This window comes from Peiella sedimenti, assembly GCF_030504955.1.
GTDB classification, from domain to species: domain Bacteria; phylum Pseudomonadota; class Alphaproteobacteria; order Caulobacterales; family Caulobacteraceae; genus Brevundimonas; species Brevundimonas sedimenti.
Genome location: NZ_JAUKTR010000002.1, coordinates 1 through 222,694, shown reverse-complemented (window position 1 = coordinate 222,694; position 222,694 = coordinate 1). Strand labels below are relative to the sequence as shown.

218 protein-coding genes, 1 tRNA gene and 1 pseudogene (1 of these 220 cut by a window edge) are annotated in these 222,694 nt (G+C 69.7%); 119 read left to right on the top strand and 101 right to left on the bottom strand.

Features of this window, described 5'->3' with window-relative positions; translation table 11 throughout:
- Positions 1-598, bottom strand: the 5' portion of a protein-coding gene (locus Q0812_RS06115) for a mannose-1-phosphate guanylyltransferase (RefSeq protein ID WP_302109430.1). 455 nt of this gene lie to the left of the window's left edge; only the first 598 of its 1,053 coding nucleotides appear in the window; the start codon lies at positions 596-598; the stop codon falls past the left edge of the window.
- Between the two features lie 121 nt (positions 599-719).
- On the opposite strand from Q0812_RS06115, the gene galU reads away from it, so the two are divergent.
- Genes galU through rfbD form a run of 4 tightly spaced genes read left to right on the top strand, consistent with a single transcriptional unit; the run spans position 720 to position 4,022 of the window.
- Positions 720-1,592 (top strand): UTP--glucose-1-phosphate uridylyltransferase GalU, encoded by an 873-nt coding sequence (galU, locus tag Q0812_RS06110; protein ID WP_302109429.1) that lies wholly within the window; start codon positions 720-722, stop codon positions 1,590-1,592.
- Between the two features lie 6 nt (positions 1,593-1,598).
- Complete coding sequence (gene rfbC / locus Q0812_RS06105; protein ID WP_302109428.1) at positions 1,599-2,150, top strand: dTDP-4-dehydrorhamnose 3,5-epimerase; 552 nt, start codon at positions 1,599-1,601, stop codon at positions 2,148-2,150.
- A complete protein-coding gene (gene rfbB, locus Q0812_RS06100) occupies positions 2,147-3,148 on the top strand; it encodes a dTDP-glucose 4,6-dehydratase (RefSeq protein ID WP_302109427.1) in 1,002 nt (333 codons plus the stop codon). Before rfbC ends, rfbB begins: the two co-directional genes overlap by 4 nt.
- Positions 3,141-4,022, top strand: coding sequence for a dTDP-4-dehydrorhamnose reductase (gene rfbD, locus Q0812_RS06095; protein ID WP_302109426.1), 882 nt, complete (start codon positions 3,141-3,143; stop codon positions 4,020-4,022). Before rfbB ends, rfbD begins: the two co-directional genes overlap by 8 nt.
- An 80-nt stretch (positions 4,023-4,102) precedes the next feature.
- Here rfbD and Q0812_RS06090 read toward each other — a convergent pair whose 3' ends face one another.
- The gene (locus Q0812_RS06090) at positions 4,103-5,380 is read right to left on the bottom strand and encodes a cystathionine gamma-synthase family protein (protein WP_302109425.1); all 1,278 of its coding nucleotides are present in this window, start codon (positions 5,378-5,380) and stop codon (positions 4,103-4,105) included.
- Between the two features lie 125 nt (positions 5,381-5,505).
- Between Q0812_RS06090 and Q0812_RS06085 the strand changes: the two genes are divergently transcribed.
- The 5 genes from Q0812_RS06085 to Q0812_RS06065 all read left to right on the top strand — a co-directional run bounded on the left by Q0812_RS06085 (position 5,506) and on the right by Q0812_RS06065 (position 11,958).
- Positions 5,506-6,477 carry an NAD-dependent epimerase/dehydratase family protein gene (locus Q0812_RS06085; RefSeq protein WP_302109424.1) on the top strand — a complete coding sequence of 324 codons (972 nt, stop codon included), beginning with the start codon at positions 5,506-5,508 and terminating at the stop codon, positions 6,475-6,477.
- Positions 6,478-7,782 (top strand): UDP-glucose dehydrogenase family protein, encoded by a 1,305-nt coding sequence (locus Q0812_RS06080; protein ID WP_302109423.1) that lies wholly within the window; start codon positions 6,478-6,480, stop codon positions 7,780-7,782. It begins immediately after the preceding gene.
- Between the two features lie 88 nt (positions 7,783-7,870).
- Complete coding sequence (locus Q0812_RS06075) at positions 7,871-9,628, top strand: type I secretion system permease/ATPase (RefSeq protein ID WP_302109422.1); 1,758 nt, start codon at positions 7,871-7,873, stop codon at positions 9,626-9,628.
- Entirely contained in the window at positions 9,625-11,019 is a 1,395-nt protein-coding gene (locus tag Q0812_RS06070) for an HlyD family type I secretion periplasmic adaptor subunit (RefSeq protein WP_302109421.1), read from the top strand. The genes Q0812_RS06075 and Q0812_RS06070 overlap by 4 nt, the downstream gene beginning before the upstream one ends.
- A 66-nt stretch (positions 11,020-11,085) precedes the next feature.
- Positions 11,086-11,958, top strand: coding sequence for an alpha/beta fold hydrolase (locus Q0812_RS06065; RefSeq protein WP_302109420.1), 873 nt, complete (start codon positions 11,086-11,088; stop codon positions 11,956-11,958).
- 34 nt (positions 11,959-11,992) lie between these two features.
- Here the strand turns inward: Q0812_RS06065 and Q0812_RS06060 are convergent, their stop codons facing one another.
- On the bottom strand, positions 11,993-14,029 hold the full coding sequence (locus tag Q0812_RS06060) for an NAD(+) synthase (RefSeq protein ID WP_302109419.1): 2,037 nt from the start codon (positions 14,027-14,029) through the stop codon (positions 11,993-11,995).
- A 148-nt stretch (positions 14,030-14,177) separates the two neighbouring features.
- On the opposite strand from Q0812_RS06060, the gene Q0812_RS06055 reads away from it, so the two are divergent.
- The 6 genes from Q0812_RS06055 to Q0812_RS06030 all read left to right on the top strand — a co-directional run bounded on the left by Q0812_RS06055 (position 14,178) and on the right by Q0812_RS06030 (position 20,317).
- Positions 14,178-16,016: an ABC transporter ATP-binding protein gene (locus Q0812_RS06055; RefSeq protein WP_302109418.1), complete on the top strand. Its 1,839-nt coding sequence runs from the start codon at positions 14,178-14,180 to the stop codon at positions 16,014-16,016.
- A gap of 111 nt (positions 16,017-16,127) precedes the next feature.
- Positions 16,128-17,042 (top strand): thioredoxin, encoded by a 915-nt coding sequence (gene trxA, locus Q0812_RS06050; RefSeq protein ID WP_302109417.1) that lies wholly within the window; start codon positions 16,128-16,130, stop codon positions 17,040-17,042.
- Positions 17,043-17,055: 13 nt separating this feature from the next.
- The gene (locus Q0812_RS06045) at positions 17,056-17,709 is read left to right on the top strand and encodes an LON peptidase substrate-binding domain-containing protein (protein WP_302109416.1); all 654 of its coding nucleotides are present in this window, start codon (positions 17,056-17,058) and stop codon (positions 17,707-17,709) included.
- A 7-nt stretch (positions 17,710-17,716) separates the two neighbouring features.
- The gene (locus Q0812_RS06040; protein ID WP_302109415.1) at positions 17,717-17,908 is read left to right on the top strand and encodes a Trm112 family protein; all 192 of its coding nucleotides are present in this window, start codon (positions 17,717-17,719) and stop codon (positions 17,906-17,908) included.
- A gap of 57 nt (positions 17,909-17,965) precedes the next feature.
- The gene (locus Q0812_RS06035; protein WP_302109414.1) at positions 17,966-18,826 is read left to right on the top strand and encodes a hypothetical protein; all 861 of its coding nucleotides are present in this window, start codon (positions 17,966-17,968) and stop codon (positions 18,824-18,826) included.
- Positions 18,827-18,868: 42 nt separating this feature from the next.
- The gene (locus Q0812_RS06030) at positions 18,869-20,317 is read left to right on the top strand and encodes an AMP nucleosidase (RefSeq protein ID WP_302109413.1); all 1,449 of its coding nucleotides are present in this window, start codon (positions 18,869-18,871) and stop codon (positions 20,315-20,317) included.
- Between the two features lie 129 nt (positions 20,318-20,446).
- On the opposite strand, the gene Q0812_RS06025 is transcribed toward Q0812_RS06030, so the two are convergent.
- Positions 20,447-21,178, bottom strand: coding sequence for a class I SAM-dependent methyltransferase (locus Q0812_RS06025; protein ID WP_302109412.1), 732 nt, complete (start codon positions 21,176-21,178; stop codon positions 20,447-20,449).
- Between the two features lie 78 nt (positions 21,179-21,256).
- Here Q0812_RS06025 and Q0812_RS06020 point away from each other — a divergent pair, with 78 nt between their 5' ends.
- Genes Q0812_RS06020 through Q0812_RS06010 form a run of 3 tightly spaced genes read left to right on the top strand, consistent with a single transcriptional unit; the run spans position 21,257 to position 23,537 of the window.
- On the top strand, positions 21,257-21,883 hold the full coding sequence (locus Q0812_RS06020; RefSeq protein WP_302109411.1) for a hypothetical protein: 627 nt from the start codon (positions 21,257-21,259) through the stop codon (positions 21,881-21,883).
- A gap of 2 nt (positions 21,884-21,885) precedes the next feature.
- The gene (locus tag Q0812_RS06015; RefSeq protein WP_302109410.1) at positions 21,886-22,206 is read left to right on the top strand and encodes a winged helix-turn-helix domain-containing protein; all 321 of its coding nucleotides are present in this window, start codon (positions 21,886-21,888) and stop codon (positions 22,204-22,206) included.
- On the top strand, positions 22,203-23,537 hold the full coding sequence (locus tag Q0812_RS06010) for an anthranilate synthase component I family protein (protein ID WP_302109409.1): 1,335 nt from the start codon (positions 22,203-22,205) through the stop codon (positions 23,535-23,537). The genes Q0812_RS06015 and Q0812_RS06010 overlap by 4 nt, the downstream gene beginning before the upstream one ends.
- Here the strand turns inward: Q0812_RS06010 and Q0812_RS06005 are convergent.
- Genes Q0812_RS06005 through Q0812_RS05995 form a run of 3 tightly spaced genes read right to left on the bottom strand, consistent with a single transcriptional unit; the run spans position 23,489 to position 24,996 of the window.
- Positions 23,489-24,061, bottom strand: a complete 573-nt coding sequence (locus tag Q0812_RS06005) for a TadE/TadG family type IV pilus assembly protein (RefSeq protein WP_302109408.1) — start codon at positions 24,059-24,061, stop codon at positions 23,489-23,491. The two genes, Q0812_RS06010 and Q0812_RS06005, sit on opposite strands and share 49 nt — an antisense overlap.
- On the bottom strand, positions 24,055-24,588 hold the full coding sequence (locus Q0812_RS06000) for a TadE/TadG family type IV pilus assembly protein (RefSeq protein ID WP_302109407.1): 534 nt from the start codon (positions 24,586-24,588) through the stop codon (positions 24,055-24,057). Before Q0812_RS06000 ends, Q0812_RS06005 begins: the two co-directional genes overlap by 7 nt.
- Before the next feature lie 9 nt (positions 24,589-24,597).
- Positions 24,598-24,996 carry a pilus assembly protein N-terminal domain-containing protein gene (locus Q0812_RS05995; protein ID WP_302109406.1) on the bottom strand — a complete coding sequence of 133 codons (399 nt, stop codon included), beginning with the start codon at positions 24,994-24,996 and terminating at the stop codon, positions 24,598-24,600.
- A gap of 300 nt (positions 24,997-25,296) precedes the next feature.
- Here Q0812_RS05995 and Q0812_RS05990 point away from each other — a divergent pair, with 300 nt between their 5' ends.
- The 9 genes from Q0812_RS05990 to Q0812_RS05950 all read left to right on the top strand — a co-directional run bounded on the left by Q0812_RS05990 (position 25,297) and on the right by Q0812_RS05950 (position 34,477).
- Positions 25,297-25,476 (top strand): Flp family type IVb pilin, encoded by a 180-nt coding sequence (locus tag Q0812_RS05990; protein ID WP_302109405.1) that lies wholly within the window; start codon positions 25,297-25,299, stop codon positions 25,474-25,476.
- A 133-nt stretch (positions 25,477-25,609) separates the two neighbouring features.
- On the top strand, positions 25,610-26,125 hold the full coding sequence (locus Q0812_RS05985) for an A24 family peptidase (protein ID WP_302109404.1): 516 nt from the start codon (positions 25,610-25,612) through the stop codon (positions 26,123-26,125).
- Positions 26,126-26,260: 135 nt separating this feature from the next.
- Positions 26,261-27,151, top strand: coding sequence for a Flp pilus assembly protein CpaB (gene cpaB, locus Q0812_RS05980; RefSeq protein ID WP_302109403.1), 891 nt, complete (start codon positions 26,261-26,263; stop codon positions 27,149-27,151).
- The gene (locus Q0812_RS05975) at positions 27,148-28,707 is read left to right on the top strand and encodes a type II and III secretion system protein family protein (RefSeq protein ID WP_302109402.1); all 1,560 of its coding nucleotides are present in this window, start codon (positions 27,148-27,150) and stop codon (positions 28,705-28,707) included. The genes cpaB and Q0812_RS05975 overlap by 4 nt, the downstream gene beginning before the upstream one ends.
- Positions 28,708-28,715: 8 nt before the next feature.
- Positions 28,716-29,387 (top strand): CpaD family pilus assembly lipoprotein, encoded by a 672-nt coding sequence (locus Q0812_RS05970; protein WP_302109401.1) that lies wholly within the window; start codon positions 28,716-28,718, stop codon positions 29,385-29,387.
- 13 nt (positions 29,388-29,400) lie between these two features.
- On the top strand, positions 29,401-30,909 hold the full coding sequence (locus Q0812_RS05965) for a CpaE/TadZ family protein (RefSeq protein ID WP_302109400.1): 1,509 nt from the start codon (positions 29,401-29,403) through the stop codon (positions 30,907-30,909).
- Between the two features lie 20 nt (positions 30,910-30,929).
- Positions 30,930-32,513, top strand: coding sequence for a TadA family conjugal transfer-associated ATPase (locus Q0812_RS05960; protein WP_302109399.1), 1,584 nt, complete (start codon positions 30,930-30,932; stop codon positions 32,511-32,513).
- Positions 32,514-32,518: 5 nt separating this feature from the next.
- On the top strand, positions 32,519-33,496 hold the full coding sequence (locus tag Q0812_RS05955; RefSeq protein WP_302109398.1) for a type II secretion system F family protein: 978 nt from the start codon (positions 32,519-32,521) through the stop codon (positions 33,494-33,496).
- Between the two features lie 9 nt (positions 33,497-33,505).
- Positions 33,506-34,477: a type II secretion system F family protein gene (locus tag Q0812_RS05950; protein WP_425281553.1), complete on the top strand. Its 972-nt coding sequence runs from the start codon at positions 33,506-33,508 to the stop codon at positions 34,475-34,477.
- Here the strand turns inward: Q0812_RS05950 and Q0812_RS05945 are convergent.
- Positions 34,449-34,889, bottom strand: coding sequence for an NUDIX domain-containing protein (locus Q0812_RS05945; RefSeq protein ID WP_302109397.1), 441 nt, complete (start codon positions 34,887-34,889; stop codon positions 34,449-34,451). The genes Q0812_RS05950 and Q0812_RS05945 overlap by 29 nt on opposite strands.
- A complete protein-coding gene (locus tag Q0812_RS05940) occupies positions 34,870-35,679 on the bottom strand; it encodes a TerC family protein (RefSeq protein ID WP_302109396.1) in 810 nt (269 codons plus the stop codon). Before Q0812_RS05940 ends, Q0812_RS05945 begins: the two co-directional genes overlap by 20 nt.
- Positions 35,680-35,804: 125 nt before the next feature.
- Here Q0812_RS05940 and Q0812_RS05935 point away from each other — a divergent pair, with 125 nt between their 5' ends.
- The 8 genes from Q0812_RS05935 to Q0812_RS05900 all read left to right on the top strand — a co-directional run bounded on the left by Q0812_RS05935 (position 35,805) and on the right by Q0812_RS05900 (position 42,797).
- Positions 35,805-36,497: a hypothetical protein gene (locus tag Q0812_RS05935; RefSeq protein WP_302109395.1), complete on the top strand. Its 693-nt coding sequence runs from the start codon at positions 35,805-35,807 to the stop codon at positions 36,495-36,497.
- Positions 36,498-36,677: 180 nt separating this feature from the next.
- Complete coding sequence (locus Q0812_RS05930) at positions 36,678-37,232, top strand: F0F1 ATP synthase subunit delta (RefSeq protein WP_302109394.1); 555 nt, start codon at positions 36,678-36,680, stop codon at positions 37,230-37,232.
- Positions 37,233-37,303: 71 nt separating this feature from the next.
- Positions 37,304-38,836 (top strand): F0F1 ATP synthase subunit alpha, encoded by a 1,533-nt coding sequence (gene atpA, locus Q0812_RS05925; protein WP_302109393.1) that lies wholly within the window; start codon positions 37,304-37,306, stop codon positions 38,834-38,836.
- A 35-nt stretch (positions 38,837-38,871) separates the two neighbouring features.
- Positions 38,872-39,750 carry a F0F1 ATP synthase subunit gamma gene (locus Q0812_RS05920; protein ID WP_302109392.1) on the top strand — a complete coding sequence of 293 codons (879 nt, stop codon included), beginning with the start codon at positions 38,872-38,874 and terminating at the stop codon, positions 39,748-39,750.
- A gap of 49 nt (positions 39,751-39,799) precedes the next feature.
- A complete protein-coding gene (atpD, locus tag Q0812_RS05915) occupies positions 39,800-41,344 on the top strand; it encodes a F0F1 ATP synthase subunit beta (protein ID WP_302109391.1) in 1,545 nt (514 codons plus the stop codon).
- A gap of 133 nt (positions 41,345-41,477) precedes the next feature.
- Positions 41,478-41,747, top strand: coding sequence for an ATP synthase F1 subunit epsilon (locus Q0812_RS05910; protein WP_302109390.1), 270 nt, complete (start codon positions 41,478-41,480; stop codon positions 41,745-41,747).
- An 89-nt stretch (positions 41,748-41,836) separates the two neighbouring features.
- Positions 41,837-42,160 (top strand): DMT family transporter, encoded by a 324-nt coding sequence (locus Q0812_RS05905; RefSeq protein ID WP_302109389.1) that lies wholly within the window; start codon positions 41,837-41,839, stop codon positions 42,158-42,160.
- Between the two features lie 88 nt (positions 42,161-42,248).
- Complete coding sequence (locus Q0812_RS05900) at positions 42,249-42,797, top strand: hypothetical protein (RefSeq protein ID WP_302109388.1); 549 nt, start codon at positions 42,249-42,251, stop codon at positions 42,795-42,797.
- A gap of 3 nt (positions 42,798-42,800) precedes the next feature.
- Here Q0812_RS05900 and Q0812_RS05895 read toward each other — a convergent pair whose 3' ends face one another.
- Complete coding sequence (locus Q0812_RS05895) at positions 42,801-43,592, bottom strand: potassium channel family protein (protein ID WP_302109387.1); 792 nt, start codon at positions 43,590-43,592, stop codon at positions 42,801-42,803.
- A 57-nt stretch (positions 43,593-43,649) separates the two neighbouring features.
- On the opposite strand from Q0812_RS05895, the gene dapF reads away from it, so the two are divergent.
- From dapF to Q0812_RS05870, 5 genes are all read left to right on the top strand, one after another.
- Complete coding sequence (gene dapF / locus Q0812_RS05890; protein ID WP_302109386.1) at positions 43,650-44,495, top strand: diaminopimelate epimerase; 846 nt, start codon at positions 43,650-43,652, stop codon at positions 44,493-44,495.
- Positions 44,492-45,763, top strand: coding sequence for a tRNA (N(6)-L-threonylcarbamoyladenosine(37)-C(2))-methylthiotransferase MtaB (gene mtaB, locus Q0812_RS05885; RefSeq protein ID WP_302109385.1), 1,272 nt, complete (start codon positions 44,492-44,494; stop codon positions 45,761-45,763). Before dapF ends, mtaB begins: the two co-directional genes overlap by 4 nt.
- A 44-nt stretch (positions 45,764-45,807) precedes the next feature.
- Positions 45,808-46,758 carry a signal recognition particle-docking protein FtsY gene (gene ftsY, locus Q0812_RS05880; protein WP_302109384.1) on the top strand — a complete coding sequence of 317 codons (951 nt, stop codon included), beginning with the start codon at positions 45,808-45,810 and terminating at the stop codon, positions 46,756-46,758.
- Positions 46,755-47,378 (top strand): inner membrane-spanning protein YciB, encoded by a 624-nt coding sequence (locus Q0812_RS05875; RefSeq protein WP_302109383.1) that lies wholly within the window; start codon positions 46,755-46,757, stop codon positions 47,376-47,378. The genes ftsY and Q0812_RS05875 overlap by 4 nt, the downstream gene beginning before the upstream one ends.
- Before the next feature lie 89 nt (positions 47,379-47,467).
- Positions 47,468-47,995, top strand: coding sequence for a MarR family winged helix-turn-helix transcriptional regulator (locus Q0812_RS05870; RefSeq protein ID WP_302109382.1), 528 nt, complete (start codon positions 47,468-47,470; stop codon positions 47,993-47,995).
- Between the two features lie 55 nt (positions 47,996-48,050).
- On the opposite strand, the gene Q0812_RS05865 is transcribed toward Q0812_RS05870, so the two are convergent.
- From Q0812_RS05865 to ccmA, 6 genes are read right to left on the bottom strand one after another with little or no spacing between them, the layout of a single operon-like run.
- A complete protein-coding gene (locus Q0812_RS05865; RefSeq protein ID WP_302109381.1) occupies positions 48,051-48,311 on the bottom strand; it encodes a hypothetical protein in 261 nt (86 codons plus the stop codon).
- Between the two features lie 34 nt (positions 48,312-48,345).
- Positions 48,346-48,900, bottom strand: a complete 555-nt coding sequence (locus Q0812_RS05860) for a DsbE family thiol:disulfide interchange protein (protein WP_302109380.1) — start codon at positions 48,898-48,900, stop codon at positions 48,346-48,348.
- A complete protein-coding gene (gene ccmD / locus Q0812_RS05855; RefSeq protein WP_302109379.1) occupies positions 48,897-49,052 on the bottom strand; it encodes a heme exporter protein CcmD in 156 nt (51 codons plus the stop codon). The genes Q0812_RS05860 and ccmD overlap by 4 nt, the downstream gene beginning before the upstream one ends.
- Before the next feature lie 2 nt (positions 49,053-49,054).
- Positions 49,055-49,774: a heme ABC transporter permease CcmC gene (ccmC, locus tag Q0812_RS05850; protein ID WP_302109378.1), complete on the bottom strand. Its 720-nt coding sequence runs from the start codon at positions 49,772-49,774 to the stop codon at positions 49,055-49,057.
- Positions 49,775-49,824: 50 nt separating this feature from the next.
- Positions 49,825-50,490, bottom strand: coding sequence for a heme exporter protein CcmB (locus Q0812_RS05845; RefSeq protein WP_302109377.1), 666 nt, complete (start codon positions 50,488-50,490; stop codon positions 49,825-49,827).
- Positions 50,487-51,095, bottom strand: a complete 609-nt coding sequence (gene ccmA, locus Q0812_RS05840; protein WP_302109376.1) for a heme ABC exporter ATP-binding protein CcmA — start codon at positions 51,093-51,095, stop codon at positions 50,487-50,489. The genes Q0812_RS05845 and ccmA overlap by 4 nt, the downstream gene beginning before the upstream one ends.
- Before the next feature lie 161 nt (positions 51,096-51,256).
- Here ccmA and acnA point away from each other — a divergent pair, with 161 nt between their 5' ends.
- A complete protein-coding gene (acnA, locus tag Q0812_RS05835; protein WP_302109656.1) occupies positions 51,257-53,956 on the top strand; it encodes an aconitate hydratase AcnA in 2,700 nt (899 codons plus the stop codon).
- A gap of 71 nt (positions 53,957-54,027) precedes the next feature.
- Positions 54,028-54,519: a DUF1993 domain-containing protein gene (locus tag Q0812_RS05830; RefSeq protein WP_302109375.1), complete on the top strand. Its 492-nt coding sequence runs from the start codon at positions 54,028-54,030 to the stop codon at positions 54,517-54,519.
- Here Q0812_RS05830 and Q0812_RS05825 read toward each other — a convergent pair whose 3' ends face one another.
- Both Q0812_RS05825 and Q0812_RS05820 read right to left on the bottom strand, forming a co-directional pair.
- Positions 54,520-55,041: a hypothetical protein gene (locus Q0812_RS05825; RefSeq protein ID WP_302109374.1), complete on the bottom strand. Its 522-nt coding sequence runs from the start codon at positions 55,039-55,041 to the stop codon at positions 54,520-54,522.
- Positions 55,042-55,108: 67 nt separating this feature from the next.
- Complete coding sequence (locus tag Q0812_RS05820; RefSeq protein WP_302109373.1) at positions 55,109-56,014, bottom strand: hydrogen peroxide-inducible genes activator; 906 nt, start codon at positions 56,012-56,014, stop codon at positions 55,109-55,111.
- A 144-nt stretch (positions 56,015-56,158) separates the two neighbouring features.
- On the opposite strand from Q0812_RS05820, the gene Q0812_RS05815 reads away from it, so the two are divergent.
- Both Q0812_RS05815 and ahpD read left to right on the top strand, forming a co-directional pair.
- Entirely contained in the window at positions 56,159-56,713 is a 555-nt protein-coding gene (locus Q0812_RS05815) for a peroxiredoxin (RefSeq protein WP_302109372.1), read from the top strand.
- 82 nt (positions 56,714-56,795) lie between these two features.
- Positions 56,796-57,323: an alkylhydroperoxidase, AhpD family gene (gene ahpD / locus Q0812_RS05810; RefSeq protein WP_302109371.1), complete on the top strand. Its 528-nt coding sequence runs from the start codon at positions 56,796-56,798 to the stop codon at positions 57,321-57,323.
- Here ahpD and Q0812_RS05805 read toward each other — a convergent pair.
- The 3 genes from Q0812_RS05805 to Q0812_RS05795 all read right to left on the bottom strand — a co-directional run bounded on the left by Q0812_RS05805 (position 57,320) and on the right by Q0812_RS05795 (position 59,697).
- Positions 57,320-58,054: a hypothetical protein gene (locus tag Q0812_RS05805; protein WP_302109370.1), complete on the bottom strand. Its 735-nt coding sequence runs from the start codon at positions 58,052-58,054 to the stop codon at positions 57,320-57,322. The two genes, ahpD and Q0812_RS05805, sit on opposite strands and share 4 nt — an antisense overlap.
- Complete coding sequence (locus Q0812_RS05800) at positions 58,044-58,787, bottom strand: prephenate dehydratase domain-containing protein (RefSeq protein ID WP_302109369.1); 744 nt, start codon at positions 58,785-58,787, stop codon at positions 58,044-58,046. Before Q0812_RS05800 ends, Q0812_RS05805 begins: the two co-directional genes overlap by 11 nt.
- A gap of 61 nt (positions 58,788-58,848) precedes the next feature.
- Complete coding sequence (locus tag Q0812_RS05795; RefSeq protein WP_302109368.1) at positions 58,849-59,697, bottom strand: glutamate racemase; 849 nt, start codon at positions 59,695-59,697, stop codon at positions 58,849-58,851.
- Between the two features lie 169 nt (positions 59,698-59,866).
- Here Q0812_RS05795 and Q0812_RS05790 point away from each other — a divergent pair, with 169 nt between their 5' ends.
- Complete coding sequence (locus tag Q0812_RS05790) at positions 59,867-62,002, top strand: M3 family metallopeptidase (protein WP_302109367.1); 2,136 nt, start codon at positions 59,867-59,869, stop codon at positions 62,000-62,002.
- A 64-nt stretch (positions 62,003-62,066) separates the two neighbouring features.
- A complete protein-coding gene (locus Q0812_RS05785) occupies positions 62,067-64,232 on the top strand; it encodes a M3 family metallopeptidase (protein WP_302109366.1) in 2,166 nt (721 codons plus the stop codon).
- 90 nt (positions 64,233-64,322) lie between these two features.
- Here the strand turns inward: Q0812_RS05785 and Q0812_RS05780 are convergent, their stop codons facing one another.
- From Q0812_RS05780 to Q0812_RS05765, 4 genes are all read right to left on the bottom strand, one after another.
- On the bottom strand, positions 64,323-64,886 hold the full coding sequence (locus Q0812_RS05780; protein ID WP_302109365.1) for a fasciclin domain-containing protein: 564 nt from the start codon (positions 64,884-64,886) through the stop codon (positions 64,323-64,325).
- 14 nt (positions 64,887-64,900) lie between these two features.
- Positions 64,901-65,896: a hypothetical protein gene (locus Q0812_RS05775; protein WP_302109364.1), complete on the bottom strand. Its 996-nt coding sequence runs from the start codon at positions 65,894-65,896 to the stop codon at positions 64,901-64,903.
- Between the two features lie 58 nt (positions 65,897-65,954).
- Positions 65,955-67,115: an aspartyl protease family protein gene (locus Q0812_RS05770; RefSeq protein WP_302109363.1), complete on the bottom strand. Its 1,161-nt coding sequence runs from the start codon at positions 67,113-67,115 to the stop codon at positions 65,955-65,957.
- 84 nt (positions 67,116-67,199) lie between these two features.
- Complete coding sequence (locus tag Q0812_RS05765; protein WP_302109362.1) at positions 67,200-68,273, bottom strand: glycosyltransferase family 4 protein; 1,074 nt, start codon at positions 68,271-68,273, stop codon at positions 67,200-67,202.
- Positions 68,274-68,400: 127 nt separating this feature from the next.
- On the opposite strand from Q0812_RS05765, the gene putA reads away from it, so the two are divergent.
- Complete coding sequence (gene putA, locus Q0812_RS05760) at positions 68,401-71,550, top strand: bifunctional proline dehydrogenase/L-glutamate gamma-semialdehyde dehydrogenase PutA (protein ID WP_302109361.1); 3,150 nt, start codon at positions 68,401-68,403, stop codon at positions 71,548-71,550.
- A 3-nt stretch (positions 71,551-71,553) separates the two neighbouring features.
- On the opposite strand, the gene Q0812_RS05755 is transcribed toward putA, so the two are convergent.
- Both Q0812_RS05755 and Q0812_RS05750 read right to left on the bottom strand, forming a co-directional pair.
- On the bottom strand, positions 71,554-72,411 hold the full coding sequence (locus Q0812_RS05755; RefSeq protein ID WP_302109360.1) for a lipid A-modifier LpxR family protein: 858 nt from the start codon (positions 72,409-72,411) through the stop codon (positions 71,554-71,556).
- Between the two features lie 135 nt (positions 72,412-72,546).
- Positions 72,547-74,415 (bottom strand): ribonucleoside-diphosphate reductase subunit alpha, encoded by a 1,869-nt coding sequence (locus tag Q0812_RS05750; protein ID WP_302109359.1) that lies wholly within the window; start codon positions 74,413-74,415, stop codon positions 72,547-72,549.
- Between the two features lie 358 nt (positions 74,416-74,773).
- Between Q0812_RS05750 and Q0812_RS05745 the strand changes: the two genes are divergently transcribed.
- Both Q0812_RS05745 and Q0812_RS05740 read left to right on the top strand, forming a co-directional pair.
- Positions 74,774-75,841, top strand: a complete 1,068-nt coding sequence (locus tag Q0812_RS05745) for an AraC family transcriptional regulator (RefSeq protein WP_302109358.1) — start codon at positions 74,774-74,776, stop codon at positions 75,839-75,841.
- 32 nt (positions 75,842-75,873) lie between these two features.
- Positions 75,874-77,169, top strand: coding sequence for a serine hydrolase domain-containing protein (locus Q0812_RS05740; protein ID WP_302109357.1), 1,296 nt, complete (start codon positions 75,874-75,876; stop codon positions 77,167-77,169).
- A gap of 18 nt (positions 77,170-77,187) precedes the next feature.
- On the opposite strand, the gene Q0812_RS05735 is transcribed toward Q0812_RS05740, so the two are convergent.
- Positions 77,188-78,414, bottom strand: a complete 1,227-nt coding sequence (locus tag Q0812_RS05735) for an SDR family oxidoreductase (RefSeq protein ID WP_302109356.1) — start codon at positions 78,412-78,414, stop codon at positions 77,188-77,190.
- A 109-nt stretch (positions 78,415-78,523) separates the two neighbouring features.
- Here Q0812_RS05735 and Q0812_RS05730 point away from each other — a divergent pair, with 109 nt between their 5' ends.
- Positions 78,524-79,456 (top strand): Hsp33 family molecular chaperone, encoded by a 933-nt coding sequence (locus Q0812_RS05730; protein WP_302109355.1) that lies wholly within the window; start codon positions 78,524-78,526, stop codon positions 79,454-79,456.
- Here the strand turns inward: Q0812_RS05730 and phoB are convergent.
- The 6 genes from phoB to Q0812_RS05700 all read right to left on the bottom strand — a co-directional run bounded on the left by phoB (position 79,432) and on the right by Q0812_RS05700 (position 85,923).
- Positions 79,432-80,121: a phosphate regulon transcriptional regulator PhoB gene (phoB, locus tag Q0812_RS05725; RefSeq protein WP_302109354.1), complete on the bottom strand. Its 690-nt coding sequence runs from the start codon at positions 80,119-80,121 to the stop codon at positions 79,432-79,434. The two genes, Q0812_RS05730 and phoB, sit on opposite strands and share 25 nt — an antisense overlap.
- Positions 80,121-80,837, bottom strand: a complete 717-nt coding sequence (gene phoU, locus Q0812_RS05720; RefSeq protein ID WP_302109353.1) for a phosphate signaling complex protein PhoU — start codon at positions 80,835-80,837, stop codon at positions 80,121-80,123. Before phoU ends, phoB begins: the two co-directional genes overlap by 1 nt.
- Before the next feature lie 10 nt (positions 80,838-80,847).
- Complete coding sequence (pstB, locus tag Q0812_RS05715; RefSeq protein ID WP_302109352.1) at positions 80,848-81,669, bottom strand: phosphate ABC transporter ATP-binding protein PstB; 822 nt, start codon at positions 81,667-81,669, stop codon at positions 80,848-80,850.
- 5 nt (positions 81,670-81,674) lie between these two features.
- Positions 81,675-82,955, bottom strand: a complete 1,281-nt coding sequence (gene pstA / locus Q0812_RS05710) for a phosphate ABC transporter permease PstA (RefSeq protein ID WP_302109351.1) — start codon at positions 82,953-82,955, stop codon at positions 81,675-81,677.
- The gene (gene pstC, locus Q0812_RS05705) at positions 82,948-84,390 is read right to left on the bottom strand and encodes a phosphate ABC transporter permease subunit PstC (RefSeq protein WP_425281552.1); all 1,443 of its coding nucleotides are present in this window, start codon (positions 84,388-84,390) and stop codon (positions 82,948-82,950) included. Before pstC ends, pstA begins: the two co-directional genes overlap by 8 nt.
- 141 nt (positions 84,391-84,531) lie before the next feature.
- Complete coding sequence (locus tag Q0812_RS05700) at positions 84,532-85,923, bottom strand: ATP-binding protein (RefSeq protein WP_302109350.1); 1,392 nt, start codon at positions 85,921-85,923, stop codon at positions 84,532-84,534.
- Between the two features lie 139 nt (positions 85,924-86,062).
- Here Q0812_RS05700 and Q0812_RS05695 point away from each other — a divergent pair, with 139 nt between their 5' ends.
- Both Q0812_RS05695 and Q0812_RS05690 read left to right on the top strand, forming a co-directional pair.
- A complete protein-coding gene (locus tag Q0812_RS05695; protein WP_302109349.1) occupies positions 86,063-87,964 on the top strand; it encodes an ATP-binding protein in 1,902 nt (633 codons plus the stop codon).
- A 62-nt stretch (positions 87,965-88,026) separates the two neighbouring features.
- Complete coding sequence (locus Q0812_RS05690; RefSeq protein WP_302109348.1) at positions 88,027-88,575, top strand: DNA-3-methyladenine glycosylase; 549 nt, start codon at positions 88,027-88,029, stop codon at positions 88,573-88,575.
- 39 nt (positions 88,576-88,614) lie between these two features.
- On the opposite strand, the gene cobS is transcribed toward Q0812_RS05690, so the two are convergent.
- Positions 88,615-89,622, bottom strand: a complete 1,008-nt coding sequence (gene cobS / locus Q0812_RS05685) for a cobaltochelatase subunit CobS (RefSeq protein ID WP_302109347.1) — start codon at positions 89,620-89,622, stop codon at positions 88,615-88,617.
- A 127-nt stretch (positions 89,623-89,749) separates the two neighbouring features.
- Between cobS and Q0812_RS05680 the strand changes: the two genes are divergently transcribed.
- Genes Q0812_RS05680 through Q0812_RS05665 form a run of 4 tightly spaced genes read left to right on the top strand, consistent with a single transcriptional unit; the run spans position 89,750 to position 93,409 of the window.
- Entirely contained in the window at positions 89,750-90,382 is a 633-nt protein-coding gene (locus Q0812_RS05680; RefSeq protein ID WP_302109346.1) for a TetR/AcrR family transcriptional regulator, read from the top strand.
- Complete coding sequence (locus Q0812_RS05675; RefSeq protein WP_302109345.1) at positions 90,379-91,356, top strand: HlyD family secretion protein; 978 nt, start codon at positions 90,379-90,381, stop codon at positions 91,354-91,356. Before Q0812_RS05680 ends, Q0812_RS05675 begins: the two co-directional genes overlap by 4 nt.
- Positions 91,353-92,282 (top strand): ABC transporter ATP-binding protein, encoded by a 930-nt coding sequence (locus tag Q0812_RS05670; RefSeq protein ID WP_302109344.1) that lies wholly within the window; start codon positions 91,353-91,355, stop codon positions 92,280-92,282. The genes Q0812_RS05675 and Q0812_RS05670 overlap by 4 nt, the downstream gene beginning before the upstream one ends.
- Complete coding sequence (locus Q0812_RS05665) at positions 92,282-93,409, top strand: ABC transporter permease (protein ID WP_302109343.1); 1,128 nt, start codon at positions 92,282-92,284, stop codon at positions 93,407-93,409. Before Q0812_RS05670 ends, Q0812_RS05665 begins: the two co-directional genes overlap by 1 nt.
- Here Q0812_RS05665 and Q0812_RS05660 read toward each other — a convergent pair.
- The gene (locus tag Q0812_RS05660) at positions 93,406-94,062 is read right to left on the bottom strand and encodes a J domain-containing protein (RefSeq protein ID WP_302109342.1); all 657 of its coding nucleotides are present in this window, start codon (positions 94,060-94,062) and stop codon (positions 93,406-93,408) included. The genes Q0812_RS05665 and Q0812_RS05660 overlap by 4 nt on opposite strands.
- Before the next feature lie 51 nt (positions 94,063-94,113).
- Here Q0812_RS05660 and Q0812_RS05655 point away from each other — a divergent pair, with 51 nt between their 5' ends.
- From Q0812_RS05655 to Q0812_RS05645, 3 genes are all read left to right on the top strand, one after another.
- Positions 94,114-94,389 carry a BolA family protein gene (locus tag Q0812_RS05655; protein ID WP_302109341.1) on the top strand — a complete coding sequence of 92 codons (276 nt, stop codon included), beginning with the start codon at positions 94,114-94,116 and terminating at the stop codon, positions 94,387-94,389.
- A gap of 91 nt (positions 94,390-94,480) precedes the next feature.
- The gene (locus Q0812_RS05650) at positions 94,481-96,214 is read left to right on the top strand and encodes a hybrid sensor histidine kinase/response regulator (protein ID WP_302109340.1); all 1,734 of its coding nucleotides are present in this window, start codon (positions 94,481-94,483) and stop codon (positions 96,212-96,214) included.
- A gap of 34 nt (positions 96,215-96,248) precedes the next feature.
- Positions 96,249-98,048 carry an ATP-binding protein gene (locus tag Q0812_RS05645; protein ID WP_302109339.1) on the top strand — a complete coding sequence of 600 codons (1,800 nt, stop codon included), beginning with the start codon at positions 96,249-96,251 and terminating at the stop codon, positions 98,046-98,048.
- Here the strand turns inward: Q0812_RS05645 and Q0812_RS05640 are convergent.
- The 4 genes from Q0812_RS05640 to Q0812_RS05625 are packed head-to-tail and all read right to left on the bottom strand — an operon-like array spanning position 98,045 to position 100,888.
- Positions 98,045-98,632 carry a GNAT family N-acetyltransferase gene (locus tag Q0812_RS05640; RefSeq protein WP_302109338.1) on the bottom strand — a complete coding sequence of 196 codons (588 nt, stop codon included), beginning with the start codon at positions 98,630-98,632 and terminating at the stop codon, positions 98,045-98,047. The genes Q0812_RS05645 and Q0812_RS05640 overlap by 4 nt on opposite strands.
- Positions 98,633-98,679: 47 nt before the next feature.
- On the bottom strand, positions 98,680-99,207 hold the full coding sequence (locus Q0812_RS05635; RefSeq protein ID WP_302109337.1) for a GNAT family N-acetyltransferase: 528 nt from the start codon (positions 99,205-99,207) through the stop codon (positions 98,680-98,682).
- Positions 99,204-100,310, bottom strand: coding sequence for a 3-dehydroquinate synthase (aroB, locus tag Q0812_RS05630; RefSeq protein WP_302109336.1), 1,107 nt, complete (start codon positions 100,308-100,310; stop codon positions 99,204-99,206). The genes Q0812_RS05635 and aroB overlap by 4 nt, the downstream gene beginning before the upstream one ends.
- Entirely contained in the window at positions 100,307-100,888 is a 582-nt protein-coding gene (locus tag Q0812_RS05625; RefSeq protein WP_302109335.1) for a shikimate kinase, read from the bottom strand. The genes aroB and Q0812_RS05625 overlap by 4 nt, the downstream gene beginning before the upstream one ends.
- A 51-nt stretch (positions 100,889-100,939) precedes the next feature.
- Here Q0812_RS05625 and Q0812_RS05620 point away from each other — a divergent pair, with 51 nt between their 5' ends.
- A complete protein-coding gene (locus Q0812_RS05620; protein ID WP_302109334.1) occupies positions 100,940-101,842 on the top strand; it encodes a site-specific tyrosine recombinase XerD in 903 nt (300 codons plus the stop codon).
- A 69-nt stretch (positions 101,843-101,911) separates the two neighbouring features.
- Positions 101,912-102,859, top strand: a complete 948-nt coding sequence (locus tag Q0812_RS05615) for an acetyl-CoA carboxylase carboxyltransferase subunit alpha (RefSeq protein WP_302109333.1) — start codon at positions 101,912-101,914, stop codon at positions 102,857-102,859.
- Between the two features lie 28 nt (positions 102,860-102,887).
- Here the strand turns inward: Q0812_RS05615 and Q0812_RS05610 are convergent, their stop codons facing one another.
- The 7 genes from Q0812_RS05610 to Q0812_RS05580 all read right to left on the bottom strand — a co-directional run bounded on the left by Q0812_RS05610 (position 102,888) and on the right by Q0812_RS05580 (position 111,448).
- Positions 102,888-103,958, bottom strand: a complete 1,071-nt coding sequence (locus tag Q0812_RS05610) for a tetratricopeptide repeat protein (RefSeq protein WP_302109332.1) — start codon at positions 103,956-103,958, stop codon at positions 102,888-102,890.
- Between the two features lie 71 nt (positions 103,959-104,029).
- On the bottom strand, positions 104,030-104,527 hold the full coding sequence (locus Q0812_RS05605) for a hypothetical protein (RefSeq protein ID WP_302109331.1): 498 nt from the start codon (positions 104,525-104,527) through the stop codon (positions 104,030-104,032).
- Positions 104,528-104,557: 30 nt separating this feature from the next.
- Complete coding sequence (locus Q0812_RS05600) at positions 104,558-104,911, bottom strand: hypothetical protein (RefSeq protein WP_302109330.1); 354 nt, start codon at positions 104,909-104,911, stop codon at positions 104,558-104,560.
- A gap of 104 nt (positions 104,912-105,015) precedes the next feature.
- Entirely contained in the window at positions 105,016-106,116 is a 1,101-nt protein-coding gene (locus tag Q0812_RS05595; RefSeq protein ID WP_302109329.1) for a hypothetical protein, read from the bottom strand.
- A gap of 76 nt (positions 106,117-106,192) precedes the next feature.
- Positions 106,193-108,031 carry an ABCB family ABC transporter ATP-binding protein/permease gene (locus Q0812_RS05590; protein ID WP_302109328.1) on the bottom strand — a complete coding sequence of 613 codons (1,839 nt, stop codon included), beginning with the start codon at positions 108,029-108,031 and terminating at the stop codon, positions 106,193-106,195.
- 140 nt (positions 108,032-108,171) lie between these two features.
- A complete protein-coding gene (locus Q0812_RS05585) occupies positions 108,172-110,679 on the bottom strand; it encodes a GAF domain-containing hybrid sensor histidine kinase/response regulator (protein WP_302109327.1) in 2,508 nt (835 codons plus the stop codon).
- Between the two features lie 133 nt (positions 110,680-110,812).
- A complete protein-coding gene (locus Q0812_RS05580; protein ID WP_302109326.1) occupies positions 110,813-111,448 on the bottom strand; it encodes a LysE family translocator in 636 nt (211 codons plus the stop codon).
- A gap of 222 nt (positions 111,449-111,670) precedes the next feature.
- Here Q0812_RS05580 and clpB point away from each other — a divergent pair, with 222 nt between their 5' ends.
- Together clpB and Q0812_RS05570 are read left to right on the top strand one after the other, a co-directional pair.
- The gene (clpB, locus tag Q0812_RS05575) at positions 111,671-114,268 is read left to right on the top strand and encodes an ATP-dependent chaperone ClpB (protein WP_302109325.1); all 2,598 of its coding nucleotides are present in this window, start codon (positions 111,671-111,673) and stop codon (positions 114,266-114,268) included.
- Positions 114,269-114,598: 330 nt separating this feature from the next.
- A pseudogene (locus Q0812_RS05570) lies at positions 114,599-114,715 on the top strand (ClpX C4-type zinc finger protein); the annotation flags it as partial.
- A gap of 1,180 nt (positions 114,716-115,895) precedes the next feature.
- Here the strand turns inward: Q0812_RS05570 and Q0812_RS05560 are convergent.
- Positions 115,896-116,360, bottom strand: coding sequence for a DUF1493 family protein (locus tag Q0812_RS05560; RefSeq protein ID WP_302109324.1), 465 nt, complete (start codon positions 116,358-116,360; stop codon positions 115,896-115,898).
- Positions 116,361-116,601: 241 nt separating this feature from the next.
- Positions 116,602-117,066, bottom strand: coding sequence for a DUF1493 family protein (locus tag Q0812_RS05555; protein WP_302109323.1), 465 nt, complete (start codon positions 117,064-117,066; stop codon positions 116,602-116,604).
- Positions 117,067-117,205: 139 nt separating this feature from the next.
- Here Q0812_RS05555 and Q0812_RS05550 point away from each other — a divergent pair, with 139 nt between their 5' ends.
- Positions 117,206-117,721 (top strand): hypothetical protein, encoded by a 516-nt coding sequence (locus Q0812_RS05550; RefSeq protein WP_302109322.1) that lies wholly within the window; start codon positions 117,206-117,208, stop codon positions 117,719-117,721.
- Positions 117,722-117,740: 19 nt separating this feature from the next.
- Here the strand turns inward: Q0812_RS05550 and Q0812_RS05545 are convergent, their stop codons facing one another.
- A complete protein-coding gene (locus Q0812_RS05545) occupies positions 117,741-118,835 on the bottom strand; it encodes a Kelch repeat-containing protein (protein ID WP_302109321.1) in 1,095 nt (364 codons plus the stop codon).
- A 77-nt stretch (positions 118,836-118,912) separates the two neighbouring features.
- A complete protein-coding gene (locus Q0812_RS05540; RefSeq protein ID WP_302109320.1) occupies positions 118,913-119,998 on the bottom strand; it encodes a helix-turn-helix transcriptional regulator in 1,086 nt (361 codons plus the stop codon).
- A gap of 138 nt (positions 119,999-120,136) precedes the next feature.
- Between Q0812_RS05540 and Q0812_RS05535 the strand changes: the two genes are divergently transcribed.
- Complete coding sequence (locus Q0812_RS05535) at positions 120,137-120,601, top strand: YaiI/YqxD family protein (RefSeq protein WP_302109319.1); 465 nt, start codon at positions 120,137-120,139, stop codon at positions 120,599-120,601.
- Between the two features lie 4 nt (positions 120,602-120,605).
- Here the strand turns inward: Q0812_RS05535 and Q0812_RS05530 are convergent, their stop codons facing one another.
- Entirely contained in the window at positions 120,606-120,800 is a 195-nt protein-coding gene (locus Q0812_RS05530) for a hypothetical protein (protein WP_302109318.1), read from the bottom strand.
- 194 nt (positions 120,801-120,994) lie between these two features.
- On the opposite strand from Q0812_RS05530, the gene Q0812_RS05525 reads away from it, so the two are divergent.
- The 5 genes from Q0812_RS05525 (at position 120,995) to Q0812_RS05505 (ending at position 126,601) form a co-directional block, all read left to right on the top strand.
- Complete coding sequence (locus Q0812_RS05525; protein ID WP_302109317.1) at positions 120,995-122,656, top strand: MFS transporter; 1,662 nt, start codon at positions 120,995-120,997, stop codon at positions 122,654-122,656.
- A gap of 95 nt (positions 122,657-122,751) precedes the next feature.
- Positions 122,752-123,870, top strand: a complete 1,119-nt coding sequence (gene ald, locus Q0812_RS05520; RefSeq protein ID WP_302109316.1) for an alanine dehydrogenase — start codon at positions 122,752-122,754, stop codon at positions 123,868-123,870.
- A gap of 42 nt (positions 123,871-123,912) precedes the next feature.
- A complete protein-coding gene (gene ubiE, locus Q0812_RS05515; RefSeq protein ID WP_302109315.1) occupies positions 123,913-124,671 on the top strand; it encodes a bifunctional demethylmenaquinone methyltransferase/2-methoxy-6-polyprenyl-1,4-benzoquinol methylase UbiE in 759 nt (252 codons plus the stop codon).
- A gap of 4 nt (positions 124,672-124,675) precedes the next feature.
- Positions 124,676-126,181, top strand: a complete 1,506-nt coding sequence (gene ubiB / locus Q0812_RS05510) for a 2-polyprenylphenol 6-hydroxylase (RefSeq protein WP_302109314.1) — start codon at positions 124,676-124,678, stop codon at positions 126,179-126,181.
- Positions 126,182-126,196: 15 nt separating this feature from the next.
- Entirely contained in the window at positions 126,197-126,601 is a 405-nt protein-coding gene (locus tag Q0812_RS05505; protein ID WP_302109313.1) for a hypothetical protein, read from the top strand.
- 2 nt (positions 126,602-126,603) lie between these two features.
- Here Q0812_RS05505 and arfB read toward each other — a convergent pair whose 3' ends face one another.
- The 4 genes from arfB to Q0812_RS05485 form a co-directional block, all read right to left on the bottom strand.
- Positions 126,604-127,002: an alternative ribosome rescue aminoacyl-tRNA hydrolase ArfB gene (gene arfB, locus Q0812_RS05500; protein WP_302109312.1), complete on the bottom strand. Its 399-nt coding sequence runs from the start codon at positions 127,000-127,002 to the stop codon at positions 126,604-126,606.
- Positions 127,003-127,049: 47 nt separating this feature from the next.
- Positions 127,050-128,399 (bottom strand): amidohydrolase family protein, encoded by a 1,350-nt coding sequence (locus Q0812_RS05495; protein WP_302109311.1) that lies wholly within the window; start codon positions 128,397-128,399, stop codon positions 127,050-127,052.
- A complete protein-coding gene (locus Q0812_RS05490; RefSeq protein WP_302109310.1) occupies positions 128,399-129,856 on the bottom strand; it encodes an amidohydrolase in 1,458 nt (485 codons plus the stop codon). The genes Q0812_RS05495 and Q0812_RS05490 overlap by 1 nt, the downstream gene beginning before the upstream one ends.
- A gap of 100 nt (positions 129,857-129,956) precedes the next feature.
- Positions 129,957-130,265, bottom strand: coding sequence for a YggT family protein (locus Q0812_RS05485; RefSeq protein ID WP_302109309.1), 309 nt, complete (start codon positions 130,263-130,265; stop codon positions 129,957-129,959).
- Positions 130,266-130,432: 167 nt separating this feature from the next.
- On the opposite strand from Q0812_RS05485, the gene Q0812_RS05480 reads away from it, so the two are divergent.
- Positions 130,433-130,508 (top strand) — tRNA-Ala (locus Q0812_RS05480).
- A 17-nt stretch (positions 130,509-130,525) separates the two neighbouring features.
- Here the strand turns inward: Q0812_RS05480 and Q0812_RS05475 are convergent.
- Both Q0812_RS05475 and Q0812_RS05470 read right to left on the bottom strand, forming a co-directional pair.
- Complete coding sequence (locus tag Q0812_RS05475; RefSeq protein ID WP_302109653.1) at positions 130,526-131,098, bottom strand: ActR/PrrA/RegA family redox response regulator transcription factor; 573 nt, start codon at positions 131,096-131,098, stop codon at positions 130,526-130,528.
- A 6-nt stretch (positions 131,099-131,104) separates the two neighbouring features.
- A complete protein-coding gene (locus Q0812_RS05470) occupies positions 131,105-132,565 on the bottom strand; it encodes an ActS/PrrB/RegB family redox-sensitive histidine kinase (RefSeq protein WP_302109308.1) in 1,461 nt (486 codons plus the stop codon).
- A gap of 54 nt (positions 132,566-132,619) precedes the next feature.
- On the opposite strand from Q0812_RS05470, the gene Q0812_RS05465 reads away from it, so the two are divergent.
- From Q0812_RS05465 to Q0812_RS05455, 3 genes are all read left to right on the top strand, one after another.
- Positions 132,620-133,234 carry an SCO family protein gene (locus Q0812_RS05465; RefSeq protein ID WP_302109307.1) on the top strand — a complete coding sequence of 205 codons (615 nt, stop codon included), beginning with the start codon at positions 132,620-132,622 and terminating at the stop codon, positions 133,232-133,234.
- A gap of 101 nt (positions 133,235-133,335) precedes the next feature.
- Positions 133,336-134,580: a polyhydroxyalkanoate depolymerase gene (locus Q0812_RS05460; protein WP_302109306.1), complete on the top strand. Its 1,245-nt coding sequence runs from the start codon at positions 133,336-133,338 to the stop codon at positions 134,578-134,580.
- Positions 134,570-135,301, top strand: a complete 732-nt coding sequence (locus tag Q0812_RS05455) for a M48 family metallopeptidase (RefSeq protein WP_302109305.1) — start codon at positions 134,570-134,572, stop codon at positions 135,299-135,301. The genes Q0812_RS05460 and Q0812_RS05455 overlap by 11 nt, the downstream gene beginning before the upstream one ends.
- A gap of 3 nt (positions 135,302-135,304) precedes the next feature.
- On the opposite strand, the gene Q0812_RS05450 is transcribed toward Q0812_RS05455, so the two are convergent.
- The 3 genes from Q0812_RS05450 to Q0812_RS05440 all read right to left on the bottom strand — a co-directional run bounded on the left by Q0812_RS05450 (position 135,305) and on the right by Q0812_RS05440 (position 139,190).
- The gene (locus tag Q0812_RS05450) at positions 135,305-137,353 is read right to left on the bottom strand and encodes a transglycosylase domain-containing protein (RefSeq protein ID WP_302109304.1); all 2,049 of its coding nucleotides are present in this window, start codon (positions 137,351-137,353) and stop codon (positions 135,305-135,307) included.
- 88 nt (positions 137,354-137,441) lie between these two features.
- Positions 137,442-138,359, bottom strand: a complete 918-nt coding sequence (locus Q0812_RS05445; RefSeq protein WP_302109303.1) for an alpha/beta fold hydrolase — start codon at positions 138,357-138,359, stop codon at positions 137,442-137,444.
- A 60-nt stretch (positions 138,360-138,419) separates the two neighbouring features.
- Positions 138,420-139,190 carry an alpha/beta hydrolase gene (locus Q0812_RS05440; protein ID WP_302109302.1) on the bottom strand — a complete coding sequence of 257 codons (771 nt, stop codon included), beginning with the start codon at positions 139,188-139,190 and terminating at the stop codon, positions 138,420-138,422.
- A gap of 35 nt (positions 139,191-139,225) precedes the next feature.
- Here Q0812_RS05440 and Q0812_RS05435 point away from each other — a divergent pair, with 35 nt between their 5' ends.
- From Q0812_RS05435 to infC, 4 genes are all read left to right on the top strand, one after another.
- Positions 139,226-140,398, top strand: coding sequence for a glycosyltransferase (locus tag Q0812_RS05435; RefSeq protein ID WP_302109301.1), 1,173 nt, complete (start codon positions 139,226-139,228; stop codon positions 140,396-140,398).
- 2 nt (positions 140,399-140,400) lie between these two features.
- A complete protein-coding gene (locus tag Q0812_RS05430; protein WP_302109300.1) occupies positions 140,401-140,778 on the top strand; it encodes a DUF6165 family protein in 378 nt (125 codons plus the stop codon).
- Positions 140,771-141,757, top strand: a complete 987-nt coding sequence (locus tag Q0812_RS05425) for a glycosyltransferase family 9 protein (protein WP_302109299.1) — start codon at positions 140,771-140,773, stop codon at positions 141,755-141,757. The genes Q0812_RS05430 and Q0812_RS05425 overlap by 8 nt, the downstream gene beginning before the upstream one ends.
- Positions 141,758-141,870: 113 nt before the next feature.
- On the top strand, positions 141,871-142,392 hold the full coding sequence (infC, locus tag Q0812_RS05420) for a translation initiation factor IF-3 (protein ID WP_302109298.1): 522 nt from the start codon (positions 141,871-141,873) through the stop codon (positions 142,390-142,392).
- 15 nt (positions 142,393-142,407) lie between these two features.
- Here infC and Q0812_RS05415 read toward each other — a convergent pair whose 3' ends face one another.
- Positions 142,408-143,214 carry a sulfotransferase family protein gene (locus tag Q0812_RS05415; RefSeq protein ID WP_302109297.1) on the bottom strand — a complete coding sequence of 269 codons (807 nt, stop codon included), beginning with the start codon at positions 143,212-143,214 and terminating at the stop codon, positions 142,408-142,410.
- A gap of 19 nt (positions 143,215-143,233) precedes the next feature.
- The gene (locus Q0812_RS05410) at positions 143,234-144,019 is read right to left on the bottom strand and encodes a sulfotransferase family protein (protein WP_302109296.1); all 786 of its coding nucleotides are present in this window, start codon (positions 144,017-144,019) and stop codon (positions 143,234-143,236) included.
- A 158-nt stretch (positions 144,020-144,177) separates the two neighbouring features.
- Here Q0812_RS05410 and Q0812_RS05405 point away from each other — a divergent pair, with 158 nt between their 5' ends.
- Positions 144,178-144,666, top strand: a complete 489-nt coding sequence (locus Q0812_RS05405) for an Lrp/AsnC family transcriptional regulator (protein WP_302109295.1) — start codon at positions 144,178-144,180, stop codon at positions 144,664-144,666.
- A 3-nt stretch (positions 144,667-144,669) separates the two neighbouring features.
- Here Q0812_RS05405 and ligD read toward each other — a convergent pair whose 3' ends face one another.
- Entirely contained in the window at positions 144,670-147,219 is a 2,550-nt protein-coding gene (gene ligD / locus Q0812_RS05400) for a DNA ligase D (RefSeq protein WP_302109294.1), read from the bottom strand.
- Positions 147,220-147,267: 48 nt separating this feature from the next.
- Positions 147,268-147,603: a hypothetical protein gene (locus tag Q0812_RS05395; protein ID WP_302109293.1), complete on the bottom strand. Its 336-nt coding sequence runs from the start codon at positions 147,601-147,603 to the stop codon at positions 147,268-147,270.
- 131 nt (positions 147,604-147,734) lie between these two features.
- Here Q0812_RS05395 and Q0812_RS05390 point away from each other — a divergent pair, with 131 nt between their 5' ends.
- The 5 genes from Q0812_RS05390 (at position 147,735) to Q0812_RS05370 (ending at position 153,007) form a co-directional block, all read left to right on the top strand.
- Complete coding sequence (locus tag Q0812_RS05390) at positions 147,735-147,959, top strand: hypothetical protein (protein WP_302109292.1); 225 nt, start codon at positions 147,735-147,737, stop codon at positions 147,957-147,959.
- Entirely contained in the window at positions 147,959-148,342 is a 384-nt protein-coding gene (locus Q0812_RS05385; RefSeq protein WP_302109291.1) for a MarR family winged helix-turn-helix transcriptional regulator, read from the top strand. The genes Q0812_RS05390 and Q0812_RS05385 overlap by 1 nt, the downstream gene beginning before the upstream one ends.
- A gap of 258 nt (positions 148,343-148,600) precedes the next feature.
- Positions 148,601-151,621 carry a TonB-dependent receptor plug domain-containing protein gene (locus Q0812_RS05380; RefSeq protein ID WP_302109290.1) on the top strand — a complete coding sequence of 1,007 codons (3,021 nt, stop codon included), beginning with the start codon at positions 148,601-148,603 and terminating at the stop codon, positions 151,619-151,621.
- Positions 151,622-151,734: 113 nt separating this feature from the next.
- A complete protein-coding gene (locus Q0812_RS05375) occupies positions 151,735-152,364 on the top strand; it encodes a LysE family translocator (RefSeq protein WP_302109289.1) in 630 nt (209 codons plus the stop codon).
- An 82-nt stretch (positions 152,365-152,446) separates the two neighbouring features.
- A complete protein-coding gene (locus Q0812_RS05370; protein WP_302109288.1) occupies positions 152,447-153,007 on the top strand; it encodes a CC0125/CC1285 family lipoprotein in 561 nt (186 codons plus the stop codon).
- Here Q0812_RS05370 and Q0812_RS05365 read toward each other — a convergent pair.
- Positions 153,004-153,747 carry a DUF6065 family protein gene (locus Q0812_RS05365; protein WP_302109287.1) on the bottom strand — a complete coding sequence of 248 codons (744 nt, stop codon included), beginning with the start codon at positions 153,745-153,747 and terminating at the stop codon, positions 153,004-153,006. The genes Q0812_RS05370 and Q0812_RS05365 overlap by 4 nt on opposite strands.
- Before the next feature lie 73 nt (positions 153,748-153,820).
- Here Q0812_RS05365 and Q0812_RS05360 point away from each other — a divergent pair, with 73 nt between their 5' ends.
- The 9 genes from Q0812_RS05360 (at position 153,821) to Q0812_RS05320 (ending at position 164,587) form a co-directional block, all read left to right on the top strand.
- Complete coding sequence (locus Q0812_RS05360; protein ID WP_302109286.1) at positions 153,821-154,336, top strand: prolyl-tRNA synthetase associated domain-containing protein; 516 nt, start codon at positions 153,821-153,823, stop codon at positions 154,334-154,336.
- Positions 154,337-154,425: 89 nt separating this feature from the next.
- Positions 154,426-155,544: a DNA polymerase III subunit beta gene (gene dnaN, locus Q0812_RS05355; protein ID WP_302109285.1), complete on the top strand. Its 1,119-nt coding sequence runs from the start codon at positions 154,426-154,428 to the stop codon at positions 155,542-155,544.
- Positions 155,545-155,578: 34 nt separating this feature from the next.
- Positions 155,579-156,748 (top strand): DNA replication/repair protein RecF, encoded by a 1,170-nt coding sequence (gene recF, locus Q0812_RS05350; protein ID WP_425281551.1) that lies wholly within the window; start codon positions 155,579-155,581, stop codon positions 156,746-156,748.
- Positions 156,749-156,806: 58 nt separating this feature from the next.
- Positions 156,807-157,016, top strand: coding sequence for a ribbon-helix-helix domain-containing protein (locus Q0812_RS05345; protein WP_302109284.1), 210 nt, complete (start codon positions 156,807-156,809; stop codon positions 157,014-157,016).
- Positions 157,017-157,149: 133 nt separating this feature from the next.
- Complete coding sequence (gyrB, locus tag Q0812_RS05340; protein WP_302109283.1) at positions 157,150-159,570, top strand: DNA topoisomerase (ATP-hydrolyzing) subunit B; 2,421 nt, start codon at positions 157,150-157,152, stop codon at positions 159,568-159,570.
- Between the two features lie 105 nt (positions 159,571-159,675).
- Positions 159,676-162,459, top strand: a complete 2,784-nt coding sequence (locus Q0812_RS05335) for a TSCPD domain-containing protein (RefSeq protein ID WP_302109282.1) — start codon at positions 159,676-159,678, stop codon at positions 162,457-162,459.
- 139 nt (positions 162,460-162,598) lie between these two features.
- Entirely contained in the window at positions 162,599-163,174 is a 576-nt protein-coding gene (locus tag Q0812_RS05330) for a hypothetical protein (protein WP_302109281.1), read from the top strand.
- Between the two features lie 52 nt (positions 163,175-163,226).
- Positions 163,227-163,715 (top strand): pentapeptide repeat-containing protein, encoded by a 489-nt coding sequence (locus tag Q0812_RS05325; RefSeq protein WP_302109280.1) that lies wholly within the window; start codon positions 163,227-163,229, stop codon positions 163,713-163,715.
- 98 nt (positions 163,716-163,813) lie between these two features.
- The gene (locus Q0812_RS05320) at positions 163,814-164,587 is read left to right on the top strand and encodes a pentapeptide repeat-containing protein (protein ID WP_302109279.1); all 774 of its coding nucleotides are present in this window, start codon (positions 163,814-163,816) and stop codon (positions 164,585-164,587) included.
- Between the two features lie 7 nt (positions 164,588-164,594).
- Here Q0812_RS05320 and aspS read toward each other — a convergent pair whose 3' ends face one another.
- Positions 164,595-166,373, bottom strand: a complete 1,779-nt coding sequence (aspS, locus tag Q0812_RS05315; RefSeq protein ID WP_302109278.1) for an aspartate--tRNA ligase — start codon at positions 166,371-166,373, stop codon at positions 164,595-164,597.
- A gap of 165 nt (positions 166,374-166,538) precedes the next feature.
- On the opposite strand from aspS, the gene Q0812_RS05310 reads away from it, so the two are divergent.
- The 5 genes from Q0812_RS05310 (at position 166,539) to Q0812_RS05290 (ending at position 172,021) form a co-directional block, all read left to right on the top strand.
- Positions 166,539-167,216 carry a P-loop NTPase family protein gene (locus Q0812_RS05310; RefSeq protein ID WP_302109277.1) on the top strand — a complete coding sequence of 226 codons (678 nt, stop codon included), beginning with the start codon at positions 166,539-166,541 and terminating at the stop codon, positions 167,214-167,216.
- A gap of 32 nt (positions 167,217-167,248) precedes the next feature.
- Positions 167,249-169,429 carry an RNA degradosome polyphosphate kinase gene (locus Q0812_RS05305; protein ID WP_302109276.1) on the top strand — a complete coding sequence of 727 codons (2,181 nt, stop codon included), beginning with the start codon at positions 167,249-167,251 and terminating at the stop codon, positions 169,427-169,429.
- Positions 169,413-170,897: a Ppx/GppA phosphatase family protein gene (locus tag Q0812_RS05300; protein ID WP_302109275.1), complete on the top strand. Its 1,485-nt coding sequence runs from the start codon at positions 169,413-169,415 to the stop codon at positions 170,895-170,897. The genes Q0812_RS05305 and Q0812_RS05300 overlap by 17 nt, the downstream gene beginning before the upstream one ends.
- A 69-nt stretch (positions 170,898-170,966) precedes the next feature.
- Positions 170,967-171,356 (top strand): NADH:ubiquinone oxidoreductase subunit NDUFA12, encoded by a 390-nt coding sequence (locus Q0812_RS05295; protein ID WP_302109274.1) that lies wholly within the window; start codon positions 170,967-170,969, stop codon positions 171,354-171,356.
- Entirely contained in the window at positions 171,353-172,021 is a 669-nt protein-coding gene (locus tag Q0812_RS05290) for a DUF2155 domain-containing protein (protein WP_302109273.1), read from the top strand. The genes Q0812_RS05295 and Q0812_RS05290 overlap by 4 nt, the downstream gene beginning before the upstream one ends.
- Here the strand turns inward: Q0812_RS05290 and aat are convergent.
- Genes aat through Q0812_RS05275 form a run of 3 tightly spaced genes read right to left on the bottom strand, consistent with a single transcriptional unit; the run spans position 171,964 to position 174,915 of the window.
- Entirely contained in the window at positions 171,964-172,626 is a 663-nt protein-coding gene (aat, locus tag Q0812_RS05285; protein ID WP_302109272.1) for a leucyl/phenylalanyl-tRNA--protein transferase, read from the bottom strand. The two genes, Q0812_RS05290 and aat, sit on opposite strands and share 58 nt — an antisense overlap.
- A gap of 14 nt (positions 172,627-172,640) precedes the next feature.
- Positions 172,641-173,438: a C40 family peptidase gene (locus Q0812_RS05280; protein ID WP_302109271.1), complete on the bottom strand. Its 798-nt coding sequence runs from the start codon at positions 173,436-173,438 to the stop codon at positions 172,641-172,643.
- Positions 173,439-173,496: 58 nt separating this feature from the next.
- Positions 173,497-174,915 (bottom strand): leucyl aminopeptidase family protein, encoded by a 1,419-nt coding sequence (locus tag Q0812_RS05275; protein ID WP_302109270.1) that lies wholly within the window; start codon positions 174,913-174,915, stop codon positions 173,497-173,499.
- 79 nt (positions 174,916-174,994) lie between these two features.
- Between Q0812_RS05275 and Q0812_RS05270 the strand changes: the two genes are divergently transcribed.
- The 7 genes from Q0812_RS05270 to Q0812_RS05240 all read left to right on the top strand — a co-directional run bounded on the left by Q0812_RS05270 (position 174,995) and on the right by Q0812_RS05240 (position 180,809).
- The gene (locus tag Q0812_RS05270) at positions 174,995-175,867 is read left to right on the top strand and encodes a tetratricopeptide repeat protein (protein WP_302109269.1); all 873 of its coding nucleotides are present in this window, start codon (positions 174,995-174,997) and stop codon (positions 175,865-175,867) included.
- A 166-nt stretch (positions 175,868-176,033) separates the two neighbouring features.
- Positions 176,034-177,119, top strand: a complete 1,086-nt coding sequence (gene fba / locus Q0812_RS05265; protein WP_302109268.1) for a class II fructose-bisphosphate aldolase — start codon at positions 176,034-176,036, stop codon at positions 177,117-177,119.
- 116 nt (positions 177,120-177,235) lie between these two features.
- A complete protein-coding gene (locus Q0812_RS05260) occupies positions 177,236-177,865 on the top strand; it encodes a hypothetical protein (RefSeq protein ID WP_302109267.1) in 630 nt (209 codons plus the stop codon).
- 36 nt (positions 177,866-177,901) lie between these two features.
- Positions 177,902-179,107, top strand: coding sequence for a cupin domain-containing protein (locus Q0812_RS05255; RefSeq protein ID WP_302109266.1), 1,206 nt, complete (start codon positions 177,902-177,904; stop codon positions 179,105-179,107).
- Positions 179,108-179,177: 70 nt separating this feature from the next.
- On the top strand, positions 179,178-179,384 hold the full coding sequence (locus Q0812_RS05250) for a DUF2093 domain-containing protein (RefSeq protein ID WP_302109265.1): 207 nt from the start codon (positions 179,178-179,180) through the stop codon (positions 179,382-179,384).
- The gene (locus Q0812_RS05245; protein ID WP_302109264.1) at positions 179,381-180,211 is read left to right on the top strand and encodes a M23 family metallopeptidase; all 831 of its coding nucleotides are present in this window, start codon (positions 179,381-179,383) and stop codon (positions 180,209-180,211) included. Before Q0812_RS05250 ends, Q0812_RS05245 begins: the two co-directional genes overlap by 4 nt.
- 85 nt (positions 180,212-180,296) lie before the next feature.
- The gene (locus Q0812_RS05240) at positions 180,297-180,809 is read left to right on the top strand and encodes a response regulator (protein ID WP_302109263.1); all 513 of its coding nucleotides are present in this window, start codon (positions 180,297-180,299) and stop codon (positions 180,807-180,809) included.
- Here the strand turns inward: Q0812_RS05240 and Q0812_RS05235 are convergent.
- Positions 180,788-181,696 (bottom strand): lysophospholipid acyltransferase family protein, encoded by a 909-nt coding sequence (locus Q0812_RS05235; RefSeq protein ID WP_302109262.1) that lies wholly within the window; start codon positions 181,694-181,696, stop codon positions 180,788-180,790. The two genes, Q0812_RS05240 and Q0812_RS05235, sit on opposite strands and share 22 nt — an antisense overlap.
- Positions 181,690-182,472 (bottom strand): SDR family NAD(P)-dependent oxidoreductase, encoded by a 783-nt coding sequence (locus Q0812_RS05230; RefSeq protein ID WP_302109261.1) that lies wholly within the window; start codon positions 182,470-182,472, stop codon positions 181,690-181,692. The genes Q0812_RS05235 and Q0812_RS05230 overlap by 7 nt, the downstream gene beginning before the upstream one ends.
- 100 nt (positions 182,473-182,572) lie before the next feature.
- On the opposite strand from Q0812_RS05230, the gene tipF reads away from it, so the two are divergent.
- Positions 182,573-183,856, top strand: coding sequence for a flagella assembly cyclic-di-GMP phosphodiesterase TipF (gene tipF / locus Q0812_RS05225; protein ID WP_302109260.1), 1,284 nt, complete (start codon positions 182,573-182,575; stop codon positions 183,854-183,856).
- Positions 183,857-183,860: 4 nt separating this feature from the next.
- Here the strand turns inward: tipF and Q0812_RS05220 are convergent, their stop codons facing one another.
- The 3 genes from Q0812_RS05220 to Q0812_RS05210 all read right to left on the bottom strand — a co-directional run bounded on the left by Q0812_RS05220 (position 183,861) and on the right by Q0812_RS05210 (position 186,235).
- Positions 183,861-185,180: an MFS transporter gene (locus Q0812_RS05220; protein ID WP_302109259.1), complete on the bottom strand. Its 1,320-nt coding sequence runs from the start codon at positions 185,178-185,180 to the stop codon at positions 183,861-183,863.
- A gap of 233 nt (positions 185,181-185,413) precedes the next feature.
- Entirely contained in the window at positions 185,414-185,944 is a 531-nt protein-coding gene (rcdA, locus tag Q0812_RS05215) for a protease adaptor protein RcdA (protein WP_425281550.1), read from the bottom strand.
- A 78-nt stretch (positions 185,945-186,022) separates the two neighbouring features.
- On the bottom strand, positions 186,023-186,235 hold the full coding sequence (locus Q0812_RS05210; protein ID WP_302109258.1) for a DUF1192 domain-containing protein: 213 nt from the start codon (positions 186,233-186,235) through the stop codon (positions 186,023-186,025).
- Positions 186,236-186,321: 86 nt separating this feature from the next.
- On the opposite strand from Q0812_RS05210, the gene Q0812_RS05205 reads away from it, so the two are divergent.
- Positions 186,322-187,290, top strand: coding sequence for an NAD(P)H-quinone oxidoreductase (locus Q0812_RS05205; RefSeq protein ID WP_302109257.1), 969 nt, complete (start codon positions 186,322-186,324; stop codon positions 187,288-187,290).
- A 3-nt stretch (positions 187,291-187,293) separates the two neighbouring features.
- Here the strand turns inward: Q0812_RS05205 and Q0812_RS05200 are convergent, their stop codons facing one another.
- Positions 187,294-187,926 (bottom strand): beta/gamma crystallin-related protein, encoded by a 633-nt coding sequence (locus tag Q0812_RS05200; protein ID WP_302109256.1) that lies wholly within the window; start codon positions 187,924-187,926, stop codon positions 187,294-187,296.
- A 254-nt stretch (positions 187,927-188,180) separates the two neighbouring features.
- On the opposite strand from Q0812_RS05200, the gene Q0812_RS05195 reads away from it, so the two are divergent.
- A complete protein-coding gene (locus Q0812_RS05195; protein ID WP_302109255.1) occupies positions 188,181-188,864 on the top strand; it encodes a DUF1013 domain-containing protein in 684 nt (227 codons plus the stop codon).
- 46 nt (positions 188,865-188,910) lie between these two features.
- On the opposite strand, the gene Q0812_RS05190 is transcribed toward Q0812_RS05195, so the two are convergent.
- Complete coding sequence (locus Q0812_RS05190; protein WP_302109254.1) at positions 188,911-189,081, bottom strand: YdcH family protein; 171 nt, start codon at positions 189,079-189,081, stop codon at positions 188,911-188,913.
- Between the two features lie 104 nt (positions 189,082-189,185).
- Between Q0812_RS05190 and Q0812_RS05185 the strand changes: the two genes are divergently transcribed.
- Genes Q0812_RS05185 through Q0812_RS05175 form a run of 3 tightly spaced genes read left to right on the top strand, consistent with a single transcriptional unit; the run spans position 189,186 to position 190,521 of the window.
- Positions 189,186-189,773 (top strand): UbiX family flavin prenyltransferase, encoded by a 588-nt coding sequence (locus Q0812_RS05185; protein WP_302109253.1) that lies wholly within the window; start codon positions 189,186-189,188, stop codon positions 189,771-189,773.
- Entirely contained in the window at positions 189,770-190,240 is a 471-nt protein-coding gene (locus Q0812_RS05180; protein ID WP_302109252.1) for a TIGR02444 family protein, read from the top strand. The genes Q0812_RS05185 and Q0812_RS05180 overlap by 4 nt, the downstream gene beginning before the upstream one ends.
- Before the next feature lie 53 nt (positions 190,241-190,293).
- Positions 190,294-190,521, top strand: coding sequence for a YdcH family protein (locus Q0812_RS05175; RefSeq protein WP_302109251.1), 228 nt, complete (start codon positions 190,294-190,296; stop codon positions 190,519-190,521).
- Between the two features lie 7 nt (positions 190,522-190,528).
- On the opposite strand, the gene Q0812_RS05170 is transcribed toward Q0812_RS05175, so the two are convergent.
- The 6 genes from Q0812_RS05170 to Q0812_RS05145 are packed head-to-tail and all read right to left on the bottom strand — an operon-like array spanning position 190,529 to position 195,268.
- Positions 190,529-191,755 carry an acyl-CoA dehydrogenase family protein gene (locus Q0812_RS05170; RefSeq protein WP_302109250.1) on the bottom strand — a complete coding sequence of 409 codons (1,227 nt, stop codon included), beginning with the start codon at positions 191,753-191,755 and terminating at the stop codon, positions 190,529-190,531.
- A gap of 60 nt (positions 191,756-191,815) precedes the next feature.
- Positions 191,816-192,217 (bottom strand): DUF2177 family protein, encoded by a 402-nt coding sequence (locus tag Q0812_RS05165; RefSeq protein WP_302109249.1) that lies wholly within the window; start codon positions 192,215-192,217, stop codon positions 191,816-191,818.
- 13 nt (positions 192,218-192,230) lie between these two features.
- A complete protein-coding gene (locus Q0812_RS05160) occupies positions 192,231-193,259 on the bottom strand; it encodes an SAM-dependent methyltransferase (protein ID WP_302109248.1) in 1,029 nt (342 codons plus the stop codon).
- Complete coding sequence (locus tag Q0812_RS05155) at positions 193,256-194,062, bottom strand: DUF1295 domain-containing protein (RefSeq protein ID WP_302109247.1); 807 nt, start codon at positions 194,060-194,062, stop codon at positions 193,256-193,258. Before Q0812_RS05155 ends, Q0812_RS05160 begins: the two co-directional genes overlap by 4 nt.
- A gap of 1 nt (position 194,063) precedes the next feature.
- Positions 194,064-194,690, bottom strand: a complete 627-nt coding sequence (locus Q0812_RS05150; protein ID WP_302109246.1) for a ChrR family anti-sigma-E factor — start codon at positions 194,688-194,690, stop codon at positions 194,064-194,066.
- Positions 194,690-195,268, bottom strand: coding sequence for a sigma-70 family RNA polymerase sigma factor (locus Q0812_RS05145; RefSeq protein ID WP_302109245.1), 579 nt, complete (start codon positions 195,266-195,268; stop codon positions 194,690-194,692). Before Q0812_RS05145 ends, Q0812_RS05150 begins: the two co-directional genes overlap by 1 nt.
- 180 nt (positions 195,269-195,448) lie before the next feature.
- On the opposite strand from Q0812_RS05145, the gene Q0812_RS05140 reads away from it, so the two are divergent.
- Positions 195,449-196,807 (top strand): NAD(P)/FAD-dependent oxidoreductase, encoded by a 1,359-nt coding sequence (locus tag Q0812_RS05140; protein WP_302109244.1) that lies wholly within the window; start codon positions 195,449-195,451, stop codon positions 196,805-196,807.
- On the top strand, positions 196,804-197,586 hold the full coding sequence (locus Q0812_RS05135; RefSeq protein ID WP_302109243.1) for a DUF1365 domain-containing protein: 783 nt from the start codon (positions 196,804-196,806) through the stop codon (positions 197,584-197,586). Before Q0812_RS05140 ends, Q0812_RS05135 begins: the two co-directional genes overlap by 4 nt.
- Here Q0812_RS05135 and Q0812_RS05130 read toward each other — a convergent pair.
- Positions 197,511-199,241, bottom strand: coding sequence for an SLC13 family permease (locus Q0812_RS05130; RefSeq protein ID WP_302109242.1), 1,731 nt, complete (start codon positions 199,239-199,241; stop codon positions 197,511-197,513). The genes Q0812_RS05135 and Q0812_RS05130 overlap by 76 nt on opposite strands.
- The gene (tadA, locus tag Q0812_RS05125; RefSeq protein WP_302109241.1) at positions 199,238-199,699 is read right to left on the bottom strand and encodes a tRNA adenosine(34) deaminase TadA; all 462 of its coding nucleotides are present in this window, start codon (positions 199,697-199,699) and stop codon (positions 199,238-199,240) included. The genes Q0812_RS05130 and tadA overlap by 4 nt, the downstream gene beginning before the upstream one ends.
- A gap of 12 nt (positions 199,700-199,711) precedes the next feature.
- On the opposite strand from tadA, the gene Q0812_RS05120 reads away from it, so the two are divergent.
- Entirely contained in the window at positions 199,712-201,184 is a 1,473-nt protein-coding gene (locus tag Q0812_RS05120) for a pseudouridine synthase (protein ID WP_302109240.1), read from the top strand.
- A gap of 13 nt (positions 201,185-201,197) precedes the next feature.
- Here Q0812_RS05120 and xseA read toward each other — a convergent pair whose 3' ends face one another.
- On the bottom strand, positions 201,198-202,655 hold the full coding sequence (gene xseA, locus Q0812_RS05115) for an exodeoxyribonuclease VII large subunit (RefSeq protein WP_302109239.1): 1,458 nt from the start codon (positions 202,653-202,655) through the stop codon (positions 201,198-201,200).
- 84 nt (positions 202,656-202,739) lie between these two features.
- Between xseA and purD the strand changes: the two genes are divergently transcribed.
- Entirely contained in the window at positions 202,740-204,020 is a 1,281-nt protein-coding gene (gene purD, locus Q0812_RS05110) for a phosphoribosylamine--glycine ligase (RefSeq protein ID WP_302109238.1), read from the top strand.
- Here purD and Q0812_RS05105 read toward each other — a convergent pair.
- A complete protein-coding gene (locus Q0812_RS05105; RefSeq protein WP_302109237.1) occupies positions 204,017-204,730 on the bottom strand; it encodes a murein L,D-transpeptidase catalytic domain-containing protein in 714 nt (237 codons plus the stop codon). The two genes, purD and Q0812_RS05105, sit on opposite strands and share 4 nt — an antisense overlap.
- Positions 204,731-204,885: 155 nt before the next feature.
- On the opposite strand from Q0812_RS05105, the gene Q0812_RS05100 reads away from it, so the two are divergent.
- Positions 204,886-206,193 carry a metal-dependent hydrolase family protein gene (locus tag Q0812_RS05100; RefSeq protein WP_302109236.1) on the top strand — a complete coding sequence of 436 codons (1,308 nt, stop codon included), beginning with the start codon at positions 204,886-204,888 and terminating at the stop codon, positions 206,191-206,193.
- On the opposite strand, the gene lpxK is transcribed toward Q0812_RS05100, so the two are convergent.
- From lpxK to Q0812_RS05080, 4 genes are read right to left on the bottom strand one after another with little or no spacing between them, the layout of a single operon-like run.
- Positions 206,178-207,173, bottom strand: a complete 996-nt coding sequence (gene lpxK / locus Q0812_RS05095; protein ID WP_302109235.1) for a tetraacyldisaccharide 4'-kinase — start codon at positions 207,171-207,173, stop codon at positions 206,178-206,180. The genes Q0812_RS05100 and lpxK overlap by 16 nt on opposite strands.
- Positions 207,170-208,444, bottom strand: a complete 1,275-nt coding sequence (locus tag Q0812_RS05090) for a 3-deoxy-D-manno-octulosonic acid transferase (RefSeq protein ID WP_302109234.1) — start codon at positions 208,442-208,444, stop codon at positions 207,170-207,172. The genes lpxK and Q0812_RS05090 overlap by 4 nt, the downstream gene beginning before the upstream one ends.
- Positions 208,441-209,151, bottom strand: coding sequence for a lysophospholipid acyltransferase family protein (locus tag Q0812_RS05085; protein ID WP_302109233.1), 711 nt, complete (start codon positions 209,149-209,151; stop codon positions 208,441-208,443). The genes Q0812_RS05090 and Q0812_RS05085 overlap by 4 nt, the downstream gene beginning before the upstream one ends.
- A complete protein-coding gene (locus Q0812_RS05080; protein WP_302109232.1) occupies positions 209,151-210,923 on the bottom strand; it encodes an ABC transporter ATP-binding protein in 1,773 nt (590 codons plus the stop codon). Before Q0812_RS05080 ends, Q0812_RS05085 begins: the two co-directional genes overlap by 1 nt.
- A 76-nt stretch (positions 210,924-210,999) precedes the next feature.
- Here Q0812_RS05080 and Q0812_RS05075 point away from each other — a divergent pair, with 76 nt between their 5' ends.
- Positions 211,000-211,665: a fused DSP-PTPase phosphatase/NAD kinase-like protein gene (locus Q0812_RS05075; RefSeq protein ID WP_302109231.1), complete on the top strand. Its 666-nt coding sequence runs from the start codon at positions 211,000-211,002 to the stop codon at positions 211,663-211,665.
- Between the two features lies 1 nt (position 211,666).
- Here the strand turns inward: Q0812_RS05075 and Q0812_RS05070 are convergent, their stop codons facing one another.
- From Q0812_RS05070 to Q0812_RS05045, 6 genes are all read right to left on the bottom strand, one after another.
- On the bottom strand, positions 211,667-211,855 hold the full coding sequence (locus Q0812_RS05070; RefSeq protein ID WP_302109230.1) for a hypothetical protein: 189 nt from the start codon (positions 211,853-211,855) through the stop codon (positions 211,667-211,669).
- 51 nt (positions 211,856-211,906) lie between these two features.
- On the bottom strand, positions 211,907-212,137 hold the full coding sequence (locus Q0812_RS05065; RefSeq protein WP_302109229.1) for a DUF4170 domain-containing protein: 231 nt from the start codon (positions 212,135-212,137) through the stop codon (positions 211,907-211,909).
- A gap of 23 nt (positions 212,138-212,160) precedes the next feature.
- The gene (locus Q0812_RS05060; protein WP_302109228.1) at positions 212,161-213,513 is read right to left on the bottom strand and encodes a TldD/PmbA family protein; all 1,353 of its coding nucleotides are present in this window, start codon (positions 213,511-213,513) and stop codon (positions 212,161-212,163) included.
- A gap of 41 nt (positions 213,514-213,554) precedes the next feature.
- Positions 213,555-213,953 carry an MAPEG family protein gene (locus Q0812_RS05055; RefSeq protein ID WP_302109227.1) on the bottom strand — a complete coding sequence of 133 codons (399 nt, stop codon included), beginning with the start codon at positions 213,951-213,953 and terminating at the stop codon, positions 213,555-213,557.
- Between the two features lie 13 nt (positions 213,954-213,966).
- A complete protein-coding gene (locus tag Q0812_RS05050) occupies positions 213,967-215,739 on the bottom strand; it encodes a M14 family metallopeptidase (protein WP_302109226.1) in 1,773 nt (590 codons plus the stop codon).
- Between the two features lie 80 nt (positions 215,740-215,819).
- Complete coding sequence (locus tag Q0812_RS05045) at positions 215,820-216,473, bottom strand: hypothetical protein (protein ID WP_302109225.1); 654 nt, start codon at positions 216,471-216,473, stop codon at positions 215,820-215,822.
- A 139-nt stretch (positions 216,474-216,612) separates the two neighbouring features.
- Here Q0812_RS05045 and Q0812_RS05040 point away from each other — a divergent pair, with 139 nt between their 5' ends.
- A complete protein-coding gene (locus Q0812_RS05040; protein ID WP_302109224.1) occupies positions 216,613-217,197 on the top strand; it encodes a hypothetical protein in 585 nt (194 codons plus the stop codon).
- Positions 217,198-217,200: 3 nt separating this feature from the next.
- Here the strand turns inward: Q0812_RS05040 and Q0812_RS05035 are convergent, their stop codons facing one another.
- Genes Q0812_RS05035 through Q0812_RS05020 form a run of 4 tightly spaced genes read right to left on the bottom strand, consistent with a single transcriptional unit; the run spans position 217,201 to position 221,759 of the window.
- Positions 217,201-218,730, bottom strand: a complete 1,530-nt coding sequence (locus tag Q0812_RS05035) for a UbiD family decarboxylase (RefSeq protein ID WP_302109223.1) — start codon at positions 218,728-218,730, stop codon at positions 217,201-217,203.
- Positions 218,731-218,755: 25 nt separating this feature from the next.
- Positions 218,756-219,103 (bottom strand): MmcQ/YjbR family DNA-binding protein, encoded by a 348-nt coding sequence (locus tag Q0812_RS05030; RefSeq protein WP_302109222.1) that lies wholly within the window; start codon positions 219,101-219,103, stop codon positions 218,756-218,758.
- The gene (locus tag Q0812_RS05025; RefSeq protein WP_302109221.1) at positions 219,100-219,939 is read right to left on the bottom strand and encodes an alpha/beta hydrolase; all 840 of its coding nucleotides are present in this window, start codon (positions 219,937-219,939) and stop codon (positions 219,100-219,102) included. Before Q0812_RS05025 ends, Q0812_RS05030 begins: the two co-directional genes overlap by 4 nt.
- 50 nt (positions 219,940-219,989) lie before the next feature.
- The gene (locus Q0812_RS05020; protein WP_302109220.1) at positions 219,990-221,759 is read right to left on the bottom strand and encodes a gamma-glutamyltransferase family protein; all 1,770 of its coding nucleotides are present in this window, start codon (positions 221,757-221,759) and stop codon (positions 219,990-219,992) included.
- Positions 221,760-221,885: 126 nt separating this feature from the next.
- On the opposite strand from Q0812_RS05020, the gene Q0812_RS05015 reads away from it, so the two are divergent.
- Positions 221,886-222,524 (top strand): DUF2799 domain-containing protein, encoded by a 639-nt coding sequence (locus Q0812_RS05015; protein ID WP_302109219.1) that lies wholly within the window; start codon positions 221,886-221,888, stop codon positions 222,522-222,524.
- The last annotated feature ends 170 nt before the right edge of the window (positions 222,525-222,694 follow it).

Sequence of the window (222,694 nt, the reverse complement as noted above, 5' to 3'; positions counted from 1 at the left end):
TTTCGGGCGCGAACAGGAAGACGCCCGCGTTCCACAGAGCCTGTCCTTCCTGCAGCAGGACTTCGGCGCGATGGAGGGTGGGCTTCTCCTCAAAACGGGCGATGGCGTGCAGTCCCCCGCCAAGCGGCTTTCCGGGAAGGATGTAGCCATAGCCGGTCTCGGGCCGCGTCGGACGGATGCCGAAGGTCACAATGCGATCCCGCGCGCCCGCCGAGGCGGCCAGCGCCGCTTCGCGCCAGGCCGCGCCGTCGTGGACGAGATGGTCGGCGGGCGACAGGAGGGCCAATGCCCCGGGATGAGTCTCGGCCACGCGCCGGACCGCGACCGCGGCCACCAGGGCCGTGTTCCGCGCCACGGGCTCCAGAATAAGGTCGGCCTCCACCGCGATCTCGGCCAGGTCCGCCTTCACAAGGTCCGCGTGCGCCTCGCCCGCAATGACAACCGGAGCCGCGAAGCCCTCGCCGGTCAGACGCAGAACTGTTTCCTGAAACAGCGAACGCCCCCCGATGACGCGCAGGAAGGGCTTGGGCCGGTCCGGCGTCGACAGGGGCCAAAGCCGGCTGCCCGACCCGCCGCACATGATCACCGGAACAATCATATCGCCCGCCTCGACTTGATCCCCTCGTATGCCCAGCGAAAATCGCCAAGACAACGCCGCGCGCCTTTTCTCTGGACCGCCCAGCCGGTAACGAGAGCCGATCTGAGCTAGGAGACGCGCCATGACATCCCGACCCATCCGCAAGGCGGTTCTGCCGGTGGCGGGCCTGGGCACCCGCGTCCTGCCCGGCAGCAAGACGACGCCCAAGGAGCTGCTGAACGTCGTGGACCGGCCGATCCTGTCCTACATCGTGGCCGAGGCGCGCGAGGCCGGGATCGAGCACATCGTCTTCGTCACCGGGCGCGGCAAGGCGGCCATCGAGGACTATTTCGACCACCACGTGGAGCTTGAGGCCCAACTGGAGGCCAAGTGCAAGACCGAGGTGCTGGAAGGCCTCCGCGCCGAACTGCCCAAGCCCGGCGAGATGAGCTTCGTGCGCCAGATGGCGCCGCACGGCCTGGGCCACGCCGTCTGGTGCGCCCGGCACGTGATCGGCGATGAGCCCTTCGCCGTGCTGCTGCCCGACGTGATCGTGGACGCCGAGCCCGGCGCCCTGGCCCAGCTGGTGCGCACCTACGAGCTGACCGGCGGCAACGTCATCGGCGTCGAGGCCGTGCCCGAGAGCGAGACCCACAAGTACGGCGTGGTCGATTCCGAACGGCGCGAAGGCCGCATGATCGCCATGCGCGGCATGGTCGAAAAGCCGCCACAGGGAACCGCGCCGTCCAACCTGTCCATCTCGGGCCGCTACATCCTGCAGCCGGAAATCTTCGAGATCCTCGAGACCCAGCCGCGCGGCGCCGGCGGCGAAATCCAGCTGACCGACGCCATGGCGACCCTGATGAAGTCGCAACGCTTCACCGCCTATGAGTATGAGGGCGACACTCACGACTGCGGCGACAAGGTGGGCCTGCTGCGCGCGAATGTGGCCCTGGCGCTGAAGCGGCCCGACGTGGGCCCGGCCGCCCGGGCGGCGATCAAGCCCCTGCTCTGACGCGCCATGGAGATCGAGCCCCTCGCGCTTGACGGCGTCCTGCTGCTGCGGCCCCGGCGGCATCGCGACGCGCGCGGCTGGTTCGCCGAAAGCTGGGCCGAGGGTCGAGGCGCGCCCGCGGCCTTCGTTCAGGACAATCTGGTCTTCTCCGAGCGCGCCGGCACGGTGCGCGGCCTGCACTACCAGGCGCCGCCCCACGCCCAGGCCAAGCTGGTCACCGTTCTGGTGGGGCGTATCCGCGACGCTTGCGTCGACGTCCGCAAGGGCTCGCCCACCTATGGACGGTCGGTGGCGGTGACGCTTGACGCCGAGCGGGGCGAGCAACTCTACGTGCCGCGCGGCTTCCTCCATGGCTACGTCACCCTGACCGACGGCTGTCTGGTGGCCTACAAGGTCGACGGCGCCTACGCCCCGGCCAGCGAGGGCGCGGTGCGCTGGGACGATCCCGACCTGGCCATCGACTGGGGCTGGACCGGCGAGGCCGTGGTCTCGGACAAGGACGCGGTGGCCACGGCGTTCAAGGACTTCGTCACCCCCTTTGAGGTGGAGCCGTCATGACCACCCTTGTGACCGGCGGCTGTGGCTTCATCGGCTCGGCCCTTGTGCGGCGCCTGGTGGGCGAGGGCCGCCGCGTTGTGACGCTGGACGCCCTGACCTATGCGGGCTCGCTGGAGCGCATCGCCGAGGTGGAGGCGACCGGCCTGCATGTCTTCGAGCACGTGGACCTGGCCGACGGTCCGGCCGTGCGCGACGTGCTGGAGCGACATCGGCCCAAACTGGTCTTCCACCTGGCGGCGGAATCCCACGTGGACCGGTCCATCGACGGGCCCATGGCCTTTGTGCGCGCCAACCTTCTGGGCACGGCCAATCTGCTGGAGGCTTGGCGGTCCATCGGCGCGAACGGACGTTTCGTCCACGTCTCCACCGACGAGGTCTTCGGCGCCCTGGGCGAGACCGGCGCCTTTGACGAAACCACCCCCTACGATCCGCGCTCGCCCTATTCGGCCACCAAGGCGGGGTCTGACCACCTGGCCCGGGCCTGGGCCCACACCTATGGCCTCGATGTCGTGGTGACGAACTGCTCGAACAATTACGGACCCTGGCAGCACGCGGAAAAGCTGATCCCGACCCTGGCGCTGAATGCGCGCCACAGCCGGCCCCTGCCCATTTATGGCGCCGGCGGCAACGTGCGCGACTGGCTGCACGTGGAGGATCACGTGGACGGCCTGATCGCCGCGGCCGAAAAGGGCCGGACCGGCGCCGCCTATCTGTTCGGCGGCCGTAACGAGAAGACGACCCTTGAGGTGGCCAATGGCGTCTGCGCCGTGATGGACCGGCTGCGGCCGGAGGGCGCGCCCCATGACCGCCTGATCACCCTGGTCGCGGACCGGCCAGGGCACGATTTCCGCTACGCTATCGATCCGTCCCTGGCCGAGCGTGAACTGGGCTGGACCGCCCGGCGGCCCTGGTCCGAGGGATTGGCCGAAACGGTGGCCTGGTATCTGGAGCGCGACGGCCTCGCGCCGGGCGAACGTCTGGGATTGGGGGATGGCTGACCTGCTGGTCTTCGGAAGCGGTGGCCAGGTGGGCTCGCACCTGATGCGTCTGGCGGCCGAAGGCGCATTGCACGTTGAAGGGCCCGCCCGGCCGGACGCGGACCTGGATCGTCCCGAGACGATCGCGGCGGCCATCGCCGCCTCAAAGGCTCCCGTGGTCGTCAACGCCGCCGCCTGGACCGACGTGCCCGGCGCCGAACGGGATGAAGCCGCCGCGATCCGCGCCAATGCCGAGGCCCCCGCCGTCATGGCCCAGGCCTGCGCCAGGGCGAGCAAGGTCCTGATCCACATCTCCACCGACTTCGTTTTCGACGGCGAGAAGACCACGCCCTACGTCGAGAGTGATCCGGTTGCGCCGCTCAACGCCTATGGTCGCGGCAAGGCGGCGGGCGAGCGGGCCGTACTGGAGACCTATGGGCGGGCGCTGGTGGTGCGGACCTCTTGGGTCTTTTCGGCGCAGGGCCGCAACTTCGTCACCGCCATCCGCGCGGCGGGGGACCGGCCCCGGCTGGACGTGGTCGAGGATGAGATCGGCCTGCCGACGCCCGCTGACGATCTGGCGGGCTTCCTGCTTGAGGCGGCCCTGGCGCTTAGGGACGTGCCCGCCGGCGATCCGCGCTTCGGATTGCTGCATGCGCCCGGCGGCGGGGCGCCGGTCAGCCGGGCGGAGTTCGCGCGGATGATCCTGACCTCGGTCGGCTCGAGCGCCGAGGTCGTTCCGGTGACCGCGGCCTCCCGCAACGATCCGGTTCGGCGGCCGGCCAACGCCGTCTTGCATGACGGCAGGCTGCAGCGCCTCTGGGGCCGGAGCCTGCCTGACTGGCGTCTTGGGCTGGCCCGGACGCTAGCCGAGCTGGAAGAGTGGGGACAATGACCGTCGAGCCGCTTCCTCAACTGGAGCGGTGGGCACGTGAGGGCTACGGTCTTCGTCGATGAGACGAGCAGGCCGTCAGCCTAGACAGCCGCCAGCGCCTGCTCCAGGTCGGCGATCAGGTCGTCGGGGTTCTCCACGCCCACCGACAGACGCACGAGGTCGGGCCCGATGCCGCAGCGGGCCTTGGCCGCCTCGCTGTAGTCTGAGTGGGTGGTGCTGGATGGGTGAGACGCCAGACTCTCGGTACCGCCCAGGCTGACCGCCAATTTGAACAGTCTCAGCGCATTCAGGAACCTGAAGGCTTCGGTCTCGCCGCCCTTGAGGCGCAGGGAGAAGGTGGAGCCCCGGCCCTGACACTGCCGCGCGAACAGCTCCTGTTGGGCGGCGTCGCCGTCGCCCGGCGCCAGGGTCGCGGCCACCTTGGGATGCTCAGCCAGCCAGGCCGTTACCGTCTCCGCCCCGGCCTGCGCCGCCTGCATGCGCAGGTGCAGGGTCTCCAGGCTCCGCGTCAGCAACCAGGCCGTGTGCGGGTCAGCCATGGAGCCGCAGATGGTGCGCATCTCGCCCACTTTGGCCACCAGTTCGCCCGAGCCCAGGCAGGCGCCGGCGATCAGGTCGGAGTGGCCGCCCACATACTTGGTCAGCGAATAGAGGGCGAGGTCCGCTCCCAGGGCCAAAGGCTTTTGCCACAGTGGCCCCAGGAAGGTGTTGTCCACCAAGACAACCGGGCGCTCCTTGCCGCCCACGGCCTCGGCCGAGGCCCGGGCTGCGGCGATATCCACCATCTGGTTCGTGGGGTTCGCCGGCGTCTCGATATAGATCACCGCCAGACGGCCGCCCTTTTCCGCCGCAACGCCATGCGCCTCCCGCACGGCGGCGTCCATTTGGTCGTTCGAACAGCCAGCGCCGATGCTGCGAGTCTGGACGCCCATGCGAGGCAGGATGCGATCGAACAGGTATTCCGTCCCGCCATAGGCCGGCGCTGTGTAGAGCACCGTGTCTCCCGGCCGCGACATGGCCAGCACCGAGGTGGAGATGGCCGCCATGCCGCTTGAGAAGACGAGGGCTCGTTCAGCGTCCTCCCACACCGCAAGGCGGTCCTCCAAGATCTCTAGATTGGGATTGTTGATCCGCGAATAGATCAGGCCCAGCGCCTCGTCCGGCTCCTGCTTACGCAGGCCATAGGCTATCTCGAAGAAGCGTTTGCCGTCTTCCGCCGAGCGGAAAACAAAGGTGGAGCTCTGGAACAGGGGCGGCTTGATCGCCCCCTCCGACAGGGCGGGGTCGTAGCCGAAGCCCATCATCAGGGTTTCCGGCGCCAGGCGGCGTCCGCCCAGCTCGCGTCTGTCGTGGCTCACGTGATCGTCTCCGTTCTCAGGCGCCCTCATACTCGCAGGTGAACGGCGCGGCAAAAGCGCCGCTCAGTTGCGACGCGGGAGTCTTGTCTCTACAGAAGCCGCGTCCACTGACCGAGCCCGTCCGCATGGCCATTCTCGTCACCGGCGCCGCCGGATTTATCGGCATGCACGTCGCCGAACGGTTGCTCGCCCGTGGCGAGGCCGTGGTCGGGCTGGACAACTTCAACACCTATTACGATCCGGAGCTGAAGGCGTGCCGGGCGGCGCGGCTGGCGCCGCATGCCGCCTTCGAGATGGTGCGCGGCGATCTGGCCGATCATGAGCTGGTGGCGCGGCTGGTCCGTGAGCGCGGGGTGGACCGCGTGGCGCACCTGGGGGCCCAGGCCGGGGTAAGGTATTCGATCGAGAATCCCTTCGCCTATGAGCGGTCCAACCTGGCCGGGCACCTGGCGGTGCTGGAGGCCTGCCGCCACGCGGGGGTGAAGCATCTGGTCTATGCCTCGTCGAGCTCGGTCTACGGCGACCGGCCCCTGACGGGCCAGGGCTTCCGCGAGGATGATCCGACGGTCAGCCCCGTCTCGCTGTACGCCGCCACCAAGCGCTCGTGCGAACTGATGAGCCAGGCCTACGCCAAGCTGTACGGCTTTCCCCAGTCGGGACTGCGCTTCTTCACCGTCTATGGCCCCTGGGGTCGGCCGGACATGGCCTATTTCAGCTTCACCCAGAAGATCATGGCCGGCGAGCCCATCGAGGTCTTCGGCGAAGGCCGTATGGCGCGGGACTTCACCTATATCGATGACATCGTCGACGGCGTGGTCGGCGTGCTGGACAACCCGCCGCCCCGGGGCGGGCACGAGGTCTACAATATCGGCGACTCCAGCCCCGTCGGCCTGATGGACATGATCACCACGCTGGAGGGCGCCCTGGGCCGCGAGGCGGTCAAGATCATGCGGCCCATGCAGCCGGGCGACGTGACCGCCACCTATGCCGACGTGACCAAGCTGAACCGCCTGACGGGCTACGCCCCCAAGGTATCCATCCAAGAGGGTCTGCCCCGCTTCGTCGCCTGGTGGCGCGAACGCTACGGAGAGAACTGAATGCGCGTGACCATGATCGGGGCGGGCTACGTGGGCCTGGTCTCCGGCGCCTGTTTCGCCGATTTCGGCCACCACGTCACCTGCGTGGACAAGGACCCGTCCAAGATCGAGCGGCTGAACCGCGGCGAGATTCCGATCTTCGAGCCTGGGCTGGACGATCTGGTGGCCGCCAACGTCAAGGCCGGCCGGCTGAGCTTCAGCCTGGACGCCGCCGAGGCCATCCGCGGCTCGGACGTGGTCTTCATCGCCGTCGGCACCCCGACGCGCCGGGGGGACGGACACGCCGACCTGTCCTATGTCTACGCCGCCGCGGAAGAGATCGCCGGGCTGATGGACGGCTTCACCGTGGTGGTGACCAAGTCCACCGTGCCGGTCGGCACCGGCGACGAGGTTGAGGCCATCATCCGGCGCACGCGGCCCGACGCCCAGTTCGCCGTGGTGTCGAACCCGGAATTCCTGCGCGAGGGCGCGGCCATCGAGGACTTCAAGCGACCGGACCGCGTCGTCATCGGCGTGGAGAACGAGCACGCCCGCGAGGTCATGGCCGAGCTCTACCGGCCGCTGAGCCTGAACGAGTTTCCGGTGGTCTACACCCAGCGCCGCACCAGCGAGCTGATAAAGTATGCGGCCAACGCCTTCCTGGCCATGAAGATCACCTTCATCAACGAGATCGCGGACCTGTGCGAGAAGGTGGGCGCCGATGTGCAGCAGGTGGCCAAGGGCATCGGGCTGGACAACCGAATTGGGGCCAAGTTCCTGCACGCGGGGCCGGGCTATGGCGGCTCGTGCTTTCCCAAGGACACGATCGCTCTCGTGCGCACCGCCCAGCAGGTCGGATCGCCGGTGCGGCTGATCGAGACCACGGTCGAGATCAACGACGCGCGCAAGAAGGCCATGGCCGCCCGGGTCCAGGCGGCGGTGGGCGGCGATCTGAAGGGCAAGACGGTCGGCGTCCTGGGCCTGACCTTCAAGCCCAACACCGACGACATGCGCGACGCGCCGTCGCTGGACATCGTGCCGGCGCTGCAAGCCATGGGCGCGCGCGTCCAGGCCTTTGACCCGGAAGGCCACGAGGCGCGCAACCTGCTCAGCGACGTGGAATTCAAGGAGGGTCCGTACGACGCCGCGGCGGACGCCGACGTCCTGGTCATCATCACCGAGTGGGACCAGTTTCGCGCCCTGGACCTGGACCGCATCAAGCTGCTGATGCGCAGCCCGATCGTGGTGGACCTGCGCAACGTCTACCGGCCCGACGACATGGCGGCGCGCGGCTTCCGCTACAGCGGCGTCGGCCGCGGCGTCTGATCACTTTGAGTTCAGGCGGTTTCAAGCGATCATGGGGGCGTTAGACAGGGGCGGGCCGTCCGCCCCTTGAGGAGATCGGCCCCCTCCCTTGGCCCCGAAGACCGAGACCTCCCTGTTCGCGCTCCTCAAGGCTCCCGGGCCGCTGGGCGAGGCCCTGCGCGCCTGCCGCCGCCATCTGCTGTTCGCGGCGGGCTTCAGCGCGCTGGTGAACATCCTCTACCTGGCGCCGACCCTTTACATGCTTCAGGTCTACGACCGGGCGCTGCCGACCTCGGGCCGGCTGACCCTGCTGTTCGTGACCATCGTGCTGCTGTTCGCACTCATCACCATGGGGGCGCTGGACCAGGTGCGCTCGCGGCTCTTGCTGCGCGCCGGGCTCAGGCTGGAACGACGTCTGGCGGGACCGGTGCTGGACCGTGTGCTGTCAGGGGCCGGCGGGCCGGCCCGGGCGCGCCAGGCCATGCGCGAGTTCGACGTCCTGCGTCAGATGCTGAGCGGCCCCGGCGCCCTTGCCCTGTTCGATGCGCCCTGGACGCCCGTCTACTTGATCGTCTGCTTCATCCTGCACCCCTGGGTCGGCGCGCTGGCGGTGGCAGGCGCGGTTCTTCTGGGCGGCCTGGCCATCCTCAACGAGCGCGCCACGCGGCCCGGCCTGCTCAAGGCTGCCGAGGGCCAGGCCGCCGCCTACGCAACCCAGGACGCGGCGGCCCAGCAGAGCGAAGCCGTGCGGGCCCTGGGCATGCGCCGGGCTCTGACCGCGCGGCAGATCAAGGAGCGATCAGGGGCGGCCGCCCTGCAGGCCGACGTCCAGTTCGTCGGTCAGGGCTACAACGGGGCCATCAAGTTCCTGCGCATGGCGCTGCAGTCCCTGGCCCTGGGGCTTGGCGCGCTGCTCGCCATCGACGGCCAGATCTCGGCGGGCGCGGTGATCGCCGCCTCCGTCCTGCTCAGTCGCGCCCTGCAGCCCGTCGAGCAGGCGGTCGGCGCCTGGGGCGGGATCATCCAGGGGCGCGCGGCCCTGCACACGATCGGCGAGCTGCTGGGCGCGGCCGCCGAGGCGCCCGAGCGCACCCGCCTGCCCGATCCAAAGGGCGACCTGACTATGGAGAAGGTCGTGCTGATGGCGCCGGGCCGGGAGCAACCGGTGCTGAAGGGCGTCACCTTCGCCCTGCATCCGGGCCAGATTCTGGGCGTGGTGGGTCCCAGCGGCGCCGGCAAATCTTCACTGGCGCGCGCGGCCGCCGGCGCGGTCAGGCCAGACTCGGGGACCGTCCGCATCGACGGCGCGGCCTTCACCGACTGGGATCCCGAACGACTGGCCCGCCACATCGGCTACGCGCCCCAGGACCCCGGCCTGTTCGCGGGGTCCATCAAGGACAACATCTCGCGGTTTGAGGCCCATTCGGGAGAAGCCCCGGACGACCTCGACGCCCGCGTGGTCAAGGCGGCCCAGGCCGCCGGCGCTCACGACCTCATCCTTCACCTGCCGCAGGGATATGACACAGTGCTGGGCCCGCATGGACGCGGCCTGTCGGCCGGCCAGGCGCAGCGGATTTCCCTGGCCCGGGCCCTCTACGGCGACCCGGTTCTGGTGATCCTGGATGAGCCGAACGCCCACCTGGATGCGGAGGGGGAACAGGCCTTGACCCGCACCCTGGCCGAGCTGAAGGCCCGCGGCTGTGCGGTGCTGATCATCGCTCATCGGACCGGCGTGCTGGCCCATGCCGACCGGCTGATGGTGCTGCGCGACGGGCAGGTGGAGCTGTTGGGTCCGCGCGACGAGGTGGCCGCGCGCCTCACCGGCGGCGACCGGGCGCGCCCCCGTGTGGTGAGCTCCCAACATTGACCGACCACACCGTCACTTCGTCCGCAGGGCCCCAGCCTGAGCCGCCGGAGGTCCAGTCCGAGGGGCCCGCCGACGCCCTGGCCGGCGCCGACTCGCCGCGGCGGGACATTGTCATCGGGTTGATCATCGCGGCCATTTTCTTCGTCGGTTTCCTGGGATGGGCGGCCATCGCGCCGCTGGACGCCGGCGCCTACGCCCAGGGCCGCATCGCCGTTCTCGGCAACCGCCAGGCGGTGCAGCATCGCGACGGCGGCGTCGTCTCCGCGCTGCACGTGCGCGAAGGCCAGACCGTCCAGCGCGGCCAGGTGCTGGTGGAGATCTCGGCGGACGAACTGCGCGGCAACGAGCGCAGCCTGACGTCGCAGCAGCTGGCGCTGCTGGCTCTGAGGGCGCGGCTGATCGCCGAACGGGACGGTCTGGCCAGCGTGCCCTATCCGGCCGAGTTCACCGGGCTGACGGGCGAAGACCGCAGGCTGGCTGACGAAGCCTATCGGCTTCAGGCGCAGCAGTTCCGCACCCGCGGCGCCGGCATCTCGACCCAACGGGCGGTTCTGGCCCAGCGCGTCCGCCAGTTGGAGGAACAGATTGCCGGCCTGGAGCAGCAGATCATCTCCAACGACCGTCAGCAGAGCCTGATCCAAGACGAGCTGGAGGGCATGCGCCGGCTGTACGAGCAGCAGTACGCGCCGCTGACCCGGGTGAGGGCGCTGGAGCGGGCCGAGGCTCAGCTGGAGGGCGAGGCGGGGTCGCTGCGCGCCCAGGTGGGCCGCACGCGCGAGGCCATCAATGAGACCCGCCTGCAGATGACGGCGCTGGGTACGGAGCGTAACGAGAACGTCGCCGAGCAGATTCGCCAGACCGAGATCCAGATCAACGAGCTGACGCCGCGGCTCGTGGCCGCGCGCGAGCAGCTGGCGCGGGCCCTGGTGCGGGCGCCCGCCACGGGTCAGGTGGTGGGGCTGACCGTCTTCACCGTCGGCGGCGTGGTGCAGGCCGGTCAGACGCTGATGGAGATCGTGCCGGACCGGGCGCACCTGATCATCGAGGCGCGGGTCTCGCCGGCCGACGCCGACGACCTGCGCATCGGCCAGGAGACCGAGGTTCGGTTCACGGCCTTCCGGGACCGCGATCTGCCCAAGCTGACCGGGCGGCTGACGGGCGTCTCGGCCGACAGCTTCACCGACGAGACCACCGGCGAAAGCTTCTTCCGGGCCACGGTCGAGGTGCCCGAGGAGCAGATCGAAATCCTGCAGCGGGTGCGTGGTCCGGACCCTGGGCTGCGGCCCGGACTACCGGTTGAGGTGGTGGTGCCCCTGCGCAAGCGCACAGCGCTGCAGTACATGCTGGAGCCCCTGACTCACAGCCTGTGGCGCTCGTTCCGCGAGCACTGAATCAGCCCCAGTTTTATTTCCTTGTCTGAACACGTAGGCTGTCGCCCTCGGACCGGGGGGGACGATATGGCTGATTACGTCGACCGATACTGGACGTCGTCCGATGGACTGCGCCTCTACGCCCGCAGCTACGCCGCCGCGCCGGGCCCGTTCCGCCTGCCGGTGGTCTGCATCCACGGCCTGACCCGCAACAGCGCCGACTTCGAAGCCTTGGCGCCGAGGCTGGCGCAGGGCGGCCGGCGCGTCATCGCCATCGACGTCCGCGGCCGCGGACGTTCCGAGCGGGCCCGGGATCCCATGACCTATCAGCCGGCCATGTACGCGGCCGACGTGGCCGCCCTGTTCGACCAGGCGGGCCTGGAGCGGGCGATCTTCATCGGCACGTCCATGGGCGGGCTGATCACCATGACCCTGGCGGCCACCCATGCCGACCTGATCGCCGGGACGGTGCTGAACGATGTGGGGCCGGAACTCGACCCCAGGGGTCTGGCGCGCGTCGCCGCCTATGCGGGCGAGCCCTCCGACGCCGCCGACTGGGACGCCGCGGCCGCCTTCGCCAGGAAGATCAACGGCGTCGCCTTCCCGCACTACACCGACGCGGACTGGCTGTCCTTCGCCCGCCGCATCTATCGCGACAAGCCGGGCGGCGGGCTGGAGCTGGCCTACGACCCCGACATCGCCGTTCCAATCCGTGTGGCGGGGCAGGCGGCCCTGGTCCCGGACCTCTGGCCCTTCTTCGAGGGGCTGGCCGAGGCGGCGCCGATGCTGCTGGTCCGGGGCGCGACCTCTGACCTGCTCAGCGCCGAGATCGCGGACCGGATGCAGGCGCGGGCCCCCTCCATGCGGCGGGTCGATGTTCCGGGCGTCGGTCACGCCCCGATGCTGGATGAACCTGAGGCGGTGGGCGCGATCGAGCGGTTCCTGGGCGAGCTGCCCTGATGACCGGCCGTCGAGCGGCGCCTAGCCGGGCGCCTCAGCGGTGGGGCGTATTGGCCCGCAACTCCTCAAGCCAGACGTCGGCGGAGACGTCCGACGGGGCCCGCCAGTCGCCGCGCGGCGACAGCGAGCCGCCGCCCACCACCTTGGGCCCGTTGGGCATGGCGGAGCGCTTGAACTGCGAGAAGCCGTAGAAGCGGCTGACGAACACCTCCAGCCATTTCAGCAGGGTCGGCAGGTCATAGGCGCGGCGCTGGTCCTCCGGGTGCGAGGGCGGCCAGGCGCCGCGGCCGACATCGCTCCAGGCGTGGTGCAGCAGGAAGGCGATCTTGGATGGCTTAAGGCCGTAGCGGCTGGCGTAGTAGAGGGTGAAGTCCTGCAGCTCATAGGGGCCGACCACGGCCTGGGTGTCCTGGACCTGTTCCCCGAGCGTCGCGGGCTTGAGTTCGGGCGAAATGGGCGTGGCGAGAATGCCGGCCAGCACGTCCTTGACGTCAGGGTCGGCTTCGCGGTCGGCGACCCAGCGGATCAGGTGCTGAATCAGCGTCTTGGGGACGCCGCCGTTGACGTTGTAGTGGCTCATCTGATCGCCGACGCCGTAGGTGGACCAGCCCAGCGCGATCTCCGACAGATCACCCGTGCCCAGCACAAGCCCGCCGCGCTGGTTCGCCAGGCGGAACAGGTGGTCGGTGCGCAGGCCCGCCTGCACGTTCTCGAAGGTGACGTCGTGGACCGGCTCGCCCCTGGCGTAGGGGTGGCCGATGGCCTCCAGCATGGCCAGGGCGGCGGGCCTGATGTCGATCTCGTCGGCGGTGATCCCTAGGCCCTTCATTAGCCGCCAGGCGTTGGACTTGGTGGCGTCGCTGGTGCCGAAGCCCGGCATGGTGAAGCCCAGGACGTCCGTGCGGGGCTTGCCGAGCGCGTCCATGGCGCGGCAGGCCACCAGAAGCGCGTGGGTGGAATCCAGCCCGCCCGAGACGCCGATCACCACCTTGCCCGAGGTGGACTGCAGCCGGCGGGCCAGGCCCTGGACCTGGATATTGAAGGCCTCGAAGCAGTCCTGGTCGAGTCGCTCAGGATCGTCGGGCACGAACGGAAAGCGGTCGATCTCGCGCTCGAGGCCCAGATCGACGGCCTCGGTCTCGGCCTCGAACCCGACGCGGCGATAAGGCTGGGGCGCCAGGCCGGCGAAGGTGCCGTTGCGCAGGCGTTCCTGGCCGATGCGGCCCACATCCACCTCAGCGAGGGTGAGGCTGGGCTGCATCGAGAACCGCGGCCCCGCGGCCAGAAGATCGCCCATCTCGTGGATGGTGGACTGGCCGTCCCAGGCCAGGTCAGTGGTGCTTTCGCCGAAGCCAGAGGCGGAGAAGATATAGGCGGCCACGGCCCTTACGGACTGAGAGCCGGACAGCAGGGCGCGTTCGCGCGACTTGCCGATCAGCACGTTGGACGCCGACAGGTTGCAGAGGATGCGGGCCCCGGCCATGGCGGCGAAGGTCGAGGGCGGCGCCGGCGCCCAGTAGTCCTCGCAGATCTCGACGTTGAACGTGAAGCCGGGGCGGTTCGAGGCTTCGAAGATCAGGTCGACGCCGAAGGGAGCCGCCTGGCCCGCATAGCCGATGGCTTCGTTCTTGACCCCGGCGCCCGAGCGGAACCAGCGCTTCTCGTAGTACTCCCGATAGTTCGGCAGCCAGGTCTTGGGGACCACGCCCAGCAGGCGCCCCCGATGGATGACCAGCCCGCAGTTGAAAAGCCCGTCGCGGAACAGCACCGGCGCCCCGACGACCAGCACCGGGCTCAGGTCCGCGGACGCCTCGATCAGCCGGCGCGTCGCCGCTTCGCATCCCTCGATGACGGCGTCCTGCATGAGCAGGTCGTCGATGGCGTAGCCGGACAGCGATAGCTCCGGAAATACGAGGAGCTCACAGCCGCGGTCGTGGGCCTGCCTGGCCAGTTCGATGTGGCGGCGGGCGTTCTCGGCCGGATTGGCGGCGCAGACCATGGGCGTGGCCGCGCCCGCGCGAACGAAGCCGTGGGTGCGGAAGCTGAAGAAGGGATGGTCGGCCGTCGCCAAGGGCGGGTCTCCTGCTCGAGGGTCTGAACCTTAGCGGTTCAGGCGCGCGGACGCCACGAAGGCCCCACCGCAAGGGCTGGCGATTTGATCGCGCGCGGAAAGCCTTTAGGGTTCATCTTCCGAACATCCGCAGCCGAGGCCAGTTCCCGTGTCACAACGCCCCGAGCCGGTTCTGTCGATCCGCGACCTACACGTCACCTTCCAAACGGAGGACGGCCCCGTCGAGGCCGTGCGCGGCGTGTCCCTGGACATCGCGCCGGGCGAATGCCTGGGCGTGGTGGGTGAAAGCGGCTCAGGCAAGAGCCAGACCTTCATGGCGGTGATGGGCCTGCTGGCGTCCAATGGCCGGGCGACCGGATCGGCGACCTTTTCCGGCACGGAACTGCTGGGGCTGAAGACGGCCGAGCTGAACCGCATCCGCGGCTGCGACATGACCATGATCTTCCAGGACCCGCTGACGGCCCTGACGCCCCACATGAAGATCGGGGCTCAGATCGCCGAGCCCCTGATCAAGCACAAGGGTCTTTCGGGCCACGAGGCGCGCAAGGTCGCCCTGGAATGGTTGGGGCGGGTCCGCATCCCGGAGGCCGCCCGGCGCCTGAACCAGTATCCGCACGAGCTGTCCGGCGGCATGCGCCAGCGGGCGATGATCGCCATGGCCATGGCGTGCGAGCCCAAGCTGCTCATCGCCGACGAACCGACCACGGCGCTGGACGTGACCGTGCAGGCCGAGATCCTGGACCTGATCGACGAGCTGAAGCGCGAGACCGGAACCGCCGTCGCCCTGATCACGCACGACATGGGCGTGATCGCTCGCCTGGCTGACCGCGTCTGCGTCATGAAGGACGGCGCCTATGTCGAGGCGGGCGAGGTGCGCGACATCTTCGCCAGTCCCAAGACCGACTACACACGGACGCTGCTGGCCTCGATCCCCCGCCTGGACCGCGACGGCCGCGACGGCCGCCCGGAGATCAGAGCCATCGCCGCCGACGCGCCCGTGGTGCTGGATGCGCGCGACATCCGGGTCCATTTCCCCATCAAGAAGGGCCTGTTTGGACGGCCGCAAATGCTGCGGGCCGTGGACGGCGTCGATCTGACCCTGCGCCAGGGCGAGACCCTCGGCATCGTCGGCGAAAGCGGCTCGGGCAAGTCGACCCTGGCTCGCGCCGTGATGAACCTGATCCCGCCCACCGCCGGGGCGGTGACCCTGCTGGGCAAGGACCTGCCCGTCGGCGACGAGAAGCGCATGCGCGCCGCCCGCCGCGACCTGCAGATCGTCTTCCAGGACCCTCTGGCCAGCCTCGACCCGCGCATGACCGTGGGCGGCTCCATCGGCGAGCCGCTGGACGTGTACGAACCCGGCCTTTCACGAAAAGACCGCGAGGCGCGTGTGCGCGCCGCCATGGAGCGCGCAGGCCTGTCTCCCGCCCTGATCAACCGCTATCCGCACGAGCTGTCCGGTGGTCAGAACCAGCGCGTGGGCATCGCCCGGGCCACCATCCTGGAGCCCAAGGTGGTCATCTGCGACGAGGCGGTATCGGCCCTGGACGTGTCCATCCAGGCCGAAATTCTGGACCTGCTCATCAAGCTTCAGGCCGAGATGGGCCTGTCCATGTTGTTCATCAGCCATGACCTGGCGGTGGTGCGCGAACTCAGCCACCGCATCCTGGTGCTCTATATGGGCCGGGTCATGGAGACCGCCGACGCTGCCCGCATCTACAGCGACGCGCGCCATCCCTACACCCAGGCCCTGCTGTCCGCCGCGCCGATCCCGGACCCGGACAAGGAGCGTAACCGCAAGCGCATCCGCCTGACCGGAGAGCCGCCCAGCCCGCTCGACCCCAGAAGCGCCCTGCGCTTCCTGCCCTCGCGCCTGACCGTGGACGAGACGGCGGGCCAGTCGCTGTACATTCCGCGCCTGGAAGAGGTGGCCCCCGGCCATCTGGTGTCGGAGTTCGACGCGCCTGAAAGTCCTCGACCGGGCTGAGCCACGCCTTGGCCCTGGCCGGATCGGCCCTGCGACGCCATTGCGCAGACGAGGCCGTGCGACCATTTTCCGGTCTCGTTCGTTAGACCTGCGCAAGGAACCGGGAACTCCATGCCCACCGACAGCTTCGCCCCGCCCACGACCGGCGGTCAGGACCTCATCAAGGACGGCTCGGACGCCAGCTTCGCCGCTGACGTCATCGCCGAGTCGAGCAAGCAGCCGGTGCTGGTGGATTTCTGGGCCAGCTGGTGCGGGCCCTGCCGCCAGCTGACCCCGGCGCTGGAGAAGGCGGTCCGCGCGGCGGGCGGCAAGGTCAAGCTGGTCAAGATCGACGTGGACAAGAACCCCGCCTATGCGGGCCAGCTGCGCGTGCAGTCGATCCCCACCGTCTACGCCTTCGTCGACGGCCAGCCCGTGGACGGCTTCATGGGCGCGGTGCCCGACAGCCAGCTTCAGGCCTTCATCGGCAAGCTGACGGGCGGCGCGGGCGGCCCTCCGCCCGAGATCGAACAACTGCTGGAGCTGGGCGCCGAGTCTCTAAAGCTGAACGATCTGGGCGGCGCGGCCCAGGCCTATGCGCATATTCTGCAGATCGAGCCGGGCCACCCCAAGGCCGTGGCGGGGCTGGCGCGCGTCTATCTGGCCGACGGCGACGCCGATCAGGCGCTTCAGACCCTGGCCATGGCCGACCCCACGTCCAACGACCCGGACATCGCGGCGGTCAGGGCGCAGCTGGCCCTGCAGGGCGATGCGGGCGGCGGCGATGACGACGCAGCCGACCTCGAGGCGAGGATCGCCAGGGATGCTGACGACCATCAGGCGCGCTTTGACCTGGCCGGCAAGCTGGCGGCCAAGGGGCGGCTTGAGCAGGCGGCCGACCATCTGCTCGAGATCGTCGCCCGCGACCGCGAATGGAACGATCAGGCGGCGCGCAAACAGCTGCTGACCGTTTTCGAGGCGGCGGGTCTCAACTCCGACGTGGCCAGGAATGGACGGCGCAGGCTGTCGTCCATCCTGTTCGCCTAGAGGGAGGCGCCGTTTGCCCCAGGGGTTCGCCACCGTCTCGGACCTGCCGCAGGTTCTGCCGGTCTTTCCCCTGGCGGGCGCGATCCTGCTGCCGCGGGCCCAGCTGCCGCTCAACATCTTCGAGCCCCGCTATCTGGCCATGATCGACGACGCCATGGCCCAGGAGCGGGTCATCGGCATGATCCAGCCCTCGGGCGGGCCGGCCACCCTGCCGGCGCTGCATCCCATCGGCTGTGCGGGCAAGATCGTCGCCTTCGCCGAGACTTCGGACGGGCGCTATCTGATCACCCTGTCGGGCCTGTCGCGCTTTCGCATCGTCAGCGAACTGCCCTCCAACGAGCCGTACCGCCAGGTGCGGGCGGACTTCACCGTCTTTCCCGACGATCTGGCCAAACCCGACGGGCTGAGGCCCATCGACCCGGCCCTGTTCGGGGCCCTTCGGGCGTATCTGGAGAAGCGCTCGCTGGAGATCGATTGGGACGCCGCGGAGGGCGCGCCGCTGGAGGCGCTGTGCAACAGCCTGTCCATGGCCCTGCCCTTCGAGCCGCAGGAGAAGCAGGCCCTTCTGGAGGCCCTGACCGTGGACGACCGCTGCCGGGTGCTGACGGCCCTGATGCGCATGGACGCCGCCGAGACCGGCGACGACGAGCCCGGTCTCATGCAATAAGGCCCGCATGAGCGAAGCCTTTCCCACCCCCGCTGAGGTCGATCCCCGCCTGCTGGAGATCCTGGTCTGCCCCGAAACGGGCGGAACGCTGGAGTACGACCGCAAGGCGCAGGAGCTGATCAGCAAGAAGGCCAGGCTGGCCTATCCGATCCGCAACGGCGTGCCGATCATGCTGGTGGACGAGGCGCGGCCGCTCTAGGCGGGGGCGCCGCCGCGCGTTACGCTGTTCGGCGAAGACCATACCGCCGAGGCGACCATGCCGCGCTCCCTTCTCCCCGCCGTGGCTCTGGCGCTGCTGGCCGGCGCCTCGGTGGAAGCCCAACCGCAGGGCGGCGGCATGGACGTGGCCCAGGCCCTGGCCGCCGCGCACGCCGCCAGCCCCCGCGACGGCTGGCTGGCCGATCAGGCCGACGACTGGGCCGAGGCCGACCGCGACTACCCACAGGAACTGGACGACAGCGCCCGCGAGGCGCGTGTCCGCCTTCTGCAGAACGAGATCGAAACGGCGCGCGCCTTTGACCGCGCCTTCAGCTGGGAGCAGATCGCCACGACCTGCCTCGGACAGGCGCTGGAGGGCTGCGGCGTCACCGCCGCGGGCCTGCTCTATGTGGATCGGGACGAGGCCGTGGCCTGGCAGACCGTCGGCGGGCACACGGACATGGACGGTATCCGCGCCGGCTTCGTCATTCTGGCGCGCGACGGCGACGGCTGGCGGCCCTTTGGCTGGGGCTATGACGGCGTCATCTACGAGGCGCCCAGCCTGGGCGGCGAGATGGACCAGACGCTGATCCACGTGCCCGGCCGCATGATGGGCACGGGCAACGGAAACGCTGACCAGATCTATGTGCGGCAGGGCGACGGCGGCTGGCGCGACCTGCGCCTCATGCCCTGGAAGCGCGAGATGCGCGCGCGCCTTCCCGGGGGGCTGGAGGTCTGGAAGGGCGTCGATTACCGCATCGGCGCCATGATGGCCCTGACCCAGCTGTGGCGCCCGACCGACGGCAACTGCTGCCCCACCGGCGGCGACGCCATTATCAACCTGGCCGTCGAGGGCGACCGCCTGGCGGTGACGGACATGAGCGTACGACGCGTCGAGGATCTGATTCCCCGCAACTAGCCGTCTCGCCACCGTCATGCCCGGCGGATAGGATGGCCGCCTATGAAGCCATTCGACGATCCCCACGCCGCGCTGGACGAACTGACGCGGCTCTACGACGCCTCCATCGCCCGCCTTCGCGCCGACCTCGCCGCCTTTGTCAGGGACGGCCGGCGCCCTGACGCCGTGGCCCGCGCCGACGGCGCCTATGTCTATCCCGAGCTGCGCGTCATCTGGAGCGGCGCCAAGGCCGAGCCGGGCGGCGCCCGGTCCTATGCGCGGCTGTCCCAGACGGGCGCCTTCGCCACCACGATCACGCGCCCGGACCTCTACCGGCCCTACCTGCTGGAACAGCTGGGCCTTTTAGCCGAGGACTACGGCGCCACCTTCGAGGTGGGTCCCTCGCGCCAGGAGATCCCCTACCCCTACGTGCTGGACGCCCTGGAGGCGGCGCCCAACAGCGAAATGGCGGCCGAACTGCCCCGGCTGTTTCCCGTCACCGAGCTGGCCCATATCGGCGACGAGATCGCCGACGGCGCCTTTGAGCACTCCGGTTCGGCCCGGCCCCTGTCGCTTTTCGACGGCCTGAGGACCGACTATTCGCTGGCGCGCCTTCGTCATTACACGGGCGCGCCGGTGGAGGACGTGCAGTCCTTCATCCTGTTCACCAACTACCACCGCTACGTGGACGAGTTCGTGCGCTGGGCCTGCGCCGAACTGGTCCGCGAGGGCAGCCCCTACACCCACCTGTCCTGCGCCGGCGGGGTCAAGATCACGCGCGACACGGCCGATCCGGTGCGCGCGGTGTCGGACGCGGCCTGGCGCAAGCACCAGATGCCCGCCTATCACCTGGTCGCCCCGGGCTGGCAGGGCGTCAGCCTGGTCAACATCGGCGTCGGCCCCTCGAACGCCAAGACCATCTGCGACCACCTGGCGGTGACGCGTCCGCACGCCTGGCTGATGATCGGCCACTGCGGCGGCCTGCGCGGGACGCAGAAGATCGGCGACTACGTCCTGGCCCACGCCTATGTGCGCGACGACCACGTCATGGACGACGTGCTGCCGGTCGAGGTGCCCATCCCGCCCATCGCCGAGGTCCAGCAGGCCTTGCAGCGCGCCGCCGAGACCGTCACCGGCGAGGACCGCGACCAGATCAAGAACCGCCTGCGCACCGGTACGGTGGTGACCACGGACGACCGGAACTGGGAGCTTCGCTACTCACGCTCGGCCCTGCGGTTCTCGCAGTCGCGGGCGGTGGCCGTGGATATGGAGTCGGCCACGGTCTCGGCCCAGGGCTATCGCTTCCGCGTGCCCTACGGAACGCTGCTGTGCGTGTCCGACAAGCCGCTGCACGGCGAGATCAAGCTGCCCGGCCAGGCCAACCGCTTTTACGAGGGCTCGATCTCGGAGCACCTGCAGATCGGGCTGGAGGCCATCGACCTGCTAAGGCAGGAGGGCCCGCGCCTGCATTCCAGAAAACTTCGCGCCTTCGACGAGCCGCCGTTCAGGTGATCGTGCCGCACTCGAAATATACCGTCTGATCCGTCTGATCCGTCTGGATGGGTCTGACCTTCCTCGCGTCTCAGAATAGGCCGGGGACGGCTGACGTGGACAAGCCGCCTGAAAAGCGGGAGCCGCGGCTTACGCCTTGCCGAACAGATAGAGCCCGAAGCCCAGGGTGCGGCCCGCCTCGCCCTGCTGCATGGCGCGCAGAAGGGCCACGCGATTGCGCAGGGCGCTGGCCTCGGGCCGATCCGGATTGGCCGCGATCCAGGCCTCGACCGCGCCGGTCATGGCGCCGGCATAGGCGTCCCACTCGGCTTCGGTGCTCACGCGGTCCCAGAGCGGTTGAAGGCCAGAGGCGCGCCCGGCCTCGATCCAGCCCGCGTGGCTCTCATAGACGGCGGTCTGATGGAGAAGATCGCGGAAGGCGGGGTCGGGCTCGGCCTTCCACATCAGATCTCCGAACAGCAGGCGTCCGCCCGGCGCCAGCCGCGCGGCCAGGCCTGCGAAGCGGGCGGGGCCGGGGTCCGTCAGGGCGGTGGTGCCGATGGCCACGATGAGGGACCAGGCCTCTTGGGCGTCCAGCGCCTGAAGCCCCTCGCCGACCTTCAGTTCGACCGCGGCGCCGCGGGCCGCGATGCGCTCGGCGGCCAGTTCGGCCATGTCGGGGTCGCGCTCGACGGCGGTCGCCTGAAGTCCGGCTCCCGCCATCAGGATCGAGGTGTGGGCGTTGCCGCAGCCGAGGTCGCAGGCGCGTGCGCCGGGCGGGAGGTCAGCGCGGCCCAGCGCCTCCAGGAAGGCGCCGTCCGCCAGGGGATTGCAGATGCCCATCTCGGCATAGGCGATGCGGTTGAAGGCGGCTGGGCGCATCAGGTCTGATGCTCCACACAAAGCACTTTACAATGCAAAGTAAGATTGGTATCCAGGATCATTCCCATGGAGGAGCGCATGACTCGGGACCAGATCAAATCCATCGGCGATGACATCGCCTATATGAAGGCCATGGCCGAGGAAGGCTCGCGAGGACCCTTGCTCGGCGGCTCTATCCTGGTGGCGGCGGGCCTTATCTTCGGTCCGGCCTCGCTGGTGCACTGGGCCGTTCAGGCGGACATCCTGGCCATCGGCATGGCCAATGTGACCTGGATCTGGATGGCGGCGCTCGTCGCCTTCGTCGTCGCCCTGGCCGTGCTCAGCCGCCGCGTCGGACGCATGCCGGGGGCCATGTCGCCGGCCAACCGCGCCTCGGGCACCGCCTGGATGGCGGTGGGCCTGAGCATCTTCTTCCTGGCCCTGTCGCTGGCGGCCATGAGCTATCGCATCGAAAGCGCTCTGCCGGCGCTGATCTTCCCAAGCCTGATCGTCGGACTGTACGGCGCCGGCTGGGCCGTTTCGGCCGCCATGTCGGGGCAGAAGTGGCTGTGGGCGCCCGCCTATGGCGGCTGGCTGGCGGCGCCTGTCCTGGCGTGGTTCACGGGCGAGCCGGCCCAGTATCTGGTCTATGCCGGGGTGCTGATGCTGCTGACCATCGCGCCGGGGCTGGTGCTCATGCGCCAGGAACCCTCGGACGTGGTGTGAGCATGGCTGGTCAGTCCGATTCCGGCTTTGACATCGAGGCGCTGGACGAGGTGATCCACGGGCGCGTGCGGCTGGGGATCATGGCCTTCCTGGCCAGCGCGGGCGATGCGGAGTTCACCACCCTGAAGAGCCGCCTTCAGCTGACCGATGGAAACCTGTCGGTCCATCTGAGGAAACTTGAGGAGGCAGGCTATGTGGAGGTCGAGAAGCGGTTCGTCGGCAAGAAGCCCCAGACCCGCGTGGCCATCAGCCGATCCGGCCGGGCCGCCTTCCTGAACTATCTGAAGGCCATGCAGACCCTGGTCGAGGGCGGCGCCGCTTGAGCATCGAGGTTCTGCCCTGGATAGAGCCGGTCGCGGCGGCCGCTCCCCTGCGGGAGCGGCCGTGGGCGTTCCTGGCCCTGTCCGACGGCTCGCCCCAGGCGCGCTGGTCCTACCTGGCCTGGGAGCCCGAGGCGACGGTCCGCCTCGATCCCGGCGGTGGCGACCCCTTCGCGGCGCTGCGGGGCCTGACCGGCGCCGATCCCCTAATGTCGGACGTGGACGAGCCGCCGCCGTTCACAGGGGGGGGCGTCGGGCTCCTGGCCTATGAGGCGGCCGGGGCCTTCGACCGGCTGGACCTGCCGCGCGCAACGGGTTGGCCCGATCTGTTCGCGGCGCGGTACGCGCGGCTGCTGGCCTTCGACCATCATCGCAGACGGGTGCTGGCGATCGGGGGGGCGGTCCCTCCAGATCCCGAGGCGCCTGAACCCGGCCCGCCCTCGGAAGCCTTCACGCCCGAGGCCCCGCCCGACGCCTACGAGGCGGCCGTGGCCGAGGTCGTGGCCAGGATCGGACGCGGCGACCTGTTCCAGGCCAATATCGCCCAGGCCTGGTCCGGGCGGCTGAGGCGGGGCGCCGACCCCTTCGACCTGTTCACGCGCCTGACCGAGGCCTCGCCGGCGCCCTACGCCGCCTGGTGGCGGCTGCCGGGGGCGGCCCTGGTGTCGCAGTCGCCCGAAAGCTTCCTGTCCCTCGAGGCGGAGGCGGGCGTGCGGCGGGTCCGCGCCCGGCCCATCAAGGGTACGCGCCCGCGCCATCCGGATCCGGCGCGGGACGCCGCCCTGGCGGAAGATCTGACGAAAAGCGACAAGGACCGGGCCGAGAACCTGATGATCGTCGATCTCATGCGTAACGATCTGGCCCGGGTGTGCAGGCCTGGCACGGTTCACGTCGAGGCGCTGAACGCCCTACGCACCTGGCCCCACGTGCATCATCTGGAGTCGGTGGTGGCCGGCGATCTGGTCGATGGGGTGGACGCCCCCGCCGTGCTGGCCGCAGCCTTCCCACCCGGCTCGATCACGGGCGCGCCCAAGGTCGAAGCCATGAAGGTCATCGCCGAGCTGGAGCGTCCGCGCGGTCCCTGGTGCGGCTCGCTGGCCCTGCTGGCCGACGGCGGCGCGATGGAGGCCTCGGTGCTCATCCGCACGGTAGGCCTGCTCGAGGATCAGGAGGGCTGGCGCTGGAGAACCCTGGCGGGGGCGGGGATCACCGCGGACAGCGACCCGGCCTCCGAGCGCCTTGAGACCGAGGCCAAGATCGCCGCCATCCGGCGGGCCCTATGCGGTCAGCAGTTGGAGCAGGTGATCGAGTCGGACCGGCGCGGCCGCAGATAATAGGTCTGAGTGAACCGCGTCAGGGCCGGCATGACGTAATCGACGGGCGAGTCGTAGTCGTACTCGACCTCGGTCATCAGGATGCTGTCGCCGATGTTCAGCACCTTGGGGCTGTTGTTGTTGGTGGTGATCATGTCGTCCGGGAGGGTCACGGTGGAGCCTGCCGCCCGCGCCGAGAGGCCCGAGCCCCGGCTCCAGTCCACCTTGGCGCGGCGCTGGTTGTCGATGGTGACGCTGGAGACGCGCTGACGCAGCCCGGTGGTGGAAAAAGGCCTCATTAGAAGCGCGCCGATGGTCATGGCGTCGTCGATGTTGTCGCGCGTCACCACCTGATCCTGGGACAGCAGATCGGTCACGGCGGCGGCTGAGTGGCCCATGCGGCGCACCGCCATGTAGCCCTGGCACATCTCGGACAGGCCCAGATAGAAGGCGCAGACCGCCGGGGCGATCAGGGCGAACTCCACGGCCGAGACGCCGCGACGGTCGCCGCGGAACGTCGCGATGCGGCGAAGACGGCTCACCATGGCTCGTTCCTGAAGGCGTCGGTGGAGCTGAGGATGGCCTGGCCGTCGCCCAGCTTGGACAGGCCCTGGGACATCAGGGGCGTGAACAGGGGCTGGCGCCACCAGCTGCGAACCACGACGATGTCGCGCGCCTGGCTATTCTGATAGCCCATGGCCGAAGGATCGAAGGTGGTCGTCCCGCCCGTGGTCCGGAAGGGGTCGGGCAGGTTCGGATTGTCGAAGCGCGGCACCACCCGCACGTCGATGGTCAGGCGTGCGTTGCAGTCGCCGCTGAAGATGCTCATGCGATTGCAGACGGCGGTCTTGTAAGTGGCGGCGTCGCCGGCCTGCATCTGACCGGTGCGCACCAGGCGCCCCGCCTGGAGGGTGGCGTTGTCCAGCACGCTCGACAGGACGAACACCAGCCCCAGCTCGATGATGGCGAACATGCCGAAGAAGAAGGGCGCGGCCACCAGGGCGAACTCCACCGCCGTCGCGCCGCGACGGTTGCGGAAGAAGCGCTGCATCGGAAGGCGGCCGCGGCGCATGGGCGGCCCTTAGGGCGTGGCCGCGGCGGCCTGACCGCCGCTGACGGCAGGGGCGCAGCCGGCGCCGCAGGCCATTTCGGTGGCCTGGGTTCCACGCCAGACCCGCACCTGGCCGTCGCGCGGGGCGATGACCGAAATCTGGCCGTTGTAGATGGTGCGGCCCAGCGCATCGACGACGATCACGTCCGTGACGCCGTGCCCACGGCCCGAGACGAACAGGGTGCGGTCGTTGACCACCGTCACGTCGGCGATGCGCGGATTGCCGACGATCACGGACGAGGCGCTGCCGGCCAGCTGGATGCGGGCGCTGTGGTCCAGCTCGACCGTGAGGCCGCGCGACTGGGCCATGACGGCGCCGGTCATCAGCAGAACCGCCACGCCGGCGGAGATGAAGGGGATGCGGGCCATGGTTCGCTCTCTCGCATTGAAACGGCGCGCACGCCCGTACGCGCGAGGCTGAAGATGCGCTTCGCTGGTGAAGAAAGGTTGAATCGCCACAGACGCCTTATTCGACAAGGCATCCCGGCGCATGATTAACGGATGCTAACAGTAAATATCCGTTCACTATAGAAAAATCCAAGTCAACCCTCCGCGTTTTACTTGACGTTAAGCGAGCCGGGTCAAAGTGCTCGTGTGTTTGGGGGTGAGCGGGCAACCGGCTGACCCCAGAGTAAAGAAGCCAAAGTTGCTCGCTAACAGGAGAGACAGATGACCAAGTTCGTTTCCAAGTTCGTCAAGGACGAGTCCGGCGCCACCGCCATCGAGTATGGCCTGATCGCCGCCCTGATCGCCGTCGTGATCATCACGGCCGTGACCGCCCTGGGTTCGACCATCAAGACGAAGTTCAACGCCGTCGTGACCGGCATGGGCGGCACCGCCGGCGCCTAAGCCGACGGACGTTCCAACCGAACGAAACAGCGGGGGCCGCGGCGAAAGCCGCGGCCCTTAGCTTTTGCGCGGCAACCTGGCCTTAATCCCCGCCCGCCAGGATCGCCGCCACGAAGCAGTCTTCAGGCGCTCCATGGACACCGTCACCCTGCTCTTCCTCAGCGTGCTGCCCGCCATCGCCATCGCGGCGGCGCTGAAGGACGTGACCACCATGACCATCCCGAACTGGATGTCGGCGGCGCTGATCGTGCTGTTCTTCCCCACGGCCTGGCTGGTGGGGCTGCCGTTTCAGCAGGTGCTGATTCACCTGGGCGTGGCCTTCGTGGCCCTTCTATTGGGCATGGGCATGTTCGCCCTGCGCTGGCTGGGTGGCGGGGACGCCAAGCTGATGGCTTCGACCGTGCTGTGGCTGGGCCTGTCCGGCGGCGGCATGTTCCTGCTGTGGACCGGCGTCTGTGGAGGCCTGTTCTGCCTCAGCCTGATCTATGCCCGCTTCCACGCCCGGCCCTATGTGGCGGGCGCGCCGCAATGGTTGGGCCGGCTGCTCGAGCCCAAGGGCGACATTCCCTACGGCGTGGCCATCGCGGCGGGCGCCCTGATCGCCTATCCGGCCAGTCCGTTGATCGAGACCTTCATCCGCGGCGTCTGACCGCAGGGCCTGACCGCGGGGTTGGGCCGCGCAGACCTTTGCGGCTTAGGGGGCCGTTAACCCGCGGACCGGCAGAGTGTTAACCGCCGGCCTCGTGCGTTCCGCGCGCGGCCAGGGGGAGGTCGCAAGGTCCGGATGAAGCCCGCCCGCATCGCCGTCATCGCCATCGCCGCCGTCTCGGCCATCGGGCTGGCGCTTGTGGTGCGCGCCATGGGCCAGGGGCCCTCCACCAGCGAAGCCGCCACCGCCCAGGTTCAGGCCGCGCCCACCGTGCGCGTGCTGGTCGCCTCGCGCGACCTGCCCGTGGGCAAGCGCGTCGAATCCGCCGACATGGAGTGGAAGGACTGGCCCGTGGCCAACCTGAACCCCGCCTATGTCACCGACGGCGCCCCGCCGCGCGCCGCGCCGGCCGACGGCGAGCGCGCCGAGGCTGCGGCCGCCCAGGCCAATCACGTCGCCGCAGACCTGACCGGCAACACGCCGCGCGCAGCCTTCATCGACGCGGTGGTGCGCGAGCAGATCCTGGCCGGCGAGCCCATCCTGGGACACAAGCTCGTGCGCGCCGGACAGAGCGGCTACATGGCCGCCTTCCTCGAGCCGGGCATGCGCGCCATGGCCATCCGCGTGACCGTCGAGACGGCCGCGGGCGGCTTCATCCTGCCGGGCGACCGGGTGGATGTGCTGCTGACGCGCGAATCGCGCCTGTCCGATGTGGCCGGGGATCAGTCCGGCCGCTCGCGCTTCACCAGCTCGACCGTCATGCGCAACGTCAAGGTGCTGGCCATCGACCAGGCCACCACGGCGGGCGAGGAGCAGGCCGTCATCGGAGCCACCGCCACCCTGGAGCTGAGCGCCCGCGACGCCGAGGCCCTGGCCCTGGCCAAGTCCGAGGGCGAGCTGTCCCTGGTGCTGCGCTCCTATGCCGACACGGCCGGGCCGTCGGGCGCGGTCGTCTCGCCGCGCACCGAGAACGCGGCGATCCGCGTCTTCCGCAACGGCCAGGCCGAAACGGTGGTGACCCAATGATGCGGCCCCTCAAGACTCTCGCCGCCCTGATCCCTGCCGTGGCCCTGGGCCTCACGCCCGCCGCCGCGCCCGTGGCCGCCCAGGCCCAGTCCGCCGTGCGCGTGAACCTGTCGGGCACGGGCGAGGCCAGCCAGAGCATCTCAATTCCGCGCGGCCGCTCGGCCACGGTCGACCTGCCGGTGGACGCCCGCGACGTGCTGGTCTCGAACCCCGCGGTGGCCGACGCCGTGCTGCAGTCGCCGCGCCGCATCGTCATCATGGGGGTGGCGTCGGGCCAGACCGACGCCAGCTTCTTCGACGCCGCGGGCCGCCGCATCCTGACGCTGAACATCCGCGTGGACGCCGGCACCGATGCGGCGGAGGCCACCATCCGTCGCCTTCTGCCGGCCTCGGACATCCGGGTCGAGGCGGTCAACGAAAGCCTGATCCTGACCGGCCGCGCCGCCAATCCGGGCGACGCCGAGACGGCCCAGCGCCTGGCCGCCCAGTTCGTGGCCCCCGAGCGCGTCGTCAACATGATGTCCATCAGCGGCTCGGACCAGGTGACGCTGCGCGTGCGCGTGGTCGAGGTGAACCGCACCGTCGTCAAGCAGCTGGGCTTCGACACCAACGCCGTGCTGGGCCGCCTGGGCGAGCCGCAGTACTTCCTGGGCAATTCGCCGACCTTCGGCGTCAACGGGGGCCTGCTGGGCGGACTGAACGGCGGCTACCGGGTCGACACGACGCAGCGACCGATGCTGGGCGTGCCCTGTGCGCCGGGCGTCACCGGCACCTGCATGGACATCGTCTCGGGCAATCCGAACGATCCGAACTACGTGCCCAACTGGCGCTCGGCCACGAACCAGACCGTGGCGGGCAACAGCGGCGTCAACAGCGCCCGCGCCGCCATCCAGGCCTTCGAGCGTGTGGGCCTGCTGCGCACCCTGGCCGAGCCGAACGTGACCTCGACCAACGGCCAGCCGGCCAACTTCCTGGCGGGCGGCGAGTTCCCCGTGCCCACGGGCCGGGACAGCCAGGGCAACGCCATCATCGAGTACAAGCCCTTCGGCGTGCTGCTGAACTTCACCCCGGTGGTGCTGTCGAACGGCAACATCTCGCTGCAGATCGCCACCGAGGTCTCAGAGATCTCCAACGCCGCCTCCTTCACCCTGGGCCAGGGGGAGGGCGCGCTGGTGCTGCCGGCCTTCTCCGTGCGCCGCGTGGAGAACACGGTCGAGCTGCCGTCGGGCGGCGCCATGATGATCGCCGGCCTGCTTCAGGAAAGCACGCGCCAGAACATCGACGGCCTGCCGGGCGCCACCAACCTGCCGATCCTGGGCGCCCTGTTCCGCTCGCGCGACTACCTGTCCGGCGAGACCGAGCTGGTCATCATCATCGAAGCCTATCTGACCCGGCCCGGCGCCCCCGGCGACTTCCAGACCCCCGCCGACGGCCTGCAGATCGCCAGCGACATGCAGACCATCCTGTTCGGACGCCTGAACCAGGCCTATCGCCCCGGCGCCCCGGCCGCGCCCGCCGCCGGCTGGCAGGGCCCGGTCGGTTATGTGATCGAATGAGCCGCCAGATGACCTTGCGCCCCCTTCTCCTCGCTTCAGCCCTGGCCCTGCCGCTGGGGCTGGCCGCCTGCACCACGCCCGCGGGCGGCGCCGGTCCGGCGCCGCTGACGCCGCTGTCGCGCTGGGTCATGCAGGTGGAGCCCGGCCTCGACCGCATCGCCCTGGCGGTGCATCCGCAAGGCGCCGTAAGCCCGGCGCAGCAGGCGGCCCTCAGGGACCTGGCCGTGCGCGCCCAGGGCGGCGCCACCGGCCCCATCGTCGTCCAGGCGCCGGCTGGAGCCGATCCGGACGCCCAGGCCCACGCCTGGAACGTCCAGGCCTATCTGGCCGGGCTGGGCGTGAACGGCGTTCAGGTGACGGCCTATACGGCGCCTGATCCGCGCGCGCCGGTGCTGGCCGGATTCGAGACGGTCAGGGCCGTTCGCCCCGACTGCTCGGCCAACTACACCAATCTGACCGCCACCCGCGACAACCGTTCGGCCCTGAACCTGGGCTGCTCGGTCAACGCCAACCTGGCCGCCCAGATCGCCGATCCCCGCGACATCCAGCGCCCCGCCGCCATGGCGCCGGGCGATGCGGGCCGCCGCGCCGCCGTCATCACCGCCTATCGCGCGGGCGAGGCGACCGAGGCGGCGCGCAACACGCTCGGCGCCGGGCGCGTCTCGGAAGCCGTGCAGTGAGGCGCCCAGCGATATGACCCACGCCTTCGGCGCCCATCCCGCGGATTTCGACCCCGAGCTCGACGACCTCGACCTCGACTTCCCCGCGCCCGGCCAGCGGGCCGCCTTCGATCCGCCCGCGCCCGAACCCGAAGCGGAGCTGACGCCTCAGGCGCTGACGACCGTGCCCGCCGCGGCCCAGCCCAGCGAGCCCCTGCGGTTCGCCGCGCCCGCGCCCGCCTTCAACCCGGTGGCCGACCTGACCCAGCATGTCAGCCAGGCCTTCCAGGAAGTCTCGGTGCCGCGCATCGGCATCCACATCTTCGGCGAGCGCCCTGACACCCTGGCCGCCGCTGAGCGCGCGGGCCAGGACCGCCGCCTGTCGCGCGCCACGACCCAGATTCGCGTCGGCGGCCTGTCCGCCGCGCTGGAGGCCTACGCCCACGAACCGACGCCGCCCCTGGTGATCGTCGAGAGCGCGGCCCCCGCCGGGCAGTTGCTGGCCGACCTCGATCGCCTGGCCGAGAACTGCGACATGGGCACCAAGGTGGTGGTCATCGGCGCGGCCAACGACATCATGCTGTACCGCGAGCTGATGCGGCGCGGCGTCAGCGAGTATCTGGTCGCGCCGATCCAGCCGCTGCAGCTGATCGGCGCCATCGGCTCGCTGTTCAACGATCCGGCCCAGCCCTTCGTGGGGCGCACCATGGCCTTCATCGGCGCGCGCGGCGGCTCGGGCAGCTCGACCGTGGCGCACAACACCGCCTGGGCCATCGCCGAGCGCCTGTCGGCCAACACCCTGATCGTCGATTACGACCTGCCCTTCGGCACGGCGGGCCTGGACTTCAACCAGGACCCCCTGAACGGCGTGGCCGACGCCCTGTCCCAGCCGGACCGGCTGGACGCCACCCTGATCGACCGCATGATGGTGCGCTGCACGGACCGGCTGAGCCTGTTCGCCGCGCCCGCGACCCTGGACGCCGACTGGGACATCTCGGCCGACGCGTACGAGGAGGTGACGGGCCGCATCCGGGGCGCCGCGCCCTTTGTGGTGTTGGATCTGCCGCACGCCTGGTCGGCCTGGGTGCGCCGCGCCCTGGTGACGGCGGATGACGTGGTCATCACCGCCGCGCCTGACCTGGCGTCCCTGCGCAACGCCAAGAACATCATCGACCTGATCCGCCAGGCCCGCCCGAACGACGCGGCGCCCAAGGTGGTGCTGAACCAGGTGGGCATGCCGGGACGGCCCGAGATTCCGGCCAAGGACTTCGGCGCGGCCCTGGGCGTGCATCCGGCGCTGCTGGTGCCCTTTGACGCCAAGATCTTCGGCGCGGCGGCCAATAACGGCCAGATGGTCATGGAGGCGGCGTCCAAGTCCAAGGCGGCCGAGGCCTTCACGACGCTGGCCCAGATCGTCTCGCAGCGCGAGTTGGCCATGCTGCCGGCCCCCGGCAAGGCCAAGGCCGCGAAACCCGGCAAGGCCGAGAAGGCCGACAAGCCCGCCAAGTCGTCCCTGCTGGGCGGCCTGTTCAAGAAACGCTGAGCCCGGAGGACTGACCACAGGTGTTCGGCAAGCGGCCAACCGGCGCGACAGGCGCCCCGCAAGGCGCGGCCCAGCCCGCGTCCTTCGCGCAGGCCGCCGCCGCGTCCGCCCAGGCGCGCGCGCCGCAGCCCGAGCCGGAGGCTCAGCCCGCCCCGCCGGCCGAGCCCCACGTCCTGCCCCAAGCCTTCGCCGAACAGCTGGGCGGCGCGGTGCCTAATCCCGCCGCCGCTCCCGCGCCGCGGCCCCAGATTAAGGCCCAGGGCCCTCGCAAGACGGCCGGGTTCGAACAGCTGCAGAAGGCCCAGGCGGTCACCGAGATCGTCCGTGAGCAGAGCGACTATTACCACGCGACGAAGACGACCATCTTCAACGCCCTGCTCAACACCATCGACCTGGCCCAGCTGGCCCAGCTGGATCCCAAACAGGCGGCCGAGGAGATTCGCGACATCGTCGCCGAACTGGTGGCGATCAAGAACGTCTCCATGTCGGTGGCCGAGCAGGAGCACCTGGTCCAGGACATCGTCAACGACGTGCTGGGCTATGGGCCGCTGGAGCCGCTGCTGGCCCGCGACGACATCGCCGACATCATGGTCAACGGCGCCGGTCGGGTGTTCATCGAAGTGGGCGGCAAGGTCCAGCTGACCAATGTCCGCTTTCGCGACAACACCCAGCTGATGAACATCTGCCAGCGGATCGTGTCCCAGGTGGGCCGCCGCGTGGACGAGAGCAGCCCCATCTGCGACGCCCGCCTGCCGGACGGCTCGCGCGTCAACGTCATCGCCCCGCCCCTGGCCATCGACGGGCCGACGCTGACGATCCGTAAGTTCAAGAAAGACAAGCTGACCATGCGCAACCTGGTGGAGTTCCACTCCATCAGCCCGGAAGGGGCGCGGGTGCTGGGCGTCATCGGGGCCAGCCGATGCAATGTGGTCATCTCGGGCGGCACGGGCTCGGGCAAGACGACGCTGCTGAACACGCTGACGGCCTTCATCGACCCGACCGAGCGCGTCATCACCTGCGAGGACGCCGCCGAGCTTCAGCTGCAGCAGCCGCACGTGGTGCGCCTGGAGACCCGTCCGCCGAACCTGGAGGGTCAGGGCCAGATCACCATGCGCGATCTGGTCAAGAACTGCCTGCGCATGCGTCCCGAGCGGATCATCGTCGGCGAGGTGCGCGGGCCCGAGGCCTTCGACCTGCTTCAGGCCATGAACACCGGTCACGACGGCTCCATGGGAACGCTGCACGCCAACAGCCCCCGCGAGGCCATCAGCCGTCTCGAGTCCATGATCACCATGGGGGGCTATGGCCTGCCCTCCAAGACCATCCGCGAGATGATCGTCGGCTCGGTGGACGTCATCGTTCAGGCCGCCCGCCTGCGCGACGGCTCGCGCCGCATCACCCACATCACCGAGGTGGTGGGGATGGAAGGCGACGTCATCATTACCCAGGACCTGGTCCTCTACGACATCACCGGCGAGGACGAGAACGGCCGCATCATCGGCCGGCACCGCTCGACCGGCATCGCCCGCCCGCGCTTCTGGGATCGCGCCCGTTACTACGGACTGGAGCGGGAACTGGCCGAAGCTCTGGACGCGGCGGAGTAGGGGCGATGCTGCCGATCCTCGCCGCCGTTCTGGCCTTCGTCACCATCGCCGCCGTCGGCTTCGCCCTGGTGCCCGAGGGCGGCAGCGCCGAACGGGCCGTCAAGCGCGTGCAGACCATGAACGCCCGGCGCGGCGAGCAGAAGGCCAAGGCCAAGCCCTCGGCCAAGGAAAAGCACGAGGACCGCAGAAAGCAGATCGTCGATCAGCTGAAGGACGCGGACCGCAAGGAGCGCAAGGTGCGCCTCAGCCTAGCCTCGCGGCTGAAGCAGGCCGGCATCGGCATGTCGCCGCGCACCTTCCGCATCATCTGGGCCGTGGTGGGCGTGACGGCGGGTCTGCTGGCGCTGCTGTTCAGCCTGCCTCCCCTTCTGGCGCTGGGCATCGCCTTCGTCCTGTCGCTGGGCCTGCCGCGCTTCGTCATCGGCTTCCTGGCCAAGCGGCGCATGAAGAAGTTCTCGGGCGAGTTCGCCAACGCGGTGGACATCATCGTGCGCGGCATCCGCTCGGGCCTGCCGGTCAACGACTGCCTGAAGATCATCGCCCGCGAGAGCCCCGCGCCCCTGGGGCCTGAGTTCCAGCGGCTGATCGAGAACGTGGCCGTGGGGGTGCCGCTCGATCAGGCCCTGGAGAAGATGTACGTGCGCATGCCCACGCCGGAGCTGCGCTTCTTCACCATCGTCATCGCCATCCAGCAGAAGACGGGCGGCAACCTGGCCGAGGCGCTGGCGAACCTGTCGACCGTGCTGCGCTCGCGCAAGCTGATGGCCGAGAAGATCAAGGCCCTGTCGTCCGAGGCGACGGCGTCGGCCGGCATCATCGGCTCGCTGCCTCCGGCGGTGATGGCCATGGTCATGGTCACGACCCCGGCCTACATGATGCTGATGTTCACCGACGTGCGGGGGCAGGTCATGCTGCTGGGCGCGGTGTTCTGGATGTCCATAGGCGTCTTCACGATGAAGCGCATGATCTCGTTCAAGTTCTAGGGGCGGGTCATGGGCTGGATGTCGTATCTCACCGATCCGCTTAACCTCCTGACCATCGGGGTGGCCGTGGCCGCCTTCGCCACCCTGTTCGGCCTTCTGGCGCCGCTGGCCCAGGGCGCGGGCCTGGAAAAGCGCATGAAGGCGGTCTCGGCGCGCAAGGACGAGCTGCGCCGCCGCTCGCGTCAGGCCATGCAGCAGGGCCAGGGCGGGCTTCGCCACACGGACGACGGCTTCAAGAAGCGCGTGGTCGAGCAGCTGAACCTGTCCAAGCTGCTGGAGGATCCCAAGGTCATCGACAAGCTGGCCCAGGCCGGCTTTCGGGGGCCGCGACCGGTCACGACCTTCTACTTCTTCCGCTTCGCCACGCCCTTCATCTTCGCGGCGGTGACGGCCTTCTACCTGTTCGTCATCAACGATTTCGGCCTGCCGGGCATGTCGCGGATCACGGCCACCGTGGCGGGCTTCGTCATCGGCTTTTACGCGCCTAACCTCTACGTCTCGAACGTGGCCCAGAAGCGCCGCGCCTCGATCATGCAGGCCTTCCCTGACGCGCTGGATCTGCTGCTGATCTGCGTGGAGAGCGGCATGTCCGTCGAGGCGGCCATCCAGAAGGTCAGCCAGGAGATCGGCGGCCGGTCCATCGAACTGGCCGAGGAGCTGTCTCTGCTGGGCGCCGAGCTGTCCTATCTGCCGGACCGCCGCCAGGCCTATGAGGGCCTGGCCAAGCGCACGAACCATCCCGGCGTGAAGTCGGTGGCCACCGCCATGATCCAGGCCGAGAAGTACGGCACGCCGCTGGGCACGGCCCTGCGCGTCATGGCCAAGGAGAACCGCGAGCTGCGCCTGTCGGCCGCCGAGAAGAAGGCCGCGGCCCTGCCGGCCAAGCTGACCGTGCCGATGATCCTGTTCTTCCTGCCGGTGCTGTTCGTGGTCATCCTGGGCCCGGCGATCATCAAGATTCAGGACGTGCAGGGCGGCTAGCCGCCAGGGCGGCGAGGGCCGCGCGCGCCGCGGCGGTGAGCGGCTGGGGCGGGTCGGCCGGATCGAACCAGCTCAGGCCGGCATGCTTGTCCGGCTCCATCAGCCTGGCCTCGCCCTCGAAGCCCGACACCCGATAGATGGGCGAGACCCAATGGCCTCCGTCAAACTGTTCGCAGACCGTGAGCAGGCGCATGCCGCGGGCGATCAAGCCCGTCTCTTCGTGAAGCTCGCGGGCGGCCGCGGCCTTGAGCGGCTCTGCGAAATCAAGCTTGCCGCCGGGTATGCCCCAGCAGCCGGCCTCGGGCGGGCGCCGCCGCCGGATCAGCAGCACGCGGCCCCGGGCGTCCAGGACCACGCAGCCGACGCCGGCGCGGGGCGACTCGGCGGGCGGCTCAGTGGCCGCCCGCGTCACCGTTCGCGGCCTTCCTTGCGGCGGACTTGCGCGACCAGATGTTCAGCGCCTCCACCCCGGCCGAGAAGGCCATGGCCGTATAGATATAGCCCTTGGGCACATGCACGCCGAAACCGTCGGCGATCAGCACCATGCCGATCATCAGGAGGAAGCCCAGGGCCAGCATGACCACGGTGGGGTTCTTGGCGATGAAGTTGGCCAGCGGATCGGCCGCCAGCAGCATCACGGTCACGGCGGCCAAGACCGCCACCACCATGATGGGCAGGTGATCGGTCATGCCGATGGCCGTCAGGATGGAGTCGATGGAGAAGACCAGGTCCAGAAGAATGATCTGGAAGATGGCGGACCCGGCGTTGGCGATCAGCACATCCTTCTTGTCGAGCAGGTCGTGGTTCTTGCTGGGCACGGGATCGACCGTGTGGTGGATCTCCTTGGTCGCCTTCCAGACCAGGAACAGGCCGCCGGCGATCAGGATCAGGTCCTTCCACGAGAAGGCCGTCTCGAAGGTGGGCTCTCCGTGGGGGCCCGTTCCGCCGCTGATCCCCAGGTCGAAGACCGTCTGGGTCAGGCCCACCAGCCAGGCGATGATCGACAGCAGCGCCAGGCGCATGATCAGGGCCAGGCCGATGCCGATGCGGCGCACGCGCTGGCGCTGATGCTCGGGCAGCTTGTTCGACAGGATCGAGATGAAGATCAGATTGTCGATGCCGAGCACCACCTCCATGATCACGAGGGTCACGAGGGCGGCCCAGGCGGCGGGATCGGACAGCAACGGCAGGATGGCGTCCACGAGCGGGTCTCCGAAATGAGGGGGCCTCGCCTCTATCGGGACGAAGCCCGGGCTTGGCAAGCCCGGTCCTTTGGACCCCGGCCGTTCCGTGTTTGATGCGGAACGAAGGATTTCAGGACGCCGCCATGCCGAACCGCCGCGAGATGATGCTGGGCGCCGGGGCCGTCCTGGCGACGGCTGGAACCGTCCACGCAAGCGATAGCGAGGGCTGGGCCGCCGCCATGCGCCTTGTCGACGCCACGGGAGGCGCGGAGGCGTGGCGGCGCATCTCGGGCCTGCGCATCGCCGCGCGTCATTATGAGACCGAGGTCGAGGAGCCCTACGACAATCTCATCCTGATGGACCTGGCCCGCCCGCGCATGCGCCTGATGGGCCGTAGCGCCGCCATGGACAGGGCCCGCGTCATTGACGGCGAGCGCGGCGTGCGGCGCAGCGAGATCCGGCCGGCCGGCCCTATGACGCCCGAGCAGGTGCGCGGCGACCTCGACTGGTGGGAGGCCCATGTCTATCGAAACATCTGGCGCCTGGCGCACCGCGACCCCCAGTTGACGCCGCGCCTGGGCGCCGACGGGCGCCTGGAGCTGTACCGCCCCGACGGGCGCCGGCTCATGTGGTATCGCCTGAACCACCAGGGCGAGCCCGTCCACTTCGCCGCATTTGACGCGGAGCACGGCACGGTGCTGGGCCCCTTGAGCGAGCGGGACGGCGGCCTCAGGTCGCCCGTCTGGACCACCCGCTTCGACGGCACGTTTCGCGTATCGATTACGGAATGGACCGGCCTTGCATCGCTGGACGGCGTCGACTTCCAGAACGTGTGACTCCGCCGTCGCTCCGGTTGCCCCCCGGAAACTTCAGTGCTATCAGGCGCGCGGCTTCGGGCGGGGTGGTTCGCAAGGATCGCCTCCGAACGTGCTTTTCTCTGGCAGCTCAAGCCTTTAGCCGTCGCGGTTCCTGCCGCGACGGGTCTCGTGAACCACACCCTGATGGGCGGACCAAGCGTGGCTGACGACTTCAAGACGAGCGAAGTGGGCGAACGTTACGCCCAGGCGCTGTTCGACCTCGCCCTGGAAGAGGGCGCGCTGGACGCCGTGCGCGCCGATCTGAAGGGGCTGAAGGCCGCCCTGGACGGCAGCGCGGACCTGCGCCGTCTGATCGGCTCGCCGACCTTTTCTTCCGAGGACAAGGGCAGGGGCCTGGTGGCCGTGGCCGCCGCCCGCGGCTCAACCATGACCACGGCCAAGTTCCTGGGTCTGCTGGCCCAGAACGGCCGCGCCGGCGCCCTGCCGGGCGTCATCGCCAGCTTCGAGAAGAAGTGGGCCGCCCACACCGGCGTCGTTTCCGCCGAGGTGACCAGCGCCGCCGCCCTGTCTCACGCCCAGCTGGCCCAGGTGACCAGCGCCCTTCGCCAGGCGCTCGGCAAGGATCCGGAGCTGTCGCTTCGGGTCGATCCCGCCCTGCTCGGCGGCCTCAAGATCAAGATCGGCTCGCGCCTCTATGACGCCAGCCTGAAGACCCGCCTCGACCAGATGAAGTTCGCCCTCAAGCGAGCCTGATCCACCCCTTCAACGACCAGACCTTCGCCGTACGGCCCCAACCGGCCAGGACCAGACGAAAAGAGCCAGCCATGGACATCCGCGCCGCCGAAATCTCGGCCATCCTGAAGTCCCAGATCGCCAACTTCGGCGAAGAAGCCGACGTGTCGGACGTGGGCACCGTGCTGTCGGTGGGCGACGGCATCGCCCGCATCCACGGCCTGGACCAGGTTCAGGCCGGTGAAATGGTCGAGTTCCCCAAGGCCGGCGTGAAGGGCATGGCCCTGAACCTGGAGCGCGACAACGTCGGCGTCGTTATCTTCGGCTCCGACGCTGAAATCTCCGAGGGCGACGAAGCCCGCCGCCTGGGCGAGATCGTGGACGTGCCGGTCGGCAAGGGCCTGCTGGGCCGCGTCGTCAACCCGCTGGGCGAGCCCATCGACGGCAAGGGTCCGATCCAGGCCACCGAGCGCCGCCGCGTCGACGTGAAGGCCCCCGGCATCATTCCCCGCAAGTCGGTGCACGAGCCGGTGCAGACGGGCCTGAAGGCCATCGACACCCTGATCCCGATCGGCCGCGGCCAGCGCGAACTGATCATCGGCGACCGCCAGACCGGAAAGACCGCCGTGGCCGTCGACGCCATCCTGAACCAGAAGAAGGTCAACCAGGGCGACGACGAGAGCGCCAAGCTCTACTGCATCTATGTGGCCATCGGTCAGAAGCGTTCGACCGTGGCCCAGATCGTCAAGACCCTCGAGGACAACGGCGCGCTGGACTACACCATCGTGGTCTCGGCCACGGCGTCCGAACCCGCCCCGCTGCAGTTCCTGGCGCCCTTCGCCGGCTGCGCCATGGGCGAGTGGTTCCGCGACAACGGCATGCACGCCCTGATCATCTATGACGACCTGTCCAAGCAGGCCGTCGCCTATCGTCAGATGTCGCTGCTGCTGCGCCGTCCGCCGGGCCGCGAAGCCTATCCGGGCGACGTCTTCTATCTGCACAGCCGCCTGCTGGAGCGCGCCGCCAAGCTGAACGAGGACAACGGCGCCGGTTCGCTGACGGCCCTTCCGGTCATCGAGACCCAGGCCAACGACGTGTCGGCCTACATTCCGACCAACGTGATCTCGATCACCGACGGCCAGATCTTCCTTGAGACGGACCTCTTCTATCAGGGCATCCGTCCGGCCGTGAACGTGGGCATCTCGGTGTCGCGCGTGGGCTCCTCGGCCCAGATCAAGGCCATGAAGCAGGTCGCCGGACCGATTAAGGGCGAGCTGGCCCAGTACCGGGAGATGGCCGCCTTCGCCAAGTTCGGCTCGGACCTGGACGCCTCGACCCAGAAGCTACTGGCCCGCGGCGAGCGTCTGACCGAGCTGCTGAAGCAGCCCCAGTACGCGCCGCTGGCGGTGGAGGAGCAGGTGGCGGTGATCTACGCCGGCACCCGCGGCTATCTGGACGGCATCGCCACCAAGGACGTGGGCCGCTTCGAACAGGCCCTGCTGTCGCGCCTGCGCACCAGCCACACCGACTGGCTGGACGCGGTCCGCACCGGCAAGACGCTGACGCCTGATCTGGAAACCCAGCTGAAGTCGATCCTGGACGACCTCCAGAAGACCTTCGCCTGAGCCGTTAGACCCCGGGACACGAACACGGAGCCGACATGGCCAGCCTGAAGGACATGCGCAATCGGATCGGAAGCGTGAAAGCCACGCAGAAGATCACGAAGGCCATGCAGATGGTCGCCGCCGCCAAGCTGCGCCGCAGCCAGGACGCGGCCCAGAACGCGCGCCCCTACGCCGAACGGATGGCCTCGGTCATCTCGAATCTGGCCGCCGGGATCACGGGCGAGGGCGGGCCGGTCCTGCTGAAGGGCACGGGCCGCGACCAGAAGCATCTAGTGGTCGTTTCGGCCGCCGACCGCGGCCTGGCGGGCGGCTTCTCGTCATCCATCGTGCGCGCCGCCAAGGAGCACATCGAGACCCTGCAGGCCCAGGGCAAGCAGGTGGCGATCCTGACCGTCGGCAAGAAGGCCGTGGCGCCTCTGCAGCGCATGTTCCCGGGCCAGATCGTGCAGAGCTTCGATCTGTCGGGCTCGCGCACCGTCAACCTGGAGACGGCCCAGCCGATCGCCGAGGAGATCGCCCGCCGCTTCGAGGCCGGCGAGGCCGACGTGGTCACGCTCTTCTACAGCCGCTTCAAGTCGGTCATCAGCCAGCAGCCCAGCCGCCGCCCGCTGATCCCCGCCGCGGTCGAGGGCGAAGCCGCCCCCATCGACCTGGGCGGCGCCGCCTATGAGTACGAACCCTCGGAAGAGGAAATCCTCGAGACCCTGCTGCCGCGCAACCTGACGACCCAGGTTCTGTCGGCCCTGCTCGAGAATCAGGCCGGCTTCTACGCCTCGCAGATGACGGCCATGGACAACGCCACCCGCAACGCCGGCGACATGATCGCGGCGCTGACCCTTTCCTACAACCGCCAGCGTCAGGCGCAGATCACCAAGGAGCTGATCGAGATCATCTCCGGCGCCGAAGCGCTCTGACGAACACCCTTACCGCCCGCACGACGACCTGAAGAAACGGACCGAAGCCATGGCCACCGCCACCGCCGCCAAGAAGCCTTCCACCCGCAAGCCCGCCGCCCCCAAGAAGGCTGCGGCCAACACCGCCGCCGTCGCCTCCGGCGAGGCCACGGGCCGCATCGTCCAGGTCATCGGCGCCGTCGTCGATGTCGAGTTCGAGGTCGGCCATCTGCCCGCCATCCTGACGGCGCTGGAGACGACCAACACCGACCAGCGCACGGGCGAGCCCTTCCGCCTGGTGCTGGAAGTGGCCCAGCACCTGGGCGAGAACACCGTGCGCACCATCGCCATGGACACCACTGAAGGCCTCGTGCGCGGCCAGCCGGTCGTGAACACGAACGAGCCCATCATGGCGCCCGTGGGCCCGGGCACGCTCGGCCGCATCATGAACGTGGTGGGCGACCCCATCGACGAGGCCGGTCCGATCAAGACCGACATGTATCGCCCGATCCACAAGGAGGCGCCCTCCTTCGAGGAGCAGTCCACCTCGGCCGAGATTCTGGTCACGGGCATCAAGGTCATCGACCTGCTCTGCCCCTACACCAAGGGCGGCAAGATCGGCCTGTTCGGCGGCGCGGGCGTCGGCAAGACCGTGACCATGCAGGAGCTGATCAACAACATCGCCAAGGCCTACGGCGGCTACTCCGTGCTGGCCGGCGTCGGCGAGCGCACGCGTGAGGGCAACGACCTCTATCACGAGATGATCGAGTCCAACGTGAACGTGGACCCGGCCAAGAACAACGGCTCCACCGAGGGCTCCAAGTGCGCCCTGGTCTACGGCCAGATGAACGAGCCCCCCGGCGCCCGCGCCCGCGTGGCGCTGACCGGCCTGTCCATCGCCGAGTACTTCCGCGACGAGGAAGGCAAGGACGTGCTGCTGTTCGTCGACAACATCTTCCGCTTCACCCAGGCCGGCTCGGAAGTGTCGGCTCTGCTGGGCCGCATTCCCTCGGCCGTGGGCTATCAGCCCACCCTGGCCACCGAGATGGGCAACCTGCAGGAGCGGATCACCTCCACCAACAAGGGCTCGATCACCTCGGTCCAGGCCATCTACGTGCCCGCCGACGACCTGACCGACCCGGCCCCGGCCACCTCCTTCGCCCACCTGGACGCCACGACCGTGCTCAGCCGCGACATCGCCGCCCAGGCCATCTTCCCGGCCGTGGACCCGCTGGACTCCACCAGCCGGATCATGGACCCGCTGGTGATCGGCGACGAGCACTACGCCGTGGCCCGCCGCGTGCAGGAAATCCTGCAGCAGTATCGCGCGCTCAAGGACATCATCGCCATCCTGGGCATGGATGAGCTGTCCGAAGAGGACAAGCTGACCGTGGCCCGCGCCCGCAAGATCCAGCGCTTCCTGTCGCAGCCCTTCTTCGTGGCCGAGCAGTTCACCAACTCGCCGGGCAAGTTCGTCTCGCTGGAAGAGACCATCTCGTCGTTCAAGCGCATCTGCGACGGCGAGGGCGACGCCCTGCCGGAACAGGCCTTCTACATGGTCGGCGGCTTCGACGAGGCGGTCGAGAAGGCCCAGAAGCTGGCGGCCGAGGCGTAAGGGCGGACGGATTTCATCCGCTCATTCCCGCGAAAGCGGGAACCCAGTTCTGTCCAGCCGGACGCTGTGGTCTCTGGAAAGGTCTGGATCCCCGCTTCCGCGGGGACGAGCGGGTAGAGAAGGATAAGAGTTGATGGCCGGAAAACTGCACTTCTCCCTGGTCGCGCCCGAGCGCGAGGTCTTCTCCGGCGAGGTCGATCAGGTCGACGCGGCGGGCGTTGAGGGCGACTTCGGCGTCCTGCCCGGCCATGCGCCCTTCATGACCGCCCTGCGCGAAGGGCCCGTCACCGTGCGCGACGGGAACCGCACCCGCGTCTTCGAGGTCAAGGGCGGCTTCGCCGACGTGACCCCCCAGGGCCTGACCATCCTGGCCGAACAGGCCTCGGAAGCGGCGGCGTCCTAGACGGCGGAACAAGGGGCCACGTCCCCGCCTTCGTAAGCCGAAGGTCTGAAGTCCGGGACGGCCCGGCGTCTGGTTGGAAGGAGGCTGTCATGGCCTGGCTCCTGCTCGTCGTCGCCGGTCTGTTCGAGGTCGTCTGGGCCTATTTCATGAAGCAGTCGGCGGGCTTCACCCGCCTGTGGCCCAGCGTGGCGACGCTGGGCTTCATGGGGATCAGCTTCGCCCTGCTCGGCGTCTCGATGAAGACCCTGCCCATGGGCGTGGCCTACAGCGTCTGGACGGGCATCGGCGCCGTCGGCGCGCTCATCGTCGGGGTGCTGGTGCTGCACGAGCGGCTGAACGCGCTGCAGGTGCTGGCGGCGGCGCTGATCGTGGGCGGGCTGGTGCTGATGCGGGTCTCCACGCCCCAAGCCTGAGACAGCCGCTTTCATCCGGTGCGGTGAAAACGAAATCCTCCATCGCGCGCGGGAGCCATCATGGCGGCCCACGTGGATGGAGGAACCCATGTTCGCAGCCCTGATCGCCGCCGCCGCCCTGTCCGCCTCAGGCTGCGATTTCGGAAGCCGCACCGCCGACGCGCCGGCCGAACTGGATCAGTACGCCTTCCTGATTGGCGACCATGAGATTCAGATGCGCTTCTGGCGCCCCGAGGATCAACGTTGGGGCGATCGCGTTCTCAGGGCCCGCTGGGTCGGCCGCTGGGTCCTGGACGGTCATGCTATCGCTGACGAATGGTTTGGCGCGATCCCGGAGGGAGCCTCGGGACCCAGCGTGCTGGGCTACAACGTGCGCATGTGGGACGCCGCCAACGGACGCTGGTCGAACATGTGGATGACCACGGCCCAGCCCCAGGTCCAGGACCTTCCGTCCGAGATGCGCGATGGCCGCATGGTCATGTGGCAGGCCCATCCTGCTCCAAGCCCTGAATGGAAAGCCGAGTTCGAGGTCCACGCTGATGGAAGCTGGACGCGGACCCAGTATGTGTCTGACGGCCAGGGCGGATGGACGCCGCAGTTCAAGCTGGACGCCCGCCGTCGGACGACCTGCGGCTGATCCCTAGTCGTCGTTCGGAATATCCAGGATCTGGCCGCAGGCCTTGCAGTGCACGGCGTCCGGGTCGTGGCGCTGAAGTCCGCAGGTCTGGCAAGGGTGCAGCACCTTGTGGGGCCGCAGCATGGTCTGGATCAGGCGGATGAACAGGCTGACCCCCGCCAGCATGATCACAATGGACAGCAGGCGCCCCCAGACCCCGGGCAGGAGGATGTCGCCATAGCCCGTGGTCGTCAGGCTGGTGACGGTGAAATAGAGGGCGTCCACATAGCCCGAGATGCCCTCGTAGCGGCCGATGAAGCTGGTGTAGACGAAGCCCGTCACCACGAAGACAAAGGTGACCAGCGTTCCGGCCGTCTTGACGATCTCCTCGATGCGCGTGTCGTCGTAGCGCCGGCCCACGGTGCGCCAGAAGAACTCGCTGTGGATCAGGGTCCACAGACGCAGCACGCGCAGGAAGCCCAGATTGAACAGGGCGTCCGGGAACAGCAGGGTCAAAAGCACGAACAGGTCGACCCAGACGATCGGCCGCTTGAGGAAGTCTCTCAGCCCGCCCCAGGCGATGGCCCGGGCGGCCAGGTCGGCGCTGAGCAGCAGCAGCACCAGAATGTCCAGCGTGTAGAAGGCCCAGCCGTAGTCGCGCAGGATCGGCGCGGCGATGAAGAAGGCGATGATCGCCAGGTCGACGATGATGACGCCGAACCGGAAACGCACGGCCGCGGGCGACGAGCCGTGATACAGCGCCCGCAAGCGCGCGCGCAGTCGCAGACCCTTCCCGTCCTGTTCGGCGGCCTTCATGACCCCGCATAACGCGCCGGTCTGACGAAGGCCACGATTTCCCTTATATGTCGGCCGATGGCGCGGACCTCCTATGTGAAGATGAACGGGGCCGGCAACGACTTTGTCGTGGTCGACGCCCGCGCGCGCGCCTTCAGCCCCACGCCCGATCAGGTGCGGGCCATCTGCGATCGGGCCACGGGCGTCGGCTGCGACCAGCTGATCGCGCTGGAGCCGTCCCAGACAGCGGACGTCTTCATGCGCGTGTGGAACGCCGACGGCGGACAGGTCGAGACCTGCGGCAACGCCCTGCGCTGCGTGGGCTGGCTGGCGGTCCAGGCGACCGGCCAGGCCGAGGTCCGCATCGACACCCTGGGCGGGCCGACCCTGGCCCGGGCGGCGGGCGAGGGGCGGGTCACGGTCGATATGGGCGCGCCCCGGCTGGCCTGGAACGAGATTCCGCTGGCCGAAGAGATGGACACGCGCGGGATTGAGCTGCAGTTCGGCCCTATCGACGCGCCCGTGGCCCACACGCCCGGCGCCGTCTCCATGGGCAATCCGCACGTGGTCTTCTTTCTGGATCACACGCCGGACGACGGCTTCGTGAAAGGGGCGGGCTCGCTTCTGGAGCGCCACCCTCTGTTCCCGGAAGGGGTCAATGTCGGCTTTGCCCACGTCCTGGGGCCGGACCGGATCCGTCTGCGGGTGTGGGAGCGCGGGGCGGGCCTGACCAAGGCCTGCGGGACCGGCGCCTGCGCCGCCCTGGTGGCCGCGCACCGGCGTGGCCTGACCGGCCGCGCCGCGACCGTTCAGGTGGACGGCGGCGAGCTGTTCATCGACTGGCGCGAGGTCGACGGCCATGTGCTGATGACCGGCCCCGTTGAGGTTGAGGGCGCCGGCGTCCTGCCCGGCGTGGCGGCATGAGCCTGGAGGTTCTCACCTTCGGCTGCCGGCTCAACGCCCACGAAAGCGACCTGATGCGCGCCCGGGCCGAGGCCGACGGCCTGTCTGATGCGGTGCTGGTCAACACCTGCGCGGTCACCGCCGAGGCCGTGCGCCAGGCGCGTCAAGCCATCCGCAAGGCGCGGCGGGACCGCCCCGACGCTCCGATCATCGTCACCGGCTGCGCGGCCCAGGTGGACCCGGACGGCTTCATGGCCATGCCGGAGGTCAGCCGCGTGGTGGGCAACGGCGACAAGACCCGGCCCGGCGCCTATCGGCTGACGCTTGAGGCGCCGCGCGTGCGCGTGGACGATGTGATGAGCGTGCGCGAGACCGCCTCGCACATCGCCGGCGACCTGACGCCCCCGCCCGGCGAACGCGTGCGCGCCTATGTGGAGATCCAGAACGGCTGTGATCACCGCTGCACCTTCTGCGTCATTCCCTATGGCCGGGGGAACAGCCGCTCGGCCCCCGCCGGCGAGGTGGTGGAGCGGGTGCGGGCCCAGGCCGACCAGGGCGTGAAGGAGGTGGTGCTGACCGGGGTCGACCTGACCAGCTGGGGCGCGGACCTGCCGGGAACGCCGACCCTGGGCAATCTGGTTTCTCGGGTGCTGAAGCTGGTCCCGCACCTGCCGCGCCTGCGCCTGTCATCCATCGACGCGGCCGAGATCGACGAAGACCTGCTGGGCTGCCTGGCTGAAGAAGAGCGGCTCATGCCGCATCTGCATCTGTCGCTGCAGCATGGCGACGACCTGATCCTGAAGCGGATGAAGCGACGGCATCTGCGCGCCGACGCGCTCAGGCTGGTGGAGCAGGTGCGGGCGGTGCGGCCCGACGTGGCCTTCGGCGCCGACCTGATCGCCGGCTTCCCGACCGAGAGCGAGGAGGCCTTCGCCAACCTGCTTTCCCTGCCCGAGGCGGCGGGCCTCAGCTGGCTGCACGTCTTCCCCTACAGCCCCCGGCCCATGACGCCGGCGGCGCGCATGCCCCAACTGCCGCGCGAGGTGGTCAAGGCGCGGGCCGCCGCCCTGCGCGAGGTCGCCGCCCGGGTCCAGGCGGCGCACCTGGAGCGCCAGACCGGCCGCGTGCTCGAGGCTCTGGTCGAGCGGCCCGGGGTCGCCCGCGCCCCCGACTTCACCGAGATCGCCGCCCCTGAAACACGGTCGGCGGGTGAGCTGATGGCCCTGGAGATCACCGGCCACGACGGGCAGCGGGCGCTGGGCCGCGCGCTCGTGGGCCTGGCGGCGTGAGCGGGCCGCGTGACCTGCGCCCCGGCGGGCGCTAAGGACGCTGCATGACCGATCAACCGAAGAAGGGCTGGTTCGCCCGCCTCACCGAAGGCCTGTCGAAGAGCTCGCGGCAGATCACCGAGGAGGTGGTCGGCGCTTTTGTGAAACAGCCGCTGGACACCGCCGCGCTGGAGGCGCTGGAGGAGCAGCTGATCGAGGCGGACCTGGGCCCGGCGGCGGCGGCGCGCATCGCCGCGCGCATCGGCGAGCTGCGCTTCGGCAAGGCGTCGGACGACCGCGAGATCAAGGAGGCCCTGGCCCAGGCCGTGGCCGAGGAGCTGAAGCCCAACGAGGCCAGCTTCGATCCCCTGTCCGGGCCCAAGCCCTTCGTGGTGCTGTTCGTGGGCGTGAACGGCTCGGGCAAGACCACGACCCTCGGTAAGATCGCCGCCGACCTGACCCGCAAGGGGGCCAAGGTCATGGTGGTGGCCGGGGACACGTTCCGCGCCGCGGCCGTGGGCCAGCTGCGCATCTGGGCCGAGCGCGCGGGGGCGGACTTCGAAAGCCGTTCTGACGGGGCTGACGCGGCCGGTCTGGCCTATGACGCCTATGAAAAGGCGCGGGCCGAGAACTACGACGTGGTGCTGATCGACACCGCCGGGCGTTTGCAGAACAAGCAGGCCCTGATGGACGAGTTGCTCAAGATCATTCGCGTCCTCAAGAAGATCGATCCGGAGGCGCCGCACGAGGTGCTGCTGGTGCTGGACGCCACGGTCGGCCGCAATGCGCTGGCCCAGGAACAGATCTTCGGACGCACGGCTTACGTATCGGGTCTGGTGATGACCAAGCTGGACGGCACCTCGCGCGGCGGAGTGCTGGTGCCGGTGGCCAACGCCTCGGACGCGCCGATCAAGCTGATCGGGGTGGGCGAGGGGATCGAGGATCTGCAACCGTTCGACGCGCGGGCCTTCGCCCGCTCGCTGGCCGGGCTCGAAGACGAAGGAACCGGCCGATGAGCCAGCCTGTCGACAATCCCAAGGCGCGGGGCATCCGCTCGGCGGTCGATTTCGGGGCGCTCCTGGCCTTCATGGGATCGTTCATCTTCCTGCGCGTCCGGGGGGTGGAGCAGGCCGAGGCCATGATTCAGGCCACCTGGGTGCTGGTCGGCGCCTCCATCCTCGCCCTGTTGGTGGGGTGGCGGGTCGAGCGCCGGCTGGCCCTGATGCCGCTGATCACCGGGGTCTTCGCCCTGGTTTTCGGGGCCCTGACCCTGATCTTCCACAACGCCGAGTTCGTGAAGATCAAGCTGACCGTGCTGAACGGCATGCTGGCGGCGGCCCTGTTCGGCGGCGTGCTCCTGGGCAAGAACCCGCTCAAGGCCCTGCTGGACGGCGCCCTGACCCTGCCAGACGCGGCCTGGCGCACCCTGACGATCCGCTATGGGTTCTATTTCCTGGTCGTGGCCATCGCCAACGAGGTGGTGCGCAACCTGGGCTCGGAAGACCAGTGGATGCAGTTCCGCATGGTGCTGTGGTTCGCCGCCGCCGTCTTCGGACTGGCCCAGGTGCCCTTCATCATGAAGCAGATGAAGGCCGCTGTGGCCGAGCCCCCGCCCTCGCCCGACACAGGTCTTTGATCCGGACGCTTTCATCCGCCTGCTGAACGCCTGTCGTCATTCCGCAATGCGCGGCTGCTAAGGCGGCTAGAGCGTACGGGGGATCGATCATGGCCAAGGACAAGAAGCGCAAGGGCCCAGAGGGGCTGGACCGCTCGCACAGCCACCTGCTGCACCGGGCGCTGCAGCGGGCCCTCGATCTCTATGCGGAGGAGGCGGGCGCCGACGCCCCCAGCCAAAGGCAGTTCGCCGTGCTGTCGGCCTGCGCGGAGCGACCCGGCCTGACCCAGACCGATCTGGTGGCGGCCACGGGCATCGACCGCTCGACCCTGGCCGAGCTGGTGTCGCGCATGAAGGCGCGGGGTCTTGTGCTGCAGGAACGCTCGGCGAGTGACGCCCGGGCCAAGACGGTGACGCTGACGGCCGAGGGCCTGGCCGCGCTGGAGAGCCTGAAGCCGCGCGCGGCGGCGGCGGACCGACGCATTCTGGAGGCGCTACCGCGCGGCAAGCGCGAGGGCTTCCTGCGTCTCTTGGCCCTGGTCTGTGAACCGGCCGAGGCCAAGCCGGAAAAGGCCGCCAAGCCCAAGAAAAAGAAGGCCAAGGCGGCCAAGGTCGCGCTGAAGGCGGACGCCGCCTAGATCCCGGGCCGAGTCTGAGACCAGACGAAGCGCGGTCCGCTGGACCGATTTCGACCTAAACCCTGATGTCGAGCAGCGAGCCTGGGCGCATGTCCCGCGCGGGCTGGCCCGAAGCCGCCGGGGCCGTAGCGGCCGGCTGAACCGTGCCTTGGGCCGGGGGCGCGGCGGCCGGAGCCGCCTGGCCGAGGGCCTGGGCGAAGAAGGCGCGCTGGGCCTCGCGCGCACGATCCAGGGCCGGGCTCAAGGCGGCTGGGTTCGGCGGGGCCGCGCCGGCTGCCTGCGGCGGCGTGAACATCTGCGGGCGGATCGGCGTCATGACCGATGCTTGCCTCGGGCCGGCAAAAATAGGGTTAACGCGACCTTTCGGACTGGCGCCGCGCCTGCTCCGCCCTCGCCTGTTCCAGCAGGTTGGAGACGTCCGCTTCGGAGACGAGGGGCCCCGACGCCTTGGCCAGCACCGTGCCGTCCGGCCCGGCGACGAAGGTCTCGGGCACGCCGGTGATCCCCAGCTCCAGCCCCGCGCGCCCCTCCGGATCGGTCAGCACCACGGCGAAGGGATCGCCCAGCTCGGCCAGAAAGGCCCGGGTCGCCTCGGGCCGGTCCTTGTAGGCGACGCCCACCACGCGCACGCCGCGCGTCTGGAGCGCGGTCAGCTGGGGGTGCTCGACCCGGCAAGGCACGCACCAGGAGGCGAACAGATTGACCACGGTCAGCTGACCCTCGACCGTATCGATCAGGCGTTGCGGCGGGCCTTCGCCCAAGGGTTCAAGGGCGATGGCGGGCAGGGGTCTGCCGACCAGTTCGTCCGGGCGATAGGTGGGATCGCGCTTGAGCGAGAAGAAGACGAACAGGGCCGCCAGGGCCGCGAGCGCCGCCAGCGGCAGAAACAGCACCAGCCGCTTCAACGCGGACGCTCCTGGTCCAGCTTCTCGGCCTCTCGGCGCCAGCGGCGCGCGGCGATGAGAGCGCGGGCGGCCAGGGCGCCCAGCACGATCAGGCTGATCCCCCAGGCGGGCCAGACGAAGGCGGCGTAACGGCCCATGTCGAAATCAGGCATGGTCAGGCTCCGGCGGCGGCGCGGGCGCGGGCGGCGACCACCCTGCGGCGGTCCACCTCGGTGCGGATGCCCGTGATCCAGAGCGCCAGGAACAGCGCCCCGTAGGCGGCCATCATGGTCAGAAGGGCGGGCAGGAAGGCGCCGTCGATGCTGGGTCCGTCGGCGCGGATAAGCGAGGCGCGCTGGTGAAGCGTGTTCCACCAGTCCACCGAGAAGCGAACGATGGGCAGGTTGATCAGGCCGACCAGGCCCAGCACGGCGGCGCTTCGCGCGGCGCGGGCCTCGTCGTCGATGGCGGCGCGCAGGGCCATGTAGCCGAGATAGAACAGGAACAGGATGAAGACCGAGGTCAGGCGCGCGTCCCACACCCACCAGGTCCCCCACATGGGCTTGCCCCACAGCGACCCCGTGATCAGGGCCAGCAGGGTGAAGGCCGCGCCGGGCAGCGCCGCCGCCCGGGCCGCCGCATCGGCCAGGGCGTGGCGGAACACCAGGGCGAAGAAGCTGGAGACGCCCAGCGCCGCATAGGCCCCAAGACCCAGCGTCGCGGCCGGCACGTGGACGAACATGATCCTGACCGTGTCGCCCTGCTGATAGTCCTCGGGCGCGGTGAAGCTGAACCAGGCGCCCAGCGCCAGCAGCACGCCCGCCGCCGCCCACAGAAGGGGGACCAGGGGCCGGGTGAAGGCCATGAAGCGCTGCGGATTGGCGAGGCCGAACATCAGGCGCTGTTTAGCCGGGCGCGACAGTCTTCGCCATGGGGTGCACGAGCCTACCCCTGGGCCGCGCGGACGGCCGCCGCGCCCGCCAGCGGCGTCAGGGCCAGCGCGAAGAGGGTGTAGGCGATAAGCAGGATCAGGGCCGGGCCGAAGTCCCCGCCGCCCGCCGCCTGGGCCGTGGCCGCCGCCCCAAAGATCAGCGGCGGGATCAGCAGCGGCAGCACCGTCACGGCGATGAGCAGGCCGCCCCGGCGGGCGCCCAGCGCCAGCGCGGCGCCCAGGGTTCCGGTCAGGGTGAAGCCCAGCCCCGCGATCAGGGCGGCCAGCAGGATCATCGGTGCGGCCCCAGCCGGCGCGCCCAGCGAGACCGCGCAGACCGGCGCCGCCAGGGCCAGGGGGGCGCCGTTCGCCAGGAAATGGGCCAGGGCCTTGATCAGCACCACGGCCTCCAGCGGCGCGGGCCCCAGGCTGAGCAGGTCCAACGACCCGTCGTCCAGGTCGCGCTCGAACAGCCGTTCCAGAGAGAGCAGCGAGGCCAGGGCCAGGGCCAGCCAGGTGATGGGCAGGGCCGCCTCCACCAGGGCGCCCGGACCGGCGTCAGACGCCAGGGGCGGCAGCACGGCGGCGCAGGCCAGGAAGCCGCAGGCCATCAGCGGCCCCCCGCCGCCCTGCCAGGCGCCAGTGATTTCGCGCCGGATCAGCTGGGTCAGGGCGCTCATACCGACAGCTCCAGCGTCCGCGCCAGACCATGCGCGGGCTCGTGGGTGGCGATCAGGGCCAACCCTCCTGCGGCGGTGTGCTCCGCGATCAGCTCGGCCAGCACGCCGCGCCAGCGCGCGTCGAGCGGGGCGCCCGGCTCGTCCAGCAGCCACAGGGGCCGGGGCGCCGCGACCAGCCGGGCCAGGGCCACGCGCCGCCTCTGACCGGCGGACAGCTTGCGCACCTCAAGCTCGAGCAAAGGCTCCAGGGACAGCCGCTCGACGGCCGCCTCGGCCGCCCCGCCGCCCAGCCAGGCGGCGTGAAAGGCCAGCTCGTCGCGCACGCGGGCGCCGGGCCTCAGGCCGTCCAAATGGCCCAGCAGGTGGATTCGCCGCCGCGCCGTCTCGGCCTCGATCTCGGCGCCCGCCGCGTCCGTGAAGCGCACCGTCCCCTCGGCCGGGCGGATGAAGCCGGCCAGGGCCCGCAGCAGCGAAGTCTTGCCCGCGCCGTTGGCTCCGGTCAGGGCCACGGCCTGGCCGGCCTCCAGCCGCGCGTCCAGGTCTTGGAACAGGCTGCGATCGCCCCGCGCGATCCCCAGACGGCTCATCTCGACGGCCGCGATCACGTGCACGCCCCGCGCGGCGTCTCGACGCAGGCGCCCTGCGCGCGTATGAAGCGGCCAGCCGCAGCGGGCGACCGCCGCGTGCGCGGGCGCCCTGTGAGCCCCGCGTGACGCGCGATCCCGCAACCGGATTGTCGGGCGGCTACGACCAGAAGGAACACTCCATGCCGTCCATCGACAGCCTTTCCACCCGCCGGGACCTTTCCGTCGGGCGCAAGAAGTACGTCTATTACAGCCTCGCCGCCGCCGAGGAAGCCGGTCTTTCCGGCGTCTCGCGCCTGCCGCGCTCCATGAAGGTGCTGCTGGAGAACCTGCTGCGCCACGAGGACGGCGTCTCCGTCAAGCGCGAGGACGTCGACGCCGTCGCCGCCTGGCTTGAGAACAAGGGCAAGGTCGAGCACGAGATCAGCTTCCGCCCGGCCCGGGTGCTGATGCAGGACTTCACCGGCGTGCCGGCGGTGGTGGACCTGGCGGCCATGCGAGACGCCATGGCGGCCCTGGGCGCCGACCCCGAGAAGATCAATCCGCTGAACCCGGTGGATCTGGTCATCGACCACTCGGTGATGGTGGACCACTTCGGCACCGACTCGGCCTTCAAGCGCAACGTGGACCGCGAGTACGAGCGCAACATCGAGCGCTACCGCTTCCTGCGCTGGGGCTCGTCGGCCTTCAATAACTTCCGCGTGGTGCCGCCCGGCACGGGCATCTGCCACCAGGTCAATCTGGAGCATTTGGCCCAGACCGTCTGGACCGCCGCCGAGGGCAAGGCCACCGTCGCCTATCCTGACACCGTGGTCGGCACCGACAGCCACACCACCATGATCAACGGCCTGTCGGTCCTGGGCTGGGGCGTGGGCGGCATCGAGGCCGAGGCGGCCATGCTGGGTCAGCCGATCCCCATGCTGATCCCCGAGGTGGTGGGCTTCAAGCTGACCGGCCGCCTGCCCGAGGGCGCGACCGCCACCGACCTGGTGCTGACCGTCACCCAGATGCTGCGCAAGAAGGGCGTGGTGGGCAAGTTCGTGGAGTTCTTCGGCCCGGCCCTGGCCCATCTGACCATCGAGGACCAGGCCACCATCGCCAACATGGCCCCGGAGTACGGCGCCACCTGCGGCTTCTTCCCCATCAGCCGAGCCACCATCGACTATCTGACGGCCACCGGTCGGGACAAGGCGCGCGTAGCCCTGGTCGAAGCCTACGCCAAGGCGCAGGGCCTGTGGGACGACGGCGAGGGCGAGGCCCCTGAGTTTAGCGACCTGCTTGAGCTGGACCTGTCCGAGGTGCAGCCCTCCCTGGCCGGCCCCAAGCGGCCCCAGGACCGCGTGCTGCTGACGGAAGCCGCCGCCGAGTTCAACGCCGCCCTCTCGGATGTCTTCGGTCGCCCGGCGGAGGCCGCCCGCGTGCCGGTCGAGGGCGAAAAGTACGACCTGGGCGACGGCGACGTGGTCATCGCCGCCATCACCAGCTGCACCAACACCTCCAACCCTTCGGTGATGATCGCCGCGGGCCTGGTGGCCAAGAAGGCGCGCGAGCTGGGCCTGACGGTGAAGCCGTGGGTCAAGACCTCGCTGGCCCCCGGCTCCCAGGTGGTGACGGACTATCTGGAGGCCTCGGGCCTGCAGGACGATCTGGACGCCATGGGCTTCAACCTGGTGGGCTATGGCTGCACCACCTGCATCGGCAACTCGGGACCCCTGCCCGAGGCGGTGTCGGCGGCGGTGAACGCGGGCGACCTGGTGGCCTGCAGCGTGCTGTCCGGCAACCGCAACTTCGAAGGTCGGGTGAACCCGGACGTGCGCGCCAACTACCTGGCCAGCCCGCCGCTGGTGGTGGCCTACGCCATCGCCGGGTCCATGCGCCTGAACCTGTCGACCCAGCCCATCGGCCAGGACAAGAAGGGCAAGGACGTCTTCCTGAAGGACATCTGGCCGACCTCGGCCGAGGTGGCCGAAGTGCAGCGCAAGGCGGTCACCGCCGAGATGTTCGCCAAGCGCTACAAGGACGTCTTCAAGGGCGACAAGCACTGGCAGCAGATCAAGGTCGAAGGCGGCCAGACCTACGCCTGGGACGATACCTCCACCTATGTGCGCAACCCGCCCTACTTCGAGGGTCTGTCGATGGAGCCCAGGCCCGTCGAGGACATCATCGAGGCGCGGGTGCTGGGCGTGTTCGGCGACAGCATCACCACCGACCACATCAGCCCGGCCGGCTCGATCAAGACCACCAGCCCGGCGGGCAAGTATCTGTCCGAGCGCCAGGTGCCGGTCACCGAGTTCAACTCCTACGGCGCGCGCCGCGGCAACCACGAAGTGATGATGCGGGGCACCTTCGCCAACATCCGCATCCGCAACAAGATCACGCCCGAGATCGAAGGCGGCGTGACCAAGCACTTCCCGTCCGGCGAGGTCATGTCGATCTACGACGCGGCCATGCGCTACCAATCCGAAGGGCGTCCGCTGGTTGTGTTCGCGGGCAAGGAGTACGGCACCGGATCGTCGCGCGACTGGGCGGCCAAGGGCACGCGCCTTCTGGGCGTGCGCGCGGTGATCGCCGAGAGCTACGAGCGCATCCACCGTTCCAACCTGGTCGGGATGGGGGTCGTGCCGCTGCAGTTCAAGGTGGAGGGCTGGACCAAGCTGGGCCTGACCGGCGAGGAGATCGTCACCATTCGCGGCCTGTCCGACGCCAACATCGGCAAGCTCAAGCCGCGCCAGGAGCTGTGGGTCGAGCTGTTCCGCCCGTCGGACGGCAAGATGGCCCGCTTCCCGGTGCGCTGCCGCATCGATACCGAGACCGAGATGGAATACTTCCGCTCGGGCGGGGTGCTGCCCTTCGTGCTGCGCAACCTGGCGCGGGGCGACTGACAGACCAGGAGGGCGGGCTTCGGTCCGCCCTTCTTCGTTTCCAGCCAGATTCAATCGCGGAGGAGGCGGCCATGCCGACCATGTACGAAGCGTCCGTGCCGCTTTTCCTGCGCGGGCTGAACAGCCTGTCGGGCCTGCTCGACAAGGCCGAGCCGCTGGGCGAGCGCCTGCTCGACCTGACGCTCATCGAGGACATGCGGCCCTTCAAGGCCCAGGTGCAGATGGCCTGTTTCTCGGCCCGGGCCTGCGTGGCGCGGCTGGCCGGCGTGGAATGGCCGCGCACGGCCGACGACGAGGCAAGCCTGGACGACCTACGCGCCACGCTGAAGCTGACCATCGATTTCCTTGAGAGTATCCGGCCCGAACAGCTGGAAGGCGCCGAAACCCGGGCCGTCTCGATGACCCTGCCCAGCCTGACGCTGAACTTCGAGGGCTGGGGCTATCTGTCCAGTTTCGCCCTGCCCAACTTCTACTTCCACCTGAGCATGGCCTATGCCCTCCTGCGCCGCGAGGGCGTGGAGATCGGCAAGCGCGACTTCCTGGGCCAGATCGCCCTGGTCTGATCACCCCCGCGTGGCGTTCCACGGGCCGGACCGGCGCGGATTGCGGCCGAAGGCCTCTTCGCACAGGGCGCGGCCGTACTCCTCGGAAACCATCATCTGCCGGTCGCCCAACAGGGCCGGGACGGCGCCGCCCGCCTGGGTGGCGACCCGGATCGGGTAGCGGCCGACGACCTGCCGCGTCTGGGGATCGACGAACTCGGCGGTGGCGGCCAGGGTGTGCATGCCATCGCCCCGCACCACGGTCTCCAGGCGCCCGGCGCGGTCCAGATCATCCACATGCAGGCGCAGGTTCAGGGTGCGGTCGCCGGTCATGCAGCGGCGCAGCTCCTCGCCCACCTCGTCGGTGAAGGTGTCGGAGAAGTCGTCCTCGGCCATCAGCCAGTCGCTGGACATGGTGATGGTCCCCAGGCGCGCCTGATCCCGCAGGGCCGGGTCTAGCGCCATCGGCGGGCCGCCCGCGACCACGGGCGCGCAGGCGCAGAGCGTGAGGGCCGCGAACGTGGCGGCGGCGATGCGAGACATGTGGCGATCCCCATAAATACAGCGATGCCCGATAAAGCGCGGCCGTTCTGAACGACGGCTGAACATCCTAGGCCACGAGCGGGGTGGTCGTCTCGCGCATCAGCTCGGCCAGCATGCGGCCCTCGGCCGCGCGGGATGAGCCGGCGCGCCAGGCCACGACGATCTCGCGCACGGGCGCCTTGGCCGACAGGGGGCGGACGGCCACGCGCTCGTCGTCGGCGAGACCCGCCTCAACCGCCATCCTCGGCACGAAGCTGACGCCCAGGCCTGAACCCACCATCTGCATCAGGGTATGCAGGCTAGTGGCGGCGAAGACGTCCTCGCCCTTGGGCGCCTCGAGATTGCAGGCCGCCAGGGCGTGATCGCGCAGGCAATGGCCGTCCTCCAGCAGGATCAGGTCGTCGCGCGCCAGCTCCCTGGGGTCGATCGCCGCTCCGCCCGCCAGTCGGTGACCCGCCGGAGCGGCGGCCAGGATTTCGTCCTGGCCCATGGGGGCGACCGCCAGCCCTGTCAGATCGTAGGGCAGGGCGATGACGGCGGCGTCCAGCGCTCCCGCCTTGAGGGCCGAGACCAGGCGCGGGGTCAGGTCCTCCTTCAGATAGAGCCGCAGGTCCGGGTGCCGCCGCCGCAGCACCGGCAGCACGCGCGGCAAGAGGAACGGCGCGATGGTCGGGATCACGCCCAGGCGAAACCGTCCCGACAGCGGCTTGCCCGCCGAGCGCGCCGCCTCGACCAGATCCTCGGCGCCCGCCAGCACCTCGGTGGCGCGGCGCACGGCCTCCTCCCCCACGGGCGTCAGGATGACCTGGGTGCGGCTGCGCTCCACCACCGGAGCGCCGAGGGTCCGCTCCAGCTCCTGGATCCCGGCCGACAGGGCGGGCTGGCTGACATGGGCGGCTTCGGCCGCGCGGCTGAACGAGCCGTGCTCGGCGAGCAGTTTCAGATACTGGAGCTGGCGCAAGGTCGGGAGCATGGCCGTAAAATAATCTGTAGTTATGCTGAAACCAACAACAATCGATTGGATTTCTGAGGGGCGGCCGCCTATCTGATGTCTCGACGGTGATCGGGGCTGCCCCGGCCGCGCGTCCAACTCGTTTCTCGAACAGGAGATCAGGCCATGCTCGGCGTCGGTGAAAAGCTACCCAACTTCAAGATCGTGGGCGTGAAGCCCGGCTTCAACAGCCATGAAGAGAACGGCCAGAGCGCCTTCGAAACCATCACCAACGACAGCTTCGAGGGCAAGTGGAAGGTCATCTTCTTCTACCCGAAGGACTTCACCTTCGTGTGCCCGACCGAGATCGCCGAGTTCGGCCGCCTGGCCAAGGACTTCGAGGACCGCGACACGGTGGTCCTGGGCGGCTCGACCGACAACGAGTTCTCCAAGCTGGCCTGGCGGCGTGACCACGCCGACCTGAACAAGCTGCCGATCTGGTCCTTCGCCGACAACGGCGGCCGTTTCGCCCGCGCGCTCGGCGTGCTGGACGAGGAAGAGGGCGTCGCCCTGCGCGCCACCTTCGTGGTCGACCCGCACAACGTGGTGCAGCACGTCTACGTCACCAACCTGAACGTGGGCCGTGCGCCGGCCGACACCCTGCGTGTCGTCGACGCGCTGCAGACGGACGAGCTGTGCCCTTGCAACCGCCCGGTGGGCGGCGAGACGCTGGCGGCCTGATCACGCCACCGTCGACCGGCCGGGGGCGGCCCCTCTCCGCTCCCGGCCGCTTTTCTGAACTCGAAATTTCCAGGAGAGTCCCATGTCCCTCGACGCCCTGCGCGAGGCTCTGCCCGCCTATGCCAAGGATCTGTCGCTGAACCTGTCCTCGCTGGCCGCCGAGGCGGTGCTGAGCGACCAGCAGAAGTGGGGCTGCTTCCTGGCCTCGGCCCACGCGGTGGGCACGCCTGAGGTGGTGCGCCAGATCGAGGCCGCCGCCGCCGCCCAGATGACCGAGGACGCCGCCAACGCGGCCCGCGCCGCCGCCGCCATCATGGGCATGAACAACGTCTACTACCGGGCGCTGCACCTGATGCACAACGCCGAGTACCGCACCCTGCCGGCCAAGCTGCGCATGAACATCCTGGGGTCCCCCGGGGCGCCCAAGGCCGACTTCGAGCTGTGGTCGCTGGCGGTGTCGGCCATCAACGGCTGCGGCGCCTGTCTGGACTCGCACGAGGCCGAGGTGCGCAAGCACGGCCTGACCAACGTCCAGGTCCAGGCGGCCCTGCGCATCGGCGCGGTGGTCAACGCCGTCAGCCGGGTCATCGCCGCCGAAAGCGCGCGCTAGTCGGCCCAGGCCGCGGCCGCGGCGCTTTTCGCCTGAGCCAGCGTCGCCGCGAAGTCGCGCCGCCGGGCGGCGATCATGACGCCGGAAGACAGGACGCTCTTGTTCACATCGCTGACCCAGCGGCCTGTCAGCTTCCCGCCGCCATCGACCGCGAGTTCCAGCTTGCCCTGGCGGTCGGCGGCGTCGCGCGACACGAAGGTGGCGAAATAGATGAGGCGCAGCGCGTCTTGGGTCTCGAGATAGCGGGCGGCCTCGCTGCATGCGGATCCAAGGGCGGCCTCTCCCGCGCCGGACCCGTCCGCCGCCGCCAAGAGGTCCTCGGAGGTGCGGTAGAGGTCGACGCGGTAATCGACCTCGCCCGCCGAACCGAAACCGATCGTCATCAGACCGAAGCCGAAGCCGTCCGGGGGGACCGCGCCGGGCCGAGGGGGTCGGTCCGGATAGGTCACGTAAAGCCACCGTCCCAGGATGCGGCGATGGCGAACCAGATTGAGCAGCCACTCCGCAGCGAGGAACAGGCCCCCCAGGCCGACGGCGCCGACGATGAGCGCCAGCAGCTGGGGCGCCACGCCGTCGGCCGTATCCTCCAGGGGTTGCAGATAGGTCGCCGCCGCCGAGCCGGCGAAGGCGACCACGGCGACGGCGCCGCCGATCACGCCTGGGCGGCTGATGTTCAGCCCCTCGGGCAGCCGGTCGAGCAGGCTCCGGAACGGTATGCGGTCAGAATCCATAGGCGCCGATCACCTCCCCCGTGTCAGCAAGAGCCGCCCGCACCGCGGCGAGGCTTGGCCCCCCCACCAGTTCGAACAGCCGGTATTCACCCCTTCGGCCGGCCAGATGGACCTCTCCCACCTCCGCCAGCCGCGCCCGGATGTCGGCAGCGTCCCGGACGCGCACCAGATAGCGCGCGGCCTCCTCAAGCGGAGCCTCGCGCGCGCCTCCGATGAAACGGGTCTGGTTCCGGCTCTCTCCCTCCAGCCGGACCTCCACCTCGTCGAGACCGTATTCGGGCCCCAGCCCGGCGGGGCCCACGGCCCCCGTGGCGGAGTCGCCTTCCAGCGCGATCAGCGCGAGCGCCGCCACGGTGGAATCCGTCTCGACCGCCCTGGCGCCGCTCCGGCGAAGCCAGTCGCCGACCTGGGCCAGGGCGGCCGGGTGGCTGTAGACGACCTTGAGGGCCCCGGCCTGTGGCGGGCGATATAGCGAGAAGCTGACCAAGGAGACCGTCCCTCGGTCGATGCGCAGCCCCCGGGCCTCGTCGGAAAGCAGAGCCTGGACGGTCGGCCCTATGTAGTCCGCCACGCTGTTGGAGAGCGCCGCGACGAAGGCGTCGGTCTCGAGCCGGGCGCACGACAACACGGCATCCGCGTGCGTCTGAACGAAAACCGTCGACGCCCCTGGGTACAGGCGCTCGGCGGCCATATGGGTGAAGGTGCCCCTCGGGCCAAGGCACGCGACACGCATCTCGTCTCCTCCAGGACCCGACAGCGTGCAGTCAACTGGTCAGAGGCCCACGGGTCAACGCTCAGGCCGCCTCGAACTGGAGCGGTTCGCCCCAGAACTGGGCCGCCAGGTCCGACTGCACGCCCGCCTGTCCCGTGGTCAGGAAGCGCCGCGCCCCGCCGCCGGTCAGGTACTCGGGATGGCGCTCGAAGTACCGCTCCAGGGCGTCGGCCACCGAGGTGGGCTGGTGGATCAGCGGAGTTCCCTCGGGGAGTGCCGCGGTGAACAGGTCCGCGACGATCTCATAATGGGTGCAGCCCAGGATCGCCTTGTCCGGATGGCGGCCGACGCGGCGGCGCAACGCCTCCACGTGGTCGCGGACCACCACCTCCAGCTCAGCCCGCGGGGCCCCCATCTCGATGAGGCCGGCCAGCCCCGGGCAGGCTTCTGAGAAGACGGCTAGATCCGGGCGCCGCTTGGCGATCTCGATCTCATAGACGCGGCTGAGCGCCGTTGCGGCCGTGCAGAAGACGCCCAGCACCTCCACGGACTTCAACCGGGCGGGCGCCAGCTCCGGCTCGGCCTGCCAGGGCATGCCGGTGGCCGCCTCGATCGTCGGCACGATGATGCCCAGCACATTCAGGGGCCGACCCTGGCTCTTGCGGTACTCCGGCAGCCAGGTCTGCTGCAGGCGGCGCAGCGCTATGGCCGAGGCCGTGTTGCAGGCCAGGACGACCAGGCCGGCGCCTTCCTGGAACAGCCGCTCGCATCCGGCCCGCGTCAGATCGACGATCTCCTCCCCGCCGCGTCCGCCATAGGGGGCGTGGGCCTGGTCGGCCAGGTAGATCAGGTCTTCGCCGGGGAAGCGCGCCACCAGCTCGCGATGCACGCTGAGGCCGCCCACGCCGGAATCGAATACGCCGATGGTCATGGGCAGGCGCTTTAGCCCCGCGCGAGGACGCCGTCCATGCGCGGGCGGGATGGGCCGATCTTGCGCGATCCGCCGCGCGGCGAAAGGCGTCTTTTGCAAAGCTCCGGGGTAAGGCTAGGGTCCGGCCCCGACATCATCCGCCCCCAGCCCTATTTGCGGAGCGCCGACCATGAAGACCTTCCTCTACGCCAGCGCCGCAGCCGCCGTCTTGCTGACCGGCTGCGCCACGGCGACGGCCCCGCCCGAGGCGCCGCGCGCCGTCGCCGAGGACGTCAATCCGGTGCTGGCGGAATGGACCGGACCCTATGGCGGCGTGCCCGCCTTCGACCGCATCCGGCCCGAGCATTTCGTGCCCGCCTTCAACGAAGCCCTGGCCATGCGCGACCGCGAAATCGCGGCGATCGTCAACAACCGCGCCGCGCCGACCTTCGAAAACACCATCGAGGCGCTGGAGCGGTCGGGCGCCGCCTATGACCGGGTCACCCGCCTGCTGCTGATCTACACCAGCAACATGAACGACGCCCCGATGCAGGCCGTCGACGCCGAGCTGGCGCCGCGCCAGGCGGCCGCCGCCGACGCCCTGGTGCTGAACGGGCCGCTGTTCCAGCGCATCGAAGCGGTGTGGAACAACCGTGAGCAGGCCAATCTGACCCCGGAACAGCATCGCCTGCTGTGGCGCACCTATGACAACTTCGTGCGCCAGGGCGCGCGCCTGACGCCGGCGCAGAAGACGCGCATGGCCGAGATCAACCAGCAGCTGGCCAGCCTGTACACGACCTTCAGTCAGCGGGTCCTGTCCGACGAGGCGTCCTATATCACCGTCACCGACGAGGCGCAGCTGGCCGGCATCCCGGACTCGGTGAAGGCCGCCATGCGCGCCGCCGCCCAGGAGAACGGCGTGCCCGGCTGGGCCATCGTCAACACCCGCTCGGCCGTCGATCCGGTCCTGACCTACGCCCAGAACCGGCAGCTGCGCGAGTACGTCTGGCGCGGCTTCATCAATCGCGGCGACAACGGCGACGACAACGACACCAACGCCGTCATCGCACAGATCATGCCCCTGCGCGCCGAGAAGGCGCAGCTGCTGGGCTATGAGACCTACGCCGACTGGAAGCTGTCCAACACCATGGCGCAGGATCCGGATCGGGCCATGGACCTGATGATGCGGGTCTGGCGCCCGGCCGTGGCGCGTGTGCGTGAGGAGGTGGCCGAGATGCAGGCCATCGCCGACCGCGAGGGCGCGAACATCACCATCGAGCCCTGGGACTACCGCTTCTACATGGAGAAGGTCCGCCGCGAGCGGTACGACCTGGATCAGAACGACCTGAAGCCCTACTTCGCCCTGGAGAACATGATCCAGGGGGCCATGTGGTCGGCGGGCCGCCTCTATGGCCTGCAGTTCAACGAGATCACCGGCCAGGTCCCCACCTTCCATCCGGACGTGCGGGTCTGGGAAGTGAAGGACGCGAACGGCGGCTTTGTCGGCCTGTTCTACGGGGACAACTTCGCCCGCTCGATCAAGCGCTCAGGCGCCTGGGAGTTCGCCTACCGCAGCCAGAACCGCCAGGGCGGAAACATCCGGCCGCTGGTCTCGAACAACAACAACTTCGTCAAGGGCGCGCCGGGCGAGCCGGTGCTGATCAGCCTGGACGACGCCGAGACCCTGTTCCACGAGTTCGGCCACGCCCTGCACGACCTGCTGTCGGACGTGAACTACGCCAGCCTGTCGGGCACCAACACCTCGACCGACTTCGTGGAGTTCCCCAGCCAGGTGAACGAGCACTGGCTGCTGACCCGCGAGGTGCTGGACCGCTTCGCCCGCCACTACCAGACGGGCGAGCCCATGCCGCAGGCGCTGCTGGACAAGGTGCAGGCCATGCAGACCTTCAACCAGGGCTTCGCCACGGTGGAGTTCCTGGCTAGCGGCATCGTCGACATGCGCATGCACCAGGTTCCGGGCGGCCGGGTCGACCCTGACGCCTTCGAACGTCAGGCCCTGGCCGAGCTGGGCATGCCGCGCGAAATCGTCATGCGGCACCGCCTGCCCCAGTTCAATCACCTGTTCGCGGACGAGGGCTATGCCGCCGGGTACTACTCGTACCTGTGGAGCGAGACCATGGACGCCGACGCCTGGGAGGCCTTCGAGGAGACCGGCGACGTCTGGAATCCCGAGGTGGCGGCGCGGATGCGGGCCATGTTCGCGGCCGGCGACTCGCGCGATCAGGGCGAGCTTTACCGCCAGTTCCGCGGCCGCGACCCGGATGTGACGGCCTTGCTGCGCCAGCGCGGCTTCCCGGTCGACTGAGAACCCCCTATCTCGTTAAAGACAATTGAGCGGCGCCCCAGGCGCGGCCAGGCGAGGAACGATAATGAACAGACGCACGCTTCTGATGATGGGCGCCGGCGCCGCCGCTATGAGCGGCTGCGCCTCGATGGGCATGGACATGGGGGGAGGCGCGGGCGCGCCCGTCGCTCCCGCAGTGCGGATGCCGCCCCTGATCCAGCCGCGCGCGGAGCTGCTTCAGCCGTGGACCGGCCCCTATGGCGGCGTGCCGCCCTGGGACCAGGTGACGGCCGCCAAGCTGCGCGAAGCCATCCTTGAAGGCATCGAGATCCAGCGCGCCGAGTACGCCGCCATCGCGAACAATCCCGAGCCGCCGACCTTCGAGAACACCCGCGTGGCCATGGAGCGGGCGGGCGACGCGCTGGGCCGCGCCACGACGCTGATGGGGGTCATGACCCAGAACATCGGCGGCGCCGAATACGACGCCCTGCGCGCCGAGCTGGCCCCGATCCTGTCCCAGGCGGGCGACGAGATCACCTTCAACACCCGGCTGTTCGACCGCATCCGCGCGGTGCACGAGACGGCCGAGGCGCGCGGCCTGAACGCCGAGGACCGTCGCCTGGTGCAGCGCACCTACGAGGCCTTCGTGCGCAACGGCGCCGCCCTGGACGCCGCCGGCAAGGCCGAGCTGGGCCAGATCAACACCGAGCTGGCGCGCGCCTTCGCCGAGTTCTCGCAGAAGGTGACGGCCGACGAGAACGCCTGGACCTTGGTCACCGACGAGGCGCGGCTGGCCGGCCTGCCGGACTCGAACAAGGCGGCCGCCCGGGCCGCGGCCCAGCGCAACAATCTGGACGGCTGGGCCATCATGAACACGCGCTCCAGCGTGGATCCGTTCCTGACCTTCGCCAGCGACCGGGCCTTGCGCGAACAGGTGTGGCGCAAGTTCGTGAACCGGGGCGACAACGGCGACGCCAACGACACCAACGCCGTCATCGCCCGCATCGTGGCCCTGCGCGCCCGGCGCGCGCGGCTGCTGGGCTTCCCCACCCATGCGCACTGGCGGATGCAGGACACCATGGCCCGGACCCCCGAGGCGGCCATGGCGCTGATGAACCGCGTCTGGACCCCGGCCGTCGCGCGCGTGCGTGAAGAGGTGGCCGACATGCTGCAGATCGCGCGGCCCGACGGCGTGACCGAGATCGAGCCCTGGGACTACCTGTTCTACGCCGAGAAGGTGCGCAAGGCGCGCTACGACCTGGATCAGAACGAGATCAAGCCCTACTTCGAGCTGAACGCCATGAAGCAGGCGGCCCACTGGATGGCCGAGCGGCTTTACGGCCTGACCTTCACCGAGGTCACGGGCATCCCGGTCTTCCACCCCGAGGTGCGCACCTTCGAGGTCAAGGACAAGGCGACGGGCGCCCATGTGGGCCTGTGGTACGTGGACGACTTCGCCCGCCCCGGGAAGCGCTCCGGCGCATGGCATTCGGCCTATCGCGTGCACGAGACCTACGACGGCAAGAAGACGGTCCTGAACTCGAACAACAACAACTTCGTCAAGGCGCCGGAGGGTCAGCCCACCCTGATCAGCCTGGACGACGCCCGCACCCTGTTCCACGAGTTCGGCCACGCCCTGCACTTCCTGCTGTCGAACGTGAAGTACCCGTCCTTCGCGGGGACCCAGCGCGACTTCGTGGAGTATCCCAGCCAGGTGCACGAGCACTGGGTGCTGACCCGGCCCGTGCTGGACCGCTTCGCTCGGCACTATCAGACGGGCGAACCCATGCCGCAGTCGCTGGTGGACAAGATCGACGCTTCATCCCAGTTCAACCAGGGCTACCAGACGGTGCAGTATCTCTCGAGCGCCCTGGTGGACATGGACCTGCACACCCGGGCCGATCCGCCGACCGACATCGACGCCTTCGAGCGGGAGTCGCTGGCGCGCATCGGCATGCCGGACGAGACGGTGATGCGTCACCGCCTGCCCCAGTTCAATCACCTGTTCACCTCGGACGCCTACTCGGCCGGGTACTATTCGTACCTCTGGTCGGAGGTCATGGACGCGGACACCTGGGCCATGTTCGAGGAGGCGGGCGATCCCTTCGACCCGGCCATCGCGCAACGTTTCAAGGAGATCATCCTGGCGCCGGGCAACACCACGGACCGGGCCGAGGCCTATCGCCAGTTCCGCGGCCGCGATCCGGACGTGGCGGCCCTGCTGCGCAACCGCGGCTTCCCAGTCGACTAGACTTCTCGGTCGCCTAGACCTGATCAGCCCCGTCGGAGCGCGTCTCCGGCGGGGCGTTTTCTTATGGCGGCGCCCTAGGGCCTATCTGGTTCAGGACGGCTCTGGCGCGATCAGCAGCCCGTCGATGGGCTGGATGACGCCGTTGCCGGTGGGCTCCTCCTCGTCGGTAAGGCGGGCGCTGACGCCATCCGGCCCGGCGGCGACGATGGCGTCCCCATCGCGTGTGAAGGTGACGACTCCGCCGCCCATGTTGCGCATGGAGGCCTGGCCGCCGCCGCTGTCGATGGCGGCCAGGATGTCTTCGCGCGTTACGGCGCCCGGCAACATGTGGGCGCGAAGCAGGGCCGCGGCCTGGGCGCGCATGCCCGCCTCGGTCAGGTCGGCCCCGCCCTGGCCAAAGGCCGCGTCCGTGGGCGCCAGCACCGTGTAGGGCCCGACGCCGTCCAGCACCGTGGCCAGGCCCGAGCTTTCAACCACGCGGCCCAGGGTGGCCCGGCCCTCGCCCAGCTCGTCGGCCAGGGTGCGGCTGGCCTCAGGGGGCGTGGCGGGACCGGCGGCGGCGTCGCCGTCACGGTCGCCGCAGGCCGACAGAGCCAGGGTCAGGACAGACAGGGTCAAGGCGGGCAGGGCCGCAGGGCGCAAGGAGGTCTTCATCGGCGTCTTCCTGCTCAGGTGAGGAGTTCGATCACGGCCTGCACCAGGCGCGTCGTGGGATCGACCTGGTAGACGTAGCCGTCGCTGTAGCGGTAGAGCGCCTGCGGGCTGTCGACGTAGCGCGCCCGGTAGTCGTAGGGCACGTTGTAGACGTCGTATCCAACGGGCATCGGCTGGCCGACCGTCCACGGCTGTCCGGTCAGAAGCGCCGCCACCTGGGCGATGCGCTGGGTGTCGGGATCGACGCCGTAGAGCACCCCGTCGGCGTAGCGGTAGGCGTAGTCGTCGGGCAGTCCGTAATACCGGCTGTAATAGGCGGGCGCCGGGTCCCAGTCGTAGCGATCCGGCCAGATCTGCTGGGGCGCCAGGGCGCCGCCCAGCACCGGCAGATAGCCCAGAAGGCCGCCCTGCTGGGACATTCTGTAGAGGTAGCCGTCGTCGTATCGGTACCGGTAGCGGTCGCCGCCATAGGCGGGCCAGCGCCAGAGATTCTCCCAGCGCTCGCGCTCCATCCGGCGCTCAGCCTCGATGCGGCGCGCCTGACCGGGCGGCAGGCAGCCGTTGTCGCGCTTGGCCAGACCCGGAGGGCAGCCGTCGATCAGACCGGGCGCGCTCCTGAACACCAGCCGCTCAGGGCTGCGCGCGGCCTCGCTGAGGCGGCGATCCTCGCGACGATCATCAGGGCGGGCCTGGGGCCGCACCGGGCGGTCCTCGCGGCGGTCGTCGTTGCGGCGCGCCTGACCGGGCGCCTCGTCGCGGCCCCGACCCCGGTCGTCGTCCGGCTGGAACCGGGCCACCGGCTGCGGGCGCGCCTGGTCGCGATCCCGATCACGGCCGCGGCCGCGCTCGTCGGAACGGTCTGGCCCGCCGCCACGGTCGCCGCGCGCCTCCGCGCGATCGCCGTCGCGTCCCTTTCCGTTTCCGTTGCCGCCGGGATCCAGGGCCAGGGCGGGCGCCGAGGCGGCCAGCACCGCCGTAAGGACGCTCGTCAGAACCGTCTTGCAGGTCATGGTTCGCTCTCCATCGGGCGGAGAAACGTGGCCGGGCGACGGTCGGTTCCGGCTGAACTCAGTCCAGGGTCAGGCGCGCCTCATGAGCTTGGCCGTCGCGTACGTAGGCGACCACCAAAGGCGATGTCCTCATCATGGCGGGCAAACGGTCGCCGACCTCGCTGAGGGGAGTCCCGTTCAGGGCGGTGATGCGATCCCCCGCGCGCAGGCCCGCCGCCTCGGCGGGACTGCCAGGCGCGGCGCCCAGGAGCTCAATCTCGGTTTGGCCGGCCTGCGGCGGCCGCATCATCAAGCCATAGCGGCGCGGCGGCGCCGGGGGCTGAGCGGATGGGGTCAACCGCACGCGCTGATTAGCCATGTCGAGCGTTAGCGCAAATCGCGACAGGAACTGTCCGCCCAGGTTCGCTGTGCGGAAATGGGGCACGATGCGAACGGTGGGATTGTCGATGCGCACCGGGCCCAGCTCCAGCGCGCCGGAGATGCGACCCTCCAGCACGTCAAAGGCGCCCGAGACGGTCCGCGCCTGGCCTGCCACGACGGGCGGGCTCTGGAAGGTCAGGCGGTCAGCTGTCGCCTGCCCAATTGTGACATCGCCCATCGAGCCGGTATCGATGTGGGCTTCAGTTTCAATCCCGCCGACGCGCATGGTCACGGTCGGCGCGGCCGGGTTGGGGTGCAGGTCCAGAACGTCGCGGCCGTTCGATTCCGGGAGGGCGCCGCGCTCCAGACGCATCTTTTGGGCGGCGTAGTCGATGGTGATCAGCCAGCCTGCGAAAATGTCCGGACCCAGAACCCCGTCGATATGCCCGCGCAAGGCGAGCGCGCCCCCCTCGTTATAATCGCGGCTGATGAAATTGAGCCCTTCCAGCCGGACCGGACCCACGTCCAGTATTTCGATGCCGTAAAGCGGCAGGGTTCGCGTCGGACCCCCGCCGCCGTCGCCGACCTGAACCTCGCCCGCCTGGGGCAAGGATAAGGCCTGGACCAGGCTGGCGTCGGCGCGTCCGCCGGCCTGGGCTCCGGTATCAAACAGGAAACGGTACGGGCCCTGGCCGTTCACGCGCACGCCGTCGATCAGGATCTGCGTGCCGGTGATGGTCACGGGCAGTTCGACCGCCTGCCTGGCTTGTGCGGCTGGCGGCTCCTGCGCCAAGGCCGCGGTGGGTAAGGCGAAGGCCAGCGCCAACGCGACGGCGCAGGCGGAATGACGGCGAGGCATGCGGGACTCCTCCTGGGCTTTTAGCAAGCCCAGACGAACAGCCGTGTGTTTCAGGCGTATTTCAATCCCGGCCCAGGTCCAGCCTCAGGCCGCGACGCCCCGGCGAATGCGGGCCAGGCGGCGCAGGCGGCGCCAGAAGCGGGTCTTTTCCGGCTCCGGGTGGGGCTGCAGGTTCCTGACGAACTCCTCGGCCGACGAGCGCCAGGAGAACTTCTCGGCGTAGGCGCGCACCTGCTTGCGGTCCAGCTTGAGGCACTCAAGGCAGGCGGTCTTCAGGTCGTCGTCGATGGCGCCCGCGCCCGATCCGGGGATGATGTCGATGGGGCCGTGGGCCGGATAGGCGGCCACCGGCGTGCCCGCCGCCATGGACTCCAGGATCACCAGACCGAAGGTGTCCGTCCATGAGGGGAAGACGAACACGTCGGCGTCGGCGAAGCACTGGGCCAGCTCCTCGCCGAACCTGGCGCCCAGGAACTTCACGTGAGGGTACTTGGCCTCGAGCTCGGCGCGGGCGGGGCCGTCGCCCACCACCACCTGGGTGCCGGGCAGGTCCAACTCGACGAAGGCCTCGATGTTCTTCTCGACCGCCACCCGGCCCACGTTCAGCCAGATGGGACGCGGCCAGTCGGCCGGATAGATGGGTTCGCGGTCCGGCCGGAACAGCTCGGTGTCCACGCCGCGCGTCCAGGGCGAAACGTTGCGGAAGCCGTGCTTGACCAGCTCGTCGCGCAGCGTGGGCGTGGCCACCATCAGCCGGCCCGACGGCTTGTGGAACCAGCGCATGTAGGCGTAGCCCACCTGGACCGGCACGGGGAACCGCGCCGAGACGTATTCAGGGAACTTGGTGTGGTAGCTGGTCGTGAAGGGCAGCTTCCATTCCAGGCAGATGCGCCGGGCCGCCAGGCCGATGGGGCCTTCGGTGGCGATGTGCACCGCCTCGGGCTCGAAGGCGCGGAAGCGTTCGCGGATCTCCTCGTCGGCGCCCAGCGCCAGACGGATTTCAGGATAGGTGGGGCAGGGGACGGTCCTGAACTGATCAGGCGTGACCGTCTCCACCTCGTGACCCATGGCGCGGCACTCGGCCACGGTGCGGGTCAGGGTGCGGACCACGCCGTTGACCTGGGGCTCCCAGGCGTCGGTCGCCAGAAGGATGCGCATTCGCCGATAAGGCTCCGCCGTCTTCACCGGCGCCTGCTCTAGCCAATATCGGCGGCGATGGCGAGGGCAAGCGACGGGCGCTCATCGCCCCCTCCCGTCCGCGCGCGGAACGGAGTAAGAGGCCGCCATGACGCTCCCGCCCCCTTCTTCCTACACCGGCGACCTGAACCCCGGCCGCTGGGACGCGCTCGACGCGCGCAAGTTCGCCGACGAGCGCGCCGTCATTGAGCAGCTGCTGGCCGACCTGCCGCTTGACCCCGCCGAGCGCATGCAGGTGGGCAAGGCCGCCGAGCAGCTTGTGGAAGGCGCGCGCGCCCATGCCAGGCGCCAGGGCGTGGTCGAGGGCTTCCTGCAGGAGTTTTCCCTGGGCACCCGCGAGGGGCTGGCCCTGATGTGCCTGGCCGAGGCCCTGCTGCGCACGCCCGACGACGACACGCGCGACCGGCTGATCGCTGAGAAGATCGGCTCGGCCGACTGGGCCAGCCACCTGGGCAAGTCCGACAACCTGTTCGTCAACGCCTCCACCTGGGGCCTGATGCTGACCGGCAAGCTGGTCGACGTGGACGATCAGGCGCGCACCGACCTGCCCGGCTTCCTCAAGCGCGTCGCGGGCCGCATCGGCGAGCCGGTCATCCGCCAGGCGGTGGGCCAGGCGGTGCGCATCATGGGCGAGCAGTTCGTCCTGGGCCGTGACATCGATGCGGCCCTGCGCCGGGCCGAGCGCGAGGGCTATCTGTGCTCGTTCGACATGCTGGGCGAGGGGGCCCGCACCGTCGCCGACGCCGAGCGCTACGAGCGGCTGTACGCCCAGGCCATCTCGGCGGTGGGCGCCTGGCGCGCGCGGAGTGGAGCAAGGCAGGGCCCGGAGGAGGGGCACGGCGTCTCCATCAAGCTGTCGGCCCTGTCGCCCCGCTACGAAGCCACCCAGGAAAGCCGCGTCTGGGACGAGCTCTATCCCCGCGTGCTGCGTCTGGCCGAGCTGGCCGCGCCCTGCGGTTTGAACTACACGCTGGACGCCGAAGAGGCGGACCGGCTGGCCATTTCGATCAAGATCCTCGACCGGCTGGCGCGCGAACCGTCGCTGGGCGACTGGACCGGCCTTGGCCTTGCGGTGCAGGCCTACCAGAAGCGCTGTCCCGATGTGATCGCCGCGGTCGCCGACATCGCGCGCGAGAGCGGACGGCGCCTGATGGTCCGGCTGGTCAAGGGCGCCTACTGGGACACCGAGATCAAGCGCGCACAGATCGCCGGACGCCCCGACTATCCGGTCTTCACCACCAAGCCGGCCACGGACCTGAATTACCTCCACTGCGCGCGGCTTATGATCGAGGCGGCGCCGCACATCTATGGCCAGTTCGCCACGCACAACGCCCACTCGCTGGCGTCGGTCCGGCGCCTGGCGGACAAGGCGGGCGTGAAGGTCGAGTTCCAGCGCCTGCACGGCATGGGCGAGGCCCTCTACGACGCCGCCGCGCGCGACTGGAACGGCATCAATGTGCGCGCCTACGCCCCCGTGGGCGGGCACGAGGACCTGTTGCCCTATCTGGTGCGCCGCCTGCTTGAGAACGGCGCCAACTCGTCATTCGTGCACGCCCTGCTGGACGAGCGCGTCCCGGCCGCCCTGGTGGCGTCCGACCCCATCACCGCCGTGCAACACCAGCCCGGCCCCCATCCCAAGATCCCGAGACCCCAGGACATGTACGGCGACCGCCTGAACTCCCTTGGCCGCGACTATACGCAGGCCGCCGACCGCGAAGCCCACCAGCGCGCGCTGGAGGCCGTGGATGTCGAACGCCTCGTAGCCGGCCCCATCGTGGGCGGGGCGCTCGGCGCGGGCGTCGAACCCTATGAGGCGACCAGTCCATCCGACCGCAGCCGGGTGCTGGGCCAGGTGTCCGAGGCGTCCAAGGCCGACATCGACCGCGCCGTGGCGCTGGGTCACGAGGCGCAAGGCGAGTGGGATCGGCTGGGCGGCCCCATGCGTGCGGCGGTGCTGCGCCGTCTGGCCGATGCGCTGGAGGCCCAGCTGGACCGCTTCGTGGCGCTGCTGTCGCGCGAAGCCGGCAAGACGTTGAACGACGGCGTGGCCGAGGTGCGTGAGGCCTGCGACTTCCTGCGCTACTACGCCCTGCTGGCCGAGCAGCAGTTCGCGGGGCCGATCACCCTGAAGGGCCCGGTCGGGGAAACCAACCAGCTGGAGCTGCGCGGGCGAGGCGTCTTCGTCTGCATCAGCCCCTGGAACTTCCCCCTGGCCATCTTCACCGGCCAGATCGCCGCGGCCCTGGCGGCGGGCAATGCGGTCCTGGCCAAGCCGGCCGAGCAGACCCCTCTGGTGGCCGCCGAGGCCGTGCGCCTGTTTCATTCGGCCGGCCTGGACCCACGCCTCCTGGCCCTGCTGCCCGGACGCGGCGAGACCGTCGGCGCGGCCCTGACCGAGCACCCCGGCATCGACGGTGTGGCCTTCACGGGCGGCACCGAGACGGCCTGGCGCATCAACCGGGCCCTGGCCGCCAAGCCGGGGCCGATCGTGCCCTTCATCGCCGAGACGGGCGGGCTGAACGGCATGTTCGTGGACACCACGGCCCTGCGCGAACAGGTCATCGACGACGTGCTGTTGTCCGCGGTCGGCTCGGCAGGGCAGCGCTGCTCGGCCCTGCGGGTGCTCTACGCCCCCAAGGATTCGGCCGACATGCTGATCGAGGGCCTGAAGGGCGCGCTGGAGGCCATGGTCATCGGCGATCCGGCTGATCCCTCCACCGACATCGGCCCGGTCATCGACGCCGAGGCGCGCGAGGCGCTGGAGGCGCACGTCACGCGCCTGGAGGGCGACGCCCGGATCATCTACCGCAAGCCGCTGGGCGATCTGGCCGGACGCGGCGACTTCTTCGCCCCCACCATCGCCGAGGTGCCGAGCCCGGACTATCTGGAGCGCGAGACCTTCGGGCCCATCCTGCACGTCTATCGCTATGACCCGGCCGATCTGGAGGCTGTGGCGAAGAAGCTGGCCGCGCGCGGCTATGGCCTGACGCTGGGCGTGCACAGTCGCATCGACGCCTTCGCCCGCGAAGTGATGGAGCTGGTGCCGGCCGGCAACGTCTATGTGAACCGCTCGATCATCGGCGCGGTGGTGGGCGTCCAGCCCTTCGGCGGCGAGGGCCTGTCGGGCACCGGGCCCAAGGCGGGCGGGCCGCACGCGCTCCTGCGCTATGCTTCCGAGCGCGCCGTCAGCGTCAACATCGCCGCCCAGGGGGGCGACCCGGCCCTGCTGAATCTGTAGGGATTACTGGGGCTTGATCGAGATCTGGAAGGCCAGCAGGCCCTCCGTCCGGTCGCGGTCAAAGCCCTCTCCGGCCAGACCCTCGGCTTCGATCTCGCGGTGCACGTAGCCGAAGGAGGCCTGTACGTCGCCGCGCCGCCAGGCCACGCCCACCTGGGCGTCGCCGATATAGGCTCCCGCGTCGTGGCTCATGCCGTCGCGGGACCAGCCGCCGTTCAGGTTACGGCGCCAGTTCATGCCCACCGCCCGGCCCGAGCCGGCGGCGAACAGATACCAGCGGCCCTCATCGCCGTAGCGGCGTCCGTCCACCACCTGAGTTTCGCCGATGCGGATGGTGGCCCCGGCCTCCACCGAGCCGCCGTCGCTGGTGGCGCCGACTCCGGCGTGGGGAATGAGCTCCACGTCCATGGTCTCGCCCTGATAGCGGACCGGCCAGCCGCGCGTGTAGCTGATGTCGTAGGCCTGGGCGTCCAGTTCCGCCTGGTTGGGATCGCCGACGACCCAGGGGGCGCCGCCCTGCCCGCGCAGAGGGCCGGCCACGGTGACGCGCAGCCGGTCGATGCGGCCCTCGTCCTCGCGCCAGACCTCGCGGGTGCGCATGCCGGTCAGGCCGTCGCCGTCAAACCCGATGCTTGAGGTGAGGGAGCCTTGGCTCCCGTTGACCGGGGCGGGCGTGGGAATGTCGCGCAGGCGGTCGACCACGGGCCCAGTGTGCATGGGTGCACCGTCGTCTTCAGTGAACGGGTGGCCGGGGACATAGCCGGCGGGCTGGGCGGCCAGGGCGCACAGCGGGGCGGACAGGACAGCGAGGGCGCTGAACGCGCCCGCCGTCTTCGCATATCGCCCTACATCGCCCAGCATACGGCCTCACCCTCCGTCGTGGTCGCCTTGAGGATGCCCGCTATGGGCCGGAAAGCAACCGCGAACTCGTGACAGCCAACGTGCCTGCCGCCGCGCCGGTTCCCAAAGCGGTCTCCTGCGCGGCACGGGCAAAGCCTACTGACAGGCGAGACATTCCTCGTAATCGGTCTTGGCCGCGCCGCTCATGTCGACGGCCTCGCGCGCCTCGGAACCGGCGAAGGCGGCGCGCTGCACCGACTTGGAGCGCAGGTAGTAGAGGGACTTCATGCCCCGCTCCCACGCCTGCCAGTGCAGCATGTGCAGGTCCCACTTATCCACGTCGCCGGGCAGGAAGACGTTGACCGACTGGGACTGGCAGATTTCCGGCGTGCGGTCCGCGGCCAGCTCGATGACCCAGCGCTGGTCGATCTCGAAGGCGGTCTTGTAGACGGCCTTTTCGTCGTCGGTCAGGCAGTCGAGGTGCTGGACCGAACCCTCGTGCTCCAGGATCGAGGCCCAGGTCTCCTCGGTGTTCTGGCCCCGCGCCTCAAGCAGCCCCTCCAGATAGGGGTTCTTCACCGCGAACGAGCCGGACAGGGTCTTGTGCGTATAGACGTTGGCGGGGATCGGCTCGATGCCGGCGCTGGTGCCGCCGCAGATGATCGAGATCGACGCGGTCGGGGCGATGGCCAGCTTGTGCGAGAAGCGCTCCATGACGCCGCGCTCGGCCGCGTCGGGGCAGGCGCCCTTTTCCTCGGCCAGCAGGCGGCTGGCCTTGTCGGCCTCGCGGCGCAGGTGCTTGAAGATGCGCATGTTCCACGACTTGGCCATGGCGCTTTCAAAGGCCACGCCCTGCTTCTGCAGGAAGGAGTGGAAGCCCATCAGGCCGAGGCCCACCGAGCGCTCGCGCTTGGCCGAATAGATGGCCGCCTTCATCTCGGGCGGGGCGCGGGTGATGAAGTCCTCCAGCACGTTGTCGAGGAAGCGCATGACGTCCTCGATGAAGCGGGGCTCGTCGCGCCACTCCATGAAGGTCTCGGCATTGACGCTGGACAGGCAGCAGACCGCCGTGCGGTCGACGCCCAGGTGATCGGGGCCGGTGTGCAGCATGATCTCGCTGCACAGGTTCGACTGGCGCACCGACAGGCCCAGCTCCTTCTGGTGGCGGGGCATCTGGGCGTTCACGTGATCCGAGAAGATCAGATAGGGCTCGCCCGTGGCCAGGCGGGTCTCGAGAATCTTCTGCCACAGGGCGCGGGCGTCGACGCTCTTCACCACCGACTGGTCCTTGGGCGAGAGCAGGTCGAAGGACCGGCCGTCGCGCACCGCCTCCATGAAGGCGTCGGTGATGTTGATGCCGTGGTGCAGGTTCAGGGACTTGCGGTTGAAGTCGCCCGAGGGCTTCCGGATTTCGAGGAACTCCTCGATCTCCGGGTGGTGAATGTCGAGATAAACCGCCGCCGAGCCGCGGCGCAGGGAGCCCTGCGAAATGGCTAGGGTCAGGCTGTCCATGACGCGGATGAAGGGGATGATGCCGCTGGTCTGGCCGGCGCCCTTCACCTTCTCGCCGATGGAGCGGACCTTGCCCCAGTAGGTGCCGATGCCGCCGCCGTTGGAGGCCAGGGCCACGTTCTCGTTCCACACCGCTTGAATGCCTTCCAGGCTGTCGGAGACGGCGTTGAGGAAGCAGCTGATCGGCAGGCCGCGATTGGCGCCGCCATTCGACAGCACGGGCGTGGCGGGCATGAACCACAGCCGGCTCATATAGTCATAGATGCGCTGGGCGTGGTCGACGTCGTCGGCATAGGCCTCGGACACGCGGGCGAACATGTCCTGATAGGACTCGCCGGCCAGCAGGTAGCGGTCCTCCAGCGTCGTCTTGCCGAAGTCGGTCAGAAGAGCGTCGCGCGAGGGGTCGGTGACCACCTTGCGCACCAGGCGCAGGGACGGCCGCTCCGGCGCCCTGGCCTCGGCCTGCTCCAGCCCCGCAAGACCTTCGATCTTCAACGCTTCCTGGCCGCCCATGCCCGTTTCGCCCCAATCTGACTAAAGCCAATCCACGCGACTGACACGCCGCATCTAGTGGTTCGTTCACCCCAGAGAACCACATCTAGGGGGTCATAACCCTAACGAGGCGTCAACGGCTTGACCTCGCCTTTCAGGTGATTCGAGAGTCGGGCCTGGGGGCGAGCGGGGGAAAACCCTACGCGACGGCGGTGTGGCAAGGGTTGCGGCCGCGCCATCACAAGCCCGTGAATCCGCCGTCCGCCTGGAGCAGGCGACGAGCGATCCGGGGCCCGGCCGACGACGGCGCGGCTGCAACGAAATGTGATCCTGATGGAGGCGCTTCGCAGACCTCGGGCAATACAGCTAGGCTGTGGTCATGGACCTGACCGCAGCCATCGTCCTGGCCGGAGCGCTCGATGCAGCCCTGCTGGCGCTGTTGATCCTGGCGGCCCGGCGTCGCGAGCCGCGCGACACGGCCTTCGCCGGCCTGCTCGTGGTCCTGGCCGTCGTGATCACCTGCATTCTGATCACCCACCGCTACGACGGCGCGGTCGAGAGCCTGGCGGTCGCTGTCGAGCAGATAGGAACCCTTGTCGCGGGGCCCATGCTCCTCGCCTATGTCGCCCTTGCCGTGGGCCGGCCCCTTTCCCGGCGCGCGAGCCTCTGGATCGCAGGCCCGCTCCTGGCGCTGGGGCTGATCTGCTTCGTTCCCACGGCGACCGGCCGATGGCCGGCCCTCCCCGCCCATCTGCAGGTGGCCGTGATCGCGGCCTTTTCGCTGATCTCCGCGGCGGTTTTCGTCAGGGCGGCGCCGTGGCTGCGATCGGACGTGCCAGGCTTCTGGCGGCCCCTGGCGGTCCTGTCCACGATGGGAGCGATCCACATCGGCCAGGCGGTGCGCTTTCTCACGCCCGCCCATCAGGACGCCGTGGCCGTGGCCGGAAGCCTGGGCGGGCTCGCCCTGTTCGCCCTGGCCCTTGTCGCCGCCACGGCGCACACGCGGGTGACCCAGGGGCGCTACGCCCGCTCCGGCCTGCAGGGGGAGGCGCTTATGGCCCTGCGGGACAGGGTGCGCGCCGTACTCGACGCGGAGGACGCCCCCTGGCGGCGGCCCGACTTCAGCCTGGAGGAGCTTGCCCGTCGAACAGGCGTGCCGCCGCACCACGTCTCCCAGGCGCTATCGGCGGCGGACTCCAGCTTCGCCATCGAGGTGACCGCGCGCCGGGTCGAGGACGCCAGGCGCCGCCTGACAGATCCAGCGAACGCCAGGGTGGCGGTGGAGCCGCTGGGCATGGAGGCGGGCTTCCGGTCGCGCTCGACCTTCTATGCCGCCTTCACGGAGGCTACCGGCCTGACCCCGGCTGAGTACCGGCGGCGAACTATCGTGTCCGGGCCGACCGGCGCGGACACGGATGCGCGTGCAGAGGATCGGCGCGCGGAATAGCCAGGCTTCAGTTTCGAACCTGGAGCCGCAACATGCGTCGTCCCATCGCGGCCTTCACAGCCGCCCTGATCCTCTCGACCGGCTGCGCCGAGGCCAGCCCGTCTCCCTCGCCGTCGCCATCCCCCAGTCCGTCGCCGAGCGGCAGTGGGTCCGGATCGGGCAGCCCTTCACCCAGTCCCTCGCCGAGTGGTTCGGGATCTGGCAGCGCGTCGCCCAGCCCCAGCCCTTCGGCTCACGCCCCGACGCGCGTGCGGACGGTGCGGGCCTCCACGGCGCCGTCCGGTCCGCCGGCCCAGGGGCGCTACGGCGCCTGCTCCCCTGAGGATGCGGGGGCCGCCTATCCCGGCGCCGCGTGGGAGACGCTGACGCCCGCGCGCTCGGGCTGGTCGGCCGAGGGTCTGGCCGCCTTCGAGGCCGCGGCGCGCCGAGGTCACTGGGTCGCCGGCATGGTCGTGCATCGGGGCCGGGTCGTGTCCAGCTTCGGCGACCTGGACCGCGCCTATGACACGCGCTCGATCCGCAAGAGCCTTCTGGGCGCGGTCATCGGCCAGCACATCGCCGATGGGCGCCTGCGCCTGGACGCCACCATGGCCGAGCTGGGCATCGACGAGCATGATCCCCTGACGGCGACCGAACGCACCGCCACGGTTCATGATCTGCTGCGCTCGCGCTCGGGGATCTACCGCGAGGCCGCCTTCATGTCGCCCGGCGATCGGGAGGGCATGCCCGCCAAGGGCAGCCACGCGCCGGGCACGCACTACTGGTACAACAACTGGGACTTCAACGCGCTGGGAACCATCGTCCGCAATACGGGCGGGGCGTCCCTGGGCCGGCAGATGGAGGCGGGGTTCAGCCGCGCCCTGCAGATGCAGGACTTCACCGCCTCGGACGTGCGCGAAGATCTGGAAGAGGTGTCGGTCCATCCCAGCTACCGCACCTGGATGTCGACCCGGGACCGGGCCCGGTTCGGCTATCTCTACCTCCGCAACGGGTGCTGGAACGCCCATCAGGTCGTGCCGGCCCAGTGGGTCGCCGACACCCTCTATCCACACACGCAGCGGGAAGAGGCCGACGATTACGGCTATCTGTGGCGCAGCCAGGAGGGCATCGAGCGGCTGGGCATGACCCAGCGTTTCTACTCCGCGCGCGGCAACCATCTTCAGTACATCATGCTGATCCCGGAGTGGGACGTGGTGCTGGTGCTGACCACGGACATGGATCACCCGGCGTGGATCAATTGGCTGCGTACCCGCCTTGGCCGGATGCCTGAGATCACCGACGTCAGGGATGTTCTGGCCGCGCTCGCTGAGGCGCGTCCGACCGACTGAACCGGGGAGGGCTGGCGCCTAGCCGCGCCGGTTGCGGCGGTCGATGGCCCCGGCCATGGCCGCGATCAGGGCCGTCAGGCCGGCGGCCCAGCCGGCGGCGGTCTCGCGGCCCTCGTCGCGCACCTCGCGCAGCACGCGGCGGCCCTTTCGTCCCGCGCCCGCCAGAAGCTCGCCCAGAGCCTGGGCCTGGCGGCGGCTGACCTCGGTCATGCGGTCGGCGCGCGAGCGCCGGGGCCGGTTCAGCAGCACCAGCAGAACCGCGGCCGCCACGCCCAGCCCGACCGCGCCGATCACAAGGCGCGGGTGCATGCGCGCCTGGGCCAACAGGCTGTAGGTGCGCACGTGGGGATAGTCGTCGACCTCCTCGTAAAGGCCGTCTTCGGTCGGGTCCCACAAACCGTCGTGCTCGGGCATCTCGCCCCGGGGGTTGCGCATCATGGCCGGGCCGAACCTGGCGAACAGGGGCTCGGCCAGCCCCGGGATCAGGTGGTGGAAGCCGGCGATGACCCGCCCGCCGCCGCCGACCGTGATCTCGCGGATGGGGTTCTCGGCGCAGTGCACGATGACGTCTGCCACCACGCTGGCGGCATAGACGGGCGGGGGGTTGCGGAAGGGCTCGCCCGTCAGGTTGCGCGCGTGTTCATTGTAGGGCGTGTCGATGGCCGAGGGCTTGACCAGGGTGACCGAGATCCCCGCCTTCTCGCGCATCAGCTCCATGCGCAGGGCGTTGGTGAAGCCCTTCACCGCGTGCTTCGAGGCCGAGTACAGCCCCTGCACCGGGATGGGCGCGTCCGACAGGACCGAGCCCACATTGATCAGCGCGCCGCCGCCCTGGGCGCGCAGCTGCTCGACCGCCACGAGCGAGCCGTTCACCACGCCCCAGTAGTTGGTGTCGAAGAGGCGCTTGTGATCCTCGAGCGTGGTCTCTCGGATGGGGCCGTAGATGGAGGCGCCCGCGTTGTTGACCCAGGTGTCGATGCCGCCGAACAGGCGGCGGCAGCGGTCGGCGGCCTCGTTCAGCGCCGCCTCATCGGCCACATCACACACCGCATAGGCGGCGCGGCCGCCGGCGGCCTGAATCTCTTCGCTGAGGGCGCGCAGATCATCGCCGCCGCGCGCGATCAGGAACACCCGCGCGCCGCGCCGGGCGGCGGCCCGGGCCGTGGCCAGGCCGATGCCGGAGGTCGCTCCGGTGATGACCATGGTCTGCTTGTGCAGCGGTTTCAGGCGCGGTCGTCCCGCCATGCAATCCTCCCTCCGGGCCGAAACCAACGGCTCCGGCTGCGGTTCCGACCCTTACCACAGACGCCTGCCGACGCTATCTGCGGACGCGAGCAAAGATGAGACGAGAGCCTTGAACGATTCCCTGACCCAATCCGGACTGATCGACGACCTGGCCGCCGGCTACCAGCTTCAGGACCAGCCTCTGATCGGGCGCATCGTGCGCCTGGGTCCGGCCATCGACGAGGTGCTGACCCGGCACGACTATCCCGAGGCCGTGGCCGGCCTGCTGGGCGAGATCTGCGTGCTGGCGTCGCTGGTGGGCTCGAGCCTGAAGTTCCAGGGGCGCCTGATCGTGCAGGCGCAAGGCCAGGGCGGACCTGTGCGGTTCGTCACCGCCGACTATGACGCCTCAGGGGACCTGCGGGGCTATGCGGGTTTCGACCAGGAGGCCGTCCAGGCCCTGGAAGCCGAGACGCCTCGCCCGAACGCCGACCAGCTGCTGGGCGGCGGCGTGCTGATCCTGACGCTGGACCAGGGTGCCGACTTCGAACGCCAGCAGGGCGTGGTCAGCCTGGAGGGCGAGAGCCTGTCGGACGCGGCCGAGCGCTACTTCGCCCAGTCCGAGCAGATTCCGACGCGGGTGCGCCTGGGGGTGGGCCGCGTCTTCGACGGCCAGGGCGAGCGCTGGCGTGCGGGCGGCCTGTCCCTGCAGACCCTGGCGGGCGATGCGGCGCGCGGCGAGACGGCCCACGCCTTCGAACACGGCGAGGCGCTGTTCAACACCCTGGGGGTGGACGAGCTGGTCGATCCGACCGTGCCCGCCGACCGGCTGCTCTACCGGCTGTTCCACGAGGACGGCGTGCGCATGAACACGCCCACGGTGATCCGCGCCCGCTGCCGCTGCTCACACGAGCGCGTCATGGGCATGCTGAAATCCTTCCCCCAGGACGAGGTCGAGGCCATGCGCCGCGACGACGGCATGGTCGAGGTGCGCTGCGAATACTGCTCGCGCGACTACCGCATCGCGCCGGACGCGGTTCAGTCCTCGAGGTCGAGTGAGTAGCCGGCCGAACGCACGGTGCGGATCGGGTCCACCTCTCCGGGCAGGGTCAGCGCCTTGCGCAGGCGGCCCACATGCACGTCGACCGTGCGCGCCTCCACATAGACGTCCGAGCCCCAGACGGCGTCCAGCAGCTGTTCGCGGCTGAACACCCGTCGCGGGTGCTGCATCAGGTGATCCAGCAGGCGGAACTCGGTCGGGCCCAGCTTCACCTCGCGGCCGTTGCGGCGCACGCGATGCGAGACGCGGTCCACCACGATGTCCCCATGGGTCAGGCGGTCGTCCACCAGGCCGGGTCGGATGCGGCGCAGCACCGCCCGGATGCGCGCGATCAACTCGGCCATGGAGAAGGGCTTGGTCAGATAGTCGTCGGCGCCGGTGTCCAGGCCCCGGATGCGGTCGCTCTCCTCGCCCCGGGCCGTCAGCATGACGATGGGCAGGTTGCGGGTGTCGGCCTGGCCGCGCAGGCGGCGGCACACCTCGACGCCCGACACCGCCGGCAGCATCCAGTCCAGCACCACCAGGTCAGGCTTCTGTTCGGAAACCTGGGTCAGGGCCTCCTCGCCGTCCCGGGCCAGGTCGACCGTGTAGCCGGCCTTTTCCAGATTGTACTGGAGCAGGGTGGCCAGGGCCTCCTCGTCCTCGACCACCAGAATCTTGGGCTGCATCAGTCCCTCCCGGGCTCATCGATGGGGGCGGCGGGGGCCGGCGTGCGCGGCCGGGCGCCCTCGGGCTCACGGCCCGTCACCTCGTAGTGAACCTGCTCGGCGATGTTGGTGGCGTGGTCGCCGATGCGCTCGAGGTTCTTGGCCATGAACAGCAGATGGGTGCAGGCCGCGATCGTGCGCGGGTCCTCCATCATGTAGGTCAGCAGCTCGCGGAACAGGGCGTTGTAGTGCTCGTCGATCTCCTCGTCCGAGCGCCACACCTGGAGGGCGCGTTCGGCGTGGCCGGCGCTGTAGGCGTCCAGCACGTCCTTCAGCCGGTCGGCCACCAGCTTGCCCATGCGTTCGATTGACCGGGTCAGCGGCGTCAGCGGCTCGCCGTCGATCAGGCCCAGGCCCCGCTTGGCCACGCTGCGGGCCAGGTCGCCGACCCGCTCCAGATCCTGTGCGATCTTGATGGCGGCCACCGTGCGGCGCAGGTCGTCGGCCATGGGCTGACGCAGGGCGATTAGGCGGATGGCCTTGTGCTCGATGTCCAGGTGCAGGGCGTCGATCTTCAGGTCGCGGTCGATCACCTGCTGGGCCAGGGTCGCGTCGCGCCGGGCCATGGAGGCGATGGCCTCCGACACCTGGGCCTCGGCCAGGCCGCCCATCCGCGCCACCTCGGCCGTCAGATGGTTCAGTTCCTCGTCGTAGGCCTTGACGATATGAGAGTTCATCGGGGGGTCCTCAGCCGAAGCGGCCGGTGATGTAGTCGCTGGTGCGCGTATCGCGCGGATTGGTGAAGATGGTCTCGGTGTCGCCCACCTCGACCACCCGGCCCATGTGGAAGAAGGCGGTCTTCTGCGAGACGCGCGCCGCCTGGGCCATGGAGTGGGTGACGATGACGATGCAGTAGTCGCGCCGCAGCTCGTCGATCAGCTCTTCGATGCGGGCGGTGGCGATGGGGTCCAGGGCCGAGCAGGGCTCGTCCATCAGGATCACCTCGGGCCGCACGGCGATGGCGCGGGCGATGACCAGGCGCTGCTGCTGGCCGCCCGACAGGCCGGTGCCCGGATGCGACAGCCGGTCGGCTACCTCATCCCACAGGCCCGCCTTCTTCAGCGCCGTCTCGACCACGTGGTCCATCTCGGCCTTGGTGCGCGCCAGGCCGTGGATGCGTGGGCCGTAGGCGACGTTCTCGTAGATGGATTTGGGGAAGGGGTTCGGCTTCTGGAAGACCATGCCCACGCGGGCGCGCAGCAGCACCGGGTCCAGACCCTTGGCGTAGAGGTCCTCGCCGTCCATCGTGATGGCGCCTTCGACCCGCGCGCCGACGATGGTGTCGTTCATTCGGTTCATGCAGCGCAGGAAGGTGGACTTGCCGCAGCCGGAGGGGCCGATGAACGCCGTCACCGTGCGGTCGGGAATGTCCATGTCCACGTCGAACAGGGCCTGCTTGGCGCCGTAGAAGACGTTCACGCCGCGGGCGCGGATCTTCACGTTCTGGGCGCGGCCGCTCGAGGCGGCGGTGACGGCGGGCGCGGGGGCGTGTGAGAGGTTGTCGGTCATGGGGCTCACCACCGCCGCTCGAAGCGGCGGCGCAGGAAGATGGCGGCGGCGTTCATCAGGATCATGAAGGCCAGAAGGACGATGATGGCGGCGGCCGTGCGCTCGTGGAAGGCGCGCTCGGCGGCGTTCTCCCAGATGAAGATCTGGGTCGGCAGGGTCGAGGCCGCCGAGGTGAAGCCCTCCGCCACGCCCGGCACGAAGCTGATCATGCCGATCATCAGAAGGGGCGCGGTCTCACCCAGCGCGTGGGCCAGGGCGATGATGGCGCCGGTCATGACGCCGGGCATGGCCAGGGGCACCACGTGGCCGAAGACGGCCTGGGTCTTGGAGGCGCCCAGCGCCAGGGCCGCCTCGCGGATCGAGGGCGGCACGGCCCTCAGCGACGAACGCGTGGCGATGATGACCGTCGGCAGGGCCATCAGGGCCAGCACCAGTCCGCCCACCAGGGGCGAGGCGCGCGGCAGGCCCAGCGTGTTGATGAACACCGCCAGGCCCAGCAGGCCGTAGACGATGGACGGCACGGCGGCCAGGTTGTTGATGTTGACCTCGATGAAGTCGGTCAGGCGGCCCTTGGGCGCGAACTCCTCCAGCCACACCGCCGCGAGCAGACCGATCGGCAGGGCCACCGCCGCCGTCACCAGCAGCATCAGGGCCGAACCGACGATGGCGCCCAAGAGGCCCGCCAGCTCGGCCTGGGTGGAGTCGCCCCGCGTGAACAGTCCCGTATTCAAGGCCGAAGAGATGACGCCGCGCGCCTCCAGCCGGTCGATCCAGTCCAGCTGGCGGTCGGTCAGCACGCGCTGCGCCTCCAGCGTCTCGCGATTGATCTCGCCCTTCAGATACTGGTCGGCGTCGTCGCCCAGCGGGGCGTGGATGGTGATGGTCTGCCCGATCAGGGCGGGATCGTCGCGCACCTGTTCGCCCAGTTGCAGACCCACGTCCGGCGACAGGATCTCGCGCACCTCGGTCAGCGCCGCCTCGTCCGTGGGGCTGATTCCCAGCAGGGCGCCCACCTGTTCGGCGGCCATCAGGTCGTAGTTGGCGCCGGCCGGATAGCTGCGGTCGATGCGGCTGGGATCCAGCGGCACCGAGACGCTCATCTCGTGGGCGACGAAGGCGCTGTGGCCCTGCTGAATGATGCGTCCCAGCAGCAGCGCCAGGAAGCCCAGCGCCACGCAGATGGCCAGCACGCCGTACAGGCGGAAACGGCGCTCGGCGGCGTTGCGCCGCTTGAGGCTGCGCTCAATGAGGGCGCGCGACGAGGGGGCCTGGCGAGCGTCAGTCATACTGTTCACGATAGGCTTTGACGATGCGCTGGGCGATCAGGTTCAGGGCCAGGGTCACGGCGAAGAGAGTCAGGCCCAGACCGAAGGCGGCCAGGGTCTTGGGGCTGTTGAACTCCTGGTCCCCGGTGAGCAGGGTGACGATCTGCACGGTGACGGTGGTGACCGTGTCCAGCGGGTTCGCGGTCAGGTTGGCCTGCAGCCCCGCCGCCATGGTCACGATCATGGTCTCGCCGATGGCGCGCGACACGGCCAGCAGCAGGGCCGCGGCGATGCCGGGCAGGGCGGCGGGCAGCAGCACCTTGCGCACGGTCTCGGACCGCGTGGCGCCAAGGGCCAGGGAGCCGTCGCGCAGCGACTGGGGCGTGGCGTTCAGAATGTCGTCCGACAGGGACGAGACGAAAGGGATCAGCATGATGCCCATGACGGCGCCGGCCACCAGCGCCATCTGGTTCTGAACTTGCATCAGGTGCTGGCCCAGGGCGTCGAGCGGCCCGCCCGCCAGCATGGCGCCGATGCCGTTGAAGAAGCCGCGCAACGCCGGCCCCACCGTCAGAGCCGCGAAGAAGCCGTAGACCACGGTCGGCACCCCGGCCAGGATCTCCAGCATGGGCTTGATCCAGGCGCGCTGAAGGCGGCTGGCGTACTCCGCCAGATAGATGGCGGCGTAAAGCCCGATGGGCGCGGCCACGACCATGGCGATGACCGTGATCAGCAGCGTGCCGGCGAACAGGGGCACCGCCCCGAAGGCGCCGGACTGGCCCGCCTGGTCAGCGCGAATGGCGATCTGCGGGCTCCACTGCAGGCCCGTCAGGAACTCCACCGGCGAAACGCTGCGGAAGAAGCGCAGGCTCTCATAGAGTAGCGAGCCGATGATCCCCACGGTGGTCAGAACCGCCACCGTCGAGCACAGCGCAAGGGCCAGCCAGATCCAGGCCTCCACATGCTGGCGCGCCTTCAGTTCGGGCCGGATCGAGACGATGGCCCGCCAGCCCGCCAGGAAGCCGGCGATGAGGGCAAGGGCCAGTCCGCCCCAGCGGAAGCCCTGGTCGATCCGGCGCACCGTCTGGGCGGCCTCGGTCATGGCCGACTGTTCAGCGGGGGTGCGGATGCGCGCCGAGGCGAAGCCGCCATGGGCCTGGGCGATCACGTCGCTGACGTAGACGGACTGCTCCAGCGGCGCCTGGGCGGCGATCTCGGCGGGCAAGGAGGCGCGCGCCGCCTGAACCTGCACGGGGCCTGAAACCAGGGCGGCGGCGAGGGCCACGGCCGCGGCCGGGACCGCGCTCCACAGCGCCACGCGCAGGCCGTGATGAATGGGCCGCGAAACAGGGCGCGGGCCGCCGCCGCCGATCACGCGCGCCAGGCGGGCGCGGCCCAGCACGAACCCCGCGGCCGCGAGCGCCAGTATAAGCAGCAGGCCCAGGGACAGGATCATGGGGCGGGGAACACTCGGCGCAACGGGAAGCGGAAACGACACGCCGAAGGGCGCTCGCAGGCGGGCGGACCCTGCCTACGGACGATGGGGGGATTACGAAGATACGGTGACAGTTTTATTTCAACCCACGGCCTGGGCCGTTCAGGCTGAGGTGGCTTGGGGATAATAGACGGCGAAGACGGCGCCCTGGCCCGGCACGCTCTCCACCGCCAGGCCGCCGCGATGACGGTTGACGATGTGCTTGACGATGGCCAGGCCGAGGCCCGATCCCGCCCGGCCGCCCGGATCGGCCGCCTTGCCGGGCTTGGCCCCCTCCACCCGATAGAAGCGCTCGGTCAGGCGCGGCAGGTTCTCGCGCGCGATCCCCGGCCCGTGGTCGCGCACGGTCAGGCGCACATAGCGGACCCGCTCGTCCGGATCGGGAGTCAGCAGCGGCATGCGCGAAGCCTGCGGCCAGGCCGAGGCGCAGGCCTCCGCCAGGGTCAGGCCCGACCGGGCCTCGATCACCACCTCGCCGCCGGCGGGGGTGAACTTGATGGCGTTGTGGATCAGGTTCTGCGCCACCTGGATGATTTCGTCGCGGTCGCCGATCACGGCGGCGTCGCCCCGCTCCAGCGGCGTGAAGGACAGCCGCACCTCGGCCTCGCGCGCGATCGGCGTCATGGCGTCCAGGGTGTCGGTCACGGCCAGCGACAGGTCGACCCGGCCGGACGGAGGGATGTGCTCGTTCAGCTCGACGCGGGACAGGGACATCAGGTCGCCGACCAGGCGGCTCATGCGGCTGACCTGATCGGCCATGATGTCGAGGAAGCGGTCCTGCGCCTTGGGATCGTCGCGCGCCGGCCCCTTCAACGTCTCGATGAAGCCGCCCAGCGAGGCCAGAGGCGTCCGCAGCTCGTGGCTGGCGTTGGCCAGGAAGTCGGCCCGCATCCGCTCGACCCGCCGGCTGTCGGTTTCGTCGCGGAAATGCAGCAGGCAGCGGTGGGCGTCCCCGGCGGGCGGCAGGGGACGGGCCGAGATGCGCCAGGCGCGGTCCTGAACCCCTCCGGGCAGGTGAAGCACCGTGCGCGCCGTCCCGCCGAACAGGGCCTCGTCCACCGCCTCCAGCACCTCGGGGTCGCGGATCGAGGTCAGGAGCAGCGAGGGCGGCTCGCCCAGGCGATAGAGGGCCCGGGCCGGCGGGTTGGCGAAGATGATGCGCCGGTCGCCCGCGCCGTCGGGTTCGACCCCTTCGACGATCATTACCGGGTCCGGCAGGGCCAGGGGCAGGGCCGCAACCCCCGCCGCGCCCAGGCCGGGGGCGGGCTCCACGGCGGCGGGCGCGGTGGGCAGGGCCGCCCTGGCGCTGGACAGGATCGCCCAGGCCGCCGCCCCGCCCGCGAACAGCGCCGCCGCGACGACCTCTGTCCGCAGCCCCGCCATGGCCACCAGGGCGACAAGGCCCAGCGCGACCGCGGCCAGCGCCAGCATGTGCGGCCCGGCCAGGCGGTGGGGCCGTCGGTCCCCGAGCAGAGGCGTGTCGAAAAGGGCCATTGCGATCCCAGAGTCGTCCGGTGATGGCGCCGCGCCGGCCGCCCGTCCACCACGGAAACGCGACAATAATCGTCGCAAACGGCGTTACGTCACCCTTTTCTTAAGGGCTTTGCCGCCAAGCTGGGCGGGATCACGAGGGATGGTCCGTTTGAACCTGACGCTGAGTTGTCTTTTCGGCGCGCAGAGCCCAGGCGTCCTGCTGGGCCTGAGTCTGTTCTGCGTCCTGGCCGGCGTGGGCGCCCTGATGCTGTTCCGCCTCCGCGACGAGGCGGGCCGGGTCCGCGGCTGGGCCCGGATCGGCCTGGCGGGGGCCGCAGCCGGCGCAGCGGCCTGGGCCGCGCACCTCAGCGTCGGCCTGGTGCTCAGCTCCAATGTCGGTTCCTCCTGTCCCGCGCCCCTGGCTATCGGCCCCATTCTGGTGGTGGCGCTGGGGGCATTTCTCGGCGCCGCCATCGCCGCCGCCCAGGGCGTTCTGCGGCCGGAGCGCGTGAACGCCGCGCACTTCCTGCAGTCGGCCATGGACGCCATGCCCGACGGCCTGGGCTTCTACGACGCCGAGGACCGCCTGCTCGTCTGGAACGCGCGCTATACGGACATTCATCCCGAACTGAAGCACCTCCTGGTGCGGGGCCGTCGCTTCGCCGACCTGCTTCGCTACGGGCTTGAGCGGGGCGACTACGCCGAGGCCGTGGGCCGCGAGAACGCCTGGCTGGCCGAGCGGCTGGCGGCGCGCCGGGCCGGCTCGTCCATCATCGAGCAGCGCCTGTCGGACGGCCGCTGGCTGCGCATCCAGGATCGCCGCACCGCCGACGGCTGCCTGGCCACGGTCATCACCGACATCACCGATCTGAAGCTGGCCGCCGAATCCCTGGCCGCCGCCCGCGACGCCGCCGAGACCGCCAACCGCGCCAAGAGCGAGTTCCTGGCCAATATGAGCCACGAAATCCGCACGCCGCTGAACGGAGTCATCGGGGTGGCTCAGGTGCTGGCGCACAGTGATCTGACGGCGGAACAGCACGAGATGGTGGGCCTGATCCGCTCATCGGGCGACACCCTGCAGACCCTGCTATCGGACATTCTCGATCTGGCGCGCATCGAATCGGGCCGGCTCTCGATCCGCGAGGACGCCTTCCATCTGAAGGGGGCCATCCTGGAGGCGGCGCGCCTCTATGAAGCGCCGGCCCAGGCCAAGGGCCTGCAGTTCTTCGTCGACGTGGCGCCCGAGGCGGACGGATGGTTCGCCAACGACGTGGTGCGCCTGAAGCAGATCCTGACCAATCTGGTCTCCAACGCGGTCAAGTTCACCGAGACCGGCTTCGTGCGCATGACGGCGCAGCCCGCGGGCGAAGGCGCCTTCCGCTTCACGGTCGAGGACACCGGCGTGGGCTTCGACGCCACGGACAAGGGCCGCCTGTTTGGACGCTTCGAGCAGGCCGACGGCTCCATCACGCGCCGCTTCGGCGGGTCAGGCCTGGGCCTGGCCATCTGCCGTCAGCTGGCGGACATGATGGGCGGCCAGCTGGATTGCGAAAGCGAGCCGGGCGGCGGCTCGTGCTTTATCCTGACCCTGCCGCTGCAGGCCTGCGAGGCGCCGGCGGCCGAGGTCGAACTGGCCCCGGTCGAGGTGGAGGAGCGGCCGCTGCGCGTGCTGCTGGCCGACGACCATCCGGCGAACCGCAAGGTCATCGAGCTGATCACCGCCCAGGCCAATGTCGATCTGGTCTCCGTCGAAAACGGGGCCGAGGCGGTCGAGGCCTTCGAGGCGGACGCCTTCGATGTGGTCCTGATGGATATGCAGATGCCGGTCATGGACGGCCTGTCGGCCACCCGCGCCATCCGCGACCTGGAGATGGCGTCGGGCGCGGCGCCGACCCCGGTGATCATGCTCACGGCAAACGCCCTGCCCGAACACATGGCCCTGGCCAAGGCCGCCGGCGCGGACCGCCACCTGGCCAAGCCGGTCAGCGCGCCGCTGCTGCTGACGGCCCTGGCCGAAGCCGCCGAGGCCAAGGCGCGGGGACTGGCGGCCCTCGCCGCCTGACGCCCCGGATCTGATGACTAGGGCCTGATGACTTGATGCGGCCGGGCTGGCAGACAGCCGCCATGCCGCCCTTCCTGCTCGAAGATCCCGAGACCGTCGCCCGGCGCCTGATCGGCTGGACCCTGCTGGTGGACGGCTGCGGCGGGGTGATCGTCGAGACCGAGGCCTACGATCAGGACGACCCGGCGGCGCACAGCTTCTCCGGCCCCACGCCGCGCAACCGCGTCATGTTCGGTCCGGCGGGCGTTCTCTACGTCTATCGCTCCTACGGTCTGCACTGGTGCATGAACGTGGTCACGGGGCCCGAGGGCCGGGGCGAGGCGGTGCTGATCCGCGCCATCCGGCCCACCCATGGCCTTGAGCGCATGCGCGAGCGGCGCGGCGGTCTGCCGGACCGCCAGCTATGCGCCGGCCCTGGCCGCCTGTGTCAGGCCCTGGCGATCGACCGCTCGCACGATGGGGCGCCGCTTGATCGCTCGCCCTTCGCCTGGACAGCGCCCGAGGGACCCTCGGACATCGCCGTCGGCCCGCGCATCGGCATCACCAAGGCGGCTGACCTGCCGCGCCGGTTCGGCGTCAGGGGATCGCCCTTTCTCAGCCGCCGGTTCTGAAACGCGGCCCACCGCCTGATCGATCAGCGGAAGGGGAGGTTAGGCCACCCGCACCCGCGTCGCCGCCTCGGGCAGGTCCTCGCCGAAGGCGCGCTGGTAGAACTCGGCGATGGTGGGCCGCTCCAGCTCGTCGCACTTGTTCAGGAAGGTCAGGCGGAAGGCCAGGGCCACGTCGCCGCCGAAGATGGTGGCGTTCTGGGCCCAGGTGATGACCGTGCGCGGGCTCATCACCGTCGAGATGTCGCCGTTCATGAAGGCGTTGCGCGTCATGTCCGCCACCCGGACCATGGCCGCCAGGGCGCGGCGGCCCTCGGCGGTGTTCCACTCGGGCGCCTTGGCCGCGACGATTTCGGTCTCCACGTCGTGGTCCAGATAGTTCAGCGTCGTGACGATGTTCCAGCGGTCCAGCTGGGCCTGATTGATCTGCTGGGCGCCGTGATAGAGGCCGGTGGTGTCGCCCAGGCCGATGGTGTTCGCCGTCGCGAACAGACGGAACCAGGGGTTGGACCGGATGACCCGGTTCTGGTCCAGCAGGGTCAGCTTGCCCCCCGCCTCCAGCACCCGCTGGATGACGAACATCACGTCGGGACGGCCCGCGTCGTACTCGTCGAAGACCAGCGCGACAGGTCTCTGGATGGCCCAGGGCAGCATGCCCTCGCGGAACTCGGTGACCTGCTTGCCCTCCTTCAGGACGATGGCGTCCTTGCCGACCAGGTCGATGCGCGACACGTGGGCGTCCAGGTTCACCCGCACCATGGGCCAGTTCAGCCGCGCCGCCACCTGCTCGATGTGGGTCGACTTGCCGGTGCCGTGATAGCCCTGGACCATCACGCGCCGGTCGAAGGTGAAGCCCGCCAGAATGGCCAGGGTCGTCTGAGGGTCGAAGCGATAGGCCTCGTCGAGCTCCGGCACGTGGGCGTCGCGCGTGGAGAAGGCCGGAACCTGCATGTCGCTGTCGACGCCGAAGACCTCGCGCGCGCTGACCCTCAGATCGGGCGCCAGCGTCAGCAGGGGGTCGGCGGAAGCGTCGGAAGGGGTGTCGGACATGGCGCCGTCTTAGGCCCGGCCCGTTTCGGCTTCAAGGCGAGGGAGGCCCCTCCGAGCTGAAAGATCGACGCTTTACGAAGCGTGGCGGTTCAGTTACTGACTGACCGGTCAGTTATTGAGCCTCCCCATGGCGCCCAGCAACCCGTCAGAGCCGCGCTTTCGCCGCCGCCCGGAGGCGCGGCCCGCCGAGATCGTGGCCGCGGCGCTGGAGGTTTTCGCCGAAAAGGGTTTCGAGGCCGCGCGCATGGAGGCCGTGGCCCGGCGGGCCGGCGTTTCGAAGGGGGCGATCTATCTCTACTTCCCCACCAAGGCCGAGCTGTTCCGGGCGGTCGTGCGCGACGCCGTTTCACCCAATCTGGAAATGGTCCGGACCCTGGCGGCGTCCGCGCCTGACCTGAGGACGGCGCTGTCGGCGGCCTATCCGGCCCTGGCGGCGCGCATCGCGGCGGACCGGCGCATCTCGGGCGTGGCCAAGCTGGTCATCGCCGAGAGCCGCAACCACCCCGAACTGGCGGCCATCTGGCATGAGAACGTGGTCGAGCCTGGCCTCCAGCTGATCAGCGGACTGATCGCCCGGGCCCAGGCGGCGGGAGAGGTGCGGCCGGGCGACCCCCGCCTTTACGCCATGGGGCTGATGGGACCGATGGTGCTCAGCCTGATCTGGCGCGAGACCTTCGAGCCCGTCGGCGGCGCGCCCGTCGATCCGCCCGCTCTCGCAGCCCAGCACCTGGCCGTCGTTCTGAAGGGGATGCAGCCATGAACAGGCGCATGATGGCGGCCGGGGCCGTGCTGGTCCTCGTGCTGGCGGCGGTAGCCTTCCTGCTGCTGCGGCCTGGGCCGGGTCGGGTGCTCAGCGGCTATGTCGAGGGCGACCCGCTCTACCTATCGTCGCCCGTGTCCGGAACGGTGGCCCAGCTCTATGTTCGCGAGGGCGCGCGCGTCGCCGAGGGCGCGCCAGTGTTCCTGATCGACCCCACGATTCAGGCGGCCCAGGCGGGCGGCGCCGCCGCGGCGGTCGGCGCGGCCGAAGCGCGGGCCGACGACCTGCGCCAGGGTCAGCGACCCCAGGAGCTGGACGTGTTCGACGCCGAACTTCAGGCGGCCCTGGCGAGCCAGCGTCAGGCCGAGGCCGAGTACGCCCGCATCGCCCCTCTGGTGGAGCGCGGCATCTACGCCCCCGCGCGGCTGGATCAGGTGCGCGCCGCCCGAGACGCGGCCCGCGCCCAGACGGCGGCCGTCAGACGCAGGCGCGAGGTGGCCACCCTCGGCGCACGCGAAGACGCCATCCGCCAGGCTGATCAGCAGGCGCAGCAGGCGCGGGGCGCCCTCAGCGAGGCCCAGGCCCGCCTGCGGCAGCTGTCGCCCCATGCGCCCGTGGCGGCGCGGGTGGAGGATGTGTTCTTTCAGCCGGGCGAGTGGGCGCCCGCCAACCAGCCCATCGCCGCCCTGCTGCCCGACGACCGCGTGCGCCTGATCTTCTTCGTGCCGGAGCCAGAGATGGCGCGCTATCGCCCCGGCGCGCGCGTCCGCTTCGGCTGTGACGGCTGCGGCGCCCCGCGCCAGGCGATCATCCGCTGGGTAAGCCCCCGGCCCGAGTTCACCCCGCCGGTCCTCTACAGTCGCGGCTCGCGCGACCGGCTGGTCTATCGCGTCGAGGCGATCCCCGAGTCCGCCGCCGAGGGGGCGACGCGCCTGAACCCAGGCCTGCCTGTCGATGTGGAGCCCCTGCGGTGACCGGCGCCCCGCCCGCCATCGACGTGCGCGGGCTGAACAAGTCCTTCGGCCAGCTTCATGCGGTGCGCGACTTCGGCATCACGGTCCAGCGCGGGCGCATCTGCGGCTTCCTCGGCCCCAACGGCGCGGGCAAGACCACCACCCTGCGGATGCTGTGCGGACTTCTGACCCCCGACAGCGGCGAGGGCCAGGTGCTGAGCTTCGACGTGCTGAGGGAGGCCAGGAAGATCAAGCGCCGGGTCGGCTACATGACCCAGAAGTTCTCGCTCTACGAAGACCTCTCCATCGCCGAAAACCTGATGTTCATGGCCCGCGTCCACGAGCTGCCGGACCGCCGGGCCCGAGTGGACGCCGCCCTCGCCAGGCTGGGTCTGGAGGCGCGGCGCCGCCAGCTGGCGGGCACGCTGTCGGGCGGCTGGAAGCAGCGGCTGGCCCTGGCGGCGGCGACCCTGCACAGCCCTGACCTGCTGCTGCTGGACGAACCGACGGCCGGGGTCGATCCCGAGGCGCGCCGCACCTTCTGGGACGAGATCCACGCCCTGGCGGCCGAGGGCGTCACGGTGCTGGTCTCGACCCACTACATGGACGAGGCCGAGCGCTGTCACGAGATCGCCTACATCGCCCACGGTCAGACCCTCGCCCGGGGCACGGCCGAGGAGGTGATCGCCGCCTCGGGCCTGATCACCTTGAACGCCGAAGGGCCGGGGGCTGACCGGCTGGCGCCCGAGCTGCGCGCCCGGCCCGGCGTCGACATGGCCGCCGCTTTCGGGGCGACCCTGCACGTCTCTGGGCGTGATCGGCGGGCGCTTGATGCGGCCATCGCCCCTTATCGCAAGGCGCCCCTCGTCTGGCGCGAGGCGGCGCCGACCCTGGAAGACGTGTTCATCCAGCTGATCGCCGATCTCAACCGGCGAGAGGCGGCCTGATGCTGTCGCCGACGCGCACCTGGGCCGTGCTGGTCAAGGAGTTCGTGCAGCTGACGCGGGACCGGCTGACCTACGCCATGATCCTGGTGCTGCCGATCGTGCAGCTTCTGCTGTTCGGCTACGCCATCAATGACGATCCGCGTCGCCTGCCCACCGCTGTCCTGGCCCAGGACCACGGCGCCTTCTCTCGATCCATCCTCAGCGCCCTGTCCACCTCGGGCTATTTCGACATCCGGCTTGAGGCGCGCAGCCAGGCGGAGCTCGACCGGGCCCTTGAACGCGGGGACGTCCAGTTCGCGGTGGTCATCCCCGGCGATTTCACGCGACGGGTGGTGCGCGGCGAGCGGGCGCAGATCCTCGTGGAGGCGGACGCCTCCGATCCCTCCGCCACCTCGGGCGCGGTGGCGGCCCTGTCGAACCTGCCGGCCCAGGCCCTGGCCCGCGACCTGACCGGTCCTCTTTCGGCGCGCCAGCCGGGACAGGCGCCCTTCGAGGTGGTGGTCCACCGCCGCTACAATCCCGAGGCTGTCACCGCCTACAACATCGTGCCGGGGCTGCTGGGCGTGATCCTGTCCATGACCCTTGTGATGATGACGTCGCTCGGCATGGCGCGGGAGCGCGAGCGCGGCACCATGGAGGGCCTCCTGGCTACGCCCGCCCGACCGCTGGAGGTCATGGCCGGCAAGCTGGCCCCCTATGTCCTGGTCGGCCTGATCCAGGCGGGCGTTATCCTGGTGCTGGCGCGGGTGCTGTTCGGCGTGCCCATGCAGGGCGGCTGGGCCGCCTTCGGGCTGGGCCTTACCCTGTTCATCGTCGGTTCGCTGGCCCTGGGCTTTCTCATCTCCACCGTGGCCCGCACCCAGCTGCAGGCCATGCAGATGAGCTTTTTCTACGTCCTGCCCTCGATCCTGCTGTCCGGCTTCATGTTCCCGTTCCGGGGCATGCCCGAGTGGGCACAGGCCCTCGGCACGGCCATCCCCGTGACCCACTTCCTGCGCGTGGTGCGCGGCTCGCTGCTCAAGGGCGCGGGGCTGGAGGCGGCGGCGCCCAGCCTTCTGGAGCTGTCGATCTTCGTGGTCGTGGTCTCGACCTTGGCGATGCTGCGCTACCGCACGACGCTGGACTAGGTCATCCCCGCCTTCTGCAGGGTCTTCCAGGCGCGGATGACCTTCTGCAGCTTGATCTCGGCGCCGCGGTCCCCGCCGTTCAGATCCGGATGGCAGCGCTTGAGCAGCTCGGTATAGCGGGCGCGGATGGCCGGGCCGGCCACGCCGGGCTCAAGGTCGAGGTCCGCCAGGGCCTGACGCTCCAGCTTGCCGATGCGGCGTTCGGCCTCTGACGGCGGCGCCTCGGCCTTCTGGCCCTGACCGAACATCCCGAAGGGATCGGCGAAGCCGCCCGCGCCGCGGGTGAAGCGGCTGGCGAAGGCGGCGGCCTCACGGCTGAAGCGCCCCGCCTTCATCTGCCAGGTGGGCCGCCCGCCCGTGGTCACCTCGTCCTCGCGCAGGCGACGGACCTCGTCCTCGCTCATGCCGGCGAACCAGTCCCAGCCCTTGTTGTACTCGGCCGCGTGCGGCTGGCAGAAGCGGTAGAACTGTCCCGGGGCCTCGCGGCTCTTGGGCGCCTTGGCGGTTGACGGACGCAGGCACCCCGGCCAATCGCAGGGCGTTTCGCCGGGCTTCAGACGCAGAACGTCGGCCTCCGCCTCGGCCTCGCCCGGCTTGGGCGGCTTGATGCGGATGTCCACGAAGCGCGGCGTGTATTGAAAGCCCTCGTCCATGCGCCGAATTACGAGGTCCGATGGGGCCGTTTCAAGGAAGGCGTGACGAATATGTCTGACGGAGTTGTCGCAGCCGAGATGCGCAGGCGGCTGGAGGCGGCCTTCGCCCCCTCGGTGCTGGAGATCGTGGACGACAGCGCCCGCCACGCGGGCCATGCCGGAGCGCGGCCCGGCGGTGAGAGCCACTTCAACCTGCGTATCGTCTCCAGCGCCTTCGAGGGCTTGTCGCGCGTGGAGCGTCAGCGCCGCATCAACGCGGCCCTCGCCGAGCTGTTGGCGGGGCCGGTCCACGCCCTGTCCATCAAGGCCGAGACCCCGTCGAACTGACCGGATTGTGGCGCCTTTTCGGCGCTCTCAATAATTCATCAGCAAATGATCGCACTAATGTGCGCAGTTCTTGCGCATTAGGGCATCGCGGTTGGCCGCTCCCGAGACCACATTCGCGACCATCGCCCGGGCCCAAGGCATGCGCTACCTCATGCTGGCGGCGTGGACCCTGGGATTGGCGGCCCTGGTGGGGGCCGGAGCGCTGATCTGGCTGGCCGGCGCCGTCCTGATCGGTCTGGTCCGAGGCGAGTTCGACCGCCGCCAGGCGCGGACGGGCGCCGTGCTCTCCCCCTTCACCTACAGCGCCCTGGTTCTGATCAACGCCAGCGCCTGGGCCGTCGCGCCGCTGTGGGCCGTACTGGAGGGCGGGCTGGGCGGCTGGATCTACGCCCTCGCCGCCGTCCTGACCGGCATGCACATCGCCACGCGCCAGTTCGACCGTCGGCCCCGCATGGCTTTGCTGGCCTGCTCGCCTTACCTGCCGGTGCTGGCGTTGCTGATCGCCTCTCACTGGGGGCGCCCTGAAGCCTGGATCACCCTGGCCTGCGTGCCGATGATGGCCATGGGTCTGATCAGCCACGTCGTCTACGGCCGCCTGGAGGCCGCCGTCGTGGCGGCCTATGAGGCGCGTCAGGCGCAGATGATCGCCGACCTCGAAGCCGCTCAGCGCCGCGCCGAGGCCGCGGACAGGGCCAAGTCCGCCTTCCTGGCCGGGGTCAGCCATGAGCTGCGCACGCCCCTCAACGCCATCCTGGGCGCGTCCCAGCTCATTGAATCGGGCCGCGCGCCCGGCCGCCACCCGGAACTGGCCCAGGGCGCCCGTCGCGCCGCAGAAATCCTGCTGGGCCTGGTCAATGACCTTATCGAAGCCACCGCCTCGGACGGGGACCGCATCGTCCTTCAGCCGGTGGAGACCGATCTGGCCGCCCTGATCGACGACTGGGTCGGCGCCTGGTCGGAAGCCGCCCACGCCAAGGGGCTGTCACTGGCCGCTCACGCGGCGCCCGGCCTGCCTGAACGCATCCAGGTCGACGCCGCGCGCCTCAACCAGGTCGTGCACAAGCTGCTGTCCAACGCCGTCCGCTATACGGCCAGCGGCGAGATCCGCATCGAGGTGTCCCTGAAACCGGGGCCGAGGCCCCTTCTCGACGTCACCGTGCGCGACACGGGGCTCGGTCTGACCGCGGCCCAGATCGGCGTCATCTTCACGCCCTTCGAGCGCTTCGATTCCGCCCTGCGGCCGGGCTGCGAGGGCACGGGCCTCGGCCTGCCGATCGCGCGCCGTGTCGCCAAGGCGCTTGAGGGCGATATCCACATCGCCTCGACGCCGGGCGCGGGATCGGCCTTCTCGGTCGTCGTTCCGGTGGAGCCGCTGGTGGCTCAAGGCCAGACCGCCGCCCCGGGCGTCTCGAACGTGCTCGTGGTCGAAGACAATCCCGCCAACCGCCGCCTCCTCGGCGCCCTTCTGGGCGCGTTGGGGTGCCAGATCGACGAGGCCTGCGACGGGGCCGAAGGCGTGGCCGCCGCCGAGGCGCGCCCCTTCGACGCCATCCTCATGGACGTCAACATGCCGGTGATGGACGGGCTTCAGGCCATTCGCGCCATCCGGGGCGGCGCGGGTCCCAACCGGAACACGCCCATCGTCATCGTCAGCGCCGCCGCGCGCCCCGAGGATGAGCAGGAGGGACTGTCCGCCGGCGCCAACGCCTATCTGACCAAGCCCATCCATGTGGAAGGCCTGGCCGCCACCCTGGCGGCCTGCGCGCCGGGCTCGCCGCAAGCCACGGTTCAAGCCGTTCACTCTCCTTTAGAAAGTCGCGCCTAGTCTGCCCCGGTTTGTGGGTGAGGTGGGGTAGTTCATGGCGATCATCGACGCGGCCCAGGAGCCGGCGCCTGTCAGACCTGCGGCCCAGGCGCCCAGCGAGGCGTCCCAGTCGCTCTCGACCATCCTGCAGACCCAGTATCTGCGCTACTGGCTGATCGCCAGCTGGGCCATCGCCGTGGGCGTGACCGTCGGCTGGACGCTGGGCGCCGTCTGGTTCGCCGTCACCATTTCGGCCGGCTTCATCCGCGGCTGGGTGGAAAAGCGCATCGCCGCCCGCATGGGCCCCGACTACGGCGTCATCTTCCCGGTCGTGGCCACGGCCACGACCTGCGCCTGGGCCCTGGCGCCCGCTCTGGCCTGGTTCTCCGAGGCGCCGTTCGGGCGGCCGCTGGCCCTGGCCCTGCTGGTCTCCGGCTATCTGCTGGTCTTCACCCAGCTGCGCAGTTCGCCCAAGCAGGCGGTGCTGATCTCCTCGCCCTATTCGCTCGTGACCGTTCTGATCGCGGCCAGCCTGTGGGGCGATCCGGCCTTCTGGCCGTTCGTGTCGGTGATCCCCTTCGTCGCCTCGGGCCTGTTCGTCCACGTGGTCATGACCATGGTCAAGGAGGCCCGCATCAAGGCCTTCCAGGAGCACCAGGCCCATCTGATCGAAGAGCTCGGCGCCGCGCGCGACAAGGCCGACCTGGCCAACAAGGCCAAGTCCTCGTTCCTGGCCGTCATCTCGCACGAGCTGCGCACGCCCATGAACGGCGTCCTGGGCGCCGCCCAACTGCTCAACGCCACGAACCTGGACAAGCAGCAGCAGGAGTTCGTCCGCATCATCCGCAACTCGGGCGACGGCCTGCTCAGCCTGCTGAACGACATCCTCGACATGACCAAGATCGAGGCCGGCCGCCTGGCCATCGATCCCGTCGAGGTCGAGGTCGAGTCCCTTAAGGAGAAGGTCGTCGGTCCCTGCCGCGCCCAGGCCCAGGCCAAGGATCTCGAGTTCATCACCGAAGTGAAGGGCGAGGTTCCGGCCGTGGTCCTGCTGGACCCGCTGCGCGTGTCGCAGGTCCTGCACAACCTGCTTTCGAACGCGGTCAAGTTCACCGAACAGGGCCATGTGCGCCTGTGCCTGACCAGCGAGCGGATCGCTGACGACCGCGCGCGCTTCACCTTCGCCGTCTCTGACACCGGCCCCGGCATCAGCCCCGAGGACCAGCAGCGCCTGTTCGAGCCCTTCACCCAGCTGGACGCCTCGTCCACGCGCCGCTTCGGCGGCACCGGCCTGGGCCTGACCATCTCGCGGCGCCTGGCCGAGATGATGGGCGGCGACATCACGGTTCAGTCGGTCAAGGGCGACGGCTCCACCTTCACCCTGACCCTCGAGGCCGAGGTGAAGGCCTGGGAAAGCGAGGCCTGCGAGACCTGCGCCGAGACCGAGGCCGCCGGCCAGCGGCCCCTGCGCGTGCTGGTGGTCGAAGATCACCCGGTCAACCGCATGATCATCGAGGCCTGGATGAGCTCGGTCGGCCACACGACGGTCTGCGCCGAAAACGGCCAGCTGGGTCTGGATCGGGCTTCGGAACAGCCCTTCGACCTGATCCTCATGGACGTGAACATGCCGGTCATGGACGGGCTGGAAGCCACGCGCCAGCTGCGCGCCAGCCCGGGCCCGAACCGCGAGTCGCCGGTGGTGGTCCTGTCCGCCTCGGCGCGCGCCGAGGATCACGAGGCGGGCCTGGCCGCGGGCGCCGACGCCTATCTGAACAAGCCCATCGACTTCACCCTGCTGGCCGCGGTGCTCGAGCGCACCTCCGGCGGCCGCGAGGCCCTGCGCGAAGCCGCTTAACTGAGCGCGGCAAGCCGCGCATTCAGCCGGTCCCGCACGCCCGGCCAGTCCTCGTCGGTGATGGAGAACACCACCGTGTCGCGGTGGTGGCCGGTCCAGGTGACCTTGTGCTTGCGCAGGACGCCCTCACGCACGGCGCCCAGCTTGGCCACCGCCGCCTGACTGCGCTGGTTGCGGGCGTCCACCTGGAAGAAGACGCGCAGGGCGCCGGCCGCAAAGGCGCGCTCCAGCATCAGCCGCTTGCTCTCGGGATTGACCGGGCCGCCCCGCGCCTGGAGCGCCAGAAAGGTGTAGCCGATCTCGACGCTGCGATGCGCGGGGTCGATCTGATGAAAGCTGCTGGTCCCCAAGCCCTCACCCGTGCGCGCGTCGAGAATGGCGTAGGGATGGCGTACGCCCTTGGCCAGGTCGATCAGCGCCGCGTCCCACCAGGCGGAGAAGGCCTCGCCATAGCCGTTGGTCCCATAGATGTTCCAGGTCTCGGGATCGCAGTTGATGGCCTGTCGCACGGCCTCGCGATTGTCGGCGCTGAAGGGCTCCAGCCGCACGTGGCGGCCCTCGACGGCGGTATAGGGCAGGTCCATGGCCGCGCCCTTGCCACAGCCACGCTTTGGGCGCCCGACACGCTTGGCTACGCGGTGTTTCCGAGCCCTTTTTCCAGCACCACCAGGTCGAAATCGGTGCGCAGGGCCCCGCTGTGCTCGTCAAAGGGAAAGGGCCGCCGCTCGCCCGTGGGCCGATAGCCGCGCCGCCCGTACCAGGCGATCAGCTCCTGGCGCAGACTGATGACGGTCATCTCCAGCCGCGCCGCCCCCCATTCATTGAGCGCCGCCCGCTCGCAGGCCGCCAGCACGGCCCTGCCCACGCCCTGTCCCTGGGCGTCGGGATCGACCGAGAACATGCCGAAATAGGCGACCTCCCCCCGGCTCTGGATCAGGGCCGAGGCCGCCAGCCGTCCGTCGTCCTCCGCTAGCACGAAACGCGACGCGGGATCGGCGATCAGGGCGTCGATCTCGGACCGGCTGGTGCGCGGTCCGGCCAGCAGGTCGGCCTCGTGGGTCCACCCCCGCGCCGCCGTCTCGCCGCGATAGGTGCGCTCGGTCAGGGCGTGGACCGCCGCCGCATCCCCCGGCCGCGCGAAGCGGAAGGTCAGCGTCACGCCGCGCCGCCTTCGATCAGGACCTCGCGCACGGCCTCGGGGGCGACATCGCGCACCACTTCAGCCCGGCCGATGCCGCGGGCCAGGATCAGCGTCAGCCGCCCGCCCTCGGCCTTCTTGTCCCCGGCCATCCGCGCCAGCAGCGCGTCCGCCGACACGCCGCGGAGCGCCGCCGGCGCCCGCACCGGCAGCCCTGTCTCGCGCACCGCCGCCTCGACGCGGTGGGCCTCCTCGGCGTTGCACAGGCCCAGCCGCGCCGACAGCTGAAACGCCTGCACGCAGCCCAGCGCCACCGCCTCGCCGTGGGTCAGAACCTCGCCGAACCCGCCTTCCGCCTCCCAGGCGTGGCCGAAGGTGTGGCCAAGGTTCAGGAGCGCCCGCCGCCCGGCCTCGCGGGGGTCTTCAGCCACGATGGCGGCCTTGGCCCTGACCGAGGTCTCCACCGCATGGGCCAGGTGCTCGGGCTCGCGGTCCAGCACGGCGGCGCCGTTCGCTTCCAGCCACTCGAAAAACGCGCGGTCGCCCAGAAGGCCGTACTTCAGCACCTCGGCATAGCCGGACCGCATCTGCCGGTCGTCCAGCGTATCCAGCGCCTCCAGGTCACAGAGGACCAGCCGCGGATGCCAGAAGGCGCCGATCAGGTTCTTGCCCTGGGGCGCGTCGATGGCGGTCTTTCCGCCCACGGCGGAATCCGCCTGGGCCAGCAGGGTCGTGGGCGCCTGGATCACGTCGATCCCGCGCATGTAGAGGGCCGCCGCCAGCCCGGCCAGATCGCCCGTGGACCCGCCGCCCAGGGCCAGGACCGCGTCCCCCCGGTCCAGCCCGGAGTCCAGCAGCACGCCCAGCAGCGACTGCAGGCCCTCAAAGCTCTTGGCCGCCTCGCCCTCGGCCACGGTGATGGGGATGGGGGTCAGCCCCGCCGCCCGCAGACTGTCGTCGACCCGCTGGCCATAGAGCGCGCCGACCTGCGCATCGCTGACCACGGCCACGCGTCTGGCGCCCGCGGCCGACATGACCAGTCCGCCCGCCTCATCCAGCAGGCCCCGGCCCACATGGACGTCATAGGGCCTCACCCCCTCGGCGCTGATGGAGATCAGGCTCATTTGCGGCCCGCCCATTGGGACAGCGCCGCCAGCACGGCGTCCACGGCCCGGCTGTGCGGCCCGGCGCCGGTCTCGACGATCAGATCGGCCGCCTCGCGGTAGAAGGGCTCGCGCGCCTGTTGCAGCCGCGTCAACACCGCCAGCGGGTCGGCGTCCTTCAGCAGGGGCCGCGTGTCCCGCCGCGTGGCCCGCTCGGCCAGCACCTCGGGCTCGGCCCGCAGCCAGATCGTGACGGCCCGCGCCTTCAGGGCCTTGCGCGTCTCGGCGTTCAGCACCGCCCCGCCCCCGGTGGCCAGCACCTGCGACGGGCCCTCCAGCAGGCGGCGGATGACGCGGTGCTCCCCGGCGCGGAACTCGGCCTCGCCCAGCTCGGCGAAGATGTCGGCGATGGACAGGCGCGCCGCCGCCTCGATCTCGGCGTCCGCGTCCCGGAAGGGCAGACCTAAGCGTCGCGCCAGCCTGCGGCCCACGGTGGTCTTGCCGACGCCCATCAAACCGATCAGGGCTATGCTGCGACCCTGCAGCAGGGCCGGATCGAAGGCGGGAGGCGCGGAAATCTTGGCGGCGGCGTCGGTCATCGGAAGACGAAGCTCTAGCGCGCTTTTCACGCGCCCTGAAAGGGGCCGCGCATGAGCACGCCTCAGGTGGAGGCCTTTCTCGAGATGATGGCGGTCGAGCGCAACGCCTCGCCCAACACCCTGGCGGCCTACGCCCGCGACCTGGCTGACGCCGAGGGGCTGGTGCCCGGGGGACTCATCGCCGCTTCGCCCGAGGCCGTGGAGACCTATTTCGAAGGGCTGTCCCGGCGCGGCCTGTCGGCTTCCACGGCGGCCCGGCGGCGCTCGGCCCTGCGCCAGTTCTACCGTTTCGCCCTGGGCGAGGGCTGGGTCGTCCAGGATCCCTCGCGCCGCCTCGAAGCGCCGAAGCAGGGCCGTCCCCTGCCCAAGGTGCTGGGACAGGCCCAGGTCGAGGCCCTGGTCGCCGCCGCCCGCGCGCCGGGCGATGCGCGCGCCCTGCGGGCCGCCTGCCTGATTGAGCTGCTTTATGCGTCGGGCCTGCGCGCCTCCGAGGTGCTGGCCCTGCCGCTGACGGCCGTGGCGCGCGACCCGGCCTTTCTGATGGTGCGGGGCAAGGGCGGCAAGGAGCGGCTGGCGCCCCTCAATCCCCGCGCCCGCGAGGCGCTGAAGACCTATCTTGAAGCGCGGCCCCAGCTGCTGCCCAGAGGCGACGCGGCCAATCCCTGGCTGTTCTGCTCCTCGGGCGCGGGCGGACGGCTGACGCGGCGCCGGCTGGGCCAGATCCTAGACGCCGCAGCCCTGGCGGCGGGCCTCGATCCCGCCCAGGTCAGCCCGCATGTCCTGCGCCACGCCTTCGCCACCCACCTGTTGGAGGGCGGCGCCGACCTGCGCGTCGTGCAGACCCTCTTGGGCCACGCCGACATTTCAACCACCCAGATCTACACCCACGTGGCCACCGACCGCCTGGCGGAGGTGGTGCGCTCAAAGCATCCCCTCGGGCGCAAGGGGGGCTAGTCGACGCTTGCCCGCGAAGGGCTGCGGCCCTAGGTTCCGGCGCTTCCGAAACGGTCCGGACCTTCAGCGTTGCGCCACTATCTCGACTTCGAACAGCCCATCGCCGACCTCGAAGCCAAGATCGAGGAGCTGGAGGCGCTGTCGAAAACGACCGGCTCGTTCGACAACGAGATCAAGTCGCTGAGGAAGCGCGCGCGCGAGCTGCGCCTCGACGCCTACAAGAACCTCGATCCGTGGCGGAAGACCCAGGTGGCCCGCCACCCCGAGCGTCCACACCTGACCGACTATCTCGAGACCCTGTTCACCGATTTCGAGGAGCTCAAGGGCGACCGCAAGTTCGGCGACGACCAGGCCATCGTCGGCGGCCTGGCCCGCTTTCGCGGCCGCGCCGTGGTCGTCATGGGGCACGAAAAGGGCTCGGACACGGCCACGCGCCTGCGCCACAACTTCGGCATGGCCCGCCCCGAAGGCTATCGCAAGGCGGTGCGTCTGATGGACCTGGCCGACCGGTTCGACCTGCCGGTCCTGACCTTCGTCGACACCGCCGGCGCCTATCCGGGCCTCGGCGCCGAGGAGCGCGGCCAGGCCGAGGCCATCGCCCGCTCCACCGAACGCTGCCTGACGCTGGGCGTGCCTTCCATAGCGACGATCACGGGCGAGGGCGGCTCGGGCGGCGCCATCGCCATAGCGGCGGCCAACCGCGTCCTGATCCTCGAGCACTCCATCTATTCGGTCATCAGCCCCGAGGGCGCGGCCTCGATCCTGTGGCGCGACGGCGCCCGGGCCAAGGACGCCGCCTCGGCCATGAAGATCACGGCCGAGGACCTCAAGGGCCTGAAGATCATCGACCGCATCGTGCCCGAGCCGGTGGGCGGGGCCCATTCGGACCGCGAGGCCGCCATGGCCGCGGTCGGCGACGCCATCGCCGAAGAGCTGGCCGAGCTGTCAAAGCTCACGCCGGATCAGCTGCGCGCCCAGCGAGCCGATCGCTTCTACGCCATCGGCCGGGCGAGCTGAGCCCGCCCCGACCGTGACGCCTGGCGGCTCAATAGCCGCTCGCGAACCTCTGGCACATGGCGTTGAGGCGCCCCAGCCGCTCCAGCGCGTCGAGCCTGGCGATCGCGTCGCCGCCGGCGTCGCGCTCGAAAATCACCAGCCGGTTGCGCACCTCCTGGCCGACCTGGACGGCGCCTTCGAACACCAGGGTGTTCTGGGCCGTGCGGCGAACCCGCGTCCGCGTCCAGTCGATGTCGAAGGAAGGGAAGTTCCCGTTCCTGGCCACGCCGATGGTGGTGACGCAGGGCATGTCCGGAAAGGCGCTGTCGGTGCGCGCGCCGACCACGCCCTGACCCCAGGTGGAGACGAACAGGCCCTCGGCCGTGTCGCCCTCGAGAATGCGGGTCTGATGCTCCAGCGCGGCCGAAGCCTCGCAGCCCTTGTCGTCCCCCCGCTCGCAGGCGGTGCGCAGCCAGCGGCGGGCGGCGTCAAAGTCGATCAGCGCATTGGACCCCGGCAGGTTGAGCATGCCGTAGACATAGGCGTAGCCGGGGACGCCGGCCTCCGCCGCCGGGCGGGCGTAGCGCGCCGCCATGGTGGGATTGGGCGTGACGCCTTCGCCGCGGATGTAGAAGTCGGCCAGCACCGACGAGGCCAGGGCTCGGCCCCCGTCGCTGGCCAGGATCAGATGCCGCCGCGTCAGAGCCAGGTCTCTCGGGACCCCGGTGGCGTGATAGTAGTTCAGCGCCAGCACATGGTGGCCGAAGGCGTCACCCTGCTGCGCCGCGGCCTGGGCCCAGCGCATGGATTCGGCCGGATTGCGCGGCACGCCGTCTCCGGTCGCATAGGCGCCTGAGATCACCGCCATGGCCTTGGCGTCGCCCTGTCGCGCCGCCGCCAGGACGCGAGGCGCCGCGCCGGGGAAGCCGATGCGCTGGCGCACATCGCGCGAGTTCATCACCTGCCAGTCGCGGGCCGACAGGCCCCAACGGTCCACGGACTGGGCCTGGGCGCTGAGCGCCAGGCCGAGCCCCATCATCAGGGCCAGCGCCATCAGCGCGATCGCTCGGCCAAGGCCGTTCGCTACGCCCTTGCGGCGCGATACGGTCACGGTGTGCATAACTAAACTCCTATGGCCGCCATCCCTTGCGCGGCCGGAACGAAGAGGGCCGGGACTTGCCCGGCCCCCGCCTAGAACTGCTGGTCGGGCGCCCGGCGGCAGGTTCCGCTGTAGGTGTGCTGACCCCAGCCCTGCAGAAGGTCGTTGTCCGAGTCCACGACCACCCGGAAGGCGCCGCTGCGGCGGTCGATCCGCGCCTGACTGACGCTGTAGCGGCCGTTGCGCATGCCGACCTGGGTGTCGCAGGACAGGTTGGCCTGGATGCAGAAGGTGTAGGCATCCTCGCTCGTCCGCATACTGACGGGTTCCCCGTTCAGGCGGAAAGGCACGTCCGAGGATCCCACGCGATAGACGAACGGCGCGGTGACGATGGTCGCACGCGAGCTGTCCGGCTCCAGGCGAATCCGCCAGGTCCCCGACTCGCGCGTGTTGGATCGCTCCGTCCCGTTGTAGTTCGAGTTCGAGACGATGCTGACGTCGCAGTCCAGCAGCACCGTCTCGGCCGCCGCGGGCAGGGCGGTCATCGCAACGGCCAGCGCCAGCACGCCCATCGTCGGATTACGGGTCATGGCTTTCATCCCTTCGCCGTCCGACCGGCCTTAGCGGAAGCCCGGGTCGTTCCAGTCGATCTGGATCACCCGTCCCGACTCGCGGCGATGATAGCGGGCGATCTCTTCGCGCAGACGGGCCTCGGCGTCGCCGCGGCTGGTGGGCGCGATGCAGCTGGCGGTCGAGAAGCGATCCGAGCTCCAGCGGTTCTCCAGATGGGTCCGGAACCGCGCCGACATGGCCTGCCAGTATGAGCCTTCGGGAATCACGCGCGTGTGCACGAAGTTGGTCTCGTTCGACGGCGTAAAGGCGTGGGAGGTGCAGGCCGTATAGCGCTGCTCCTGAGCCTGGGCGGCGCCCGCCAGAAGGACAGCCGCGGCCGCCCCCATCATGATGATCTTCATCGGATTATCCTCGTCCAATTGGCCCCTGTCCGCCCATTAGGGCGGGCCGGGCCGCAGGGCGCATCTGCAAAATTGCATACAGGGGCCCGGGTGCGACCTTCGCGCTACAGGCGGGCCAGCAGGGCCGCCAGCTCCAGCTGGCTGCCGGCGCCCGTCTTCTCCAGGATGCGGCGCACCTGAAAGCGCACCGTTCCCAGCGCCACCCCCCGGTCATAGGCGATCGCCGCCGCCGCCCGCCCCAGCGCCAGCTGCGCCGCCACGGCGGCTTCCGCGTCTGTCAGGCCATAGAGCGCCCGCGCCGCCTGAGCGATACGCGCCGCGTTCGGCGAAAAGTCCCTGACGATCACCAGCACGGCGACGTTGAAGCCCAGCGGCTGGCGACGCGGCGCGGGCGCGACCTCGACCAGCAGGGCGTCGTCGCCCGGCGGGCGCGCCAGGGCCAGGGGCGGTCCCGGGTCGATCAGCCCCGCCGCGGCGCGCCGGATCGCCTCGTCCAGCGCCGACCGGTCGGCCGGAGCGGCGGGCGCCAGCCGCCCCTCGCGCACGGTCAGGCCATCGCCCGCGGAAGCCAGGGCCTCGGCCGACGGCGTCATGGCGCGCACACGCCCGTCGCCGCCGCACAGGAAGACGGTGGCGCGGATCGCCTCAAAGGCCTCGGTCAGCAGGGCCAGGCTGTGATCCTGCAACGCCATCTGTGTGCGCACGGCCGCGCGCGCGTGTGCCGCCAGTTCGGCGAAGGCGCGCTTCTCCTCGGCGCTGACATTGCCCTGCTTTTCGGTCCGCAGCACGCACAGACCCACCAGCAGGTCCGGCCCCTTCACCAGCGGCGTCAGGCAGGCGTTGTGCATGTCGTGCCTGCGAATCCACTCGGCGTACTCAGGATTGCGCGCCATGTCCTCGGCCGTCGTGAAGTCGGCCTCGTCCAGCACGACCAGTTCACCGATGACTGAACCCCGGCGCACCCGCGAGTTGACCCGCGTGTCCCCGCCGCCGGCGGCGAAGAATTCCGCCGCCGTCTCGGGCGCGCACCCGGTCATCAGGTTGAAGGGAACGGCGGCGTCGCGCCCCAGGCCGATCAGCTCTCCGCCCATCGAGCCGGTCACGGCCGCCAGCTGCTCCATGGCCGACCACCAGTCCGACTGCCCCGCGGCCACGTCGCGGAAGGTCTCGATCGTGTCCCTGACCGAGTCGTCGGATACGCCCATCACGCCACGCCCACTCTACTGAACCCTGGGGCGACCTTAACGCTTTCAGATGACAAAGGAAGTCGAACGGCGTCCTTCAGGCCTTCCGCGTCTGCCGTTTCCACAGACTGGCGTATTCGCCGCCGAGAGCGATCAGCTCGGCATGGCGGCCGGCCTCGACGATGCGGCCCGCCTTCAGGACCAGTATCTGGTCGGCGTCGGCCACGGTGGACAGCCGGTGCGCCACCACCAGGGTCGTGCGGCCCCGGCGCGCCCTTTTCAGCGTTTCCTGGATGGCCGCCTCCGTGCGGCTGTCCAGCGCGCTTGTGGCCTCGTCCAGGATCAGCACGCGCGGATCGGCCAACAGGGCGCGGGCGATGCCGACCCGCTGACGCTCGCCGCCCGACAGCTTCAGCCCACGCTCGCCGACGCGGGTCTCCAGCCCCTCGGGCAGGCCGCGGATGAACTCGCCCAGCTCGGCCGCCTCGGCCGCCGCCCATATCTCGGCCTCGCTGGCCTCGGGGCGGGCGAAGGCGATGTTGGCCCGCAGGCTGTCGTTGAACAGGGCCACGTCCTGCGGCACCAGGCCGATCGCCCGGCGCACCGAGGCCTGGGTCACATCCCTCAGGTCGCAGCCGTCCAGCGTCACCCGGCCCTCCTGCGGGTCGAGCAGGCGCAGGGCCAGCTTGACCAGGGTCGACTTGCCCGCGCCCGACGCGCCCACCAGGGCTACAGTCTGGCCGGGCCTCGCCGTAAAGCTGATCCCCGACAGGCCCGCCGACCGGGCCGAATGGCGGAAGCCCACCTCATCAAAGGCCACCTCGCCGCCCCTCTGGTCGGTCGGCGGCGGCAGGTCCGGCGCGCCGGGCGCATCGCCCACCTCGGGCCGCTGCTTCAGAAGCTCGCCCATGGCCTCCATGTCGATGAAGGCCTGGCGTAGTTCGCGATAGGCGAAGCCCAGAATGTTCAGGGGCTGGAACACCGAGATCAGGATCAGCACGGCCGCCGTCACGTCGCCGGGGCCCATGCGGCCGTTCAGCGCCTCGATGCCCGCCAGCACCGCCAACAGGCCGAGGCCCAGGTTCATGACCAGCGCCTGACCTGCGTTCAGGAACGCCAGCGAGGTGTTCGAGCGCACCGCCGCCCGGCCATAGGCGCTGAGCGCCGCCTCATAGCCGGCCACCGCCCGCGTCTCGGCGCCGAAGGACTTGACGGTTTCATAGTTGAGCAGGGCGTCGACCGCCTTGCCCACCGCCTCGCTGTCGGCCGTGTTCATCTCGCGCCGATGCGCCAGGCGCCAGTCCGACACGGCGAAGGTCAAGGCCGCATAGGCCGCCACCGTGCCCACGGCGATCAGGCCGAAGCGCCAGTCATACTTGCCCGCCAGCACCGCCGCCGCCAGCACCAGCTCAAGCACGGTCGGGATCAGGTTGAAGGCTAGGATGCGCAGCAGGAAGTCCACCGACCGCGCGCCGCGCTCGACCGTCCGCGACAGGGCGCCGGACCGCTTGGTCTGGTGAAAATCGAGGGAAAGCGACAGGGCGTGACCGAACGCTTCGGTGGCCGCCCGGCGTTGGGCGGCCTGGCTGACCGGGGCGAACAGGGCGCCTCTGATTTCCGGCAGGGCGGCCGACAGGAAGCGGATGCCCGCCCAGCCGATGGCGAAGGCCGAAAAGCCCAGGGCCACGCCGACGCCCGCGGGCTGATCCTCGGCCAGCCGGTTCACCGCGGCGCCCAGGGCCAGGGGCGCCATCACGCCCAGCACCTTGGCCACGAGGGTCAGCACGAAGGCCGCCGCGATGCGCAACCTGAGTTGAGGCGCGCCCGACCGGCCGATCAGGCCGAACAGACTCCTCAGCGCGGCGACGGTCTGGGGGTTGGCGGGCGCCGCTTCGGGCGGGGCGGGCGAGCGGCGGCGGTCTGAAGAGCGAGGCATCGGCGGCGCATATGGGGGCGGGCTGCGGGCCCGCCAAATCGCGCCTTGCACTCCCCTCCCCTCGAGGGGGAGGGCTGCTGGTCCCTATTCAGCCTCACGCGGCTGTGCGAGGCGCCCGGCTTTCCCCAACTTGGTTACACCTACCCGTCCAGCTTGTCCCGGACGCGCGCCGCCAGATCCTGATAGGTGAAGGGCTTGGTGATCAGCGCCACGCCGGGGTCGAGCCGCCCCCCGTGCACGATGGCGTCGCGCGCATAGCCGGTGGTGAACAGCACCTTCAGGTCGGGCTGCTGCGCCTGGGCGGCCTCAGCCACCTCGGCGCCGGTCATGCCGGGCAGGACCACATCGGTGAACAGTAGGTCCACCGTCCCGCCTTGGCGCTCCAGCAGGCGCAGGGCGGCGGGGCCGTCGTGCGCCTCCAGCACGCGATAGCCCAGCTCGCGCAGCACATCGACCGTATAGGCGCGCACGTCGTCGTCGTCCTCGCAGACCAGTACCGTTTCCTCGCGACCGCGCGGGGCGCGCACGGCCGTCTCGGGCGGCGCCGCGGCGGCCTCGCCGTCCGCGCGCGGCAGATAGATGCGCACGGTCGCGCCCTGTCCCGCCTCGGCCTCGATGGCCAGGCGCCCGCCCGACTGGCGTACGAAGCCATAGACCATCGACAGGCCCAGCCCGGTGCCCTTGCCCACACCCTTGGTGGTGAAGAAGGGGTCGATGGCGCGGGCCAGAACCTCAGGCGCCATGCCCTGGCCGGTGTCCGACACGGCGATCATGACGTGGGGCCCGGCGGTCTCGCCCTCTCCGCCGGCCTCCAGCTCCACATTGGCGGTGGACAGGGTCAGCCGCCCGCCCTCCGGCATGGCGTCGCGCGCGTTCAGCGCCAGGTTCAGGATCGCGGTCTCCAGCTGGTTGGGGTCGGCCTCCACCGCCCACAGGCGCGGCTCCAGCAGGGATTCCAGCTCGACGGTCTCGCCCAGGGTCCGGTGCAGCAGTTCGGACATGTCCGCCGCCAGACGGTTGACGTCCAGCAGCTTGGGGTCCAGCGGCTGGCGCCGGGCGAAGGCCAGCAGCCTCTGGGTCAGGGTCGCCGCCCGCCGCGCGCCCGCCAGGGCGTGGTCCACATAGCGGCCCAGCTTCTCCCGCCCCGGCCCGTCCAGCCGGCGGCCCATCATGTCCAGATTACCGATGACGATCTGCAGCAGGTTGTTGAAGTCGTGGGCCAGACCGCCGGTCAGCTGGCCGATGGCCTCCATCTTCTGCACCTGGCGCAGCTGGGCCTCGGTTTCCTTGAGCGCCTCGGCCTGGGCGTGCTGATCTGTGACGTCCTGGCCGCTGCAATAGACCTGGTCTTCGACGCGTACGCAGGTCCAGCAGATGCGCCGCCTTCCCCCCGCCGCCGTTCGCGCCATGCCTTCGACGTGAACCACCGCTTCGCCGCCCTTCAGCCGCGCCAGGGCCTGCCGGACCTCATCGCCATGTTCGGGGTGCAGCCAGCGCAGGTCGTGGGCGGTCAGCTGCTCGGCGCTCCAGCCCAGAAGCCGCGTCCAGGACGGGTTCACGCTCTTCAGCTGGCCGGTTTCCAGGTCGGCCACGGCCAGCAGGTCCTGACTGACCTTCCAGGTGCGGTCGCGCTCTTGGGTGCGTTCGGAGACCTTCTGCTCCAGGGTGGCGTTCAGCCGCTGCTGGGCCCGGAACAGCCGGGCGTTGTCGATGCCGATCGCCGCCTGCGCCGCCAGCCCCACGATCAGCCGCTCGGCCCGCTCGTCGAACACCCCCGCCTCGGCGTGACCGAAGAACAGCCCGCCGATCACCTCGCCCGAGCGGCTGATGACCGGGGCCGCCAGATAGCTGGTCACCGGCAGGTGCCCCTTGGGCTTTCCGTAATAGGGGTCGTTCTTGCCGTAGCGGGGGTCCTTGGTGATGTCGTCTGAGCGCACCACGCCTTCCCCCACGAACGTCGGGGCGAACACGTGCGTGTTCCTGGGCATGGGGAACTTGTCGAAGTGGCTGCGGTCCACGCCCGACAGCGAATAGAGCATGTAGCTCTCCTCGCTCTCGTCCACGACGTTGTAGAAGAACGCCCCGAACTCGGCCCCGGTGAGGGCCACGCCCGCGTCCGTCACCGTCTGGACCAGCCGCTCCAGGTCCAGCTCGGCGGCCACCTGGGCGGCGGTGCGGTTCAGGATCTCCAGCGCCTCGGTCTCGGCCTTCAGCGCCCGCTCGGCCAGCACCCGCTCGGTGGTCTCGTTGCAGATGCAGAAGACGCCGCCGAAGCGGCCGTCGCTTTCGGGCGCCGGCGAGTAGGAGACGTCGAAATAGACCTCTTCGCCGTAGCCATGGCGCTCGATGTAGAAGGGCCGGTCCTGAGCCGCGAAGGTCTGCCCCGTGTCGCGCACACCGTCCAGCAGCGGCTCCAGGTCGTCCCACAACTCGGTCCAGGTTTCGCGCGCCGGCCGTCCCAGGGCCGCCGGGTGCTTCTCGCCGATCGTCGGCGCATAGGCGTCGTTGTAGAGGGCGCAGTAGTCCGGCCCCCAGAACATGCAGACCTGCACCTCGGACGACAGGGCCACGCACACGGACTGGAACAGCGCCGGCGACCAGGACTCGATCGGTCCCAGCGGCGAGGCCGACCAGTCCTTCTCGGTCATCAGGCGCCCCATGGCCCCGCCGGATCGGATCAAAACCTCGCGTCGGTCACGCGGATGCATGGCGCCGATACTCCCCCAATCGGGCCCCTAACGCCCAGGTTGCGGGTTGGCTCCCGCCGGGCGCTTGCTTTTCTCAACCCCGCGTCTGCCAGGCCATCCACACCGCCGCCGCCGCTATGCCCAGGGCCGCCACGGCCCGTAAGCGCCTTGATCCCAGCGTCCGCGTCAGGTTCATGCCCGCCCCGGCGCCCCCCAGCACGATCAGGCCGTGGATCAGCACCGCCACCATCAGGTGCAGCGCGCCCAGCGTCAGGGCCTGGGTCAGCACCGCCCCGTGATCCGGCCGTATGAAGCCCGGCAGAAGCGCCGCATAGAAGGCCGCCGCCTTGGGATTGAGCAGGTTGCCCACCAGGCCCCGCACGAACAGCCTGCCCGCCCCGCCGTTCACCTCGGTCAGGCCCGGCTCGCTGGCCCAGGCCTCCCAGGCCAGCCACAGCAGGAACGCGATCCCGGCCCAGCGCACCGCCTGGTACAGCGACGGCGCCGCCAGCAGCAGCTCCGTCAGGCCGAAGGCCGCCGCCAGCATCCAGGCCGCCAGCCCCAGGGTCACGCCCGCCACGGCCGCCAGTCCGGCCCGGCGCCCCCTCTGAGCCGAGGCGATGGCCAGCCAGGTCATGTTCGGCCCCGGCGTCAGCTCGATCAGCGCCACCGCCGCCAGGAAGGCGGGCAGCACCGCCGGATCGACCGGCCAGGCCTCGTGCGGGATCATCGGCGGCGCCCTCTTGTGTGCCCCATAAGCCACACCCAAATGAGCCGGGCAACAACCGGCGCGTTGCTTGCACTGGCCTGAAGCAGCGAGCCGCCGCGCGGCGAGCGTTAGGCCAAGCTAAAAAGGACGCGCTGGCCGATCCGCCGTTCAGACCGAAATCGGTCCAGTTGGCCGCGCTCCAACTGGGCTTAGATTTCGGGCCAGTATTTGGGGACACCACGAGTGAACATCGACGCCTATTCCGACCGCGCCAAGCAGGCCATCCAGTCGGCCCAGAGCCTGGCCCTGGCCCGCCGCCACCAGCAGTTCGCCCCCGAGCACCTGCTCAAGGTCCTGCTGGAGGAGCGCGACGGGCTTTCCCGCAAACTGATCACCGCCGCCGGGGGCGACGCCGCCAGGGCCGAGCGCGACCTTGAGACGGCGCTGCAAAAGCGCGCCCAGGTCTCGGGCGGCTCGGGCCAGCTGTATCTCGACGGCGACCTGGCCCGCGTCTTCGCCACCGCCGAGGCCGCCGCCAAGTCCGGCGGCGACCAGTTCGTCACCACCGAGCGGCTGCTGCACGCCCTCAGCAAGGACGGCGGCGTGGCCGCCGGCATCCTCACCTCCGCCGGCGCCGCGCCCGACAGGCTGGACGCCGCCATCGCCGACATCCGCAAGGGCAAGACCGCCGACTCCGCCTCGGCCGAGGACGCCTACGACGCCCTGAAACGCTACGCCCGCGACCTGACCCAGGCCGCCCGCGACGGCAAGATCGACCCGGTCATCGGCCGCGACGAAGAGATCCGCCGCACCATCCAGGTCCTGGCCCGGCGCACCAAGAACAACCCCGTCCTGATCGGCGAGCCCGGCGTCGGCAAGACCGCCATCGTCGAGGGCCTGGCCCGCCGCATCGTCAACGGCGATGTGCCCGAAAGCCTCAAGGACAAGCAGGTGCTGGCCCTCGACATGGGCGCCCTGATCGCCGGCGCGAAATACCGCGGCGAGTTCGAGGAGCGGCTCAAGGCCGTGCTCAACGAGGTCTCGGCCGCCGAGGGCCAGGTGATCCTCTTCATCGACGAGATGCACACCCTGGTCGGCGCCGGCAAAACGGACGGCGCCATGGACGCCTCCAACCTGCTCAAGCCCGCCCTGGCGCGCGGCGAGCTGCACTGCGTCGGCGCCACCACCCTCGATGAATACCGCAAGCACGTGGAGAAGGACGCGGCCCTGGCCCGCCGCTTCCAGCCGGTGTTCGTGGACGAGCCCACGGTCGAGGACACCATCTCGATCCTGCGCGGCCTGAAGGAGCGGTACGAGCTGCACCACGGCGTGCGCATTTCCGACAGCGCCATCGTCGCGGCCGCCACGCTTTCCAACCGCTACATCGCCGACCGCTTCCTGCCGGACAAGGCCATCGATCTGGTGGACGAGGCGGCCAGCCGCGTTCGCATGGCGGTCGATTCCAAGCCCGAACAGCTGGACGAGATCGACCGGCGCCTCGTTCAGCTCAAGATCGAGCGCGAGGCCCTCAGGAAGGAGACCGACAAGGCCTCCATGGCCCGCCTGGGCGACCTCGAGGCCGAGATCGAAGACCTCGAAAACCAGTCCGCCGACCTCACCGCCCGCTGGAAGGCCGAGAAGGAAAAGGTCGGCCAGGGCGCCCAGCTGCGCGAGACCCTGGACCGCCTGCGCATCGAGCTTGAGACCGCCCAGCGCCAGGGCGACCTGGGCCGCGCGTCCGAGATCGCCTACGGCCAGATCCCCCAGCTGGAAAAGCAGCTGGCCGAGGCCGAGCAGGCCGAGGAACAGACCGCCGCCCTCACGCCCGAGGTGGTGGACGCCGAACAGATCGCCGCCGTCGTCTCGCGCTGGACCGGCGTGCCCGTCGAAAAGATGCTGGAGGGCGAGCGCGAAAAACTGCTGGCTATGGAGGAGGGCCTGCGCGCCCGCGTGGTGGGCCAGGACGAGGCCCTCACCGCCGTGGCCGACGCCGTCCGACGCGCCCGCGCAGGTCTGCAAGACCCCAACCGCCCCATCGGCTCCTTCCTGTTCCTGGGCCCCACGGGCGTCGGCAAGACCGAGCTGACGAAAGCCCTCGCGGAGTTCCTCTTCGACGACGAGGCCGCCGTCACCCGCATGGACATGAGCGAGTACATGGAGAAGCACTCGGTCAGCCGTCTCATCGGCGCGCCCCCCGGCTATGTGGGCTATGACGAGGGCGGCTCCCTCACCGAGGCCGTGCGCCGCCGCCCCTATCAGGTCGTCCTCTTCGACGAGGTGGAAAAGGCCCACCCCGACGTGTTCAACGTCCTGCTTCAGGTGCTGGACGACGGCCGCCTGACCGACGGCCAGGGCCGCACGGTCGACTTCCGCAACACCATTATCGTCATGACTTCGAACCTGGGCTCAGAGTTCCTGGCGGCGGAGGAGGGCGCCAAGATGATGGAAGAGGGCATCGAGGCCGCCCGGCCCATGGTCATGGACGCCGTGCGCCGCCACTTCCGGCCCGAGTTCCTGAACCGCATCGACGAGATCGTGCTGTTCCAGCGCCTGGGCCGCGAGCAGATGGCCGGGATCGTGCGCATCCAGCTGCGCCGGGTGGAGAAGCTGCTCGCCGACCGCCGCATGACCCTGGCCCTCGACCCCTCGGCCGAGGCCTGGCTGGCCGAGCGCGGCTACGACCCCGTCTATGGCGCCCGGCCGCTGAAGCGCGTCATCCAGAAGGAGCTGATCGACCCCATCGCCCGGCGCCTGCTCAACGGCGACCTCTCCGACGGGGATGTGATCAGTGTGTCAGCGGGAGCGGATGGGTTGAGCATAGGCAAAGCCCGAGTTCACTAGAACTCGGGGCCGCCTGGCGTCATCCTCGGGCTTGTCCCGAGGAGGGAAGGCCAGGGTGCATTAGGGGCGCGCCATCTCGCCTCTTGGGGCTACACTGAGCACCAGGACGATACGAAGAAAAGAATAAATCGACCGCGAAATACATAACCATGAGCGCAGTCCCTTAACGACCCTGTTGTAACGCGCAAAAAAGCGCAGCAAAGTCCCCCCGATCGGGAGGATCATGGTGCAATGACCCGCACGACAGATGAACAAAAAGACGCCGCGGCCAGCCGCAAAAGGCGGCCTGTCACAAAAAAGAAAAGTCCCACGACGCCGCCCGGCGGACTATTGTACTGCAGTTTTTGCGGCAAATCACAAAACGAGGTGCTCAAGCTCATAGCTGGCCCATCCGTGTTTATTTGCGATGAATGCACAGGATTGTGCGCTGATATTGTGACGGACGAACTAGATCAAACGATAGAATTTCCAGATAAGAATCGGATACTTCTAAGTGTCAGCATTAAAGATAGGTTTTTGGGCGACGAAATCGCCACGATTCCGGCATTGATCAAGGAGGTATCGCGGGCATTCCCGGACTGCGAAATCTCTTTGCGTAGATGGGTACCGTCCATGGAGGAGGATGCAGTCCGCCTTACGGTGGATGCCCCAAAGGCCTATGACGTGGAGCAGCTGAAGTCGGAAATCCGTGATCTTACCGTAAAGCTTCGCATCGAGCAGCAACGCTATTTGGCCGAAAAACATGAACGCGAGCGCCTGGAAAAACGGGTGTCCGACATGATGGACGATTTCTACCCAATAATACGGGAAAAACTCAAGGCTGCGGGGGAGTATCCCAATAGTCGTATCCTGCCATTGTCTTTGATTTTTATCGACGTTGTCGGTTTTTCGTCCATGAATGCTTCAGAGCGAGAGCGTGCGCTCGACATGATCCGAAGCTTGGGTGCCGTCATACTGAGAGCAGAAAATGCGATGTACTTAAACACGTGGGGAGATGCGATCGTCGCAGCATTTGATTCTGTTGATGATGCACTTTGCTGTGCCTGCAAATTTAGCCAGCATTTTTCTCTTGTGGGACACGACTCCCGGATTGGGGTTTCATGGGGAAACGTGCGCATCTCTAAGAACGACATTATCGGCGGTGACGATTTCGATGGTGACGCGGCCAATTTGGGCGCGCGGCTCGAGGCTATCGCAGACCCTGGATCCGTACTGTGCTCAGAGGAAGTTGCGACCATTGCTGGCCTAGAAAGTGAGAAATTCTTTTTCACTGAACGATATAAATCACTCTCTAAACGTGTGGGCGACCGTGTGGAGGGCGAGGAAATCAGGGTTTTTGAGGTCAGGCTCAAATCGAATTGAAAGGAGAGGTGGGACGAAGAAGTGAGGCCAGGGCGGACAAGAAAGTGGGGACACACACCCCCTTCCGCCCCTTCATCTCATGCAAGGGACTGTGCCGGGCGGGCGGGCCGGGTCAAGGATGGCCCTTCGGGCCACCGCGCCAGCGGCGCGCCTTGCGGGCGCGTCCTTGACGCGCGGCCGGCCCGCCCGGCTGACATGCGGCTGTGAGATAATGATCATCTCCCCTCCCCCTGATGGATGGAGGGGCGGGGGAGGGCGTGGAACCTCAGACGTAGGCCAGCGCCATCCACAGCAGAAGCGCCAGACCCGGCGCCAGGATGATCAGTATGCTGATCCAGCTGTCCCATCGCACCTTCGGCAGCCGGCGCCCGGGATACGCCACAGGCCAGCGGCCGCTGCGCGCCGCCTCCACCAGGATGTCGAGCGTGATCGGGATGCGCTCCACCCGCTGATCGGGCGGCTTGAAGAACACCGCGCCCGGGTTCACGCCCTCTTCCCCGTGATGGAAGCACCAGCGGTAGGCCGACATATCGACGCCGAAGCGCTCGGCGAAGGGCTCCAGGAACTCGTCGGCGTCGTCGCCGTCGATGCTCAGGCGCCGGAACAGGTCCTCATCTTCGGGGATATCCAGCGGACGGCGCGCGAACGCCCTGACATAGACCAGCACCTCGGCGCACAGCTCCCTGTCAGCCAGTCCGCCCATGCGGCCCTCTTCTTTCCGACCGGCCATGATGCCCGCGTGAGGTTGGCTCTCTCGCGGCCAAGCGGCTGTCCTGCGGCTGAGAGATGATGTCCCGTGTCCTCCCTGCCGCGAAGCGGCGGGGAGGGGGACCGCGAAGCGGTGGAGGGGAAAGAAACGGAATGAAGAGTCCCCTCCGTCTGCTCGCGGCGCTCGCAGCCACCTCCCCGCCGCTTCGCGGCAGGGAGGAGACAAGCGCTATTTCCTTTCCCCTTGATACAGGAGGCGCGCCTCAGACGTAGGCCAGCGCCATCCACAGCAGAAGCGCCAGACCCGGCGCCAGGATGATCAGTATGCTGATCCAGCTGTCCCATCGCACCTTCGGCAGCCGGCGCCCGGGATACGCCACAGGCCAGCGGCCGCTGCGCGCCGCCTCCACCAGGATGTCGAGCGTGATCGGGATGCGCTCCACCCGCTGATCGGGCGGCTTGAAGAACACCGCGCCCGGGTTCACGCCCTCTTCCCCGTGATGGAAGCACCAGCGGTAGGCCGACATATCGACGCCGAAGCGCTCGGCGAAGGGCTCCAGGAACTCGTCGGCGTCGTCGCCGTCGATGCTCAGGCGCCGGAACAGGTCCTCATCTTCGGGGATATCCAGCGGACGGCGCGCGAACGCCCTGACATAGGCCAGCACCTCGGCGCGCACCTCCCTGTCAGCCAGTCCGCCCATGCGGCCCTCTTCTTTCCGACCGGCCATGATGCCCGCGTGAGGCAAGGCATAATCCCTTCTCCCCCTGTGCGAGAAGGGCAGGCACACCGCTCCCCCCACTTACCCACGCCCCTGCGCCCCGCCCTTACCCTTGGCCGCCTGTCCATTTGCGCAGGAGCGCCAGACCATGCCCGACCCCGATCCACCCCCGTCACCCACGCCTGCCTGCCGCAGGGCCCCGCCCGAGGTGTGGGAGCGGGTGCGCGACGACTACCTGGCCGGCGTCTCGGCGCCCGAGTGCTGCCGCCTTCACGGCGTGGGCCTGTCCGCCCTTCGCGACCGCGCCGCGCGTGAGGGCTGGCGCCGGGCCGACCAGCCCTGGGTCGCGCCGGGTCGCCTCGACCCGGATGACGAGGGCGTGCGGCTCGAGGCCCAGATCGAGGGCGACCTCGACCGGGTCGGCCCGGCCCAGCTGGCCTTTGTCGCCGACCGGCGCATGATGCGCGCCGTGCTGCGCGGCGATGCGGCCGGGGCCCTGCGCTGGAGCCGCGTCGCCCGCAGGCTGAATGAAGAACAGGCCGAGCTGGACCGCTGGATCGCCCAGGAGGAGTCCCTGCGCCACAGGATGCGCGACCCGGACGACCCGGACGACTCGGACGACTTGGACGGTGTTTTTCCGTCCGGCCCGTCCGATCCCGACTAGGCCGCCGGCCCCTGTTCGCCTACCCGTCGCAGCGCATGGTCGGCCGGTACACCTGCATGGCGTTGGTGCCCGTGTTGCCGCCGATGGTGACCGCGCCGCCCGGCAGCAGGATGCGCCCGCCGATCACGGCGCTGCCCTTCAGGCCGTGGACAGCGATGGGCAGGGGGGCCAGCTCGGTCCAGCGGTCGGCGCGCGGGTCGTAGCCATAGGTGTTCGCCGTCAGGCCCATCACGTCGGTGCGCTCGCCCTCGCCGCCGAAGACGAACAGGCAGCCGTTCACCGCCGCGCCGGTGACGCCGCCCCGGGGCGCGGGCATGTCGGCGCCGCGCGTCCAGGTCCGCGTCGCCGGATCATAGATTTCGACCACGGCGGTGCGTTCGGCCCCGGCGCCCGGCTCGAAGCGTCCGCCGGCCACGATGACGCGGCCGTTGAGGGCGACCATGGCCAGGTGATTGCGCTGGGTCGGCATGTCGGGCAGCTGCTCCCAGGTGTCGGTGGCGGGGTCGTAGACCTCGAAGGCCGAGCCGCCGGGGGGCCGCCCGCCGGCCACATAGATTTTGCCGTCGATGACGGCCGCGCCGCCGCCGCTGCGCGCCGTGGGCATGGGGGTGCGCGGGGTCCAGCCGCCCACGGCCGGGTCGTGCATCCAGACCGTGTTGACGAAGCGTTCGGGCCGTCCGGTGCTGGCCCCGTCCACCTCGCCGCCGATGACGTAGAGCCTGCCGTCCACGGCCGCGACCATCATGTGGTGGATGGGCTCGGGCAGGGTGGGGCCGAGGCTCCAGCGGCTCGTCGCCGGATCATAGACCTGCACCAGGCTGGAGGGCAGGCGGCCGGGCGGATAGCCGCCCAGGACCCAGGCCTGGCCGTTGAACTCCTCCACGGCGTGTTCCGAGCGGGGCAGGGGCATGGCGGCGCCCATGCTCCAGCCCCCGACCTCGAGCCGGGAGCCCAGGGGCGGCCCCGCGCTGACGCGGCCGTTCCAGGTTTCGGTCAGGTCGCCGTCCTGCACCACCGTGGCGCCGGGCAGGGACGGCTGCTGTTGGGACTGGGCCCCCGCGCTCGTGGCCAGGAGCAGGGCGGCCGCCGCCGCCATGGTCGTGTGACGCCTCATGATGATCTCCCCGTGTGGATTGCTGCGGCCATCGGGGGGCAAGCCGGGGCGCCGCGCCCGCCGCTTTCAGAAATCGGCTAGGCGGATTTGGCCAGCGGGGGCCCGGCCGGGGCCGCGGGGCCCAGGCCCGCCCGCTCGCGGAACGCGCTGGGCGTCACGCCCTCGCTGGCCTTGAAGGCGCGGTTGAACGGGCCCAGCGAGCCGAAGCCGGCGTCCAGCGCTATGGTCGAGATGGGCACCTCGCGCTGGCCCGGATCCAGCAGGGCGGCCCGCGCCTCGGCCAGGCGCCAGCCGTTCAGATAGGCGTTGAAGTTCCTGTATCCCAACCGGCGGATCAGGCGGCGCAGGGCGTATTCGGGGGCCCCCAGCCGCGCCGCCAGGGCGCCGATGGTCAGCCCCTCGCGGCGATAGACGCGCTCGTCCTGCATCAGGGCGCTGAGACGGCCCAGCAGGCGCGCCTCGGCCGGGTCGGCCACGGCCAGCTCGGCGCTCGGCCTGCCATCGCCGGAGATCGGCGCCTGCGCCCCGAACATCTCTTTCGAGCGCAGGCCCGCCACCAGCAGCGCCATGCCCACCGCCATCACGAACATGCGGATCACGTTCAGATCGATGACCAGCGGGCCGGGCCGTCCCGGCGCCAGGTACGAGGCCGTGATGCCGATCATCATCAAGCTGCTCAGCAGCACGAAGGCGATGCGGGCGCGGCGGCGCGGCTCGACCAGATCGCCCCGGCGGCCCTTCCAGGCGATCCAGGCGGCCGAGCCGGCCAGCACGATCTGCGCCGTCTGATGCGGCATCTGCACCATTTCCGTGGGCAGCCCCATCTGGCCGCGCACCATCCACACGCCGCCCAGCGCCGCCAGCCCGCCCCAGACGGCCCAGTCCAGCGCCCGCATGCGGAAGCCGTCCTCGAACAGGGCGCGCGTGAACAGCCAGAAGGCCGCCGCCTTGCCGTGCGACAGCATCACCACCGGAAAGGCCCAGGTCAGCATCCAGCCGTTGATGGGCGGAATGTTCAGCGCCCAGACCGTGGTGCTCAGCGCGAACAGCGTCCCCAGCCAGGCCAGGGTGCGGTTGCCCCCGTCGCGCAGCAGGATCGCGCTCAGCAGCAGGAAGGTCGTCGCCGCCCCGCCCCTCAGCACCATTTCCACGACATCAGGCATGGACCGATCTGACAGCGGCTGGGCCCACAAGGCAAGATCGCCCGCTTATCCACGCCCCCGCCCCGGCGCGCATACTCTTGCCCGGAACATCTTCCGATGCGGACGGATCGGACGGTCGTTTTCAGCTAGGCTCGGCCCATGCCCCTGACCCTCTTCATCGACGCCGACGCCTGCCCCGTGAAGGACGAGTGCTATCGCGTGGCCGAACGCTGCGGCCTTCGGGTCTTCGTGGTCTCGAACGGCTGGATCAATACGCGCCGGGCGCCCTTCATCGAGCAGGTGGTGGTCGAGGCCGGTCCCGACGCAGCCGACGACTGGATCGCCGAGCGGGCCGGTCCCGGCGACATCGTCGTCACCTCGGACATTCCCCTGGCCGACCGCGTGCTCAAGGCGGGGGCCCAGGCCATCCGGCCGAACGGCCAGGCCTTCACGGCGGACTCCATCGGCTCGGCCCTGGCCGGACGCATGGTGGGCGAGCATCTGCGCTCCATGGGCGTGGCCACCTCGGGCCCTCCGCCCTTCTCGGCGCGTGACCGCTCGGCTTTTCTCCAGGCCCTGGACCGCGCGGTCGTTGTCGCACGGCGGCAGGCGCCGGGCGCATGAGGCCTCATCCCGGCGCCCTCAGATGCACGCAGGCCTGGGCCAGGGCGTGCATGCGCACGCAGCTTTCCAGAATGGCCTCGGCGTACTGGCCGCGGTCGGCCCGTTCCACCAGACCCAGGGTGCGCCCCAGACTGGAGGCCAGCACCTCATAGGCGGCTTCCTGGGCCGTGCGGGCCTCGTCCATCAACTCCGTCGTCATGTCTCGACTTCCCAACCAACCACGGGGTCTTGCGCCCCTCCGCCCTCCCTTTTCGGCGGGGGGTGCGTCAGAATCGGTCAGGCTTGCGGAACGGCGTCTTGCGATGCGCCGCGAATCGCGGGCCGAGGGCGTCTTGCCATGCCGCGCGGGCAAGGCTCTAAGCTCGGGTCACGATATTCGCCGAGGGGGAGACGATGGCGGAGCAAGCGGGGGCGGCGCGTCCTGAGCCCAGCCTGAGAACCGTGGTGGCGGCCTCGGCCGCGGGGACCACATTCGAGTGGTACGACTTCTTCATCTTCGGCTCGCTGGCCGGGGTGATCGCCACCCACTTCTACGCTGAGGTGGGGGCGGCCACCTCCTACATCCTGGCCCTGATCACCTTCGGGGTGGGCTTCGTGGTCCGGCCGCTGGGCGCCCTCGTGTTCGGCTGGTTCGGCGACCGCTACGGGCGCAAGATCACCTTCCTGACCACCATCATCATGATGGGGGTGGCCACGGTGGCCATCGGCCTTCTGCCCACCTACGCCCAGGCGGGCGCCGTGGCTCCTGTGCTGCTCATCGCCATGCGCGTGCTCCAGGGCTTCGCCCTGGGCGGCGAGTACGGCGGGGCCGCCATCTATGTGGCCGAGCATGCGCCGAACCATCGGCGAGCCGGCCTCACCGGCTGGATCCAGACTTCGGCGGCGCTGGGCCTGATCGGGGCGCTCGTCGTCATCCTGGGAACGCGCGCCCTGATGGGAACTGAAGCCTTCAACGCCTGGGGCTGGCGCATTCCCTTCCTGATCTCGGCCTTCCTGCTGGTGATCTCGCTGTGGATCCGCCTAAAGCTGGGCGAAAGCCCCGCCTTCAAGGCCATGGAGGCCGAAAGTGGAGAGCGCCGCGCCCCCTACCGCGAGGCCTTCTTCCAGTGGAAGAACCTCAAGCTGGTGCTGCTGGCCCTGTTCGGCATCATGATCGCCCAGGGGGCGGTCTGGTACTGCGGGTACTTCTACAGCCGCTTCTTCATGGAGCGGGTGCTGAAGGTGGACACCGCCATCGTCGACGCCCTGATCCTGGCGGTGACGATCGTTTCGGCGTTCCTCTACGTCTTCTTCGGCTGGCTGTCGGACCGGGTGGGGCGCAAGCCGGTCATGCTTTTCGGCATGGTCCTGGCGCTGGTCACCTTTTTCCCCGGCTTCCACGTTCTGACCCAGGCGGCCAACCCCGCCCTGGCCCGCGCCCAGGCCGAGGCGCCGGTCGTGGTCAGGGCCGATCCGGCCACCTGCTCGCTGCAGTTCGATCCGGTGGGCAAGGCGGCCTTCTCCACCTCCTGCGACATCGCCAAGAGCGTGCTGGCCAACGCCGGGGTCTCGTACCGCAACGAGGCCGCGCCGTCGGGCGCGGTGGCCGAGGTACGCGTGGGCGATGAGGTGGTGACGTCCATCGAGGGCGCGGGGCTGTCTCCGGAACAGCTGACGCAAGCGCGCGCGGGCGTGCAGGCCGAGATCACCCAGGCCCTGGCGGCCCACGGCTATCCAGCCACGGCCGACCCGGCCCAGATGAACCTGCCCCTGGTGTTCGGCGTCCTGCTGGTCTTCATCATCGCGGCCACCGCCCTTTACGGGCCCCAGGCGGCGGCGCTGGTCGAGCTGTTCCCCACGCGGGTGCGCTACACGGCCATGAGCCTGCCCTATAACATCGGCACCGGCTGGGTGGGCGGCCTGTTGCCCGCCGCCAGCTTCGCCCTGGTGGCCTGGTCCGGCGATATCTATTTCGGCCTCTGGTACGCCATCGGCTTTACGGCCGTGGCGGCGGTGATCTGCTTCTTCCTGTTGCCCGAGACCAAGGGCCGCGACCTGCACCTGATCGGGCGCTGACAAGCAAGCGGCGCCCACTTCTCCCCTTGGCCCAGACGGTCTATGAGGCGTCCGCCCCGCAAGGCGGGAAGATTGTTGGTCCGAAGGAAACTGTCATGCGCGTCGGCGTGCCCAAGGAAATCAAGAAGAACGAGCACCGGATCGGCCTGACGCCCACGGCGGTGCGCGAATACGTGGCCCACGGCCATCAGGTTTCGGTCGAGACCAACGCGGGCCTGGGCGCGGGCTTCACCGACGAGGACTACGTCAGGGCGGGCGCCACGATCGCGCCGGACGCCAGGACCATCTTCGACTGCTCGGACATGATCGTGAAGGTCAAGGAGCCCCAGAAGGTCGAGTGGGAGATGCTGCGCGAGGGGCAGATCCTCTTCACCTACCTGCACCTCGCGCCCGATCCGGACCAGACCCACGGCCTGATGAAGTCGGGCTGCGCGGCCGTGGCCTACGAGACCGTGACCGACGCGCGCGGCGGCCTGCCTCTGCTGGCGCCCATGTCGGAAGTGGCCGGGCGCATCGCCGTCTTCTCGGCGGCCGAAACCCTGCTGAAGCACAACGGCGGCATGGGCCTGCTGTTCTGCGGCGTGCCGGGCGTGGCCCCGGCCCGCGTGCTGGTGCTGGGCGGCGGCGTCGTCGGCCTCAACGCAGCGCGCATGGCCCTGGGCCTTGGCGCCGAGGTGGTGCTGCTGGAACGGTCGATCCCGCGCATGGCCTATATCGATGAGGTCACCGGCGGCCGCGTCATCACGCGCTACTCGTCCATCAACGCCATCGAGGAAGAGCTGGTGAAGGCCGACGTGGTCATCGGCGCCGTGCTGGTGCCGGGCGCCTCGGCCCCCAAGCTGGTCAGCCGCGACGACCTGAAGAAGATGAAGAACGGCTCGGTCCTGGTGGACGTGGCCATCGACCAGGGCGGCTGCTTCGAGACCAGCCGTCCGACCACCCACGAAGACCCGACCTACGTCATCGACGGCGTTGTGCATTACTGCGTGGCCAACATGCCGGGCGCGGCGCCGCGCACCAGCTCCGAAGCCCTCAACAACGCCACCCTGCCCTTCGGTCTGGCCCTAGCCGATCACGGTCTGGACGCGCTGAAGGCCAACCCGCACCTGGCGCGGGGCCTCAATGTGCTGAACGGCAAGCTGACCTACCCGGCCGTGGGCGAGGCCCTTGGCCTGCCGTGGGAAGATCCCTACGGCGTCTGGGCGGGTGCGTAAGAAAGGATGACGGCGGGCGGGGCTGGGGCTAAACCGCCCCTCATGACCGCCGCCCGCTCTTCCTTCGGCTTCAAAGACGTCGACGCCCGCGAAAAGGTGCGGCTGGTGCGCGGCGTCTTCGACCGCGTCGCTTCGCGCTATGACCTGATGAACGACCTGATGAGCGCGGGCGTTCACCGGGTGTGGAAGGACATGACCGCGGCCCGGCTCAACCCCCAGCCGGGCGAAACCATCATCGACTGCGCGGGCGGGACGGGCGACATGGCCCGCCGCTATTCGCGCATGGCCGCGGCCGTGCAGGCGCGCCGGGGCGGCCCCGACGCCCGCGTCGTGGTGATCGACTACAATGCCGAGATGATCGCCGCCGGTATCGAGAAGGGCTCGGCGCCCGAGATGGTCTGGGCCGTGGGCGACGCCATGAAGCTGCCCCTGCCGGACGCCTGCGCGGACGCCTATTCCATCGCCTTCGGCATCCGAAATGTCGCGGACGTCAGCCAAGCGCTGCGCGAAGCGCGGCGCGTGCTCAAGCCCGGCGGACGCTTCCTGTGCCTGGAATTCTCGCGCCCTTCCTCCGAATGGCTGCGCCAGGCCTACGACGCCTATTCCTTCAAGGTCATTCCCACCATCGGCGAACTGGTGGCCAAGGACCGCGACAGCTACCAGTATCTGGTCGAGAGCATCCGCCGCTTTCCCGATCAGCCGACCCTGCTCCGCATGATGCGCGAGGCGGGCTTTGGGCAGGCAGAGTTCACCAACTTCTCGGGCGGGGTTTGCGCCCTGCACCACGGCTGGGCGGTCTGACCCGGTGAGCGGCGGCCTGACCGCGAGTGTTCGCCTGCTGGGCGCCGGTTGGGTGCTGGTGCGCCACGACGCCCTGATGCCGCGTGAGATTGACGAGTTGCTGCCGCCCCACGTGCGGCTGCTGGCGCGTACACTGCGGCTGTTCGCCGGCCGCGAGGCCCAGGCGGGCCGGGCGGGCGAGCGGCTGGCTCGCGCTTTGGAGCGGCTGGGCCCCGTCACCATCAAGTTGGGCCAAGTCTTGTCTACGCGCGCCGATGTGTTCGGGACCGAGTTCGCCTACGACCTGTCGCGCCTCAAGGATCGCCTGCCGCCTTTCCCTACCGAACAGGCGTTGGCCGAGGTGGAGCGGTCGCTGGGTCGCCCTTGGGGCGAGCTGTTCACCCAGTTCGGCCCGCCCGTGGCCGCCGCCTCTCTGGCCCAGGCCCATCCGGCGACCATGGCCGACGGCCGTCGCGTGGCGGTCAAGGTGCTGCGGCCGGGCGTCCACCGCCGCGTCGTCCGCGACCTGGAGGTGCTGGCCGGCGCCGCGCGCCTGATCGAGAAATGGGCGCCGCCCGCCCGCCGGCTGGAGCCGGTGGCCTTTGTCGCCACGGTGGCGCGCTCCATGGAGCTGGAGCTTGACCTGCGTCTTGAGGCCGCCGCCGCCAGCGAGTTGGCGGAAATCATGGCTCAGACGGACTACATGCGCGCGCCTGCCGTACTCTGGGCCGGCGTCGGCAAGCGGGTCCTGACCCTGGACTGGGCCGACGGCATGCCCCTGTCGGACCCCGCGGCGCTCGACCAGCCGGGGCTGGACCGCCCGGCCCTGGCCGACAAGGTGATCCGGGGGTTCCTGACCCAGGCTCTGGGCGAGGGGGCGTTCCACGCCGACCTGCACGAGGGCAACCTGTTCGTCGCCGCGCCCGCACGCCTGACGGCGGTGGACTTCGGCATCGTTGGGCGGCTGGGGCGGCCAGAGCGCCGCTACCTGGCTGAGATCCTGTGGGGCTTCATCCAGCGCGACTACGCCCGTATCGCCCAGGTGCATTTCGAGGCCGGCTACGTGCCGCCGCGCCACTCGGTGGAGACCTTCGCCCAGGCCCTGCGCGCGGTGGGCGAGCCGGTGGTGGGCCGCCCGGCCAACGAGGTGTCCATGGGCCGTCTCCTGGCCCAGCTGTTCGAGATCACCGCCCTGTTTGACATGCGACTGCGGCCCGAGCTGATCCTGCTGCAGAAGACCATGGTCACGGTCGAGGGGGTGGCCCGCCGGCTCGATCCCAACCACGACCTGTGGGCCGCCGCCCAGCCGGTGGTCGAGGCCTGGATGCGCCGCGAACTGGGGCCCGGCGCTCAGGCGCGCGAGGCGTTGGACGAGGTGCGCGCGGCTATCCGCGGTTTCGCCCGCCTGGCCGAGCAGCCGCCCACCGCCGTGGCCGTCGCCGAGAGCAAGGGGCCGGGGCTGTGGCCCCTGATCCTGTCCCTGGTCGCCCTTGGGGCGGCGGGCGTGGCGGTGTATCTGTCCCTGACCTAGTCGGGAGACAGCCTCATGATCGCCTTCGGCCTCGTCGCCGCCCTGTTCGCGGCCCAGGATTCCGCCATGACCCAGGCCGAGGGTCATCGCGCCTCGGAGGCCCACGGCCAAGATCCGGCCCACTTCGCCACCGCGCGCCACGCCCAGCACATGCTGTCGGACTTCATCGCCGACGCTCAAGCCGGCCGCGTCGCCTACGAGACGATGACGCCGGAGATGGCCGCTGCAGCCCGCCCGCAGGAGGCTGGCATGCTGCAGTTCATCGCCCAGGCCGGCGCCCTGCAGTCGATTGAGCATGTGGGCGAGCAGAACGGCGGCCACGCCTTCACCGTGACCTTCGACAATGGCGCCACGTCCTGGCTGATCTCCATCAACGCCGAGAACAAGATCGCGGGCCTCGGCGTCCAACCCGTCCAGTAAGCCTAGTCCAGGCGAACCCTTCCCCGTCCGGACTTGATGTCCGAGCGCCTGGCCTTGCCCGCCAGGCGCCGCTCCTTCGAGGCGCGCGTGGGCTTGGTGGCCTTGCGCGCCTTCGGGACGTGGCGGGCCTTTACAATCAGGGCCGCCAGCCGCTCATAGGCGTCCTGGCGGTTGCGCTCCTGGGTGCGGAAACGGCTGGCCGAGATCAGGATGTCGCCCTCCTGAGTGGCGCGGGCGCCCGCCAGCCTGAGCAGCCGCGCCTTGACGTCGTCGGGCAGCGACTCGCTGGCGGCCGCGCTGAAGCGCAACTGCACCGCCGTGGCCACCTTGTTGACGTTCTGGCCGCCGGGCCCGCCCGCCCTGAAGAAGCGGAGCTCGAGCTCCGTCTCCTTCAGGCGCACGCCGGGCGCCAGTTCGACATAGACGCCCCCGCCTGACTCCGGCCCGCTCAGTTGCGGTAGGCGGGGGGATAGACCCCGCCCTGGGCGTAGCGGCGCGCCAGCTGCAGGTTGCGGGCGTCCATCGGTTGGGGCACGCCCCGGATCACCACCTGGGTGGCCCAGGTCAGCGGCTCCAGCGGATCGCCGTTCCAGATCACCAGGTCGCCGTCGCGGCCCTGCTGCAGTGAGCCGAAGCGGCTGTCCAGCCCGAACATGCGCGCCGGATTGACGGTGATCGCCTCCAGCGCCGCCTGGTAGGGCAGACCATTGGCCACGGCGTTGCCAGCGTGGATGCGGGTCTCGCGGACGCGGTAGTTGCCGCCCTCTGAGTCACGGAAGGCGAGGGTCACGCCCGCCGCGTGCAGGCGCGCCGCGTTCTCGAGCGTCGCGCCGCGCGTCTCGAACGATCCCGGCAGGTCCGCCAGCGGGTTGAGGATCACCGGCACGCGGGCGGCCGCGATCTCGTCGGCGACGCGCCAGCCTTCCTGGGCGCCGTTCAGGATAATCCGCAGGTTTTCCTCGCGGGCCAGCCGCAGCACCGCCAGAATGTCTGAGGCGCGGTTGACCTCGACCACCAGGGGCATGCGCCCCTCCGCCACCGGAATCAGGGCCTCAAGGTCGGCGGTGGACAGCATCAGTTGACGCACCCCGCCCCGATCATAGGCGGCGCGGTTTCGCTGATAGAGGCGAACCTCGTCCATGATGGCCTTGAACAGGACGAACTGCGCGCCGCGCGCGCCGCCCGCGATGTTGGCGCCGGCGGCGCCGAACGGCGCCACCATGGCCACGCGCGGCTGGACGATGATGTCCATGCCCTCGCCCAGATGGATGGCGGCCGCCTGACCGGCGAACATGCCGGGCGTGTGGAAGCCGCCCGCGCCCGCGCCGGCCGTATCGTGCTCGTGGGCCAGGGCGGCCGCGCCGGCGTGCTGCGGCATGACGATGGCGCGGGTGATCCCGCCCAGCCGCGCCACTGGAATGGCGACGCTGTCGGGGTCCAGGCCCCAGGACACGTCGAAGGCGGCGGACAGCGTATTGCTGGACTGGAGGACATCGTTGGTCGAGACCTCCGAAGACAGCTCGAGGCCGCCCAAGGCGCTGTCGACCGCGACGATGCCCGGCGTCACCGTGCCGCCCTGGGCGTCGATGACCTGGACGCCGTCCGGCGCGCGCACATCGGCGCCCACCGCTGTGACGCGACCGCCACGGATCACGATCGTGCCGCGTTCAACGGTGCCTTGCGGCCCCATGGTGATGATGCGGGCGTTGGTGACCGCCACGTCCTGGGCGTGAGCCGCAGAGGCGCAGACCAGGCTCAGGGCCGCCGCTGCGGCCAGGGTTTTCAGCTTGGCGAACATCAGCGGGGCTCCCGGCCGGGCTGACCCAGCTCATAGTCGGACGCGGCGCGCGTGCGCGGGTCGGAACGATCGAAGGCGACGGCGCCGTCGATGAAGACCTGATCGGCGCGGGCGTAGACGCTCAAGGGGTGGGCGCTCCACAGAACCACATCGGCGCGCTTGCCGGGCGTCAGGCTGCCGGTCTGATCGGCGATGCCCAGGGCGCGGGCCGGGTTCAGGGTGAACCAGCTGATGGCCTGCTCATCGCTGACCTCGATGCCGGCGCGGCGCGCGGCGGAGACCGCCATGGCCGTTTCCTGGTTCAGGCGCTGAATCAGATTGGCGTCGTCGGAGTGGATGACAACGCACGCCCCCGCCTGCTGCAGGATGGCGGCGTTCTCCTCGATGCCGTCGAAGCTCTCCAGCTTGAAGCCCCACCAGCCCGAGCCCCAGATGGCCGAGCAGATGTTCTCGCGGGCCAGCACGGGCGCGATCTTGTAGGCCTCGCTGGCGTGATGGAAGGTGGTGATGCGGTAGCCGAACTCGCGCGCCACATCGAGCATCAGCATCATCTCGTCGGCGCGATAGCAGTGGTTCTGCACCAGGATATCGCCTGACAGCACGCCGGCCAGGGTCTCGAGGCGCAGGTCGCGGGTCGGGGGATCGGCGCGTTCGCCGCGCTCCACCTTCTGGCGGTACTCGTCCCAGCGGCGGCGATAGTTCTGGGCCTCGATCCAGCCGGTGCGGTAGCCGGCCACATTGCCCATGCCGGTCGCGGGGGACTGATTGCGGGCGCCGTAGGTGCGCGGCGGGTTCTCGCCACAGGCCATCTTCAGGCCGTAGGGGGCGCCGGGGAACTTCATGCCCTGCATGGAGACTGACGGGACGTTGCGCACGGTGACCGAACGGCCGCCGAACAGATTGCCCGAACCGGGCAGGATCATCAGGGTGGTGACGCCGCCCTCGCGGGCGCGGTTGAAGCCAGGATCCTGGGGCCAAAGGGCGTGCTCGGACCAGACGCCGGCCTGGTTCGGACCGGTCATCTCGTTGCCGTCGCTGGTGGCGGCGATGCCGGGCGAGGGATAGACGCCCAGGTGGCTGTGGGCGTCGATGACGCCAGGTGTGACGAACCGCCCGCGCCCGTCGATGCGCTGGGCGCCCGCCGGGATCGGCGTGTCCGCGCCGCCCACGGCGGTGATGCGGCCATCCTGCATGACCACCACGCCGTTATCGAAACGGCGGCCGTCGCCGGTGAAGACGGTCGCGCCCACGATGGCTGCGTCCCGCCGGGGGAGGGGTTGATAGGTCGAAGGGAAGGGGTCCAGCGTCGTGGCCGGGTCCAACCCCTGGAGCAGTGGCGCGGGAGAAGCGGCGGACGATGAAGCCGGCGTCTGTCCCGTGGTGCCGCCCGTCGTGGCGCAGGCCGCGAGTGCGGCGGCCAGAAGGGCGGCGATGGCCACCCCCGATCTCAGTCTCATGCCCTTACCCCCGAAGAAGCTCCTGTCACGGGAACTTCAACCCGGCATCAAGGTCGGATGCAAGGGAACAAAGGCTGCTTGAGGGGACGAGCGGCGGCGATCAGCCGCCCAGCAGGCCGTAGAGCGCCGGTGCGGCGGTGTTGTTGAACAGCACGCGCAGGAACTGCAGGACGATGATCACGATGATCGGCGTCAGGTCGATGCCGCCCAGCGGAGGGATCACCCGCCGGAACGGCTCAAGCATCGGGGCGGTCACCCGGTCGAGGAAATAGGCCACGCTGGCCACGAACCGATTGCGCAGGTTGACGATGTCGAAGGCCACCAGCCAGCTGAGAATGGCCGAGCCGATGATGAACCAAACCGCCAGGCTGATGATGGTGTTCACCAGCCAGATGATCGCCGCCGCCATGAAAGTCTCCGTCCCCGCCCGATGCGGGCGCGCTTTGGGCTAGATAGGCTGCTCCGCCGCCTGGGGCCACCCCCCTTGGCTGCGCCTTGCCTCGCTTTGCAGGGCCTCGCTTGACAGGGCTTTGGCCGGTTCGTATGTGCGCCGCTCGCCTGGACGACCCCGCAAGGGGGGCCGTAGCTCAGTTGGTAGAGCGCGTCGTTCGCAATGACGAGGTCAGGGGTTCGACTCCCCTCGGCTCCACCAGGCGCCTTCCGAGATGATCAGCGCGGCGCGCGCTTGGCCAGAATCCGCTGAAGCGTGCGACGGTGCATGTTAAGCCGCCTGGCCGTCTCCGAGACGTTGTTGCCGCACAGCTCATAGACGCGCTGGATGTGCTCCCAGCGCACCCTGTCGGCCGACATGGGGTTCTCGGGCGGCTCGGGCGGCGCTTCGCCAGAGGCCAGCAGGGCCTTGACCACGTCATCGGCGTCGGCGGGCTTGGACAGATAGTCGATGGCGCCGGCCTTGACCGCCGCCACGGCGGTAGCGATGGCGCCGTAGCCGGTCAACATGACCACGCGGGCGTCGGGACGCCGGTCGCGGATGCTCTCCACCACCGCCAGTCCCGTGCCATCCTCCAGTCGCATGTCCAGGACCGCGAAGGCGGGCGTTTCGCGCGCCACCTCGGCGTTGGCTTCGGCGACGGAGCTGACCATACGCACGTCGAAACCGCGCGATTCCAGCGCCCGCCCCAGGCGACTGCGCAGGGCTGCGTCATCGTCTAGCAGGAGCAGCGAGCGGTCCGGCAGTTCCGCGATACGGGAAGCGCCGCCGTCGGCGGCCTGAGCGTCCATCATGGTTTAAGTCGCTCCAATCTCAGCCTTTCGGTCATCAGAACCAGCCGAACTTGACTGTGTTCCCTGCGCAGACGCCTGCGTACCGCGCCGGGAGGCTGCCACATCTATGTCGTCAGGGGCAGGCGGCGCTTCAAGGGCGCGCCTTGGCCATACGATGCGCACCAGGGCGCCGCCGTCCTCGTCCTCCGTCTCGGCCTTTGCGTTCTTGAAGGTGACGCGCCCGCCGATGCGCTCCAGCAGGGTCTTGGCGATGAAGAATCCCAGGCCCATGCCGTGATGGCCGCTTCTGGAGTCTTCGCCCGTGGGCCTTGATGTGACGTAGGGCTCGCCCAGCCGGGTCAGCACGTCGGCAGAAAAGCCGGGGCCGTCGTCGCGCACCTCGATTTCGATCCGTTCGCGGTCGACGCGCGCCGTTACGGTGACGGCGAAGACGGCGAAGTCGGCGGCGTTCTCCACGAAGGCCGACAGGCCGTGGATCAACTCAGGCTGGCGCAGGATCAGCGGCGGCGGCTCGTGCGGCGGATGCATCTCGACCCGGGTTTCGATGCGCGGCCCGATGCCGCGATAGGCCTGGGCCACCTCCTCCAGCACCAAGGGGAGCCGCAGGCGCGCCTGGACCTGATCCGAGGTCTCGGGCTGCTCGGACAGCTGCTTCAGGATAGCGCGGCAGCGGTCGGCCTGTTCAAGCAGAAGCTGGGCGTCCTCGGCCACCGCCTTGTCCCCCGCGGCCCCACGCAGCAGCTCCTTGGCCACCACCTGGATCGTCGCCAGCGGTGTGCCCAGCTCGTGCGCCGCCGCCGCCGCAAGGCCGCCCAGCGCCGCCAGGCGCTGCTCGCGCGCCAGCACGCCCTGGGTGGCCTGGAGGGCCAGCTCCATGCGCCGGGCCTCGCGGGCCGCCAGCCAGACATAGACGCCCGTGAACACGGTGCCGACAGCCATGGCGATCCACATCCCCAGCCGATACAGCGGCGGCATCTCGACGGTCAGCCCGGCGTACCAGGGCAGCGGCATCGACCAGTGGTAAAGCACCGCCGCCGCCGCCAGGCCGACCAGGCCGACCATCGCCGCCTGACGTCCGGCCAGCGTCCCGGCCGCGATGACGGTCGGCGCGATCAGCAGCAGGCTGAAGGGGTTGTCGAGCCCGCCCGTAAAGGCCAGCAGCACGGACAGCTGCACGATGTCGAAGGCCAGCTGAGCCGCCACGTCCCAGTCCCGGGGCAGGCGCGGCTCGCCGATCCGCATGGACAGCACCACGTTCATCCAGGCGCCGGAGGCGATGGCGCCTAGGCAGAGTCCCAGCGGAATGTCGAACTTGAAGACGAAGGCGGTGATCAGGACCGCCGCCGTCTGGCCCACCAGCGCCATCCATCGCAGGAAGACGAGGGTGCGGATGCGCAGGCGCCCGCGCCGCCCCTTGGGCGCGCCCATGAAGGCGTTCTCGCTGGCGGCTTGGGACCAGGGCATGACCGTCGTATAGAGCCGCAAGCTTGGCTCCAGTTCCAGAGGGGATGAGGATCGATGTCGCGCAGAACCCTGCTGTCTCTGCTCGCCGGCGGCGTGCTGGTCCTGTTCGTGCTCGGGATCTACGCGGTAATGAACCCGCCGCGCCAGGGCCAGGCGGTCAACGTCGCCTCGACCGGCGAGGCCCGCATCGGGGGCCCCTTCACCCTGGTGGACACCGATGGGCGAACGGTCGATCAGAGCGTGCTGAACGGCAAATGGAGCGTGATCTTCTTCGGCTTCACCTATTGTCCGGACTACTGCCCCGCGACCCTGCAGACCATGGCGCGCGTCGAACAGGAGCTGGGGCCCCTGGCCGACAATCTGCAGACCGTCTTCATCAGCATCGATCCCGAACGCGATACGCCCCAGGCCCTTAAGGCCTATCTGGCCAGCGATGCTTTTCCGGACCGGGTCGTCGGCCTGACCGGCAGCCCCGAGCAGGTGGCGGCGACCGCGCGGGCCTATGGCGCCGTCTACGAGCGGGTGGGCGAGGGCGACGATTACACCATGAACCACTCTCTGGTGGCCTATCTGATGGACCCCCAGGGCCGTTTCGTCCTGCCGCTGGGTCACGGCCTGGGCCCCGAGCGGACGGCCCAGGTCATCCGCGACGCGATGGAGCGGGCTTGAGGCCGCCGGCGCGGCGAATGGGCGCGGCGTTAATCCTTTTGCCGCGGAAGGCGTTTCATGCTGCCCTGCAAAACAGGCGCTCATCGCCCATTTAGGATTCGATGCTCTATTCCCTGCACGAGTACGCCTACCACACCGCTGCGCCTTGGCGCGCCTTCGCCCAGGCGGCGCGAGACTTCTGGGGCCACCCGGCCAACCCGGCGGTGGACACGCTTTACGGCCGCACGGCCTACGCCTCGGCCGAATTTTTCGCCAATCTGACCCGCCGCTACGGCAAGCCCGAGTGGGGCGTCGATTCGGTCGAGATCGAAGGCGCGTCCGTTCCGGTGACCAGGCGGACCGTGTGGTCCAGCCCCTGGTGCGATCTGGTGCGGTTCTCGCGCAAGCCGGCGGCGCTCAAGGCGCTGGACCGCGAGACGAAGGCGCCGCCGCTGCTGATCGTGGCGCCCCTGTCGGGCCATTACGCCACCTTGCTGCGCGGCACGGTCGAGACCTTCCTTCAGGACTTCGACGTCCACGTCACCGACTGGGTCAACGCGCGTCAGGTCCCGGTGCTTGAGGGACGCTTCGACTTTCACGACTACGTCGATCATATCCGCGACATGCTGAAGGCCATCGGCGGGCGGGCCCACGTGATCGCCGTGTGTCAGCCGGGGCCGCCGGTGCTGGCCGCCGCCAGCCTGATGGCCGAGGACGGCGACGCGAACCGGCCCGCCTCACTGACCTTCATGGGCTCGCCCATCGATGCGCGCCTGTCCCCCACGGCGGTGACGGGCTTCGCCGATGAAAAGCCCTTCGCCTGGTTCAGATCGAACATGATCCACACCGTGCCCCTGCCCTATCCGGGGGCCGGGCGGCGGGTCTATCCGGGTTTCGTGCAGCTCTACAGCTTCATGTCCATGAACGAGGACCGGCACGTGGACGCGCACCGGTCCTATTTCGAGCACCTGGTGGCCGGCGACGGCGAAAGCGCGGCCAAGCACCGTGAGTTCTACGACGAGTATCTGTCAGTTCTGGACCTGACCGAGGAGTTCTATCTCCAGACCATCGACTACGTGTTCCAGAACCACCTGCTGCCCAAGGGCGAACTGGTCCATCGCGGCCGGCCCGTGCGGCCAGAGGGCATCACCGACATCGCTCTGATGACGGTCGAGGGCGAGAACGACGACATCTCGGGCGTCGGCCAGACCCAGGCGGCCCATCGGCTGTGCCCCGCGATTCCGGACAACAAGCGCGTCCTGTGGGTGCAGCCCAAGGTCGGACACTACGGCGTCTTCAACGGCCGCCGCTTCCGCCAGGAAATCTATCCGCGCGTGCGCGATTTCGTCGGGCGAAATGTGGCCTAGGCCTCGCGCGCCGACCTCGCCCGTCCTCGAGGACGGGATGGTGGTGCGCGTCGGGGACACGCCCGTGCGGCTGAAGGTCAACCCACGCGCGAGACGCGTTTCCATCCGGGTTTCGGCGGACGGCGCCGCCACGGCCACCGCCCCGAGCCGACGCGCCCTTTCCCAGGCCCTGGCCTTTGCGCAATCGCGCGCGGGCTGGCTTGCGGATCAGACGGCCAAGGCCCCTGAGGCCCGACCCTTTCAGCCTGGGCAGGTGGTTGAGATCGAGGGGCGATCCGTCACCCTGATTCAGGGGACGGGCCAGGCCGCCGCACGCTTGGTTTCGCCTGACCTCATCAGCGCCGGCGGCGATGCGGAGGGCTTCAACCGGCGCGTCATCGCCCTGCTGAAACGCGAAGCCAAGGCCCGCCTTGAGGCCGCTACCGAGCGCCACGCCGCCCGGCTGGGTCTGCCGCGCCCGGCGGTGGGCCTGGGCGATCCCAGGGGCCGCTGGGGCAGCTGCTCGCCGCACAGAAACAGCATCCGCTACTCTTGGCGGTTGATCCTCGCGCCGCCGCAGGTGCTGGACTACGTCGCGGCGCACGAGGTGGGCCATCTGATCCATGCCGACCACAGCCCAGCCTTCTGGGCCGTGGTCGCCCGCCTTGATCCCGAGTGGAAGGCCCATCGCGCCTGGCTGCGCCGCGAAGGCGCCCGGCTGCACGCCCTGGGGCGCGGTTAGACCTCAGAAATAGAGCGGGTCCGGCTGCTTCTGCTCCGGCCGCGGCTCGGGCCGCTGCTGGACCGGCGGCGTGGCCGGCTCGGGCCTGGGCTGCGGTTGATCCTCGGGATTGGGGATCGGCTGCATGACGCCCGGGTTCTCCGCCTGATCTTCCGGCGGCGTATCCATGCCGTCGCCGCCCCCGAACAGACCGCCCAGAAGATCGCCCACGGGGTCGCCCATGTCCCAGCCTTCCGGCAGCGGCGGCCCGTCCGGAATGCGCTGGACGTTCAGCCGCGGCAGGGCCGCCTGCATGAAGGTGCGCCAGATGGCGGCGGGGCTCGAGCCCCCGGTGACGCCGCGCATGGGCGTGTTGTCGTCCTTGCCGACCCAGACGGCGGTGGTGAAGCCGCCGGTATAACCGACGAACCAAGCGTCCTTATAGTCACTGGTGGTGCCCGTCTTGCCCGCCAGGTCATAGCCCGAGAAGGCGGCGGAGCGCCCCGTGCCAGAGGTCATCACCGCGCGCAGCATCTGGTTCAGGAACAGCAGCGGCGGGTTGTTGATGGCCTGTCCGCCCTCGCGTGCGCGCCGCTCGTACAGGATGCGCCCCTCGGTCGTGCGGATGCGGGTGATGCCGTGGGCGTAGGCCCGCCGCCCGCCGTTCGAGAAGGCGGCGTAGGCCTGGGCCATGTCGATGGGGCTGACCTCGACGGCGCCAAGCGCCATGGCGGGGTCGGTGTTGATGCGCGAGCTGACCCCCAGGCGGCGCGCGGCCTGGGCCACGCGGTCGCGGCCTACCCGGTCAGCCACCAGGGCGGCCACCGTATTCAGCGACTGCGCCACGGCGTTCTGCAGCGTCGTCTGACCGATGAAGTTGCCGGTGTAGTTGCGCGGGCTCCAGCCGTTGATGGTCACCGGCTCGTCGACCACCGGCGTGTCGGGCCGGTAGCCCGCCTCCATGGCCGCCAGATAGACAAAGGGCTTGAAGGCCGACCCGGCCTGGCGCTGGGCGTCCACGGCGCGGTTGAACTGGCTGTCCGCATAGGACTTGCCGCCGATCATGGCGCGCACCCGGCCTTCGCCGTCCACGGCGACCAGAGCGGCCTGCTCCACGCCGCGTCGCGCGTCCCGGTTCAAGATTTGCTGCACCGCGCGCTCGGCCTGGGTCTGCAGGGTCAGATCAAGCGTGGTCTCGACCACCAGGTCGTCGCCGGGCTGACCGATCAGGCGGGCGATCTCCTGGTCGAGCCAGTCGATGAAGTAGCTGGCGTGCTGGCTGGCCAGGGTGCGCGAGACGCGGACCCGCTCCTGCACGGCGGCCGCGCGCTCCTCCGGTGTGATGACCCCGGCTTCCTCCATCTCGTCCAGCACCACGGTGGCGCGCCGCGCGGCGCGCTCGGTGTCGGACAGGGGGCTGTAGCGCGACGGCGCCTTCAGAAGGCCGGCCAGCAGCGCCGCCTCGCCCACGGTCAGTTCGCGCGCGCTCTTGTCGAAATAGCGCTGGGACGCGGCCTCGATGCCGTAGGCCCCGGCGCCGAAATAGACGCGGTTCAGGTAGAGACTGAGGATCTCCTTTTTGGAGTATTTCAGCTCCAGCCAGACGGCGAGCATGATCTCCTGGATCTTGCGCTTCATCGTCTGGTCCGGCGTCAGGAACAGGTTCTTGGCCAGCTGCTGCGTCAGGGTCGAGCCGCCCTGGACGATGCGTCCGGCGCGCATGTTGGCCGCCATCGCCCGCACCATGCCGATGGGGTCGAAGCCGGGGTGGTGATAGAAGCGCCGATCCTCGATGGCGATGAAGGCGGCCGGGACGTAGTCGGGCAGCGCGTCCAGATCGACCGGCGCTGACTGCTGCGAGCCGCGCACCCCTATGAGGGCGCCGTTGCGGTCCAGGTAGGTGATGGCCGGCCGCCGCTCCGCACGGTCAAGGCTCGACACGTCCGGCAGGCCGCGTGCGAACACGGCGAAGAAGACGACGACGAAGATCAGGGCCCAGACGCCCGCTACGCCGGCCCAGTAAAGCCAACGGTTGGGCCTGCGGCCTCTGGGCGGAACTCCCCCATGGGTCATGCGTGATCAGGCCCTCGATGCGGCGACCCGCCCTTCTAGAGGCAAGGGGACGGCGGCGCCAACGCTCTCGCCCGTAGAGCTTCTGTGATCAATCCGCCGAAAGAAAGGCATCCACCTCGGTCAGGAAGGCCTCGGTCTGGTCGAACATGATGAAGTGGCCGGAGTCGTTGATGCGCTTAAGCCGGGCGCCGCTGAGGTTGGCGTAGGCGCCGCGATACGCCTGGTCGAGCAGGGCGTCGGTCATGCCGGGAACGTTCTTCAGCGGCACATAAAGCACCGTCACGGGCGCGCGGACCCGCGACAGTTCAGGTCTCAGGTCGGTGGTGATCAGCTCGGCCATGGCGCGTCCGGCCACGTCCCGATCCGATCGGGCGGCGTGGCGCACCGGCCCCTCACGATCGGCCGGGTCGGCGATGGTGCTGTCCATCTGGGCGCGGGTGGCCGCGACCCAGCCCGCGTCATTGGCGCCGGCCATGCGGGCGCGCGTCTGCTCGGCGATGGGCGCGACGCTTTCGGGCGTGGCCGTCGGCCCGCCGAAGACGCTGCCGAGGAAGGGCAGCATGTCCACGACCATAATCCGGTCGACCGCCTGCGGATGACGGGCGGCCAGCATCAGGCCGATGGTGCCGCCCATGGAGTGGCCGATGACCGCGGGCCGCTGCAGCCCCTGCTCGCGGACGTAGCGAGCGATCTCATCAGCGACGGGCGCGGAGACCAGTCCCGAGGCGTTGGCGCCGGCGGGCCGACCGTCGAAACCGCTGACGTGGACGCGATGCACGCGCTTGCCGCTCGCGACCAGATGCCTTGCCGTCTCATCCCAGATCTCAGGCGAGGAGGTCAGGCCCGGGATCAGGATCACCTCCGGTCCCTGCCCCTCGACCGTGACCCCGATGCGGTCCGAGGCGAAGGCCGCGGCCGGAGCCGCCTGGGCCAGGGCGGCTGGAGCCGGTGTGGTCGCGGCGATGAGCCCGCCGAGGATGGCGAGCGAAAGGCGGTAAGCGATCACGGGAAACCTCTTGAAACAGCGGCCCTTAGCCAGCCACACCCGCCGGGGTCTGACAAGGGATCAGGCCATACTCCTCTTGCGCACCGCGGCGACGGCTTCGGTCAGTCGCTCCAGATCGCGGGGCGCCGACAGGCGGTGATCGCCGTCCTTGATCAGGGTCAGCTCCACGTCGTCAGAGGTCAGGGCCTCGGTCAGACGCATGGCGTGCCGCCATGGCACCGGATCGTCCGCCGTGCCTTGCAGGATGCGCACCGGTCCGGCGAAGGCGATGGGCCCGTCGAGCAGAGCCCAGGCGCGCGCCTCCTCGAAGAAGGCCCTGGTCAGGCGGTGGGGGCCCGTCCCGTCATCGATCCCGGCGAAACCTTCGCGCAGGATGGCCTGACGCACGTGGTCCTCCAGCCTCGGCCACATCAGCTCGTGGGCGAAGTCCGGCGCAGGCGCGATCAGCAGCAACGCCTTCACCCGATCGGGCAGGGCCACGGCCGCCAGCAGGCTGATCCAGGCTCCCATGGACGAGCCGATCAGGATCACGGCCTCCCCCGTCTCCGCCTCAATCAGGGCGATCAGGTCCTCGCGCCAACGTCCGATGGCGGCCGCCGTCCATTCGCCCGACGACTCGCCGTGGGCGAAGTGATCGAATCGCAGGTAGTCCCAGCCGTGTTTCTTCGCCGCCTCGGCCAGATGCACGGCCTTGGTCCCCTCCATGTCCGAGCGCCAGCCGCCCACCCAGATGAGCGTCGGGCCAGCCCCGGTCACGCGCTTCCAGGCGACGTGTTCGCCATCCGGACGGGTCAGGCGGCCTTGAGTCTCGGGCCCAGGAGTCGGGGGCATGGCGGGGCGGCGCTCCATGGACTAAGCAGCGGGTCGTGCCGAACCTGCCCTCCGACTTCACCCTGCTGCAAGTGGTTCCGCGCCTCGACGCCGGGGGCGTGGAGCGCACCACGCTCGATATCGGCCGCGCGGTCGTTCAGGCGGGCGGCCGTTCGCTTGTCGCCAGCGAAGGCGGGCGGCTGGAGGAGGCGCTTGAGCAGCAGGGCTCTCGCCTGGTCCGTCTGAAGGCCGCGTCCAAGAACCCCTTCACCATCCTCTCCAACGGCTTTCGTCTGGCGAGGTTGGCGCGCGAGGAGGCGGTCACCGTCATCCATGCCCGTTCGCGCGCGCCCATGCTCAGCGCCCTGATCGCCGGGCGCCTGGCCCGCGTGCCGGTGATCGCCACCTACCACGGGGTCTACAACGCCCGCTCGCCGCTGAAGCGCTGGTACAACGGGCTGATGACGCGCGGCGTCCAGGTCATCGCCAACTCGGCCTACACCGCTCGCCATCTGATCGCAGAGCATCGCGTCAACCCGGCGAAGGTGACCGTGGCGGACCGGGGCTCGGACCTGTCGCTGTTCGATCCTGGCGCCGTCGCGCAGACGCGGGTGGACCAGGTCCTGGCGAGCTGGGGGATCGAGCCCGGCGATAACCGCGCTCGCATCCTGTGCGCGGCGCGGCTGACGCGCTGGAAGGGCCAGACGGTGATGATCGAGGCCGCGGCCCGCCTGAAGGCCCTGGGACGCGACGACTTCCTTGTGATCCTGGCCGGCGACGACCAGGGCCGATCGGCCTACCGCCAGGAGCTCGAGGCTCTGATCCAGGCGCGGGGCGTGGCCGATCGTGTTCGCCTCGCCGGCCATCTGACCGACATGCCGGCGGCCTGGATGGCCTGCGACATCGGGGCGGCGCCCTCCATCGAGCCGGAAGCCTTCGGCCGCACGGCGGTCGAGCCCCAGCTGATGGCGAGGCCCGTCATCGCCAGCGCCCACGGCGCGCCCATGGACACCATACTCGACGGCGAAACCGGTCTTCTGGCCGCGCCCGGCGATGCGGACGCCTGGGCCGCCGCCATGGCCCGGCTGATCGATTTGGGACCCGAGGGACGCGCCGCGATGGGCGCGCGGGCGGCGGATCGGGCCCGAAGGCTCTATTCGCTGGACGCCATGGTCGAGGCCACCTTCCGCGTCTATGGTCGCGTCGTTTCGAGCTCGGGAGGCGCGTGAGCGTGGAGGTTCTGGTTCCCGTGTCGGTCGGTGAGCTGATCGACAAGATCACCATTCTTCGGATCAAGGCCGAACGCATCTCCGATCCGGCCAAGGTCGCCAACGTCCGCACCGAGCTGGAGCAGCTGACGGCCACGGCGGAGCGCCTGAACCTGCCGGATGGCGTGCGTTCCCTTGAGGGGCGGCTGAAGGCCATCAACGCCGAGCTGTGGGACATTGAGGACGGCAAGCGGCGCTGCGAGCGCGAGCAGCGCTTCGACGACGGCTTCATCCAGCTGGCGAGACAAGTCTATCTGAAGAACGACGAGCGCGCCGCCTTGAAGCGCGAGATCAACCTTCTGACCGGATCGGCCATCGTGGAAGAAAAGCAGCATGGCTGAGGCGGCCGACCCGGCGGTGCGCCGGGTGCTGTTCATCACCAACACCCGCATCGGCGACGCTATCCTGACCTCGGGCGTGATGGAGGCGCTGCATGGCCGTTGGCCGAAGGCCCGCTTCACCGTGGCGGCGGGTCCGGCCTCGGCCCCGCTCTTTGCCGAGACGCCCTTCGTCGAGCGCGTCATCGTGATGAAGAAGGCCAAGATGGCCGGCCACTGGTTCCGCCTGTGGCGCGAGACCGTCGGCGTGCGCTGGGACGCTGTGGTCGACCTGCGCGGCTCGGGCGTATCGGCCTTCTTGCGCGCGCGCCGCCGTCTGATCCGCAGGGGGGAGAAGGGCGGCGAGCCCCGCCACAAGGTCATCGAGGCCGCCGGCCTGCTGGGTCTGGAGTCCGATCCGCCGTCGCCGCGCATCCATGTCTCGGAGGCGACGAGAGCCAAGGCCTTGTCCGTCATCCCGCGCGACCGGCCGCTGCTGGCCCTGTCGCCTAGCGCCAACCGGGTCGGCAAGACCTGGCCGATCGCTCGTTTCGAGGCCTGGTTGAGGGCCGCCCGCGCATCTGGCGGCCCGCTGGAGGGCTGGACCGTCGCTGTGCTGGGCGGGCCAGGCGAAGGAGCCGCTTACCAGCGTCTGTCCCAGGCCATCGAGGCCGGCCGCGCCGTCGACTTGACCGGCTGGCCCCTCCTGGACACGGTGGCGGTGCTGGAGGCTTGCGACCTTTTCGTGGGCAATGACTCGGGACTCATGCACCTCGCGGCCGCCAGCGGCGCCCCGGTCCTGGCCCTGTTCGGCCCCACGGACGAGCGGCTCTACGGCCCCTGGTCCGACAGGGCCCGCGTAGTCCGGGCGGAAGGCCAGGTCTATACCTTCGGCCGCACCTCCCAGACGGTCAGCGAGACGGAGTGCCAGATGGACGCCCTGTCCGTCGAACAGGTGCTGCGCGCCACCCGCGAGGCGGTCGCGGCCTTCCCGCCGGGTTGATCGGCAAGGGTTTGACGGTCATATAGGGGGACCGGACGGAACGCGGCCCCGCGCTGCGCGCTTCCGTGCGGACTTTGGAAACAACTTCGGAGACGACGCCCATTCGCCGCCCCATGCAGGCGCCCCCCGTCAAGGACGGACCGCGCACCAATCACGACATCCGCGTTCCCCGCGTGCTTCTTATCGACCAGAACGGCGAGAAGCAGGGAGAGATGCCCACCTCCGCCGCGCTCGAAGCCGCCGAGGAAGCCGGGCTGGACCTTGTGGAGATCGTGCCAAACGCCAACCCGCCGGTCTGCAAGATCCTCGACTACGGCAAGTTCCGTTTCCAGGAGCAGAAGAAGAAGGCCGAGGCGCGCAAACGGCAGAAGGTCGTCGAGCTGAAGGAAATCAAGCTCCGGCCCAACATCGACACCCACGACTACGAGGTGAAGGCCAAGGCCATGCGCCGCTTCTTCGAGGAGGGCGACAAGGTCAAGGTGACCCTGCGCTTCCGCGGCCGCGAGATGGCGCACCCTGAGCTGGGCATGAAGCTCCTCCAGAAGGTCAAGGAGGACTTCGATCCGGTGGCCAAGGTCGAGTACGAGCCGCGCATGGAGGGCCGCCAGATGATCATGATCCTGGCGCCCCGCTAGTAGGCCGCGTCAACGTCAAGCCGCTCTCGCGCGCTCCAGCGGATAGCCGAAGGCCTGGAGGGCGGGGGCCATGACTTCGGTCATTTGCTCGACCACGCGGGGCGGCAGACGCCGGTGGATGCCGATGCGCTCGGCGTGCAGCGGGCCCCGGGGCGGCGGCGCCAGCTTCTCTGGCCCCAGCAGGTCCAGCGCCTGCCCGTCGAACGCCAACTGCTCACTCTGCACCCGTTCGCCCAGGGACCGCATCAGCGCGGCCAGGGTCCGGTGCGGCGCGCGCACCAGCGATTCGTAGCGCACCAGCGTCAGGCGCGGCCCGGCCTCGCTGTGCCTGGCGGCTTGCAGCCCCGCCAGGGCGAACGCGGTCCAGTATCGCGCCGCCTCGAGAGGGTCTTGAGTCCAGGACAGGGGCTGGCCGTCCTGCCCTGGCCAGTCGCGACCCAGCCAGCTGGCCGCAACGTCCCGTCCATCGCGCACCACATGGATCAGGTGGGCGTCAGGGTGCAGGCGCGCCAGCTCGGGGAAGGCCAGCACGTTGGCCGAGAACTTCACCGCCGCCCGTGGCTTTCCCGACATCCGCGCCCGGCCGGCCAGCATCTCAAGCACCGGGCGGGCGAAGGCGGCTCTGACTGTTTCGGGCTCCAGGCTGAAGGTCAACGCGTGGGTCGGCCCGATTTCGCGGGTGAGCTCGGCCCACTGCCGGGCGATCGCCAGGGGCGCGGTCAGTTCCGGTCCACAGGCGATGTTCGGATGCCGGTCGAGCATGGCCCGAAGCAACAAAAGGCCTGAGCGCGGAGCGCCCCCGATAAAGATGGGCGCCGTCACCAATGGGGCGGGCTGCGGCTCAGGCGGCGTCGTCAAGCGCTTCGTCCCATTGGCCGGCCTTGGCGCCGGCGATCTCCATCACGGCCTCCGCCTCGGCCTTGGTGAGAACCTGTCGCCAACGTCCGATGGAGTCTGTGTTCACCGGGCGGCGCACCTGATCAGCGCTCCATTCGTTGATGGCCTTTGGCTCCTCGCCCAGGGATCGGTGGTGCTCGAGGACGGCGGGGCTCCAGTCCTCGCCGAGGAACGCGAGCAGCGCACGCATTTCGGTCTCCGGCGCGGTCACCAGCCGTTCGTATCGAATCCGGCGCACCCGATCCGGAGCGTCCCGGCGGGCCCGTCCCCCGGCCTCCACCGAGGCGGCCCAGATCATCGCCTGAGCCTGAGCCCCCCGAGGGCCGCGCTCCGTTCGCGCGTCCGCCACAAAGCGGGAGGCGACCACGTCCCTTGGGTCGCGCACGACCTCGATGAGGCGACAGCTTGGGAAGAGCCGTAGGAGCGCTGGGAAGACCAGCACGTTGGCTGGCGTCTTCTCGGCCAGACGCGCCTTGCCGCTGGCGCGCCAGGCGGGCGTCAAGAGCTCGATCAGGAGGTCGGCGAAAGCGCGGCGCAGGTCTTGGCCGTCCAGGCCGTAGCCGCCCCTTAGATCGGCGCCGCAGGCCTGTTCCAGGCCCTCCCAGAGCCGGGCGATCGTTGCGGTGGTGCGGAACTCGGGCGGGCAGAAAATGTGAGGATGGGCGCCGAGCATGGCTCGCAACAGGGTGGTGCCCGAGCGTGGCGCGCCGCCAATAAAGACTGGCGACATTGTTACAGGACCGTAACCTGGATCATTAACTTCCATACATTTAGCAAGAGCTGGCTTGCCCCTGTAATCGCCTTGGCGAATATTACATTGGCTAAGACGCGGTAATCGGGCGTATTGGCTGACGTGCACGCCGCGTTCCTGCGCAAAGAGGAGTGTCGATGACGGACTCACGCACGCCGCCCATGGACCTGGATCGGCTTGACCGGCGTCTGCTGCGGCTGGTCCAAGGCAATGCTCGCCGCACAGCGGAAGACCTGGGCGCCGAGGTGGGCCTTTCGGCTTCCGCCGTGCAACGGCGCCTACGCCGCCTGCGCGAGAGCGGGCCCATCGAACGCATGACCGCCATCGTGCAGCCTTCGGCGGTAGGCCGCGGCATTCTCGCGGTGGTCGAAGTGACGCTCGAATCGGGCGGCGGCGACAATCACCAGACGCTGGGCGAGGCCCTCAGCGACCAGCCCGAAGTCATGCAGTGCTACGTGGTGGCGGGCGGCGCGGACCTCGTCCTGATGATCAGTGCGCGCGACCTGGACGATTATGAGCGCTTCATGCGCACGCACCTGGCCGCGGATCCGCGCGTGAAGCGCACCCAAACGGCCTTCATCACGCGTCGCCTCAAGTATGGTCTTGAGGTGCCGGTCGCCGACTGAGGTCTACAGCCCCAGCTTCTTCATCGCAGAGCGCAGGGGCTTTTCGGCCTTGCGGAAGTCCGCCCAGGGGTCGGGCTTCTTCAAAAGGTCCGGAGCGGTGAGGATGGTGTAGGCCTTAGGGTCCAATCCGGGCTTCACCTGCTTCCAATCCAGCGGAAAGGCGATGGTCGCCCCCGGCCTGGCGCGCGGCGACCAGGGCGCGACCGCCGTGGCCATGCGGCCGTTGCGCAGATAGTCGACGAAGATCTTTCCGCCCCGCGCCTTCTTCGACAGCGTCGTCGTGTAACGATCGGGCGCGTCCTTGCGCGTCTTCTCGGCCAAAGCCTTGGCGAAGGCCTTGCACGCCTCCCAGGTGACGGCGCTCTTCTTGTCGGCCTTGATCGGGATCACCACGTGCAGCCCCTTGCCGCCGGTGGTCTTGACGAAGGCGGCCAGCCCTAGCGCCTCCACTTGATCGCGCACATCGTGGGCCGCCGCGATGACGTCGTTGAAATCCAGCCCTTCGTCCGGGTCGAGGTCCATAGTGACCTGTTCGGGCGTGTCAGGATCGCCCGGCTTGCAACCCCAAGGGTGCAGCTCCAGCCCGCCGGACTGGGCGATGGCGACCAACCCCCCCACGTCGGTGACAGCGATGTAGGGTTTGCGTTCCTTCACATCGATCAGTTTCAGCCGGGGTGACGAACCCGTCATGGGGTGGCGCTGGAAGAAGCGTTCACCCTCGATGCCCTCGGGCGCGCGGATGATGGAGACGGGCCGGTCAGCCACGTGCGGCAAGAGGCGCGGCGCCGCCTGCTCCATGTAACGGGCGAGGTCCGCCTTGGTGATCGCGGGCTGAGCGCCTTCAGCGGGCCAGAGAGGCTTGTCCGGATTGGACAGGGTCACGGCCTGGATGATGACCTTGCCCTTCTTGCCGGCCGGCTCTGCGCTGGTGGCGGACGAGGGCGCCTGGGGACGGTCCGTCACGTCCTCCGCCGGCTTGTCGTCGCGCAGACCCTTGAAGGCCGCCTGGCGCAGGGATCCCGTGTCGGTGTAGCCGCCATGCTCCACCTCGGCGACCAGGATGGGCTTCACCCAGTGGATGTCGCGGCCGCCGCGCGGCGCCCCCTTGCCGCTGAAGGGGCTCTTCTCCGTCGCAGCGCCTTTCAGAGCCGGAACCAGCGTCTTCGCCGCCAGCGCGCCGAATCCGGTGCCGATCCTGCCCAGATACCTCAGGCCATCCTTCTCGCGCACGCCGACCAGCAGGGACCGCAGCCGCGCGCCGCCTTCCGAGGACCAGCCGCCGATGATCACCTCGTCGCGCCCCCGGCACTTGGACTTGACCCAGCTGGTCGAACGCCCCCCCTGATAGGCGGCGTCCAGGCGCTTGGAGATGACCCCTTCGAGGTCCATCCGGCAGGCGCTTCGCAGCACCGCCTCGCCCGGCACTGCGAAGTGATCGACGTAGCGCAGGCGCGGTCCGGCCTTGCCGACGTGATCCACATAGGCCTGCAATCGCGCCTTGCGGTGGGAAAGCGGCTTCTTGCGCAGATCCTCCTGGCCCTCGCTCAAGAGGTCGAAGGCGAAGAAGATGAGCTCGCCCGTGCGTCCGTCGGCAATCGCGGCCTGCAAGGCGGAGAAATCGGGCGCCGAGGTCTCGTCGAGGGCGCAAAGCTCTCCGTCGATCACCCCGTCGGGCCATTTGGCGGCCTCGGCCGCCAGTTCGGGAAACTTGTCGGACCAGTCGAGCCCCTTGCGGGTGCGCAGTATGGCTCGCCCGCCGCCGACGGCGATCTGGATGCGATAGCCGTCGAACTTGATCTCGTGCGCCCAGCCCGCTCCGGAGGGCGGATGGTCCGCCAGCTTGCACAGCTGGATGGGCAGGAAGGCCGAGGGCTTCGAGGCCCCCTGTGTCTGACCTTGCGTCGGCTTGGGCTTGGCCGGCGCCTTGCGCGTCGTGCCCTTGGAGGATTTCCAGGTCTTCCTGCCTTCGGCGATCTCGGCCAGGGTGCGGCCCGTCGTGACCGACGCGTCGATCTCCATATTGGCGTCGCCCTCGCCGTCCACCGCCTCGGCGTCGCGCTCCTTGATGAGTAGCCAATTGTTCCGCTTCGACGGCTTGCCGCGATCCGCCTTCAGCCGGACCAGCGCCCAGCCGCCGCTCAGTCGCTCGCCATGCAGGACCATTTTCAGCGAGCCCTTCTCCAGGGCCTCGCCGACGTCCTGGCCGTCTCGCGGCTCCCAGACGCCTTCGTCCCACATCTGCACCGTGCCGGCGCCGTAGTTGCCGCTGGGAATGGTCCCTTCGAAACCGCCGTAGTCGAGGGGATGATCCTCAACCTCAACCGCCAAGCGCTTCACCGACGGATCACGGGACGGCGCCTTGGTCACGGCCCAGGACTTCAGCACCCCATCGTGTTCGATGCGGAAATCGTAGTGCAGACGCGTCGCAGCGTGACGCTGGATCAGATAGCGCAGGCCCGACTTGCGTGGCGCGCCCTTCCTGCCGGCAGGCTCTGGCGTCGCCTTGAAGTCCCGCTTCTTGCGGTAGGTGTCCAGCTCGCCCTGTGCGCCCATGGCGGAGCTAACTCTCAGCCCAGGTCCGAGGTTGCCGCAAGGGCCGCGCTAGCCGGCGTCATTTCCCTTGACGATGCGGCGGTTGGCGGCGCGCGTCTTCGGCCCTTGGGGCCGCGCGGCTTCGGTTCGGTCAGGACGAAAGGTGTGGGTCCGCCCCTGGTGCACGGCTTCTCCGTCCAACGGCTCCCCTTCGTCCGCATAGTCGGCCATTTCTCCCGCCGCCGGCGCGGCCAGGGTGGAATCGCCCACGTCCCGCGCGGCATAGCTGCTCGGCTCGGGATGAACGGCCTCGTTCTGCTCGACAGCGCGGTCGTTCGGCGCGCCGGACGGCGTCGCCGCGTTCTGGGCGACGGCCTTGGGCGATGAGGTGTTCTGGTGCGGCATGGAGGTCCTCCTGAGGTTCAGCGAGGGCAACCGTCGTGGCGCAGGGCGGTTCCCTGCCAGAATGTCGGGATATTGGCGCCATTGTGGCAAACAGTTTAGGCTCCCCACGGACAGCCGCGAGGGGAGCCGCGATGAAGCTGCGCGCCCAGATCACGATCGACATCAACGTCAGCGACTATGTGGGGGCCGCCGAACATCAGCGTCGGGTCGAGGCGCTCATGGAGACGGTCTCCAAGACCTACCCGGACGCCACGCTCCAATTCCGGGAGCGGCGTGATCGCGGCCCCCAGCCCGCCGGGCGGCCGGCTCCGGAGCGTCCCTCCCATTACACCGGCCGGATGGCTGAGTACGATTGATGCAGCGCCACAAGGTCCGCCGGCGCCGCCGCAACAGCTGCCTGCAGACGCTTGAACTGTTGCGCGCTGAGGCCCCGGGCCTGTCTCTCACCGAGGCGCTCGTCTTCCTCTATGTCGCCGAGAACGAGGGCCTCAATATGCGAGAGGTGGCCCAAGTGTGCGGCCTCAGCGATTCGACGGCCTCGCGCACGACCCGCGCCCTGGCGGACGGCGATGACCCGCTCAGCCTGCCCCCCGCGCGCGGGTGGATCGAAGTGCGCCGCAATCCCGCCGATGGCCGGGGCCGCACGCTCTACCTGACCGAGTCGGGCAGGGGCCTCGTCGACGCAATAGACCGTGCGCTGGCCGATGCGATCACCATCACCGGTGAAGTCGCCGCCTAGGCGAATGCAATGCCGCAAATGCGACATCCGTGTGTTGCGTCCATGTCGCACCCGCCACGATCGTGGCGCGTGTGTGTGGACATGCAAACAATTTAGCTGTTTTGTGTTGAGCAAGCCGGGCCTTGCCGACAGGTTCCGGTCAAATCGCCTTCCCTGCACCAGCGGGGCGGACCGATTTTTTGGGGGCTGGGGCCTGTAACAAGGTCGTCAGGTTCCTGCCACAACCGATCGCACCTGATCCGAGGGGAGCTAAGCGTAATGCGAGATTTCAAGAAGCTGCTGCTGGGCGGCGCCGCCGTCGTCACCCTGGCCGCCGTCGCCGGCGCGCCGGTGTCGGCCATGGCGCAAACGCAGCCCCAGACCGCCAACCAGGATGACGAAGAGGACGAGGACGAGGCCACCGAGGTCGAAGCCATTACCGTCACCGGTTCGCGCATCCGCCGCAACGAGTTCAACTCGGCCGCGCCGGTCACCGTGATCACCTCGGAGCAGGCGACCCTGGAGGGCATCGTCGACACCGCCGAGCTGCTGCAGCAGTCGTCGGTCGCCTCCGGTTCGTTCCAGACCAACAACACCCTGACGGGCTTCGTCACCCAGGGCGGCGGCGGCACCTCGTCGGTCTCGCTGCGCGGCCTGGGCGCCAACCGCACCCTGTCGCTGGTCAACGGCAAGCGCGCCGGCCCGGCCGGCACCAGCGGCCGCGTGCAGGCGTTCGACCTGAACACCCTTCCCCAGTCGATGATCGAGCGGGTCGAAATCCTGAACGACTCGGCCTCGTCGGTTTACGGCTCGGACGCCATCGCCGGCGTCATCAACTACATCACGCGCCGCGACCTGGACGGCTTCAGCTTCGACATCTTCGCCGGTCTGCCGATGGAGACGGGCGGCGAGCAGTACCGCGTCAGCGGCACCTGGGGCACGACCTTCGACCGCGGCAACTTCGCCGTCGGCTTCGACTACTTCGCCCAGGAGCCCCTGCTGCGCGGCCAGCGCGACCAGCTGTCCTGCGCCGCCGACTACGCCTTTGATCCGAGCGACCCGTCGCAGCGCATCGACCTGATCGATCCCTTCACCGGCGAGTACAAGTGCTTCGGTCTGTTCGCGGGCGTGCTGCGCGCCAACGCCGGCACCGGTTCGATGGACCTGTTCTACCCGATCGCCGGCCGCACCTACGCCAGCGTCGCCCAGGGCAACAACTCGCCCGTGGTCGGAATGATCCGTCAGGGCCGCGCCGGCTTCCCCGACACGTATGCTCACGGCAACTACCAGTACGGCTCGAACGGTGAAGGCCCGATTGACTACTATGGCCGCGCCACCCTGCTGGGCCAGCTGGCTCGCACCACGGTCTTCTCGAATTTCAACTTCGACCTGGCCCCGAACGCCGAGCTCTACGCCGAGCTGCTCTGGAACAAGCGTCGTTCGTCTCAGCACGGCTCGCGCCAGTTCTTCCCGGGCGTGAACCCGGCCAACCCGAACAACCGCCGGCCTGACAACGGCCTCCCGTTCGTGTCGCTGCTGCCGATCATCCCGCTGCCCAGCGACTCGTATCAGTCCATCGACTACACCCGCGCCGTTGTCGGCGTCCGCGGCGACTTCTCGCTCGGCTTCTTCAACAACTGGGGCTACGACGTCTACGGTCAGTGGGCGCGGTCGGACGGCGACTACGGTCAGAACTCCATCTACAACGACCGCGTCGCGGCCACGACCGGCGCTCTGGCCTGTAACCAGGCGGCGATCACCATCTCGGGCGGCAACTGCGCCGACCTGCCGGGCGGTGTGCGCTGGACGGATTCTGAAGTTGTCCAGGGCCGCTTCTCGGACGCCGAGCGTGACTTCCTGTTCTTCCGTGAAGCGAACAACACGGTCTACACGCACCAGTACGTCGAAGCCGTCTTCAACGGTGATCTGTTCAACCTGCCCGCGGGCCCGGTCGGCGCCGCCGTCGGCTTCCAGTGGCGCAAGGAAGAGATCAACGACACGCCGGGCTTCAACACCCGCAACGCCAACCTGTGGGGCTTCAGCTCGGCCGGCATTACCGAGGGCTCGGACACCGTCCGCGAAGCCTTCGCCGAGTTCGAAGTGCCGCTGATCCGCGACGTCCGCTTCATCGACTCCCTGACGGCCAACATCTCGGGCCGCTACTCGGACTATGAATCGTACGGCTCGACCAACACCTACAAGGTGGGCATCAACTGGCAGATCAACCCGTCCTGGCGTATCCGCGCCACGCGGGGCACCTCGTTCCGCGCCCCGGCGCTGTACGAACTGTACCTGGCCAACCAGACCAGCTTCCTGGGCCAGCTCACGGTGGACCCCTGCGTTCAGTGGGAACAGGACACCAACCAGAACGTCCAGCAGAACTGCGCCGCGGCAGGCATCCCCGCCGGCTATCAGGCGCTAGGCACCTCGTCGGCGCTCATCGTCGCCGGCGGCGGCGCGGGCGTGCTGGAGGCCGAGACCGGCGACGCCCACACGATCGGCGTCATCTGGACGCCGTCGTTCATCGACCTGAACGTGGCGGTCGACTACTTCGACATCCAGATCAGCAACGAGATCACCCAGATCGGCGGTCCGCAGATCGTGCGTCAGTGCTATGCGTCGCCGGACTTCCCGACCGACCCGCTCTGCACCCTGTTCACTCGCGGTCAAACCCCTGGCGTGCCGGCTCCTGGCGGCTCGGCGTTCCAGATCCTGCAGATCCAGAACTCGTTCGTGAACATCGCGGATCAGCAGAACCGCGGCATCGACCTGACGTTCCGCTACGGCCACGAGTTCGGCTTCGGCGACCTGACCTTCGACGGTCAGTTCACCTGGCAGCTTCAGGACGTCTCGCAGCTGTTCCCGGACTCTCCGGTCCAGGACTTCAACGGCACGACCTACAGCTACGACGGCCCTGACTTCACGGGTAACCTGAACCTGCGCTTCGACCGCGGTGACTGGACGGCCTTCTGGGGCGTCAACATCATCGGCAAGGGCTCGGACTGCGAGCTCTACGGGTACACGCAGGGTGGCTGTGATCTGTTCTCCACGCCGCGTTACAACACGATCTCGGGCGGCCTCTACATCGGCAAGTTCCACAACGAGTTCTCGACCTACCACACGATGTCTCTGCGCCGTAACTTCGGCGACTGGAGCGCTCAGGTGGGCGTGAGCAACGTGTTTGACGAGCCGGCCCCGAGCACCAGCTGTTGCTTCCGCGTCGGCACCGCCGCGCTGAACGGCTACATGGACGGCTACATCGGTCGCCGCGCCTTCTTCCGCCTCTCGGCCCGGTTCTAAGTCCGGACCGAAGCGAGACAGCAAATCGACTAAGGAGAGCGGCGGGAAAACCCGCCGCTCTTTCCTTTTGTGCGGGGCTCGACCGGTCCTGCGGCGGCGGCTAGAGCCCCGCCATGGCCCTCCCCGTCGATCCGCACCTTTACCTTACCTTTCTGGGCGTCATGGCCGTCATGGCCGTCACGCCCGGCCCGGCCAATGTCTTCGCCGTGGCCACGGGAATCCAGCGGGGGGGCGGCCCGGCGCTGATCGGCGTGCTCGGCATGAACTTGGCGACCCTGTGCTGGTTCGCCGCCGCCGCCCTGGGGCTGGCCGCCGTCATCGCCGCATTCCCTCATGTCTTCAGAGTTATCGCCATCCTCGGCGGCCTTTATGTCGCCTGGCTGGGGCTGAAGGCGCTGGCTCGCTCAAGCAAGGGCGAGGCGCCCCAACTGGACGCCCGCGTCCGTCGCCCCCGAGGCGCCTTCCTCGATGGTTTCATGGTTCAGGCCGCCAACCCCAAGGCGGTGCTGTTCTTCACGGCCGTGCTCCCGCCCTTCCTCGACCTCAATCGGCCTCTGGCGCCCCAGCTGGCCCTGTTCGCCTGCGCCACCATCGGCATGGATGTCCTGGCCATGAGCGCCTACGCGCTGTTCGGCGCCGGCCTGGCGCGGCGCATGAACGATCCGCGCTTTGCACGCGTCTTCAACCTGGCGGTGGGGCTGCTGCTGCTGACCGCCGCCGCCCTGATCCTGCTGCGCCGCTGACCCGACGTTGGAACGTCGGCAGCCTTGACCGTGTTGATCCAGAAACCATGTCTAGGTGACACGGCTCCTGGAGGATCCACCCATGACCCCGCTCCGCCTCACGGCCATATGCGCCGTCGCCGCCACCGCCCTGGCGGCCTGCGCCACCCCCACCGCCTACGCGCCCGCCGGTTACGGCGGCCAGCGCGGCGGCTACTCCGAACAGTTCATCCAGGCCGATCGCGCCCGAGTGGCCTTCTCAGGCAACTCAGTCACCTCGCGCGAAACGGTGGAGATGTACCTGCTGTACCGCGCCGCGGAGCTGACGCTGGAGCGCGGCTACGACTGGTTCGAGACCGACAACCGCATGACGGCGCGTGACACGCGGTACGTCGACACCATCGACGCCTGGTACCGCAGCCATTACGGGCCCTTCTGGGGTCCTTCGTGGCGGTTCTATTCGCGCGGGTACTGGAGCCCGTGGGGGCCGCGCTGGCATGACGACGTGCGCGCCGTCACCCGCTACGAGGCCCAGGCCGAGATCACCATGCACCGCGGCCCCCGGCCGCCGGGCGAGCGTGACGCCTTCGACGCCCGCGAGGTGATTCAAAACCTCGGCCCGCGCGTGATGCGTCCGGGTACGCCCGCTCCCCCGCGCTACTAAAGCCCGACCTTCAGCGATTTCAGCCGGCGCCTGTTGACGTGATCGGCGGGCGCCGGGCCGGTCTCCTCGGGCAGCTCGCCCTTGAAGTAGAAGCGCTGCCAGGCCTCCTTCACGGCCGCCGGATCGCGCTTGAACAGGCGTGAATTGAAGTCCGTGCGCTGGCGGTTCCAGGCCTCGAACTGGCCCTTCATGACCGGATCGGAGTCCAGCATCTTCAGCCGGGGCTGCACCTGATCCAATTGCTGATCCTGAACCAGGGTGATGAAGCAGAAGGGTTCCCCCTTCTCGAAGCGGACCCGGCCCGGCCGCGTGAAGATCCAATTCATCGTGAAAGGGAAGGGAAGCCAGTCCGTCTCGACCAACCCCATCAAGGGCTGGATGCCATCTTTCACGTGATTGGGCGGCCCCATGCACCACATGGACCAGCCCGGTCGCGTGCGGAACAGATAGCCTGGGTGCAAGGTCAGCACGCCGCCGGAGAAATGCGACTGGGCGAAGTCGCGGAAGTCGGCGCTGGGCTTGTCCGGCGTCAGGGTGATGTCCTCGCGCGCCTTGCCCCCATTCCAGTCTGCGGTGAACGAGAACGGCGACAGGATCTCCCATCCTGTCGTGTTGGCCATGGTCAGCGGCAGGCACTTATAGGGATGCCGGCCCGCGAAATGATCCATCCAGGCGCGATCCGGCCGACCCGGAACCATGTCCGGCGGTCGGGGGATCATCGGAAAGCATTCCAGTTCCATAACAGGCGGCCCAGCGGCTAAGCAGAGGAGCGATTCCTAGCGGCCAAGACGCCGTGCCGTAAAGCGCCTGACCATGGCTTCAACCCCCTATAATCGCGACCGACTGCTGGCCCTGCTGGAGCGCGTCGGCGCCCAGGCCGTGACGCATGATCATCCCGCCGTTTTCCGCGTGGGGGAGGGGGAGGAGATCAAGGCGAGCCTGCCGGGCGCCCACACCAAGAACCTGTTTCTCAAGGACAAGAAGGGCCGGCTGTGGCTGATCTCGGCGGAGCAGAGCACCGTCATAGACCTCAAGCGCCTGCCGCCCGTGATCGGCTCGGACCGCCTGTCCTTCGGCTCGGCCGAGCTATTGGAGGAGACGCTGGGCGTGACGCCCGGCTCGGTCACGGCCTTCGCCCTGGCCAACGATCAGGAGCGGCGCGTGACCTTCGTCCTGGATCGCGTGCTGGCCGAGGCGGACCGCGTCAATTTCCATCCCCTGACCAATACGGCCACGACCGGCGTCGCTCAGGCGGGCTTCCGCGCTTTCCTCGCCGAAATCGGGGTTGCGCCCCTGATTGTGGACTTCGCGGCCATGGAGGCCTTGTAGGGGCTTTTCCCGCCAGTGGTTTACGCTAGTGTGCCAAGCCCTCAGACGATTTCGCCGGGCGTGAGTCGCCCGGCCTTCGGGGCGAAGGCATGCAACTGACCATCGAGCGCGCGGCGCTTCTGAAGGCCCTGGGCCACGTGCAAAGCGTCGTCGAACGGCGCAACACCATCCCGATCCTGTCCAATGTGCTGCTGAGCGCGGGGCGCGACAGCGTCAGCTTCTCGGCCACCGACCTGGACATGGAGATGGTCGACGAGGCCGAGGCCCAGGTCACCACCGAGGGCCAGATCACGGCCCCCGCCCACACCCTCTACGAGATCGTGCGCAAGCTGCCTGAAGGCGCCGATGTGGAGCTGACCTATGACGGGACCGATCCGCGCCTGACGGTGGCGGCGGGCCGCTCCCGATTCAATCTGCCGGTGCTGCCCTCGGGCGACTTCCCGGTCATGACGGCCGATTCCGGCGGGGTGCGCTTCACCCTGATGAAGGAGGATCTGGCGCGGCTGATCGACAAGACCCGGTTCGCCATCTCCACCGAAGAGACGCGCTACTACCTGAACGGCCTTTACCTGCACACCATCGCCGAAGAGGGTCAGCTGCTGCTGCGCGCCGTGGCCACCGATGGTCACCGTCTGGCCCTGGCCGAGACGCCCGCGCCCGAAGGCTCGGCGGGCGGTCCCGGCGTCATCGTACCGCGCAAGACGGTGGACCAGGTGCGCCGCCTGCTCGACGACGGCTCGGGCCCGGTCGAGATCCAGGTCTCCGCCCAGAAGGTGCGCTTCGAATTCGGCCGCGCCTCGCTGACGTCCAAGGTGATCGACGGCGCCTTCCCCGACTATGCCCGTGTCATTCCGCGCGGCAACGACAAGATCGCCGGCATCGACAACCGGGTCTTCGCCTCGGCCGTGGACCGCGTCTCGACCATCTCGGCCGAGAAGTCGCGCTCGGTGAAGCTGGCCTTCGACGCCGGACGCGTGACCCTGACCGTGCGCAACATGGAAGCGGGCCAGGGCGTCGAGGAGGTCGAGATCGATTACGACGAGGCGCCCTTCGAGATCGGCTTCAACGCCCGCTACCTGCTGGACGTGGCCGGCCAGATCGAGGGTGAGCAGGCCCAGTTCCGCTTCGCTGATCCGGCCAGCCCGACCCTGGTCCTCGATCCCAGCGATCCGGGCGTGCAGTACGTGCTGATGCCGCTGAGGGTGTGAGGCTGAGTGACAAGTGGTCAGTGGTGAGTGGCGAGTGGGCGTCGCGGACCGCACCCACTCGCCACTCACCACTGGCGCAGCTGTGATCACGTCCCTAACCCTCACCGACTTCCGCTCCTATGCGGCCGCGCGGCTGGAGCCTGGCCCCGGCGCGACGGTCCTGTTCGGGCCCAACGGGGCGGGCAAGACCAATGTGCTGGAGGCGCTCAGCCTTCTGACGCCCGGTAAGGGACTGCGCGGCGCTTCGTCCGCCGACTTGGGACGCCGGGAGCCCGGCGAGGCGCAGGGGCGGCCCTGGGCCGTCTCAACCCTGCTGGAGACGCTTGAAGGCGAGGTCCGCATCGGCACGGGCGTGCAAGGGTCGGGCGCCTCGCGCCGGGTCGTGCGCATCGATGAACAGCCGGCCCCGCCGGGTCGTATGCTCGAGCATCTGCGGCCCGTTTGGGCGACGCCCGAGCACGACCGGCTGTTCAGCGACAGCCGCGCCGAGCGCATGCGCTTCTTCGACCGCCTGGTCTTCGCCGTGGACCCGGCCCACGCGGCCCACGTGGCCGCCTATGAGAAAGCCCTGCGCGAGCGGCTGCGCCTGCTCACCGGCGAGGAGCCCGCCGACCCCATCTGGCTGGACGCGCTGGAGCAGCGTCTGGGCGAGGCGGGCGCGCGGGCCGCCGAGGGGCGCGTGGCGGCGCTGGAGGCTTTGCAGGCCGAGATCGATGCGCGTGGCGACCGGCCCTTTCCCCAAGCCGACCTCAGCCTCTCGGGCGAGGCCGAGGCCATGGCCGGGCGAGGGGAGGGGGAAGCGGCCATCGCCGCGGCTATCCGCGCCGGCATGAAGGCCTCGCGGTCCCGGGACGCCGGGGCCGGGCGCTCGCTTTTCGGCCCACACCGTACGGATCTGAGCGCCCTGCACCGCGAGAAGAACCGCCCCGCCGCCGAAGGTTCGTCCGGCGAGCAGAAAGCGCTCGTTCTAAATCTGATCCTGGGCCAGGTGGCGCGGCTGGCGGATAGCCCGGCCCGGCCCATCCTGTTGCTGGACGAGGCTCCGGCGCACCTGGACGAGCGGCGCCGCGCCGCCCTGTTCGATGAGATCGAAGCCCTTGGTCTGCAAGCCTTTCTGACCGGCACCGAACGCGTGCTGTTCACGCCGCTGGAAGGGCGCGCCCGCTTCGTTCAGGTCAGCGGCGGCGGCTTCACCGTCGACTGAACTCGGTTCATTCTTGTCATTTATTGTTATTTCGGCCACCCTCGAGCGTATGGCCACGATGAACATCTCCCTGCCGGACGCCCTGCGCGCCTTCGTCGATGAGCAGGTGGCGTCGGGCGATTTCGGCACCAGCAGCGAGTACATTCGCCACCTGTTGCGTCGGGAGCGGGACCTGGCCCGCGCGCAGGCCTCGGACGGCCCGGCGTCCGGTCCGGCGTCCGGTCCGGCGTCCAGTTCGCCCCAGGCGCGGCCAGGCTCAGGCCCCTAGGGTCGCATCGCCCTACGCGGTGGCTTTCTCACTGCCGACTCTCTATATCTAGAGGCACTCTGACGCGCGGGATTCGCCGCCGTCCGAACCCCTTCCAAAGGCCCCGCCGCCGGGGCGTTTCCGAACAGATTGCATGACCGACGAGACCACGCCTTCACCCGAGTACGGCGCCGAATCCATCAAGGTGCTCAAAGGTCTGGACGCCGTGCGCAAGCGGCCCGGGATGTACATCGGCGACACCGATGACGGCTCAGGCCTGCACCACATGGTCTATGAGGTGGTGGACAACGCCATCGACGAGGCCTTGGCGGGTCACGCCGACCTGGTGGAAGTGATCCTCAACGCCGACGGCTCGGCCACCGTCACCGACAACGGCCGCGGCATCCCCACCGACATCCACGAGGGCGAGGGCGTCTCGGCGGCCGAGGTCATCATGACCCAGCTGCACGCGGGCGGTAAGTTCGATCAGAACAGCTACAAGGTCTCGGGCGGCCTGCACGGCGTGGGCGTCTCGGTGGTCAACGCCCTGTCCGACTGGCTGGAGTTGGAAATCCATCGCAACGGCAAATCGCACCGCATGCGCTTCGAGCGCGGCGACGCCGTCAGTCCGCTGAAGGTCACGGGCGACGCGCCCGTCGTGGAGCGGGGCGGCGAACGCCAGCCGGCCACCGGCACCCGCGTCACCTTCTATCCCTCCAAGGACACCTTCGCCTTCATCGATTTCGACCGGAAGACGCTGGAGCACCGCCTGCGCGAGCTGGCCTTTCTGAACTCGGGCGTGACCATCCGCTTCGCCGATCTGCGCGAGGCCGAGCCCTTCGAAGAGTTCATGCACTACGAGGGCGGCGTCGAGGCCTTCGTGCGGCATCTGGACAAGTCCAAGCATCCGCTCCTGAAGGAGCCGCTGTCCATCCGTGGCCGCAAGGACAACATCGAGGTCGACCTGGCCCTGTGGTGGAACGACAGCTACCACGAGACCATGCTGTGCTTCACCAACAACATCCCGCAGCGGGATGGGGGCACGCACCTGTCGGCCTTCCGCGCCGCGCTGACGCGCGTGGTCGGCGGCTATATCGAAAGCTCGGGCCTGGCCAAGAAGGAGAAGGTCTCCGTCTCGGGCGAGGACGCGCGCGAGGGCCTGACCTGCGTGCTGTCGGTCAAGCTGCCAGATCCCAAGTTCAGCTCGCAGACCAAGGACAAGCTGGTTTCGTCCGAGGCCCGCCCTGCCGTGGAGGGCCTGGTGCAGGAAGGCCTGTCCCAGTGGTTCGAGGAGCATCCCAACGAGGCGCGCCAGATTGTCGGCAAGATCGTCGAGGCCGCCGCCGCCCGCGAGGCGGCGCGCAAGGCCCGTGACCTGACCCGACGCAAGTCGGCGCTCGACATCACCTCATTGCCCGGCAAGCTGGCCGACTGCCAGGAACGCGACCCGGCCAAGTCCGAACTTTTTATCGTCGAGGGCGACTCGGCCGGCGGCTCGGCCAAACAGGGACGCAACCGCGAGAACCAGGCGGTCCTGCCCCTGCGCGGCAAGGTGCTGAACGTGGAGCGGGCGCGCTTCGACAAGATGCTGGGCTCCGAACAGATCGGCACCCTGATCATGGCGCTGGGCGCGGGGATTGGCCGGGATGAGTTCGACCTGGCCAAGCTGCGCTACCACAAGATCATCATCATGACGGACGCCGACGTGGACGGCGCCCACATCCGCACGCTCCTGCTGACCTTCTTCTATCGCCAGATGCCCGAGGTGATCGCCGCGGGGCACCTCTACATCGCCCAGCCGCCGCTCTATCGCGTCTCCAAGGGCAAGGCGTCGCGCTATCTGAAGGACGACTCCGAGATGGAGGCCTTCCTCGTGGAGGAGGGCGTCGAGGGCGCCGAGCTGGACCTGTCGACGGGCGAGCGCCTGACCGGCCGGGACCTCGAATCCCTGGTCCGCGAGGCCAAGACCGCCAAGGCTCACATCGACCGGCTGTCCCTGCGCGCGCCGGCCTTCGCCATCGAGCAGGCCGCCCTTGCGGGACTGTTCGGCGAAGACGCCGACCTGGCCGCCGCGGGCCGCCGTCTGGACCTCTACAACGAGGAGGGGGACGGAAGCTGGAGCGCCGAGCCGGGTCTCCAGGGCTCGGTGGTGTTCTCGCGTCTGCGTCGGGCGGTGTCCGAACGCATCGTGCTGGAGGAGCAGCTGATCCGCAGCCTCGATGCCCGCAAGCTGGCCGAGAAGGCCGCCGTGCTGGCCGAGGCCTTCCCCAACCCGGCCGTGTTCCGGCGCAAGGAGCGTTCGACCACCGTGCGCGGCCCCCTGGATCTGGTGGCCGCGGTGCTGGACGCCGGGCGCAAGGGCCTGTCGATCCAGCGCTACAAGGGCCTCGGTGAAATGAACGCCGAGCAGCTGTGGGAGACCACCCTCGATAAGGAGGCGCGCACTCTGCTGAAGGTGCGGGTCGAGCACGCCGACGACGCCGACGACCTGTTCTCCAAGCTGATGGGCGATGTGGTCGAGCCGCGCCGCGAGTTCATCCAGGAGAATGCGCTCGACGCCGAGGTGGACGTCTAGACCCAACATCTTGTGGGCAACCTGGCGGTAAGCGGCCAGATTTATTGCCCGCCTTCCCCCGAAAGCCTAGGCTGATCCCGTTCCTGACAGGCGGGAGGGACAGCCGTGCGTTTTGATGACGTCTTCTGGCGCGACCTTGATCTGATCGACCTTCGCTCGCGCGAGGTGGAGCGACCGCACGGCTGGATCGAGACGCGGGCCCCGGCGGGATGGTCCACGGCTCGGGTGGAGGCCTGGCTGGACTGGGCCGCGCGCCAGCCCGCGGACCTGCCCAACCTCGCTCACCGTATGACGGGCCTGGAGAGCATCGAAGATGTTCTGGACGGCGGCGTGGCCGCCTTCGCCCGCCGCACGGCGGCCTGGGGCTTCGCCTGCGGCGCCTTCGAAAGCGCCGGCGAGGCTGATCGCTTCGCGCGCGAGGTCGCCGCCTCGATTCTCCTGGGCTTGGCGGCGCCCGCTGAAAGTCCGGCCGACGGCGCGCGCCGCCATCCCGTGGCCGGCGATCCGATCGCCCCGGCGCCGCCCGTCGCCCGTCTGAGCCTGGACGATCCCGACTTCGAGACGCAGATGTCGCGCCGCCGGGCTGAGGCGCGCGCCGAGCGCCTGACCCGATCAGCCTTGGACCTTCTCAGGGATCGGCTGTCCGAGGTGACGGCGGCCGTGCGTCGCTGCGAAGGCGATCCGGCCGCCTGCGCCGATCCGGCGCGTAACCCCGCCCTGGCCCGCGCCATGCGCGCCGCGCGCGAGGCCGGCGCCGATGACGAGGCCCTGGCCGCCGCCGTGACGGGCGAGACGGGCATGACGGGCGCCGCGAGCGCAGCCCTTCGGCTGGAGCCTGTGCTGGCCGACCGCACCCTGGTGGAAGCGTCCAGCCTGTCGGCGCGCGCCCTGGCGGCGGCCTCCGCCGAGACGGGCGCCCTGACCCTGGTGTTCAGCGCTGATGACGCCGAAGCGCTCGACCGGCTGCGCGCGGCGCCCCGGGCCGCCCTGGACCTGTCGGCCTTGGTCTCGGGTGAAGGTGAGGCCGACCTTGAGCGGCTTCGCGCCGTAACCCGGCTGTGGGTCACTGTGCTCGACATTCAAGCCGGCTGCGCCTTCCACGTCGAGGCCGAAGCGGCGCGGACCGCCGCCGCGCTTCGGCCCGCCTGCCTGTCCCTGGCCGGGTTGGGTCGTGCCGCCGTGCTGGCGGGAGTCGGCTACGGCGGCGAACCTGGGGCCGCCTGGGCCATGGGCGTTCAGGCGGTGATGGACGCCGCCGCCTGGTCCGCCTCGGCCGAGCTGGCCCGCCGGGTGCATCCCTTCGTCGAATGGCCCGCCGAGCGTGAGCGGCTGATCGGGCGGCTGGAGGCGGCGCGCGAGACGGCGGCCGCCCTGCCGGAGCCCTTCAACGCCGCAGCAGACTATGCCGCCGCCCTGAAGGCCGCCGCACGCACCGGACTGCGCAACGCCCAGCTGACCGGCGCCCTGGACGATGCCGAGCTGACCCTGCGTCTGGGCGGCGCGGCCCCGGGCGCCCAGCCCTGGCCTGGCCCCAAAGGGGTCTTTGAGACCGGCGACGGCGAGCTGTTTCAGGGTCTGACCTTTGAGACTAGCGCGCTGCTGCGCCGTCATGACTGCGATGTGCAGGCCGCCGAGCGGCGCCTGCTGGGCCGCCGCATCGTCAGCGGCTCGGCCCTGCTGGACCTGGAGCGCCTGCGCGCAGAGGGCCTGACGGATCACGAGTTCGACCTGCTGGACCAGGCCGCCCAGCAGGTCGATTCGCTGGAGGCGCTGTTCCATCCGGCGGTGCTGGGGCGCGGCTTCTGCCGCGACGTGCTGGGCCTCGAACTCGGCGACGACGATGTCCTGGCCCGCCTCGCGCCTGAGGCGGACCGGGCGGCGCTGTCCGCTGAAATCTTCGGCCACCCGGACTTCCACGGCTGGAACGGGGCCGAAGCCCTGCCGCCGGCCCTGCTCAGCGCCGACGACCTAGCCGCGCGCCAGATCATGATCCGGGCGCTGGAGGTCTTCACCGATGCGCCAGTGGTCACGACCACACAGCTGGCCGCTGATCAACGCGATGATGCTGCGGTGCGCCTTCAGGCGCAGGCCGCGCGCGCGGGCGTAAGAAGCGTGCGCCTCTATCGCCGCCCGGCGCCCGCGGGCGCCCTGTTCGAGCTGCCCCCTGAGCGTGAAGCGCCCGCCCGCCCCGCCGCCGCCGAACCGTCTGAACCGCGCGTGGTCGAAAAGGTCATCGAGCGCGAACGCCGGCGGAGGAAGCTGCCGGACCGGCGCAAGGGCTACATCCAGAAGGCCTCGGTCGGGGGCCACAAGGTCTATGTCCACACCGGCGAGTACGAGAACGGCGAGCTGGGCGAGATCTTCCTCGACATGCACAAGGAAGGGGCCGCCTTCCGCAGCGTGATGAACAACTTCGCCATCGCGGTCTCCATCGGCCTGCAGTACGGGGTGCCGCTGGACGAATTCGTCGACGCCTTCGTCTTCACCCGCTTCGAGCCGTCTGGCGCGGTTACGGGCAACGACTCGATCCGCTCGGCCACGTCGATCCTGGACTACATCTTCCGCGAGCTGGCGGTGTCCTATCTGGACCGCCAGGACCTGGCCAACCCGGAGCCGGGCGGCGACCGCGACGGCTTCGCCCAGCCTGCGGTCGAGGGCGAGGAGGCGGCGGTGCCCGCGGCCCGCTTCATATCCAAGGGCTTCGCCCGGGGCTCGGCGCCGGACAATCTGGTGGTGCTGCCCTTCGGCAAGAAGGAAGCGGCGCCCGCGCCGCGTCCGGACCGTCCCACGGCCGAGGTCTGCCCGGCCTGCGGAGATCTGACCCTGCAGAAGAAGGGCGCGGGCTGGGAATGCGACGCCTGCGGCGCTGCGCCGATGATGAGCGGCTGAACCGGATACGTTTGATCCAACGCAAGGCCCGCAAGGCGCTATGCCGGCATGGTTAAGGCGCACCGGGGGCAGGCGGATGAGAGAGCGTAGGGCCATATTCTGGGGAGCCGCGGCTTCGGCCGGCTGCTCGCTCGCCTATGTGGCGGCCCAGTTGCTGGAATGGATGGGCCTAATAGGGTCCGCTGGCGGACCCCACAGCAGCAGTTCAGCCTTGGGGCTCTACCTCCTGCTGACACCGTCGCTGCTCCTCGGACCATGTTTCGTCCTGGCCGTCGCGGGTCTTCAAGCCCGTCGGCCGGCGGACCCACTCGGCGCCGCTGCTCTGGCTTTCTCCGCGATCTATGCGGCCCTCACCGGCGCGGTCTACTTCATGCAGCTGACGCTGGTCGCTCCCGCGCTTCAGCAGGGACGGGAGGCGTCGGTGGCCTGGCTCCGCTTCGTGCCGTTCGAGTCGCCCCTCTATGCCGTCGATCTGCTTGGCTATGGCTTCATGAGCCTGGCGTGCCTGTCCGCAGGTCTGGCGCTTGGGCGTGACAGGCCCGCAGCTCTCGCGCGCGCCCTTCTGATCGCCACGGGCCTTCTGCTGCCCTTCATCACGCTCCAGATGTTCTGGCCGCCGCTGATCTGGGTCGCTGCTTTATGGGGAATCACCTTCCCTCTGGCGATGTTGGCGCTGGCCCAGTGGGCGAGGCAGGCCATCGATCCGATCCTTTGATGCTCGGCCCGATTTTTGCAGGACAGGTGCTGACAACCCCAGGAGTCCCGCCATGCGCCGCGTCGCCATCCTAGCCGCCCTGATCGCCCTGTCGGCCGCCACGCCCGTCCTGGCCCAGAACGCCGGTCAGATCGCCCGCGTGCGCGGGGGCGCCAGCTGTTCGGGCTGCAATCTCTTCCAGGCCGAACTGACCGGACTAGAGGCGCGCGGCCTGAACCTGTCGGGGTCGCGCCTGCGCCAAGCCGATCTGAGCCTGGTCGTGATGAACCGCACCAACTTCAGCCATGCGGACTTGCGCGATGTGAACGCCTACGGCGGCGTCTTCTCCTCGTCCCGGTTCGGGGGCGCGAACCTGACCAACGCCTCCTTCGTGGGGACCTATCTGGAGGGGTCGGACTTCTCCGGCGCGACGCTGACCGGGGCGAACTTCAGCGGCGCCCAGCTGTCGCGGGCGACCGGATTGCGTCAGAGTCAGCTCAACCAGGCCTGTGGGGACGCGGCCACCGAACTGCCCGCGGGCCTTAGCCTTCCGGCCTGTTAAGCCTAGCTGCAGCGTGTCCGAACGGCGCCCGGTTCGTGACCATCGCCTTACCCCGATTTAAGTAGCATCCCAGCCCTTCAGCGTTTTCAATGAGGATTATGAAGACGCCCCGCTTCCCCCTACGCGCCCTGATCGGGCTCAGCCTCGCCGCACTGGCGACGGCCGTGGCCCTGCCCGCGGCCGCCGGCGGCGGACCGGAGGTGGCGCGACGCGTGGCCGTGGGCGGCGCCTGCACCGACTGCGACCTGTCGAACCGGCGCATGACCGGCGTGGTCATCTCGCGAGCCGTCTTCATGCGCGCAAGCTTCCGCAACACTGATCTGCGGGCCTCAGAGCTGACGGACGTGCATTTCATCGACAGCGACCTCAGCGGCGCCGACTTCACCGGGGCCGAGCTGGACCGCGTGACCCTGCGACGCACCGTCTTGATCGAAACCCGCTTCAACGGCGCTGAGATGATGCATGCCCAGCTGATGGACGCCAGCGCCAGCCGGGCCAGCTTCGCTGGCGCGGACCTGACCGGCGCCAATCTGTCGAGCGCCGACCTGTCGGGGGCCAGCTTCCGCGATGCGGATTTGACCGGCGCCAACCTGACGGGCGCCAACCTCAGCGGGGCGGATTTCCGCAACGCGGACTTCGGTCGCACCAACCTGTCGGGGGCCAACCTGTCCCGGGCGCGTAACCTGACGGCGGACCAGCTGGAGGACGCCTGCGGGAGCGGCGCGACCCAGCTGCCGCGGGGCCTGACGATCCGCCCCTGCCGCACCATGGTTGTGGTTCGCCCGCATCCGGCGCCTCGTGCGCCGACCCCGCCGCTGCCGCCGCCCGCGCCGGGCCGCCGCTACATCATCGCGGGCGAGACGGCCGACTAGAGCGACCTCAGACCTTGATCGGCGGCGCTGTGCGGATGTGCAGCTCCTTGAGCTGACGATCAGTCACTTCCGCCGGCGCGTTCATCAGCAAGTCCTGTCCCTGCTGGTTCAGCGGGAAGGCGATGACCTCGCGGATGGCCTGCTCGCCCGCCAGCAGCATGACGATGCGGTCAATGCCCGGCGCAAGACCGCCGTGTGGCGGCGCGCCATAGCGGAAGGCGTTCAGCATGCCGCCGAACTGCTCCTCGACCACCTCGGGGCCGTAACCGGCGATCTCGAAGGCCTTGAGCATGATCTCCGGCTTGTGGTTCCGGATCGCGCCGGAGCACAGTTCATAGCCGTTGCAGACGATGTCGTACTGGTAGGCCAGAATCTCCAGCGGATCCTTGCTCTCCAGAGCCTCAAGCTCGCCCTGCGGCATGGAGAAGGGATTGTGGCTGAAGTCGACGCGCTTCTCGTCCTCGTTCCATTCGAACATGGGGAAGTCGACGATCCAGCAGAAGCGGAAGACGTCGTCCGAGATCAGGCTCAGCTCTTGCCCCAGCTTGGTGCGCGCATTGCCGGCGAACTTGTGGAAACCCTTGGGGTCGCCCGCCACGAAGAAGGCGGCGTCGCCCTGGCCCATCCCCAGCGCCTTCATGAGGGCGCCGGTCTGGTCAGCACCGAGGTTCTTGGCGATAGGCCCGCCCCAGGCGCCCTGATCGTCCGACCAGAAGACATAGCCCAGCCCCGGCTGGCCCTCGCCCTGGGCCCAGGAGTTCATCCGATCACAGAAGGCGCGCGACCCGGCCTTGGGCGCCGGAATGGCCCAAACCGCATTGCCCGCGGTCTCGAGGATGCGTGCGAACAGGCCGAAACCGCCGCCGCGGAAGTGCTCGGACACGTCCTGCATCTCGATGGGGTTGCGCAGGTCCGGCTTGTCTGTGCCGTACTTGGCGATCGCCTCGCGGTAGGGGATGCGCACGAAGGGATAAGGATCGACCGCGCGGCCCTTCGCGAACTCCTCGAAGACGCCGTGCATCACCGGCTCGATGGCGGCGAAGACGTCCTCCTGGGTGACGAAGCTCATCTCGACGTCGAGCTGGTAGAACTCCAGGCTCCGGTCCGCGCGCAGGTCCTCGTCGCGGAAGCAGGGGGCGATCTGGAAGTAGCGGTCGAAGCCCGAGACCATCAGCAGCTGCTTGAACTGCTGGGGCGCCTGGGGCAGCGCGTAGAACTTGCCGGGATGCAGGCGGCTGGGAACCAGGAAGTCGCGCGCGCCTTCGGGCGACGAGGCCGTCAGGATGGGTGTCTGGAACTCCAGAAAGCCCTGGTCGAACATGCGCCGCCGGATCGACTGGATCACCTGCGAGCGCAGCACGATGTTGCGGTGCAGGGTCTCGCGGCGCAGGTCCAGATACCGGTGCTTCAGCCGGATTTCCTCCGGGTATTCGGGCTCACCGAAGACGGGCAGGGGCAGCTCGGCGGCCTCGGACAGCACCTCCACACCGGTGACGCGCACCTCGATCTCGCCGGTGGGCAGGTTCGGGTTCACGGTCTCGGGCGTGCGCGCCACCACCTCGCCCTCGACGCGGATGACGCTCTCGGCGCGCAGGCGTTCGGCCACGTCGAAGCCCGGCGTTCCCGGATGCAGCACCAGCTGCGTCAGGCCGTAGTGGTCGCGCAGGTCGATGAACAGCAGCCCGCCATGGTCGCGCTTGCGGTGAATCCACCCCGACAGGCGCACGGTCTGGCCCGTGTCGGAGGCGCGTAGCGCGCCGCAGGTGTGAGAGCGATAGGCGTGCATCATCAGGCTTTAGTCTTCGCGCAAGCGGCTGTTCCGGAAGGCGCCGAAAGCGCACGGCGCCCTTGCCCTGTCAAGGTCCGTCCACAGGCGGCCCTCGCCATCCCCGCTTCGCACAGGGGCGGTGATTTGGCGCCGCCGAACGGGCATCTGCTAGAATGTCGCCGAATGTCTCGCCGCCACGCCACACCCCAGCTCAGTCTCGACTTGCCGCCCAGCGAGCCGACCAGCGCGGCCGTGGTGGGCGCCAGCAACGCCGAGGCCATCCACGCCCTCGCCGCCTGGCCGATGGAGCCGGGCGCCCTGGCCCTGGTCGGACCCGCCGGCTGCGGCAAGAGCCTGATCGCGCAAGGATGGGCCGAACGCGTGGGCGCCTTCGCCATGCGCGGCGCCGAGGCGGACCTGGCTGACCTGCCCGAGCTGGAAGGCCGTCCCGTCCTGCTCGATGAGGCGTCCGAGGCCTCGGACGAGACCCTGTTCCACCTGCTGAACCTGGCCCTCCTGCCCGGCGGGGCGCTGCTGCTTGTGGACCGGGCGCCGCCCTCGACCTGGCAGGCGGCCCTGCCCGACCTGCGCTCGCGCCTGGACGCCCTGCGCGTGCTTACCGTTGAGGCGCCGGACGATGCGGTGCTTTCCGGAATGCTGATCCGGTCCTTTGAGGCGCGGGGCCTGCGGCCGCCGGAGGATCTGATCGCCTATCTGGTGCGCCGCATCGAGCGGACGCCCGCCGCAGTGATCCGGATCGCCGCCGATCTCGACCATTTCGCGCAAGGCCGGGGCGTGACGCGGTCGCTCGCGGTCGCCTTCTTCGCCCAGGAGCATGAGAGCGGCGACCTCCTCGATTGACGGGGAGGGGCCAGCCCGCCAGAACCGGCCCCATGACCCGCAAGGCCGCTGCGCCAGAGACGCTGTTGCTGGACGAGGCCCTGATGGCCTCGCCGGATCGCTTCTTCAATCGCGAGCTGTCCTGGCTGGCCTTCAATCGTCGCGTGCTGGAGCAGGCCGCGCGGTCGGGCCATCCCCTGCTGGAGCGGCTGCGCTTCCTCGCCATCTCGGCCTCGAACCTGGACGAGTTCTACATGGTGCGGGTGGCGGGCCTGAAGGGTCAGGTGCGCGAAGGCGTGCGCAGCCTCAGCCAGGACGGCCTCACCCCGGCCGAGCAGCTTGCGCGCATCGATCAGGCGGCCGGCGCCCTGATGGCCGAGCAGCAGAAGCGCTGGCGCAAGCTGCGCGCCGAGCTGGCCGACGCGGGCATCCAGCTGGTCGACGCCGATCAGGTGACGAGAACCGAGCGCGAGCGGCTCGAGCCCGAGTTCCTCAATCGGCTGTTCGCGGTGCTGACGCCCCTGGCCGTCGATCCGGCCCACCCGTTTCCGTTCCTGCCCAATCTGGGGTTCGCCTTGGCGTTGAAGCTGAAGCGGCGCACCGACGGCAAGTCGCTGTACGCTCTGGCGCCCATGCCGACCCAGGTGCAGCGCTTCTGGAGGCTGCCGACCGACGGCCGCTCGGCCAAGGGACGCAGCCGTTTCATCGCCCTGGAAAGCGTGGTCCGCCTGTTCATCGACCACCTGTTCCCGGGCTGCGATGTGGAGCAACAGGGGCTGTTTCGCCTGATCCGCGATTCCGACATCGAGATCGAGGAAGAGGCCGAAGATCTGGTGCGCGAGTTCGAGGCGCGGCTGAAGCAGCGGCGCATGGGCTCGGTGGTGCGGGTCAAGATCGAAGCCTCGATGCCCGAGGAGCTGCGCGCCTTCATCCTCGACCAGCTCGAGGCGCAGGACGCGGACGTGGTGACGGTCGACGGCGTTCTGGGCCTGGCCCAGCTCACCCAGCTGATCCCCGACGACCGGCCCGAGTTGAAGTTCAAGCCCTATGAGCCGCGCTTTCCCGAGCGCATCCGCGAGCACGGCGGCGACTGCTTCGCGGCCATTCGTGAGAAGGACATCCTGGTCCACCACCCCTTCGAGAGCTTCGATGTGGTGGTGCAGTTCCTCAGGCAGGCGGCGCGCGATCCGCACGTCATCGCCATCAAGCAGACGCTCTACCGCACCTCCAAGGACAGCCCCATTGTCGCCGCCCTGATCGAGGCGGCCGAGAACGGCAAGAACGTCACCGCCCTGGTCGAGATCAAGGCGCGTTTCGACGAAGAGGCCAATCTGAAATGGGCCCGGGCCATGGAGCGGGCCGGGGTCCACGTCGTCTTCGGCTTCGTGGAGTACAAGACCCACGCCAAGCTGTCGGCGGTGGTTCGGCGCGAGGGCGAGGCGCTGCGGACCTACTGCCACTTCGGCACCGGCAATTATCACCCGGTGACGGCGCGCATCTACACCGACCTGTCGCTGTTCACGATCGAGCCCGCCATGGGCCGCGATGCAGCGCGGGTCTTCAACTACATCACCGGCTACGCGCCGCCGGGGGGGCTGGAGAAGCTGTCCGTCTCACCCCTGATGATGAAGCGCGACCTCCTGGCCCTGATCGAGGCCGAGATCGCCAACGCCGCAAAGGGCAGGCCCGCCGCCATCTGGGCCAAGATGAACGCCCTGGTGCACTGGGAGATCATCGACGCTCTTTACCGCGCCAGCCAGGCGGGCGTTCAGATCGATCTGGTGATCCGCGGCGTCTGCTGTCTCAGGCCCGGCGTTCCGGGGCTGTCCGAGAATATCCGGGTCAAGTCCATCGTCGGACGCTTCCTCGAGCACAGCCGCATCGTCTGCTTCGCCAACGGCCATGAGCTGCCCAGCCGCCATGCGCGGGTGTTCATCTCCTCGGCCGACTGGATGCAGCGAAATCTCGATCGCCGGGTCGAGGCGCTGGTCCCGATCGAGAACCCAACGGTGCATCGCCAGGTTCTGGGTCAGATCATGGTCGCCAATATGAAGGATGACGTGCAGAGCTGGGCCCTTCAGCCCGACGGCGGCTATGTGGCCATGGCGCCCGATCCGGGCGTGAAGGCGTTCTCATCGCACCAGTACTTCATGACCAACCCCAGTCTGTCGGGCCGCGGCAGCAAGCCCAAGACCCTGCCGGTCGAGATTGATTACGATGCCTCTGGGGTCTGACGGGTCCGTCCATGCCGCGGTGGTGGACGTGGGCTCCAACTCGGTGCGCCTCGTCCTCTACCGGCTCGAGGGGGCGGCTATCTGGACCGTCTACAATGAGAAGGTGCTGGCTGGTCTTGGCCGGGATCTGCCGGAGACCGGCCGCCTGTCCGAACCCGGCGCGGTTCAGGCCCTGGCGGCCCTGCGCCGATTCGCGGCGGTGCTTGAGTCCGCCCAGCCTGATCGCCTGCACATCGCCGCCACGGCGGCCGTACGCGAAGCTTCGGACGGGCTGGAGTTCGCCGAGCGCGTCGCGGCCGAGACGGGCCTGCACATCGACATCCTATCGGGCGAGGCCGAGGCCCGGGCGGCCGCCTGGGGCGTGCGCGCCGGCGACCCGCGCGCGTGCGGTCTGGTGGCCGACCTTGGCGGCTCCAGCCTGGAGTTGATCGAGCTGACGGACGAGGGACCGCGGGGCGGCGCCACCCTGCCGCTGGGGCCCTTCGCCCTGCCAGAGGGGCTGGATGACGACGGGGTGCGGGACCATATTCTCGGCCGTCTCAAGGACGCGCCCCTGCACCGGGGCGACACGCTCATCGCGGTAGGCGGCGCCTGGCGCAGCCTGGCTCAGTTCCACATGGAGCGCACCAGCCACCCCTTGCGCATCGTGCACCAGTACGAGCTGCCCGCCGCCGAGATGCTGGATACGGCGCGACTGGTGGCCGGCCTGTCGCCTGCGTCGCTGGAGCGCAGCCCCGGCGTGACCCGCCGCCGGGCGCCGACCCTGCCGCACGCGGCCGTGGTGCTAGAGGCCCTGACCGAGCATTTCGGCATCTCGCGTATGGTCTTTTCCGCCTTCGGTCTGCGCGAGGGCTTGCTCTATCAGGCCATGGACGAGGCGACGCGAGGACAGGATCCGCTGCTCGCCGGCGCGGCGGCGCTGGGCCGCCGCCAGGGCGCGGCCGAGAATCTGGGCCGGGCGCTGATAGGCTGGATCGGCGAGGCCTTCCGCGAACTGCCCCCCGCCTTCGGCGCTGACGAGGACCGTCGCCTGGTCGAGGCCGCCTGCCTGCTGTCCGACGTGGGCGCGCGGCTGCACCCGGATCACCGCGCCGACATGGTCCACGAGCAGGTCCTGCGCGCGCCGATCCCCGGTCAGACCCATGCGGAGCGCGCCTTCCTCGCCGCCGCGCTCAACGCCCGCTATGGCGGCCCGTCGGCCACCCCCTGGCCCGAGGGCCACGCCCGCCTGCTGGCGCAGGAACGCCGCCATCGCGCGCGGACGCTGGGCCTGGCGCTGCGTCTGGGATGCGACCTGTCAGGCCGCTCCGCCAGCCTTCTGGCCCAGGCCAGGCTGTCCATCGGCGATGAGGTGGTTCTGCGCGCCGCCAGGGGCTTCGCCGACGTCCTGCTGGGAGAGCAAACCACCCGCCGCGCCGAGGCCCTGGCCAGACACCTGGAGCTCAAGCTGAAGATGGAGGTCGCCTGAGCGATTCAGGCGTGTGGACGCTGCCCCCGCGCCCCGCTATTTTCGCCGGCGAGTGTTCTGGAGCGTCACGTGCTGAGCAAGATCTTCACCTGGTGGAACGGGGCGACCATCGGCACCTTGTTCACGGTCGGCCGTCGCGGCCGGCTTGTCGGCAAGGACGTCTTCGGCAACCGGTACTACGAGTCCAAGGATACCTCGTCCTATGATGGCCGTCGCCGCCGCTGGGTCATCTATAACGGCTACGCCGAGGCGTCGAAGGTGCCGCCGGACTGGTACGGCTGGCTGCACTACACCAGCGACGATCTGCCCTCGGATCAGGATGTGGGTCCGCGCTACGAGAAGCCCCACCTGCCTAATCTGACCGGCACCCCCATGGCGTGGCGTCGTCCCGGTTCGGTGGCCTCGGGCGAGAATCGCGCCCCGGCCACGGGCGACTATCAGGCCTGGACACCCGAATGACGCTGCGCCGCGCCGCCATCGTGGCTGTCTCGGGCCTTGCCGTGCTGGGCCTGATGGGCGCGCAGGAGGTCGAACTGCCGCCCGAACCGGCGCCGGTCCAGGCGCCGCCGCTCGTGCCGGCGCCCGCGCCGCAGCCGTCCCGTGACCCGGTGGCCGAGGCCCTTTCGGGCCAGCAGCCCGCCAGTCCTCAGGCCCAGGCCCAGCAAGAGTCCGAAGACGAAGCCGCCGCACCCGCCGAGGCGGTAGAGGTGGCGGAGGCCGACATTTCGCCCGCGCCCGATACGTCCGACGACGAAGACGAGGCGGCCGAGCCCGCCGCGCGCACGCGCCATCAGGCGGCGGTGATCCAGGCGCTGGACAAGATCACCGCCGAGACCATCCGCTTCGAGGCCCGTGTCGGCCGTCCGGTCAGCTACAAGGGCCTGATCTTCACCCTGCGCGCCTGCGAGAGCACCGCGGCGGACGAGCCGGTCAACGACGCCGCCGCCTTCCTTGAAATCAGCTCCCAGCCACGCGAGGTGTCGGGCCGCCGGCCCGCGCCGCGTCAGGTTTTCCGCGGCTGGATGTTCGCCCAGGCGCCGGCGGTGAACCCGCTACGTCACCCGGTCTATGACGCCTGGGTGATCTCGTGCAGGGACGCTCGCCCGTCCGCTCCGCGCGGGTAGGTCCAGAAGTCGGCCTCGATCCTAAGGGCCCGCTCCAGGCGCGCCAGATAGTCCGCCTGATCGATCTCGATGGCCCCCAGACTGGCCAGGTGCGGCGTCATGAACTGAGCGTCGAGCAGGGCGAACCGGCCCGCCTTCAGCCGCGCCGCCAGGTGAATCAGGGCCGCCTTTGACGCGTCCCGCGCGTCCGAGAACATGCTCTCGCCGAAGAAGGCGCCGCCCAGGGCCACGCCGTAAAGGCCGCCCACAAGGCGTCCGTCCGCCTCCCGGCACTCGATGCTGTGGGCGAAGCCCAGCCGGTGCAGCTCCAGATAAAGGGCGCGGATCGGGCCGTTGATCCAGGTGTCTTCGCGGCCCGGCCGCGCGGCGGCGCAGGCGTCGAGCACGCCTGCGAAGTCCTCATCGACCGTGACGGCGAAGCGATCCTGCCGCACCGTTCGCGCCAACCGCCGCGACACCTTGAGCCCCTCCAGCGGCAATAGGGCGCGCAGGCGGGGGCGCACGAAATAGACCTCGGGGTCGTCCCGGCTATCCGCCATGGGAAACACGCCCATGGCGTAGGCCTGGAGCAGGTCGTGGGGCGTCAGATCCGGCGTATAGGGCACGAACCCAGTCTAGATCAGGGGCGGCGCGCCGCCAGCACTTCTCCGAAGCCCTGGGCCTTCAGGTGGGTGAGTGCTTCGTGGAGCGGTTCACGCCGCACCTGGTCGCCGGGGGCGGCGTGGACGACTTCGTCCGCCTCCACGGCGATGAGCGCGTGCTCGGCCAGCAGGATCACATCGCCCCGGCGAACCTCGCCCAGCGGTACGCCCCTGCCGATGCGCTGCGCCATCAGGTCGGGCTGGCGGGGGCACCCCCGGCCGCAGGCGAACAGCGCCTGCTGAACCAGTCCCGGCCCGTCGATCCCGGCGCCGGTGCGGCCAGCCTCCAGCCAGGGCGTTCCCAGCCAGCGTTCGGCCACATGAGCCGGCCCGGAAGCGAAGGTTCCGATCTCGCTCAGCAGCGCCATGGGAAACGGCCCGAAGCCCTCGACCGCCGCCGTCTGTCCGATCACGGCGGTCACGCGGACCAGAGCGTTGAATGGCAGGACGTCGTTGATGGCGTCGACCCGGTGCGTCGGCAGGACGGTTCCCTCGCCGAAGACCTCCAAGGGCGCCCAGCCGACCACGCCGTCGCGCGCGGCCTGTCCCCAGGCCCACCCCTCGCGCGTCTCCAGCACGTCGAAGCGCTCGCCGAACAACAGCTGATCCACCGGCGCGGCGTCATCGGCAGGCCGGCCTCGCACAAGGGCGCTGGGCTCCAGACAGGTCATGGACCTGACCGGCTCATACCGCTCGGCGGCGAGCAGCCCCTCCAGCGCCTGCGCCGCCAGATCGGGCCGGGCCAGGGTCGTGCGCGGGTCGAAGGCGGGCGTCACGGGCGAAGGGCGCTCCTCAGGGAAGCGAAGAGCTTAGCCCGCAACTCCCAAAGCCAGCTTAACGCCCGCCGAAACGCCGTTCCAGCATGCGCAGACAGGCGCGCACTCCTTGCACCTCGCCGCCCGTAGGCCATCCCGGTCGCGAACGGGGGTTCCAGGCGAAGATATCGAAGTGGCACCACGACCCGGTCTCGGGGGCGAAGCGCTGCAGGAACAGGGCGGCCGTCACCGATCCGGCCTGAGCCCAGTCGGCGGAATCGTTCCGCAGGTCGGCGATGTCGGCCTCGACCGCCTCGCGATAGCCGGACCACAGCGGCATGCGCCACAGGGGGTCCACCACCTCGGCGGCGGCCTGTTGCAGCTCTCCGGCCAGGGTCTCGTCGTCGGTGTAGAAGGGGGGCAGCTCCGGCCCCAGAGCGATGCGCGCCGCGCCCGTCAGGGTGGCGAAATCCAGCGTCAGGTCAGGCTGAAGCTCGCCGGCCCGCTGCAGCGCGTCCGACAGAATGACCCGCCCTTCGGCGTCGGTATTGCCGATCTCGACCGTCAGGCCCTTTCGCGTGCGCACCACGTCGCCGGGCCGGAAGGCCTCGCCCGAGATCATGTTCTCCACCGCGGCGACCAGCACCACCAGGCGCACCGGCAGGTTCGCCTCCATGACCATGCGCGCCAGTCCCAGGGCGTGAGCCGCGCCGCCCATGTCCTTCTTCATGTTGCGCATGCCGGCGGCCGGCTTGAGGTCGAGGCCGCCGGAATCGAAGCAGACGCCCTTGCCGACCAGGGCCACCAGGGGCAGCTCAGTCTGGTCCAGCCGCCAGCCGAACTCGATGATGCGAGGCGCACGCGCCTCGGTCGCGGCGCGGCCCACGGCGTGCACCGCGGGATAGTTCTGCTCAAGCAGGGCCGGGCCCGTGATGACGCTGACCTCGGCGCCGTTCGCCTCGGCGATCTCGCGGGCGATGGTCTCGATCTGCAGCGGCCCCATGTCCGAGGCCGGCGTATCGACCATCTGGCGGATCAGGGCGCAGGCCTCGGCCACGCGCGCCACGCGGCCCAGGTCCACGCCCTCCGGGGCGACCAGCCGTGCGCGGCCGTTGTCGGCCTTGGCCTTGTAGCGATCAAAGGCATAGCCTCCCAGCGCCCAGCCCAGGGCGAAGGCTTCATCGTCCTCGGCCGCCAGACCTTCGACGCGATAGTCGCCCGCGGGCAGCCTGGCCGGCAGGCTCCGGCCTAGACGGTGCGCCCGCCCGGCCTGGCTGGGCCCGGTCCCGGCCAGCACTTCCACCAGGTGGCCGTCGGGGTCGGCGATAGGCAGGACGCGCCCGGCCTGGCCCTTGAAGCCGTGCGCTGTGGCCCAGGCCTGGGCCGGACCCTCCAGTCCCTGATCGGGCTCGATCAGCCGCAGGCGGATCGGCGCCTCGGCGCTGGCGATCACCGTCTGATGCAGGCCTGAGCCTGATCGGGCCTCGTTGGCGGACATGGGCGGGGGCCTCCAACCGTTAACCGAACATTGAGCCCATGGACGGCACCCTCACGGCGACGATCCAGGAGCTTCGCCCATGTCGCCCAAGCTGGCGCTCGCCGCAACCGCCGCCGTGGCGCTGATCGCCCAGCCCGCCGCCGCCTGGCCCTTCGGCGGCCGTGACCGCGCGGCCGAAACACCCGCGCCTGCCGCCCAGACCGCGGCCCCTGCCGCCGCTCCGAGCCAAGCCCAGGCCGCCGCTCCCCAGCGCGCCACGCCGGAACAGCGCGCCCAGATCCAGCGCATGGACGCTCTGTCGCGCTCCGTCTTCTGGACCGCCGAATTCGAACGCGATCCGACAGACGTCGAAGCCGGGCTAAACTTGGCGCGTGCCCTGCGCGAAATAGGCCGTCACGACGGCGCCGTTCAGGCTGCGGAGCGCCTGCTGGTCAGCGACCCGAACAATCTGGACGCCCGGCTCGAGCTGGGCCGCGCCCATATCGCCCGCGGCCAGGCCTTCTACGGCATCGCTCCGCTGGAGCAGGCCCAGGCCATGGCGCCCCGGGACTGGCGCATCCCGTCCCTGCTGGGGGTCGCCTATCGCCAGGTGGGCCGCACCGACGACGCCGAGGCCGCCTGGACCCTGGCCCAATCCCTTTCGCCCGATAACCCTTCGGTGCTGACCAACATCGCCCTGGCCAAGGCCGAGACCGGCGACGCCGCCGGGGCCGAAACCCTGCTGCGCCGCGCCGCCGCCCTACCGGGGGCCACGGCCCAGACGCGGCAGAATCTAGCTCTTGTGCTGGGCCTGCAGGGCAAGATCGGCGAGGCGGAACAGATCCTGCGTCGCGAACTGCCGCCCGAGTTGGCCGAGCAGAACCTGAACTGGCTGCGGTCCCAGCAGCCTGCCGGCCAGACCGCTTCGGCGTCTGCGCCACGCACCTGGGACAGCCTGCGCGCTGGTTCCTGACAGAGCATTCAGCGATCCCGGGCCGCGATTGCATCTGCGGCCGGGCCGGCCCTCTGTAACGAGCGGCGCGGCGATCGCCTGCTCGTCGCCTCGGCGTGACTTTTTGGGCGCGGTGGACTAGACCGCCCGGAAACTCACTTCCTTTTGCCCAGGGGGCTTTTCCGCGATGGCGCGCATCACGCTGCGACAGCTTCTCGACCACGCGGCCGAGAATGACTACGGCCTGCCGGCCTTCAACATCAACAACATGGAGCAAGGCCTGGCCATCATGGAGGCCGCCGACTCCGTGAACGCGCCGGTCATCATCCAGGCCAGCCGGGGCGCTCGTTCCTACGCCAACGACGTGGTGCTGGCGCGCCTGATCGACGCCCTGGTGGAGCTCTACCCGCACATCCCGGTCTGCATGCACCAGGACCACGGCAACGGCCCGGCCACCTGCGCCACCGCCATCCAATACGGCTTCACCTCGGTGATGATGGACGGCTCTCTGATGGAGGACGGCAAGACGCCGGCCGACTACGAGTACAATGTCGATGTCACCCGCCGGGTCGTGGACATGGCCCATTCCTGCGGCGTCTCGGTCGAGGGCGAGCTGGGCGTCCTGGGCAGCCTCGAGACCGGCATGGGTGAGAAGGAGGACGGCCACGGCTTCGAGGGCAAGCTGGACCACTCCCAGCTGCTGACCGATCCGGATCAGGCCGTGGACTTCGTCCAGAAGACCAAGGTCGACGCCCTGGCCATCGCCATGGGCACCAGCCACGGCGCCTACAAGTTCAGCCGCCAGCCCGACGGCGACGTCCTGGCCATGAACGTGATCGAGGAAATCCATCGCCGCCTGCCGAACACGCACCTGGTCATGCACGGCTCGTCCTCGGTGCCGCAGGACCTGCAGGACATCATCAATCAGTACGGTGGCCAGATGCCCCAGACCTGGGGCGTGCCGGTCGAGGAGATCCAGCGCGGCATCAAGCACGGCGTGCGCAAGATCAACATCGACACCGACAACCGCATGGCCATGACCGGCGCCATCCGCAAGCTGATGGCCGAGAAGCCCGGCGAGTTCGATCCGCGCAGCTATCTCAAGCCCGCCAAGGAGGCCATGCGCAAGGTCTGCGTCCAGCGCTTCCAGGAGTTCGGCGCCGAGGGCATGGCGTCGAAGATTCGGCCCCTCTCCACGGCCCAGATGGCCAAGCGCTACGCCTCCGGTGAACTTGACCCCAAGATTGGGCAGGCTTTGCAGGCTGCGGAATAGTTCGGAAACCAGCGTTTCCAGAAACAACCGTTGCCATAGACGGCCCCGCCCGGTAGTTTCTCTTTTGAAACAGGGGGTTAGTTGCGAACTATTCGCAATAGCAGAGGGGTAGGCTCATGGCCGACGAACAGGATCCCAAGGGCAAGGCGCGCCTGAACCGGCGCTCCTTCCTGACACGCGTGGCCGGCGGCGCCGCCGTGGCGGGCGGCGCTCTGACCGTAGTGGGCGGTGGCGCGGCCATGGCTCAGAACTACACGGGCCGCACCGATTCCGACTCGGGCGACCGGGCCAACTACGGCCGTACGGGCGTCACTGATTCCGACACCGGCTCGGGCCGCGACCGGGCCGGCTATGGCCGTGGCGGCAGCCGTTCCTCGGGCTGCACCGACAGCGACACCGGCTCCTACGCCGACGGCATCGGCCGTGGCCGCCGTTGCGGCGGCACCGGCGTTACCGACGCCGATTCCAGCGACCGCGCCGGCAACGGCCGCGGCGGGCGGACCGGCATCACGGATTCCGACTCCGGCGACCGCGCCAACTACGGTCGCGGCGGCGGCGGACGGACCGGCATCACCGACTCCGACTCCAGCGACCGCGCCAACTACGGCCGTGGCGGCAGCGGCAACCGCAACTACACGGGCCGCACGGACTCCGATCCCAGCGACGGCGTCGGCTACGGCCGCACCGGCCGCACCGACGCCGACACCGGCTCGGGCCGCGACCGCGCCGGCTACGGCCGCCGCTAAAAGCGTATCTGATCAGACCAGCGTGAGGCTCCTCCCATGAACCGCATCTCGGGGGGAGCCTCGCCGCGTCCCTGGCTGGCCCAGGGCGGCGACGCCATCAGCTGGCTGATCGGCCGCGAACAGGCGGCCCGCTTCCTCGACCAGACCTACGAGCGCCAGCCCCTTGTGGTCACCCACGAAGACCGGCGCCGCTTCAGCGACCTGCTGTCCTTCAAGGCCATCGACCAGCTGAACGCCGGGGCCGATCTGCGCGAGGGCCAGCTGATGCTGGTGGACGCCTCGCGGGACCTCCAGCCTTCGGCTTACGTCACCGAAACCGGCGCCATCGACCGCGGCGCGGTCGTGTCCCAGTTCCGCCAGGGCGCGACCATCGTCCTCAATCAGCTGCACCAGGGCGATGCGACGCTGGCGGCCTTCTGCCGGGCCATGGAGGCGGTGTTCTCCTGCCATGTGCAGACCAACATCTACCTGACGCCGCCCAACGCCCAGGGTTTCCGCACCCACTACGACAACCACGACGTCTTCGTCCTCCAGGTCGAGGGCGAGAAGGCCTGGCGCTTCTACAACACCCCCGTGGACCTGGCTTATCGCGGCGAGAACTTCAGCCACGACGAGCATCCCGTGGGCGAGGTCACCCACGAGTTCGTTCTCAAGGCCGGCGACGTCGCCTATCTGCCGCGCGGCCTGATGCACGACGCCCGCACTTCGGGCGACGAGCCCTCGCTGCACATCACCTGCGGCCTCATCGTCAAGACCTGGGCCGATCTGGTGCTGGAGGCGGTTTCCGAAGTGGCGCTGACCAGTCCTGAGTTCAGGCGCGGCCTGCCGCCCGGCTACGCGCGTCAGGACTTCGACCGCGGCGCGGCCAAGGTCTATTTCCGCACCCTGATGAAGACGCTGTCGGACCACGCGCGCCTGGAGGGCGCCATGGACCTCTTGGCCGATCAGTTCATCCGCTCGCGCGACGCCGACGTTTCCGGCGCCCTGGCGCTCGCGCCGCGACCCATCACCCCGGATCAGGCGTGGCGGGCTCGGGACGACACCCCATGGCGTCTGGCCGAGGACGGCGAGGGCCTGGCCCTCATCGCGCCGGGCGGCGATATCGCCTTTCCGATGGGGGACCGCGCGGCCATCGAGCTGGCCATGGGCGGCCAGACCTTCCGCGTGGGCGATCTTAAGGCCGAGGACCCCGAGCGCATGATCGCGCGCCTCAGCGACTACGGGCTGATCCAGCGCGCCTGAGGCGGCCGACTCGGGGGAAATCCCGGTCCGCCCCCTCGCCACCGTCGGCCCACGCGACTACCTTGTGGGCATGAACGTCCATGATCCGAACCTGTCCGACCTGGCCCAGCTGCACTACGGCGACGGCGAGTTCGTGGTGCTCAAGCCCGGCCGCTTCGTGATCTGCGCCGTCACCGGCGAGCGCATTCCGCTGGAGGCGCTGCGCTACTGGAGCGCCGAGCGGCAGGAAGCCTACCTCAGCCCGCGCGAGGCCATCTCGCGCATGGCGCCGCGGTGATCGGCCGCCGCACCCTGCTCGCCGCCGGGGCCCTGCTGCCCCTCGCCCGCCTGGCCCAGGCCCAGACCCGGGCTCCCACGCCTGAAGACATCCTGCCCCTGCGCGGACGGCTGGTTCAGGGCGGCCACGCCATCGGCCGCGCCGAGCCCGGTGCCGTGATCCGGCTGGACGGTCAGGAGGTGGGCCGCGCCTCTGAAGGAGGGTGGTTTATCGTCGGCTTCGACCGCGACGCGCCGCTCGAAGCGCGCATCTCCGCTGGTCCGCGCGAGCGCCTCATCGCCCTGGACCGCGGTGACTTCCCGATCCGGCGCATCGACGGCCTGCCGCCGTCCACCGTCACGCCCACGGACCCGGCGCTTCTGGAGCGCATCCGCCGCGAGGCAGAGCTCAAGCGTGCGGCCTACGCCAGCCGCGACCCTTCTGACCATTTCCGCGACGGCTTCGACTGGCCGCTGGAGAGCATCCGCGTCACCAGCCCGTGGGGCGCCCAGCGCATCCTCAACGGCACGCCGGCCCGGCCCCACTACGGCATCGACCTGGCCGCGCCCACGGGCGCGCCGATCCGGGCGCCGGCGGCGGGACTGGTGGTGCTGGCCGAACCGGACATGCATTTCGAGGGCGGACTCACCTTCATCGACCACGGCCAGGGCCTGATCTCGGCCTACCTGCACCAGTCGTCGCTTGACGTGCGTCAGGGCGACCGGGTCGTCCGTGGTCAGATCATCGGCCGGGCAGGCGACCGCGGTCGCGCCACCGGTCCCCACCTGTGCTGGCGGCTCAAGTGGCGGGATCAGAATCTCGATCCATCCCTGATGGTCCGCGCCTGAGGGCGCCTTTCAGTCACTATTAAGCAAGATTTCCGCCCCTAGACTCGCGCCCACCGATTCCGCCGCCCTCCAACGTCGAGCCTCCATGTCGTCTCTCAGCGCCCTGCAAGTCCTCCTCGTGGACGACAACCAGCACATGCGGGCGATCACGGCCACCATCCTGACGTCGGCGGGCATCCGCCGCATCCGCGAGGTTCGTGACGGGGCGGAGGCTCTGGAGGCGCTGCGCGACTGGCCCGCCGACGTGGCCATCGTCGACTTCAACATGTTCCCCATCGACGGAGTCGAGTTCACCCGCCTGGTGCGCAACAGCGGCGACAGCGCCAATCCCTATCTGCCCATCATCATGATGACCGGCCATTCCGAGCGCCGCCGGGTGCAGGAGGCGCGCGACGCCGGCGTCACCGAGTTCGTGGTCAAGCCGATTACGGCCAAGGCCATTCTCGAGCGGCTGAACGCCGTCATCTTCAAGCCCCGGCCCTTCATCAAGACCGAGAGCTATTTCGGCCCCTGCCGCCGCCGCGTGAACGCCAAGGCCTATGACGGCCCCTGGCGCCGGTCCACCGACCCTCGGAATCAGGCCTCGAGCGCCGCATAGGCCGCGTTCGGCCAGCGTTTGTGGACCCAGAACCACTCCTCCGGCCGCCGCCGCACCTGATCCTCGACGAAGCGTGTAACGGCTTGCGTGGCCGCGGCCACGTCCGCCGCCTTGTCCCCCGTCTTCGGCACCGGGATCGGATCGTGCACGACCACGCGGAAGCGGGCGCCCTTGATCCGCTCCACCGACATGGGCTGCAGCACCGTGCCGAAGCGCTGGGCCAGGCGTGACGGGCCGGGCGCGGCGTTCACGGGCTTGCCGAAGAACAGCACCTCGGGACCCTCGTTGAACTTCTGATCGTTCATCAGGGCGGCGGACTCCCCGCGCTTCAGGCCGTCCAGCAGTTCGCGCGCCCCCTCGGCCCCCTTGGGCGCGAACAGCTTCACGCCGTATCGTGCGCGGCTGTCGCGGATGATGCGGTCCACATAGGGGTTGTTGGTGGCCCGATAGGTGATCTGGCAGGGGACGCCCGCCTCCAGGATCACCAGCGGCATGATCTCGAAACAGGCGAAATGGCCCGACACGAAGACCACCGGCGGCGCGCCGTCGGCCAGCGCCTTCAGCCGCCCGTGCGGGTCCACCAGCTCCACCCGGCCCGAGGCCACGGTCATGCGGTTCAGGATCGGCGTCTCGGCGAAGGTGCGGCCGGTGTTGTCCCACTGGGCCTTCAGCATCCGGCGGCGCCACGCGGCGTCCTTCTCGGGAAAAGCCAGGCGCAGGTTTCTCTCGGCCGTGCGGTGTGCGCCCGTCAGCGGCCCCAGGGTCTTCAGCAGGGCGGCCCCCAGGCCCGAGGCCCAGTCCGTCGGCAGCGCCCGCATCAGGCCGAAGTAGCCGGCGAACAGCACGGCCTCCAGGCGCCACTGCAGGTCCTGGGCGCGGCTCACCATGCGATGGTGATCCCGCCGTCGACGACCAGGGTCTGGCCGGTCATGTAGGCGGATGCGGGCGCGGCCAGATAGACCGCCGCCCCCGCGATCTCGTCCGGCTGGCCGATGCGCTTCATGGGCATGGGATCGGTGGTGGCCCTGAGGATCTGCGGGTTCTCCCACAGGGCGCGGGCGAAGTCCGTCTGGATCAGGCCTGGCGCGATGCAGTTCACACGCACGCCTGACGGGCCGTATTCCACCGCCAGATTGCGGGCCAGCTGCATGTCGGCCGCCTTAGAGATGTTGTAGGCCCCGATCAGGGCGTTGCCGCGCAGGCCCCCGATCGAGCTGACGATGATGATCGAGCCGTCCTTGCGCTCCAGCATCTCCGGCGCGACCATCTGGATCAGCCAGTGGTTCGAAATGACGTTGTTCTGGAGGATCTTTTCGAACTGCTCGTCCGAGATGCCCGCCATCGGTCCCGCATAGGGATTGGAGGCGGCGTTGCAGACCAGGATGTCGATTCGCCCGGCCCAGGCGCGGGTCTCGTCGACCAGTCTTTGCAGATCGTCCTTCGAGCCGATGTTGGCTGGAACCGCGATGGCGCGGGCCTTCCCGTCGATTGGGCCGAAACGGGCGTTGATCGCCTGGGCGACCTCCTCGCACGGCGCGGCCTTGCGCGACGAGATCACCACCCGCGCCCCGTGCTCGGCCAGGCGCTCTGCGATGGCCTTGCCGATGCCCCGCGACGAGCCGGTGATGACCGCCGTCTTGCCGCTCAGATCGAAGAGTTCCACAGCCCCGCTCCGGTTTGCCTATAGGCGAAACGTCTAGATAGACCGATACTCGGGCGATTCCATCAGGCTGCGCTTACTGCGGCCTTGAGGACCGGAGCCGATGCAGAAACTGACCGCCGGCCTGCTGTTCGGGGCCTATGTCTTCCTCGCCATGACGGTCGCCGCCCTCATGTGGCGCGGCGGCATGGGGGTGGGCGCCGCCTCGGCCGGGCTGTTCGGCGCCCTGGGTTTCGCCTTCAGCCTGCACGCCTTGATCTCGGGGGCCATGGGCCGAGCGGCCCTGCGCCGCGAGGTGGAGGGCATCCGCCAGGCCTATCAGCTGCTGGCTGATGCGGTGGAGAGCACCCAGGGCTCCGTCGCTGAACTGGCTGGGGCCGTCGAAAAGGGCGCCGTCGGCGCCAACGAGGCCCTGACCGACGAGGTGCGCATCCTCGAGGATCTGGTCCACCGCATGAGCGCCAGTCTCGACGCCCGCCAGGCCGAGGCCCAGGCCTCGGTCACCCACAGTCCCGACACCTTCGAGGGCCGCCGCCAGCGCCAGGCCGCCGCCCTGATGGACACGGTGCGCGAAGCCCTGACCGACAACCGCGTCGATCTCTACCTCCAGCCCGTCGTCACCCTGCCCCAGCGCAAGACCGTCTTCTACGAGAGCTTCACGCGTCTGCGCGACACCACCGGCAGGGTGATGATGCCGGCCGAGTACCTGTCCATCGCCGAGGGCGAGGGTCTGGTCCCCGCCATCGACAACCTGCTGCTCTTCCGCTGCGCCCAGATCGTGCGTCGCCTGGCCAAGCAGGACCGGCGGGTGGGCGTGTTCTGCAACGTCTCGCCGGCCTCGCTGGCCGACGAGACCTTCTTCCCCCAGTTCCTGGACTTCCTGCGCGAGAACGCCGACCTGCGCGACGCCCTCATCTTCGAGATGGGCCAGGCCGCCTTCGACGCGCGCGGCGCCGTCGAGGCGCGCAACATGGCCAAGCTGGCGGACCTGGGCTTCCGCTTCTCGATCGACAAGGTGCAGACGCTCGACCTGGACTATGCCGACCTGCAGCGCTCGGACGTGAAGTTCATCAAGATCGGCGCGGACCTGCTGCTTGAGCAGCTGCTGGATCTTGAGGGCGGCCCGGCCCTGGCGTCGCTGCGCGACATCCACGCCTCGGACTTCGCCGGCATCTCGCGCCGCTACGGCATGGAGGTCATCGCCGAGAAGGTCGAGGCCGAGCGCCAGGTGGTCGACATCCTCGAGCTCGACATCGGCTACGCCCAGGGCAACCTGTTCGGCGAGCCGCGCGCCATCAAGGAGCAGGTCCTGGCGGAGGCCGAGCCCTCCTCGGACTTCATCCGCTCGACCCTCCAGGCGACCCAGCGGCGCAGAAGGTTCGCCTGACCGTCTACTCTACCACCCCCCTGGCGTAGACTTCGGACAGCCGGCGGTACTGGGGCGAGTTAAAGGCCAGGAGGGTGGCCACAATCCCGACCAGGCCGGAGACGGTGAAGACCAGGGCGATGCCGCGCGCAGGCCCCGTGCCGAACCAGTCGCCTATGGCCGCCGCTCCCGCGCCGCCCTCGGACATGAAGGGGATGACCAGGAACTGGGTCAGCGGGCCGATCAGGAACGCCGTCAGCGGGCTGGCGGCCTGCTCCACCGACTGGGCGAAGCCGAACACCCGTCCCTGACGCTCAAACGGGACCACCTTCTGCAGGGTGGTGTGCGCGGCCGCCTCGGCGAAGGGGCCCAGGAACATCCAGAGGAAGGTCCCGGCGAACAGCAGCCAGATCCACGGCTGCAGCGTGAAGACGGCAGCGCCGCCCCAGGCGATCAGATTGACGATCATCAAAGTGCGCAACGGACTGGATCCCAGACCTGTCCGCGCGATCACCAGGCCCGAGAGGATGAAGCCGGTGGAGACCGCGCCCCACATCAGGCCCCAGTGCTCAACCCGCATCAGGGACAGGCCGTAGGCGTCCATCAGGGCCATGAAGACGCCGCCCAGGAAGTTGTTGAAGGTGGCGAAGAGGATCAGGGCGAAGAGGCCGGGCACGGCCCCCACCACTCTGAGCGTCCCGGCCAGGTCCACCCGGCGGCGGCCGGGCTTGCCATTCTCGTCGGCGGGCGGCTCGGGCAGGGGCTCGTCCACCCCGATGAAGCGCAGGTGCACGAAGGCGGCGGCCGTCAGGGCCAGAGCGAAGACAAGCGTCCCCTGCATGCCCGTGCGCGCCACGAGGAAGCCGGAGATGACCGAGGTGGTCAGAAAGCCGATGCCGGTGATCATGCCCACCAGGCCGTTGGCGCGGTCGCGGCGATCCTCGGGCACCAGAACCGTGACCAGGGTGGGCAGGGCGATGGCGCGGATGTTGCCGGCGATGACGCCCAGCATGACCAGGCCGATGAAGGCCCACAGCTCGACGCCCGCCACGCGCTGCATGGCCGCCTCGGGCGTGGTCAGAAGCAGGCCCAGACCGGCGATGTAGAAGGCGAGGGACGCGGCGCTGGAGCCCATCATGACCCGCTTCTTGCGGTGGTGGTCCACGATGCTGCCCAGCCAGAAGGCCAGTCCCGCCGTCAGCACCAGGTACAGACCCGCGATCATGCCCGTGGCGAAGACCGAGCGTGTCTCCAGATAGACCCAGAAGGTCACGGCGAACCACACCGTGAAGTTCGTCACGTTGGCGACGAGGTTGTTGGCCAGCAGGTGATGAAAGGGGCGCATGCCGCCTCAAAACCGCGTTAGGCGGTCCTCGACAAGCGGATTTCACCGCCGCGGCGATGACTTCAGTGACTGTGACTTATCCACGCCCGTCCGCCTGCCCCGAGACTGGTCCGATGATCCCATCGAAACCCCCGGGGCCGTCCGTTCCATTTCCTCGCATCCGGCGCGAAGTGGCAGGGTTTGGCGCGGTTTGGCGCGGCGTTTCCAGGCGGGACGGGGCCCCAAAACGGGGTCTACCCCCCGAAGGCCGCCTTCAGCCGGTCCAGCTGGCTCTGCACCGGATTGGCTTCCGGCGCGGGCGTGTCGTCCAGATACATACGGCGGTCCAGGTACAGCACCCGCTCGTGCAGCCGCTCGGTCTGCAGGACCAGCTCCACCAGGGCGACGGGCAGCTCGGCGTCCAGCGTTCCGGGCTGCTCCTCGCGGGCCTTCAGCCGATAGCGCGGCTCGCAGGCCGCCATGGGATCCATCTCGCCCTCGCGCACGGCCCGCTGCACCAGCAGCCACGAGGCGATCTGCATCAGCCGCGTGGTCAGCTTCATGCTCTCGGCGGCGTAGGATAGGGCGGCGGCCCGGCTGAGCAGCTTGGAGTCCCGGCGGCCCTCGCCGTCCAGATAGGCGGCGGTCTCCTCCACCAGGGCCATGCCCTCGTTGAAGGTGCGATCGAACAGCTCGGAACGGGTGAAATCCAGCACCACCTCGGCCCGGCCCAGGGGGGCTGAGCTTCGTGCGGCGCCGATCTCGGCCATGAAGGTCTGCGACATACGGTTAGGGGCCCCTCGTACCGGGTTACTCGAACTCTGACGAAAGGGGCTTGCAACCCCTATGCCAGCCGAATCCGGTCATTCTTCCTTGCCGAACGAAAAAAGAGCGTCGGCTGCGTTTTTCCGGTCGCGCTTCTTGTGCAGGGCGGCGCGCACCCGCTCGATCTCGCCTTCCAGCGCCGAGATGCGCTCCTCCAGCTCCTCCACCCCATAGGGATCCAGATCCTCCCGGACCAGCGTCTTCAGCGCCGCGCCGGGGACCGGACGGGGCTCGAGTTCCTCGAACGCCATGGCCGCTCCCTTCTCCCACTCGCCTCAAGCGCGTATCAGAACGCCTGAACGCCTTGCTTGGCAAGGATTGATACGTGGGCAGACGGATGCACGCAGTCGAGATCGAGGGCGGCAAGGGCTCGGCCGAGGCCCTGCACCTGGCTGAGCGGCCCACGCCGGAGCCTGGCCCGGGCCAGGTTCTGATCCGGGTCGCCGCCGCTGGGATCAACCGGCCCGACCTGTTGCAGCGCAAGGGACTGTACCCGCCGCCGACCGGCGCCTCCGACGTGCTGGGGCTGGAGGTGTCGGGCCATATCGCCGCCCTGGGCCAGGACGTTTCGCGCTGGGCGGAAGGGGACGCGGTCTGCGCCCTGTTGCCGGGCGGCGGCTATGCCGAATACGCCCTGGCCGACGCCGGCTCGGTCCTGCCGGTCCCCAAGGGGGTGTCCCTGATCGAGGCGGCGGGCCTGCCCGAGACGGTTTTCACCGTCTGGGCGAATGTGTTCGAGATCGGGAGCCTTAAGCCCGGCGAGACCCTGGCCGTCCACGGCGCAACCAGCGGCATCGGGGTAACCGCCCTTCAGATGGCCAGGGCTTACGGGGCCCGGGTGGTCGCCACGTCGCGCGGCCGGGCCAAGTGCGAACAGGCGTTGAAGCTGGGCGCGGACACGGCCCTCGACTCCACCGCGCCCGATTTCGCCGCCGCCCTGGCCGAGGCGCGGCCGGACGTGATCCTCGACATGGTCGGGCGCGATCTGCTGGCGACAGGCCTGGCCGCGCTGAACCCCGGCGGGCGGCTGGTGCTGATCGCGGTCCAGTCCGGGGCCCGGGCCGAGGTCGACCTGGCCCAGATCATGATGAAGCGCCTGACCCTGACCGGCTCGACGCTCAGGCCGCGCTCCTCTCAGGAAAAGGCGCGTCTGGCCCGCGCCGTGGAGGAGACGGTCTGGCCCTGGATCGAACAGGGCAAGGTCCGCCCGGTGATCGACCGCACCTTCCCCCTCAAAGACGCCAGGGCCGCCCACCTCGCTCTGGAGATGGGCGGCCACGTCGGCAAGATCGTGCTGACGGTCTAGGGCTTACCAGCGGCCCCCGCCGGCGGGACGCAGCGAGGAGATGCGATCGTTGAAGCCCTGCTGGCGCAGGTCATAGACCCGGCCGGTGAAGGTGCGGCACTGGCCCCGGAAGTGCGAGTCCGAGCAGGCCAGCCAGGTTCCGCGCACCTCCATGGAGCTGATGCGGTCGTTCATGCCGGTCTCGCGCAGGTCCACGATGGCCCCGCGGAAGCTCATGGACCGGCCCTGGAAACCCGCGTGCTCGTAGACCACGATGCCCCGGCCACGGCCGCCGCGGCGGTCGTCCCAACGGTCGTCTCGACGGTCATCCCTACGATCCCAGCGGTCATCATCGCGGCGGCCGTCACGGCCCCAGTTGGCGCAGGCCAGGACGCCGTTCACCACCTCGACCCGGCCGTCGCGGCAGTTGGCCCGGTTGATGGTCGAGCTTTGCCAGCGCCCGCCGGCGCCGGGGCAGTAGGCGGAGATCATGTTGCCGCGCTCCGAGATGTTGCGGCACAGCTGCTGGTAGTCGCCGCGCGGGCCGTAGGGGTCGCGGTGGCCGTACTCCTGGGCCGAGGCGGCCTGCGGCGTGGCGGCGGCTGCGGCCAGCGCCAGCGCGGCGGCGCCGATCGAGGCGGTGATACGTGCGGACATGGGAACGCTCCTTGTCTTGTCTTCACGCGCCCTCCCACCAGGAAGAACGCCGGTCTGGGGCTCAGGATGCGACGGCCAAGCTGAACCTCGGCTGACCGCCCTTCGTCAGCCGGCGTTCATCTGACGGTTTCCAACCGGCCCGTCCGGTAGTATGGGAAGGGCTCCCGCGCCCGGCCGAAAGGCCGGGCGCCGCTGTTTCGGGCGTACGCCCAGCGCCCGTCCGGGCGCCTCAACCAGAAGGCTCGCCAAGGCCCATGAACGACGTCCTCTACCCCAAGGCCACCGCTGTCTGGCTGGTCGACAACACCTCGCTCACCTTCGAGCAGATCGCCGACTTCTGCGGTCTGCACCCGCTTGAGGTGAAGGGCATCGCCGACGGCGACGTCGCCCGCGACATCCGCGGCGCCGATCCCATCGGCAACGGCCAGCTGACCCGCGAAGAGCTGGACCGGGCCCACGCCGACGCCAACTACCGCATGAAGGCCCAGGTCGGCCGCCACGCCGAGCTGCTGAAGACCGGCAAGAAGCAGGCCCGCTACACCCCGGTCTCGCGCCGCCAGGACCGCCCGGACGCCATCATGTGGTTCGTCAAGAACCACCCCGAGGTGGCCGACGCCCAGATCGCCAAGCTGCTCGGCACCACCAAGTCGACGATCGACAGCGTGCGCAACCGCACCCACTGGAACATCGCCAACATCAAGCCGGTCGATCCGGTGACGTTGGGCCTCGTCGGCCAGATCGAGCTGGACGAAGTGGTCCGCAAGGCGGCCGAGAAGAAGATGCGCGACGACGCCAAGAACGGCGGCCCGACCCTGGCTCCGGCGGTGGAAGACGAGCAGCCTGCCGATCAGGGCTTCGAGCCCGAAGAGGACGCCTTTGCCGGCGATGAGCCGACCGCGGCCTCCGTCTTCGGCGACGCCGAGGACGATCAGGACTGACGACGGGAAATGGGGCGGCGGCTCGACCGCCGCCCTCCGGATCAGATCAGGCCTGCGCCTGCAGGCTTTCGATCTGCTCCTTCAACCTCAGCTTTTGACGCTTCAGGGTTCGGATCTGCAGAGAGTCGGCCATCGGCCGGGTCTCCTCCTGGTGGATCGCCGCGTCCAGCTGACGGCGGCGGTTTCCCAGTTCGCGGATACGAGCGTCAATCGCCATGGCTTGCGCCTCCTCTTTGAAGGGATCATCAAGTCAACGCCTGCTAGCCCACATTGTGTAGTCACATTCGGTTACGCGGCGATCACGGAGTGCGGAGCACGCCCATGACCTCCAGCTCGAAGACCCGCGTCGTCGTCGGCGTCTCCGGCGCGTCCGGTGCCGTCTACGCCGTGCGCGTGCTCGAGGCGCTGCGCGAGCTGGGCGTCGAGACCCATCTTGTGGCCAGCCGGGCCGCCGCCCTGACCCTGTCCCAGGAACTGGATCTCAGTCCTGCGGACCTCGCCGCCCGCGCCGATGTGACCTACCGCGTGGGCGAGGTGGGCGCCGCCATCGCGTCTGGTTCGTTCCGGACCCTGGGCATGATCATCGCGCCGTGCTCGGTCCGGACCATGAGCGAGATCGCCACCGGCGTGACCTCGTCCCTCCTGACCCGCGCCGCCGACGTGACGCTCAAGGAGCGGCGGCCCCTAGTGCTGATGGTCCGCGAGACCCCCCTGCACCTCGGCCACCTGCGCACCATGACCGCCCTGGCCGAGATGGGGGCGACCATCGCCCCGCCCCTGCCGGCCTTTTACGCCAAGCCCCGGAGCATCGAGCAGATGGTGGACCAGTCGGTCGGGCGCGCCCTCGACCTGCTGGGACTGGACTGGTCGGCCACGCGCCGCTGGGGCGGCCTGGACGGCGAGGCGTGACCGATCAGGGTCTGTGGGACTGGGCCCTCGCCGCCTATGCCCGCGAGGGGGTGTCCGAGGCCTGCCTCTCTCTCCAGGACGAGTACGGGCAGAATGTCTGCCTTCTGCTGTTCGCCGCCTGGTGCGCCCGCACGGGCCGCCGCCTCGATGACGAAACGCTGGAGGCCGCGGCGGACGCCGCCCGCGCCTGGGACCAGGCCGCCGTCCAGCCCCTTCGCGCCGTACGCCGCCGGCTGAAGTCGCCCATTCCCGACATGGAAGACGTCACCCGCCTCGCGGCTCGCCAGGCGGTGAAGGCGGCCGAACTGGCTGCGGAGCGCGGCCTGCTGTCCGACCTGGAGGCGCTGGGTCCAACGCCGACCGGAGCCCCGTCGTCGGACCCGACGCCCGCCCTCGCGCAGGCGGCCCGGGCCTGGTCGCGCGTTGTGCCCCGCCCCGCGCTGGAGACGCTGGCCGGGCGCCTTTGAGCAAGGATTGGCGTGCAGTATAGAGGCGCCGCCCATCCGGAACCGCCGCGCTTATGAACGACCATCAGCCGCCCGAGGAACTGGAGCTGGACAAGGCGCTGCGCGAGCGTCTGGCCCAGCTGCAGCAGGAGCACGCCGACCTGGACGCCTCCATCGAGGCGCTGGGGCGCATGCCCGTGCCGGATCAGCTGCGCATCGCCCGGCTGAAGCGTCAGAAGCTGGCGCTCAAGGATGAGATCGTGAAGATCGAGGCGCGCGTCCTGCCGGACATCATCGCCTGAAGCCTGCTCAGCCGCGCCCGAACTCCAGCCGGGCGATAGCGCGGCGGTGGACCTCGTCCGGACCGTCCGCCAGACGCAGGGTGCGGATGCCGGCATAGGCTCGAGCCAGCGCGAAGTCGTCCGAGACGCCGGCGCCGCCATGGGCCTGGATGGCGTCATCTATGATCTTCAGCGCCATGGTCGGCGCCTGCACCTTGATCATGGCGATTTCCAGCTGGGCCGCCTTGTTGCCCGCCTTGTCCATCATGTCGGCGGCCTTCAGGCACAGCAGCCGGGTCATCTCCAGCTGGATTCGGGCCTCGGCCACCCGCTCTTCCCAGACCGACTGCTGGGCCAGGGGCTTGCCGAAGGCGACGCGGTTCTGCAGCCGCCGGACCATGGCCGCCAGCGCCTCCTCCGCCGCCCCGATGGTGCGCATGCAGTGGTGGATGCGGCCTGGGCCCAAGCGTCCCTGGGCGATCTCGAAGCCGCGCCCTTCGCCGAGGATCAGGTTCTCGGCCGGGACGCGCACGTCCTTCAGGATCACCTCGGCATGGCCGTGCGGGGCGTCGTCATAGCCGAACACCGGCAGCATGCGCACGACCTCGACGCCCGGCGTGTCCATGGGGACCAGGATCTGGGACTGCTGGGCGTGGCGCGGCCCTTCCGGGTCCGTCTTGCCCATGACGATGGCCACGGCGCAGCGGGGGTCGCCCACGCCCGAGGACCACCACTTGCGTCCATTGATCACGTAGTGATCGGCCTCCCTGACGATCGAGGTCTCGATGTTTGTGGCGTCGGACGACGCCACCGCCGGCTCGGTCATCAGGAAGGCCGAGCGGATCTCGCCCCTCATCAGGGGCGTCAGCCAGCGGCGCTTCTGCTCCCTTGAGCCATAGCGGTGCAGCACCTCCATGTTGCCGGTATCGGGCGCCGAACAGTTGAACAGTTCCGACGCCCAGGGCCTGCGCCCCATCTCCTCGGCGCAGAGGGCGTATTCCAGGTTGGTCAGGCCGGCGCCGCGCCAGTCTCCCTCGTCGTGGGCTTCCGAGGGCGGCAGGAAAAGGTTCCACAGGCCCTCGGCCCGCGCCTGTTCCTTGAAGGGCTCCATCCAGTCCGGCGCGGTCCAGCGCTGGGGTCCGGTCAGGGCCTCGTGGGCGTGGTGAGCTTGCGAGGCCGCCTCGTCGCGCTGCGCGATGAAGTCGCGCACGCGGTCGCGAAAGTGAAGCTGGCGCTCGGAGTAGGTGAAGTCCATCGTCGGGGCCCCGTTCGGATGCCCCAGACTAGACGGGCGCCGCTGCGGAAAGGAAGCCGGTCAGGACGTGACGCGCGATGCGATCATATAGGCCGCCGCGCACGACACCGCCGAGACGAAGGCGCCCCAGCACAGGTCGATGACCGTGATTTTCCAGTCCCACACCCGCAGGGTCGCCTGGTTGGTCAGGTCATAGGTGGCGTAGGCCATCAGGCCCAGCAGGGCGCCCATCACGACGGCCTTCATCAGGCCGCCACGCTCCAGGGCCGGGGCGACCACGAACAGCACCAGACCCGTGACGTAGATCAGATAGAAGATGACCGCCGCCGTCAGGTCAGGCTTGGGCGCCAGGATTTCGCCCAGTACGGGCTTGTACAGCCGGGGGCCCATCTGGCTCAGCCAGACGGCGTCCACGCCGGCGAAGACGATGGCGGTGGTGATCCAGGCGACGACCATCTGCATGGCGGCGGCTCCCTCAGCGGACCGGCTTCAGCCGGTGGTGGACGACGCCCCATTCATCCCCGGTCCCGTGGCCGAACAGGCCGGCGGTGGCCAGGAAGAACAGGCGCCAGCGGTGCTCCCACAGCCGGGCCTCGGGTCCGTAGGTCTCGGCCAGGACGGGCCGGATGTGCGGCAGTGCGGCGTCGAAGTTGGCCAGCCAGTGCAGGGCGGTCTTCTCGTAATGTTTGCCGCTCCACCACCACTCGTTCTCCACCTCGAACAGATCGTCAAAGGCGCGGATCAGTCCCCGGCTGGGCATGACGCCGCCGGTGAAGAAATGCTGGGCGATCCAGTCCGAGCGGTCCGCGACCTCGAAGCGGTACGGCGTGGTGCGGTGGGCGAAAACGTGCAGGAACAGCCGGCCGTCGGGCTTCAGCCAGTCGCGCACGCGGCTCAGCAGCACGCGCCAGTTGGCCATGTGCTCGAACATCTCGACCGAGACGATGCGGTCGAAGCGCTGGTCCGGGGCGAACCGGTTCATGTCCGCCGTGACGACCCGAAGGTTGGTGATCTGGCGACGCCGCGCCTCGGCCTCGATGAAGGCGCGCTGCCCGGCCGAGTTGGACACCGAGGTGATGCGCGCGTTGGGCATCCGCTCGGCCATCCATAGGGACAGGGAACCCCATCCGCAGCCCAGCTCCAGAATGTCGTGGCCGTCGTGCAGGTCGGCGTGGACACAGGTGGCGGCCAGGGCCTGGACCTCGGCCTGCTCCAGCGTCTCGGAGCCTTCGGGATAGAGGCAGCAGGAATATTTCAGGCGCGGCCCGAGCACCTTCTCGAAGAAGGCGGCCGGGACCTCGTAGTGCTGGCGGTTGGCGGCGTCGGCGTGCTCGGCGATCGGGCGGGCCGCCATCGCCTCGGCGAAGGCGCGGTCCAGCTCCGGAGAACCCTCGCCCATTCGGCGCGCGGCGCGGCTGACCAGCATGTCGACGGCGCCTCGGCGCAGCGAGTCCGGCAGCGGCGCGGCCTCAAAGGCCTGGAAGGCGCGGGACATCAGGCTCATGGGCGAACCCTCCTGGGCGGCAGGGGGAAGAAGACGCTGACGCGGGACTGGTAGTCCCTGAAGGTCTCGCCGCGGCTCTCCAGCATGGTGCGCTCCAGCGGCGGCACGCCCGAGCCGTGACGCAGGATCAGGTACATCACGGCGGGCGCGACGAGGGTGGTGAGCGTGAAGGGTTCAGCCAGATCCAGGGCCATCACCGGCCAGGCCAGCCAGCCGAACCACTGGAAGAAATAGTTGGGGTGCCGCGACCAGCTCCACAGGCCCTGATCCATGATGGGGCCGTGGCCGGGCGTCGCCTTGAAGCGGCGCATCTGCTCATCCGCCAGCGCCTCGCCGCCGATGCCGATGGCCAGGATCAGCACGGCGATCAGGTCGCGCCAGCCCAGCGTCGGTTCGCCCGCGTGCGCGGCGGTGAAGACCGACAGGGCCAGCAGCGTCGTGGCCGGGGCCTGGATCAGGACGAAGCCGAACAGGCGGCGCTGATAGTCCGCGCCCCACAGGCGTCGCAGCTGGGCGTAGCGCGAATCCTCAGGCCCCTTGGCCACGCGAGAGGCGACATAGACGCCCAGCCGCCCGGCCCAGACGACGGCGACAGCCGCGGCCAGCCATTGCCGCTCTGGAAGGGCTGCATCGCTCGGCCACAGGGCGGCCAGGGCCAGCATCGCCCCTGAACCGAAGGTCCAGAAGACGTCGACCCAGCCGGTGTCTCGCACCGCCCGCTGCGTCAGCCAGGCGGTCGCCATGACCGCCAGCATGGAGGCCAGAACCAGCGCCAGCGGCAGGAGGGCGTCGCCGGCGCTCATGTCAGACGTCCGCCAGGGCGAACACCAGCCGCCCCAGCCAGCCCTTGGGCTTCAGCCGGCCCTGGGTAGCGAACAAACACACGCAGGGCTCGTCGCCCCAGACCACCGGCTGATGCTCGTGGTCGGCGTCGTGCTCGATGAAATCGCCGGCCCGATAGACGATGTCCCCGTCCTGCAGCGCGCCCGAGATCACCTGGGTGAACTCAAGGCCGCCGTGGCCGTGATCGGCCGTGGAGATTCCCGGGCCCACGCCCAGCAGATAGACGCGGTCGCTGGCGTAGCGGGGCGTGTCCACCTTGGCGGTCCACACCCCGGGGGCCAGCCACCGGCGGCGGCGCGGCGTCAGGACCTCGGCCAGGGTCGGGGCGGGCGGGACCTCGGCCTCGGGCGTCTCGATCCGCGCCAGGGCGCGGTCCAGCGCGTCGGCCGACATGTCCACGGGCGCCTGCTCGTCCAGCATGGCCGCGCCGACGGCCTCCAGCCGCGCGGCCTCTGCCCGGCAGTGGGCGCACGTCGACAGATGCGCGGCCACGACCACGTCGAAACCGGGACGCAGGGTTCCGGCCACGTACTGGGCCAGGGTGGCCTCCGACGGATGATGGCGGGGGGTGACGGCGGCGCCCGTCATCACAGGTCCTCCAGGCGGTCGCGCAGCTTGGCGAAGGCGAGGCGCAGCCGTGACTTCACCGTGCCGAGTGGCAGGTTCAGGGCTTCGGCGATCTCGCTGTGCGGCTGCTCGTCAAAAAAGGAACGGCGGACCACCTCCTGCTGATCCGGCGGCAGCAGCTTCAGCGCCTCGCGCACGCGGATTTCGCGCTCGGTGCCGCTCAGCTGAGCTTCAGCCGAGGGCGTGTCCTCGTCCGCCTGTTCCGGCGGCTCGAAGCCGTAGGTGACCGTCGAGCGCTCGCGGCGCAGCGCATCGATGCGCCGGTTGCGGGCGATGACGAATATCCAGGTCAGGGGTCCGGCCTTGGCGGGATCGAACTGGTCGGCCTTGCGCCAGACGGTCAGCAGCACGTCCTGGGTCAACTCCTCGGCGCCGGCGGCTTCGGTCCCCAGGCGGATCAGATAGGCCTTCACCTTGGGCGCCACGAGGCTGAACAACTCGGCGAAGGCCGCCCGGTCACGCAGGGCGATGCGGCGCAGCAGCACGGTCTCGGGCCGCTCCGTCGAAAGCCGCTCAGGGGCGCCCTCACTCACGAACATGACCTCTCCCGGCGCGGGCCGGTCAAAGGGACCGCGCGCCCTAAAAAGGCTCAGCCGGGGCTCGAGGGCAAGCTGCATGGCCACGGTTACGCCGCGGCGCCCCCGCCGGATCACTGCTGATCTAGGGGCGTTAGGTCACCGTAGAGGCAGAGGTCGCTCCTAATGCTCACCGGACTTCTTATGACCATCGCTTCAGAGCTTCCGCTCTCCATCGCCGTGATCGGCTCTGGCGTATCGGGTCTGTCCGCGGCCTGGCTGCTGTCCAAGCGCCACCGGGTCACCCTGTTTGAGAAGGACGCGCGCCTGGGCGGCCACACCCACACGGTCACGGCCGACACGGAGGACGGCCCCGTCTGCGTGGACACGGGCTTCATCGTCTTCAACGAGGGCAACTATCCCAACCTGACGGCCCTGCTTCGCCACCTGGGCGTGGCGTCCAAGGCCTCGGACATGTCCTTCGCGGTGTCCGTGGACGGCGGGCGGCTGGAGTATTCCTCCAACGACCTGAAGGCCTTCATCGGCGGCGGCAGAAACCTCTTCAGTCCGCGCTTCTGGTCCATGACCAGGGACCTGTGGCGCTTCTACCGCCAGGCGCCGATCGAGATCGCTGCGACGGCCAAGGGCGGCATCATCACTCTGGGCGACTATCTGGACCGCAAGGGCTACGGTGAAGCCTTCCAGCGCGATCACCTGCTGCCCCAGGCGGCGGCCATCTGGTCGTCCTCGGTGTCCGACATGCGCCAGTACCCGGCGTGCGCCTTCGTGCGCTTCTTTGAGAACCATGGCCTGCTGCGTTTCAAGGGACGGCCCAAATGGCGCACGGTCGAGGGCGGCAGCCAGACCTATGTGCGGGCCCTTCAGGCCGACTGGAACGTCGATGTGCAGACCGGCCGAGGCGCGGCTCAGGTCCGGACCCAGGCGGGCGGTGTGGCGGTGCGCGACGCAGAGGGCCGCGAGCAGGTCTTCGACCGCGTGCTTCTGGCCTGTCACGCTGACCAGGCGCTGGACCTGCTGGTGGAGCCCGATGCCGAACAGGCCGCCCTACTGTCCGCCTTCCGCTACAGCCGCAACACGGCCATCCTGCACACGGACGCCTCTCTGATGCCCCGGCGGCGCGAGGCCTGGTCCAGCTGGAACTATGTGGGCGACGCCCGGCGTTCCGGAGAGGGCTGCGCCGTGACCTACTGGATGAACCGCCTGCAGAAGCTGCCGACTGGCGCCCAGCTGTTCGTGACGCTCAATCCCCAGCGCCGCCCCGCGGCCGACCGGATCCTGTGGGAAGGCGAGTGGGAGCACCCCTGCTTCTCGCCCGAGGCCCTCGTCGCCCAGCAAAGGCTGTGGGAGATTCAGGGGCGGGGGGGCGTCTGGTTCGCGGGCGCCCACTTCGGCGCCGGCTTCCACGAAGACGGGCTTCAGGCGGGCCTGCTGGCCGCCGAGCAGATGGGCGGCGTGCGCAGGCCCTGGATCGTGCCGGAGGAGTCCGGGCGGCTGTACCTCCCGCAGCCGGCGGCCGATCTGCCCCTGGCGGAAGCGGCGTGACCGCCTCCAGCCTCTATGTGGGCAAGGTCACGCACCGGCGGCTGCGGCCCGCGCGGCACGACCTGGCCTATCGCGTCTTCATGGGCCTGTTCGGCCTGGACGAGGCGCCGGCGCTGTCGCGCGGCTGGGCCTTCGGCTTCAACAGGCCGGGGCTGATCTCCCTTTACGAAAAGGACCACGGCGACGGTTCGGGCGCGCCCCTGAAAGCCCAGGTCGAGGCTCTCCTGACCCGGCACGGCCTGGAGGGCGGCGGTCCCGTCCGGATGCTCTGCATGCCGCGCGTGCTGGGCTACGTCTTCAATCCGCTGACGGTCTATTTCTGCCACGCGCGGGACGGACGGCTCACTGCCCTCGTGCATGAGGTGAACAACACCTTCGGCGAGCGGCATCATTACGTGCTGGCGGTCCGCGGCGACGGCGTCATCGAACAGGCCTGCGCCAAGGCGTTCCGCGTCTCGCCCTTCCTCGGCATGGACATGGACTATCGCTTTCGCGTCGAGGCGCCGGGCGAGACCGTGGCCGTCTCCATACTGGCGTCTGACGCCGAGGGGCCGATGCTGACGGCCGCCTTCTCCGGCCGGCGCCGGCCGTTTACGGCCGGGGCGATCCTGGCGGCCTGGCTCAGCCATCCGCTCCTGACTCTCAAGGTCATCCTGGGCATCCACTGGGAGGCCCTGTTCATCTGGCTGAAGCTGAAAAAGGCTCAAAAGAGCAGCGAGATCACTCCGGCCGAGGTCAGCACCACGATCACCGACAGGGCCCAGCCGACGCGGATGTAGTCGGTGAAGCGATAGCCGCCAGGCCCCATGACCAGCAGGTTGTTCTGGTGGCCGATGGGCGTCAGGAAGTCCGACGAGGCGCCGATCAGCACGGCGATCAGCAGGGCGTCCGGCGCGACCCCCAGCGCATTGGCCACGGCAATGCCGACGGGCCCCATGATCACCGCCGTGGCCACGTTGTTCAGGAAGATCGACAGCACCAGCGTCACCGCCGTCATGGCCGCCGCCGCCCAGAACAGGGTCGCGCCGGACAGCAGGAAGCCCAGGTGCTCCGCCACGATGGCGGCCGCGCCGCTGGTCTGGAAGCTCTGGCCGACGGGAATCATGCAGGCCAGCAGGACGACCGCCGGCCAGTCGATCGAGCTGTAGACCTCGCGCGGCGGCAGGAACCGCAGGGCCGCCAGTCCAGCGGCGGCCGCCCCGAAGGTCAGGGCCGTGGGCAGGCCCGCCACGACCGCCGCGGCCACCGCCGCGAAATAGATGGCCACCGCCAGGGTCGCGCGCCGCGGCGACACCTTGACCGAGGCGCGGCGCTCCACCTCCAGCAGGCGGGCGTAGCGCAGATAATCGTCCAGCGCCCCCGAGCCGCCGTGCAGCACCAGCTGGTCGCCGGGCTGGATGCGCACCGCGCCCAGGGGCACGCTCTCGCGCTCGACCCGCGGTCCGCCCGCGATGACCCGCACCTCGTTGTCGGTGTCGGCGGCGATGGTTCCGAACGTCCGGCCGATCAAGGGCGAGCCGTAACCCGCCACGACCCGGGCGGTGGCCGCGTCGGGGGCGCTGGACAGGCGCGCGCCCAGGCTGCAGTCCGCCTTGCGCGCCACCACCCAGGGGTCCTCGCGGCTGGTGACCATGATGCGGTCCCAGGGCTCCACCGCCTCGACGCTGTGGGCGGGCAGCCGCTGGTGATCGCGAATGACGCCCAGCACGTGGCCCCCCGCCGCCGTCAGCGCCTCGAAGACGGGGCCGGACGGGGCCGGCTCCACCAGAGCGGCGCGTGGACTGACCTCGAAGACCACCCGGCTGTCGTTGACCGCCTCGTCCGAAGCCCGCCGGGGCGCCAGGCGCCAGCCGATCAGGATCAGATAGGCCAGGCCGGCGGCGGCGACCGTCGCGCCCACCGCCGTCATATCGAAGAAGCCGAACGCCTCGCCCAGCTGGTCCTGCCGCACGGACGACAGGATCAGGTTGGCCGGCGTGCCGATAAGGGTGGTCATCCCGCCCAGGATGGTGGCGAAGGCGATGGGCATCAGGCCCGCGCCGGGCGGCAGCTTGTGCGCCCTGCACACGGCGACCACCGCCGGCATGGTGATCGCCAGGGCGGCGATGTTGTTCATGAAGGCCGACAGAAAGGCCCCGGCGATCAGCACCAGGCCCAGCTGCACCGCGAACGGCGCCTTCAGGCGGGCCAGCTTCTCGGTGAGCAGGGCGGCCACGCCGGTAAGCTCGATGGCCCGGCCGATGATCAGGACGGCGGCCACCACCACCACGGCCGGGTCCGAGAAGCCTTCCAGGGCCTGGCCCGGCGCCACCAGGCCAAGAAGCAGACAGGCGCCCAGGGCGATGATGGCCACCAGGTCGTGGCGAACCTTGTCCCAGGCGAACAGAAACAGGGTGATCAGCAGCACCAGTCCGCTGAGCAGGGCCTCGTTCATGAAGGGGGCTCCCCAGCGCCAGGTTTGCGGCGCGCGCGGAAGAACGCGCGAAGCATGTCCGCGCTCCCTTCGGCGAGCAGACCGCCCTCGACGCGGGGACGCCAGTGGCAGGTGGGCTGGTCAAAGACGCGTGGGCCGTGGACGACGCCGCCGCCCTTGGGGTCTTCCGCGCCGAAGACGACGCGGCCGATGCGGGCGTGGGAAATGGCTCCGGCGCACATGGGGCAGGGCTCCAGCGTCACGTAGAGGGTCAGCCCGGTCAGGCGGTAGTTGCCCAGCGCCTGCGCGGCGCGGCGCAGGGCGACGATCTCGGCGTGCGCCGTCGGATCGCAGGCCGAAATGGGTGCGTTCGCGCCCTCGGCGATGACCTTTCCGGTCGCCTCATCGACGATCAGTGCGCCGATCGGGGCCTCGCCCGCGTCGGCGGCGGCTTGCGCCAGGTCCAGGGCTTGGCGCATGAAGCGCTCATCATGGCTCGTCATCCCGCCGACACCGCCCCGACCAAGCGTCCGGGTCAAGACCGCAGGCCCAAGAAGGCCGAAGAACCCGTCAAGAAGGAGCGGATCGCCAAGGTCATGGCCCGCGCCGGCGTGGCCTCGCGCCGCGAGGTCGAACGTCTGATCGGCCTGGGCAAGGTGGCGGTCAACGGCCGCATCATCGACACGCCCGCCACCCTGGTGGCCCGCACGGACAAAGTGACGGTCGACGGCAAGGCCGTGGGTCAGGCCGAGGCCACCCGCCTGTGGCGCTATCACAAGCCCGTCGGCCTGGTGACGACGCACAAGGACCCGCAGGAGCGCCCGACGGTGTTCGAGCACCTGCCGCGCGGCCTGCCCCGCGTCATTTCGGTGGGGCGCCTGGACGTGAACACCGAGGGCCTCCTGCTCCTGACCAACGACGGCGAACTGTCCCGCGCGCTCGAGTTGCCGTCGACCGGCTGGATTCGGCGCTACCGGGCGCGGGCGCGCGGCCGAGTCACCCAGGCGAAGCTGGACACGCTCAAGAACGGCGTCGAGATCGACGGCGTCCGCTACGGGCCTGTGGAGGCCACGCTCGACAAGGCCAAGGAGAGCGAGGGCGGCAAGTCGCCCGCCAACCTCTGGATCACCGTGTCGGTGGCCGAGGGCAAGTACCGCGAGGTGCGCAAGGTGCTGGAAAGCCTCGGCCTGACGGTCAACCGGCTGATCCGCCTGTCCTACGGACCCTTCGCCCTGGGCGATCTGGCCGCCGGCGAGGTGGAGGAGGTCGGCGCCCGCGTCGTCATCGAGCAGCTGGGCGACCTGATCGCGCCGGAGAACCATCCGGATCCGGACGCCATCCCCGCCGCGCCGCTGTCCCAGGGCGGGCGCCGCGGCGGCGGGCCGGAAAAGAAGCGCATTCCCGCCTCGGCCCTGTCTGACCCGTCGAAAAAGCCCAGCAAGGTGCGCGCCCGCGCCGCCGCCCGGGCCGAAGCCGAAAAGGCTGAGGCGGACCGGCCCCGGGCGCCGGCTCGCAAGCCGGGCTGGGCCAAGCCCGGCCCCCGCCCGTCGGGCGATCGCCCGAAGCGGCCCTTCAGGCCGCGCGACGAGTCTGGCGGCGAGGATCGCCCCCGCCGCCCCTTCAAGCCTCGGGATGAGGCGGGCGGCGACCGGCCCAAGCGCCCCTTCAAGCCTCGCGACGAGGCGGGCGGCGACCGGCCCAAGCGGTCCTTCAAGCCCCGTGACGAGGCAGGGGGCGACCGGCCCAAGCGCGCCTTCAAGCCCCGCGACGAGGCAGGGGGCGACCGACCCAAAAGGGCGTTCAAACCCAGGGATGAGTCGGGAGGCGACCGCCCCAAGCGCGCCTTCGGCGGCAAGCCCGGCGGGCCGCGTCCCTTCAAGGGCGGTCCCGGCAAGCCCCGCTCCACCGGCGGCGGTCGTCCGGGCCCCAAGGGCCCGCGCAAGCCGCCCGGCGGCGCCCGCTAGCAGACGGCGGCCGCTAGAACAGGTCGCCCTGACTGACGGGGGGCGTCCTGGCGGCCTTCGGTTTGGCGGCAGGCTTGGGTGCAGGATCGCCGCCGTCAATGTGGGCGCCCTTCGAGCCGTCCGCGAAGACCAGCGTCACCGCCTGTCCGGGCGTCAGGTCCTTGGCGCAGGGGATCATCCGCCCCTGCTCGTCATCGATGCGGGCGAAGCCGGGCTTGGGCCGGGCGGGGTCGAGGCTGGCCAGGGTGCGGGCCAGGGCCGCCAGCCGGTCCGCGTCCGTCTTCAGGGTGCGCTCCAGCGCCGGAGCCAGGCGGCCCGAGGCGCCGGTCAGCCGCTCTGATCGGCGGTCCAGCGCGTGGCTCAGAAGGATCGGGCTGAACCGTCCCGCCCGCTGGTTCAGCCGTCGCTCGTGGGCCGCCACATTGGCCGACAGGCCAGACGCCAGCCGCGAGGACGCGCCGTCCAGCCGCTGCTGGGCGAAGGCGATCAGCTCATTCGGGCGGGGCAGGCCGCGCGCCGCGGCCCGCAGCGCCTGGGCCCTGTGGTCGACCATGCGTCCGCCGCACAAGCTCAGCCGCTGCTCCAACCCCGCCAGGGCGGCGCGCAGCTCGGCCAAAACCGGCGTCGCCATCTCGGCGGCGGCCGTCGGGGTCGGGGCGCGGCGGTCGGCCACGTAGTCGATCAGGGTCGTGTCGGTCTCGTGCCCCACGGCCGAGATCAGGGGGATTCGGCAGTCGTGGACTGTGCGCGCCAGGGCCTCGTCGTTGAAGGGCCACAGATCTTCGATGGAGCCGCCGCCCCGCGCCACGATCAGCACGTCAGGCCGCGGCAGCGCGCCTGATCCGTCCAGGGCATCGAAGCCCTTGATGGCGGCGGCCACCTGGGCCGAGGCCGTCTGGCCCTGCACCACCACGGGCCAGACCAGCACACGGCAGGGCCAGCGGTCGGTGATGCGGTGCAGGATGTCGCGGATCACCGCGCCGGTGGGGCTGGTGATCACCCCCACCACGCGCGGAAACAGGGGCAGGGGCCGTTTGCGCTCGGCGGCGAACAGGCCCTCTTCGGCCAGCTTCTTTTTGAGTCGTTCCAGCTGGGCCAGAAGGGCGCCGGCGCCCGCCGCCTCCATGGTCTCGATGATCAGCTGGTACGAGGACCTGGCCGGATAGGTGGTCACCTTGCCGGTGACGATCACCTCCAGCCCCTGCTCGGGCTGGGCCGACAGGCTGCGGACCACCCCCTTCCAGACGACCCCGTCGATACACGCGCGCTCGTCCTTCAGCGTCAGATAGACGTGGCCCGAGGCATGGCGCGTGACCTTCGAGATCTCGCCGCGCAGCCGCACATAGCCGAACCGGTCCTCCAGCGTGCGCTTCAGCGCCGAGGACAGCTCCGAGACCGACAGCGGCGGGTTGTTGTCGCGCGGGGCGGGCTCGGGGGCCGCGCCCTCGAAGACGTAGGAGTCGTCGCTCATGGCGTCAGTCTAGCGGGGCTCTTGATCCCACGCACCTTCAAGGTGGGTGTTGACGATGCCCGGCCGAAGGGCGACAGGCGGCCCATGAACATCCTGCTGGTGGGGTCGGGCGGGCGCGAGCACGCCCTGGCCTGGAAGATTCGCAAGTCGCCGCTGGTCCGGCGGCTGGTCATCGCCCCGGGCAATCCCGGCATGGAGCGGCTGGGCGAGCTGCGGCCCGTCGCGGTGACCGACACCGATGCGCTGGTGGCGCTGGCGCGCGAAATCGCCGCCGATCTGGTCGTGGTCGGCCCGGAGGCGGCGCTTGAGCCGGGCCTGGCCGATCAGCTGGCGCGCGTAGGCATTCCCTGTTTCGGCCCCACCAGGCGCGCCGCCCAGCTGGAGACCTCCAAGGCCTTCACCAAGGGCCTTTGCGACCGGCACGGCATCCCCACGGCGGCCTATTCGGCCCACACCGAGCTGGCCTCGGCCAAGGCCGCGCTACAGGCCATGAGCCCGCCCTACGTGATCAAGGCCGACGGCCTGGCCGCCGGCAAGGGCGTCGCCATCAGCCCCGACCTGCGCGACGCCGAGGCCGAGGTCGAGCGCATGCTGGGCGGCCGCTTCGGTCAGGCCGGCGCCCGCGTCGTGATCGAGGAGTTCATGGAGGGTGAGGAGGCTTCCCTCTTCGCCCTGTGCGACGGAACGCGGGCCCTTCTGTTGGGCGGCGCCCAGGACCACAAGCGCGCCTTCGACGGCGACATGGGCCCCAACACCGGCGGCATGGGCGCCTATTCGCCCGCGCCCGTCTTCACGCCCGAGTTCGTCGAGGCTGCCGAGACGGAGATCGTCCAGCCGGCCGTGCGCGCCATGGCCGAGGAGGGCATGCCCTTCCGGGGGGTGCTGTTCGCCGGACTGATGGCCACGGACCAGGGGCCGAAACTGGTCGAATTCAACGCCCGTTTCGGCGACCCGGAATGCCAGGTGCTGATGCTGCGCCTGGAAAGCGATCTGGTGCCGTACCTGCTGGCGGCGGCCAAGGGGGATCTGTCCGGCCTGCCCGAGCCCCGCTTCACCAGCCGCACCGCCGTCTGCGTGGTCATGGCGGCCAAGGGCTATCCCGACAGTCCCCTGGCCGGTTCGACCATCCGGGGCGCCGATCAGGATTTCGGGCCCGACGTCCAGGTCTTCCACGCCGGGACGGGCCGCAAGCCGGATGGAACTCTGTGCGCCACGGGCGGGCGGGTGCTGAACGTCAGCGCCCTGGGCGAAGACGTGGCCGACGCCCGCGCCAAGGCCTACGCCGCCATCAGAAAGATCGACTGGCCCGGCGGCTTCTACCGCTCGGATATCGGCTGGCGGGCTCTGGAGCGGGACGAGGCCTAGGCCGCCGCGTAGAGCAGCCGGCCCTCGCCCATGCGCTCGCGCAGGTAGGTCAGGTCAGCCTGGCACACCGAGAAGCAGCCGTAGGAGCGGCCCAGCTTGCCCTCGCGGGCCAGGAAGTCCGGCTCGGCGTAGTCGGCGGCGTGCACGATGATGGCCCGGTCGCGCGCGTTGTTGTTGGAGTAGTCCAGCCCGTCCAGCAGCACATTGGGTCCATGCACCCGGCCCATGCCGGGGCCGCCCGTGGCGTAGGCCCCCACCGACGAGGCGTGCGAGTCTGGCACGTTCGAAAAGGCCTGGGCATAGCCCGAATGACGCGGGTCCGAGCCGCGTCCGTGCGCGGTGTGGAAGGCCTTCACCTGGCCGTTGACCACGTCCAGCTCATAGAAGCGCGCCTCGCCGGAGAAGCGGGCGAAGTCGACGATGTAGATGCGGTCACGCTGGGTGATGCGGCCGTCGTGAATGTCCAGGGCGGCCAGGGCGTGTTCGCGCAGCTGGGGCCGGATCAGGCCGTCCGGATCGATGACCACGCGCGGCGTGGGGGCCACCGGCGCCGAGGTCTGGGCGGTCGAGATGGCCAGGTCCAGCGTGGCCGTCTGCGCGCCCGCCTGGGGGGCGTCGGGAAGAGTCGTGACCAGATTGCGCGCCGTGGGACTGCACGCCGCCAGAAGGCCCGAGCCGCCCAGCATCACCATGCGCCGCGAAATGTTCATGCTGTCGGCCCCCCGAAAACCCAAGCAGGACAAGGCAGGATTTATTCCAGAGGCGCCCCCGCACGATCAACGCGCCCAGAGGTCGCACGTCAGGATTGGGCTTTATGGCGCATTCGGCGGCCCCTATGGTGCCGCTTGGGAGCGGAGGTATCAGCATGCAACGTCTTGTTTTCGCGGCTGTCATGGCCGTCTGCGCGGCGGTCTCGGGCCTAGCCCAGGCGCAACCGACGCCGGGCGCGCCCTTACGCACCTATGTTCAGGCCGGACGGCTGCTGGCCGATCCCACCACGGGACAGGTTCTCGAAAACAGGACGGTGGTGATCGAGAACGGCCGTGTGGTCGAGATCGCCGACGGCTTCGTCGACGGGCCCGGCCAGGTCGTGGATCTGCGCGATCGCTTCGTGTTGCCGGGCCTGATCGACAGCCATGTGCACATCCTGGGACAGAGCAATCCGAACCAGCGGCTCGAGGCCGTGACCCTGACCACCTCGGACCAGGCCATGCGCGGCGCCCTGTACGCCCGCCGCACCCTGATGGCCGGTTTCACCACCGTGGCCAATCTCGGCGCGACGCCTGAGGCCATCTTCGCCCTGCGCCGGGGCATCGCCGAGGGGGCCGTCCCCGGTCCGCGCATCATCGCCTCCGGCGCCACCATCACCCCGCACGGCGGGCACGGCGACACCCACGGCTATCGTCCCGAGTTCACCGAGACCCTGCGCAGCAGCGGCGTCTGTTCCGGCGCCGACGACTGCCGTCGCGCCGTGCGCGAGCAGGTGCGGGGCGGCGCCGACCTGATCAAGATCACCGCGACGGGCGGGGTTCTGTCCAACACCGCAGCAGGGCTGGGCCAGCAGTTCACGGCCGAGGAGCTGGCCGCCATCGTCGAGACGGCCCACGCCATGGGGCGGCGCGTCACCGCCCACGCCCACGGCGCCGACGGCATCGTCGGCTTCGCCCAGGCGGGCGGCGATTCCATCGAACACGGCACCTATCTGGACGATCAGGGCATCGCCCTGATGCGGCGGCGGAACATGTGGCTGGTGCCCACCCTGATGGCCGGCGACTTCGTGGCCCGCGAGGCGGCTCGCCCCGAGACCTATTTCACGCCGCCGCAGCGCGCCAAGGCGCTGGAGGTGGGCCCGCGCATGATCGACATGGCGCGCCGGGCGCACCAGGCGGGGGTCCGCATCGCCTTCGGCACCGATTCAGGCGTCTCCGCCCACGGCGACAACGCCCAGGAGTTCGCCCTGCTGGTCCAGGCGGGCCTGACGCCGTTGGAGGCGATCCAGACCGCCACGGTCAACGCCGCCGAGCATCTCGGCATCGAATCCGAAGCGGGCGCCCTGCGCCCCGGCATGCCCGCCGACCTCATCGCCGTCGAGGGGGACCCGCTCCGCGATGTGACCGTGCTTGAGCGGGTGGGCTTCGTCATGCGCAACGGGGTGGCCTACCGGCCAGAGTGAAGCAGGGCCCTGACGGCGGCCTCGTCCTCGAACCTGATGCCGATGCGCCAGACCAGCACCTGATCGCGCAGCTCAGCCGGAAGTCGCATCCAGTCCTTTTCGGTGATGATCAGGCGCGCCCCGAAGTCCGCTGCGCGCCCGCGCAGGAACTCAAGCTCGGCCGCCGCGAAGTTCTGGTGATCGCCAAAGGGGATGAAGTCCCGCAGGTCCGCGCCCGCCGCCTTCAGCGACCGTTCCACCCGCCACGGCTTGGCGATCCCGGCGAAGCCCACCAGCGGCCCCTCGGGCGCGGGCTGCAGCGGTCCCATCCGGGCGATCAGGACAGGCGGCCCCGCCAGTTGCTCCAGCAGCTCAGGGTCGGCCGCCAGCCCCTCGGGCAGGATCAGCGCCACCGCGTCGGCGCGCGCCAGACCGGCCCTCAGCGGCTCGCGCATGGGCCCCGCAGGAAAGACCTTTCCGTCGCCGAAGGGCCACTCGCCCTCACGTACGTCGCCGTCCACCACCACCAGCGACACGGACTTTTTCAGGGCCGGGTTCTGATGCCCGTCGTCCAGCACCAGCGCCTCGGCGCCCGCCGCCGTGGCGGCCCGCGCCCCCGCCGCGCGGTCGCGGGCGATCCAGAAGGGGCCGTCGGCGGCCAGCATCAGGGGCTCGTCTCCGACCTCGGCCGCCGTGTGCGTCGCTGGATCGACCTGGACCGGCCCCGCCAGCGAGCCGCCGTGACCCCGCGACAGGCCGTGCGCCCGGACGCCCCCGTCTCGCAGCAGGCGCAGCACTTCGCGCACCACGGGCGTCTTGCCTGATCCGCCCATGGTCAGATTGCCGACCGAGATCACCGGAACGCCGGGATCGATCCCAGGCTTAGCCACGCGCCGCGCCGTCGCCAGGGTCCACAGCCCTGACAGCGGCCACAGCAGAAAGCGGACGACCGTTCCCTTGGGTTCGCGCGAATACCACCAGCGTGGCGTGGTCAGCTTCATGGCCCTTTCTCCGGTATCCGGGCCTCCGGCAGCAGAGACTCAAGCCTCGCCCACAGGCGCGTCAGATCGGCGTCGGCCGAGGTGGCATAGGCCTCGGCGCGGCGGCCCGTGGCGCGCGCGGCCTCCGGATCGGCCAGCCAGGCGGCGAGGGCGGCTCCAAGCTGATCCCGGTCCGCCAGCCGCACCGCGTCCGCCGCCGCCATGCCCTCGAAGATGGCCCGCCAGTTGGCCATGTCGGGCCCGGCGATCACCGCCTTGGCCTGACGCGCGGGCTCCAGCGGGTTGTGCCCGCCGACGCCGCCGAAGAAGCCGCCGCCCAGGACCACCACGTCGGCCAGGGCGAAGAACAGGCCCAGCTCGCCCAGCGTATCGGCCAGGTAGACCTGGGTATCCGGCGCCAGGGCCTCGCCCCGGCTGCGCCGCGCCACGTTCAGGCCCTGGCCCTCCAGCTCATCCGCCACCGCCTCGGCCCGCACGGGATGACGCGGGGCGATGACGATCAGAGCCGATGGGTCGGCGGCCCGGGCGGCCCCGGCGATCAGGACCTCCTCGCCCGGATGGGTGCTGGCGCCCAGCACCACCGCCCGGTCGCCCACGGCCTCGCTCAGGCGATCAAACTCGGCGCGGTTGTAGTCGAGGGGCCGGCCCGTCAGCTTCAGGTTCACGCGCAGATCGTCTCGTCCGCCCAGCCGCACCAGCCGTTCGGCCGAGGCCTCGTCCTGGGGCGCCATCAGATCGAATGCCGACAGCAGCCGTCGCGCGCTGGCCGGCCGCTTCGCCCACCCCTCGGCCGTGTGCTCGGTGATGCGGGCGCTGACGAGAGCCAGGCGAGCTCCGCGCGCCTTGGCCTGGAGCACCAGATTGGGCCACAGCTCGCTTTCGACCAACACGCCCAGGTCTGGCCGCCAGTGATCGAGAAAACGCCCCACGGCGGCGGGCGCGTCGATGGGGGCGTACTGGTGCACCGCCCCGGCGGGCAGGCGCTGGGCCATCAGCTGGGCCGAGGCCACCGTGCCGGAGGTGGCCAGCACGCTCACGTCGGGCCGCCGCTTCAGGATCAGCTCGATCAGCGGCAGGGCCGACAGGCTTTCGCCGACGCTGGCGCCGTGGATCCAGACCAGCGGTCCTTCAGGCCGGCCGCGCCCGGCGCGGCCCAGTCGCTCGGAAAGGCGCGCCGGGTCCTCCTTGCCCTTGCGCGCGCGGCTATGCAGCAGCAGCGGCGCCAGGGGCTCCAGCACGGTGGTCGCCAGCCGATAGAGGCTGAGGCTCACGGCGCCCTGACTCCCGACCGTCTGGCCCCGCACAGGGCCTCGGCCCGCCGCGTCAGGGCGCTGAGTTCGGCCGCCCAGTCCTTCGCGAGCGCCTCAAGATCGACCCCGCGCGCCGGGGGGTCCAACCGCTTCCAGACCATGCCGCCGCGCGCAAAGGGTCTGGGCACCAGCGCCGTGTCCCAGGTCTTCAGGCGAAATGCGGGCTCGCTGGCCAGGCCCACCAGCAGGATGGGCGCGCCGGCCGCCTGGGCCAGCACCACGGCCCCTTCGGCCATGGTCTCGGCTGGGCCCCGGGGACCGTCCGGCGTGATGGCGATCCCGCCGCCCGAGCGGATCCATCTCAGCGCGTCGCGCAGGGCCGCCGCCCCGCCCTTGGCCTTGTCCAGCGCCGTCTTCTTGGCCGACGAGCCTCGAATGGCCGGAAAGCCCAGCCGCCCCACCGCGCGTGCGATGAACTCTCCATCCGGCGAAAGCGAGATCAGCACCCGCGGCGGCTGGGCCCGGTCCAGCGGCCAGCAGCCGGGCGCCAGGGAGACCCGCGAATGCCAGAAGCACACCACCACCCCGCCGCCGGCCGCCCAGACCGCCTCGGCCTGATCCTGGCCCTCGCGGGTCCAGCGCATGGTCGACAGGCACAGACGCAGCCACGCCGTCAGCAGCCCTGACAGCAGCCCCTGCATGATCGGATTGCGCAGCGGCCGCGCCATCAGGCGGGCGTCTCCTCAAGGTCCAGCGTCTGGCTCCCGGCCAGGCGGGCGTAGAGACCCTTCTTCCGCAGCAGTTGGGCGTGGGTCCCGCTCTCGACGATGCGCCCCCCCTCCAGCACATGGATCAGGTCCGCGTCGCGCACCGTGGCCAGACGATGGGCGATCACGAAGGTGGTGCGGCCCTGGCGCAGCCGGTCCAGCGCCTGCTGCACCAGCGCCTCGCTCTCGGCGTCCAGGGCGCTGGTGGCCTCGTCCAGCAGCAGTATGGGCGCGTCCTTGATGAAGGCGCGGGCGATGGCGATGCGCTGACGCTGGCCGCCCGACAGTCGCCCTCCGGCCTCGCCCACGCGGGTCTGATAGCCTTCGGGCAGGGCCGTGATGAAGTCATGCGCAGCCGCGGCCTTGGCCGCCGCCTCGATGGCCGGCTGATCGGCGCCCTTGCGGCCATAGGCGATGTTGGCGGCGATGGTGTCGTCAAAGAGGAAGGGCTCCTGCGTCACCAGGGCGATCTGGCGGCGCAGGCTCTCAAGCGTCAGGTCGCGCACGTCCTGGCCGTTGATGCGCACGGCGCCCTCGGACGCCTCATGGAAGCGCGGGATCAGCGACAGCAGGGTGCTCTTGCCGCCGCCCGACGGTCCGACCAGCGCCACCGTCTGGCCCGGGCTGGCCTCAAGGCTGATGCCGGAAAGGGTCGGCTGGTCCCCATAGGCGAAGGACACGTCATCGAAGCTGACCGTGGCCGGGCCGGCCGCCAGCGCCTTCGCGCCCGCGCGGTCTCGGATTTCGGGCTGCACGTCCAGGGCGGCGAACAGGCGCCGGGCGGCGGTCATCCCTTCGCTCATCACGGTCTGGAGATTGGCCAGCTGCCGCAGGGACTGGGACACGATCAGCAGCGATGCGATGAAGGCGGTGAACTGCCCCACGGTCAGCCCGCCGCCCTGGGCCCGCCATCCCGCATAGGCCAGGATGGCCGCCACCACGATCATGGTCAGGGTCTCGGTGACCGGCGCGGCGGTGGCGCGAGCGTTGGCGCCCTTGATGACGTGGGTCTGGCGCCGGGCCACCACCTCGGCCACGCGCGCCTCCTCGTCGGCCTCGCGGCCTTCGATCTTGACCACGCGCACGCCGTCCAGATTCTCCATCAGGGCGGTGGACAGGGCGGCGGTCTCGCCCATGGCGCCCTCGGCGGCCTTGCGGGTGCGCTTGGCGAAGCGGCGCAGGACCAGCCCCGCCACCGGCGCGGCGGCCAGCACGATCACCGCCAGTATAGGGTCCAGCCAGAACAGGTAGATCAGCAGCGCCGCCACGATCAGGGCGTGCTGGACGTAGTTCACCACCCCTTGCGTGAACGCCTCACGGATCAGGTTGGCGTCGAACAGGACCGACGAGACATAGGCGCCCGAGTGCTGGGTCCTAAGGCGCGCCAGATCGGCCCTGACCATGGCGCCGAACAGCTGCACCTGAACATCGCCGACGACGCGGTGGCCGATGCGATTGACCAGGGTCGCCGTGACCACCTGCAGCAGCCCCCGCCCCAGGGCCAGCCCGGCGATGATCGCCGGAATGGTCCACATGGCGGCCGGGTCGCGATCCACCAGCAGGCGCTGCACCGCGGGGTCCAGCTGGCCGGCCAGGAGCGCCGTCAGCCCCGCCGCCCCGGCCGCGCACAGCACCGCCAGCGCCAGCTGCGGCCAGCGGCGCTTCAGGTAGTCGCGCCACACCCGCCTCAGCAGCGGGGTGGACGGAGGATCAGACGGGCGCGCTGCGGCCATGCCGTTCGGTCGGGCCAACCGGCCTTCAAGTCAAGCGGCGGGTGACGGCGGGGCCTGGTGCGACTATCTAGCCGCCATGGCCGGACACGACCTGACGACGCCCGAGGGCCGCAAACGCGCGGCCAGAGCCTTCATGTGGGGCGACCATGGCTTTCTGCGCCTGGCCTTCACCAATGCGCACTGGATCGGCCCCGACATGGTGCGCACGAACCAGCCCTGGCCCTTTCAGCTGCGGCGCTGGCGTGACCTGGGAATCAGGACCGTCATCAACCTGCGCGGCGGGTTCGATTCAGCCTACTACGCGGTGGAGAAGGCCGCCTGCGAGGAGCTGGGCCTGACCCTGATCGACGCGCCCCTGGGCTCGCGCGAGGCGCCTTCGGCCGCGCGTGTGCTGCGGGCCAGGGAAATCTTCCAGACCATCGAATACCCCGCCCTCATGCACTGCAAGTCCGGCGCGGACCGCGCGGGGCTGATGGCGGTTCTGTATCGCCACTTCCACCTGGGCGAGCCCATCAGCGTCGCCATGAAGGAGCTGGGTCTGCGGACCCTGCACATGCGCCAGGGCAAGACCGGCGTGCTCGACTTCGTCTTCGACCGCTATGTGAAGGACGTGGAGCCCAGTGGGATCAGCTTCCTCGACTGGGTGCAGAGCCCCGACTACGACCCCGACGCCCTCAAGGCCGAGTTCCAGAGCTCGTGGCTGGGGACCCTGCTGACGGAAAAGCTGCTCCGGCGCGAATAGCCTAGGGCCGCCGCTCGGAGTCCGGGGCGGCCTTGTCGGCCGGCGTCATGCGGTCGTTCCAGGCGGTGTCGCCCTCGTCCAGGGCCCGGTCGGCCCGGCCCTTGCCGCGCGAGGCCTGCCGCGCCACGAACCACACGGCCGCGGCGGCGGCGATCAGGATCAGGACGGCGATCAGGGTGGTCATGCTCATGAGGGTCTCCAGGCTTCACCGTGGACAACCCGTGAGCCGGGCGCCTGTTCCTCAGCGCTCGTCGGTCTCGGGATCGAGCAGCCGGTGGGCGTGGACCACGAAGTAGCGCATCAGGGCGTTGTCCACCGTGGCCTGGGCCCGGGCCTTCCAGGCCTTGCGGGCCTCTTCATAGTTCGGATAGGCGCCGACGAACTCCACCTTGGACAGGTCGCGGAACTCGGTCCCGCCCAGGTCCTTCAGTTCGCCGCCGAAGACGATGTGGAGCAGTTGCTTGTCGGGCATGGCGTTCGGTCTCTCTTGAGGGGTCAGGCGCCAGCGATGGCGACGCCGTCGATAAGCAGGGAAGGGGCGTTGGTCGAGCCGCGGAACTCCAGGTCCGATCCGGCGACCAGCCGCATCAGCAGGTCGGGGATCGAGCCGGCCACCGTCACCTCGTTCACCGGATGAACGATCTCGCCGTCCTCGAACCAGAAGCCCGACACGCCGGTCGACCAGTCGCCGTTGTCCGGGTTCAGCGACGGGCCGAACATGGAGGTGACCAGCAGGCCCGAACCGGCGTCGGCCACCAGCTGGGCCAGGGTGCGCTCGCCCGGCTTCAGATGCAGGTTGTGGGTCGAGACGCCGGCCGGCCCGGCCAGGCCGCGCGAGGCGTGGCCGGTCGAGCGCAAACCCAGCTGCGCCGCCGAGGAGGTGTTGAGCAGCCAGGTGGTCAGGACGCCGTCGTCCACCAGCTTGCGCTCCTGAACCCGCACGCCCTCGTCGTCGAACGGCGTCGAGCCCAGGCCGCGCGGCCGGAACGGCTCCTCGATCAGATCCATGCCCTCGGGCAGGATGCGCTGGCCCAGCTTCCCCTTGAGGAAGGAGACGCCGCGCGTCACCGCCGGGCCCGAGACGGCGCCGATGATGGGCGACAGCAGCGAGGCGGCGATGCGGTTCTCGAAAATCACCGGGGCGGTGCGCGAGCTCAGCTTGCGGGCGCCCAGCCGCTGCACCGCCCGCTCGCCGGCGTCGCGGCCCAGCAGGGCCGGCGAAGGCAGGTCAGAGCCATAGCGGGCGGCCCGGCCCTCGCCGCCGCGCTCCATGACGCCGTCGCGCTCGGCGATGACGCTGGCCGAGGTGGACGACACCGTGCCGCGATAGACGCCGGTGAAGCCGTCGGAGGTCAGAAGCCGCCATCGGCCCATGGACCAGCTGGCCGAACCCCCTTCGGAGTTGGTCACGCCCTCAACCGCGCGGGCGGCGTCCTCGGCCTCCAGCGCGCGGGCCTCCAGCCGGGCGGCGTCGGGCTCGTCGGCGTCGAACAGGTCAAGATCCGGCGCCTCGCCGCTGGCCAGCAGGTCGGGATCGGCCAGGCCGCACCAGGGGTCTTCCGGCGCCAGCTTCGCCATGGCCACAGCCCGTTCCACCAGCCGTTCGCGGGTTTCGGCCGACAGGTCCGAGGAGGAGACCGTCGCCTGACGCTTGCCGATGAAGACGCGCAGGCCCAGGTCGCGTGATTCCTCGCGCTCCACCTCCTCCAGCGCGCCCATGCGCACGCCGATCGACAGGGCGCGGCGCTCGGCGGTCACCGCCTCGGCGGCGTCGGCGCCGGCCTTCAGCGCGGCGCGCACCACATCCTCCAGCAGCTCTGCCGGATCGGGGTTGGGGGAGGAAGCCATGGGCGCCGATATGGCCGACCGGCCCGGCCGCCGCAACCGGTTCAGATCAGATAGACCACGAGCGAGGCGACCAGGGCGATCAGCGCCGTGTAGGTCAGCATCATGCCCAGCACGCGGCCTCGCCCCGGCTGGACCGTCTGGCTCATGCCGTAGCCGTGCAGGACGCGTCCGGCGAAGAACAGGGCGCCGACCCCATGGATCAGCAGGGCCGGCGCGTTCACCAGCACCAGGGCCGCCAGGCCTCCGAGGGTCGGCCCGATGTACTCCGCGGCGTTGCCGAAGGCCCGCTGGGCGGCCGTCAGTTCGGGCACGCCCGCATCGCCGATAGCCACCCGGTGACGCCGCCGCAGCCGCACGACCCGGCCCGACAGCAACAGCAGCAGCACCAGGTGAAGCGCGGCCCACAGGGCCAGGGCCTTGGCGGCGGTCAGGTCGTACATGGTCGGCCCTCCTTCAGGGGGCGGTCTCGCGGCCCACGGGGTACAGGCGGAAGCGCTCGTCGTAGAAGGGCGTGCGTTCATAGAACCAGCCCAGCCGCGCCTCGGGGTCCGAGGCGAAGGCGTTGTCGCCGCGCAGCCGCTCTTCGAACTCGGCCTTCAGCGCCGGATCGGCGGCCAGCATGGCCTCGGCCAGGGGCGCGATGGCGTAGCCCTCGATGTACTCCACGCGGCTCAGCACCTCGGGGAGCATGCCCCAGGCGAAGAAGCTCTCGCTCGACAGGGGCTCCAGCAGCAGGACGGCGATGTCGCCGCGCGGCTGGTCGGTGGGTATGCGCACCGACCCCGCCGGAAAGGTCCAGTCGCGCCGCTCGGGCGTGGCCTCGGTCACGGTGATGGCCACATGGCCTTCGAAAGGCGCATCGGCCAGGACCGGCTCGCCCAGGCGCAGCATCTCCACCGACATTGTCCGGGGCTCGGTCAGGGTCTCCATCTCCAGCCCGTGCAGGCGCAGGCGCTCGATCAGGTCGGCCCGATAGGACGGGACCCAATAGGCTTCAGGCCGCTGCAGGCTCAGCGTCGGGTGCGAGCCGTAGAAGGGCATCGACCACGCTTCCGGATCGGCGCGGCCCAGCCAGCGCACCTCCTGTCGCCCCGAGGCGGGGCTGTCATAGGTCTCGAACAACACGCCCTTGAAGGTTCGGGTTAAGGACGGCTCGGCGTCGGACTGGAAGTTGGCCGGAACCTCGGCCGGCCGCAGGGCTTCGTCGGCGCTGACGGCGGCGCGCAGACCCTCCGCGCCCTCGGCCAGGATGCGCAAGCTCGCTTCCAGCATCACATAGGTCCCCAGCACGCGCTGCTCGTGGGGCTTCAGGCTGTGGTTCTCGATCAGGATGGTGGGGATGTGCGCCGCTGAGCCCCAGCCGTTGGAGAAGCGCTCGCCCAGACCGCCTTCGGACAGCCCCGCGCGGGGGTTGCGGTCATCGACGGCGAAGACCAGCTGGCCCGGAATGTGCCCCTGCGCCTCCAGCGCCGCATCCAGCTGCGGCCGGTACTGGGCGTCCAGCCAGGCGGCGGTGGCGGGGCTGCGCGAATAGGCGCCCTCTTCGCCGTTCCAGCCGTAGGTCACGTCGTACTGGTAGTCGATCCCGTCGGTGACGTGGATGTCGATGTAAAGGTCCGGCCGATGGCGGTTCAGCAGCCGCATCAGCGCCTGGGTCTCCGGCTGGTCCAGCTTCATGAAGTCGCGGTTCATGTTCTGGTTCGTGGCGGTGTTGCGCCAGCCCTGGATGCGCGGCCCGCGCTGGTTCGGGCGGGAATAGGCCGAGGCCCGCTCGTGCCCATCCACCGACAGGATCGGGATCAGGATCAGATTGACCCGATCGAGCAGGTCGTCCCGTCCGTAAAAAGCGATGTCGCGCAGCAGCATCATGCCGGCGTCCTTGCCGTCGATCTCGCCCGGGTGAATGCCGGCCTGGGCCAGCAGCAGGGGCTTGTTCGGGTCCAGCTGGGCGCCGTCCTTGGATGCGATCACGGCATAGATGGCCCGACCCTCGGGGCTGACGCCGAACTCCTCGATGCGGATCAGGTCGGACGCTTCGTTGAGGCGGTCGAACCAGGCGCGAGTGGCCGCATAGTCGGGACTGAAGTCGCGCTGCGGGTCCTGCTCGAAGGCCGTGGCCCACGGGTCGCTGGCCGGGCGGAGCAGGCTGCGGCTCGCGCCGTTCCATTCCAGCGCGGGCGGCAGGAACGCCTGATCCCAGGGGGCGGGCGTCGTGGGCTGGGACATGACTGGACTCGCTAGGCACGGAAACGACAGGGCGACGGCCAGGGCCGCCCCTATGCGCATCGGCCCTTTGAACGAAAGGGTCAAGGTTGGGCGGGGGACGCGGCGGCCTGCCGGGCGGCCTCGAGCGCCTCGGCCTGCTGGTTGGCGAACTCCACCATGTCGACCGGATTGACGGCGGAGCCGACCGCGGAAAACAGGTAGACCAGGATGTGCAGCACGGTCAGCACCACGAACAGGCGCGCCCGTTTCGCGAAGGCCGCTGGCACGACCAGCACCAGATAGAGCAGAAGCGTGATGACGTAACTGGTGATCAGCACCGGCCCTCCGGGCGTCCGCGCATGGGCGATGATGGCGGCGATGACCAGCAGCACATTGGCCGCCGCGGTCAGCAGGAGGACCAGCTTCTTGTTGTCCCAGAAGTGGTCGTCGAGGTTCATGCCCTCCTCGATCTCGTGGGGAAAAACCAGAGACGCGGCCATGAAGTAGATCAGCGCCACCGCCAGCCCCGCCACCAGCAGGCCATAGCTGAAGGGCAGGTGGCGAAAGTTGACCCAGGCCGCATCCCAGAAGGTGGCGATGTCCAGGATGACGAACAGGCCCAGCAAGGGCGTCAGTCGCCCGACGCGGATACGCTTGCGGTGCTGAATGGCCGTGGCCACGCCCACGGCGATGGCGGCCACCGACAGGCCCAGCAACAGGCCGTAGAAGCTGAAGAAGAACTCGAACGCGCTCAAGGATCAGCCCTCCCCACCTGCGGCTCAGCTTAGGAGGGCGGCGCAGTCTTGAGCAAGACTGGTGCGGTCAGCACCCCTGACTTGTCGCCAAGCGGACTCTGCCCCGGCTAGGGTGGGGAGACAACCGTGGAGGGCGAGCATGAACCTGGGCGATCTGGCGGCGCTCGCCGCCGCCGGCCTTCTGCTATTGGGCTTCGCCTGGATGGCGCTCGTCGAGCGGCGGCGTCGTCGCGGCCTGTTGATGGCCCTGCATCACGAGACCCGGGGTCTGTGTCGCGAGGCCGTCGAGTTGGCCGAGGCCGTGGCGCGCCGCTCCGCCGCGGACCCGGCCTTGGATCAGGCGCTGATAGACCGTCACCCGCTCGGGGCGCCGCAGACCTATCCCGGCCTCGTCTCCCAGCTATGGCGCCTCGACCCTGAGATCATGGGCCGCGCCGTCGAGTTTCATGGCCAGCTGGCCGTGGCCCGGGGCCGGTGGGCCGCCTGGCGAACCGGCGAGGCTCAAGGGGCCGCGTCCTACCTCCTCCTCTCGGCGCTGACCCGGGCCGTCAACGGCGTCCAGCCCCTGATCTGGCATGTGGAGACTGAGCTCGGCTGGCCCAGGAGCCCGGCGGTCACGGCCCCTCTGGCCAGCGCCCTGGTGGGCCGCGTCGAGGACGGCCTTTCCGATGCGGATCATGACGCAGCCCTCGACGGACTCGACGCCGCCTACTGGAGCCAGTGAGGCCTATTTCCAGATCGGGGCGCCGTCACCCGGCAATCCGAGGTCGGCCCACATCTCGGACACGCGGTCGATGACGTCCTGGTCCATGCGGATGACCTGGCCCCACTCACGGTGGGTTTCCGGCGGCAGCTTGTCGGTGGCGTCCAGCCCGATCTTGGAGCCCAGCCCGCTCTCCGGGCTGGCGAAGTCCAGATAGTCGATGGGCGTGTTCTCGATCACCGTGATGTCGCGGGCCGGGTCCATCTTGGTGGAGACCGCCCACATGACGTCCTTCCAGTCGCGGGCGTCCACGTCGTCGTCCAGGACGATGACGAACTTGGTGTACATGAACTGGCGCAGGTAGCTCCAGACGCCCAGCATCACGCGCTTGGCGTGGCCGGGATAGGCCTTCTTCATGGACACCACGGCGATCCGGTAGCTGCAGCCCTCGGGCGGCAGCCAGAAGTCGGTGATCTCGGGAAACTGCTGACGGATCAGCGGGATGAAGACCTCGTTCAGCGCCTCACCCAGGACGCTCGGCTCATCCGGCGGCCGGCCGGTGAAGGTGGTCAGGTAGAGCGGGTCCTTGCGCATGGTCACCGCGGTCACCTGGAACACCGGGAAGCGCTCCACCGAGTTGTAGTAGCCGGTGTGGTCGCCGTAGGGCCCCTCGTCGGCGTACTCGTCCAGAAGGACGTGGCCCTCCAGCACGATCTCGGCCTGGGCCGGGACCATCAGGGGCTGGGTCTTGGCCGGAACCAGGTCCACCGCCGCGCCGCGCAGCATGCCGGCGAACTGGTATTCGGACAGGGTGTCCGGGACCGGCGTCACGGCCGCCAGGATGGTGCCCGGATCGGCGCCGATGACAGCGCAGGCCGGAAGCGGCTCTCGGGCGCCGGCCTTCTTGTGGCGGCCGTAGTGCTGGGCCCCGCCGCGATGGGCCAGCCAGCGCATGATCAGCCGGTCCTTGCCGATGACCTGCATACGGTAGACGCCGAGGTTGAAGTCGTCCTCGCGCGCGTTCGACGGCCCCTTGGTGACCACCAACGGCCAGGTGATCAGCGGCGCGGGCTCGCCCGGCCAGCAGGTCTGGATCGGCAGCTTGGACAGGTCGATCTGGTCGCCGGTCAGGACCACCTGCTGCACGGGCGCGCGGCTGACGGTCTTGGGCCGCATGGACAGCACGGTCTGGGCCAGGGGCAGCAGCTCGACGGCGCCCTTGAGGCCGCGGGGTGGCTCGGGCTGGCGCAGGAAGGCCAGAAGCTCGCCCACCTCGCGCAGCTCGGCGCCGGTGGTGCGCATCTGCTTTCCCAGCGTCACGCCCATGGCGACGCGCTTCACCGTGCCGAACAGATTGACCAGGCACGGGATGTCGCTGACCTGGCCGTCGGCGCGCACCGGCTTTTCGAACAGCACAGCCGGTCCGCCGTTCCGGAGCAGGCGTGTCTGGATCTCGGTCATCTCCAGCATGGTGGAGACGGGCTGCGAGACGCGCACGAGTTCGCCCTCGCGCTCAAGCAGGGTCAGGAAGTCGCGCAGGGACTTGTAGGCCATGGGCCGTGATGGCCCGGCGGGGCCTTCAGTTCAATAGGTCCGGATGCGCCTTGCGAAGGCGCGCGGGCGCGACCTTCCGCCAGCGGCGGGTCAGCATGACCTTCAGCCAGGCCGGATCGACCGTGGCGATGCGCGCCAGCACCAGCGGATGGTCGCGATAGTGGTCGGTGAAGTGGAAGGTCTCCGGGTCCATCTCGATCAGCAGTTCGCGTTCGTCGATGGAGTCCAGATGCACCACCAGGCTCTGGTCCAGCTTCGGCCGCAGCCAGGTGAAGAACTTGCCCTGAATCTTGAAGGACGGCTCGCCATAGGAGGTCGAGGCCTCGGCGCCCGGGAAGGACAGGATCAGGGCGGCGACCTCATCCCTGGTCATGGGGCGGGCGGGGGCAGCAGGAACTTCAGGCCGTTGGCGAACAGCACGCCCTCGACGCTGACATGGGTCTGGTCCGGAAAGGCCCGGACCTGAAGATCGTAGCGGTCGCCGGCCTCCAGCGCCTGGGTCAGGCGCGGCATGTCAGCCAGGATGCGCGCCTCCATATCGCCGCCCGCATAGCCGAGGAAGACGCGCGGCCGCTGCGCCCCACCGGGCCAGGCGGCGATGCGGTCCATGATGGCGGGCTCCACGAAAACGGCCGGGCTGCCGATCAGATAGCCGTCGAACGCCTCGGGGTGAGTCGACAGTACGCGGGCGGTGAAAAGGCCGCTCGCCGAGTGACCATACAGAACGGTATGGTCCAGATCCATGTAGGGGTTGCTGGCCAGGAACGGCCGCAGCTCCTCGGTCAGGAAGCGCTGGAAACCCTCGCCCCCGCCGCCCGTGCGGCGTCCGCCGTCCTCCTGCACCACATGGACGTAGTCGCGGTTGCGGCCGTCGATCCAGGGGCCCAGCCCCTCGCCGGGAAAGCCCACCGCCACGATCCAGGCCGGACCAATCTCGCGCACGATCTGGAGGTTCCGCGCCACGTCCGTGGCCATGCCGAAGAAGTAGTTGCCGTCCAGCACGAAGACCACCGGCGCCTTCTGGCCGCGTCCCACGGGGCGGACCGGCTCGGCCACCTGGACCAGATAGTCCTGGCCGGTGATCTCCGAGCGCAGGATGTACTCATAGGTCCCGGTCATGTTGGCCAGGCCCTCGCGAATGACGCGCGGCTCGGCGGCGGCGGGCGCGGCCGCGAAGGCCAGGGCGAGCAGCATCAGGATCAGGCGCATCTCACGTCTCCCCTCGTTCAGGGCCACGCTGGCCCTGCGCCGGCCTGGCCTCAATAGGCCAGGGCCAGGCCGTCCTTGCGCATTTCCGAGGCCGCGCCATAGGTCCAGGAGCCGTCCTCGTTGATCTGGCGGATCACGTTCTGATAGCCGCCGAACCCGCCGTCCGGCGGACCCAGCACCCAGCCCATGGCGGCCAGCTCGGTCCTTGTCGCCTCCGGCACGCCCGTCTCCAGATGCAGCCGGCCCACGCCCTCGGCGGGCTGGCCCGTGGGCTCGGACGAGCCGTAGTGCTGCCAGCGGGGCGCGTCGCCCGCCTCCTGCGGACCCAGGCCGTAGTCCACCATGTTGATGACGATCTGGGCCTGCCCTTGCGGCTGCATGCCGCCGCCCATCACGCCGAAGGCCATCCAGGGCTGGCCGTCCCTGACCGCGAAGCCGGGGATGATGGTGTGGAAGGGCCGCTTGCCCGGCGCGTAGAGGTTGGGGCTGCCGTCCCGCAGCGAGAACAGCTCGCCCCGGTCCTGGAACATGAAGCCCAAGGTCCGGCCGTCCGGCCCGTCGGGCACGAGGCCTGAGCCCATGCCGCGATAGTTGGACTGGATCCAGCTGACCATCATGCCGTCGGCGTCGGCCACGCTGAAATAGGTGGTGTCGCCCTGATGGGGGGCGTCGCCCGGGAAGACGCGATCCATCACCCGGTCCGGCCGGATCAGCCGCGCCCGCTCGGCGGCGTAGTCCTTGGAGATCAGGCGCTCCACCGGGATGTCGGCGAAGTCGGGGTCCGAGAACCAGCGCGCGCGGTCCTCGAAGGCCAGGCGCTTGGCCTCGGCCTGGTGGTGGATCGAGGCCGCCGACTGGAAGCCCATGGCCCTCAGGTCGAACTGCTCGGCGATGTTCAGCAGCTGCAGCGTCGACAGCCCCTGGGTGTTCGGCCCCAGCTGATAGACGTCCACCCCGCGATAGTTGCTGGTCAGCGGGTCGACCCATTCGGTGCGATGCGCGGCCAGATCCGCCCGCGTAATCCAGCCGCCGATGCGGGCGAAGTAGCGCTCCATGTGCTCGGCCAGCGGGCCTTCGTAGAAGGCGTCCCGGCCCTGGCGCGCGATCAGCTCATAGGTGCCGCCCAGGTCCGGGTTGCGGAACACCTCGCCCTCGCGCGGCGTGCGGCCCCCGGGCGCATAGACCCGAAAGGCGTTGTCGACCTCCTCCACGCCGTTCTCGGGCGTGAAGCGGGTCATGTTGCGCTCCAGATACCAGGCGATGGTCTGGGGCACGGGCGCGCCGCGCCGGCACAGCTCGGCCACCGGCATCAGCACCTCGGCCCAGGGCAGCTTGCCGTAGCGTTGGTGGGCGCTCCACCAGGCGTCGACGGTTCCGGGCACATTGACCGTGACCGCGCCGAAGGAGGGGAGGTAGCCGTTCCGCGCCCGGCTGCGGGCGGTCTCAAGCGACAGGCCGCGCGGGCTGCGGCCCGAGCCGTTCATGCCCTCCACCCGGCCCGAGCGCGGATCCCACAACAGGCAGAAGGCGTCCCCACCGATGCCGTTGGCCACGGGCTCGAGGAAGCCCAGGGCGGCGTTGATGGCGATGGCCGCGTCGATGGCCGAGCCGCCCCGGCGCAGGGTGTCGATCCCGATCAGGGTGGCGATGGGGTGGGCCGTGGCCGCCGCGCCATTGGCGCCCCAGACGGTGGAGCGGCCCGCGAAACTGGCGCCGGCGATGCGGTCGCCCGGTCCCACGCCTGGATAGACGGTCGGCGCCGCCGCGGCCGCCGTGGCGGTCAGGGCGGGCAGGGCGGCCAGAAAGGTTCTGCGGCGCATGTGTGAACTCCCCCGGGGACGGCAGCGTCGCCATTCAAGGGCCGGACCGTTCGCTGCGCAAGCTTGGCCGATCCTCGGGATCATGTTTGGATAAGGCCGAGGCTTCGGGGATCGGGGGATCACGACATGAAACGCGCCGTCATCATCGCCGCCGTCGCGGGCGCCGCATCCGTCCTGATGGGCAGCTGCGCCACCCTTAGCGAGGAACAGTGCCTGGTGGGCGACTGGTACGGCATCGGCGTGGCGGACGGCGAGCGCGGCTATCAGACCTCGCGGCTCAGCGAGCATGTGGAGGCCTGCGCCCGGCATGGGGTCACGCCCGACACCCAGGCCTATCTGGGCGGCCGCGAGCGCGGGCTCGAAACCTACTGCACGCCGGGCAACGGCTTCCGCGTGGGCTCCAGCGGCGGCTCCTACGGCGGCGTCTGTCCCGCCGGGCTCGAGCGGGACTTCGTCGCGGCCTATTCCGACGGCCAGATCGTCTGGAACGCCCAGGTGACGCTCAACAACTACCGCAACGACCGCAGCACGGCCGTGGCGCGCGTCCAGAACCTCGATTCGCGCATCTCGGCGGAAGAGGCGCGGCTCGGCGCCGACGGCCTGACCGACGACCAGAAGGACGCGATCCGGGAAACCATCCGCGATCTGCGCCGCGAGCGTCGCCGCGCGCTGGACGAGGTGGACCGCATCGATTTTCTGATCCGCGACGCCGAGATCGAGGTGGCCAACCTGCGCGACCGCCTTGCGCCCCGGTGGGACTACTGAGGGGGTCCGCCCGGCATTCCAGCGGCTGAGAGATGAGGCCCCGATCCCTTCTCCCCTCGCGGGTGGAGAAGGCTCGTATACGAGCCGCCGACGGGTGGCGCGTAAGCGCCGGATGAGGGGGCCTAGACCTTCCTGTCTCCTCCCCATCGCCAGATGGGGAGGGGGACCGC

Bases quoted from the DNA above. Each gene is read 5' to 3' on its own strand.
- galU (WP_302109429.1), top strand. From the start codon at position 720: ATGACATCCCGACCCATCCGCAAGGCGGTTCTGCCGGTGGCGGGCCTG.
- rfbC (WP_302109428.1), top strand. From the start codon at position 1,599: ATGGAGATCGAGCCCCTCGCGCTTGACGGCGTCCTGCTGCTGCGGCCC.
- rfbB (WP_302109427.1), top strand. From the start codon at position 2,147: ATGACCACCCTTGTGACCGGCGGCTGTGGCTTCATCGGCTCGGCCCTT.
- rfbD (WP_302109426.1), top strand. From the start codon at position 3,141: ATGGCTGACCTGCTGGTCTTCGGAAGCGGTGGCCAGGTGGGCTCGCAC.
- Q0812_RS06085 (WP_302109424.1), top strand. From the start codon at position 5,506: ATGGCCATTCTCGTCACCGGCGCCGCCGGATTTATCGGCATGCACGTC.
- Q0812_RS06080 (WP_302109423.1), top strand. From the start codon at position 6,478: ATGCGCGTGACCATGATCGGGGCGGGCTACGTGGGCCTGGTCTCCGGC.
- Q0812_RS06065 (WP_302109420.1), top strand. From the start codon at position 11,086: ATGGCTGATTACGTCGACCGATACTGGACGTCGTCCGATGGACTGCGC.
- trxA (WP_302109417.1), top strand. From the start codon at position 16,128: ATGCCCACCGACAGCTTCGCCCCGCCCACGACCGGCGGTCAGGACCTC.
- Q0812_RS06040 (WP_302109415.1), top strand. From the start codon at position 17,717: ATGAGCGAAGCCTTTCCCACCCCCGCTGAGGTCGATCCCCGCCTGCTG.
- Q0812_RS06035 (WP_302109414.1), top strand. From the start codon at position 17,966: ATGCCGCGCTCCCTTCTCCCCGCCGTGGCTCTGGCGCTGCTGGCCGGC.
- Q0812_RS06030 (WP_302109413.1), top strand. From the start codon at position 18,869: ATGAAGCCATTCGACGATCCCCACGCCGCGCTGGACGAACTGACGCGG.
- Q0812_RS06025 (WP_302109412.1), bottom strand. From the start codon at position 21,178: ATGCGCCCAGCCGCCTTCAACCGCATCGCCTATGCCGAGATGGGCATC.
- Q0812_RS06020 (WP_302109411.1), top strand. From the start codon at position 21,257: ATGACTCGGGACCAGATCAAATCCATCGGCGATGACATCGCCTATATG.
- Q0812_RS06015 (WP_302109410.1), top strand. From the start codon at position 21,886: ATGGCTGGTCAGTCCGATTCCGGCTTTGACATCGAGGCGCTGGACGAG.
- Q0812_RS06005 (WP_302109408.1), bottom strand. From the start codon at position 24,061: ATGGTGAGCCGTCTTCGCCGCATCGCGACGTTCCGCGGCGACCGTCGC.
- Q0812_RS06000 (WP_302109407.1), bottom strand. From the start codon at position 24,588: ATGCGCCGCGGCCGCCTTCCGATGCAGCGCTTCTTCCGCAACCGTCGC.
- Q0812_RS05995 (WP_302109406.1), bottom strand. From the start codon at position 24,996: ATGGCCCGCATCCCCTTCATCTCCGCCGGCGTGGCGGTTCTGCTGATG.
- Q0812_RS05990 (WP_302109405.1), top strand. From the start codon at position 25,297: ATGACCAAGTTCGTTTCCAAGTTCGTCAAGGACGAGTCCGGCGCCACC.
- Q0812_RS05985 (WP_302109404.1), top strand. From the start codon at position 25,610: ATGGACACCGTCACCCTGCTCTTCCTCAGCGTGCTGCCCGCCATCGCC.
- cpaB (WP_302109403.1), top strand. From the start codon at position 26,261: ATGAAGCCCGCCCGCATCGCCGTCATCGCCATCGCCGCCGTCTCGGCC.
- Q0812_RS05975 (WP_302109402.1), top strand. From the start codon at position 27,148: ATGATGCGGCCCCTCAAGACTCTCGCCGCCCTGATCCCTGCCGTGGCC.
- Q0812_RS05970 (WP_302109401.1), top strand. From the start codon at position 28,716: ATGACCTTGCGCCCCCTTCTCCTCGCTTCAGCCCTGGCCCTGCCGCTG.
- Q0812_RS05965 (WP_302109400.1), top strand. From the start codon at position 29,401: ATGACCCACGCCTTCGGCGCCCATCCCGCGGATTTCGACCCCGAGCTC.
- Q0812_RS05955 (WP_302109398.1), top strand. From the start codon at position 32,519: ATGCTGCCGATCCTCGCCGCCGTTCTGGCCTTCGTCACCATCGCCGCC.
- Q0812_RS05950 (WP_425281553.1), top strand. From the start codon at position 33,506: ATGGGCTGGATGTCGTATCTCACCGATCCGCTTAACCTCCTGACCATC.
- Q0812_RS05935 (WP_302109395.1), top strand. From the start codon at position 35,805: ATGCCGAACCGCCGCGAGATGATGCTGGGCGCCGGGGCCGTCCTGGCG.
- atpA (WP_302109393.1), top strand. From the start codon at position 37,304: ATGGACATCCGCGCCGCCGAAATCTCGGCCATCCTGAAGTCCCAGATC.
- Q0812_RS05920 (WP_302109392.1), top strand. From the start codon at position 38,872: ATGGCCAGCCTGAAGGACATGCGCAATCGGATCGGAAGCGTGAAAGCC.
- atpD (WP_302109391.1), top strand. From the start codon at position 39,800: ATGGCCACCGCCACCGCCGCCAAGAAGCCTTCCACCCGCAAGCCCGCC.
- Q0812_RS05910 (WP_302109390.1), top strand. From the start codon at position 41,478: ATGGCCGGAAAACTGCACTTCTCCCTGGTCGCGCCCGAGCGCGAGGTC.
- Q0812_RS05905 (WP_302109389.1), top strand. From the start codon at position 41,837: ATGGCCTGGCTCCTGCTCGTCGTCGCCGGTCTGTTCGAGGTCGTCTGG.
- Q0812_RS05900 (WP_302109388.1), top strand. From the start codon at position 42,249: ATGTTCGCAGCCCTGATCGCCGCCGCCGCCCTGTCCGCCTCAGGCTGC.
- Q0812_RS05895 (WP_302109387.1), bottom strand. From the start codon at position 43,592: ATGAAGGCCGCCGAACAGGACGGGAAGGGTCTGCGACTGCGCGCGCGC.
- dapF (WP_302109386.1), top strand. From the start codon at position 43,650: ATGGCGCGGACCTCCTATGTGAAGATGAACGGGGCCGGCAACGACTTT.
- mtaB (WP_302109385.1), top strand. From the start codon at position 44,492: ATGAGCCTGGAGGTTCTCACCTTCGGCTGCCGGCTCAACGCCCACGAA.
- ftsY (WP_302109384.1), top strand. From the start codon at position 45,808: ATGACCGATCAACCGAAGAAGGGCTGGTTCGCCCGCCTCACCGAAGGC.
- Q0812_RS05875 (WP_302109383.1), top strand. From the start codon at position 46,755: ATGAGCCAGCCTGTCGACAATCCCAAGGCGCGGGGCATCCGCTCGGCG.
- Q0812_RS05870 (WP_302109382.1), top strand. From the start codon at position 47,468: ATGGCCAAGGACAAGAAGCGCAAGGGCCCAGAGGGGCTGGACCGCTCG.
- Q0812_RS05865 (WP_302109381.1), bottom strand. From the start codon at position 48,311: ATGACGCCGATCCGCCCGCAGATGTTCACGCCGCCGCAGGCAGCCGGC.
- ccmD (WP_302109379.1), bottom strand. From the start codon at position 49,052: ATGCCTGATTTCGACATGGGCCGTTACGCCGCCTTCGTCTGGCCCGCC.
- ccmC (WP_302109378.1), bottom strand. From the start codon at position 49,774: ATGTTCGGCCTCGCCAATCCGCAGCGCTTCATGGCCTTCACCCGGCCC.
- Q0812_RS05845 (WP_302109377.1), bottom strand. From the start codon at position 50,490: ATGAGCGCCCTGACCCAGCTGATCCGGCGCGAAATCACTGGCGCCTGG.
- acnA (WP_302109656.1), top strand. From the start codon at position 51,257: ATGCCGTCCATCGACAGCCTTTCCACCCGCCGGGACCTTTCCGTCGGG.
- Q0812_RS05830 (WP_302109375.1), top strand. From the start codon at position 54,028: ATGCCGACCATGTACGAAGCGTCCGTGCCGCTTTTCCTGCGCGGGCTG.
- Q0812_RS05825 (WP_302109374.1), bottom strand. From the start codon at position 55,041: ATGTCTCGCATCGCCGCCGCCACGTTCGCGGCCCTCACGCTCTGCGCC.
- Q0812_RS05820 (WP_302109373.1), bottom strand. From the start codon at position 56,014: ATGCTCCCGACCTTGCGCCAGCTCCAGTATCTGAAACTGCTCGCCGAG.
- Q0812_RS05815 (WP_302109372.1), top strand. From the start codon at position 56,159: ATGCTCGGCGTCGGTGAAAAGCTACCCAACTTCAAGATCGTGGGCGTG.
- ahpD (WP_302109371.1), top strand. From the start codon at position 56,796: ATGTCCCTCGACGCCCTGCGCGAGGCTCTGCCCGCCTATGCCAAGGAT.
- Q0812_RS05805 (WP_302109370.1), bottom strand. From the start codon at position 58,054: ATGGATTCTGACCGCATACCGTTCCGGAGCCTGCTCGACCGGCTGCCC.
- Q0812_RS05800 (WP_302109369.1), bottom strand. From the start codon at position 58,787: ATGCGTGTCGCGTGCCTTGGCCCGAGGGGCACCTTCACCCATATGGCC.
- Q0812_RS05795 (WP_302109368.1), bottom strand. From the start codon at position 59,697: ATGACCATCGGCGTATTCGATTCCGGCGTGGGCGGCCTCAGCGTGCAT.
- Q0812_RS05790 (WP_302109367.1), top strand. From the start codon at position 59,867: ATGAAGACCTTCCTCTACGCCAGCGCCGCAGCCGCCGTCTTGCTGACC.
- Q0812_RS05785 (WP_302109366.1), top strand. From the start codon at position 62,067: ATGAACAGACGCACGCTTCTGATGATGGGCGCCGGCGCCGCCGCTATG.
- Q0812_RS05780 (WP_302109365.1), bottom strand. From the start codon at position 64,886: ATGAAGACCTCCTTGCGCCCTGCGGCCCTGCCCGCCTTGACCCTGTCT.
- Q0812_RS05775 (WP_302109364.1), bottom strand. From the start codon at position 65,896: ATGACCTGCAAGACGGTTCTGACGAGCGTCCTTACGGCGGTGCTGGCC.
- Q0812_RS05770 (WP_302109363.1), bottom strand. From the start codon at position 67,115: ATGCCTCGCCGTCATTCCGCCTGCGCCGTCGCGTTGGCGCTGGCCTTC.
- Q0812_RS05765 (WP_302109362.1), bottom strand. From the start codon at position 68,273: ATGCGCATCCTTCTGGCGACCGACGCCTGGGAGCCCCAGGTCAACGGC.
- putA (WP_302109361.1), top strand. From the start codon at position 68,401: ATGACGCTCCCGCCCCCTTCTTCCTACACCGGCGACCTGAACCCCGGC.
- Q0812_RS05755 (WP_302109360.1), bottom strand. From the start codon at position 72,411: ATGCTGGGCGATGTAGGGCGATATGCGAAGACGGCGGGCGCGTTCAGC.
- Q0812_RS05750 (WP_302109359.1), bottom strand. From the start codon at position 74,415: ATGGGCGGCCAGGAAGCGTTGAAGATCGAAGGTCTTGCGGGGCTGGAG.
- Q0812_RS05745 (WP_302109358.1), top strand. From the start codon at position 74,774: ATGGACCTGACCGCAGCCATCGTCCTGGCCGGAGCGCTCGATGCAGCC.
- Q0812_RS05740 (WP_302109357.1), top strand. From the start codon at position 75,874: ATGCGTCGTCCCATCGCGGCCTTCACAGCCGCCCTGATCCTCTCGACC.
- Q0812_RS05735 (WP_302109356.1), bottom strand. From the start codon at position 78,414: ATGGCGGGACGACCGCGCCTGAAACCGCTGCACAAGCAGACCATGGTC.
- phoB (WP_302109354.1), bottom strand. From the start codon at position 80,121: ATGCAGCCCAAGATTCTGGTGGTCGAGGACGAGGAGGCCCTGGCCACC.
- phoU (WP_302109353.1), bottom strand. From the start codon at position 80,837: ATGAACTCTCATATCGTCAAGGCCTACGACGAGGAACTGAACCATCTG.
- pstB (WP_302109352.1), bottom strand. From the start codon at position 81,669: ATGACCGACAACCTCTCACACGCCCCCGCGCCCGCCGTCACCGCCGCC.
- pstA (WP_302109351.1), bottom strand. From the start codon at position 82,955: ATGACTGACGCTCGCCAGGCCCCCTCGTCGCGCGCCCTCATTGAGCGC.
- pstC (WP_425281552.1), bottom strand. From the start codon at position 84,390: ATGATCCTGTCCCTGGGCCTGCTGCTTATACTGGCGCTCGCGGCCGCG.
- Q0812_RS05700 (WP_302109350.1), bottom strand. From the start codon at position 85,923: ATGGCCCTTTTCGACACGCCTCTGCTCGGGGACCGACGGCCCCACCGC.
- Q0812_RS05695 (WP_302109349.1), top strand. From the start codon at position 86,063: ATGGTCCGTTTGAACCTGACGCTGAGTTGTCTTTTCGGCGCGCAGAGC.
- Q0812_RS05690 (WP_302109348.1), top strand. From the start codon at position 88,027: ATGCCGCCCTTCCTGCTCGAAGATCCCGAGACCGTCGCCCGGCGCCTG.
- cobS (WP_302109347.1), bottom strand. From the start codon at position 89,622: ATGTCCGACACCCCTTCCGACGCTTCCGCCGACCCCCTGCTGACGCTG.
- Q0812_RS05680 (WP_302109346.1), top strand. From the start codon at position 89,750: ATGGCGCCCAGCAACCCGTCAGAGCCGCGCTTTCGCCGCCGCCCGGAG.
- Q0812_RS05675 (WP_302109345.1), top strand. From the start codon at position 90,379: ATGAACAGGCGCATGATGGCGGCCGGGGCCGTGCTGGTCCTCGTGCTG.
- Q0812_RS05665 (WP_302109343.1), top strand. From the start codon at position 92,282: ATGCTGTCGCCGACGCGCACCTGGGCCGTGCTGGTCAAGGAGTTCGTG.
- Q0812_RS05660 (WP_302109342.1), bottom strand. From the start codon at position 94,062: ATGGACGAGGGCTTTCAATACACGCCGCGCTTCGTGGACATCCGCATC.
- Q0812_RS05655 (WP_302109341.1), top strand. From the start codon at position 94,114: ATGTCTGACGGAGTTGTCGCAGCCGAGATGCGCAGGCGGCTGGAGGCG.
- Q0812_RS05645 (WP_302109339.1), top strand. From the start codon at position 96,249: ATGGCGATCATCGACGCGGCCCAGGAGCCGGCGCCTGTCAGACCTGCG.
- Q0812_RS05640 (WP_302109338.1), bottom strand. From the start codon at position 98,632: ATGGACCTGCCCTATACCGCCGTCGAGGGCCGCCACGTGCGGCTGGAG.
- aroB (WP_302109336.1), bottom strand. From the start codon at position 100,310: ATGAGCCTGATCTCCATCAGCGCCGAGGGGGTGAGGCCCTATGACGTC.
- Q0812_RS05625 (WP_302109335.1), bottom strand. From the start codon at position 100,888: ATGACCGACGCCGCCGCCAAGATTTCCGCGCCTCCCGCCTTCGATCCG.
- Q0812_RS05620 (WP_302109334.1), top strand. From the start codon at position 100,940: ATGAGCACGCCTCAGGTGGAGGCCTTTCTCGAGATGATGGCGGTCGAG.
- Q0812_RS05610 (WP_302109332.1), bottom strand. From the start codon at position 103,958: ATGCACACCGTGACCGTATCGCGCCGCAAGGGCGTAGCGAACGGCCTT.
- Q0812_RS05605 (WP_302109331.1), bottom strand. From the start codon at position 104,527: ATGACCCGTAATCCGACGATGGGCGTGCTGGCGCTGGCCGTTGCGATG.
- Q0812_RS05600 (WP_302109330.1), bottom strand. From the start codon at position 104,911: ATGAAGATCATCATGATGGGGGCGGCCGCGGCTGTCCTTCTGGCGGGC.
- Q0812_RS05595 (WP_302109329.1), bottom strand. From the start codon at position 106,116: ATGGGCGTATCCGACGACTCGGTCAGGGACACGATCGAGACCTTCCGC.
- Q0812_RS05590 (WP_302109328.1), bottom strand. From the start codon at position 108,031: ATGCCTCGCTCTTCAGACCGCCGCCGCTCGCCCGCCCCGCCCGAAGCG.
- Q0812_RS05585 (WP_302109327.1), bottom strand. From the start codon at position 110,679: ATGACCGAGAAGGACTGGTCGGCCTCGCCGCTGGGACCGATCGAGTCC.
- Q0812_RS05580 (WP_302109326.1), bottom strand. From the start codon at position 111,448: ATGATCCCGCACGAGGCCTGGCCGGTCGATCCGGCGGTGCTGCCCGCC.
- Q0812_RS05560 (WP_302109324.1), bottom strand. From the start codon at position 116,360: ATGGCCGGTCGGAAAGAAGAGGGCCGCATGGGCGGACTGGCTGACAGG.
- Q0812_RS05555 (WP_302109323.1), bottom strand. From the start codon at position 117,066: ATGGCCGGTCGGAAAGAAGAGGGCCGCATGGGCGGACTGGCTGACAGG.
- Q0812_RS05550 (WP_302109322.1), top strand. From the start codon at position 117,206: ATGCCCGACCCCGATCCACCCCCGTCACCCACGCCTGCCTGCCGCAGG.
- Q0812_RS05545 (WP_302109321.1), bottom strand. From the start codon at position 118,835: ATGAGGCGTCACACGACCATGGCGGCGGCGGCCGCCCTGCTCCTGGCC.
- Q0812_RS05540 (WP_302109320.1), bottom strand. From the start codon at position 119,998: ATGCCTGATGTCGTGGAAATGGTGCTGAGGGGCGGGGCGGCGACGACC.
- Q0812_RS05535 (WP_302109319.1), top strand. From the start codon at position 120,137: ATGCCCCTGACCCTCTTCATCGACGCCGACGCCTGCCCCGTGAAGGAC.
- Q0812_RS05530 (WP_302109318.1), bottom strand. From the start codon at position 120,800: ATGACGACGGAGTTGATGGACGAGGCCCGCACGGCCCAGGAAGCCGCC.
- Q0812_RS05525 (WP_302109317.1), top strand. From the start codon at position 120,995: ATGGCGGAGCAAGCGGGGGCGGCGCGTCCTGAGCCCAGCCTGAGAACC.
- ald (WP_302109316.1), top strand. From the start codon at position 122,752: ATGCGCGTCGGCGTGCCCAAGGAAATCAAGAAGAACGAGCACCGGATC.
- ubiE (WP_302109315.1), top strand. From the start codon at position 123,913: ATGACCGCCGCCCGCTCTTCCTTCGGCTTCAAAGACGTCGACGCCCGC.
- Q0812_RS05505 (WP_302109313.1), top strand. From the start codon at position 126,197: ATGATCGCCTTCGGCCTCGTCGCCGCCCTGTTCGCGGCCCAGGATTCC.
- Q0812_RS05495 (WP_302109311.1), bottom strand. From the start codon at position 128,399: ATGTTCGCCAAGCTGAAAACCCTGGCCGCAGCGGCGGCCCTGAGCCTG.
- Q0812_RS05490 (WP_302109310.1), bottom strand. From the start codon at position 129,856: ATGAGACTGAGATCGGGGGTGGCCATCGCCGCCCTTCTGGCCGCCGCA.
- Q0812_RS05485 (WP_302109309.1), bottom strand. From the start codon at position 130,265: ATGGCGGCGGCGATCATCTGGCTGGTGAACACCATCATCAGCCTGGCG.
- Q0812_RS05475 (WP_302109653.1), bottom strand. From the start codon at position 131,098: ATGGACGCTCAGGCCGCCGACGGCGGCGCTTCCCGTATCGCGGAACTG.
- Q0812_RS05470 (WP_302109308.1), bottom strand. From the start codon at position 132,565: ATGCCCTGGTCCCAAGCCGCCAGCGAGAACGCCTTCATGGGCGCGCCC.
- Q0812_RS05465 (WP_302109307.1), top strand. From the start codon at position 132,620: ATGTCGCGCAGAACCCTGCTGTCTCTGCTCGCCGGCGGCGTGCTGGTC.
- Q0812_RS05460 (WP_302109306.1), top strand. From the start codon at position 133,336: ATGCTCTATTCCCTGCACGAGTACGCCTACCACACCGCTGCGCCTTGG.
- Q0812_RS05455 (WP_302109305.1), top strand. From the start codon at position 134,570: ATGTGGCCTAGGCCTCGCGCGCCGACCTCGCCCGTCCTCGAGGACGGG.
- Q0812_RS05450 (WP_302109304.1), bottom strand. From the start codon at position 137,353: ATGACCCATGGGGGAGTTCCGCCCAGAGGCCGCAGGCCCAACCGTTGG.
- Q0812_RS05440 (WP_302109302.1), bottom strand. From the start codon at position 139,190: ATGCCCCCGACTCCTGGGCCCGAGACTCAAGGCCGCCTGACCCGTCCG.
- Q0812_RS05425 (WP_302109299.1), top strand. From the start codon at position 140,771: ATGGCTGAGGCGGCCGACCCGGCGGTGCGCCGGGTGCTGTTCATCACC.
- infC (WP_302109298.1), top strand. From the start codon at position 141,871: ATGCAGGCGCCCCCCGTCAAGGACGGACCGCGCACCAATCACGACATC.
- Q0812_RS05410 (WP_302109296.1), bottom strand. From the start codon at position 144,019: ATGTCGCCAGTCTTTATTGGCGGCGCGCCACGCTCGGGCACCACCCTG.
- Q0812_RS05405 (WP_302109295.1), top strand. From the start codon at position 144,178: ATGACGGACTCACGCACGCCGCCCATGGACCTGGATCGGCTTGACCGG.
- ligD (WP_302109294.1), bottom strand. From the start codon at position 147,219: ATGGGCGCACAGGGCGAGCTGGACACCTACCGCAAGAAGCGGGACTTC.
- Q0812_RS05395 (WP_302109293.1), bottom strand. From the start codon at position 147,603: ATGCCGCACCAGAACACCTCATCGCCCAAGGCCGTCGCCCAGAACGCG.
- Q0812_RS05390 (WP_302109292.1), top strand. From the start codon at position 147,735: ATGAAGCTGCGCGCCCAGATCACGATCGACATCAACGTCAGCGACTAT.
- Q0812_RS05385 (WP_302109291.1), top strand. From the start codon at position 147,959: ATGCAGCGCCACAAGGTCCGCCGGCGCCGCCGCAACAGCTGCCTGCAG.
- Q0812_RS05380 (WP_302109290.1), top strand. From the start codon at position 148,601: ATGCGAGATTTCAAGAAGCTGCTGCTGGGCGGCGCCGCCGTCGTCACC.
- Q0812_RS05375 (WP_302109289.1), top strand. From the start codon at position 151,735: ATGGCCCTCCCCGTCGATCCGCACCTTTACCTTACCTTTCTGGGCGTC.
- Q0812_RS05370 (WP_302109288.1), top strand. From the start codon at position 152,447: ATGACCCCGCTCCGCCTCACGGCCATATGCGCCGTCGCCGCCACCGCC.
- Q0812_RS05365 (WP_302109287.1), bottom strand. From the start codon at position 153,747: ATGGAACTGGAATGCTTTCCGATGATCCCCCGACCGCCGGACATGGTT.
- Q0812_RS05360 (WP_302109286.1), top strand. From the start codon at position 153,821: ATGGCTTCAACCCCCTATAATCGCGACCGACTGCTGGCCCTGCTGGAG.
- dnaN (WP_302109285.1), top strand. From the start codon at position 154,426: ATGCAACTGACCATCGAGCGCGCGGCGCTTCTGAAGGCCCTGGGCCAC.
- Q0812_RS05345 (WP_302109284.1), top strand. From the start codon at position 156,807: ATGAACATCTCCCTGCCGGACGCCCTGCGCGCCTTCGTCGATGAGCAG.
- gyrB (WP_302109283.1), top strand. From the start codon at position 157,150: ATGACCGACGAGACCACGCCTTCACCCGAGTACGGCGCCGAATCCATC.
- Q0812_RS05325 (WP_302109280.1), top strand. From the start codon at position 163,227: ATGCGCCGCGTCGCCATCCTAGCCGCCCTGATCGCCCTGTCGGCCGCC.
- Q0812_RS05320 (WP_302109279.1), top strand. From the start codon at position 163,814: ATGAAGACGCCCCGCTTCCCCCTACGCGCCCTGATCGGGCTCAGCCTC.
- aspS (WP_302109278.1), bottom strand. From the start codon at position 166,373: ATGCACGCCTATCGCTCTCACACCTGCGGCGCGCTACGCGCCTCCGAC.
- Q0812_RS05310 (WP_302109277.1), top strand. From the start codon at position 166,539: ATGTCTCGCCGCCACGCCACACCCCAGCTCAGTCTCGACTTGCCGCCC.
- Q0812_RS05305 (WP_302109276.1), top strand. From the start codon at position 167,249: ATGACCCGCAAGGCCGCTGCGCCAGAGACGCTGTTGCTGGACGAGGCC.
- Q0812_RS05300 (WP_302109275.1), top strand. From the start codon at position 169,413: ATGCCTCTGGGGTCTGACGGGTCCGTCCATGCCGCGGTGGTGGACGTG.
- Q0812_RS05290 (WP_302109273.1), top strand. From the start codon at position 171,353: ATGACGCTGCGCCGCGCCGCCATCGTGGCTGTCTCGGGCCTTGCCGTG.
- Q0812_RS05275 (WP_302109270.1), bottom strand. From the start codon at position 174,915: ATGTCCGCCAACGAGGCCCGATCAGGCTCAGGCCTGCATCAGACGGTG.
- Q0812_RS05270 (WP_302109269.1), top strand. From the start codon at position 174,995: ATGTCGCCCAAGCTGGCGCTCGCCGCAACCGCCGCCGTGGCGCTGATC.
- fba (WP_302109268.1), top strand. From the start codon at position 176,034: ATGGCGCGCATCACGCTGCGACAGCTTCTCGACCACGCGGCCGAGAAT.
- Q0812_RS05260 (WP_302109267.1), top strand. From the start codon at position 177,236: ATGGCCGACGAACAGGATCCCAAGGGCAAGGCGCGCCTGAACCGGCGC.
- Q0812_RS05255 (WP_302109266.1), top strand. From the start codon at position 177,902: ATGAACCGCATCTCGGGGGGAGCCTCGCCGCGTCCCTGGCTGGCCCAG.
- Q0812_RS05250 (WP_302109265.1), top strand. From the start codon at position 179,178: ATGAACGTCCATGATCCGAACCTGTCCGACCTGGCCCAGCTGCACTAC.
- Q0812_RS05240 (WP_302109263.1), top strand. From the start codon at position 180,297: ATGTCGTCTCTCAGCGCCCTGCAAGTCCTCCTCGTGGACGACAACCAG.
- Q0812_RS05235 (WP_302109262.1), bottom strand. From the start codon at position 181,696: ATGGTGAGCCGCGCCCAGGACCTGCAGTGGCGCCTGGAGGCCGTGCTG.
- tipF (WP_302109260.1), top strand. From the start codon at position 182,573: ATGCAGAAACTGACCGCCGGCCTGCTGTTCGGGGCCTATGTCTTCCTC.
- Q0812_RS05220 (WP_302109259.1), bottom strand. From the start codon at position 185,180: ATGCGCCCCTTTCATCACCTGCTGGCCAACAACCTCGTCGCCAACGTG.
- rcdA (WP_425281550.1), bottom strand. From the start codon at position 185,944: ATGTCGCAGACCTTCATGGCCGAGATCGGCGCCGCACGAAGCTCAGCC.
- Q0812_RS05210 (WP_302109258.1), bottom strand. From the start codon at position 186,235: ATGGCGTTCGAGGAACTCGAGCCCCGTCCGGTCCCCGGCGCGGCGCTG.
- Q0812_RS05205 (WP_302109257.1), top strand. From the start codon at position 186,322: ATGCACGCAGTCGAGATCGAGGGCGGCAAGGGCTCGGCCGAGGCCCTG.
- Q0812_RS05200 (WP_302109256.1), bottom strand. From the start codon at position 187,926: ATGTCCGCACGTATCACCGCCTCGATCGGCGCCGCCGCGCTGGCGCTG.
- Q0812_RS05195 (WP_302109255.1), top strand. From the start codon at position 188,181: ATGAACGACGTCCTCTACCCCAAGGCCACCGCTGTCTGGCTGGTCGAC.
- Q0812_RS05190 (WP_302109254.1), bottom strand. From the start codon at position 189,081: ATGGCGATTGACGCTCGTATCCGCGAACTGGGAAACCGCCGCCGTCAG.
- Q0812_RS05185 (WP_302109253.1), top strand. From the start codon at position 189,186: ATGACCTCCAGCTCGAAGACCCGCGTCGTCGTCGGCGTCTCCGGCGCG.
- Q0812_RS05175 (WP_302109251.1), top strand. From the start codon at position 190,294: ATGAACGACCATCAGCCGCCCGAGGAACTGGAGCTGGACAAGGCGCTG.
- Q0812_RS05170 (WP_302109250.1), bottom strand. From the start codon at position 191,755: ATGGACTTCACCTACTCCGAGCGCCAGCTTCACTTTCGCGACCGCGTG.
- Q0812_RS05165 (WP_302109249.1), bottom strand. From the start codon at position 192,217: ATGCAGATGGTCGTCGCCTGGATCACCACCGCCATCGTCTTCGCCGGC.
- Q0812_RS05160 (WP_302109248.1), bottom strand. From the start codon at position 193,259: ATGAGCCTGATGTCCCGCGCCTTCCAGGCCTTTGAGGCCGCGCCGCTG.
- Q0812_RS05155 (WP_302109247.1), bottom strand. From the start codon at position 194,062: ATGAGCGCCGGCGACGCCCTCCTGCCGCTGGCGCTGGTTCTGGCCTCC.
- Q0812_RS05150 (WP_302109246.1), bottom strand. From the start codon at position 194,690: ATGACGGGCGCCGCCGTCACCCCCCGCCATCATCCGTCGGAGGCCACC.
- Q0812_RS05145 (WP_302109245.1), bottom strand. From the start codon at position 195,268: ATGTTCGTGAGTGAGGGCGCCCCTGAGCGGCTTTCGACGGAGCGGCCC.
- Q0812_RS05140 (WP_302109244.1), top strand. From the start codon at position 195,449: ATGACCATCGCTTCAGAGCTTCCGCTCTCCATCGCCGTGATCGGCTCT.
- Q0812_RS05130 (WP_302109242.1), bottom strand. From the start codon at position 199,241: ATGAACGAGGCCCTGCTCAGCGGACTGGTGCTGCTGATCACCCTGTTT.
- tadA (WP_302109241.1), bottom strand. From the start codon at position 199,699: ATGCGCCAAGCCCTGGACCTGGCGCAAGCCGCCGCCGACGCGGGCGAG.
- Q0812_RS05120 (WP_302109240.1), top strand. From the start codon at position 199,712: ATGGCTCGTCATCCCGCCGACACCGCCCCGACCAAGCGTCCGGGTCAA.
- xseA (WP_302109239.1), bottom strand. From the start codon at position 202,655: ATGAGCGACGACTCCTACGTCTTCGAGGGCGCGGCCCCCGAGCCCGCC.
- purD (WP_302109238.1), top strand. From the start codon at position 202,740: ATGAACATCCTGCTGGTGGGGTCGGGCGGGCGCGAGCACGCCCTGGCC.
- Q0812_RS05105 (WP_302109237.1), bottom strand. From the start codon at position 204,730: ATGAACATTTCGCGGCGCATGGTGATGCTGGGCGGCTCGGGCCTTCTG.
- Q0812_RS05100 (WP_302109236.1), top strand. From the start codon at position 204,886: ATGCAACGTCTTGTTTTCGCGGCTGTCATGGCCGTCTGCGCGGCGGTC.
- lpxK (WP_302109235.1), bottom strand. From the start codon at position 207,173: ATGAAGCTGACCACGCCACGCTGGTGGTATTCGCGCGAACCCAAGGGA.
- Q0812_RS05085 (WP_302109233.1), bottom strand. From the start codon at position 209,151: ATGGCGCGGCCGCTGCGCAATCCGATCATGCAGGGGCTGCTGTCAGGG.
- Q0812_RS05080 (WP_302109232.1), bottom strand. From the start codon at position 210,923: ATGGCCGCAGCGCGCCCGTCTGATCCTCCGTCCACCCCGCTGCTGAGG.
- Q0812_RS05075 (WP_302109231.1), top strand. From the start codon at position 211,000: ATGGCCGGACACGACCTGACGACGCCCGAGGGCCGCAAACGCGCGGCC.
- Q0812_RS05070 (WP_302109230.1), bottom strand. From the start codon at position 211,855: ATGAGCATGACCACCCTGATCGCCGTCCTGATCCTGATCGCCGCCGCC.
- Q0812_RS05065 (WP_302109229.1), bottom strand. From the start codon at position 212,137: ATGCCCGACAAGCAACTGCTCCACATCGTCTTCGGCGGCGAACTGAAG.
- Q0812_RS05060 (WP_302109228.1), bottom strand. From the start codon at position 213,513: ATGGCTTCCTCCCCCAACCCCGATCCGGCAGAGCTGCTGGAGGATGTG.
- Q0812_RS05055 (WP_302109227.1), bottom strand. From the start codon at position 213,953: ATGTACGACCTGACCGCCGCCAAGGCCCTGGCCCTGTGGGCCGCGCTT.
- Q0812_RS05050 (WP_302109226.1), bottom strand. From the start codon at position 215,739: ATGTCCCAGCCCACGACGCCCGCCCCCTGGGATCAGGCGTTCCTGCCG.
- Q0812_RS05040 (WP_302109224.1), top strand. From the start codon at position 216,613: ATGAACCTGGGCGATCTGGCGGCGCTCGCCGCCGCCGGCCTTCTGCTA.
- Q0812_RS05035 (WP_302109223.1), bottom strand. From the start codon at position 218,730: ATGGCCTACAAGTCCCTGCGCGACTTCCTGACCCTGCTTGAGCGCGAG.
- Q0812_RS05030 (WP_302109222.1), bottom strand. From the start codon at position 219,103: ATGACCAGGGATGAGGTCGCCGCCCTGATCCTGTCCTTCCCGGGCGCC.
- Q0812_RS05025 (WP_302109221.1), bottom strand. From the start codon at position 219,939: ATGCGCCTGATCCTGATGCTGCTCGCCCTGGCCTTCGCGGCCGCGCCC.
- Q0812_RS05020 (WP_302109220.1), bottom strand. From the start codon at position 221,759: ATGCGCCGCAGAACCTTTCTGGCCGCCCTGCCCGCCCTGACCGCCACG.
- Q0812_RS05015 (WP_302109219.1), top strand. From the start codon at position 221,886: ATGAAACGCGCCGTCATCATCGCCGCCGTCGCGGGCGCCGCATCCGTC.